Genomic DNA, 177,554 nt, shown 5'->3' with positions numbered 1-177,554 from the left:
CTTCAAGGTTGCTCATTATTGTAATTGTTTGAAAGTCAATACAATTTAATCATTATTAATGATTTGAGCAACTTTTTTTATAATGCACAACGGGTTTAATAATTTATTTTCAAAGGAGTGGAAAACGCAGTGCGAAACTAACTTTAGGGGATTTGTCCAATCTTTTATTATCAATTAAAAATGAAAACACTTTATTCAATATTATATGTAACTTTAAATACAACTCTTAATGAAAGAGTTAGTATTGGTGTTCTCATGTCTAATGGTTTTGAGCATTATTTTAAATATTCACATGAAAAACTAACGGCTTTTAAAAGTATATTAGACAGTGAAAGATATAATTTGGTAAAAAGTTATCTTAAATCACTTGAAAGAGAAGTTGGTTTTAGTTTAGAAAATTCAAATCAACTTTTTACAAAAAGAGAGCTAAAAAGCGATTGGATTAATGAAGGATATATAACCTATCTTGCAAAATACTCTAATAATATAATTCAGTTTTCAACTCCTAAGTCTATTGATATAGATTTAAACAGTATTAATTTCAAAAGGGTTTTTGAAAAGTATATTTTCAAATACACTGAAGAAGCTGATGAAATAATTGAATTCAATGTGCATTCTAAAGTTAAAAAAGATTTATTTCCTAAAATCGAAAGTAGAGTAAATATAGAACTAACATTAACTTCTAATGATTTTGAAAATTTATTTGCTCCAATAGAAATTGATTTTATTGGTATAAATGGAATTCCTGTTGCTGGACAAACTATAGATTTTGAAAAAAAACATTATTATTTAGAAAATGATGTTACCAGATTTGTCTCATTAACAAAAGCAATTGAACTAGAAGGAAATAATAAAGGTAAGTATTATGTTTTAGGTAGAGAGCCACAAAAAAACACTGATAAGAATCATCTGTTATGGGAACATATTAGAGATTCTGATTTCCTTGAATTTATAGATATTGATGAATTTGGGATTGTGGAAGAATATATTGAAAAACACAACGTAAGACCTTACTTCGTATAAAATAATAAAGAGAACTATCGTAACAGGTAGTTTTTTTTCAAAATTTCGCACAACGAGCAGAGAGCTTTGTGCAGGTTTTTGCTTTGTATAAAAATCCAAGTTTTACAAAATCCTTTCTTTTTTCCCGTACAACGTTTCCTAGCTTCAAGAAGTGGCGAACTCGTAAGTGCTTAATTTTTCACTAAGATAAAAAAACTAGCGAAAGAAAAATGTGAATTTCCCACATTTTTCGCCATTTCTTGAAAGTACTGTTAGACGTAGTATATTATTTTTTTATAAATCTTATTTTTTCAATTGATGGCGGAGGCGGAGGCGGAAGTATTCCATTTTTGCTTTTAAATTGTAAGTTTTTATCTGTTCTTGTTAATTTTAAGTTTTGTTTTATCTTAATTATCCAATCAGAAAGAGATTTGAGTTCTTTCGGAATTTTACGGCTATGAACAAAAACCTTTTTTTCAAACTTTCCTTGTCTTATAATAATCTGAAAAGCACTTCCGTCAAGATAATTTTCATAATATTCAGAATCAATTTTTCTAAAATCAATTTTTTTAATTAGTTCGGTTAATTCTTTTCTTTGACTATCGTTGATAATTGCGAAATAATTTGTTTCCGCTTTCGGATACTCGATATTTCCATTATTCCAATGTTCTCTTAAAAATACGGAATCTTTGTCGGTAAATTTTAATGAAAATACTGTTGAAAATGTTCCTCCATACGAATATTCTAAATAATCAAAATCGCTTTCTCTTTTAGAGCAAGAAACTAAAAATGTTAAGTATAAATTATTATGAATTTTAATTTCATTTGGTTGAATTTCAGCTTTCTGGTAATATTGCTTCTAACTTGTATATATGATCAATATATTTTCCCAAATGTACTAAAAAAAAGCTCCAATATAAATTGGAGCTTTTTTCAACCTTAAACAAAAATTAATATCAGTAACGGTATTATTAATCCCGCTAATGCTAGTTTCCAACCTCGTTTTTTAAACGTGAATTTTCCAGCAGGAATCATTATTACGCCCGTTAGTGCAATAGTAATTAATGATAATCCAAAAATATCGCTGTAATAAATCCACCAATTGGAAGTGTTTTTGTGCAATTTCATGGTTTGACTAATGATAGGGGTTTTCACAAATGTTACTACTTCACCCTTACCCGTTTTCAAATCAATTTCTACATCATTTTTCTCAAATGATATTTTCAATTCGTTCTCTTTTACTTTATGACGACGAATTTTATCATCTATACCCAATTGTTTGCCTAATTCTTCAGCATATTTTTCGGTAATATCGGCGTCTTTTGGAATGTTTACTGAAATTGCTTTGGTTTGAACGGTATATTTTTCTGGATGCCAATGTTCTCTATGGTTCATTAATATTCCTGAAAAGGCAAACGAAATAATTAACCCTACATAAAAGTATCCTAAATCTCGGTGAAGGTTTCGTACTTGTACTATTTTCATATGTTTAAAATTTATATTTAATAATAGCCATAACTTGTCTTGGTGCTATTGGATTTACACTATAGTTTTCATGCACTGTATAATTTAATGTATTGGTGGCATTTGAAACTTTGGCCAAAATAGAATATTTTTTCCAATCGTAACCTACCGAAAAATCAAGAGTTGCATAATCGCTAAGTGGTACTACCCTATCTCTTACCGATACAAGCCCTGTATTGGAAATTTGATAATCGTTGTTCCAACCTCCAAATCTTTTACCCATATAGTAGACCAAAGTACCTATATTAACACCTTTTAATAACCTGTTCTGAAATTTGTAAAATAAACTAAAGTTTGCCGTACAATAAGGCGTTCGTGTAAGCCTATCACCTTCTATAAAACTTCCGTGGGTTATGCTGGTTTTGGTAAATCGCATATCGTTGTAGCTATAGCCTGCCATCATGGTAAGTCCTTTGGCTGGATAGGCTGTAAGGTCTACCTCTAGCCCTTTGCTTGTTGTTTCTCCGCTTAATATTTTTATAGAAGTATCGGTATTTATACTCCCATCGGCTTTGTATTGTGCTGTTTGTGCTAAATTGCTGTTTACAATATGGTACAGTGTAACCGAAGCATTGACTTTTTCTTTAAAAAACTCTTTTTTAATACCCGCTTCATATTGCGTAAGTATAGAGGGTTTTATAACCTGCAAGTCTATGGTAGTACCCGTATTGGGTGTAAATGAATTAGAATAACTTGCAAAAATTGACAAATGAATAGTAGGCTGATACACCAAACCTATTTTGGGCGAAAATGCCTTGTCTATTCGTATAGGTTCTTGCTTTTTGAGGGTTGGATTGGCAGTCAAATCGTAATCGAAAATATCGGCTTGTTGCCACGACCAACGTAAACCTAGTAACAATTTAAAATGGTTTTGAAACGAAATTAAATTTTGTGCATAAATACCAAATCTATTGGTAGTTGTTTCTACAAGTCTGGTATTTTTGGCTTCTGGAATCATACCAGAACCTTGATTAAAGTTTGAAAAATCAAAAACATTTCCACTGCCGTATGTTGTAGGCATAAATGTATAAGTATACGATTGCGTAAAAGAATTTTCCCAATCTATCCCAGCAAGCACTTGATGTTTGATATTATACGTGTAAAATTTACCCAAAATACCAAACTGATTGGCATAGATACGCTCGGTATTTTTGGCTTTGCCAAGAGGTCTATTCCAAAAACCGTTGTTGTCGGGTTGTATGCGTTCTGTGCCTATCCATTGTCTTCTATAATCTTGAAAAGAACTGTTAAAATTCAGCTTCCAATTTTCATTCAAACTATGTTTGAGCAATCCTGTTACTGTAGTTTGCTTGGTTGTTCCGTTAGACCATTTAGCTCCCATGTATATATTTCTTGGTAGTTGTAAAATATCTTTACCTACCATTGCTGTTCCAAAATCGGGAGTCCAATCGTCTGTTAAATAATCGGCTTGTAGTATAAATTCTGTTTTTTTATCAATTTTAAATAGCAAAGAAGGGTTTATATACAAACGCTCTCTTTGTACTATATCTCTAAAACTTTTTGAATTTTCGTAGTTGGCTACAAGTCTATAGGCTATATTTTTAGTAAAACCGTTGTATATATCCAAACTTGGTTTGTAAAAATTATAGCTACCTGCTTGCAGAGAAATTTCGCCACCCAATTGAAATTGAGGCACTTTTGTAACTAAATTTACCACCCCGCCAGGCACAACATTACCAAACAATAAAGCCGAATTTCCTTTTAAAAACTCTACCCTTTCTAGAGAAGCTACTTCGGGCATCGAACCACTATTTACTCTAAATCCATTTTTAAAAATATTGTTACTGCTTAAATCGTAACCTCGAGACCAAAACGATTCTTGTGCGCCTCCACGAGCAGAACCTACATAAGCTCCATTTATGTTTTTAACAACATCGCTAAGCCTAATGGCTTGTTGTTGCTGTATAATAGATTTGTCTACGGTTTGAATGCCTTGTGGTAAGTCTAGTAGCTTTATATCGCTACGCGTTGCATAAACTGGGGTTTTAAACGGATTTTGCTGAACTACAACTGTATTTAATACAATGGTTTTTTTGTTTTTTAATGAATCGAGTTGTGTATAGTGGGTTTGTGAATAGCTTGTATGTACAGCCAAAAAAGCAATACAGAGAATGTATTTTTTCATTTATTTAGAATAATTAAAAATAATAATGCAAATATAAAACCTCTTTTAGTATTATCAAATTTATTTAGACTAATTTTAAATAAAGAAAATGCAAAGCAGAACTATGCAACAGTAAAAGCCTAATTATCTATGATTTACTGGTTAAAATTTAATAAAACTAAAGACTAATATAGACTACAAAAACAAGAATACAATCGTCTTATTGTATAGTATTGTATAACTATCAATATAGAGAATCCCTTTGTAATTGGGTACTCTACCTTTTTTACTTGCCTATTTTAAGTACGTATTGGTTGCTGTACTTTTAGCGTTGTTTTAGCACATAAAAGCACTCTACGCTGCTCTATCATTAAAGAGCGTACTTTACACCAACAGCTTTTTCTATTTGTCATTTTTTCTTTACTATTTGTATAGTATGGTATATTGAGTATATGCCTATTTGATTTTAAAAAAATTTAGGTCAAAATTACATTTTGTAAACCTACATTAATTGAAAGCTTTTTTTCAAAATAATTGTATTGCTATTAACATCAACACAATTTTGGATAAAGTACTGCGTAGTTTTACTCGGTAGCTTCTGTAATTAAGGTACTATTTTAAAAAAGCGTAGTGTGCTACTACCCTACGCTAAAACAAATAGTTTTCAGTTGTCAATACAATCGAGAAGAAAAAATAGTGCTTTATTTTCGTTTCCAAACAACTTAACAATTCGATTTCTTTGGCTTTATTTAATCATTACTTCCTAAAAAATAAATGGGTTGAAGTGGCAAAAGTAATTTTTCGGCATCGGTTAATCTACTATAATTACTTTTCCATAACTCTATCAGATCGGTTCGGTCAATGAGTTTGATATGAATATCGCTCAATCGTGCAAAAGTTCTTGCATCTTTGGTAAATGTACTACCCGTTATAAAAATACCAATATCTTCGCCTTTGTGCAATACACTTTTAAGTATTTTTATTTCATCTGTATTGTTTTTGTTTGTTTCAATACGTTTTTTAACTTGTATTTTTAATCGGGGTTTTTCAAACCCCAAAGGGTCTTTATAGGCAACTATATCAATACCTCCATCTTTACCTCGTGGAGCAATAAAATCGATATGATAACCCATTACGCGTATTAATGCTGCACATAAATCTTGAAAGATATATTCGTCTATAGTATCGAGATACTTTCCAATTCCTTCATTGGCTTGTGCTGTTAATTCATCAATGGTAGCTTGTTGAATTTGTGTATCTGTTACATCAATATCTTCTGTTTCTTCGGTGTGGGTATCTTTAATTTTACCATTGCTAGTTCGCCATTCTCTATAGGCAATACCTGCTTTTTCTAGTAATTGTTCTTTACCGAGTTTGTAAGCACTTCTACCTTGATCTGTAATATACCATATCCCTTTATTTTTGGTTATCCAGCCTGCTTTTAAACAATCAATACTATAAAACAAAAAAATGGTTAGCCATTTTAGCTGGCCGTTACTTTCATAGCGCTCAAGTTCCCAATTTTCAAAAGTAACTTTTTGGGTTATTTTTTCAATAAGTTCTTTTCTAGGTAATTCGCCATTATTTTCTATCAATGCTTCAAACGCTGCATACAGCGTTTTCATGGCAGACATTTTGGTTGGTGCTATAGGTTTTGGCATAGGGTACGTAAATGTATGTAAATATATTTTTAAACTTTTCTTATAGGGTAAAAGGCTCCTTTTATTTGGTTGAGATGGTCTATTTTTATCAATAGTGTTATACTCTAGTTGTTTTTATTGTATACTCTTATTTTAGTTACAACTTTACAAATGGTTTGTTTGGTATTACTATATCTGTGGCAAGCCCAACTCTTTTAAAAACTCGTTATGCTTATCTGTTGCTTCTTTAATTTTTTCATTTATAGCAACCAATTTTAGATTTACTTCTTTCAAATCAATCTTTTCTTCTTCAACCGAAGTGTTTACGTAGCGCGAAATATTCAAGTTATAGCCTTGCTGTTCAATTTCTTGTAGTGCAACTCTTCTCGAATACCTTGGTATTTCATTTCGGTATTTGTATGTATCAATTATTTTTTCAAAATGGGCATCGCTTAAAGTATTTTGTTTTTTTCCTTTTTCAAAATGTTCACTAGCATTTATAAACAAAATATCGTCTTACTTTTTGCATTTTTTTAATACCAAAATACACACTGGTATTCCTGTTGAATAAAATAAGTTGGATGGTAAACCAATAACAGTGTCTATATGATTATCTTTTATTAATTTGGTTCTAATTTTTTCTTCTGCACCGCCACGAAATAAAACGCCGTGTGGCAAAATAATTGCCATTGTACCTTCTGTACCCAAAAAATGAAAACCGTGTAATAAAAAAGCAAAATCTGCTGCCGATTTTGGTGCTAAACCATAACTTTTAAAACGGAAATCTTCGCCCATGGCCTCGTTGGGTTCCCAACGCAAACTAAATGGTGGATTGGCTACAATGGCATCAAATTCAATTTTTTTGGCCGGATTCATTTCGTTTAGTTCATTCCATTGGTTAAGTAAGGTGTCGCCGTGAAATATTTCGAACTCGGTATCTTTCATGCCGTGTAGTAGCATGTTCATACGAGCTAAATTGTAGGTGGTAATATTTTTTTCTTGTCCATAAATTTTACCTACGCTTCCGCCGTTTTCTTTGATGCGTTTTCTAACATTTAGTAACAACGAACCCGAACCACTTGCAAAATCTAGTACACGTTCTAGTTTTTTCTTTGGCCCTGTTGTTGGGTCTTGGCTGTCTAGGGTTACAACTTCCGATAAGATAGACGATATTTGTTGCGGGGTATAAAATTCGCCAGCTTTTTTACCCGAACCTGCTGCAAATTGCCCAATTAAATATTCGTAGGCATCGCCAAGTGTATCGGATGAAGTGGAGAAATCTTTAATACCTTCTGCAATTTTTTGAATAACTACACAAAGTTTATCGTTTCTGTCTTTATGGGTTTTGCCAAGTTTTTCTGAATTCAAATTAATTTCTGAAAACAAACCTTGAAACGCATTTTCAAAAGATTGATTTTCTATGTAATCAAAACCTTTGTCTAAGGTTTCCAATAAATCTTGATTTTGTGTGCGTGCCATTTCGGCAATACTGCTCCATAAATATTTTGGTTCTATTACATAATGCACTTTTCTACGCATTTGTTTTTCAAACTCGGGCACATCGTGTTCGTTGGCAGCATACCAAACACTCAACGCATTGCGGTTGTCGTTTTCTTCTAGATTTGGGTAATCTCTACCCAATTCTTTTTTGGCAGATTCTTCGTAATTGGAAGACAAGTACCTAAGAAATAAAAACGATAGCATATAGTCTCTAAAATCATCGGCATTCATTGCACCACGCAAGTTGTCTGCTATATTCCAAAGGGTTTTACCCAATTGTTGTTGTTCTTTTTGTGTCATTGTTTAATATTTAAACTGATACTTAGTATTTATTTTTTCTAATAAATCGATAAATAAATCTTCTTCTGTCGGAGACATTATATCAATTTGTAACTGATAGGCATTCTTATGTGAATAAGAATTAATTGTATTGGCAACATTGTCAAGTTCATTATTAGAGATACCAATTTGTGATAAAGTATAATTGAATCCTCTCTTTCCTAAAAATGATGAGATATTCTCTAATAATTGTCTTAGTAATACAAAATGATAAGCAAAAAGTCCTGTAGTTTTTGCTTCCTCTAATGTTTTCAATAGATGTAAGTGAAATAGAAAAACATCTTTATTAGGATTCAATAATAATAGCTCATCGTCTTTTTTATTCAATGTAAATAAACTCGTCAGGTTTGCATAACCACTATTTGTATTTACTTCTTTCAACCTTGTTGCTAATATCGAGAATAGTCCGATGTGATGAGTAGTGATTATGAATCGTTTTTTTAAATAATGTTTTTTTATTAATTCAAAAATTGAATTACAGGTAATGAATACATTGTGTTCATCCATACTTGAAACTGGATCATCAATATAAAAATGAGCATCTTGTGCTCCAGACCAAGCATCTAAATCAAAGAGGGCTAAAAAGAAGCACCAAACAAAAATCCGTTCTTCTCCTCGGGATATTTTTATAGGAGCTTTTTCTTCTTCCGAAATGTAAAAAGTTATACTATCAATACCTTTTTCAGGATCATTGTTTAAATTAAAGTCAAACCTGTAATTATGGTTATAGAATTTTAATTTTTCCGCAACATCATCCTCATTTAATAATGAATGAAATTGATTTAAATTACTTGGAATTAGATCTAATTTTATATTCTCATTTTGATTTTCTTCATCATTGTCCCAAACAAATAAATCTTCACTAAAAGCATTATAGTACACACCTGAATGTTTTCCTTTATTGTTTGCTTTTGTATGATTCTTATATTCTACTGAAAGACGTGTTTTACCGGTACCATTAAATGCATAAATTAAAATAATATTCTCTTTTAACTCATTTAGTTGCTTTGCTATTTCAGGAATATTTTTTGCCATTTTTATATTTTTACTTTAGGAAACAACCCTTGCAGTAACCCTTTTTTATGCAACTTCAACTGCTCTATTCTATCAGCTTGTGCTGCGATTAATGTATCTAACGACGAAAGTGTATCGGCTATTTTTTGTTGCTCTTTTTTGTTTTTTGGGAAATGAACTATCATTCCTTTCAAATCAGCATTATATAATCTTTGAATTATACCGCCATCAGAAGTTTGCCAATTTAATAATGAATAAGCATAAAAAAGGAATTTATTAGTCGTTTTACTTTCATCATTATCAATCCACACTATATTAGAATCTTGAAAAAAAGCTGGCTCTCCATCATACACGACTAATCTTCCGATTGTACCAGAAGCAGATATTAAAATATCTCCTTTTTTTGGAAAAGAATATTTCATTTTATACTCTTCATATCTTTCCTTTGAAATGAATGAGTCTGCTATTTTTCCAAAAGTTCCGATTTTATAAAATGGAATACCATTTTTCTCATCGTTAGTTGTTTCTTCTTTGAATATTCTTTTGCACATTGAAGGATTTCCAATATTTCCTAATTTATCTTCTACCCACTCCCCATCATTTTCAAACTCCTTAAACCTCAACTTTGGTGTTTTTTCGCCGTTTTGCGGAAAAAGATTTTGCATCAAGCCTTTTTTGTGGGTTTTTAAGATTTCTAGTTTATCGGTATGAGCCGTAAGTAATTCATCTAACGAAGAAAGACAAGAAGCTATTTTTTGTTGTTCGGTAGGGTTAGGAAATAATATGGAAAAATCTGTAACAGATGCTTTTGATAAGTTTAATTGTGATGAACCTTGTCCTTTATTTTTAAAATACTTTTGATTGTTATTTATGTAGGTCTTAATGTAAAAAGGAACAAAATCATCAGTATTTTTTATCCTTAATCCTGCCATTCTTTGATTAAGGACAAAATTATTATTAGGTATTATGTCAGTTAATCCAAGAAAATTACCGTGAGCAACATCACTTAATACCATAACAATATCGTTTTTTTTCAACGAATTATCAGTATATGATAATCTCTTCATATCCTTTTTAAGATTCCCTTCAATGTCAATGCTATTAAGGGAAATTAAATAAAAGTTTCCTTCTTCATTTACTCCACCTTCGTGACTAGCCCCATTAAAGTAATCACATATTATTCCTAAGTCTTCTTCTTCCCATTCCCCATCCTTCAAAAACTCAGGAAAACGCAGTTCGGGAGTTAGTTTATTTTCATTCTTATTCATTTGTCTGAATCAGGATTTACAAGATTATGGGATTGCTTGATTTGCTGGTTGTATTTTGGATTGTATATCTTTTTGAATTGCAAACTTGTGCTTCCAAAGTTGATGAGTAATCCAATAGGTTTGTTATAAGCCACAACGTAGTTTTTGGCTTGTGCCAAATGTACATCTTCTAAGTTTATAAGTGCTTTCAATTCAACTATTACGCAATCTTCTATAATAAAATCGGCTCTTCGAGTGCCTACATCAATTCCTTCATAATAAATAGTTTGTGGCTCTTCTCTTTGAAATGATATGCCAGCATTACCCAATTCTATAGCCAAACATCGTTGGTAAATAACTTCTTGAAAACCATTACCGAGCGTGTTGTGCACTTTCATTGCACAGCCGTTTACTTTATATGTCAATTGGTCTAAATTCATTAAACTATATTTTGTCTGAATCAAGATTTACAGGATTTTGTGATTTCTTGATTTGATCATCTAAATATTTAATCTATGCTATTTGTCTGTTTATTTTATAATCTTGTTTATCCTAAAATTTTGCAAATTCTGATTAAGACAATTTATTCGTAAGCAGTTAATCCACTAATTTCTCTACCTTGTGCTTGTTTTTTTAGTATGGGTATCAAGTCGGTCATCAAGGCTTGTTCTTTTACACTGCGTTCTTTCCAGTTGAGTTCTAAGGGCTCCAACAAATCGGTTAGTTGTTCGCCATCAAATATTAAACGGTTTATTATAGTGGCAACAAATGTTTTTAAAACTGCGGTTTCCAACCCGTGTGTATTGGCTACAGCGGTTAGTTCTGCCTCGTTTTTTTGGGTTTTAAAAACTTGGTAGCCTTCTCGCAGTTTGTCGGCATCTTGCCCACTGTTCCAATCTAAGCTGTTTATGTATTGGCTCAAATCTTCTTGCTCTTCCATCATATTGGACGTGGCACTCAACAAACGTATAATTTCGTCTTTACTCATTTTTTGTTTAGACGGTTTCATTTGCAGGTTGTCTGCCACCAAATTAATAATGTAATCGTAATCTATCACCGCCGAGGCAAACAATACAAATTCAAAATCCAATTGTTGTATATCGGCAGGTGCATCGTTACCTTCTTTGTCTTGTCTGGCTTTAAACTGTTTGGCGGTTTCTATGTACGAACTTCGAAACGACAGCAATTTATCGGTTGGCAAAATGGTTTCAATGACTTCTTTTTGGGTTTCGTCTAGATCGGTATATTGGTCTAATTCTGTTTTTAGCTTTTGTACTTCTTTAAATTTCTTAATAAAAGCAATTTTAGCACTATCGCCTTTTAGGTTATACACTTCTTGGGGTTCATTGACCAAATTGTTATCGTGCATAAAAACACCCAAGGCTTCTACTGCATTTTTGTACTGCTCAATAACCACCGGAGCAGGCTCAACCATCCAAATCTTGAAGGCTTTATCGGTACTTTTTTCTCCAGAAAACAACGTAATAGCTTGGTTTACTTGCTCTTGTTGCGAACGAAAATCTAAAATATTCCCATACGGTTTCGTATCGTTCAATACACGGTTGGTACGAGAAAACGCTTGTATTAATCCGTGGTATTTTAAGTTTTTATCTACATACAAGGTATTTAAAAACTTAGAGTCAAAACCGGTAAGCAACATATCTACTACAATGGTAATGTCTATTTTATTGTGGTGTGGATAATCGCGGTTGCTGTATTTTTGCTGTTTAATACGTGCTTGTACGTTTTGGTAATAGCCATCAAACTCGTTAATAGTGTGGTTGGTTTTATATTGCTTGTTGTAATCATCAATAATTTCAAGTAATGCGTTTTTCTTTTCTTCTGGATTTACTTTGTTGTCTTCTCTTTCTTGCAGTAAATCTTCTTGCAATTGCTTGATGTCTTCGGCGTTTTTGGTATCGCCTTCTTTTGCCAAAACTTGAGCAGGTGGCGAAAAAACACAGGCAATATTTAACGGAATATAAGACGGGTCTAGTTGTTTCTTTTTTTGTTGTGTTGCCTTAAACAATCGGTAGTATTCAATAGCGTTGTTGATAGAAGCTGTTGCTAAAATGGCATTAAATTTACGCTGATTGGTAGCTGCATTGTGTTTCTCTATAATGGCATCAACCACCGCTTGTTGTGCAATAGGTTCTCCTGGTTTTGGGTTTACGTCTCCTTTGCCTTTAAAATAATCGATATGAAAACGCAATACATTTTTGTCTTCAATAGCATGGGTAATGGTGTAAGCAGGAAATTGTTTTTCAAAAATAGATTCGGTGGTTTTGTACGATGCTTCTTGTCCTTCGCGGGTAGTGTAAGTAGAATTTTCCTCAAAAATAGGTGTACCGGTAAAACCAAACAATTGTGCCTTAGGAAAAAAGTCTTTAATAGCCTTATGGTTTTCACCAAATTGCGAACGATGGCATTCGTCAAAAATAAACACAATTCTGCTATCGCTTAACGGCTTTAGGCGTTCTTTATAATTGTTTTTTGAGTCTAATGCTAATCCTAATTTTTGAATGGTAGTTACAATTACCTTATCTGAATAATCTGAAGACAACAAGCGTCTTACCAAACTTTCGGTATTGGTGTTTTCTTCTACACTCCCTTCTTGAAATTTATTAAACTCTTCGCGCGTTTGTCGGTCTAGATCTTTTCTATCTACCACAAATAAACATTTTTCAATATCTGGGTTTTCTTTTAATAGCGTAGAGGCTTTAAAAGAAGTTAAGGTTTTTCCGCTACCTGTAGTGTGCCAAATATAACCATTACCACGATTTTGATTAATACAATCTACTATGTTTTTAACGGCATATATTTGGTAAGGACGCATTACTAATAGCTTTTGCTCACTCTCTACGAGTACCATGTATTTACTAATTAATTCCCCTAAAGTGCATTTGGTTAAAAACTTATCGGCAAATGAATCTAAGTGTGTAATTTTTTTATTACTCTCGTCTGCAAATTGGTAAACTGGCAAAAACTGCTCGTCGGCATTAAATTGAAAATGTTGGTTTTTATTATTGGCAAAGTAATACGTATTGTATTGATTACTTACAATAAACAGTTGCATAAAACACATTAACGAATTGGTATACCCATTGCCAGCATCATTTTTGTAATCTACAATTTGTTGCATGGCTTGTCTTGGCGATATGCCAACTGCCTTTAATTCTACTTGAACCATAGGCAACCCATTAATTAAAATAACCACATCGTAACGATGGTTACTGTTTTCGGTATTGATGCGTAATTGATTGACAACTTCAAAATCGTTTTTGCACCAATCTTTAATGTTTACCAAGGTATAATGTAAAGGCGTTCCATCTTCACGTTGAAAATAGTTTTTCTCACGCAAGGTTTTAGAAGCTACAAAAACATCGGGTGTAATAATTTCATCGCGCAATCGAGCAAATTCCGAATTGCTTAAACGAACACGATTGAGTGCTTCAAACTTTTCACGAAAGTTTTGTTCAAGAGAAAATCTATCTTTAATGTCTGGTCGATTGGTAAATTTTAAATCAATAAGTTTATTGATTAAGCTCTGCTCTATTTGGTTCTCCTTGGTCATGCAATAGGTATAATGAAGTGAATGTATTCAAATATCATTAATTTTCAAAAGTAAGTAATTATTTTAGAGTAAAACAAGATTTTTAAACAATAAAAGAATGTATACAGTACAAAGCATCGTAATATTTTGTAGGCATTTTACCCTTTTTTTACTAGACATACAAAACTAAAAGTAGTTTTTGGAGTAATATTGTGGTTTTCCGTAATTTGTTTTTACACTTTCCATTTATTCTAACGGAAACAAAAAGAGTAATACTCTAGAAAAAAACGGAAAGTGTAAATTAAGAATTTTCTTGTTTAAACACTAGTATTGTTAATAACATACTGCTTGTAAGGCTTTTATTTTCGACTGTTTTTGTAAGTTTTCAACATCTGTTGCAATAATACCATAACAATATAGTATATTTACCCCGTATTTCGAAAACGAATAGCGGGAACTATTCGAGGCTTTCGAACATTAAAATTTGCTCAAAAAGACGGGTTACTAGCTGCTTTTTTTGAGCTTTTTTTATGCCCTACAACCTATTTTTTTGTCTTTTTTACACCCTTTTACTACTCTAAATTCTATAGAAACACCTTACATAGAGGCTTAAAACATAGCTTTTTTTGATGATTTTGCCTCAATTTTACAATAATCTGTGGCGTATTGAACTAAAAGTAAGTACGTTTTTACGTTTTTTTTCTGTTTCAAGAGGGTTCTTTTAGTTCGACCTGATCGTTCTTTTGTCTCATCAGGACGAACGTTTTGCCTCGTCAGGACGAAACTTTTGCTTCGTCGGGACGAATTGACGAAAATTTTCGGAGTAAACAAAACAAAAAACCTCGAGTGCGGGAACACTCGAGGCTTTCAAACATGTAAAAATGCTCTACATGATGCGGGTTACTAGCTCGCTTTTCGGTACGTTAGTGTACTTAATAAAGTGCGTAATTTTTTTCCTGGACGGAATAAAATACGATTCTTTTTGATAACACTAGAGGTTACTTCTTCTGCCGTTTCTTTGCCCTCAGAGCTAAGCCCGACTTGAAAGTTGCCCAAACGTCCTAATTTTACAATACGCCCTTCGTTTAATTCGCTAATAATATTGTGTTCTAAAGACATCAATACCGCATAGCAATCGGCTTCGGTTACCGTACATTGATAAGAAATTAACTCCGCGAGTTTTTCCAAATCGGTTTCTCCATCTGCAATAGCTGCAGCATAAAATTTTTCGGGTGCAAGAATATCTTGCGGGTTCTTTCTAAGAAGAACTTTAAATTTTATACTCATAATTTTTGAGTTTTAAATAATAAAAATATTTTTTTGCCTCTGAGCAAATCTTCGGATATTTACTTGATCGACAGATACAAAGGTTATTAAATTTCAGTAAAAAAGAAAGCCAAACTTATTCACAAAACCCATGAGTTTTTAACAATATGTTATCTTTAAACTACTTTTAGTTTGTTTTGTAATGATTTGGTTTTGAGGATTTTAAAAAACATCATATCCCCTCTAAAATCACCAAAACCCTTGTTTTATAAGGTGTTTTGAACGGTTGTTTAAATTTTTTTTCGTAAAATTTTCGTAAACTCAATAAAAAGTAATTTAACAAGCTTTACAAAAACCTATTCGAGTTTTTTGTACAGTAAAACTGTAAGTACTACGAATTGTATTGTATTTGGCAAGATTGCATGTGCAGTAAACAAAAAATGGTTCGATTGAAAACTAAACCACTATGGACTAGAAGTCCATAGGTTTGGTTGGCAGACTAAAAGTCTGCAAGACTGAAAAGCAAAAACTGCCACTGATTAAAATAATTTCCGCTGATTAAATCTTTTAAATCATCTTAATCAGTGGCAAAACTTTTTAGAAGCTAAAGCGAGATGCACTCAAAGTGCATAGTTTTAAACTATATTTGAGACCAATAAAAAAACCGATTAGTTTCCTAATCGGTTTTGAAGTTTGCGGAGAAAGAGGGATTTGTCTGCTACAAAAGCCACCAATAAAATCAATACTTCGCAAAGCATTTAATTTAAGTGACACCTCGACTGACACCTCTTTTATAAGGCTACTATTATTCTAAATTCAAAGTAGTCAAATATAAGGATAATTATTTGAATAGTAAAGCATCAAGACTAAAAATTGAACTAGTTATTTAAGTGCTTGTCGCTACTTTTCTTGATTAAAATTTGTTTTAGCATTTCTTCTAATTTAACCAAAAATCAAGTGAGTTACTTGTTCATATTTTATGCCACTATATGTACAGAACTCTTCAATCGTTAGAAACTCATTTTCGAGCTTATTGAGGTCTTTTTTTATCTTTTGCATCAATCTAGTACATTGACGATAACTCTTGCCTGTTATTCGTTGTATGTCCTTTGGATAGATGCACACCCTCTGATTATTCAATTTCATACTTTATCTATACCTTTGATATAGCTATGCTATACTTCTGACGTGCAGAAAATCTTTTGCAATTTAGTTATAATTTTTCATACTTATTTAATGCTTTTTTATGTTCATTTAAGACACTTGTGTCGATTTTGGACATATGGTACACTTGTTACTTTTTCTTTAGTGAAATGCTTTGTAAACTTTGCTTTAATCATTCAAAATGTGGTTGCAACTGATTGAAAGAATGAAGGAGATTTTAGATGAATGTTTAACAAAATTTTGAAGTTATGGCTAGACAGAAAGGCATAATTAAATTGAAAGGTACTATCGGAGATATTACTTTTTACAAAACCCAGGACGGGCACTTGGCAAGAGAAAAAGGTGGAATTGATGCGAGCAGAATTGCGAGTGACCCTGCGTTTCAGAGAACTCGTGAGAATGGTTCCGAGTTTGGTAGAGCTGGAAAGGCAGGAAAAATGCTTAGAACGGCTTTACGACCATTGCTTTTAAATTCTGCGGATAGTAGAATGGTTAGTCGTTTGACACAAGCGATGGTTAAAGTTATCCAAGCAGATACAGTTAGTGAACGTGGTTTGCGAAACGTAATTGATGGAGAAGCTGAACTGTTATTTGGTTTTGAATTCAATATTCGTGGTAAGCTTGGAACCACTCTGTTTGCTCCGTTCGTGGCAACTATTGACCGTGTGGCTGGAGAAATTACTGTGGATTTAGCATCATTTATTCCAGTGAATATGATTGCTGCTCCAAGTGGAACTACTCACTACAAAATCATTTCTGGTGGAGCTGAAATTGATTTTGAAGCTGAAACGTATGTGGTTGCTACTTCTGAAACGGCAATCTTGCCTTGGGACGGAACTGCTACTGCTCCAATTAACCAAGTTAATGCGGTTACTGCTAACTCAACTAAGCCTTTATTTTTGGCTCTAGGTGTTGAGTTCTATCAGGAGATAAATGGACAAATGTACCCATTGAAAAATGGTGCTTTTAACCCATTGTCTATTGCAAAAGTTGACAGCGGTGTGTAATGGTTATTTGGTTAACTAGAACTTATTTCCCTGAAGGAACGAATGGCAAACTCGAATGCGAAGGCAAATTGATTTGTAACACCATTGAATTGCCGTGGAAGATGAACGAAACGAAGGTTTCCTGTGTTCCGGAAGGGAAATATTTTATTAGAAAGCGATACAGTGCAAAATACAAATGGCATTTAGAATTGGTGGATGTACCGAATAGAAAATTTATTCTATTTCATCCTGCTAACAATGCTCAAAAGGAATTGCAGGGTTGTATTGCTCCAGTTACAAAACTTTCTGGACCTGGTTTAGGCTTGATGTCGAGAAAGGCTTTTATCAAGTTGAAAAACTTGGTTTACCGTGCTTTAGATAGCACAGAAGCAGTTTTATTAATTATTAAATCATAAGAATTATGAAAAATTTATTAGGAGTTTCAACTCCAACAAAAAGTATTTTTAAGAGCATTAGTATGTTTATGCTTGTTTTATTTGCAACAATTGGATTTGTAAGTTGTGATGATCAATCCAATTCAGGTGTTTTGCCAAAAAGTGAAGTCAATTTAAAAACTGATTTTCACAAGGAAGCTAACCCAAGTGAGAGTTTGTCGAGATGTACTTGCGGACTATGTTCTGACGGAGAAATTGGAGGATGCAAAGGCATTAAAGGTGAATGTACTTCTTTTGCTCGCGATAGTATTGGTGGTGGAAAAAGCTCAAGTGGTACACTTCAAAGAACTTCTTCAGAAGCTAGTGAAATTGGCGGAAGAAACACTACCTCAACAGGGAATTACAGTTCAAGAGAGATTGGTGGTTCAAAAGACAATGTCATTATCAAAAGAGAGACCAATCGAGATAGTTTGGAAGTCGGTGGAAAAAGTACAACTATTGGTCAGTAATTTTTGTTGAATTTAAAAACTAAGATTATGAACTTAATTAAGAGAGCAAAAGCTCCCATACCAAAGTTTTTCAAAGTGCTTCGAACTATTGGTTTGGCATTAGCTGCCGTTGGTGGAACTATTTTGGCCGCGCCTGTAGCGTTACCTGTAGCAGTAGTTTCTATTGGTGGTTATGTTGCAGTTGCTGGCGGAGTTATTTCTGCCGTAAGCCAACTTACTACAACTGATGACAGCCAATAATCCCACATTGATGGGAACTGCTGGAGGTACGTTTTTAAGTATTGTACCCAATCTTTCTTCTGATGATATTGCAAAAACAGTTGTTTTGGCTACTGTTGGAGCTGTTGTCAGTTATACGATTTCGCTACTGCTTAAAAGCCTAAATAAGAAGCACAAAAAATAAGTTTAGCCCTAGTTGTGGTGACCTTTGGGTTAAACAAATTGAAAGCCCAAACCTAACGGAATGGGCTTTTATATTTAATAATAACCGTTATGATACAAAACAAAATAGATTATATCAAAAGAGGTGCTTTTGACGAATTATACACACCAAAAGAAGCTATAGAGTGCATTCTTCCTTATATTCCTAATACTGTCAAAATAATATGGGAATGCACCGCAATTGAGAATAGTGAAATTGTTAATGTTTTAGAAGCGAATGGTTTTAAAGTTATAAAATCCCATCTGAAAGATGATTTAGATTTTTTTGAATATGAACCTCATCAGTATGATTTGATTATAACCAATCCGCCTTATTCATTGAAAGATCAATTCTTGAAAAGAGCATTTGAATTGGACAAACCTTTTATGATGTTGCTCCCTATAACAACTCTGGAAGGCAAAAAGCGAAGCGAAATGTTCCAGCAGCACAAAGTCCAGGTTTTGATACCAAGTAAACGATTTAATTTCATCAAAGAAAAAAAAGGAAGTTGGTTTCAAACATCTTGGTTTACTTGGAAATTAAATTTAAAAAGCGATTTAATTTTTATGAATGTATAAAAAATAAAGTGCCTAGCAAAAAACTAGGCATTTTCAATATTAAACTTCTCCAAATTGATTGAGTATCACCTCAACCACTACAACTTCTGAATTATACCAATACAAATCGTTGTATTTTGCATAATCTAATGCTTTTGCTCTACTATCAAAAGCTCCAAAGAAAACTCTTGATGCTTTTGACTTCCAACTATCGGTTTGAAATAAAAGAAATATACTCATAGAATTGATTTTAAGGATTATAAATAAATTATTTGTTACAATAGCGATGCACAATAACTCTACGCATATCGTTGATTAAATTGATGTTTTCGTGAAATTGTTTTTCTTTTAGTTCAAGAAGTTTTAAAGCTTCAACATGCTTCAAATGTGCTTCGTGTTCATCCATCAAGAGTTTTGATTTTGGGAAAAACTCTTTTTTAAAATCAGGAAGACGCAAAAAAGAAATCACAGAACCAACTAAATGCTGGTGCCAAAATTTAGATTTCCACAAGCTATAAGCAATCCAAAAAATATTTTCGCAATCAGTTTCATTATCAAATATGATTACGAAACTGTTTGTGAATGGCTCATTTTGAGGCTTTCCGCTGTTCATCCCTTTGTTTAAAACAAAAAAGTGCGGTTTGCTGTAAATGATATTCTTCTTGTGGGTTTTAATGATAAAATTCATCATGGCTTCGGATTTAAAAATTAGGTTTTCTTCTAATTTCCTGTTGAGTTTCTAATGAATGCAGATGTGCCTCGCTATGCTCCGCCCATAAAAATTTTTTTCGCCAAATGTTATTTTTTAATTGGAAGCGAAGAATATTCATTTCAAAAGAAAAAAAGAAAAAAAGAAAGCCATTCGTCCAAGTGGAAGGTTTCAAAAAAGCAAGTTTTTCAGAAAAAATACTACCCGATACGTGATTGAAATCGGCAGCGTCTAATCAGAAGTAAAATGTCTTTTGAAACCGTTTGGGTGGAGATTTTTTCTGAAACCCAAAGGGCTTGAACTTGCTTTTTTGAATACCTGAAACTTATCTTTGCTCTCTTTTTTTTTATTTTTTATTTTGAATATTCAAATCAAATGTTTTTGTTTAATCGGATTTTATCTGAAGTAATGAGAGTTGATTTGAAAGATGGTCGTCTTCGGAAAGGGTATCAAATTCTTTGGATGGATGAATAAACGAAATCAAAAAATAAAAAGCTATTCATCCAGCCAAAGAATTTGATACTCTTTCTTGGATTTGATTTTTGAGGATGCTTAATCGTCCTATGAAATGGAAGTTTTCAATTTAATAGGATGTTGTACAGAAAATGGGAAGCATCTTCAAAAAACAATGCATTATACTACCGAGTGGGATGTGGCAGTAGCGTGAGTAAGGGTATCATTTTTTATTTGCTTATTGGGATGTTTCTGATTGCTCTAGTGGAAAAGCTGATGCCTAAAATTCAGTTGGCAGTCGCAGTGTTCAGTATACAGCAGATTATCTTAAAAAACGGCAAGGCATTAGCTTTTCGCTGGAGCAATTACTTATTATTTTCTGGCAAATAAAAAATGATACTCTTACTGGATATTTTGGTTTTGTGGGTAATAAAATGGCTTTTTACCATCGGAAAATTAACTAAAATAAAGCCATTTTATTACTTGCAAAAGCAATGCAAATACTTCCTATTTAAACACAAAGCTGATAAAAACAGTTACCGTGAACGTTCATAAAAGCGATGGTAACCGATAATATTCCTATGAAATGAAGAACGTTGTTGCAGCCAGTGGCGAAGGACGGTTTTTTTCTATGCAGGCTGGTGCGAGGAAGCATGGAAAAAAGTTGTCCTGGAGCCACTGGCATGAGCGTTGGGTGTGGCGGCTTTTTTACATAATGTTATTATAGTGCATCCGAGATTTTGATTAGTAGCAGGATAGTTCTTTATGCACTATAATGCCACATTATGTAAAGAAGCTTTGGAGAAAAAATTACTGGCGCAAGTTGCGAAGCGTACGTGTTTTTGATAAAAACTGTGCCAGTAATTTTTTTGGAGCGTTGGCAAAGGAGTGGCAACAGAAATATAAAACTTCCCTTTTACCACTAAACAAAAAAGAACATTCTGTTATTTAGAAATGAAATTAGCGAAATGAAACAAACAAAAATGGATGCTAGGAATACTTGGACTAGGAGCGATTTTTGTGCAGATGAATGAGATAATGAATTAAAATTTGAGGTTGTTTTTCTACCCACCTTTTCTACCCACCTATTGTAATTAGTAATTAATTTTCCAATTTCCACCTTTATCACTTCCTTCTCTAGTAAGTAGTCCTAAATCTTTAAGAACATCTATGTTATTATCTATAGCAGAAGCACTTATACTTACTACTTGTTCTAATTCTTTCTTAGTTACTTTTGGATTATTATGTACTTCTCTAAGAATTTTAACTCTATTATCTGTTAGTTTTTCTACCCACTTTTCTACCCACTTTTCAAAATCAAAAGGTCTTCTAAGTGTAACTGTAAACATTCCATCAATATTAAATTCAGGTGGTGTTAATCCTTCTTCTTTCATTACATCTCGCATTCTTGCAATACCTGAACCTATTTGTTCTACTAATCTCATTCTTTCAAATAAACTAAAGATTAAAGGATTTCTACTTGCACTTCTTTTACCAAATTCATTTCTTGGAACTGCACTAACTAAACCACCAGGATTTGATATTTCTACACGATCATCAAAAACTTCAATAGTTGTTCGTGCTCCTTTATCATAATAATCACGATGCGCTAGTGAATTAATAATAGCTTCTTTGAACGCAATTATTGGAATTTCCCAATATTCATTTCTTGGATTGGCTCCTTCGCCTTCAATATCATACCTTACGTTTAGTTTTGATTTTAGCCAAATCATACTTTTTTGATATTGCTGGTATAATGTTCCTGTCATCACTTTGTCATCTACAATATATCTTTTGTCGATGCCATCAAAGACCAAACAACGAATAACTGCTTTTTCAAAGAAAACTTCCGGTTCTTTTCCGAAAAACAAAATAGTACCGTTTTTTAAATAGCCATCATTTGAAATTAATTTTAAGTTGGAAAATAATTGTTCGTCAGATGTTGCATTGACTAATTCAGCTTCAAAACGGAACGTTTTAATACTTTCTTTTGAAATGTCATTTTCTATATTTGCTTCTATACAGGAAACATCGTCAAAGAAAATTCTATCGGTTTGCTGAAAGAAGTTCCTCATTTCTTCAACGGTAGTTAGTTTTTGAGAATTTGGACCTTGACGAACATAAATTGCACCCGATAAAACATAAGGTTTGTTTTGACCAGAAGGCACTTCTATAACTGCAACATTTTTACCATCAACCTCAACAATATAAAAATCACATTGTAATGGTGGCGAAATTTCTCCTATGGAGTTTTGTATTGCTGAACGTTTGGAATTATCGATAGCAACACCTTGAATTGCATTTTTATCATCTACACCAATTAATAAAACCCCTCCAGAAGCATTTGCAAAAGCGCATACTTCTTCTGTAATTCCTTTTAGATTAGTTGGCACTCTTTCTTTGAATTCGGTATTAAATCCTTCTCCAGAGCTTACTATTGATTTTATTTGTGTTGGATTTAGCATCTTAATTCAACTCTTTTTTATAGATTTCTTTTCCATTTTCAAAAATAATCAATCCGTAGTTTTTACTTATTACTGCTGTGAATAATACATTCGGTATACATGAGCCATATAATGCTGTTCTATATCTGCTGCCAAAAATATTAGTGACGATTAAATTTTTAATTATGGGTGTTGAAAAATATTGAGAAATGTGTGTTAGTTTAAATTCTTTTGATAATAAATGAAAACCATCCTGAAATTTACTATTTGATGAAGAAATTTCTATCAATGTTTTTAAAATATCATCATAGCTACTTATTGGTAAATCATAAGTTGTTTTTTCTGTATTCATCGATGCGATTGGTAACTCGTTAATATCTGAATATATTACCAAACCAATACCTTCAAAGTTTTTACTTTTAAGTTTATTTATATCATTACAAAGGTTTATTATTTTTTTTATCATGACGATTTAAACTAATCTGCCTAACAACTTTTTTTGAGAAAACTGTATCTTGATTGTCCCATTGTTATTTCTTTGGTTGTAATATTCTCCCTCTAATGTCAAAATATCTTTATAATATTTTAATTTGGCCGTGCCAACATGATTGTTAAGATTGAATAATGGTGCTGTTTCATTAGAAAATATATAAAAGATACTAAAGGTGTTATTTTCTTCGGGTATGATTTGCTCAATAACACTAAATGAACTTGAGGTATTTAAATTTGTATTTATATCAGCAAAATAAGTGAATATATGAAGTTTTGAAGCTGTTTGCTTAATCTCCATAACACATACTTTTTTAACTGGAACACCTGAACTCTGATAACTAGATACTACTTCTCCGGTATATCTGCCGTTTAAATTTGGAATATTAATAAGCCAACTAAAGATTTTAAATCTCCATCCTATTAAATCAATAAAAATTATAGTTGATGTTATTAGTGCTATTGTAGAAAAAACACCAAAATAGCTGTATGCTTCATTTAGTATTTTATGTTTAATAATTATACTTTCAATATATTTTGAAACATAATTATAAAATACAGATAGTACTAGTATAAATATTATTAATTTATTTGTGTTGTAGTATTTAAAATTCAAAATCAAATTGTTTAAAATTCTTCAAATTTAATATTTTTTTCAGTCTTAATTCCTGTTTTCTCAACATATGAAATATAAAGCCCTTTTCTACCTATTATCAGCATGAAGATTATTTCAGAATTGAGAATATTGCCTCTAATTTGTTCTAATATGGATTTTTTATCAAGACTAGAAGGAGTAGGATAATCTTCGGGATGTGTATGCCATTCGCCCAAATATATTTTCTTTCCCTTACTATCTTTAAAAATTTCATTAATTATTTTTTGAGCATTTCTTTTAGATCTAGTAAAATTAAATCTACTCGATTTGTCGAGCTCACTAGGTAAAGAAACATCGGTAATTGAATAATTTTTATCTTCTAAATAATGTCCAATTAATATGCCACCAGCTTCTGGTTTATGATTTTCATTTTGAATAAAAGACTTCATTTTTTCTAATACTTCATCGGATATTTTGATTGACAAATCTCCTAACTCAAATTCTTTCATAAATTATTTCTTATTAGTTGGAATGAGCTGTTATTTGATCCAAAATCTGTAATTACTAATCCTTTACTACTTAATAGTTCTTTATCTCCAATCCAAGAGTAAACCCTTGAAACATTGTCATTATTAGTAATATGTTCTTTTAAATATGGAAAAATAGATGAAAGGAATTGAATTAAATATGAAGCCGAATATGGAAAAAACCCTGTTTGACAACTTCCTTCAATCAAATATGTTTTGTCTTGTTGATTTTCTGAATTCGACAAAACACTATAATCATAATTTTCTTTTTTAATAAACGTTAAAGCTTTTTCAGCATCATTAGGCATTATAAATAACATTTGACCACTCGCTAAAAAAGGTTCAACCCAAAAAATGAATGTTGGTTTTATTAATTTTCCTTCAATTACTTGATTGAGTATAAACTCTTCAATCATTGTTTTTCCAATTGCTACAATATGAAAATCACAATCATTTATGAAATCAACTTCTGTTTGGATAATTGTAGTTACCGATTTTATTTTTGTTTCTACTTCAATTAAAGGATTAGTGTTCTTTAAGTCATTTTTTACGGCATCAACTTTATTGTTTTTTAAAAGTGAAAATCCGGATAAATGTCTCTTGATGTTCTCAGAAGATAAAGCTTCCTTGTCAATTAAATTAAATCTGTTGATTGGTAAGTTTTTTAGAAAAAACACAAGATTTGAACCTACACTACCTAAACCGCTAATTGCAACACTTTTTTGCTTTTCGGTATAACCAGTTGTTCTTAATTGTAATCTATTTATGCTGATATTATCAAATGTTAATCTTGTGGCAGATTTTTTTTCATTAATACGATTTGATAAATGATCTATTTTTGAAGAAATATTTCTACTGCCTCCTTTTTTTCTTGATAATATTTCTGCATTCTGATATGTCCAACCATAATATTCATCAGAAGAATTATTGCTGTTTATAAAAATTACTAAAACACAATCAAAATCATTATTTCTGCATAATTCTTTGAATTTATTGTAGTTGTTATTGTTTTTCTTTAAAATAGCTAATGTGTCTGCAAAAGTTAATTCAAAAGGTGGTTCAATGAATTCATTTTCAATAAGCAAAATGCCAACTTCTTTGAAATTACAATTGTGTTCTTTTGCATACTCTTTAATTTTCTTAAAATCGGCATCATTATTACCTATGAAATACTCATAATTTGACAAGTAACTATTTGTGAATTTTATGCCTTTTATTTCTTCGCCACTATTCTCATTTATAGAGTGAAAACCTAAATTTGATATAATATCACTTTTAGAATAATTTAATTCCCAGTATGCCTTAAATTCTCTTTTAAATTCGTTTTTCTTATAGTGAACATCTTCGGCATCGCGAATTATTTTTTTTGCTTTAGAAACCATTAATTCAATAAAACCAACAAAATCATTTTTAGGCAAAATTAAATTGAGCCCTTCATCAAAAATACAAATGCTTAAATCTTCATTAATGTGAGGAATATATTTTAAATCATGGTAACTTTCCTTATTGATAAAAATTTTAGGTGTTACAAAAGGAAAATCGTTTGGAAAACTCAAATAGAAAACAACATCAATATTTTTATTATTAAATGTCAATTCTGTTTGAATTTCCCAAACAATACTGTCTTTATAAAATTTATAGTCGAGCGTTTTTAATTCTTCACTTTCTAAATTTTTACAGTTTTCTATTTTTCCAAATTCTTTTAAAAGTAATTCGTAATCAATCATTAAGCAGACTTGTTATCGTATCGTAATTGGTCCGGTGAAGAAAATGCTTTTGCCACATCTTCATCTTTTTCCTCGATGTTTGAACACGGAAATCTATCTCCTAGATGCTTTTGCCACTTGGCACAAGCATCTTTTTTGCTTTTTGCTTCTATGGCTTGATTACCAGAAGTAATTAAACTGTCTAAAGCGTCAAGAAAGTTTTTCTTTTTAGTTTCAGATGAATATTTAACCAACAAATTTTCAGTAGTATCAACAGTCGGTCTGAAACATTCATATCTTGCCCAAAAGTTTTTTGAAGAATCAATTGCCAATTGAATAGATTTTAAAGTTTCTAAAAAAGCTTCATCGTCTCTATCTTTTGAAACATAATTGTTAACTGCCAAAATTGTAAATATCATGCCACTAGGTAAATTCAAGTGGTGTTTATTATCAGTCCAAGCTTTTAAATAGCGTACTATTCTTTTTAATTGTTCTTTACCTTTTGCTTTTTCTTCAAACCATAATCTAAAAGCATAAGGATCACTTGGAATCCATCCTTTGTCTTTGTGGGCTAATTCGGGCACATCAGAACTATCGAAGAAATATTCGTTATCATTATCTGTGGTTTTATAGTAAATTGGTAAGTCAATATGATATTGAGCAGCATATTGAACTCTAACGCAGGTATTTTTATCAATACTATTTTGATTAGTTCTATTTTCAACAGCTTTCAAAATCCAACCATGCGCTTGTGATGGTGTAGGTCTATCTTCTTCTTTACCAAAAATATAAACGCCATCATCAACATCATATTCGCCGCTTAATGGAAGAATAGAAGTATTCATTGAGAACGAACCTTGACCTTTAAATTTTACTGTGTGCTTGTCTCTATTGTCATCGAAATATTTACGAATATCCTCTCGAACAGCATTTCTTGATGTTCTTAATTCTTTTTTTCTTTTTTCAGAAAGTTTAATGTTGCCATTAAAACTAACAAATGTTTCATTTAAATCAGCCATTTTATTGTTTTTTAGTTGTGTTATATAATTTTTTATTTTTAAAGAAATCTACGACTTCAGGTTTTTTCTTAAATACATCTGCCATATCTTTTCCCTTTCCTTTGATTAAGTCTAATGCCTTTTTTGTTGCAACATCAAGTTGAATTAAACTTTCTTGGTCGCTCGATATTTCAGAAGTTGGAATTCGAACATAATCAATAGATATATCTGAAAGGTTTTGTATTTTTTCCATAAAATAATGCGAAAAATAACTTTGCCCGGTTAGTGATGTTTCAAATAACTCGTCCCTCCAATCTAAAAATGATCTATTCCTTTTTAAACCTGTCTTTTTTCCTCCTGTTAATGAAAGACTACTTACCGATAATATTTTCAATTTATCAAATTCTTTATTTTTGCCAACGAAATAATCTAGTGCTTCTAATAAACCAACGAGTGTTGGATTATTGCCCCAAACTCCACCATCAATAAACTGTTTGTTATCGTAATATTTTATTTCAGCCATTGGAAAATATGTTGGTGCTGCTGAAGTCGCTAATGCAACATCAACCATTGAAGCACCATTATCTCTATCGAGGTTTCCTTCTTTATGGTCAAATTTGAAAACAAAAGGTCTGGCTTCAGTTATTGTATAACTCGGAATGCACAATAAATTATTACTATCTCCAATTTTACTATCCTTGAAGATGTTTTCTAATGCTCTTCTTAAAGGTTTATCTGAGAATTTACCTCCATAGAGAACCTGTTTTAATGTACCTCTACTAATTTTAGTTTTTCCGAACTTTACTTTATTGAAACTTGGAAATATTTTTGGACCTTCTTCTTCATAAAATTTGCAAATTTCCGAAGCTGGAATTTTCAATGATAGAGCAAGTGCAATCAATCCTCCCGTAGAGGTTCCACAAATCATATCAAAATAATCCGAGATTGAACAATTGAATTTTTCTTCAAATTGTTCTAATATTTTTGCAGAATATAAACCTTTGATTCCTCCGCCATCTATTGATAAAATCTTAAATTCCTTTTCCATATATTACAAATAATATGTTAAAAAGTCAAAAATCATTCCTAGAATGTTAATGTTTACTAGTTATTCTTAAATATTTGATTTTTAGACAAATTGTCAGTTTTGTTGTCAGTTTCACTATGCCAAATTAACCTTTTGAAAGTTAAAATTACATTTTGGCAGAATTTAAATATATTACATTTTTGGTGTAATAATATTTGACATTTTATATAACTCGATTAAGTCATCATTGCAATTAGTTAACTGCCCTATCTCAATAAATGCAATATCATTAGCAAAAGCTTTTTCTCCGATTAAATGCTCGATATGCACGTAAACTGCTTCTCGAAGTCTTGGATTGTCTTTATGCACTATATAGTTTTTGAGTAACACTTTTATACCTAAATCGGTTGGTTTATTTGGGTTTTCTAATGGGATGAAATACATTTCGCTTATTCGTAAAGTGATACCGTAATATTCCAAAGGTTTATCAGTTCCATTTTGGTAGTTGGTGAGGTTGGTTTCGGGTTGAAGAAATGCAATAATTTTCCAACGTTCTACAACTGGAGCATAATGTATCAGTAATTCTACTTCTTTGAAAAGATAAGGATTACCATTTGCTGTGATGATTAGTTCTGCGCCTTTTTTTTTGTTTTTTATGATTAGGTCAAGATCTTTATTATATTGGTGGAGTAGATAAATTAACTTATCGAAATGTATTTTTAGTTCGTCTTTAGGTATTTCGTTCAACAATAGAAAAACGAAGTTACTTTCTTTGAAGTGGTTCCAGAAGTTGGTTATTTGGTTCATCGTTTGTCTTTTATAGTTTTTTCGTAAGCAATTAAATTGAACATTTACTCACGCTTTGTCTATTGCTTTTTTGGTGTACGTGATTATGCAATTTATTTTCGTTTGTCAATTGAACTTCTATCATAGGCTATTAAATTGCATAATTCTCTCATTCGACTGCGGACACGATTTCCGTATTGAGTTTCGATTTCACTTGCCGAAAGATTTGTAGTAATATGCGTTTGAATTTTTTTAGTTGTGAAAATATCATAGCGACTTAATAGAATTTCTGCCATTACATTGCATTCGTTTCCGTAGTATTTTAGGTTATTTTCTGTTCCTAAATCGTCAAAGCATATTGTTTTGGGTTCTGATTCATATAGTTTCCCTTTGCTGTATTTATGGATGATTTGGTAGCCATCTTGGATAAATTCAAAGCTGATGTCTCTACACGGTTTTACAAAATATTTATGTTCTGTTGGTGTTAAGTATTTCATCAAATTCATTAGTGATGTTTTGCCACAACCAACTGGACCAGAAAGTAAAATTCCTTTGTTTAGGTTGATGTTGTATTGAAAACAAGTTGCTTCGTCTTTTAGAAAATAAGCGATTAATTTGTAAATTATTGGATAATCTGTTTCAAGGATTTTGAAGTGATTTCCGTAGAGTTCGATGCCCTTGTTTTCAAGCCAAAGGATAACTTCTTGGTAGTTATAGTGTGTTTTTATTTCTGTTTCCATAGTTTAGGATTTAACCGCAAGGATTTTACTTCGTCAATTCGACCTTTGGTCTCGGGTCGAAAGGCTCGCAAAGTGAGATTGATTCTTTCCTTGCAATGACCGAGAAGCTGAAACAAGTTCAGCTTAAAGTGGCTCTGAATAGTCTTTATCTGTTCCTGTGTTGAGGTGTTTTGCTCTGTTGGATTGTGGCTCATTTGAAATGAATTTAGGTGCGTTTAATATCCAATTTTGTGCTGCGGCTTGCCAATCGACCATTGGTGTTTTGCCTCCGACTAACCAACCGTTACTAGAGAAGTAATTGAAAAACTTAATAGCTTCGAGATCTGGAAAGTTTTGTTCAAGAAAATAAGCTTTGACATTTTCGATTGTTGGCTTTGCATTTTTAAAATCAGCTACCTCGACTGCGCTCGGTATGACAAAATCATCAATTTCATCTTTTTCTTTTTTGGCGGAACTTTTTTCTTTTTCTTCGAGAGCATCGTTTTTTAAAAACTCATCTTCAATTTCAAAATTTTTTTCTTGCTCGTCCAAGTTTACAATCTTTAAATCGTTTGAAATGTTTGGTATGTTTGTATTGTTTATATAAGGTACTAGAGCTTGTTCACTACCTGTTTCATTAGTTGTACCACTACCAGTATAAAGCTTGTTCACTACTTGTTCATTAACTAGTTCAAAAACAGGTTCATTATTTGGTGTAGTTGTTTTTTCGCTTTTGGGAATTGGCTTTAAATCATCTGAAAAATTGAACAAGTAAACGTGGCTTCCTTTAAACGGATTGTAAGATGGTTCGTAATTGATGTATCCCAATGAATGTAAATTCTTTAAGCATTTGTGATAGGTTGCTTTTGAACTAATTTTGCTTATTCGCATTACTTCATCACGAGAAATGCTGATTGGATTTTTGAACCGATTGCAATTCCAAAATTGAAATAACGACATATATAAACTTACGTGTGTTGGGTTGAGCATTTTGTCAATAGCTACTTTCTCGAAAAAACCTGTTAGATGTTTTATATAATTCATCTTTTGCTTTATTTACGATTGAATAGATTAGGAGTTGCTTCAACCTTATTGATTTCTAGAACTTTCTCTAAATCAGAACTGGCGTAGTAAAGGATACCTCCAACTTTTGTGTAAGTGATTGTTCCGTTTACTCGTAGGTTTTGTAAAGTTCCTGGAGAAATGTTTAACAGCTTTCGGACTTCAGAAGATTTGAGCCATTGTTTTTGCTGTTGCGGTTTTGAATTAAAAATTGCGTTTAAATCCGAAAGAAGGAGTGTTCGGAATTCGTTTAAGTCTTCGCGAGTAATAACTTCGATTGCCATAACTGATGTTTTAGATTGTTATGGTACAAAATTGTGGGTTTTGATTGGTTTTAAATCACAAGTCAATCACAAGTTGTGATAGATTTTTATTAAAAGTATTGTATTTGCTGGGATTAAGGTAGGTCGTCTGTATTTTCCATTCTCTTCACTAATTTTTCTTTAAGTGAGTTTAGAAATTTTGTTTGGTCAGATTTTCTAACTCTGATTTCAAGAAAAGCCCTGTGATACTGCCCTAAATCAATATCAAACACTACTTCTAAATATTCTGCAATATCTTTTAAGTCTGATGCTCCATTGTTGAACACACCTTCGGTATGCAAGGCATATAAAAGCTCTATTAATGCGACTTTAGAGCCAGTCCAAGTTTGCTTCACCTTCGGTTGAACTTGTGATTTTTCCTTTGGGTCTTTATTTTCCATAATCAATAATTTATCTTCTAGATAAACTTGAATTAAATCGTGCGCCAAAATCTTTGCTACTTTAAAATCATGCGAGGTAGAAAATGTATGATCTGCTTCAAAATAAAAACTGTCTAAAGCCAATTTTACATCAAACTTTCCACGCACAAAATATTTGTGATCCAAGTAGCTACTTCCTGTTCTGTAGTATCTGTAGAAGTCTAAATTGCTATCAAAATATCTTTTAAGTTTATCTAGTTCGTTATTAAGGTATTTTTTGATAATTCGTTCTCCACCATGTGGTTTCTTTGTTTCAATTTTAAAAACGGCATTGTAAAAAATTAATTTAGAAGTAAATTTTGGCTTGACATTTTTAAAGAAATCTACTTCATAATCTTGTGATTTGTTCTTTTCTTTTTCGAATAATAATTTTAATTTTTGCATTGATTTTAGAATTATATCAATAGCATTTTCGCATCGCTTTATAGGATCGTCGATTTCTAAATCGGTGAAATTTAGTTGCTCGTTTAAATCAGTTAGTAATTGATTAATTTTTACGTTCAATTTATTACTTGCTTTAATGTTTTATCTATGTGATTTTTAGTAATTTAAACCAGCACCTATACCCAATCCCATATCACTGTCATAGTGTGCTCTGACATTTACATTTTTTCCAATTATGTATCGTGTATCAACCATATACTCTTTATCTGTATTTACCATGAATCCCATCCGGACCCTTTTGGAAACAGGTATTTCTTTGCGTTCCAATTGTAATCTAAATTTTCCATCTGAAAATACTTCAGCTTGTGCCATTATAAGCATAGGTAAAGTGTAATTAATACCTGCACTAAAAACAGTTCGTTTATCTTTTGTATTGGTTTGACCAAAAAGGTTTTGTTCCTGTTGGTCGATACCCATTTTTCTGTATCTAGCGTCAAAACCTATAAACGGCATTATCCATTGCATTTTGCCAATATATCTACCAATGTGGGTTTCGGTTTCATAACCGTGCATATCATTATATCCCAATCTCCATTCAGTACCAATGCTCCATCGTGTAGATTGATACATTGCCTCACCATCATTTCCGTTGGTTGCAAAATCATTTTCAGCCATAATGTGAAAAGCTCTATCATCGGCAAATAATTTTCTTTGTGCTAATTTGGGATTTGGAATAAGTGGATTTGGAGCTTGGTTTTCGTAGGTAAAAACTCTTCCCATACCTGCCATCATGTGGTATAAAATATGACAATGAAAAAACCAATCGCCTTCAACATTTGCATTGAATTCAATAATATTTGTTTCCATTGGCATTAGATCCATTACATTTTTTAAAGGCGCAAACTCTTCTTGACCATTAATAATTCTGAAATCATGACCATGCAAGTGCATTGGATGACGCATCATGGAACCGTTGTAAAGCGTAATTCTAATATTTTCTCCTTTTTTTATAAGTATTTTATCGGTTTCAGAAACTACTTTATTGTCTAAACTCCAAACGTATCGGTTCATATTTCCTGTAAGCTCAAAACGAAGTTCTTTTACTGGTGCATCTTTGGGTAATGTCGTTTTATCAGTTGCTTTTAGCATTGCATAGTTGAGTGTTGTAATACTAGATAGCTTATTGGCATTGTATTGATTTTGATTATGGTTGGAATGGTCATTTTTCATTTCCATACTACTCTCATTTTCTTTGTTTTTTGCATTTGTAGCACCAGTTATTTCTGGATACATTACTACATTCATATCCATTTGGTTTAAGGACATACTCATTCCCATATCGTCCAAGTCGCCGTTCATTTTCATCATGCCATTCATCATTTTCATACCTTCAAAATATTTTAATTTAGGTAAAGGAGCAATTAATTGTTTGATGCCATTGCCAATGTATAATGAAGTTGATTTAGTTCTATCTTCTGGAGTTGCTAAAAATTCGTAGGAAGTATTATCGGCAGGAATTGTAACAATAACATCATAGGTTTCTGATACTGCAATCAATAATCGATCAACTTCAACTGGTTCAACATCGTTACCATCACTAGCTACAACCGTAATTTTTCCACCAGCATAAGTCAACCAAAAATAAGATGAAGCACCGCCATTTGCTATTCGCAATCGAACTTTATCACCACCTTTAAATTGCGATAATTGGTTTTCATTTTTACCATTAATTAGAAACTTGTCATAATATACATCGCTTACATCCATTGCGTTCATTCGTTTCCATTCGTTGGCAATTTTTGTTTTGAAATGACCTTGCCTAATAGCTTCCGCATAACTTTGTGTTGTGCCTTTTTTGATGGCAAACCAATCGGTTGCGTTGTGTAACATTCGATGAATGTTTTCGGGTTTTAAATCGGTCCATTCACTTAAAATTACTGGAACAGTTGGTAAATCATCTATTCCTTTTCGAAATGTTTTATCATTTTGTTTTTTGTTCATGATGAACATTCCATACATACCGATTTGTTCTTGTAAACCCGAATGACTGTGATACCAATGTGTTCCGTTTTGTATGATTGGGAAAGTGTATTTATGAATTGTTCCGGGTTTGATAGGCATTTGCGTTAAATTTGGTACACCATCTTCTTTATTAGGTAAAAATAGTCCGTGCCAATGTAACGATGTGCTTTCTTTTAATTCGTTGTGTACATAAATTTCGGCAATATCACCTTCGGTAAACGTTAGTGTTGGCATTGGAATTTGACCATTAACTGCTATGGCTCTTTTTTCTTTACCAGAATAATTGACAATAGTATCGCGAACGTATAAATCGTATCGTACTATTTTTTGAGCAGTTATACTTAATGTAGTAAATGCTATAAGAATTGATAATTTAATTTTCATAAGTAATATTTTATATTTTAACAACAACCAGTTCCAACTTGAATTGGCGGGCATTTTACACTTCCGTAACTACAGTATACACAACAATCCCCTTCTAATGGACGTAATCTTTTTTTACAATTTTCACATTCATAAAAAAACTCGCAGGCATTTGTAGGCATTATTTCCTCTTTTTTATGACCGCAATTTGGACATGTAATTTTTGATTTTAGTTCTACTAATTTACCATTGTAGATGGTACATGTGTCGCAACCATTATGAAGTTTATTTCTGTAATAATTAACTATTGAAGCAATAAGAAGCCCAAACATACCAGCATATAAAAAATATACTTGATAATCATTATTGCAAAAATAATAGCTGTAAAAAATGACCAATGTACTTGGAATTGCTATTAATAAAGGATATAGACTTTTATGCCTATGATAGGAAATAAAAAAACCAATAACAGAAACTAGAACCATACCTTGAAAAATCCACATCGTCCATCCGCCAAAAAGTTCAAAACTACCTAAACCTAAAGCAGATGCTGCAAATGCAAAAAGTGGAAAGCAACAAGGTGAAAATATTGCTGTGAAGAACATACCAATTGTTCCGAATTTATCTATATTATTTGCTATTTTCATTCTTTTTATTATTTTTTATTAGAGTTTTAAACTTCTTAATCTTAATGCATTTACAATTACGGATACAGAGCTGAAAGACATTGCTAAAGCTGCAATCATAGGAGATAGTAAAATACCGAAAACAGGATATAAAACTCCAGCTGCGATTGGTACTCCCAATACATTATAGAAAAAGGCAAAAAATAGATTTTGCTTAATATTTCTCATAACAGCATGGCTTAAATTCTTAGCTTTTACAATGCCTTGTAAATCTCCTTTGACTAAAGTTATTTTGGCACTTTCTATAGCGACATCTGTTCCAGTTCCCATTGCAATTCCAATATTAGCTTGGGCTAATGCCGGTGCGTCGTTTATACCATCGCCTGCCATGGCCACAATTTTGCCTTCGGCTTGTATTTTTTTAATTTCTTTGAGTTTGTCTTCGGGTAAACATCCTGCTTTATAAGTTGTTAATCCCAATTCATCAGCAACTGCTTTGGCTGTATTAAAATTGTCACCAGTCATCATGATTACCTCGACACCCTGTTGCATTAATTCTTTTATTGCGTCTCTGCTAGAAGTTTTAATAGCATCTGTAATTGATACAAAACCAACAGCAACTCCATCAATGGCTATGTATGAAACCGTTTTACCTAATTTTTGTTCGGTAATTATTTTGTTATCTAAATCGTCAGAAACTGTTGCCTTGACTTGCTCCATTAGTTTTTTATTGCCTAATGCCACTTTTTTATTAGTCACTGTTCCTATAACACCCTTTCCGGCAACGGCTTCAAAATCTTTTACTTCGATTAAAGAAATGGATTTTGTTTTGGCATAAATTACCACAGCTTGTGCCAATGGATGTTCACTATATTGGTTTAAGGAAGCAATGCTTTGCAATAAGTCACTATCGTTGTTATTGGATGCATAAATTTTTTCGACAGATGGTTTTCCTTCGGTGATGGTTCCTGTTTTATCGGTAATTAAAACATTAACCTTATTCATGTTCTCTAAAGCCTCAGCATTCTTTATTAAAACGCCTGATTGTGCTCCTTTGCCAACACCAACCATTACTGACATGGGAGTTGCCAGACCCAGAGCACAAGGACAGGCTATGATTAATACAGCAATTGCATTTATAAAACCATAGACTAAGGCCGGTTCGGGACCAAATTTTGTCCAAACAAAAAATGTTATTACTGATATGATAACCACAATTGGCACAAAGTATTTGGATATACTATCTGCTAACTTTTGAATTGGTGCTCTGGAACGTGAAGCATCATTAACCATTTGCACGATTTGAGAAAGCAGGGTTTCTGAACCCACTTTTTCGGCAACCATTACAAAAGATTTGTTTCCGTTTATTGTTCCGGAAATTACGTTATCGCCTTTCTTCTTATCAACAGGTATTGGTTCGCCGGTAATCATGGCTTCATCGATACTACTTTCACCATCGGTTATTTTTCCGTCAACCGGAATTTTATCTCCGGGTTTTACCCTCAATAAATCGCCTTTTTTGATATCGTGGATAGAAATTACTTTATCGCCGCCATCAACTACTAAAGTAGCTTCGGTTGGTGCGAGTTTTAATAATTCTTTAATTGCGCCGCTCGTTTGACTGTGTGCCCTTGCTTCGAGTAATTGTCCTAACAAAACTAAAGTCAGAATAACTGTTGTAGCTTCGAAGTATAATAATACAGTTCCGTGTTCTGTTTTAAATTCACTTGGAAAAATATCCGGAAAAAACATTCCGACTAAACTAAATAAAAATGCCACTCCCGTTCCAATTCCGATGAGTGTGAACATATTGAGATTCCAAGTAATAATTGATTTCCAGGCGCGGACAAAAAATACCCAACAGGCATAAAAAACAACAGGAAGAGATAAAATAAGCTGTACCCAGTTCCATTTGTCCGCATCCATTAGTTGCAATAAAGGATTATTGTGTGCCATTTCAATCATGGCAATGGCGAAAACAGGAACTGTAAATACTACCGCTATTTTCATTTTCTTAACCAAGTCTTTATAAGTCCTTTGATCTTCGCTTTCGCTTGGATTCATGGGTATTAAATCCATTCCGCAAATAGGACATGAACCTGGCCCTTCTTGAATTACTTCAGGATGCATAGGACAAGTGTATAATGATTTGCTGTCAGTTAGTTCAGGTGCTTTAACTAAATCCATTCCACATACAGGACAGTCGCCTGCTTTGTCGTATACTTTTTCGCCTTCACAATGCATTGGACAATAATACTTTCTTTGTGTATTGGTTGTTATAATAGTCTCTTTTTTATGATCGTGGGAATGCGTGGAGCAACATGATTTTTCGGAGGTCTCTCCGGTTGGTGCATGCTCGTTGATTTTACCATTAGTCATTTCTATGGTGTATTTTCCAACGGCTGTCAACGCTTCCTGCAACTGTGTTGTTGGTATGTGTTTATCCATAGTAATTGTGGCCACTGGTGGGTTTAATGAAACTTTTGCTTCAATACCATCAATAGTATTCAATGCTTTCTCGACTTTAGAGCGACAACCATCGCAAGTCATTCCGGTAATGCTGTAAGTATGTATCATCTTTTATATTATTTTAATACAAATTTCTATCATAACTGTTTTATGCATTTGCACAATTTTGGGTTTGATTTGCAAGATTTATAAATCATCTATTTGCTTTCTTTTAATAGTTTTTATATTCTTAAAGTGCGTTGGCGAAAAGCCAGTTACTTTTTTGAATTGGTTGCTTAAATGTGAAACGCTACTGTAGTTTAAAGAGTAAGCTATTTGACTCAGGGACAATTCATCGTAAATAATCAACTCTTTTACTTTCTCAATTTTTTGATTGATGAAATATTTTTCAATTGTTGTGTTTTCAACCTCAGAAAAGAGGTTGCTCAAGGTATTATAGTCTTGGTGTAGCTCTTGGAATAGAAATTCTGAAAGGTTAGTTTTCAGATCATTATTTTTATTTTGGACCAAATCAATAATCAATGTTTTAATCTTATCGATAGTTTTACTTTTCTTGTCATCTATTAAATCGAAACCAACTACGCGAAGGTTTTTTAGCAGTTCTTTTTTTTGATTTTCCAGTATGTCATTTTTTAATTCAACTTCACCTAACTCAACTGAAATGGGAATGATTCCCATACCTTCAAATACAGCTTTTACTACCATCTTACAACGACTGCATACCATATTTTTTACATATAATTTCATGATTAATTTTTAAGGCGTTTCATTTTTCTTTCTTTACCTAATAACTTTATGCCGTGATATCCTAAAATTATTGCTTCGTCTTTACTTTTCATTTTTATTTCACAATCAACGCTGTGATTCATATCTGGTAATTGTAGTTTTCCATTATCCCATACTTTTTTATCTGTATTGAATTTTAAATCCCAAATATTATTTTTTTGTTTCTCTAGTATTTTACCATCCACAGAATATATAGTAGCTACGTATTTGTTATTTTCTCTAAAAACTTTGATTAAAAATTTTTGATCAACTGTTTGCCAATAACCAATCAAATCATCACCATTGTTTTGAGTAAATCCTTTTAAGGTCGTAAGGAGAAACACTATTACAATTATTAACTTTTTCATTATCTTTTTATTTTTATTAAACTGATTTTGCGATTTTATCCATAATAGAATGGTCTGTGCCAAATTTGCAAATCGCATCACAGTTGGCTCTTAATTCTGAAAACAGAATGTATTTAATATTCATTTTCGAATTTTTTATAGCCGGTCGGTTGAGCTGTTGAATAACATCTTTTTCACGACTATCAGGAATGATGATATAGAACACCTCATCACCATCAGATATGCTAAAATAAAGGTCGGAAAGGCGTAAAATACCAGAGTAAATACTCGTGCTTTTCTCTACTTCAAATGCCCCAATAATATTATTTGTTCCTTTCTCAAACCATAATACATCTATTAGTTTGATGGTGTTTTGCGTGTCTTTATCACAAGGTAATTCGGGGAATTTATTTATAGCGATAAAAGAAAAATTTTGTCCATTGAAAGCTTTGCTTTTATCATTACTGGCAGGAGTAACATCGAAACCTAATGATGCTCCAATTTTCAATAAATGGTATTGCATTTCACTATGCAGATTATCTTCCTTTTTTTCTTCTATAATTTCTTTTTGTCGTTTTACTATGTTTTTCTCGAATTTATGACGTTCCTCTTCGCTCAAATAATCATCATTTCCTATCATCATTTTTTGCGTGCCAATTTCAAAACACAATCCTGCGATTGCACCTAAATCATTAGATAGTTCCGATTTGAATTTGTTATTGGTTTCCATTAATGTCTCTCTAATTTTTAAGTATTCACTCCAGCTGCCGAGTTTCTTTTTATCCTTGAACAAAAAATTAAAACCGTTTACAATTGCCGTGTTGAAAGGAGGAAACCATGTTGGATGCAAGAAATACAAAATACTGGCAACGGCAGGACCTAACCCCTTGATGTGTAATTCGTCCAGTTTAACAATCTCTTTAAGCACTTGTTCTTCGTTTTTTGCATTAACGCAATTTTCCAAGAATTGACCAAAAGCAATTTTATTGGCTTGATTTTCATAAATGTCAGGAATTCGGAGTTTTGGTTTCCAATAAAAAGGATGTGAAACACCAACAAATACTTGTTTTTGCTCGGCAATGCAGTTCAGCACAAATTCTAAGCTGCTATTTTTAAAATCGTTTGGAAATGATTTGTTTTTTATGTCTTCAACAACCTGAATAATTCCGCGACGGATAGTCCTGAATGCTTTTAACCGCTGGTCGTTGTCAACAAACCAAGTGTTATAAACGCTTTCTGTATCGTTTTTATATTGCTGTATTATTTGTGTTACACTACTCATGTTATTATTATTTATTTTTAATACTTTAATTTTCAAAATCGTAGAACATCTACAATTATTGAAACTAAATACATTACTAAAGCTGAAATCATTTCATATAATAAATTCCTACAAAAGCATTTGAAATTCTTAAAAATTGAAGTATTCAGTTTAAAGTGAGTTTAAAAGAACGCGATTAATTTTCATTATTTTATGAAAATTGTCGTAGCTCGACAATTCATCATCACTATGAAATTCCATATCAATCAAATCGTGAAATTTATGGTTATCAAAAAAAGCAGCTTTGACATTATCAATAGTGAGCTTTTCTATTCTACTTTCAGCATCTTTACTAAAATAAAATTTTGTTACAGCAACATTACCCTTACCACTAGCAATTGAAACTACTTTATAAATTAATATCTTTTCATAGGGGTTCATTATAGGGTATTTCGAACCCCTGTAAATCCTTATAATTTTCCCATCGCAATATTTAATTGCGTATATTTTGTCTTTTGGATAAGTATAAGTAGAATCTTTATGTTTAATTGTAATCTTCTTGGGGTGAAAAATCATATCGGATTTTATCTTATGCTTTTGTGTTTTACAATAAATAGAAAAACTTAATTTGTGTGCTAAAAAATCCTTAGCAGTAAAATAAACTCCGCTGCTATCTGTTTGTGAGAAACCCGATAATGTGATTAACACCATAAGGCATATCGAAATAATAGTTTTTACTTTCATAACTTTTTTTTTAGAATTATCATAAATTTTGCTTTTAATTTATTTTAAAACGACCAGAATCTATTTTGAAAATTTTCAATCATTAATAATTAAAAAATTAGTTTTTTAAAATAAATCCCGTCTGCATTTCTTGTTGTTACATTTTCATTCCTTCCATCGGGTCGCTGCCTTTACGGAATTTATATTCGCTATTGATGGCATAGGCACCCGTTATCACTACTTTTTGACCATTGTCAATTTTTGTTTTTATTTCTATGAGTCCATTGGTTTCGATTCCTGTTTCTACCATTAGATTTTCATAAACTCCTGGATTTTTTTCTACCCAGATGTAGGATGCGTTTTCTTCCCTAATTACCGCATCGGTGGGAATATATAATCCTTTCCTTCCGTAAATAATCAATTTTGCAATTGCCTGCATCCCTGGTTTTAATATTAGATTTTGATTTGGAACTTCAAATCGAATCAACAATAAACGGGTTTCCGGGTTTATTTCGGGATTGATAAATGAGACTTTTGCCCTTGTTGATTTATTAGGAAAATCGGCAAATGTTATCGTGGCAATTTGACCCATTTGTAGACTTTTGAAGTAGTTGATATTAACCTGTGTTTCAAGCCAGAGTTTACTTAAATCAGTCACTTTAATTATTGGAGAACCTTCCATGACATAGCTTCCTTCAACCGCACTTATTTCAGAAATTGTTCCACTTATAGTACTGTAAAATGTAGTATAAGGCGAAACATCTTTGTTACTTTTTATATTCTCAATTTGAGTATTGGACAAACCATAAAAGAGAAGCTTTTGTTTGGCCGCATTGATAATGTTTTTTGCGTTTTTCCCAAAATCGCCGGGCATTTCCAGTTGCTTAAAAGCCGTATAATAGTCTTGTTTTGCTATTGCAATATCTTCACTATACAATTGAAATACTGGTTGATTCTTGGATAGGTAATCACCAGTTGATTTGAAATACAATTTTTCAATTCTGCCCATTGCTTTTGATGAAATGGTTTTTGACTCTTCTTGATTGAAAGTTAAAACACCAGTGTACTTTTGTTCTACATTATTTTGGGTTTGTTCGATAACCTGAGTTGTGATATTACCTAGTTGAATTTGTTGCTTGCTCAAACTTATTTGATTAACCTCATTATCATCCTGTTTTATGGGTGTTAACTCCATGTGGCAAATAGGACACTTCCCGGGTTTGTCTTCTTTTACTTGAGGATCCATAGAACAGGTATAAAAAGTTGTTTCTTTCTTATCATGTTGTGAGTGGTCTTCTTCTTTTTTACCATGCTGAGAATGGTCTTCTTTTTTAGGTGAATTACAAGCTGTAAGTACCATGATAAGCAATAAAAAGATGCGTATTAGATTTAATTTTTTCATACTTACTCTGTTTTAATAAAGCTTTCGCTATCGATTAAATATTGGGCATTTTTTGCAATAGTGTCTTTGACTGAAATACCATCAATGATTTGAATGTATCCGTTCATTTCAAATCCTGTTTTTACCGGTATTGCTTTAAAACCATTTTGAGATTTGATAAAAGCGATTTTTTTATTACCGGTACTTACTAATGCGTCTTTTTGAACCCAAACACTGTTTATTGACCGTGTTTTTATAACACCTTGCAATCTCAATCCTATTGGCAATTTGAGTGTGTTATTGTTTAAATAAACTCTTATTCTATTGGTTTTGTCGGCGGCATTAAATTGTATTTCAATAAAATTGATTTTGGCCTCTATTGAGTTCTCCTCATTGAGTTCAGAAGTTATTTTAATGGCTTGATTAACCTTAATAAGACTACTGCTTTCTTGTGCAATATTGAATATTCCCCAAACTTTATCGGTATTTACTAATTTAAAAACAACCTCTCCTTTTTTGACATAGCTTCCTTCTTTTAAGTCAAGCTTTTCAGTACTGCTGTTTATACTTTGCATCCCTGAATTTGATGATGCATCCATTGTTTCTGTTCCCATGACAATTCCATTTGAAGGACTGAAAATGGCTAATTTAGGATTGGCCTTTTTGGAATTAGCTAAAGCGTTTATTTGATTTTGAGTCATACCATAAAGCAATAGTTTTTGTTTTGATGCCTCAATAATTGGACGGTTATCACTATCATTTGAAAGTAAATAAATGAAGTTTTCTTGCTCTGTTAAAAGTTCTGGACTGTATAAATCAAATAGTTTTTGTCCTTTGCTAATGCGCTGGTATTTAAAATTCACGTATATTTTTTCTATTCGTCCACTTATTTTTGCTGCAATATTTATGGCTGAATTTGGGTCATAAGCGATAATACCCGGAAGATTGATTTCACCGCTTATGGTTGAATCTACTGCGGTAGTGGTTTGAAACTTGCCCACTACAAAGTTATCCGTTGGCTTGATGACATTATCAATATTATGGTCTTCATTAGAATGATTGTCGGTAACTTTTTTTACTAAAGTCATTCCGCAGATAGGACAGTTTCCCGGTTTGTCTCTAATAATTTGCGGATGCATTGAACAGGTATAGACAACGTTTTGATGAGAGCTTGCGTCATGTACTTCTGGTTTTATGACATAGAAATAAATAGCAGAACCGATTATTGCTATTGCACCTAGAATCAAACCATATTTTATATACTTATTCATAGTTACTTAATTTCGAGTTGTTTTTCGATTTCTACCTGAGTGTTGAGTATGGATTGCAATTTGTCGAATGCATCCATTTGGGCCATGTTCAAAGCTTCCCAAGCATCTAGGACAACAAATAAATCGCCGGTGTTGTTTTGCCAAGCTAATACCGCTGTGTCATAATTTTTGCGCAATGAAGGGATAATGCTTTTTTCGGAGATAGTGTATTGTTTTTTGAGGTTTGAAAGTTCTGTATTCATGCCCGAAATCATCCCAACCGTTTCATTTAAAATCATTTGTTTTTGCCAATTGAGACTTTCGTTTTTAATTTGAAAACTACTGATGTTGGCTTTGTTCATTTTAGTTGACCAAGGCATAGGAATAGTTATCATACCCATCAGTGAAAATTGTTGTGGTTGCTGTCCAAAAGCAAACATGTGGTCGTATTTGACTCCAAACTCTGGTAGAAATTTTGATTTTTCTGCGTCAATCCTAAGTTGGTTTATTTCCATAGTTCTTTTGATGGCATTGATATCGCTTCGGTTTTTTGAAATTAAAGTGGTATCTGATAGTTGTGAATTGAATTCTTTTAGTTCGAATGCTTCTTCAATTTCAAACATTGTATTTTTATCTCTTGACATTAGCGTGTTGAGCATTATTCTTTTTTGTGAAATATCATTTTGAAGCATTATAATCATACTTTCCAACTCATTGTATTGCGATTTTGCTTTATAATATGTTGGGAGTTTATCCATATTGTATTGATACCTTATTTCCATGCTTTTTATCATGTAGTTTAAGAGTAGTAAATTATCATTGGCTACTTTGACTTTTTTATTTAGTACAAGCCATTGATAATAATTTGTCTTGGCTATGGCATAAAGCTGATTTAGAGTGTAATTTTTGTTTTCTTTTTCAACAGACGACATGGCGCTCATGTACTTGTATTCTGCATTTTGCTTTTTGGCATTGGGAATCATTTGTGAGACTCCAATCATATAACTGCCCATGCCAGGACTCATATCATCTGCTTTCCACATTTTGGTATTGTAGGGCGTCATAAAAAAACCGGTTTCTACTTGAGGTGCCATCCAGCTTTTAGCCCCTTTTGCAGCAGCATCCATACTTTGGATATCGGCATCATACATTTTTAGCTGCGGATTATCGGTTTTGATTGTGCTCAAGATATTATCCAGTGAAACAATCTGTGCATTAGCAATTGTAAAGCTTAAAATCAAAAAGCTTATAACGATATAATATTTATTCTTTAACATCTATAAGTTCTATTTTGCCTTTAGTTTTTAATTCGTGAAGTTTCACCATTTCAAAAACAATAGGAGTTACTAATAATACATAAATTGTAGAAGTAATTGTCCCACCAATAAGCGGAACTGTGATAGGTAGCATCACATCGGCACCAGTCCCCGTTGCCCAAAGTATTGGGATAAGACCAAACAAAGAAACCGAAACCGTCATTAATTTTGGTCTCAATCTTTTGGCTGAACCATCGACGATATATTGTTTCAAGATGTCTTCAGTAATGGTTTGTGAACTGTTCCCATATTTTTCGACCATTTTGTTCATCGATTCATTCAAGTAAATAGTCATCAACATTGCTGTTTCAATGGCCATTCCGAAGAGGGCAATAAAACCAACTGCAACTGCAACAGATAAATTAATTCCATAAAAGTAGACCATAAAAACACCACCAATTAAAGCAAAAGGTACTGTTATCATAGTAATTAGAGATTCTTTCATGGAGTGGTAAGTAAAATATAAAATAAGGAAGATAATTATCACCACAATTGGTAGTATGATGCTTAGCGTTTTATTGGCTCTCAACTGATTTTCCCACTGGCCACTCCACTCGATGTAATACCCTTTTGGCATTTTAGACATCATTGAATTTAATTTTTTCTGAGCTTCTTTCACAGTACTACCTAAATCTCGATCACGTACATTAAACAGAACGCTGCCCCTAAGCATGGCGTTTTCACTATTTATCATAGGCGGCCCATCGCTTATTTTTACCTCTGCAACGGTTTCTAAAGGAATTGGTCCATATTGCATCGTTTGGACTTGCAATTTTTTCAGTGCATCAATACTGTTTCTATATTCTTGTGCATATCTTGCATTTACAGAGAAGCGTTGTCGTCCTTCAATTGTAGTTGTCAGTTTCATTCCTCCGATAGCTGCTTCAACAACTGCATTAATATCGTCAATTGAAAGGCCGTATCGTCCCAACATTTCCCTTTTGGCTTCAATATCGATGTATCTTCCGCCGGTAATTGGCTCTGCATATAAATCTTTTACACCCGAAGTACCTTCGAGTGCTTTTTTGATTTTTTGAGATAGTGCATTAATAGTATCTAAACTTTCTCCGTAAACCTTAATCCCAACATCGGTTCGGATACCGGTAGAAAGCATGTTTATTCTGTTAATGATAGGTTGTGTAAAGCCGTTGGTTACTCCAGGAATTTGAAGTTTATTGTTTATTTCGGTTATAATATCATTCTTTGTTTTTCCTTCTCTCCATTCACTTTGAGGTTTTAATAAAATGATGGTTTCAATCATGCTGATAGGGCTGTTATCTGTAGCTGTATTTGCTCTACCGGCTTTTCCTAACACATGGTCTACTTCGGGAATTGATTTTATTAGTTTGTCTTGAACCTGCAATATTCTTTTTACTTCCGAGTTTGAAACATCGGGCAAAGTAACCGGCATGAAAAGTACAGAGCCTTCATCCAACGGTGGCATAAACTCGGAACCTAAGCGAGTAAACATCACTAAACCAATTAGTAAAGCGACTATATTAATTCCTAAAACCGTTTTCCTCCATTTCAAACAAAAAACTAAAATTGGAGTATATATACTTTCCAGTTTTCTGTTGATTGGGTTTTTATTCTCAGGACGAAGTTTACCTTTTAATAAAAAGCTTATAAGCACCGGTGTGAGTGTAATGGCTAAAAAAGCATCAACGATTAGAATGAATGATTTTGTCCAAGCCAAGGGACTAAATAATTTTCCTTCCATACCTGTGAGTAAAAAAACTGGTAGAAAAGACGCAATTACGATCAGTGTTGAGTAAAAAACACCCGGTCCTACTAACTTTGATGATTTTTCAATTAGTTGAAGTTTTTCATCAGAGGATAAAGGGTCGTGTTCCTTTTTAAATAAATTTTTAATTTTTTCTAGCATAATGTCAACTTACTTATTATGAATCATTTCTTCTTGTTTCTCGGAGATTGTCCTATAGGCGTTTTCGACCATTACAATACCATCATCAACCACAACTCCAATTGCAAGTGCAATACCAGTTAATGACATAATATTAGATGAAATACCAAATGCTTCAAGTAATATAAAGCCAATTGCTACGGATATGGGAAGTTGAATTAAGATGATTAGTGCACTTCTCCAATGGAATAAAAAAATCAAAATGACAAGTGAAACAGCTATCATTTCTTCTATAAGTGTTCCTTTTACAGATTCAATTGCTTTTTCAATTAACTCACTTCTGTCATAGGAAGTTTTAAATTTAACTCCTTCTGGCAATCCTTTTTCAACCTCTTTCATCTTTGCTTTAACCGCTTTGATAACTTTATCCGCATTTTCGCCATAACGCATAACAACAATACCACCGACCACTTCTCCTGTTCCGTTTTGGTCAAAAATTCCAAGGCGTAAGTCTCCGCCCATTTGCACTGTACCTATATCTTTTACTTTGACTGGAATAGAATTGTAATTTTTAATCGAAATATCCTCTACATCTTTAATGTTCTTTATGTAACCTAAACCTCTAATGATATAAGACATATTACTCATTTCAAACTTTCGGCCGCCAACGTCATTGTTATTCGCTTTAACGGCGTTCATTACTTCCATCATGCTGACGTTATAATATTGCATTTTTAGAGGGTCTAAAACCAATTGGTATTGTTTTTCAAAACCACCAAATGATGCCACCTCTGCTACGCCGGGAACAGTTTGCAAAGCAAATTTTACATACCAATCCTGTAACGCACGTTGTTCACCTAGATTCATTCCGTTAGCTTCTAAATGATACCAAAAAATATGACCAACACCTGTTCCATCTGGACCTAGGGATGGAACTACATTTTGGGGCAATAAGCGTTGTGCATAGTTTAGTCTTTCTAAAACTCGTGTTCTTGCCCAATAAACATCAACATCATCTTCGAAAATTATATAGACAAAACTCATCCCAAACATAGATGCTCCACGAATGTTTTTTACTTTAGGGATTCCTTGTAAGTTGGAAACCAAAGGGTATGTTACTTGAGCTTCTATAACCTGTGGACTTCGACCCATCCACTCTGTAAATACAATCACTTGATTTTCGGATAAATCAGGAATTGCATCGATAGGGTTTTGTCTTACGCTGTAGATTCCCCACACAAATAATCCTGCAGAAACAAGTAGCACAATTGCTCTGTTTTTTAGTGAGAATGTTATTAGTTTTTCTACCATATTTCCTTATTTTTCAGATAAACTGTTTTGTTTTATTGAATTAATCCAGGTTATTAATTCCTGTTTTTGGACTTCATTAATTATTGCATCGCGATGTAATAGGGTATATGAAGTTAATGGCATTTCATCCGATTTAATTTGTTTACCGATGGCTTCTAGTTTACTTTGCTGCTTTCGATTTGAATAACTGCCAAACTCATTAAAGTTTAATTCTTTTTTTCCATCAGTTATATGTTTTTCTACAAACATTCGAACAGGCTGAAGGTAATCATACCACAAATAGTCAGTGTTATTGCTGTGACAATCGTAACAAGATGTCTTTATAAGTTTTGAAATATTACTTGGTGCATTGGTTGTAATAATAAAATCATTTGTATAATCCTGGTCTGGATTTTGATTCAAGACAGGTTGATAAAATTGTATTGCAACCACTACCAAAAAAAGTACAATACCTACTTTCTTTAATCTATTTTTCATTTTATAACGTCTTTTTCAAACTGCCACATGTTAGCATTTTAGAGCCGTAGAAAGGATTTTTTATTTCTTTGGTTTCGCTTATCCAAATAGCACCTTTACCATCATTTGCCATAGGACAATAGTCTTGGTATAGTTGCATTTTTGAACCAAACATTTTAATTAAATCGTTAATGTCTTTGCTTAACAAAATAAAATGTTCTCTTTGGTGGTCTAGTTTACCGGCATTTTCAGCTATATGCTCAGCTTGTTCTTTAGCATCTTCAGCAATGTCTATGTAAGCTTTTTTCTGATTAGCATCTAGTGTTTTTGTATCAAGTCTGTTAAATGAAGCTAATAGTATCTTCCCTTTTTCGGCAGCACCTTCAGAATCATCTTTTACTAGTTTGTTTTTTAGGTTTAAATAACAAATAACAATATCATTAACATAATCTAAAGGGGGCACCGAAGTATCAGCTCCGAGAACTCCGACTTTTGCCTTTGTATTATTTAGACTTGGTTCTTCGCTATTTTTATCAAGTTTGGAATGAGCGACAGGTTCTGTTAATTCCATTCCACATTTTGAACATTTTTCACCTTTTTTACCAGTAATTTCTGGATGCATCGAACACGCAAAGAGTTGGTGATCATGATTATTACTACTTTTGTTTTCATAAGATGTACTTTCAATTTTCTCTGACTTTGTACTTTTGTTGCAAGCTATTAGTGTTGCTACGATCGTAATTAAAATTATTGCTTTTTTCATTTTTTAAAATTTTAAAGTTGTTTTATTATTTGTAACTATGTTCTGTGCTTTGCTCGTGATAATATTTAGTGTTATCTGTTGTGAAATGTTTAAGTTTTCTTTCTTTAGAAAATATAGTAGAGATTGATTTCCCTTTGATTTTAAAAGTTACTTTAATATCAGTGTAAGTATGTGCACTTATGTCATTTATTATAAAGGCATTTCGCTCTATACTTGTCAATTCTACTTTTTTTGATTTACTATCGGTAAATATTATTATAGCTGTGCCAGTTATTTCAGTATTGCTCATTGGTGCTTTTTTGTCATCAAGTATGAAAAAATATACTTTGCCATCTTTTATTATAGATTCAACATAATAGTTTTTAACTTTTTTGATGACACCATTATGTGGATCAATAGAATTGTTTTTGTTTTGCGCTAATAAATTCATTATTGACATTATTGCAATTAATATTGTAATAAGTACTTGGTTGTTTCTTTTCTCATTTTTATTCATTTTTCAATTTTTAAGAGTTAATTTTAATTTAATGAAATTGATTGAAGCTTAATTTTTATAAGCTTTGTAATAGGAATAAGTTCCTATTGATGTATTTATAAAATCAATTTCCTTTACTTCACTAAATCCTGCGTCAGTAAGGTAATTTGGCATAAAACCGTTCACATTATCACTGGTGGTTTTGAAGCCATCTAATAGTTGTACCAAGTAAAATGTTACGCGCATCCATTTTGTTTTTGCTTTGCCCCAATCACCAATAATTAATAGTCCATTTGGTTTTAAAATTCTGTTAATCTCTAGTAAACATTTGAGTTTTGTTACTTTATCTAACTGATGAAAAACGAGTGAACTATATACTTTATCAAATGAATTATCTTCAAATGGTAACCTTTCGCCATCGTACAGAAAAAGTTCAGCATAAATAGACGCTTTACTCAACTTATATTCTGCAATTGATTTTATTTTTGGGTCAATATCTAGACCTTGAACATTGGTATTTGGAAACCGTTGTTTTAGTAAGATGATATTTTGAGCAGTTCCAAAACCAAATTCCAATATCTTTTCGTTTCCAATTGGATTAACAATATCTATTAATTTGTTTCTGAATTTTTTTTCGGGCATGGTTAGTTTGATTGCTAAATCGTAGTAATCACTTAAAAAATCATAACCCAATGCCGGAATAAACTTCTTTGTTGTCATAAGGTTTCTATTTTTTTAAATTAAAAAAGGTGTAATACAAATTGAAGTAAAACCCATTTGGAGCCGAACGTACCATTGAACTCATCAACTCTTGTCGGTAAGCAAAATCAAGTCGAGCTTGGCTATTGAAAATGAATTGAATTGCTGGCACTACATCTAAATAGGATTTCCCATTTTCATTAATAGTTTGTCCAACAAATTCAATCATAAAATTGATGTTGGTTTGTTTGAAACTGGAGTATTTTTTCGGATACATTAATTTTCCAAATGACAGTGTATAATTGGTTGCATTGTCGCCAATGTTATTAGGAAAGGGATAATTTGGTTTATTGTCTAATGCTTTTTCAAAACTAACCGATGAGCTAATAGCTACTTTTTTGATCAACTTGGTTGCAATTATTCCTGTTTCAAAACCAGTATTGTGTCCTACAATTTCAATTTGCTCTTGATGGATGTCGCCACGATTGAAACTGTACCTACCATAAGCTGCCATACGAAAATGACTATTCAAATCATCGTCTGAATAAAACCTGTACTTTGCCATAAAACCGCCGCCTTCAGCATACAACGCATTCGTTCTTGTACTGATAAATGCAGAACCTCTAACCATCAAATTTTTATTGATACCATACGTTACCTCTGGCATTAAATGATAATTGTAACCTGGTTCAAATTTTTCTTTGAACGCCGATTGCATCACATTCACTGCCAAAGAATTTGCTGGAACATTACTAGCTGGATCGGTTACTACAAATAATTCTTGACTGAAAACAGTTTGGCAACTGATGACTACAAACAATAAAATTACTTTTCTCATTAGTTTATCATTTTAATGTGAAAATCTTCTTCGTTGTTTGAAGCGTAGGTTTCGACATTCTTATATGATTTGGATAATTTTTTGAATTCCTTTTCGGTTACATATCCTTTGTCCACCACTTGAAACTGCACTTCGTAAGCATTGCTTTTTTTGTCATTAACCAAAATATATGAGGATTTAGCTATGGTTTCTGGCTTTGCTGTAACTACCAATGAACCAATAAAAAAACCTGCTTTTTCGACTTTCTCTTTAAATACTTTTGGACTTAAATCATTACCTTCTTTGAGCGTTACAGTAAACGTATTGGTGTTCAAATCAGTTTCTATACTAACTACTTCCGACATAGTTTTTAGTTGTTTATTAATGGCATTGGAGCACATAGAACAGGTTAAACCCGTTGCTCTAATTTCGGCTTTTATGATTTGTGCATTACTTTTTATTGAAAACATCAAAACCATTGATGCAATCATTAGATATATTTTTTTCATTTTATGATTTTAGTATTTTCGTTATTTCTTCCTCTGAAGGATTTTTAGCTATGAGAATACCTTCGGGATTAAATAAGTATTTAGATGGTAATTCTTCAACACCAAATTGTATTGCTGTATTAGCATCAAAACCATTTGGATCTATTAATTGCGTAAACTTGATTTTATCTTTTTCTATCGCTTTTATCCATTTATTTGCATCGGTATCGATTGATATTCCGATAATTTCCATTTTATCAGGACTAACCTTATTATACAGTTTCATTAATTTTTTATTACCCAATCGGCAAGGTGCACACCAAGAAGCCCAAAAATCGACAAGCACATATTTTCCTTTAAAAGATGATATGTTTACATCGCTGTTAGTACTATTTTTTAGTGTAATTGATGGTATCGTATCACCCTCTTTAAACTGTCCATTCATCGAAAGCGCGACTAATATTAATAGAGATGTAAAGTGTTTTACTTGATTTTTGATTAACATACTAGTACAATTGTTTTGTATAAAACTAAGTCCTATGCCAACATAAGACTTAGTTTATTAAAGTGTTACATTTTTAAGACAATCCCATTTGGTTTTTTTCCAACATTGATTGTTTTTATTACAGAATGATTAGAAGTATTTACAACAGAAACTGTATTAGCAGTTTGATTGGTTACATATGCTGTGTTACCATCTGTAGTGAATGCAATTGCATGTGCACCAGCACCAGTATTAAATGAGTTTCCGTGCATCCACATATTCATTCCTGCATCCCAAGTCCAATAGTGTACTTTTCCAGCCATTGGATCTGAAACCCATAATTCATTTTTAGGACCGTTATATGATGCTATTCCCGGCATGAAACCCAATGTAATTGTTTCATCTACTGAGTTTGTTGCTACATCAATCACAGAAATAGTTTGTCCGTCTTCATTGTCTACATACATTTTGGCATTGCTTCCTGTCCAAGCACCAACCGGATTATCACCAACAGTAATAGTTGTGATTATTGCTTTTGTTTCTGTGTTTATTACAGTTATACTATCATCGTCGCCATTTGCTACATACGCTTTTGTTCCATCAGAAGAGAATGTTAGTTCAGCTGGCATCATCCCCACATTGATTGTATTAATTAGAGCATTTGTTGAAGCGTTGTAAACCAAAACTTTTCCGTTCATATCCATTTGAGGTACCCAAATTTCATTTCCATTGGGAGAATAAATAGTATTATGGTTCATTAAAGGGAGGGTAATGTTTTTTACAATTGAACCATTCAAAGCGTCTACAATTAACAATTTTCCATTCATTCCAGATGTATTTAAACCCGAATGACCAGCACTTAAATCCATACCAGGTACTCCGATGGCTAAATGGTTTTGATGTGACGAAATATGATGTGGCCACATTATCATATCAGAACCTGTTCCCATTAACGCGATTGTTCCAGTCACTTCATTAGTACTTAATTTGACTACTGAAACGGTTGCATCCTCGCCATTTACTATGTATGCAGCTGGATAATCAATATTTAATGGCATATCCATATTGTCATCATTTTTAGTACAAGAGGTGAATAGTATTGCTCCAACGAATGAAGCTATTATTGATACATTTTTCATTTATAGTTTTTTTAAATTATTTAATAGTTTCTACCGTTTTACCACAACTTAACATCATAGAGCCGTAATACGGATTTTTTATAGTGTTTTCTTTGCTCAACCAATTGGCGCCTTTACCATCATTGTACATAGGACAGAATTGATAGTACACTGAAGTTTCATATTTAGACACTTTTATCAATGTGTAAATGTCTTTTGACAATGTGGTAAAGTGGTCACGTTGGTGTTTGATGTCTTTTGTATCTGCAATATGTTCTGCATCTACTCTGATCTGGTTCATTATTTTCATCCACACCATATGCACTTCCATTTCGAGTTTATCCATTTTCACATTGTTAATAGCTATTACTAGTTCTTTTGCTGCTGCTGCTGTGCTATCACCGTTAGAGGCAATCAAGGCATCCTTTACCAAAAAATAAGAATCAAAAACTGATTTTAACTGATTTGCTATTGCTGCTGGATGATTTGCCATTTCTATATCGCTTTTTGCAGAAATACTTTCACCTGAAACAGCATCTATTTTAACAGGAACTTTTACCACTCTATCATATTGACAACAACCAGGAAGGTTATTATAGACTTCTTCAGGCGCAAGAAATTTATCACTATCATAACCTACTAATGCAATTCTTTTTAGTATTTCATCTTGATTTGTTATACTTGCATCATAAGTTAAAGTTGCCATTTGTGTTTCCTGGTTCCAATCTACTTTGGCAACTTTTTTAATACTTCCTGCTTTTTCTATTTTGGTTTTGCACATTCCACAGTTACCATAGACTTTAACTGTTTCGGTTTTAGCATTTTTTATTTGTGCATTAATTGTTATTGATAGCAATATCATAGTTGCTACCATTATTTTTATAAATGAATTTTTCATTTTTAAATAATGTTTAAGTAATCAAAGTAGGTTACCTTGATTGATTTGATAAAATAAAATTGAATGAATAACAGTAGAGAAAGAAACTGTGATTGCAACACGATAATAGTGTAGCAAAATGTTTTCTAAAACTGTTTTGGTTTGGATAGCAAAAAGCTATGAATTTGACACACTTATGGCTGTCAAAGTTTGGATTTAGCTTATTTTAGGAATTAGCCAAATTGAGTAAAACCCGTCAGAGATTGATGGAGTTGAGTATGGAAATTTAACTTTCTCGATTGAAGAATAGCTAAACATATTATTTTTTGAATCAATTTCAGATATAAAGCTTACTGAAGAAGAAGGGCATGTTGAAGAGCAACCACATTTTGAATGACCGCAATTGCCATCGCAGCCTTTATTACCTTTATTTTTTGAATTTTCATCACCACAGCAGCTCTTTTTTTCTGCTTTATGGGAAGACATTTCTTTTTTGCAAGAACTTTTTTCTGAACCTTTACCACAAGCAATAGCATTATTAGGCATGAGAAGCATGCCTAATAAAACTACAAGTATGATGTGGTATTTTTTCATTTGTTTATTAAAACAGTACAAAAGTAACTAAAAAATATTGCTATATGTTAAAATTGGTGTTAAAATCTCATTCTTTGTATTCTAACTGCATTTAGTATAGCCAATAACGCTACTCCAACGTCAGCAAAAACGGCTTCCCACATTGTAGCTAATCCTCCTGCGCCAAGAACTAAAACAATTGCTTTTACAATAAAAGCCAAAATTATATTTTGCCAAACAATTTTCTTGGTTTGTTTGCCAATGTTTATAGCCATTGGGATTTTTGAAGGCATATCATCTTGAATAACTAGATCGGCAGTTTCTATGGTGGCATCGCTTCCTAAACCGCCCATTGCGATACCTACGTTGCTTAATGCTACTACTGGCGCATCGTTTACACCATCGCCGACAAATGCTACCGTTTCATTTTTAGCAATGATTTCTTTGACTTTGTTTACTTTATCTTCGGGAAGTAAATCGCCAAAAGCGTTTGTAATTCCGAGTGATTTTGCTACAAACTGCACTACGGTATTTTTATCGCCACTTAACATTGTGGTTTTTATACCCAATGCTTTTAGTTTGTCAATAGTGATTTGTGCATCTTCTTTTATACTATCAGCAATAGTTAGATAACCTACGAATTTTTTATCATAAGCCACAGCAATTAAGGTATAAACAATGCTCGTTGGATCAATATCATAGGTAATCGAAAATTTATCCATTAATTTGAAATTACCCACTAACAATTCTTTGCCGTTGATGTTGGCTTTTAATCCATGTCCTGAAATTTCTTCTACGTCTTTTAAAATGATTGTGCTGTCAATTTTTCCAACATATTGATGAATAGCTGTAGCTACTGGATGTGTACTTTGGCTTTCTAAAGCATTGACCAATTGCAGTATTTCGGTTTTACTAAAATCGGAATTAAAAACGACTTCTTGTACTTTGAAAACACCTTCGGTCATTGTGCCTGTTTTGTCCATTACAACGTTTTGAATGGAAGCCATTACATCAAGGAAATTACTTCCTTTGAATAAAATTCCGTTCTTGGAAGCAGCTCCAATTCCGCCGAAATATCCTAACGGAATACTAATCACTAAAGCACAAGGACATGAGATAACTAAAAAGACTAAAGCACGATACAACCAATCTCTAAATTGATAATCAGCTACAAAAAGCATTGGAACCACACAAATTAAGATGGCTAAAAGCACCACAATTGGCGTGTAAATCTTGGCAAATTTGCGTATGAATAATTCGGTTGGTGCTTTTTTTGCTGTGGCATCTTGCACCATTTCGAGTATTTTAGACAGTTTGCTATCGGAATAAGCTGTTGTCACTTTGACTTGACAAACCGAATTTAAGTTTATCATTCCTGCTAAAACGGCTTCTCCTTTTGCTTTGGTATCGGGTTTGCTTTCACCTGTTAGCGCTGCTGTATTGAATGAAGCTGTATCAGAAAGTAATTCGCCATCTAAACCTAATTTTTCTCCTGCTTTGAGTTGGATAATATCGTCAATTTTAGCTGTTGCTGCTTTGATTGTTTTGGCTACATTGTTTTCGAGAATTGTAACTTCGTCTGGTCGTTGATCAAGTAAGGATTTTATGTTTGCTTTGGCACGTTGAACCGCCAAGGTTTGGAATATTTCGCCAATGGCATAAAATAGCATTACAGCAACTCCTTCTGGAAACTCGGCTATGGCAAATGCTCCAATAGTTGCAATAGACATTAATAGAAACTCTGAAAATATTTCGCCTTTGCGAATACTTTCAAACGCTTCTTTCAGCACTGGAAAACCAACCGGAATGTAAGCAACAATATACCATACAATTCGCACCCAACCTGTAAACCAAGATTGGGTAAAGTAATTATCGAAACCAATTGCAACTAATAATAAAACAAAACTTATAATAGCTGGCATGAACATTTGAAACGTAGTTTGGTTGCTACTAGAATGGTCGTGTCTGTCATCATCTGAATGTTTAGGTTCCTTGTGAGTAGTGCAACAACCACTATCTTTATCTGTTTTCATATTTATTTTTTCTTCTAGCGTGCAACAAAGCTGTTTGCCGTTTGCATCGTATTTGTGTTGGTGTTTCATAGATTATCGCTTTTTGAAACCACAAAACTGAAAATTTTGAGTTGTATCAAATGGCGTTGTATGGTTTTCGGTAAAACACTTTATTGCGTCAAAACGTTCGTTAAACGTTTGCTTCATTGTGTTTTCAGAATACTGTTTTATTTCTAATCCGCTACATTTTAGTGGTCCATTTTCTGAAAAAGTACCTAATAAAAAATTTCCATTATCAGCTATTGCATTATTTACTATTGCAGTATATTTATTGATGCTATCTTGTTGTGTTAAGAAATGAAAAACGGCTCTATCATGCCAAAAATCAAAAGCTACTTCGGGTTTGAATACAGTTATATCAGAAACAATCCAATGTACTGAATTGGCTTTATCGCCTAAACGCTTTTTGGCTCTTTCTAAAGCAAATTCGGAAATATCCAATACCCAAATATTCTCATATCCTTTTTCTAATAATGCATCTACTAAATTGCTATCGCCACCACCAATATCAATAATATTGGCGGTTTTAGATAGGTTTAAATTTTCTAAATAATCCATTGCAGTTTTAGGATATTCTTGTCTCCAACTGACTTCGTTGGGTTGTTTTGTAGCAAAAACATTTTCCCAATGTGCTTTTTTATTTTCCATAATTATTATGCTTTACAACATCCGTCCAATGAAGCAATTCCCTCAGAAGTTGCTTTTACTTCATCAGCATCATAACCTAGTTTAGAAATAGCCACTTTTATAGCTTGTAAATCGGTTTTCTTCGGGTTATAGTAGATTGTAAAAGTCATTTTTTTATCATCAAGTTCATACATTTTTACACCTTTAATTTTTAGCATTTCTGTATTGAATTTTAACCCACAGGTTTCACATTGTTTGCAATGGTCACAATGTAAGGTTGTCTTGATTACCGCTTTCTGATTGCTCTTTTGAGCCATTGCAGCATTTGAAACAAATAGCATAACTGCTAAACAAAAAATCGATTTTAAAATTGTAGTTTTCATAGTGTAAGTATTTATATAGTTAAATCATTAATGTTCGTGTTCTCCACCGCCTTTTGAAGTTGCTAACAGATAAAAAGCTCCTTTAATTACAATTTTTGCATCAGTTGGAACTTCATCAACCAATTTGACTTCGGTATATCCTAAATCGGTTGTTCCCGGTACTACTTCAATTGCTTTGAAGTGAATCTCATTGTGTTCTTTTTCTTTTTGGCCTTCAACTTTAGTTTTTGTTGCTTCTTGTTGATGTTCTTCTTGTATATAAATGTAATATTTGTCTCCGTTTCTAACAATAGCATCTTTTGGTAATGCTTGAACTGTTTGGTTTGTGATGTTAATATTAGCTGCTACGTACATTCCAGAAATTAAATTTTTTGCATCACTTGGATTTATTTTGGCGTGAACTGCAACGGTTTTACTTTCGTTTGAAAATGATTTGTTGATGCCAAATATTTTCCCTTTTATAGACTTATTGGATTGATTAGTTAGTACAAAATCAACTTCTTGATTAACAGAAATTTTTCCTAAATCCTTTTCAAAAACATTCAAATCTAAATGCATTTGGCTATTGTCCACAACTTCAAAAAGTGTAATTCCTGTTTCTGCAAATGCGCCTTTAGTAATGCTAATTTTACCTACATAACCACTTATCGGCGAAATAATTGGAATTAATGAAGTGCTACCTTTTAAACTAACATTCAACGCTTGGAGTTTATTTTTTGCTGCTTGTGCTCTTGCTCGTTCAACCGCTAACTTTGACTTAACTTCTTGAAATGTTTTACGAGGATTAACATTTTCATCACTCAATGTTTTTTGACGGTTGTACTCTAACTGTAAATATTCGATGTTTGCAATAGCCGAATTGTAATCTTCTTGCATTTCTGTTACTTCGAGGTTTTGAATGGTTGCCAATGTTTTACCTTTATCCACATAAGTACCTTCTAATACATAAATATCTTTTACAACACCACCAATTAATGTTGAAACATTTGCCATATTTTGCGGTGGAACTACTGTATAACCGTTGGCTTTGATTACCGTATTCAGGTTTTTCATTTCGATAGTTCCTGTTTCGATACCAATAGATTTAAATTGTACTTCGGTCAATGCTACTTCAGTTTCTGATTTTTCCTCTTCAGGTGCTTCTTCGGTTTTCTTTTCGCCACAAGACGTTAGAAGAAAGAAACAAGAAGAAAGAAGCAAGAAATAGTGTTTGAACTTACTATTTGATATTGTATTTATTTTTATATTTTTCATCGTGAGAATTATTTATTGTTAGAAAATGATGGAAATTGCAATTGTATAGCACTTTGATTGTAAGTGTTAACGGCTTCGGCATTTTGTTTTTTAATGTCAATGGCTTGATTTAAAAAACTGATGTATGTCCAATAACTCATGTCGCCATTGGCGTAGCTCTTTTGTGCCGTTGTAATAATTTGGTCTGCATATTGCAATCCTTCGTTTTGGTAATACATTACTGCTTTTTTCTGTTTTTCGAATTCGTTTTGTAGTTCCTCTTTTTGTAGTTTTAAAGTCAGTTTATTTTTATCCAATTCTAATTGTGATTGCGAAATACTAATTGACGACGCTTTTGCTTTTGCGGTATTTGCTCCTCCAAATAAAGGTATTTGCAATCCTGCTGTAAACCCTTGAAAATAAGATTTGGTATCGATAGTTTGCCCGAAATAGCCCAATCCTAATTTTGGTGTACGCATCGCTTTGAATGTATTTGCTTCTTTTTGATAGACTGCAATTTGTTGAGTGTAATAGCCGTTTACTAATTCTTCTACTTTTGAACTATTATTATCTGCCAAATACGCATACTGTAAAGGTGTTGAAGCATCAGGCACAATATTTTCATCGGTTTGAATAAAGTATTGCAATTGTTTTTGATATACTACCAAATCGTATTCTAATTGTGCTTTTTGGGTTTCGACTTCTTTTACTTTGGCTTTGGCACTTATGACTTCGATGTTACCACTTTCACCAGTTTGAAAACGAAGCTCTGCATTTTTAAGGAATTTGGAATAAATGTCGAACAATTCATTATTTAGTTTTTGAATGGAAACACCATATAGATATTGATAATAGGCAAGTGTTACTGCTTTTTCAATTTCATATTCGGTTAATGCTTTTCGCTTTTCTGCCAATTTTGCCAATTCCTCTTGCAGTTGTCTATTGGCTTTTGTGATTTTACCAATAGGAAAATATTGCTGAATGGAAACATTGTGATCATAATCAACACTGTTGAATTGTCCTCCTTGGTATTGCACTTGTAAAGGATCTACTTGAAACGCTGTTTTTTTGAGAACGGTTTGCTTTTCAATTTCCTTATCTGCGATTTTCAAATCGAAGTTGTTTGCTTTTGCCTTTTCAATGGCTCTTTCTAACGTTATGATTTGACTGTTTTGAGCAAACGAAAAAGTGCTGATTAATAAAACGATTATTGTTACACTTGAATTTGACATACTTTTTCTTCTTTTAATTCCTTTCTCAAATAATAAATAAAGGATGGGTAAAACGATTAAGGTTAATAATGTAGCCGAAAATAAGCCTCCAATTACTACGGTTGCCAATGGTTTCTGAACTTCGGCTCCGCCACTAGTTGACAATGCCATTGGCAAAAATCCTAATGAAGCTACTGCGGCAGTCATTAATACTGGTCTCAATCTTGTTTTTGTTCCGATTAAGACACGTTGCATTGGGTCGGTTATTCCTTCCGTTTTAAGTTGGTTAAAATAAGATATTAGCACAATTCCGTTTAAAACAGCAATACCGAACAAAGCAATAAAGCCGATTCCTGCGGAAATACTGAAAGGCATTCCACGCAACCAAAGCGCAAATACGCCACCAATTGCTGATAATGGAATGGCTGTAAAAATTAGTAGTGATTGTTTTATACTGTTGAATGTAAAAAATAGTAAAACCAAAATAAGCCCTAAAGCAATTGGTAAAGCTACCGAAAGGCGTTTGTTAGCTTCGACCAGATTTTCAAATTGACCACCATAAGTAACATAATATCCTGCTGGAAGTTTGAAATTGGTTTCTAACGTTTGTTGGATTTCTTCGACTACACTTTTTATATCACGACCACGAACATTTAACCCAACAGTAATTCTTCGTTTACCATTTTCACGAGAAACTTGAACCGGACCTTGTTCGTAAGCAACTGTGGCTACCTGAGACAATGGCACTTGCTGTCCGTTTGGCAACGGAATAAAAAGATTAGAAACATCTGAAATGTCACTTCTTTGGTCTTTGTCCATTCTCACAACTACATCAAAGCGTTTGCTTTCCTCATAGATTTTGCCAGCACTTTCGCCAGCAAAGGAAGAACGAATTGTTTTGTTTATGTCAGTAATATTTAACCCATACAATGCAATTTTATTATAATCGTATTTAACCGTTATTTGGGGTAGTCCTGCTAGTTTTTCAGCTTTTAAATCACCCACACCATCGATTTTATTTACTTTTGAAATTAATTCTTTTGCTTTTGAATCTAATATTTCTAAATCGTCGCCAAATATTTTAATTGCTATATCGCTTCTGCTTCCGGATACTAACTCATTGAATCGCATTTGAATGGGTTGTGATATTTCAATATTTGCGCCAGGAATTGCTTCCATTTCGGACTTCATTAAATTGGCTAAATCTTCCCAATTATCGGCGGAAGTCCATTCGGATTTGTCTTTTAAAACTATAATCATATCGCCACTTTCAATAGGCATTGGGTCGGTCGGTATTTCGCCACTCCCAATTTTGGTTACAATAGTTTTTATTTCAGGAAATTTGTCTTTTAAGATTTGCTCATATTTAGTTGTAGTATTTATCATTTGTGAAAGAGAACTGCCTGGCATTATAGTTACATTAATTGCTAAATCTCCTTCTTCAATAGTAGGAATAAATTCGCCACCCATATTTTGAAAAGTAACAACTGCTAAAACAAATAATCCCAATGAAATGGCTAATACAGATTTTTTTAAACGTAATGCTTTATCTAAAAACGGAGCATATATTTTTTCGAACCACGCCATCATTTTGTCGCTAAAATTGGGTTTGTGTTCGGTGTTTTTTGATAAAAACATGGCACTCATCATGGGTACATAAGTCAATGACAAAACGAATGCTCCGATGACTGCAAAGCCAACTGTCATTGCCATGGGTTTAAACATTTTTCCTTCTGTTCCTACCAATGCTAAAATTGGAAGATACACAATTAGAATAATGATTTCACCAAAAGCAGCACTATTACGGATTTTGGAAGCCGATTTGTACACTTCGCTATCCATTTCTGATTGTGTTAAATTCTTTTGTCTTTTGAGTTTTTGCAAGTGGTGCATTGTGGCTTCGACAATTATTACAGCACCATCGACAATAATACCGAAATCGATTGCTCCTAAACTCATTAGGTTTCCACTTACTCCAAAGGTATTCATTAATATTACTGCAAATAGCATTGATAGTGGAATTACCGATGCCACGATTAATCCTGCTCGCAGGTTACCAAGAAATAATATTAATACAAAAATTACGATTAATGCTCCTTCGAGTAAATTTTTAGTAATTGTACCAATTGCATTATCAACTAATTTACCTCTATCAATGAATGCTTCGGCGATAACTCCTTCGGGAAGTGTTTTGTTTATTTGAAGCATTTTTTCTTTTACTCTTTCGGTAACTGCTTTAGAATTTTCTCCTTTTAGCATTAGTGCCATACCGCAAACAATTTCGCCTTTGCCATCTTTGGTTGATGCACCATAACGTAATGCAACACCTTCACGAACAGAAGCTACATCACGAACTAAAACTGGCGCACCATTTCTATTTTTGACAACAACATTTTCTAAATCTTTAATACCAGTTGCCATACCCACTCCACGAATAAAGTAAGCATATTGATCTTTTTCTATGTAAGCACCACCTGTATTTTGATTGTTTTTTTCTAAAGCATCAAAAATTTCTGTAATTGTAACTCCCAAGCTATTAAGTGTATTTGGATTTACAGCGATTTCGAATTGTTTTAATTTTCCTCCCCAAGTGCTTACTTCGGCAACGCCTTCAACACCTTGTAATTGAGGAATGATAATCCAATCTTGAATTGTACGAAGTTTTACTGCATCGTATTTATCCTCATACCCTTTTTTGGCATACACATCATATTGGTAAATTTCGCCAAGTCCTGTAGAAATTGGACCAAGTTCTGGCGAACCTGCATATTTAGGAATATTTTCTTCGGCAACTTTTAGTCGTTGCGAAATTTGTTCTCTAGCCCAATAAATATCTACATCGTCTTTGAAAACAACGGTAACTACCGAAAGTCCGAAACGAGAAATACTTCGTAGCTCAATTACTTTTGGGATTGTTTTGACTGATTGTTCTAAAGGATAAGTGATTAATTGTTCTACTTCCTGACTGGCTAATGTAGGAGCGGTAGTAATTATTTGTACTTGATTGTTGGTTACATCTGGTAATGCATCCAATGGTAATTGTTTTAAGGAATAGCTACCAAAAGCTATTAGAACTAAAGTAAATAAAATTATTATAAACTTGTTCTTTATACTGAATTGTATGATTTTGTTTAACATTGATATAGTATAATGAATTAGAAAGTAGCAAAATTTCTTTTGCAATTATTTGTGAAAAAATCACAAGTTTCTAACCCGAAATTAATCGGGCTTCATTATGCTATTTGAGGTGGTTGCCAAATACTCCCGTAGAAATTGGAAGTAAATTTAGAAGTATAAGATGGTAGTTGAGTTTTGATTTCTTTTGAAACAACAGTAAAATTACATGACATTACGTTAAAGTAGCTTACTATTTGTGAGCCACAACAATTACAACTGCAGAAAGGAGAACACAAATCTTTATCGTTACCATGTGAATGGCCTTCACTATCATGTGTCGTTTTAGCTAATTCATGAGCATCTGTATGAGCAGCACTACTTACTTCCAAGTCAGCACAAGGCAAACACGAAAGTGCCACTAAATAGATTGACAATATGATATTTAAAAATTTCACAATGACAAAAGTAATATTTTTTTAAATAAATAGACTATATTCTTCATAATAGTTTAAATAGCGTTGGTATTTGATTCAACATCATTTAAAGTAAATTTATTCCTCAAAATCATCATATCTTCACTCACTTTTCTATCCAAAACCTTTGCATAATGCTGCGTAGTTCTTAAATTTTTATGTCCAAGCATTTTACTAACGCTTTCTATTGGAACACCATTTGTAAGCGTTACGGTTGTTGCGAAAGTGTGTCGTGCAATGTGAAAGGTTAGTTCTTTTTCGATTTCACAGACTCCTGCAATTTCTTTTAGATAGGCATTCATTTTTTGATTGGTAAGAATAGGCAGTAGTTTATCTTGATTACTGCTTTGTGGATGATTGGCATATTTATCAATAATCATTTGCGTTACTGGAAGTATTGGAATTTTAGAAGCCGTTTCAGTTTTTTGCCTGTGTGTAAATATCCACTTTTCGCCATCAATACCGATGCTTATATGCGACTTTGTTAGATTTTTTACATCTATGTAAGCCAATCCAGTAAAGCAGCTAAAAAGGAAGATATCGCGAACTAATGATAATCTTTCGGTTTTGAAATCTTTATTGATTATGTTTTGAATTTCTTCTTCAGATAAATAAACTCTTTCTACTTCTTTAACTTTCGATTTGTAATTCGCAAATGGATTTTTATCAAGCCAGTCATTGGCTAAACAAAGCTTGATTATTTTATTGAAGTTCTTGATGTATTTTACTGCGGTATTGTTGGCACAATTTCTAACGCTTCGCAACCAAAATTCATAATCGGTTATAAAGGCATGATCTATTTTATTAATCTCGATATCGGAAACTTTATATTTCCATAGTAAAAATTCTTTAGTATGACTCAATGAAGTTTTGTAACGTTCTAATGTTCCTGGTGAATATTCTTTGCCAACCAACTCTTTAATTTTGTTATTGTGGTCCTCGAAAATTGGAACAAGCATACGTTTGGTTTCAGTAGTTCCAAACAATTCATTCTTCAAATTTTCAGAAGTAACTTTGATGTCTTTTTTGAATAATCTTTTTTCAGCTTCCAAAACTTGATTTTTTAAATAATCCAGATGGCTGTTTATTGTTCTAGCTTCTTCATTAGTACCCTTAACTTTAGTGCCCTCCGATGACCATTTCTCTGGATTTACATATTTGTTGGCACTAAATTCAAATCGTTTGGCTTGGATTGTTACTCTTGCATAAATTGGGCAAATGCCCTCGCTGTTAGCTTTTGATCTCTTGATGTAAAAGAGAATTGATACAGTAGTGTTCATAAGTGGTAACCTTTTAGTTATTATTAAATTTAAAATTTCTAATAATTACAAACAAGATGTACATATTTTGAATATGTTGCTGAACACCTTGCTGTACTGGTGGTTTTCTTTGAGAGGTGTCACTTAAATTTTTATAATTTAGTGACACCTCGAAAGACACCAAAACTTTGAGATTAGATGAATAATTTGATAATCCTAGAAACGAAAAAACCCACTAAATCGTTGAATTTAGTGGGTTTTGTAACCATTTGTATTTCTACTGGCGGAGAAAGAGGGATTTGTTTTCCATTTCTAACCAATTGATATATAGATTTTTAATTTCTATTTGTAAACTAGGGTCTCTATTATGCACCTGCTTTTTGCATTGCAAAACTTCGATTAACTTATAGTACAAATATAATTATATTCTAGGAATTAACGAAACAATTATATAGAAAACATTATCAAAAAATGAACTGGTTAATAGTCTGGTTAGTAAATTTCTAAAGTTTAATTTTTAGTAATCTTATGTTTCCATTTCTAACCAATTATCAAAGGTTCTACCTGCTCATATTTTAAACTGGTGTAAACACAAAACTCTTCGATTGATACAAACTCGTTTTCAAGCTTGTTAAGCTCGGTTCTTATCTTTTGCAACAATCTAATGCTTTGCCGATAACTCTTACCAGTAATACGTTGTATGTCCTTTGGGTAGATGCATAATCTCTTATTTTCTTTTTTCATACACTATCTATGCCTTTGACTAGGCTTTGACTTACTTTAAAACCCTATTATCCAAATTTTTGTATTGTGCAAAATTAGAAAAAAAATCCTTTGTCTAATAATCTGTAATTTAAGACTATTTTGAAGGCTCATATATTGCCATTCGCGGTCATTTCTGCCATTTCTGTCGTAAAGTGTCATATTGGATAGGCACTACTTTTTTATTCTGTTTAATTGGATAAAATTTGTTTTGAAATCATTCAAGATTTAGTTGCAACGAGTATTCGGAATGAAGGAGTAGTTAGAGAGTTTTAAACTTAAATTTTAGAAATTATGGCAAGACAGAAAGGCATAATTAAATTGAAAGGTACTATCGGAGATATTACTTTTTACAAAACGCAAGATGGACATTTGGCGCGTGAAAAAGGTGGCATTGATGCCAGCAGAATTAAAAGCGATCCTGCGTTTCAAAGAACACGTGAGAATGGTTCGGAGTTTGGGAGAGCCGGAAAGGCTGGAAAAGTATTGAGAACGGCTTTGAGAGCATTGCTCTTGAATTCTGCCGATGGCAGAATGGTAAGTCGATTGACACAACAAATGGTAAAGGTAATCCAAGCGGATATGGTTAGCATTAGAGGTTTACGAAATGTAATCGATGGCGAAGTAGATTTGCTTGTTGGATTTGAATTCAACATTCGCGGGAAACTGGGCACCAGTTTATTTGCTCCATTTGTTGGGACTATTGACAGAGTAACTGGCGAAATCAGCATTGATTTAGCTTCATTTATTCCATCGAATATGATTGCAGCACCTAGTGGAACTACTCACTTTAAAATTATTTCAGCAGGTGCTGAAATTGATTTTGAAGCAGAAACTTTTATTGAAGCTCATTCAGAAACTGCAATTTTACCTTGGGATGCGACTGCAACCGCAGCTATAAACCAAGTAAATGCAGTTACACCAGCGAGCACAAAACCATTGTTTTTGGCTTTGGGTGTTGAGTTTTATCAAGAGGTAAATGGCGCAATGTACCCATTAAAAAATGGTGCATTTAACCCATTAGCGGTTGTGAAAGTTGATGGTGGAGTTTAATGGAAATCCATTTAACTAGAACTTATTTCCCTGAAGGAACGAATGGCAAACTTGAATGCGAGGGCAAATTGATTTGTAATACAATTGAATTGCCTTGGAAGAAAAACGAAACGAAGGTTTCCTGCATTCCAGAAGGGAAATATTTTATAAGAAAGCGATATAGTCAAAAATTTCATTGGCATTTAGAGGTTGAAAATGTTCAAAATAGAAGTTTAATTCTATTTCATCCAGCCAATAATGCTTTGAAAGAATTGAATGGTTGTATTGCTCCAGTAACCAAACTTTCTGGACCAGGGTTAGGTCTAATGTCTCGAAAAGCTTTTGCAAAATTAAAAGACTTGGTTTATAAAGCTTTGGAAAGTAAAGAAAGTGTAGAATTGATTGTTCAATCTTAATTTTAGATTATGAAAAAAATAATAAATAGAGCGAAAGCTCCCACTCCGAAATTTTTTAAAGTGCTTCGAAATATTGGTTTGGCATTAGCTGCTGTCGGTGGAACTATTTTGGCAGCTCCAATAGCTTTGCCAGTTGTGGTAACTTCTATTGGAGGTTATTTGGCGGTTGCTGGCGGTGTAGTGTCGGCAGTCAGCCAATTGACAACCTCAACAGAAAACGCCGATGCAACACAGTAATTCAACTGTAATTGGTACCGCTGGCGGTACTTTTTTGAGTGTATTGCCGAATTTGCATTCGGAAGATGTTTTAAAAACTGTTATATTAGCGGCTCTTGGAGCAATTGTCAGTTTTATTATATCAATGACACTCAAATACCTCATCAAGAAGTACAAAAAATAGTCTAATTCTAGTTGTGGTGACCTTTGGATTAGACCGTATTAAAGCCCAAACCGTAAGGAATGGGCTTTTTTTGTGGCTAAAAACTAAACTTCTTCAAATAAATTAAGCGTTACTTCTAAAACGACTACTTCGGAATTGTGGTTGTATAATTCTTGCCATTTTGCACTGTCTATGGCTTTGGCTCTTGTGTCGAAAACTCCGAAACATACTCTTGATGCTTTGGACTTCCAATTGTCGGTTTGGTACAAAATAAATAGTTTCATAAGTGATAATTTGAAATTAGAATTTGATTTTATCTTTTAGAATAGCGATATAGAATTACTCTTCTCAAATCGTTGATAAGGTTGATGTTTTCGTGAAATTGTTTTTCCTTTTTCTCTAAAAGTTTGAGAGCTGCAATATTTTTTTGATGTTCTTCGTGTTCCTGCATCATTAAACTAGCCTTTGGATTGAATTCTTTTGAGAAATCAGGAAGGCGTAAAAACGGAATAACTGAACCAACCAAAAAAGGATGCCAAAATTTGGTTTTCCATAAGTTGTAAGCCACAAAATAAATGCTTTCGCAATCTGCTTCGTTTTGAAAAATGACTACAAAACTGTTAGTAAATGGCTCTTTTTGAGGTTTTCCGCTGTTCATTCCTTTATTGAGTATGAATAAATGAGGTTTGGCGTATAACGTGTCTTTTAGGTGCGTTTTGATGATAAAATTTGGCATACTTTCGGTTTTTTAAGATGATGTGCCTCGTTACCACAAGCCACACATAAAATTTTTAAAAGAAAAAAAAAGAAAAAAAAGAAAGTCGTCATTTAAGTGGAGGTTTCAAGAAAAACAAGTTTTTTAGAAAAAATACTACCCGATATATCATCGGAAATTTGGGCGTGAAATCAAAAAAATGTTGTTGCGAAACGGAATGGGTGGAGATTTTTTCTAAAACCCGCAGGGCTTGAACTTTTTTTTCTTGAAACTGGAGCTTACCTTTACTTTCTTTTTATCTATTTTTTTATTTTCCTTTCCACCGAGGAGTTCTTATGTAATGGGATCTAAAAAAGTTGATTCGAAAGATGAAAGTTCTTCAGAAAGGGTATGAAATTTTAAAGCAGAAAAAAGAAATGTAAAATCCATTCTGATTATTTTTCTGCTTTAAAATTTTATACTCTTTCTTGGACTTGATTTTGTGGGTATTGAAAATCACTTTTCCAATATTTTTAATTTTAGGGAAACGTTCCAAGTGATTTTCAATACTTACAAAAACAATGAAAAAATAATTCCTAGTGCGATGAGGCAGAAGCGCAGGCAAGTGTGTGGTTTTTTATTTGCTTACTGGGGTGTTTATGATTGTTTTTATGATGGCTTGATGCCACAAACGTTCTTGGAATGATTAAATTTTCGGTTACCAAAGAATGTGCTATGAAATTGCTATGGCATCTTGGCCATCGTGAAAACAATTACTTCGATAGTTCTAGCAAATAAAAAATTACACTCTTGCTGGCTTTTTGGTTTTATGGGTAGAAAAATGGCTTTATCCATAGGCAAATCAACTACAAGGTAAAGCCATTTTTCTACTCATAAAAGCAATGCAAACACTACCGATGTATGCGGTTTGTTGCTAAAACCATTGATACGTTCTTATGAAAATAAAATATTCTCTTAAATAATAAAGTTGAATCGAAGCGATGATTGGGGTTTGTGAAGGACGGTTTTTTGAGCGGCTGGGTGATGCGATGGGAGCTGCTCAAAAAGTTGTCCTGGAGCAAACCACTTGTGCGTTGGGTGGAGCGGCTGTTTTACATAAATGATATTATAGCTTCATTGCAAAAACCAAAAAAACAATATAAATGCTTTGTAATGAACTATAATACTCAATTATGTAACACAGCTTGGGGAAAGTTTTTGTTGCCCTACTACTAAATTTCCTTTTAAACCGTAATCGTTCTAGGGCGTACAAAAACTTTTGGAGCGTTGGCAAAGGAGTGGCAATTGGAATGAAAAACTTCCTTTTTACCAACGAACGAAAAAGAATGTTCTCGTTATTGAAAACGTAATTAGCGAAATGAAGCAAACAAAGAATTGATGCTAGGAATACTTGGACTAGAAGCGATTTTTGTGCAGATGAATGAGATAATGGGTTGTAAAAAAAATCCCAAATATTTGCTATAATTGGGACGAATTAATTCTAAATTACATTACCAATCGTTGCAAGATAAACCTCAAATTTTAGGGTTTATCTTGAGTCAAAAAGTAATAAGTTTTTTTAGAGCGTTGACAAAGGAGGAATAATTGAAATGTAAAACGTGATTTTATTTCAATTTTTTATGTTTCCAATCGCAATTTTTAGTAAAGATGCTTGGTTTAAAATATATCCTATTTATGATATCTAAAAGTTTATTAGATTTTAAAAGACCTCCACAATGCTTTGGTTCTGTTGCTATTGTAAAACCACACAATCTCTCAAATATCCATTCTGTTAAAGGGTTATCAATTGAAAGTAGATTTTGCATTTCTTCTTTTTCCATATAAGTGAATTTTTTACCTTTTCCATTGTAAGGATTATTCAAGGTAAAAAAGTCTAAATCGATATCAAAATATACTTTGGTTTCATCAGAAGCTAACAAACAAGATTCTAACTCTTTATGTGTTTTAAACTTCTTTATTTTATGTTTGTTTCCATTTATATCAATAAGTTCTTCATCTTCCCAATTACTTTCAAAAGTACCTTGTCGGCAGTGAACATAAATATCTCCAATAATATTCAAATATGCAGCAGATAAAATATGACCATCATTATTTCCTGCTAATTTAGCCCAACTAAATAAAGCCACTTCCCCATCATTAGATTGATCAAGTTCCGATAACCACTTTTTTTCTGTTTCACACGGATAACACAAATCCTGATGCCAATCTAAACTTACTAAACAAGGTGGTTTACAATTTTCGTTTTCTCTAGTCCATTTTAGCCAATAAAAAAAAGCATATCTATGTTCCTGAAAAATTGCTAACTCTGTAACTCCTCTTTTTAAAAATGGATGTGATAAAATTTGTTTTGCAGAACCTGGAGGAATAATATAGTGTGGATTTCTAAATTCCATTGTTAAATTTATTGATTTGAAAATGTGATTTTAGCGATAACTGACGTTAATGTAACATTTAACCAAAACTGCCAATTTTCAAAATTTAAAACAATTAAAATTAATGATATAATCGATATTGTATTTAATGAAGTAATTGCCCTTTGATTGTTCTTCCTTTTAATATCATTCTGTTTTGAAGAAGTTTTAAAAACTCTCATTCTGGAGTTTAATAAGTTATTTGTTTCTTTATCAATAATTGCCCAACCAATTGAGTTTGTACCTAAATCAAGTCCTAAAATTCTACTCATTTTATTTATTTTAAAATTATTTTATTGTTTTATGAAATTAGCGAAATGAAACAAAAAATTGGCTTTAGGAATACTTGGACTAAAGACGTTCTTTTGTAGATGTATGAAATAATGAGTTAGTTAAAGGGATTTTTTTGTGTATTTTTTGTCATTCATACTTATGGAAATACTATATGAAGTTGGTCAGAAATACGTTTTTTAATAGAAAATTTGTTTTTTGGTTTTACATAGCGTATATTTGCAAAGTCATTTCCCTAGGGAAAAGGACCTGGTTCGCCACAACACCGTAGTTGTGGCATTTTTATTTTACCCTCTTTGTATATTTGTCTTCATAATATTTTTGGTTTCTTGCATCATCAATATGAAAACAAGAAATTATCATATAGTCTGGAGTGATTTTTTCCATTACAACTAGAAAATTACCTTCTTTGAACCAAAAATAGTCCCTGATTCTCCCATCTGCTTCTAAAAATTGGAAACAAGTAACATCTTCAGTATCTTTATTTTCTAGTATTGGTTTTATCCAATGAATTTTGTTGGCTCTTTTTTTGTCAAAACATCTTTTGCCTTTATCTCCTCTTGTAATGATTTTTACAAAAGTGTGTGGATAGGCTTCGAAGCCATCTTCTTTTGAATTTGCTATGTCAATTTTTACTCTGCAACCATCAAAATAGAAAACGTTATCAATAAAATCGGCTTTGAATAATTGAAATAATTCTTCTAAATGTGCAGCTGATGGGTCAATTCCCAAATTAGGTATGTGATCATCCAAGTCTAATAAATCCATTATAGCTTTATTTTAGGTTGGTGATCAAAAATATTGAACTTTGTTTCCCAAGGTTCTGTTCCTTCTTCGAGATTAAAACCCGATTTAGTTTCTAAATATTGAATAAAATCCATTCTGTTTGGAGTTGGATTTACAATATTATTCATTACTACTCTTGTTTTATAAGTAATGGCACCAATAAAAAAATCGGCTAATTGAAAGAAATTGTTATCGTGAGAATGTAAATGCTGGAATTGTTTGAATGGACTTTTGCCTTTATATTCATTATCAAAAACTTCATTAATTTTTTTTAGTTTCTCTCTACCACGAGTATTTTGAATATCAATAAAAACTCTGTATTCATCGCCATTACTATTATTTGGATGCAACAAATAATAAGTCATTTTATAATAGAAATTGTCGTGCGAACCTTGATTGAAATCTTTATGATTTAGGCGCTCTTTGTATTTGACTAAAACACAACGAAATTGTAATGATGACCGAAAGAAATAATCTACCAATTCTTTGTATAATGCTGTTCTTGCATTTGAAAATTTATTCCATTTCAACTCTGACTTTTGATTGTGCTTTGCTAGAATTTGATTGAATTCTTTTTGTAATTTAGCATAATCCGTCATAGGTACTTTGATGTAACCGATGCACATAACCGGAATATTATCATTTTCTAAATGACAACTTTCGTCTATATAAAAATCATATTTATTATTCATAGATAGTGGAAATTAACTTTAAATTAGGTACTTAAAACTTAATTTGTCTGTTATTGTTAATTTATTTCGGTATTGTTTAGCATTTTGTAATAAATTATCGGATTATAATTTTAATGAATATTTTAATAAATCTATACGATGAAAGCATTGATAATGAGATAAAAAACAAAAGTAATGGATTTATATATTCTAAACAACTAGGACATAAGTCTTTATTTAATTGAAAATATAAACAGAGAATAATAGAATTGATATTGGTAATTATTGCGTTTTTTAGATAATTTAGAAATAGAAAATATTTATCAGATTTTTTAATAAAACCAATAACTTCATTATCCAAGCTTTGTATTATTGTAGCAACTGTCAAAAGAAATCCAATTAAAATACTAAATACCGATAATGAAGTATTGAAAAAATCAGTATAATTCAATTTTAAATCTAGTCTAATATGGTAGGCACAAAACCCTAAAATTAGACTAATTAAAAAAGGATAATATTTCTCTAAAAATAAACTCATTTAATTTTATATTGCTTCAATAAAACTGGTTGATGTTTCAAGTAAAGTCCTTCAATCTGTTTATACTTTTCGGCTGTAAAAAACTTTCCTAATACTCTTTTTCTTTCGACGCTTATTTCTTCTACTAATCTATTTGATACTAAATCAAAAATTTTAGAGTGGTTTTGTGAATCGTCAATATCTACACCTGTAACTTTTAATGTTTTCAGAAACTCTTCATTTTTATTAAATTTTAATAGATCTTGAACAAATAATCGAATAGAACTTATGTCTAAACTTCTTTTTTTATTTCTTCCTGTAGAAAAAACAATTGTTCCAGTTACTGCATTTATATCATCAAAGGCATCAATTGTTTTACCTAATGAAGTATTATTTACACTTGGTAAATTTGTTGTATTAGTCGGACGGGCAACAGAATATTCTAATCTTGAATATGAAGTTGAATTTAAAAATTTTTGATATTCATTAGGAATAATTATCATTGAAAAAGTAAATTTGGGTGCATCTTTATAGTTTTCTTTTATCAAGGCTTCAAGATTTCCTATATTCACACCTGGAATTTTAGATTCAAATGCAATTATGTTTGTTTTCGAATCAAAAATAAAACAACTATCGTGTCCTAGACCTTCTCCTTTTTTTAAATCAATCTTTTCTGTATTTTTTCCATCATATTTTGGTGGAACATTATTTGTTTGGTTAAAAATTAAAGTTCCTAAACAATATCTATCAGAATGTATTCTCTGAATAGTTGATATTGAAATATCCCCATCTAATTTTTTGATTTCTAAATAAGTTGATTTCTTAAATAAAAAGATTTCAGATATTGAATTTATTGCATCTTCTTTCATTTTTCCTTCAACTTCAGGTACAATTTGATAAAAATATATTTTGGTTTTCTTTTCTTTAGAACTCATATTTCGCTTTTAATTTAAGACCAGCAAAATAAATAATAATTCTGATTAATATTGTTTGTTGAGTTTTGACTTATTAACCTACTTATCAAACTCTTTTATCCATCGAATTATCATCAAAAGCAATCAAATTCAACATTTCCCTCAACCTAGAACGCACCCGATTGCCATAAGCAGTTTCTATTTCGGTGGCGGAAAGGTTGCTTGTTATGTGCGTTATGACTTGCTTTGAAATGTAAATATCATATCTGGAAAGTATGATTTCTGCCATTACGTTACATTCGTTTCCGTAGTATTTTAGGTTGGTTTCTACTCCTAAATCATCGAAGCAATAGTTTCTGTATTCGCTATGAGAATTAGTCCCGTGGCTGTATTTTTGAATGGTTTGATAGCCTTCTTTGATAAATTCAAAACTGATGTCTCTACAAGTTTTCATTATGAATTTGTAGTTTGGTTGTGCAACGTGTCGCATCAAAGTCATCAATGTTGTTTTGCCGCAACCAACTGGTCCGGAGAGTAGAATTCCTTTGGATAGATCTAAATTAAAATTAGCAGCCATAACCTCATCTTTTAGAAAATAGCAAATCAGTTTTTGAATATTGACTACATCCGCTTCTCTGAAATGGAACTTTTCGCCAAATTGTAGTTTGCCTTTTTGTTCTAACCAAGCCATCATTTCGGGATAATTGTATTGTGAATTCATAGCTTTTCATTTTACAAAGGCTCTGCATAATTTTTGTCAATAGTTGCGTTGAGGTTGTAGGCTCTTGGTTGTGGATTTGCTTTTTGAGTTGATGGATTTGGCAAATTGATTTTAAATTTTGGCGTATTCAACATCCAGTTTCGTGCAGCTGCTTGCCAATCTTTCATTTTTGTTTTGCCTCCAATGAGCCAACCGATGCTGGAGTAATAATTAAAAAATCGCTCTGCTTCAAATTCTGTGAAATTCTGAAACTTGAAAAATTCTTTGACTGATTCCAATGGTGGCGATTTTACTTTTTCTTTTTTGGCGGAATTTTTTTCTTTTTGTTCCGCAGTTTCGTTTTTTAAAAATAAATCCTCATTAAAATTTTGAAAATTGGTGTCTCTATCTATGTTTTTATCGTTTTTTAATGTTTGTTTATTATTATATATATAAGGCGGTTCATTAACCTGTTCAGCAACATTACTATTGACAGATTCATTTTTTGGTTTGCTTGGTTTAAAAAATAGTCTGGTTGGGTCATTATTTGAACTGGTTGTATCTGAACTATTTTGACTAAAATTATTTCCTTCCGAAAAATTCATCATAAAAACTTGTGTTCCAGAATAGGGATTATAAGATGGAAAATAATCTAAAAAATTCAACCGTTGGAGTTCTTTTATGCACTTGTGATAGGTTGCTTTTGATGCAATTTTGCTTCCTTTCATCATTTCGTCTCTGGAAATTATGATTGGATTTTTGAACCGATTGACATTCCAACATTGGAAAAGAGCTAAATACAAACTTATATGTGTTGGGTTAAGTGAATTTTCAAGCGCAATGCGATTGAAAAAACCTGTGAGGTGTTTGATATAATTCATCGTACCAACCATTTAGGATTGAATAAATTGGGAGTTGCTTCGACTTTGTTAGTTTCTAATACTTTCTGTAAATCAGCATAAGCATAGAAAATGATACCGCCAACTTTGGTGTAGGACAGTACTCCATTGATGCGAAGATTTTGTAAAGTCCCCGGAGAAATGTTTAGCAACTTTCTGACTTCGGAAGATTTAAGCCATTGTTTTTGCTGTTGCGGTTTTGAATTAAACATTGCGTTTAAATCAGAAAGAAGAAGTGTACGGAATTCGTTCAAATCTTCGCGAGTAATAACTTCGATTGCCATAACGTGAGTTTTTATATTGTTATGGCACAAAATTGTGGGTTTTGAATAGATAAAAATCACAACGGGGTTCGTGTTGTGAACGATTTTTGATTAAATCACATCATCTGAATTATCCATTCGCTTAATCAAAGCTTCGTTTAAAGCGGTTATGAATTTTGTTCTTTCGGCTTTACGTACTCTGATTTCTAGGAAAGTACGGCGATATTGTCCTAAATCAATTTCGAAAATATGCTCAAAATATTCGGCAATATCTTTTAGATCTGCCACACCATTATTGAAAACTCCTTCGGAATGTAGCGCATATAAAAGTTCAGTTAATGCAACTTTTGACCCAGTCCAAGCCATTTTTACGTTCGGTTTGCGTTGTGATTTTTCGTTATTATCTTTATTTTCAATCATAATTAATTGGTTTTCTAAATACAATTGGATTAAATCATTCGCTAAAATCTTGGCTACTTTGTAATCGTGAGAGGTCGAAAAAGTCTTATCAGTTTCAAAATAATAACTATTTACAGAAAGTTTGATATCAAATTTTCCTCTCAAAAAATACTTGTAATCGAGATAAATATTCCCAGTTCTGTAATATTTATAAAACTCTAATTCGTTGTCAAAAAAAGCTTTTAACTTGATTAATTCATTGTTGTAATACTTTTTTAAAACACGAGTTCCACCATTGGGCTTCTTCATTTCGATATTAAAAATCGTATTGTAATAAATTATTTTTGAAGTGAATTGAGGTTTTATTTCTTTGAAAAATTGAATCTCTTCCTCATCTGATTTAAAATTGGATTTCTGGATTAAAATCTTCAATTTTTCTTTAGATTTTATGCTAACTTCAATTGCTTTTTCACTTTTTAATATAGGGTTGTCTATCTCTAAATCAATGAAATTAAGTTGTTCGTTGAGGTCTATTAGAAGTTTGCTGATTTTTTGAATCACTAAAAATTGATTAGAGTTTTAAAACGTAATTTTTGCAGAGCTAATTGCCAGATTAGAACTAGCCCTAGCAACTAATTTTCCATTATTTTGATTTGTAACTACAGCATTGAAATGAATAATTGTTTTTCCTAATTTGATTAATTCTGTTTAATTTTATCTAAAAAATAACTTCACATCTTCAATCTATTTTATAAATCCATTTGGTATAAGTTTTTTGGAACAAAAAGTGAAAATTTTAAAAGATGGCTATTTTTATGTATGTCCGTTTTAAGGTTCTATGATTAGCGTTAATTTATATTTTATTTTGTTTGTAGAGGAATTTAATTTGGAACACAATCCCGATCCTTTTCCTGTAATACAACCACTTTTTGAACAAATTTTGCCTTCAATAGTGGCATAATTTTCATAGCAAGAATCGGGTTGTCTTTTTATAATTTTTGATTTGATTGGAATTAAGAAGGTGTTTTCAATCCAATAACAATTGTCAATAGTGAATTCTTGAATGCTGTGATCTTCTTTATTAAGTTCAGGCAATGCCATCAATATGCCTTTCGGAATTGGGTTTCGGAGCGAAAATGTTAGCGTGGAATCTTTGATTGTTTCTGGTTGTTCTTTGAGTGTAATTTTCTTTTCTCGCACACTTAGTTTCCATATTTTTTTCTGCAGAAATTTAGCTCTTTTAGTTGCGGTAAACGATTGCAAGTAGGCTACATTCAAACAATTTTCTGGAACACAATCAAATGTTTCTGGTAAATGAAATCGCTTCGTGGCTTCACTATTGGCAGTTGTAATATCAATTTGGTACCGATTTGGATGCAATGCCATTTCGGTTAACATATCGCCATCCAACAGCCAATAATAGGTTTTTCCTTGTACTTCAAAAGGAAGTTTTGTATGGTCAATTGTAGCGCTTTTATCAAATAAATAAAAAGGTTCTGAAGCAATTTTTATTGATTTCCCTCCAATTTTTACTGATTTGGGAAGTATAGGTTCACCCTTGTATTTTATCGTTAGATATATTCCTGAAAAATTTTCTAATTCATCGGGTAATTGAAAACCATACAAAAAAGTGTTTTTCCAATTTTGCTTTTTTTGAGAAAAAACTCCCAATGTTAGCATTAGGAAGAAAATCAATAATTTAGTGCGCATAATTTTTTAATTTATCGAGTAACAGAAATCTATACAAAAAAGCGTTACTTCAATTTTGTTTTTTTATGATAGAATTGAGTGATGTAAAAATCCAAATAGGTTAATTTTAATTGAATATTGCGCTAATTAAAATATCCATTTCTTTATCATTACCCGATTTTCTAACCAAAGTTGTGCTGTACTTTTGACCCGGTCTTTGATTTAAAATATCACTTAACTTAATATCATAAAACTGTCCAGAAAATTTTCCGTGCTGAAAATTGTTTCCTTCGTCTTGATTGGGATTATCTTGTTTTACCAAAAAAGCATCGGAACCACCAATTTTTCGGTTTTGCAATCTGGTCCAAATTCTCAAAAAGCCATTGGCTCTGTCGTTTGCATTGATATTCTCAAAAGTTACGGAAGTTATTGGGTTTTGTACATCTCCTTGGTTTTGATAGGTAGCATTATCTCTATTTACGTTCCATACGGTTTTGATGTCCTCTCCTCGGCGGTTGTGTTCTGCACTTCCGTCTAAGATTTCAAAATCAATCCAACCAAAATTATTTCCACCTTTCATAGTTAAGGATTGTAAATTTATGGTCAAATTTTTAGTGCCATTTGCAGGATTGGTGGTACAAACGTGTGATGGTAGTTCATTAGCATTGCAATTGGTAGCCGCTATATCGCCATTCAAAAAGCGTAAGGAATAGCTAATGGGAGCACCCAATTCTAAAGGATATTTCTTGTTTTGGTCGCAAATTTCGTTTATCATTTGTTGAATAGCTGGTCCCACTTGGTCATAAGAATTCATTACTCTTACTGGTTGGCTTGAACCATACAAGAAAATTTTAAACGTGGTTTCGTTTAATTCCTTTTTTTCTTCGGCAGAAAAATTGGCACTAGCTCCCCAACCGCTACCCGAAAAACCGGCTTTTAATTTTTCTTGATCTAATGATGATTCAAAAAATACCAACAATTTTGCCCCGTAGGTAATACCATCAATCACAACCAAATCCTGATTATTATTCAAATTGGAATCTGTAAAATAATTTTTACCACTGGCTATTTGCGCCGTGAACACTGGATAAAGATAAGTAACCAAACATTTATTTTTGGTAGAAGATTCGTTGTAGCCAAAGGTAGCGGCAGCACTATAGGCACAGCCACTGTATGAAACGCCGGCAGCAATTTCTAATTCGGTTTTGGAGTTTACAATTTTACTTTCGTAGTATTGCCCAGCACCAGTAGGTCTTTTGACAAATGGTGTGTTTAATAAATCGGTCATAGCATCTGCTAATGTGGTTTCGTCTGGAGAATCTACTTTTATTGATTTAATACCTGGAATGTTTAACGATATTGGGTTTCGGGCATCGGTAAGGTTGTTATAATTTCCTTTTTTAAACTCGTCTAAATTGTAAATAGCACCCAATCGCAAATATTTTAGATCATCGGGATTCAGTATGTCTTGATTCAAATTAGTAACGTCTAATTTGCGGTATTCGGTTTTACAAATTTTATCGCCGTCAATTTTTTCTTTTGATCTAACTACTGGATTTTTGAAACTATTTCCACCATTGGTATTTGCAGGTTTTCGGACAATAGTTTTGGTAACATCGTTTAACATCAATGCTGCTTTCAATCTGCCCGTTTTCAAGATATAATTGGAAGTTTTAAAGTTTTTGTTTGCCAAACTAGTACCGATGCGAGGATTTTGATTTGGTAAAGGAGAATTGTTGTTGCTTTTTACAACATCTATTCTTCCGTCATTCCAATAGATTGCTCCTTTATCAAAGGTATTCATTCGTTTCCAACCTGATTTGTCGCTGTCTTTTTCATCAGATGTTGGGAAACCTAGTTCGCCTGTTTCATAGCCCATTTCGCCCCATTTTTTCATTATATCTCCATAAATGGCATATACTTGTTTTGTGTTTGGGTTGTAATAAATCCAGCCGTTTTCAAATCTTAAAAAATAACCTCCAGCAGCGGCAGTTGGTCTCATATGTGCCGATTCGGAATGTACATTACCTAAGTTTAATTGCTTGGCTTTGTCTAGCATTTGCTGCTCAATGTTGTTTGAATTATTTCCTGCGCCTAATCTTTGGCTTCTTATTTGGGCATTTATAGAAATGCTTGTTGATAAGACAAATAAGAATAATACGATTGTTTTTTTCATTGTTTTTGAATTTAATTGTGAATTGTTTTTATCTACATTGATTGAATTCGTTGACTATATTCATCCAAACTTGTTTTCTTTTAGTTTCCCCTTGGTTGACAAAAGCATAAAAGAAGTCTTTGTCTTTACTTTTTATTTTAGAGGATAATTCTGGACAGTTTTGAAGATAATTACTTACTTTTTCATCAAATTTTGGAATAAATTTATCGCTTTGGGCATTATAGATTTCCAATTTGTTTTGTGGTAATTGAACAAATAATTGCATTTCTTTGGTCACTTTACCGTCGGTACTTTTTACTAAAAATTCATTTTCATACAATTGCAAATCGCTATTATTTGGGGTGAGTTGTTTTACAAATCGCAGGGCATTCCCGCCCCACATATCATTGCCTTGTAGTAGTTTGACATAAAATTTACTTCCATTAAAATATAAATAGTCAATTTCATTTAGAGGATAATTATGGTAATTATTACTAGTCCCTTCGGCAAAATTCACATAGCTGATGTTGCTGTATTGATCAAAACTTTTAATTTGAACTTTCCCGTTTAATTCAACTCCTGTCGTTAATAATAATGTTGCAGGTTGTCCTCCCATATCATTTACACCTGCATAATAAGGTGTACCACAAGAATGAAATAAGAAAATCAAAATCAAGGCTAATACTATTTTTTTATAAATCATAGCTTATTATTTTTTTTCATACGCTCCTGTATTTGGACTGTAGAGTATAGTCCCACCTTCAAATTTTTGAATAGAGATATTATCTCGTGAAGGGATTTCGTCTGAAATTGGGAATCCTAAATAACCTGCTTCCCAATTTTTAGAAGCATAATAATCAAAGAAAGGTCCTTTTTTGATTACAAAAGCAGTAATATGGTTATCGACTACAAGATTTGGATTTTCATAAATAAAACCGTTTTGAAATTCTGCAAAATGGTATCTAAACTTTTTTGGATAATTTTTATTAGCCGTAACCAAATCACCTAAATACGAATCAATGCCACCTGTTGCTCTCCATTTGGTGTAAAGCCCATTTTTTTCTCGCATTGTGTTAAAAATCACTTTATATGGACTTGCTTTGGTAGAAATTGCAGCACCAAACTCGAAATATTGCACCGAATTGTTGTTTTTGATGATTTCATCACTTACTGGATAACCTAATTTTCCTGTTTCCCAACCTTCTTTTTTCCATACTTCGGCAATCAATTTTGGAACAGCATAAGTTCCTAAATTTGGGTGGTAGTAGATGGCACCTCCTTCAAAAAAATTAAAACGACCATATCCATCGGGTGTGGTTGTTTCGTCGGTTGTTGGAAATCCTAAAAAGGAGTTTTCCCAACCCAAAGCTGCCCATTTGTCTTTAATAGCACCGTGTACTTCGTGGGCTCCAGTTGCGGGACTCCAATAAATACTTCCTCCTTCAAAATGTTGTCCAGCTCCGTTTTTTTGAGGTGTTCTAAACTCATCTGATGTTGGTGCTCCCAAAAAATATTTTTGATTGACACTTTCTCCTCTTCCGTTTTTTCCTTTAATAATATCTCCATTGAGTAGTGATGTATATTTTTTGAAAATATCCCCCCAAACCGCAAATGCTTCAGAGGTGTTTGATTTGCAATAGATTGCCGAAGTCATATCAGAAAAATCAACATAATAAACAAACTTGCCTTGGTCGGAAGCAGAAAGTGGTTGATAGTTTAGCTCGTAACTAGATGTTACGGGTTTTAGATTTAATTTTTTGGCTTTTTCAATAATTTTTATTTTAACATCATCTAGGTTAGATTTTGCTTTGCCTTGTGCCATCAAACCAGTTGATATTAGGCTTATTAACAGTAATAAAGAGGTTGCTTTTTTCATTTCTTTTGCTTTAAATTATAAAAATTCTATTTGTGCTGTTTTGTTCGAAACCAGCAATTTTATACTGGATGATATATTGATGCTTTTTTGGGGTAAATTTTCGGTTAGGTCAATTTCAATGTGTTTTAAAACTGTTTGGGCTAATTTTTTCTTCAGTTTATAATAAATTCTGAAATCATTGCATTGTATGAATTTTTTATTAATTCTGAAATCAGAAGTAGATGCTACTTGCTTTAGATAATTCAATCCGGGTTCATTTACTTCCAACTCAATTGATTTGATGGATTTGAATTTCCGAGGATATTTATGATTGCCGTAAACAATTTTGTTGAAATCGGTTGGAGAAATACTTTTCTTAATTTCATCATCTGTAAAACCAAGCATTTTAAGTTCTTCTGCACTGTATTCAAGAATAGAAAATTCCAAATTGGTTTTATTTTCTTTTAATTTCAGTGCATCATACCACAAGTGTTTTTCAGTATCAGATTCTATATATACTTTTTCAATTTCTACTTTTGAATTTATATCTTTTATGCTATCCAAAACGCCTATTTTTCTCGATTTGAATTCGATTCCAATATCATTCAAATGGTCTCCAAATTTATTGTTTCTTGAAGGTAGTAAAAATTCAATAGTGGCAAATTCGCCTATAAAATATTTTCCAGTATACTCGTCGGTTGATGTTTTAGTGGTGTTTTCTTTAGATACAAACAAAGTATCTTTCACAAATGAATTAGAAAATAAAGCGGTATAATCTTCTTCTTTAATACAAATAAAAATAGTGTTGCAATCTATGTTAGATTTTGCTTTGCCTTGACCCATCATACCGGTTGATGTTAGGTAAACTACTAGTAAAAAAGAAGTTATATTTTTCATTCTATCGTTGATTATAAATTTGAATACTACTTATTTTGTCATTATAGTTAATGTGGTAAGGGTCACCTTCTATGGTTTTTAATTGGCTGTAATCTTCGTTGCTCCATCTTTGCATATTTGTTCCTTCTTGCCAATAGCCATCTAAAGTAGCATTGTATCCTGAAAAATTATCGTTCTCAAAAATTTGAACTTCATATCCTTCGGGAATCAGTATGCTACTAATTCTATCATTCCAATCGCTCCCCATTTGTTGTAAGGTATAAGTACCTGTTTTTAGCACTAATCGTTTTCCTTTAAAATTTTCGTGTTCAAAAAGCCAAATTTCATCTCCTTTTGGGTTAAATAGTGCCACACTATTTATAATATTGTCTGACACCTTTACCGTTGGAATTGATTTATCTTTTAAAAGTTGGTTTGAAACAGTTCTACTTTTTTGTGCATAAGTGTAATTTACCAAAAGAACAAATACTATAAAAGTTAGCTTTTTCATTTCTTTAATTATTAAAACTACCTGTTATTTTTCCAGATGATTTTCCGGATGGTTTTGTTTTATTTTTATTAATCTCATACAGTTCTCCTTCAAAAGTTCCTGTGATTTTTTTACCAGAAACTTTTAAAGTTAAAGAACCCCTAATTTGATAGGCTTTATCCTTTATCTGCAAAACGCCTGCTTTCTTATTATCATTTATAGAATAAGTTCCCGTTTTTTTGGTAGGAGCGATTAAACTTATGGTAACATCGGGTGTTGTATCTAATGTTAGATGCGACGAAATAAGCAAGCCTTTTTTAGGGTCTTCTATGATAGATGCTACTTCGTTTGACGTTTTTCCATTCATTGTGAAGGTAATTTTGCCAGGCGCTTTTTGTAGTTCTTTCAGCATTTTGTCCACTTTTGGATCTCCTGTTTGTGCATTTGCATAAACGGCAAATACCAATGCTATTAAAATTATTATTTTTTTCATTTTTTTTGATATTAGTTATGTTATTAATTTGTGTTTTTTGATACCCAAAGTTCTACTGGAAAATTAGTAGGAACTGCTGAACAGATACTATTACTACCAGCATAACCTCGAACTGAAAAACCTCGAACGCCAACTCCTCCAGCTTGAAAAACAAACTCTTCCCAGCGACTTTCACTGATTGAAAAGGAACACATTGTTTTGTCATTTACATACCAATTACCTGCTTGCAAATTTTCTAAATACTGTTTGTTTAAAAATGCAGATACCAAAGCTGTTTTGGGAGCCAATCCGTTATAACTTATTGTAGCTTGTATGGTGTAATAATTGGTATTGGTACTATTTACTAAACTGTAATTTGTAGCCACCAATGAAATGGCATTGCTGGTAACGTTTTTAACCCAACAAGGAGATAGATATCTTGTGTTCGTAATTAGATTTTCAGTGCAACCCGTTTTGGGAACGATACTTTGCGAGCTAACTTCCAGCAAATGATTGTCTCTGTTTAGAATTTCTTCGACTTGTTGAATACTAAATAGATTTTTAGGAAAATGAATATTTACCAAAAGCGTATCCTTTGTTAAAAGACTAGCAGTGTTGTTTTTGCCAATATAGGTTTCTTTTAAATTCACTTTGGGTTTTTCAATGCTTCTTGTTATTCTATTTTGTGCAGTAACCCCTTGAAAACTCACAGCACAAAGAATTAGAAAAATTATTTTTTTCATTGTAATTAAAATTTGATAGATTACTCCGTTTGTTGAAATACGAAACTAAAATCGCCCCAATATCTATCTAACATAGCACTATTTGGATAAGCTTGATCTGCAGTTAGTTTATAAGTAAGTCTATCAATTTTGATGTTGTTGCAACTAATTGGAAATACAGCTTGAACATTATTATTTGCATTACGAGAATAAAGGCTTCTGTGTTGTATTGAAAAGCAATATTTTTTATTTTTTTCAAGTTTAACAACTGGATTTACATCTAAAACAGTTTCTACACCAGCCGTTTGTGCTTGTATATAAAATGTTTTTAAAGGCACTTGTGTAATGGCATCCCAAAGGGTTAAGCGAGTTGGTACATTTGAAATAACTTGTGGCATACGAATTTTGAGTGCTTTCATATTTCCATTGACTAATGGTGTAAACTCTATGCCCGATTCTCTATCTGCTCCTGTAAATTCTGTAGTATTTTCGTTGTATTTAGACTGAGTGAGAAAAGAAGAAAGAAAATTTTCTTCCTGATACGTTACAGGTGTTGCCTCATCATCTTTGCTACAAGAGAAAAGGGAGAAAATAATTACGAATAATGTGATTGTTTTTTTCATTGTTATTATTTTAAGTTAATTTATTACTATTACTCTGTTTGTTGAAATTTGAAATTTATATCCCCCATAAATTCATAACCACCGCCATTTGTTTCTGGTAGTACATCTAATGAATAAGCATATCCCGTTTTATTAAACCCTGTAATAGTAATATTCCCTGAAGTTACTGGATAAGAAACTTCATTTTGATCCGCTCTTGTATGTTCGTAAAGGTAATTTGCGCCAATCGAAATGACATACTCTTGATTTTTTGTAAGTTCTAAATCAGGTATGGTTGTGCTAATTTCAGTACCAGCTGTAGCTACATTTATAGTTGTTGAATAAATGGCAGTTCCAGTAGCCTTATCCCAAATTTTTACTACAACATTATTATCCGCTGAAGGAAGTTTTACAAGAATAGCTTTTATTTTGCCTTTAACCTTCGGTATAAAACTATATCCAAATGCTTCTGCACCTGTATTTACGAGTGTTGTAGCATTTTGACTAAACCCCGTTGATGTGAGAAAACCAGATAGTGGGTTTTCTTCTTGATACGTTACTGTTGCTGGCGTATCATCGCTTTTACTACAAGATAAAAGCGAGAAAATAATTGCGAATAATGTGATTGTTTTTTTCATTTTTTTTATTATTTAAATTATTGTTTACCTATATAAAAATTCCAAAAAACAATTGTAGCGGAATTTTCACCAAGAGCACCTTCAAGCCTACCAGCTTAACTTGTTTTATTATTGTGTTTTTATATTTTTCGCTTTAGCATCTACAGGAGGAAATGGTTGCGGATTAAGTGCTTTAGTGCTACCTGCATTATTCTTAGTTGATTTTAATTTTTGAATACTTTTCTGTTTTTCTGTATTTGTTATTTCATTAGGTCTTGCTTGCTCTTCTACTGGATGTTCTTCATCTTCGTAGCCACCCACTTGTTCTGCCTTAGAAGAGTTGGTTTTCAACTGTTTTACATTTTTATCTACAAGTAAAGGTTTTGTACTAGTTACATTTTTTTCCCCTGATTGTGCGTAGGTAGTTGCAAATCCTGCAATTAATAGTGTACTAATTATGAATACTTTTTTCATTTTATTTTGTTTTTGTTTTATTGTTTTATAATTTTTAAACTGCTTATTTTGTCATCCCAAAAGTGGTCGAGTTCTTTATAATCGCCTACCCACAGATGTTCTTCACTTTTTTTGCTCCATATGTTGAGTGTTTTGGTGCCATAAAGCGCCATTGATGTTCCCAAAAAATGATCTTCCAGATATACTTCCATCACATAGCCATTGGGTACTTTTATACTGCTAATGCAATTGTTCCAACTTTCCCCAAGCCGGGTTTGTGTATAGTTTCCTATCGATAGTATTTTTACTTCTCCTTTAAAGTTGGCTTCCTTATACAAAAATATTTTATCGCTATTAGGGTTAAAGACTAGTAAGTTCTTGTTAGAAACGCAACCTCCTGGCAGAATGGTTTTGTTTTGCGCTTGTAGCTGTAGGGCAAAAAGAACACTTATTAGTACTATTATTTTTTTCATATTTAAGAAGAAACTATTATTTTTTTAAATCGAACGTAAAGATGTGGCAGAATTTTAATTTTTTAATGTCCCAATAATTGAAGTGTGGCTATTGCTATTTGAAATGAGAAATAAGCAATAAACTACCTCGGGTTAGAGTATAGAGGTATTAGCGAAATAACAGCCACATATTGCTTCACCTATTCGCTGGCACTCGGGTCACAGATTTTCAAAAATCTTTTTAATCTGTGGCAAAAAAAAATCGAAGCAATGCTTCGAGGAATTAATTAGTTAAGTATTTATTAATTGTTATAGAAACTAGTAGCTAGTCTTGTTTTTTAAACATATAACTTTTCCCAACCACAACTGACAGTATTCCTATAGCAATCATTAGTACTAATCCTGGTATTTCTTTCCAACTGATAATTACTGCTTTTTTGGGCTCGTTTTTTGGATAAGCTACCTCGATTTTTTCATCTATTTGATAATTGAATAAAACAAAAATTTGAGGCGATTGACTATAGCTTTTAATAGTTTGATTGTCATTGGTAATAAACTCAAAAAAAGGACTTTTGCCAGATAAGGATCTATTATTTTTTACCATTCGAGCGCCATTTCTGCTTACTTTGTAGCCAATTACTTTGGCTTGTGTTATTGTTCCTGTAAACGGATAGGTTACTATTTTGAATAAACCAAAACCCCAAAAACCTGTTATGGCAAGTCCTACCAGTAGCATTACAATTCCTATTATTTTGGGATTATTGGTTTTCATATATTCAGCAATTAATATTTTATCAGTTTTTCAACACCTATTTTTGTGCTAATGAAATAGACTCCGTTAGTAAATGAAGAAATATCCATACTATTTTCTCCTTTAAGAAGGTTGCCTGACTGCATTATTCTGCCATTAATATCAAGCAGTTGAAAGTTGATAATTTCGGGAGACACCACAGTAATGCTATTTGAAGTAGGATTAGGGTAGAGAACTAGATGCAGTTTTGGTTGTTCAAAAGCGTTGGTTGCCAACACGGCAGTATTTGCACCGCAACCATTAAGAGCCTTTAATCCCCAGTTTGCATTGTTTACAATATTGTTGCCAAAAGTGGTTAGATTGCTTGCATTACTAGTGGTACTGATTACTCGATAGGTGCTGCTATTAAAACTGGCGCTATACTGAGTACAATCAAAATTGAATGTCCAAGCTAACCAACCAATATTTCTACTGCAAGCTTCGGTTAGAATTTGAGGATAAAGCGTATATAAACCCAAATCGCCACAACTGGCATCATCTTGATTGTTTGCAATTTCTCCTAAAACGAAACACACATTGGTATTTTGAGCTTCGTTTAGTTTTGATTGCACTTGAGCAAGAGTAGAAGCATAACCACCCCAATAAGCGTGAGATGAAAAAATAAGATTATGTTGTGGGTCGCTGGTATTCATACTTTCGGCTATGGATAATAGTTCGGTTGATGATTGTCCGCAATCGGGTGCATCAATCATTATTGGAACAGTAACTCCTGCATTTCGCAAAGTGTTGATGGCGGCATTATAATTGGTTTTAAAATTATTTAAAGCGGTGGTTTGGTTTCCTGTCCATCGCACATAGTCGAATTCGTTTGCTAGATTTATTATTATTCTAGCTTTATTATTTTCAATTAAATTTAGAACTGCTGGACTTGTCCAAAAATTCATAACTGCGGTGTTAAAATGATTCCAGTCTGTATGGCAAGTAATATAAGTGTCATCGTGAATGCTTAAAATAGGAATCATATTTTTAGAAATGCAATAAGCCACCATATTATTTAGATGACCATTAGCTACATACCCATTTACGGTTCCTGGTGTTCCTCCGCTTGCAGGCTGATCTCTCCAACTTTGACCGTTGGTGTACCACGGAATTCTAATAGCGTTAGCTCCCGTAAGTGCTACTTGATCGATATAGGCTTGGTATTGTGCTGGATTGCTTAACGAGATACTCCCTTCGTTAATAATTGGATAATTAACACCTCGCAACACAACCGTTTGACCTGCAGGAGTTGTTAAGTTATGACCTACAACCTTCATTGTGGTTTGGGCCGATGCTACTAATTGGAATACTAAAAGAAATAAAAATTGTTTTTTCATTGGGGTGAACGTTTTTTTTGGTTTTAAAAGTTTCAAGTTGAAACCAAATTTTAATAGTAGCAAATTTAATTTTAAATGTATTAATTTATCAATAAAAAAAGTAAACTGCAGGTTTGGGTTATTGAACGGAGAACTAAAAAAGACACAACTCTCATTGTGCCTTTTCATAAAAAACCTAACTTTATTAACCTACTTAAGCTTATCTTCCAAAGCTTTTAATCTCGCTTTTAATTCTTCGTTTTCTTTACTTAATTCCTTAACAGCTTGCACTAACGGCACTACAAATTCGGCATAACGAAGTTTGTATAATCCTTCTCCGTTTTTTGGAGCTTCTACACCGTTAAAATCATAACCTACACTTTTGGCTGCTGCCTCTACATCTTGTGCTAAGAAACCTGTTTGAGTAATTTTCTCAATATCATATTTTTCAGGATAATCTGCCGATTCGTCTTTTTTGCCATTCATTGCCAGTTCGTATTGTTTTTTAATGTCTAAATGATACGTAACTGGTGTTAATTGTTTAATAAATGCCAATCCAGGTACATTTTCTTTAACATCCGTTTTTATGCGTTTGTCGGAATACGTTCCCCAATTTACTTGCCCACCAATGGAAGTAACTGAGTGATTTCCAATGTTTATTTGGTTTGAAGTGGTTGTATTCCAGCCTGTATCGCTACCTAGACAGGTAACATTATTAACATTGTTTGGTAAAAATTTCCCTGATGCACTACCAATAGCAGTGTTTTGAAATCCTGTTGTATTTGAAAATAAAGATTGATCCCCAATTGCAACATTATTATATCCAATTGTATTATATGTTAACGATCCATTACCATTAGCGACATTATAATTTCCTGTTGTATTAGAAGATAAGGAGTGATAGCCATTAGCAACATTACTATATCCTGTTGTATTAGAATATAAGGAGCGATAGCCATTGGCAACATTATTAAAACCTGTTGTATTAGAATATAAGGATTGATAGCCATTAGCAACATTATCATAACCTGTTGTATTTGAGTATAAGGATTGATTGCCATTAGCTACATTTTCATATCCTGATGTATTATACGTTAATGATTCTTTACCATTGGCAACATTATCATGTCCAGTTGTATTATCATATAATGAGAAACTTCCATTGGCAACATTATTAGTACCTGTTGTATTTGAAGTTAGTGAAAAACTACCATTTGCAACATTATCAAATCCTTCTGTATTAGAATCTAATGAATTATACCCATTGGCTACATTTCTTTTTCCAGTTGTATTTGAATATAAGGATTGATAGCCATTAGCAACATTATAAAATCCTGTTGTATTAGAATTTAAAGAATGATAGCCAAAAGCTGTATTTCCATTTTTAACTGTATTAATTACATTATCAGTAGTTTCAATTATCCCAGCTTTTTCATTGTTTACTTTAAATTGTAATGCATTATCATCAGTTGTTCCAATAAACTGCGTTGCAGGGTCAATATTGCTGTTTCCTGTAATTTTCCAAGAATTATTGCTTGTGGTAGATGCTGCAGTATTTGCAAATAAGGCATAAGGCACGCTTAATAATTGCTCGTTTGAAACTATAGTATAGTTAGTTCCGCCTGTTGGGTCAATTTCGCATTTTATTTTTTTGCTATACGCATTAGAATTCATAGCTGTTGCAAAATCGCCCGAAACTAATGTTCCTTCACCAACTTTAAGCGAGAAAAGTCCATTAGCATTAGTTGTTACTGTATGAGTTTCTACAAATTCAGCATTTTCGGTGGACATCACTACCGATATAAGTGAAATTTTAACTCCAACCGGTTGGTTCGTAATTAATTGATTGCTAGAATTTCTCACTATGGCTTGGAAACTAAATTTATTAGGTGCTTGAGCATTTGCATTTAGAAAATAGATGAAAGAGCAAAGAAGAAAGAGTTTTGTAATTGTTTTCATTTTGATAAAAGTTTATGGGTTTTTAAGTATAGAAGTAAACACTAAATTGATTTTTAAATACGACTAATAACTATTCACTAGTTACTAAACACTAATTCTTAATAATTTTAAAAGTCTTTAAGGTTTTGTTATTGTCAAATACTTGAAGGAAATAGTTAGCATTTTGTAGGTTTTCCATAGTGATATTAGTTTCTTGTTGTGTAATTTTCTGATTAGCAATGCTTCGTCCTTGAATGTCATACAAGTTATAGTGCAAGTTATCTATCGAATAGTTTTCAATTATTAAATTGATATTCGACGAAGTAGGGTTGGGATATACTATTGCTTGTAGTATAATGTTTGGAAAATCGTCTGTGCCAAGTGTGAAAATTTCAAAAGGTTGTTGTACCCCTTGCGAAACCGAACCGTTTGACCCAGTGGCACTCACATAATCAATCTGACCGATGGAGTAACTTATTTTTCCATTGCTTCCTGTGGCATCTCCTCCAGCAGCATTTAACGATTGTTGTGCATTTGCTTTTAGAAAAAAGAGAAAAGAAAATAGAAAAAAGAGTTGTTTTGTTTTCATATTATGAGTCATTTTTAGTTTATAACTATTTTACGGTTAACTATTTGCCCGTTTTCTAATTCGATTTTCAAGAAATAAACCCCTTTGTTTTCTATCGAAAATTGGTTGTTTGAAAGGGTTTTTACCATAATTTCTTTTCCTAAAATATCGAAAGCTACAATGTTTTTGATGTTTTCGGTAGTATCAATATTAAAAGCGCCGTTGGAAGGATTTGGGTATAATGAAAAAGAAACTGTTGCTAATTGATTATCGTTTAGACCTAAAATTTGTGTGCTTGTTGGAAGATAAATCCCTCCGTTTCCAGGATTAGTCGAAGTGATGTTTAGTCTATAATTAGTATATGTGTCGTTTGTAAGCGCAATATTGGCAATATCAAACCACATTCCAGCTCCGTTGTTTTCGTCATTCACATAAATTCTATCGATGGTTTTGTCTATCTGCATACCTCCAAGTTGTCCTGTACCTGCAACCACTGGGTTAGCTGTCGGCAAGTTATAAATGCCAAACCCATTGATACTATTGGTCATATTAGGATCGGCATTGATACTTGTATTTGGAGTAAGTGCCAAAATACTGTTTTGTTGCGGTACCGAAAGATACACTAACGTTGGTGCTTCATTAGCTGCAGAATCGTTATTGTTAGCAACCCATAATCGTCCGGTACTATCAAAAGCGATACCTTCGGGTTGAGAAAAAGCAGTAGTTATGGTTTTAGCTTGCAAAGGTGCAAACAAATTATCGTTACCTCCTCCATTGGTTGCCCAATCTGCCGAATTGGTATAAAAAGAGCGAAATGGTGCAGAAGCGGTGTCCAAATCGGCAGTTTTAATCACTATAATTCTGTTGTTCCAATAATCTGAAGCCCATAAATTGCCATTGGCATCAAAAGCAATATTAGCAAAATAGGAAGTTACACCTCCGTTACCCAAATCAATTCGAGTGGCATAATTTGAGGCTATTGTGTATTTAAAAATAGTCGTATTTCCCCAAGAGCCTTCCGAAACATATAGGTTTCCTGTTGCATCGAATGTTAAACCGACATAATCACTACTCAAATTGGCTACTTGCGACACATTAGCAATGGCACTTGCAGGATTGATACCATAATTTGGAAATTTATAAATGCGTTGGTTGGCATTTGTTAAACTGACAAACAAATCGTTACCAAACATTGCCACGCAGTTTGGGCTTGCATTTGTAGCTAATCCATTACCTAATGTACTAAAATTTATAGTGTACGTAGGGCTTTCTGCAATAGTTGTTGCCGATGTTGGCATATACGTTTTTACCGTATTATTTCCTGCATTAGTACCAAACTTAGGGACTATTAAAGCCCTGTTTACCAGCTGTGCATTTCCTGCTAAAAAAATGAAGAAAGCACAAAGAAGAAGGATTTTTTGAGTAATTTTTGTTTTCATAATTATTTTGATAATTTTTAAAATATGTCAAAAATAATTAGATAACTACCAATTAGTAAGCTATGAATAAGTCAAAGGTTGTTTTGGATTATTGAAATGCGAAAGAACGTGGTTTGTTCTATTTATGAATCATAATTTTGGTTATGTGTTTATTAAAATAAAAATATAAACTATGTGTCATAATAAGTGACGATAAAATACAACTATACTTTCTTAAACAAACTCAAAAATTCTTGTTTTTTATTACGGCTCAATGCTACATTTTTTCCGTCTTGCATAATAATTTCTCCACCTTCGCCACGAATGTATTGTTTAATGAATTTTAAGTTTACAATATGCGATTTATGAGCTCTAAAAAATAAGGAGTTGTCTTGCAAGACTTCTTCAAAATTAGCCATCGTTTTGCTTGCCAAATGTTTGGTTTTGTCATTCATAACAATGTAAGTATAGCAACTGCTGGCTTCAAGATACATAATCTCGTCAATTTTTACAAAGTGTAATCCTTCCTGTGTAGAAAGTGCAATAGTGTCTTGCATTTTGCCATTCACAAATTGGTGTAAATGATTGAGTTGGTCTTTAGAAATATGCATTTCTTCGGCTTTGAATTTTTCTAAAACGTGTTCAATGTCGTTATAATCTATGGGTTTTAATAAATAGTCTAAAGCATTTAATTTCAATGCCTTTATAGCATATTGATCGTAGGCAGTTGTAAAAACAACTTTGAAGGGGATCGTATCAAACTGATTGAGAACATCAAAACCGTTTAAGATGGGCATTTCAATATCTAAAAATACCAAATCGGGTTTGTGTTGTTCTACAAGTTCTTTGGCTTTTGTACTGTCTTGAGTTGTGGCTAAGACAGCAACATTTTTAAAATCGGAAAGCAAATGTTGTAGTGTGATGATACAATGATTTTCATCATCAATAATTAATACGTTAATCATATTTATAAATAAATTTGTAATTCTACTTCAGTTCCTGTGGCATTGTCTTGATCATCAACCAAATCAATAATCTTGAAATTATTTTTCGGATTTAACAAAATCAATCGATTAATTGTGATGTTTATTCCATACGATTTATGGGTTACTTGTTCTTTCTTTAGTAAAGCCGATGCTTTTCTACCGATGCCATCATCAATAATTTTTATGTTTAAAATACTGTTTTTCTCGTTTTGCACAACAATTTTTAGGAGTCCTTTTTCTTTTTTGTTATGCAGACCGTGCCAAATAGCATTTTCTGCAAAAGGCTGAATTATAAGAGGTGGTATTTTGATACTTTCAACTTCTAAATTTTTGTCATAAACTATTTCATAATCAAATTTGTATTCCAATCTCACTGCTTCCAACTCCAGATACATTTTTAAGGTTTCTAATTCTTTTTCTAATGTAATCGTTTCGTGGCGTGAATTTTCTAAAATATTTCGCATTAATTTTGAAAATGTAGTAAGATAAGAACTGGCTTCACGACTTTTTTGTTGAATAATAAAACTATTAATAGAATTTAAAGAATTAAATAAAAAATGGGGATTCATTTGTGAACGAAGCGTTTGCATTTCAACATCTTTTATTTTTCTCTTTAAATGACCTTTTATTTTTTCTTGTTTTACTAAATAGCGATTTGCAAAAAAACCAATAGATGCCAACAGCAGAAATAGAAGAATAAAAAACCAAAGCGAATTATAAAAAGGAGGTGTAATTTTCAACGTAATATTTAATGATTTTTTCTGCCAATTGCCAAGATTATCACCCGCCTGAATGAGTATGTCATAATTGCCAGGTGAAAGTTTTATCAAAGAAAGTTTGGGAATCGTCCCTAAATAATTCCATTTTTGCTCTCCTTTAAACTGATAGCGGTATATAATTTTTTCTTTTTCTGAAAAAGATAAGGAGGAAAATAAAATAGTTAATTCAGTAAATTTATAATCTAAATGGTACTCGTTTTTTTTGGAAAATAAATAAGTGCCATCTTTTATAATAGCAGTTAATTCTAATTTGTTGATTAATTTAGTTTTAGTAATATTATTCAAATCGATTATTTGAAGACCTTTATCGGTTCCAATCATTAATTTGTTGTTTTTGGAGGCAAAGTAGCCATAAGTAATATCATTAGTTACTAAACCGTCGATAGATGAAACGTTTACTACTTTATTGGTTTTAAAATTGTATTGATTTAACCCTTCGGCACAAGCAAACCAAATATTTCCTTTGGAGTCTTGAGAAATTCCTTCAATATGATCGTTTGCAACTTTGTACAAATCGGTATTTAAAGAATGTAAAATTTCGCCTTCAGGTGATACAATATTCCAACCGCCATAACCCGAAAAAATAATATTGTTGTTATTAATAAAAGCAATTCGATTGTAATAATCCGTTACAAATTTTGGGTTATTTTTAAATTGAATCAAACTATTAATCTGAACAAACAAATGTGTTTTATTATCAAAATACGATATACCATAATCTTTTGGCATCCAGCTTGCTAGCCAAATTCTACCATTGGGTGCAACCGCAATATCGTTAAATGTATTGTCAGACCAAAAGGATGAGGTATTCAATATATATTCTTTTTTTTCTTTAAATGAAACGGCATCATATACTCTAATCGCTCCTTTTGAAGGAATAATCCAAAGCAAATTGTTTTCATCAATCACTGCTTTTTTAAATGGAATTTTGGTGGATATTAGAAGTTTCAAAACGCCATTGGTCAAACTATATAACCCGTCATTGGCGGTTGCATACAATTGATTGTTTTTTAAAAACAGATGCTCAAATTCCGTCTTTATATTGGGAGATTGATACGCGTTCCAATGATTATTTTTGGAATATGAATAGATTTTATTATTTTTTGAAACACACCAAATTGTTGCTTCATTATCTTGAACTATTGAAACAATAGTTTTGGAATTGGGTATGTTTAAACTAACAATATCATCATTAATTTTAGATAACTTTACTAATCCTCTAGTGGTTGAAATCCAAAATAAATGAAGCACATCATCATAAAAAATATGATTAATTTCACCGGAAGTAGATTGGATAATCTCTTTAGTGTGTTTTGAAATATCATATTGATACAAGGTGTTTTTATCATAAAAAAATATAGAATTGGTATTGTCAACCAGTTTAAATTGCGATGTCAAATTTCGGCTTATCACTTCAGTTGAAAGTGTTTTCGAAATAGAATCATAAATCAATAATTTTCCGTCTAAAGTTGTAAAATAGATATAATTGCCAGTAACCGTTGCCGAAATTATTTTTGAGTTTGCCAATTCGGTATTGGGGTGTAATTGTATTGAATTACTTTTTTCGTCCCAAACAAAAAGACCGTCGTCAGTGGCAATAAAAAACTCTTTGCTTCTTGTTTCTAAAAAAGTTACATTAAGAGACGGATTACTATTTTTAGCAATAACAAACGAATATTTTTTTGAGTTAGAAAAATACTTCACACTATTCTGATCACTACACCAAACTCGATTTTTTCTATCAACATAAACATTGTCATAATGATCATTGTTAGGAATACTGTCATTATAGTTAACCTTTGCAACAATTTGAGGTTCTTGAAAAATGGAGTTTAAGTAACATAGTCCTTTTCCAGAAGAATAAAAATACAATTTGTTTTTACTTGTAAACAGATGGTTGGTCATATTTGAAAGCTGCGTATTTTTCACAAATCGATAACCATCGTATAGGCATAAACCCCGTTGTGTTGCAATATATAATTTCCCTTCTTTTTTAGTTGAAAAAAAAACGATGTCCGAAGGCAATCCATCAGAGAATTTTAAATTTTCAATTTTATAAGTACTTTGTCCAACTAAAACTTGAAATTTTAGTAAGAATAAAAAAATAAGAATAAAAAGTATTTTTCTGTACATAAAAAAGTAAAGTGTAAATTTAAGAATAACAACTTAGTTTTGTTTTAAAATCAATTGAAGTGAGGGTTTTAATTAGTGTGAGTAGCTGAATTCAATTTAAATAATTTTTTAATTTATATTTGCATTTATTTTTTTATTTGTAAATATATTGAATTTATCTCTCAAAATTTTCATATCCTCACTCACTTTCTTATCTAAAACTTTAGCGTAATGTTGAGTGGTTCTCAAATTTTTATGACCTAACATTTTGCTCACACTTTCAATAGGAACGCCATTTGTAAGTGTTACTGTCGTTGCAAAAGTGTGTCGAGCAATGTGAAAGGTTAATTCTTTTTCAATTTCACAAACTCCGGCTATTTCTTTTAGATAGGCATTCATTTTTTGATTTGACAAAATAGGTAGTAGTTTATCTTCATTGATACATTGTGGATGATTTTCGTATTTATCAATAATCATTTGTGTTACAGGAAGGATTGGAATTTTAGAAGCGGTTTCAGTTTTCTGTCTATGAGTAAATATCCACTTCTCACCATCAATGCCAATGCTTATATGTGACTTTGTTAAGTTTTTGACATCAATGTATGCCAAACCAGTAAAGCAGCTAAAAAGGAAGATATCACGTACCAAAGACAATCTTTCTGTTTTGAAATCTTTATTGATGATGTTTTGGATTTCTTCTTCAGATAAATAAACTCTCTCGACTTCTTTGACTTTGGATTTATAGTTTGCAAATGGATTTTTGTCTAGCCAGTCATTGGCCAGACAAAGCTTGATTATTTTATTGAAGTTCTTGATGTATTTTACTGCTGTATTGTTAGCGCAATTTCTAACACTTCGTAACCAAAATTCGTAATCTGTCACGAAAGCGTGATCTATTTTGTTTATCTCTATATCGGAAACTTTATATTTCCATTGCAAGAACTCAATAGTATGGCTCAACGAAGTTTTATAACGCTCTAAAGTTCCTGGTGCATATTCTTTGCCAACCAATTCTTTTATTTTGTTATTGTGGTCTTGGAAGATTGGGATTAGCATCCGTTGGCGTTGTTCGGTTCCCAATAATTTTTCTTTGAAGTTTTCAATCGTTAAGTTCTCGTTTCGGTGCATTAATTCCATTTGTGCATTAAAAACTTTCGTTTTCATCAAATCAAGGTAACTATTTATTGAACGAGCTTCTTCGGTTGTGCCTTTCATTTTGGATAGTTCGGACGACCATTTGGAAGTTTCGACAAACTTCTTGGTGCTGAACTCTAATCGTTTTCCGTCAACGGTTAAGCGCACATAAATTGGGAGTTGTCCTGCTGCATTGGCTTTTGTGCTTTTAGCATAAAAATGCAAAGTGATTTTTGTTTTCATAGTGGTAACCTTTTAATTCGTATTCAATTTAGTTTCAAAATCTACATTAAACAAGATGTTCAAATAGTAAACTTGTTGATGAACAAGTGATTGAACAGGTTGTTTGAAATTTTTAAAGGATTTAGCGAGACCCTATTTTTTGAAAATTCTAGGGTCTCGATTTTATCTCTTTAGTAATAAGATTAAATGAATATTTTGAATAGTGCATAAAAGAAAAAACCCCGTAAATCATAAGATTTACGAGGTTTTGATTCCCTTTGTTTTTCAACTGGCGGAGAAAGAGGGATTCGAACCCCCGGACCTGTTACAGTCAACAGTTTTCAAGACTGCCGCAATCGACCACTCTGCCATTTCTCCAATAAAGCGCACTAGTTTGTTAATGCGAGTGCAAATATAGAAGCTTTTTTTGTTTTTCCAAAAGGTTTGGGGGTAAAAATTTAATTATTTTTCAACCTCTTGATACTCTTCTATTTATTAGCTTTAATAAGTAACGTATTCTACTATTTCTAAACCATACCCTATCATTCCTACTCGTTTTATATGGTCTGAATTTGAAATAAGACGCAATTTGGATATATTCAAATCATGTAATATTTGAGCTCCTATACCAAAATCTTTTACATCCATTTTAATTTGTGGAGCTTGCACTACGCCATTTTTTTGCAACGCTTTTAATTCGCTTAATCTATCCAATAAGTTTAAGGTTTGAATTTCTTGGTTTATAAATAGCATAGCCCCTTTTTCTTGTGCATGTATCAAGGCAAACATATCGTCTAGTTTTTTATCGGCACTATGGGTTAGTGTACCCAAAATATCGTTGTTTATTTGGGTTGAATTAATTCGTGTAAGTATTGGTTCTCCTTGATTCCATGTGCCTTTGGTAAGGGCGAGATGGACTTGTTTGTTGGTTGTTTGCAGGTAGGCACGTAATCTATAGGTTCCAAAGCGTGTTTGTATTTCAAAATCTTCTTTTTTTACAATCAAACTATCGTGTTTCATTCTATAGGCAACCAATTCTTCTATAGAAACTAGCTTTAAATCGAACTTTTGAGCCACTTCTATAAGCTGAGGAAGACGCGCCATTGTTCCATCTTCATTCATGATCTCTACAATAACTCCGGCGGGTTTTAAGCCTGCCAATCGAGCAAAATCTATTGCTGCTTCTGTATGACCTGTTCGTCTTAAAACGCCTCCTTGTTTGGCTATAAGCGGAAAAATATGTCCTGGGCGTCCTAAATCGTGAGGTTTGGTATTTTCGTCAATAAGTGCTTGTATCGTCTTGGCTCTATCATGTGCCGATATGCCTGTAGTTACTCCATTACCTCGCAAATCTACCGAAACGGTAAAGGCCGTTTCCATAATATCGGTATTGTTTGTAACCATTGGATTTAACATCAACTCTTTGCATCTCGATTCGGTAAGAGGCACACATATAAGTCCGCGACCGTGTGTAGCCATAAAATTAATCATTTCGGGCGTAACCATTTCGGCAGCAGCCAAAAAATCGCCTTCATTTTCTCGATCGTCGTCATCTACCACAATAATTACTTTTCCTTTGCGGATATCTTCTATGGCTTCTTCAATGGTGTTGAGTTGTATGCTATTTGCATTCATGGGTTAAGTTTAATAGTCTGTAAAAGCTTTTTTTAGATGCTTATTATACGTAAAATACCCAATGATATAAAGTGGAAACATAAAATAGAGTAATGTGTAAACCTTATCTATAATTTGCTTATTGGATATTTTTTCGATTTCTTTTAGATTGGATTTTGAAATGGCCAAAAACACATAATACAACACCAACGATACAACAAATCCAAGTATCGTGATCACATTAATTTTATTAACCAAAGCATTACTTAATACAAAAGTAAGAATACTAAAAAACAACGTGATGCGTGCATGCAATTTATAATCGGCCAATAACGAACGTACTATAGTATAGCTCGAATCGTGCAAATTGTTGGTTTCGGCTAATTGTTCTTGGGTAATGCCTCTTTCGTTTAAAATAAGTAAAGCTTTTGTTCTATAATCAAAACTATAATTATTTTTTTTAGCGTATTTAACTACATTAATAAGTGTTTGAGTTGATAATTTTTCTAATTCGTACCACGCATCATCTTTGGTAAAAGCATAGTTTTCGATATCTACAAGCACAGCATTTTCATCTGGACTTTCTTGGTATGTATTGAGTCTAAGCAAGTTTTTAAACGAAGTACCTATTTGGTCTAAGGTTATTAAACCTCCAATATCGTTTATGGCTGTTTTGGTTAAATAAACCGCAAGAGGTATCAAGACTAGTGTTGAAAGCCAAACCCCAAAAAATGCAGGTATACCGCCTTCTTGAGCTACTTTTTTACCAAAGGTATTTACAAAGTGAAAAATAATAAATATCGCCATGGCAAAAACAATGGGTAATCCCATTCCTCCTTTTCTTATGATGGCTCCTAGTGGAGCTCCAATAAAAAACATGAGAATACATGAAAAAGCAATCATGAATTTTTCCCAAAATGATATCCAATGTAAGTTGATATTTTTTTGTTTGTTTTCTAATTCTAACTTTGAGGTTTCAATAGAAAAACCTGTATTTTCTATCGATGATTTGGCAATAGTAAGTATTTGAAGCTTTTCTGAGTCATCAAAATCTTTCAACATATTGTTATAGTCAAAATTTTCTGGCTTTGTGTTGTATCTAAATATACTGTTTACACCCGTGCGCTGGTACAAATTTTCTGATGATGAAATAATATCTTTCTTTAAATTGGTTTTGAGAGAATCTATGGTATACCGAAGTTGTCCAATAGTAAGCATGGTACTTGTACTTGTAATCTCTGCTTGGTTTTGGTCTGTTTGGTTAAGTTTTGTCAAGTCCATATAAATAACGTCTTTGGCAAAACTCGATTTTACAAACGGTTGTTTTTCTCGTTCTTCATATTTTTGAGGCAAAATATCTTCGTAATAATAGCCGTCTTTTAAAACAAGTTTTAACACATTTGAATCTTCGCTACTTATCAATTCTCCCGACTTGGCTTTGATAACTGTTTTATTTCCTTCGCCATTTGGCAATTTTACATGAATGGTTACCCCGCTTAATAAATTACCACTAGGCCCAGATTTTTTCTCAACCTTTATTGTGTACAAACCTATTTCGCTAAGTTGTCCTTCGCCAATAGCCATAGCAGGTTTTACTTGTGCCAAATGGCGTCTAAAATTGACAAATTTATATTCTGCAAACGGAATTACATTGTTGGCAAAAAAGAAAGAGATTACGGCTAGAACGCCAATAAAATAAACTAACGGACGAATGGCTCTTTGCAAAGAAATTCCAGAGGATTTCATGGCGGCAAACTCATAGTTTTCAGAGAGGCTTCCGTAGGTCATTATAGACGAAAGCAATACCGAAAGTGGCAACACCATAGGAACCAAACTTGGCATTTTGAATGTGAGGAATTTCATGATCAGACCAAAGTCTAAATCTTTTCCTGCCAATTCAGAGATATAAAGCCATACCACTTGGAGTATGAATATAAAAAACAAGATTACAAATACCGTAGTAAATGTAATCAAGAATGATTTTAATAAATACTTATCTAATATTTTCACAAAGACTAATCTAATTTATTAATGTAGTAGTTTGGATATTTACTGGCTACAAATGTAAATTGATTTTTTGGCAATGGCTGATTTGTTTTAAAAGAATTAACGGTTAAAGTAGTTTTTGTACCGTTTTTACCTACTTCAATTACGTTGTAAATGGTTTTAGTTTGTGTGTCTATTCCTAAAAGTACTTCTTTGCGAGTGTCTTTTTTGGCCGTTGGTGTAAGTTTTACATACTGAATTTTTCTGCCTTTTATGTTTTGAGAAATATCCCACTTATACGTATAACCACTATTAAAAAAAGTAAGCATTTTTGAAGGTGTTATCGCTTTTTCATCTTTATCATTTACCGATGAAATAGTAATTTCTTCATCTTCTGGCACAATAGTATATGTTTTTTTGCCATCGTAAATTTTGGTAACACCCAAAAAGTTCAACACATATTTATTTCCTTGAATAGTTACACTACCCTTGCTTTCTTGATTGATATTTTCTTTAGCATTGTTCAAAGTATACTTAAAATCAATAACAATATTCTTGTGCTTTTTGATTTTTGCAGTTACTTCATCCAATAAATCTTTTGCTTTTTTATCTTGTGCTTGCGTAGAAAAAACAGCAAACAGTAGAAATACTAAAGAGAAAACTTTACTATTTGTAAATTTAAAAAACGTTGTAGCTATTGAATTGTTGTTAAATTTCATTTCAAAATTATGATTGTTCGTTATTAAAAAAATGTTCTAAGGCTACCAAATCAGGTATATTTACCGAACGAGCTTTACTCCCTTCAAATGGGCCAACAATACCTGCTGCTTCTAGTTGATCGATAAGTCTACCTGCTCTATTATAACCTAGCTTTAACTTTCGTTGCAATAATGATGCCGAACCTTGTTGAGCTGTTACGATAATCTCTGCAGCTTCTCTAAACATGCTGTCTCGTTCAGAAATATCTATATCCAAATTTACAGAACTACCTTCTTCGCCAACATATTCGGGCAATAAATAAGCGGTTGCATAAGCTTTTTGTGCACCAATAAATTCGGTTATTTTTTCTACCTCGGGAGTATCTACAAAAGCACATTGTACCCTTACCAAATCGTTGCCGTTGGTGTATAGAAGATCTCCTCTACCTATAAGCTGGTCTGCCCCTTGTGTATCTAAAATAGTTCTTGAATCGATTTTTGAAGTAACTCTAAATGCAATTCTAGCAGGGAAATTTGCTTTAATAATCCCTGTAATTACGTTTACCGATGGGCGTTGTGTCGCTATAATTAAATGTATACCAATAGCACGCGCCAATTGTGCCAAACGAGCAATAGGTGTTTCGACTTCTTTGCCTGCGGTCATAATCAAATCGGCAAACTCATCTACTACCAATACAATATAAGGTAAAAACCGATGTCCGTTTTCTGGATTTAGTTTTCTTTGCTTAAACTTGGCGTTATATTCTTTAATATTTCGCACCATAGCATCTTTAAGCAACGAATAGCGGTTGTCCATTTCAATACACAATGAATTTAATGTATTGATTACCTTTGTATTATCTGTAATAATCGCATCTTCGGTATCGGGCAATTTTGCCAAATAATGGCGTTCTATTTTATTAAAAAGAGTTAGCTCTACCTTTTTTGGATCTACAAGCACAAATTTTACTTCTGCAGGGTGTTTTTTGTACAACAACGAGGTTAATACGGCATTTAATCCAACCGATTTACCTTGCCCTGTTGCACCTGCCATAAGCATGTGAGGCATTTTGGCTAAATCTACTACAAACGTTTCGTTGGAGATGGTTTTACCCAAAGCGATAGGCAACTCCATTTCGGCTTCTTGAAACTTGGCCGATGAAATGACTGATTTCATAGGAACCATAGTAGGGTTTTTATTGGGCACTTCAATACCAATAGTGCCTTTACCTGGAATTGGAGCAATAATACGAATACCTAAAGCCGAAAGCGACAAAGCTATATCATCTTCTAAACTTTTAATTTTTGAAATTCTAATTCCTGCTTCTGGAACAATTTCATACAAAGTAACCGAAGGTCCTACTGTAGCTTTAATTTGGGCAATATCTATTTTGTAATTTCGTAAGGTTTCAACAATATTGTTTTTATTTTCTTCTAATTCTGCTTGGTTTATCGTTATACCCGAAGTTCCATAATCTTTTAGTAAATCAATGGTAGGGAATTTATAGTTAGATAGTTCCAAAGTAGGATCAAATTCTCCAAAATTTTCTACAAGTTTGGCTGCCAAGTTTTCTTCTACAATATCTTCGTCTTGGGCTTTTTCAATCACAAAGTTTTCATCGTCTGTTACAATAACTTCTGTTTTTTCTACAAGAGGTTCTTGTGTTTGAGGTATTGTTTTTTTAATAGTAGGCTCTAATTCTATTTCAGAATAACTCGATATTGTAGGTTTTAAAGCTTCTTTATTTATTTCAAATTGCGAAGTGGGTTTTTCATCAAAAGCAGGTACCGTTTTAAGCACTATATCTTCTAGAGAAAAATCTTCTTCGTTTTCTTTTACTTCAAATTCTTCTAAATTGTAATTGGGTATGTTTTCTTTTTGCTCTGGCGAAAAAACTTCTTTGTTTTCGGTTTTAAAACGCTCTTTACCCGATTCTATAGTAGATTTAATAGTGTCGGGAGAAATTTTAATTTTGAATAATAAATAAATAAATACAGCCAAAATAAGCACCAAAATAACACCGACATTTCCAACAAAATCTTGTAAAAAAGCATTAATTTCAAATCCTATAGTTCCGCCTAGTTCGGGTAGATTGGTTGCAAAAAAACCGCAAGTTACCGATATAAAAATCATGAGGTACAAATCCCAAAACCAAACGTTTTTTAGTTTTTTTAATGGCATTTGAAAAGTAAGGTAGGCTCCAGTAAGCAAAAACAATTTCACCAACATAAATGATCCTATACCAAACCCTTTGTAGATAAAAAAATCGGATAAGAAAGCACCTATTTTACCAAACCAATTTTCTGCAGTATTGGTTCTGTCTGATAAGTTGTTTAGTAAACTTTGATCTTGCTGACCATACACAAAAAAAGAAACAAAAGAAACCGCCAATGCAATAGCAAACAATATAAGCAATAACCCAAATAGAACTTTGTATTGACTTTTTTGCAAATTCAACTTAACATCTTGCTCATCTGGGTTTTTACTGTTTTGTTTTTTTACTGTTTTGGCCATGTAAAATTATATTTTTGGAATGTATATTAAACAAGCAATAGCTATAGCTGTTAGTGCAGCAAAAAATACGGCTCCTGCCGCAATATCTTTAATGAAACCAATTTTTTTATGGTAATCTGGATGTATAAAATCGGCTATTTTTTCTGCTGCGGTATTAAGACCTTCAACACCCAATACCAATCCTGTAGCAAGGGTTTGTACCATCCACTCTTCGCGAGAAATTTTAAAATAAAATCCAGCTAATATCGCTAAAAAAGCTACCGATAATTGCACCATTACACTATGCTCTGTAGTGGCTAGTTTTAAGGCGCCTTTTATGGCAAACCCTATGCTCTTAAATCGACCTGTTAAAAACCTCTTATCTCTTTGAAATTCACTCATAGCTTATAAACTTGCCAAGGCTTGGTCGTAATTTGGTTCATTTGCAATTTCTGCCACTTGCTCGGTATATTTTACAACTCCATTTTCGTCTAAAACAATAACAACACGAGAATGCAAGCCCTGAAGCGGACCATCTATAATTTCTAAACCATAATTTTTACCAAATGCTCCTTCTTTAAAATCAGATAAATTGATTACGTTTTCTAGACCTTCAGAACCGCAAAATCTTTTTTGAGCAAAAGGCAAATCTCTAGATATACAAAGCACTTTGGTATTTTGTAAAGCATTGGCTTGTGCATTAAAAGTACGAACAGATGTTGCACAAGTACCCGTATCAATACTTGGAAAGATATTTAATACCAATTTGTATCCTTTATAATTTTCTAAAGAAACTGTGCTTAAATCGTTGGCTACCAACTCAAAATTTGGAGCTATACTTCCTACTTCGGGCAATGTACCATTTGTATGTATTTCGTTACCGCCAAGTGTTATTTTCGACATATTTTTGCAGTTTTAATAAGTGTACAAAAGTAATAATTTATTTCGGAATGTAGAATTATTGATGATTGTAAAAAAACAAATCTCTTTCAAATAAATTTGAAAGAGATTTGCTCTATATGGTGTGTACTATTAAGGTAATTCTACATCAAAAGTACCTTCTGATATTGTTTTGGTGGCAAGCGTAGTCATGTTTTGATCTACTAAACTAAAAGTCCCTTTTAGCCTACCATTTGCTTTAGAAATAATGGTTATAGAACCCGAAACTCCATTGTAAAGAACTCCGCCAAACAAACAAGTAGAATTGACTTCTGTACCAAAAGGACCTGTAATTTGGTAAGTACCTACACCTAATGATTGGGCAATCCATAAACCAACATTATCACCATTTGTTTTTTTACCCACAATACTGTAAGCATCAGGGAAACCTGAAGCAATAACCTCGGTAACATCAATACTATCTTCTACAAACTCTGTACCGTCTACTTTAGCAAAAAAACTATCGGTATTCGTATTTATAGTAGTGTATGGAATATTGGTAAAAACACCGTTTGTAAAATTAATTGGAGGAACATTGGTTACACTATAATCATCCCAATATCCTGTAAAATTAAAAACCCCAGAGATAGTATGGTTTGCAGCATCTATAGTAGTAACCATAACACTACCTACTACAGCCGTTGGATTTGCAGGATTGAAAGCAATGTACTCATTAACTCCTGTTGGTGGTATGTAGGCAATTAAATTGGATGTTGAAGGATAAGTACCTACAGAAGTGCCATTAAGCAAAAAAGCAAATGCTTCTCCAGAAGGTTTAACACCTCCAATTTCAATTTTTCCATTAAAAATATTGGCAGAATATTGTGTGGCAGACCACGTTTGACCTCCAAAATCGGCCTTAAATACAGCCCCTGTTGGGTTGGTAGGGTTTGTTGGATTTACTGATGTATTATCGTTTAATAACAAACCATTGTCTACTGGTTCTACATCACAAGAAATTAAAAGTAATAAACTGAAAATGACAGTTATACTTTGTACTATTTTTTTCATTTTAAAATCAATTTATGGTAATATTTTTCAAATATAATAAATAATCTTATTGATTCACGCTATTTTTAGGAACTCTCATTAATAATAACATTCCTATTAAAAAAAACAGCCCTAAAAAAACTATGGCATTACGCATAGAACCTGTAACCATGTCTATCGTGCCGTAAATGGTCATGCCAATTACAATACCTACTTTTTCAGTTACATCATAAAAACTAAAAAAAGAAGCTGTGTCTTCTGTTTCGGGCAAAAGTTTAGAATAGGTAGAACGAGCTAGACTTTGAATACCTCCCATAACCAAACCAACAAAGCCTGCAATAGAATAAAACTCTACTGGTTCTGTAACAAAATAAGCAAATACACAAAGCAAAAACCAAAAAGCATTTAAGCCTATAAGGGTTTTAATATTACCAAATTTTGCCGAAAGTCTAGAGGTAATAATTGCTCCTACAACAGCCACCAACTGTATAAACAATATACTAATAATCAGTCCTTTAGTTTTTTGACTCGGCGTTTTCCATGCAATCTCTGTAGCGCCAAAATAAGTAGCCACAAGCATTACCGTTTGTACTGCCATAATAAATACAAAGTAACTGTAGAGATACTTTTTTAAACTTAAATTTAAGGTAAGTTGTTTCCAAACTTCTTTTATTTCGTGAAAGCCATCAAATATTACTTTCTTAGTAATAGGTTTTAATTCTTTTCGCCCTTTGGGTAAAAAATAATAGGTAATATGGCTAAAACCTATCCACCATATTCCTACCATTACAAAAGATATTTTCATAGCTTGTTCTGCACTTGGAACCCCAAAAGTTTTTGGAAACATGACCATAGCTAGATTAATAATAAGCAAGATAGTACTGCCAATATATCCCATAGAAAAGCCTCGTGCACTCACTTTATCTTGTTGTTCTGGAAAAGCTATATCTGGTAAATACGAATTGTAAAACACTAAACTAGACCAAAAACCTATTAGTCCAAAAAAGTAAAAAACATAACCTGTTGTTAAATTTTGTATATCAAACCAATACAAACCTATACAAGATAAGCCCCCCATGTAACAAAAAAAACGAAGAAATGCTTTTTTATTACCTAAATAATCTGCTATACCCGATAGTATTGGCGATAAAAATGCAACCCACATAAATGCAAAAGCCGTTACAAAACTAATCATGGCTGTTGCTTTTACTTTTTGCCCAAAAAATAAAGCATAATCTCTACCATTGTTTTTGAATATTAATTCATAATATATCGGGAAAACAGCAGATGCTATAACGAGACTGTAAACTGAATTTGCCCAGTCGTAAAAAGCCCAAGCATTTAATAATTTAGGATGTCCTTTTGGAAGATTTGGCATAAAAATACTTTTTATAATAAAAAAACCGCTCTGAGTTTTTCAGAACGGTTTCAAATATAGTGTTTTTTTATTACTTAAAGTTTACTCCAAATTTTGCTGCTTCTGCTTTTGCACTTGGTATTAATTCTTTTATTTGTGCAATACGTGTAGCATCTGAAGGGTGTGTACTCATAAACTCTGGCGGAGCTTGACCTGCTGAATTGGCAGACATTCTTTCCCAAAAAATTACAGCTTGATCTGGATTATAACCTGCAATTGCCATAAGTGTAAGTCCTATTTTGTCGGCTTCACTTTCATGACTTCTACTAAAAGGTAACATTCCTCCATATTGAGTTGCTGCACCGTAAGCTGTCATGGCTAATTGTTGCGTTTCTGCACTTTTACCACCAGTTGCAACTGCAACTCCTGCTCCACCCAATTGTTGTAATAATCCAGCACTCATGCGTTGTTGTCCATGATTTGCTAAAGCATGTGCTACCTCATGACCTAATACTGTTGCTAAACCTGCATCGTCTTTGGTTACGGGTAATATGCCACTGTATACAACAATTTTACCTCCTGGCATACACCAAGCATTTACAGCTTTGTCTTCTACCAATTTATACTCCCATTGGTAATCTTTTAAATAATCTTGATACCCGTTTGCGTTAAGCCATCTCTCGGCAGCTACTTTAATTTTAGTACCCACTGTTTCAACTTTTTTGGCATCTGTAGTACCTGTAACAACTTTGTTTTCGGTTAAGAACTGATTATATTGCTGAAATGCCGAAGGAAGTATTTCACTATTAGGCACTAAGGCTAGCGTTTTTGCTCCTGTAAAAGGGTTTTTTGCACATGACAAAACCAAGGCAAAAATTGCAATGACTGCTATTAAAATTGATTTTTTCATACTCTTACTTTTTAGATGAAATATAATTATTTAATTATTCTCCAAAAATATGCAATTCTGAGAAGTCTTTGTTTATTTGTAGTGAATTTTCTACAAAATTAACACTTTCAAAACTTACTTTCTCATTATCAATTTCTATACCTGTTATTTTAAAATTCAACCCTTTTAAACAGATTTTTATCGTTTGGTACTGATTCTCGTAAGTACCTTCTTTATGTTGGTTGATAAAAACTTCTTTTTCTTTACCTGTTAAAGTGAATGTTTTATAGCTATACCTGCCTTTGTTATAATCGTAACCATCTTGAGCATCTTCATAGACATACGATTTTTCTTTACCTAATTTATAGTATACTTCTAATGCTAATTCTGGATGCTCTATTTGACCTACATATTGTTGTATAGGATATTTAGGAATAATGGCTCCTTCTTTAATAAACAATGGAATTTGATCAAAATCTGTAGCTACCCAAAGTTCTTTTTTACCCGAAACCAATTCATTTGTCCAATAGTTATACCAATTGCCTTCGGGAAGATACATTCTTCTACCTTGTGCATTGGGTTCTAAAATAGGACATACTAAAATTTGGTTTCCAAAGATAAACTCATCTGTTCTATAATGAGTTTGAATATCTGTTTGATCGTAATATACCAAAGGTTTAAGCATAGGAACACCATCATTTACATATTGCCAAAACATGGTGTAGAGATAAGGTAATAATTGGTAACGAAGTTCTACAAATTTTCTTGTAATATTAATTACTTCTTCACCAAAACTCCAAGGTTCTTGCTCACCATGATGCCCAGAAGAATGGGTACGGCAAAAAGGGTGAAAAACCCCAAGTTGTATCCAACGAGCGTAGAGTTCTGCCGAAGGTTGCTCTGCAAAGCCTCCAATATCTGAACCTGTAAATCCCATTCCGGATATAGACATACGTTGCATTTGAATATTGGCAATCCATAAATGCTCCCATGTTGCTATGTTATCGCCTGTCCAAGAAGAGGTATAGCGTTGTGCTCCTGAATATGCCGAGCGGGTAATTACAAATGGACGTTTTGGGTATGCAAATCGTTTTACACCCTCGTAAGTAGCACGTGCCATTTGCGTACCGTAGATGTTGTGTGCTTTACGGTGGCTACAATTATTTCCATCATAATTATGACGCACATCTAATGGGAATGTTTTGGTTGGAACTTCCATTACAGCAGGTTCATTCATATCATTCCAAACACCTTTTACACCTATTTCTGCCACCAATTCTTTAAAAAGTCCTGCCCACCACTCTCGTACTTCTGGATTGGTAAAATCTGGAAAATTACATTCGCCAGGCCACACTTTACCTTTCATATATGGGCCATCAGCGCGTTTACAAAAATAGTCTTTCTCTAGAGCTTCTTTGTACACCCAATATTCTTTGTCTATTTTTATCCCTGGATCGATAATCACAACGGTTTTAAATCCGTCTTTTGCTAAATCGGATACCATTTGTTTTGGGTTTGGAAAATAGTCTTTGTTCCAAGTAAAACAGCGAAAACCATCCATGTAATCGATATCCAAATAAATAGCATCGCAGGGTATTTGTAATTCTCTAAATTTTCCTGTAATTTCTTTTACTTTACTTTCTGGATAATAACTCCATTTGCATTGTTGGTAGCCAAGTGTCCATAATGGTGGTAGTTCTGGTTTACCAGTAAGATGTGTATAAGTAGTTACCACATCACTCATTTTTGGGCCATAAATAAAATAGTAGTTCATTTCGCCTCCATCTGCCCAAAAACTTGTTACACCTTTGCGCTCGTGGCTAAAATCGAAAAAAGAACGGAATGTATTATCAAAAAATATTCCATAGGCTTTTTGATTATGTAACCCTACATAAAAAGGAACTACTTTGTACAAAGGTTCTTGATCTTTTTGAAAAGCATATTGATCGGTAGCCCAATTTTCGACTCTTTTTCCTTTTAAATTAAAATGAGTGGCTTTGTCTCCAAGTCCGTAAAAAGATTCCCCTTCGTGAGAAACTTTACTCATTTTTACAATGTTTCCGCCATACTCGTAACATTCTTCCCAATGAAATCCAAGCTCATCTTCGAGTATTGTAGTTCCGTCTAGTTCATAAATACCAACTCTACAATCGTGTTTTTGTATTACAACATATACTTTGGAAGTGGTAATACGGTAGTGGTCTTCTTTATCTTGAATTTCCAATACATTGTAACCATGAGATTGGGTTTTGTCTATAGCATACGAAAAATCGTTACTAAAATAACCTTTTGCAGTGAATCTAAAGCGAATTAGGCTATCTCTAAGCACTGTAACTCTCAGAATAACATTATTATCTGTAAAAAAATCTACGGCATCTACTTCATGCTTGTACGATATAATTTTTGAAGGAAATAAATCGCCTTTATTTTCGAGTATTGTATTAATAATCATAATTACATTTTTGCAAAAAAGCCAAATTTACAAAGATGAAATCTATAATCAATTATGAACCGTAAAGATTTTTTAACTACAACGTTTGCGACTCATAAAAACCTTTTTACAGACTATTCTACCTTAAATACACTCACTGCCAAAGGTGGAAGTTTAATTCCTGCAGAGTATGTTTTGCCATGCCATGCAATAGGCTGTACAGGAATAGAAAAATTGTTTTGCACACCGCTTCCGTTATATTCCAACTTATCTGAATTGAATATTTCTTTCAATGATTTTGAAGCAGGAAGACCTATACGGTAATTTTCGTGTACAACTTGTGTCATATTACACACAATTACAAGATTATCTTTTGCATCGTTTCCTTTACGAATATAGGCAATTACAGAGTTTTCATTATCTGAATAATTAATCCATTCGAAACCATCTGCCGAAAACTGTTTTTCATACAAAGCAGGGTAGTTTTTATAAAGGCTGTTCAAATCTGAAATACATTGTTTAATGCCTTTATGATAACTATAATCGAGCAAATGCCAATCTAAACTTTGTTGAAAATCCCATTCGGAGCTTTGCCCAAATTCGCCTCCCATAAACAACAATTTAGCACCTGGGTGGGTAAACATATACCCATATAGTAGTCTTAAATTTGCAAACCGTTGCCATTCGTCTCCAGGCATACGCCCTAAAATAGAATGTTTACCGTATACTACTTCATCGTGTGAAAGTGGCAACATAAAATTCTCAGTAAAAGCATACGTTAAAGAAAATGTAAGGTCGTTTTGATGGTATTTTCTATACACCGTTTCTTTTCCAAAATATTGGAGTGTATCGTGCATCCAGCCCATCATCCATTTCATTCCAAAACCTAATCCGCCAAGATAAGTAGGGCGCGATACCATAGGGAAACTAGTACTTTCTTCGGCTATTGTTTGCACATCTGGAAATTGAGCATATACGGCTTCGTTGAAATCTTTTAAGAAACTAATGGTTTCTAGATTTTCTCTACCTCCATACATATTGGGCTCCCACTCGCCGTCTTTTCTTGAATAATCCAAATAAAGCATCGATGCTACAGCATCAACTCGAAGGCCGTCTATGTGATAATTTTTTAACCAAAAAATAGCATTGCTTATTAAAAACGAACGGACTTCATTTCTTCCATAATTAAATATTAGGCTTTTCCAATCGGGGTGATACCCTTTTCTAATATCGGGGTGTTCGTATAGATGTGAACCATCAAAAAAGCCAAGTCCATGAGCATCGCTTGGAAAATGAGAAGGTACCCAATCTAAAATAACTCCTATTCCGGCCTCATGCAACTTATCTACCAAAACCATAAAATCTTGTGGTTTACCAAAACGAGACGTTGGTGCAAAATAACCTACCAATTGATATCCCCAAGAGGGATCGTAAGGATATTCCATAACGGGCATAAACTCTACATGAGTAAAGCCTGTTTCTTTTACATAATTTACAAGTTGATCGGCTAGTTCTAAATAGGTTAAAAACTTTCCTTCTGCATTGCGTTTCCAAGAACCTAAGTGCACTTCGTATACCGAGTAAGGTTGATTTAAAGCATTATGCTTTTTGCGTTTTTCTATCCATGTGGTATCGTTCCATGAGTGTTGCAAATCCCAAACTACCGAAGCTGTATTTGGTGGCGTTTCGCAATAAAACGCAAACGGATCGGCTTTTTCTGTAGCTGTATTATTGTGTGAGACTATTTTAAATTTGTATTTTGTTCCTTTATCAACATGAGGTATAAAACCTTCCCAAATACCCGAACTATCCCAACGAACATAAAGAGGGTGTTGCCCTTCTACCCAATAGTTAAAATCGCCTACTACCGACACACTTTTGGCAGATGGAGCCCAAACCGCAAAGTAACAGCCTTTGATACCGTTTACTTCTATAAGATGTGCTCCTAATTTTTCGTAGAGTTGAAAATGTTTTCCTGCTTTGAATAAATCGATATCAAAATCGGTAAATAAAGTATGTGGTTGTATTGGGTTCATTTTTATTTTTTTTATTTTTTGCAATTGATATTGATATTGCAATTGATATTATTATTATTTTATTTGGAGCGAATGGTTTGGGCATTTTAGGTTTCCCTATTCCTGCTTTACGTTCTACTTCGTGCCACTGCAATCAGGGCTAGATTGGTTTTGTCTTTTGTAAAATCTCTACATTATTTAATTTTTTCGTAATCAACCTCTTCTCCATTTTCAGTTCCTCTCAAAAAATTGATATTACCGTTGTTTAGTGTTAATACATTATATTTATTTTTATCAAAATAAGTAATCTCTCCATTTGGCTTAATTACATTTTTAGTAAAAGACAATTGATTCTTTTTTTCATTTAAAAAAAAGTTTTCAATACGAAAGTATGGACCTGTCTTAATACCTTCTTCATTCAAAGAATACCATTCTCCATTTATAATATAAATAGGTTGAGGTGTTTTAATATTATTATTTTTATCATCTTTAAATTTAGAAAAAGAAAAAATCCATTGACCATCTAGTAATTTAACATTATTTATGTTATCAATATTTTTTTCTAATTCAATATTTTTATAAAAAAGTTCATCTTCATTAATTTTAGATATCCAATTTTTTCTGCAAACAACAATTATTGCATCAAAAGCTAAAATCATAGTTTTTATTATTGGAAAAGCTATGGTTGAACCAAGTGCATACCAAAAAACCTCACAATGGTAATTATTAACAATCAATTGTTTTCTTATAAATTCAAAAATAGATCTACACCCTTCAGCTTGAATTTGAGACCTGTCGTACCAGATAAGAGCAACAGAAATTCGCCAATGAAAAATTAGCCAATACACTATAAAATAAGTAATGAACCTACTTGAAAATCTAATTTTTATTTCATCTAGTACTTTTGACAAATCTTCTATTTTCATATTTTGAATCTATTTCTAACTTAGCATTCTCTCAACTGTATTTCGTCTGCGTTAAATATAAACTGCTCGGGACGACAGATTGTGCTTTTAATTATTCTTGTATTTATTAATTAACCCAAGTTGTCACTCCTTGCTTAACCTTAAATTAATACCCCATAATGGTTTGAATGCCTCGCAATGGAATAACTGCCCAACGCGGACGTGAGTTTAGCTCGTAACCTAATTCGTAGACTGCTTTTTCTAATATACAGTATTTAAGTAAAAAATTTATTTCATGACTATATCCTATATTCAAATTTTCTTCTTGTACTTTTTCTATGTAGGTTTCCAAAAATGTACCTACTAAATATTTAAATAGTAATTCTCCCGCCGCAAAAAGCTCTTCATTTTGATAGGGATAATTGGAGCCATTGTTAAAAATAGTAGCATATATTGCATAATGAAACGAGCGAAACATTCCAGCTACATCTTTTAGAGGTGGTTGCTTTACTTTTCTGTCTCGAATGGTACTTTCTGGTTCTCCTTCAAAATCTAAAATGTAAAAATCATCGCCATTTACCAAAACTTGTCCTAAATGAAAATCGCCATGAATACGAATACGCTCTGATTTCATTTTTGTCCAATCAAAATCTACAAAATGCTTTCGTATCAGTTTTTTGTTTTCCAAAAATTGATGAGCTAGCTCCAATGCCATACCATCTAGTTTGTGTAAACTATTTTCTATTATGTTTAATCGGTTTTGAAATTGATACAATAACCTGTTTTTTAACCATACTGTATAATCGCCGTTGTATGTTGTTGGGGTAAAAGCAGTTTCGTGAATATCGCTACCCAAAGCTATGTGCATTTCTGCTGTGCGCAAGGCTAATGTTTTTACTTTAAGAAATAGACTTAGCCCAACCCAATCTATAATTTCTGGTGGTATTTCGTTTATTTTAAGGCGTTTAAATAAGTCTACTTGAGGCAGTTTATCTATTTTAATTTTTTTTCTAGAAAGGTTATCAAAAACACCATCTATTTGTTCTAACATAAACTTCCAAGCATCGCCTTGATTGGGCACTAACTCTTGCATTAAACCCAAAGTTATATTTCCTTCTGGTAGAGCAAGATTGATACTTCCTGTATAGGCAGGTGTATTTTGGTAATGCATTCTTTCGGTTAAAAACCTACTTATTTCGTAGTCTGGATTGGTACTTACATAAATTCTACGGAATATTTTAAGTACAAAAGCATCATTGTAAATAATAGATGTATTGCTTTGTTCTACTCCCATAAATTTAGACGACTTATACTCTTTGTCTGCCAAATGAGAGCCTTTATGAAAAATGAGTTTGAGTCCTTTGGTATCTACAGATTGGGCTATATTATCGAATAGCAATTTTCTAAAGTCTTCTTGATGAAGCGCATCTACCAAAAAACCACTTATTTTTCCAAATTGAGCAGGAGCAATAATAGTATTGGTATCGAGCTCATCATTGGTCATGAAAGCGATAGGCATAAAATAGTGCTGAAAAAAAGCTTCTTTAAAATTTACCTCGAGTAATACACCGTAGTACGTATTTTTTGTAGAAGTTATTTTAAAATGATCGACAACCTCAATATACTTTAATGTACTTGCTTTTCCTCCATACCACCTTTTGTTGATGATGTAGTTCTCTAAAATATCAGATGAGAAAATTTTTATAAAATCAGCATCCAAAAAAGCATCTTTCCATTCGTTTTTAAATTGAAATGGTGTGGCAAAAGTATCTTGATTATTATTTTTCATTTTATAACTGTATTACCTCAACAAACATGAGTTATTATTGAATATGCTACTTAAACTAGAGCATCATTTTTCTATTTTAAATAAATGAAACGGCAAAGCGGGGTGCAATTCTACAAAGTTCCACTCGTTACTCCAGTGGTAACTATTTCCTGTGATTAAATCGGTTACTGTAATGGTTTGCCCATGTGCTATGCCTAACGATTGTAACGGCAGTTTTACCCATGCTTGTTTGGAGTAATAAGCATCTAGACTAGCTATCATAAGGGTTTCATTCTCTTTTGTATCGTCAAATTTATAGTATGCTATAATTTGGTCGTTATCGGTATCGCATAATTCTATATTATTGGTTTGCTGCAAAGAACTTTGTTGTTTTCTTATTTCGTTAATTTTGGCAATTAGCATCGTAATTTTGTTTTCTTTCTGCCAATCCCAATGTCTTATTTGATATTTTTCGCTATCTGCATATTCTTCTTTTCCTGGTAGCGCATCAGAAATCATATATTCAAAAACAGGCCCATAAATCCCTACCGATGAACTTAAGGTAGCGGCTAAGAAATATTTTTGCAGGTGTGTACTCTCATTAGCTCCCTGCAATGGAAACGGATTAATATCGGGTGTATTTGGCCAAAAATTCGGTCTGAAAAACTCTTTTTGATTTGTTTTGGTAAGCTCGGTTAGGTATTCTTGTAATTCGGCTTTTGTATTTCGCCAAGTATAATAAGTATACGATTGGGTGAAACCTTGTTTGGCTAGCTCGTGCATAATTTTTGGTCGCGTAAAAGCTTCTGCCAAGAATAAAACATCAGGGTGTTTTTTCTTTACCTCAGCGATAAGCCAACCCCAAAAGTAGAAAGGTTTTGTATGCGGATTATCTACCCTAAAAACACGTATACCACACTCTTCTACCCAAAATAATGCACAAGATAAAAGTTCTTTCCAAAGATTTTTCCAATCATCGCTTTCAAAATAAATAGGTAAAATATCTTGATATTTTTTGGGAGGATTTTCGGCATATTGTACTGTACCGTCTGGTCGCCATTTAAACCATTGAGGGTGTTTTTTTACCCAAGGATGATCGGGAGCTGCTTGCAAAGCAAAATCCATAGCTACTTCTATACCCAATTCTTTGGCTGTATTGACTAAAGATTTAAAATCGTCTAGCGTACCTAAATTAGGATGCAAATCTTTATGTCCTCCATATTGAGAACCTATACCCCAAGGAGAGCCCACATCGTTGGTTTGGGCTTCGGTGGCGTTATTTTTACCTTTTCTATTTACTTCACCAATAGGATGAACAGGAGGAAAATACAAAGTATCAAAACCCATTTTGGCAACTTTTGGCAATATTTTTTCGCAGTCTTTAAAAGTTCCATGCTGTCCTTCTACACGAGAAGCCGAACGCGGAAAAAACTCATACCAAGTACTAAATAATGCTTTTTGCCTATCTACATAAACTTGCAATGGTTGGGATTGATTGGCTAAAAATTTTGCAGGGTATTTTTTAAAAATCGCTTGCAGTTTTTCTGAAACAGCTTCGATTATAGCTTTATCATAATTTTTGTGATCAGAAAATAATGAAATAATATCGTTTAAATATTTTTTTTCTGAAGCATTTACTTTTTCCAACAAGGGTTTTATATACTCTACACCTTCCAAAAGTTCGGAAGTTACATGTTGATTATCTTTGATTTTTTTACCGATGCCGTATTGCCAATTTAAAGCATAATCAATCCATGCTTCTACAAAATAAGTATAATAACCTTGCTTTTCTACACCAAAAGTAGCTTCAAAAACATCATTGGGTAAAGCTTGCATTCTTATTTCTGTCCAACGCTTTTCTTTTTCATGTTTGTACTGCACTACAGCCTCCATAACATCATGCCCATCGGAAATAATATCGGCAGATACGCATACTTTTTGCCCTACAACTCTTTTAATGAAAAATGAACCATTATCAATTTGAGGTTCTACATTTTCTATAATTACTCTTTTCTGATTTAACATTTTACTCGTTATTATTTTAACGATACAAGTTACAAAAAATAATAATAAGTTATAATTTAGCCTCAAATTTTATTCTATCATACTTTTACTCACACTAACACTTTATTTATTGTGAAAATTCCAAAAGGCATACTATACACTGCAAAACTATTAGAATACACTTCGCCAAAACTAGCAACTCTATTTGCCGCAAAACTCTTTGCTACTCCAATAAGGCATAAAGTTCCTAAACGAGAGTTCCATATGCTCGAAAATAGTATTCAAAAACAAATAAACATGAGTAGTATAAACAAAAACATTACCGTTTATGAATATGGCAACGGAAGTCGTAATGCTTTACTTGTTCATGGTTGGTCTGGCAGAGGTACTCAGCTTGTAAAAATTGCCGATTTATTGGTTGCACACGGATTTAGAGTAATTAGTTTTGATGCTCCTGCACATGGAAATTCGTCTGGAAAAACTACAATCATGACAGAATTTATTGCTTGTATCCATCATTTAAATAAACTGTATAGTGGGTTTAATGTTATTGTAGGACATTCGTTGGGTAGTATGGCTACTTTAAATGCTATAAAACAAGGTATCACTGTAAACAAAGTGGTAATTATTGGAAGTGGTGATATTATAAAAGATATTACAGATGAATTTGTAAGGAAATTAAGAATGAAACCAAGTATTTCTGAAAAATTAACCAAACATTTTGAATCAAAATTTCAAATAAAAATGAATGATTATTCAGCTTCTGTAGCTGCCGAACAAATAGAATTACCAGTACTTATCATTCATGATACAGACGATGTAGATGTGCCTGTAAAAGCTGCATACAACATTGCTTCGAAACTCAAAAACCACGAACTGTATATTACCACAGGTTTAGGACACAGAAAAATTTTGGGAGATACTCACGTATTGAACAAAATTCGTGATTTTATTAAATAAAAAAAGGAAAGTGAAAGCTTTCCTTTTTTTGAGCCGATGGAGGGACTCGAACCCACGACCTGCTGATTACAAATCAGCTGCTCTAGCCAGCTGAGCTACACCGGCAACTCATTTATTGTGGTGCAAATATAATAGCAGATTTTAAACCTGCAAAATATTTTTATACTTTTTTTGAGTTTTTTTTATACTACAATGCGTTGATTTTTTCAACCAATTGATTTGCAGTTTCTTCTAAATCTTTGTTGATTTGTTTAAAATGATTTTTTTTGTTTTCAACATTTTTAGCATTTACTTTTGCCATCAATGTATCAAAAGATTGAAGTGCTTCATCGATAAGTGCATTGGTAGTTTCTGTAGGTTTTCCTGCAGTAGTCATTTCATGAATATAGATTGCTTGAAGTATATCTCCCAATACATAATTAATATCTTTCTTAAGATTTCTTACATTAGCCATTTTGAATATTTTTTAAAATTTAGCACAAAAGTACACAATATCTTTCAAATCAACATTAAACTATAGTTATTTCTAACAATTTAGCATTTCCTTGCAGAGCAAATTCAACAAGTGATGCTGGTAATAATACTGTATCCCCCAATGCAAAACTGTATTCTAAATTATCTACAGTAATACTTCCAGAACCTTCAACACACATATATACCACAAAATTATCGGTATTTTTTTGGACAATTAATTTACTATCTATTTCTACTAATTTTGTGGTAAAATAATCGCAGTTTACTAAAGTTGCAGGTTCGTTACAAACAGCTTGATAGCTTACTTTTGCTTCTGTCTTATTATAATTTATTGCATCTAAAGCTTGTTCTGTATGCAACTCTCTCATTTTTCCGTGTGCATCTACCCTATCAAAATCGTAAATACGATAGGTGATGTCTGATGTTTGCTGAATTTCGGCAATAAGACAACCTGCACCTATAGCATGTACTGTACCTGTCTCTAAAAAAAACACATCGCCTGCTTGAGCGGGAACGACATCGAGCAAATCTAGTAAAGACTTTTCTTTTAGATGCTTTACATAGATATCTTGAGAACTATTTTCTTTAAATCCTACTATAATTTTTGCCTCAGGCTCTGCTTGAACCACATACCACATTTCTGTTTTCCCAAAAGAATTATGTCTCTTTTGTGCCAAATCATCATTGGGGTGAACTTGTATAGACAAATCTTCGCGAGCATCTAAAAACTTAAACAACAACGGAAACTGGTTGCCATATTTTTTATAAACCTTTGTGCCCAATACTTCGTTTGGAAACTGATTGATAAGTTCTTGAAATGAAAGATTTGCGTAAGCCCCATTAGAAATAATACTAACATTATTTGGAACTGTACTTAACTCCCACGATTCGCCAATACTATTATTAGGGATTGCTTTATTTAATATAGTATTCAGTTTTACACCTCCCCATATTCGTTCATGTAATTGAGGGTAAAATTGTAATGGATATAAATTCATTTAATAAAATTTAGTTTTATTCACCACAAAAGGTAACAAAATTTCTTGGGGTTTCGTAAAGTGTAATTTCGAGTTTACAATTAATATCTATATAAGGTCTTAATTTATTCCAAATTACAACTGCAATATTTTCTGCAGTGGGAATTAAGTTTTGAAAATCGGGCACATCTAAATTCAAATTCTTATGATCTAATACATCTTCGATATGAATTTTTATTAAATCGGAAAGAACTTTAGTATCAACAACGTAACCAGTTTCTTGGCTTATCTCACCAGTTACAGAAACAATAAGTTCGTAATTATGCCCATGAAAATTTGGATTGTTACACTTACCAAAAACTGCTTCATTTTTAGCATTATCCCAATCTTTTCGATAAAGTCTATGAGCTGCATTAAAGTGTGCTTTTCTAGAAACAGTCGCTTTCATTTTAAATTATTTTCAATATTAGCTATCTATTATATAAAATCTTTTTCTAAAAAATGGTAAAATTCATCAAATATAATCTTAAACCACACGGTATAAATGTCGGGTTGAGCTTTCATATCTTGTTTAATATCTTCTATAGACATCCATTTCCAGCTTTCCACTTCGTCAGTATTTATTTCGGGTTCATCATTATAGTAACCTATCATTACATGGTCTAGCTCATGTTCGGTAAGTCCGTTATCAAAAGGTGCTTTGTAAATAAAATGAAACAATTCTTTCAAATCGGTTTCAAATCCCATTTCTTCTTGAAGCCTTCTTTTTCCTGCTTCAATATTGGTTTCTCCTGCTCGCTGATGGCTACAACATGTATTTGTCCATAATAAAGGCGAATGATATTTATGGTGTGCTCTTTGCTGTAGCATAACCTCTCCTTTGGCATTAAGCACAAAAACAGAAAAGGCTCTGTGTAACAAGGCTTTTTCGTGAGCCTCTATTTTATTCATTAAACCAATAGGTTCGTCTTGTGGAGTAACCAATATTACTTGCTCTTCTTTCATTTTTCAAAAATACGAAAAAAGCCACTCAAAAAAAGTAAAAGCATACTCAACAACCGTTAAACTTATTTTAAAATGATAATTATTACGCCATTTACTCTGTAAATTTGAAATAAAAACACATGAAATCACATTATATAACTTGGTTAAAATATTTATTTATTACTTGTTTAAGTACTGTGTATTCTTGTGGTCAAAAAAATGATATGAAAAATACAAGTCCAAATAATCCTTACTATTCTCATACAGATACTACAAAATTGCAGGTATCCAATGAAGAATGGAAAAAAATATTACCTCTAAACTTATATTTGGTAGCTCGAGAAGCCGATACCGAAAGAGCTTTTACAGGTACTATGTGGAAAAATGATAGTAAAGGCACATATTATTGTGCTGTTTGCGGTAATAAACTATTTCGATCTACACAAAAATTTACAAGTATGTGTGGTTGGCCTAGTTTTTTTGAGCAAGAAAATAAAAACAGTATTTGGTTTAGAAATGATTTTTCACACGGAATGGAACGCGTAGAAGCGCTTTGTAGTAGATGCGATAGCCATTTAGGGCATTTATTTGACGATGGACCTGCTCCTACAGGAAAAAGGTATTGCATGAATGCAGTTTCACTCGATTTTGTACCTGACACTACAACAAACAACAATGAAAAAGAAACTATAGTACTAGGAGGTGGTTGTTTTTGGTGTGTAGAAGCCGTTTATCAAAATCTCGATGGAGTTGAAAAAGTGGTATCGGGATATTCTGGCGGAAATGTTGCAAACCCAAGCTATGAAGAAGTTTGTACTGGTACAACAGGTGCTGCAGAAGTAGTTGAAATTACCTACGATAAAAAAAAAACAAACCTCGATGAAATTTTTAAGGTTTTCTTTACGGTTCACGATCCTACAACATTAAATAGACAAGGAGCCGATGTTGGAACGCAATATAGATCGGTAATTTTTTACAAAAATGACAACGAAAAATCAATTGCTCAGAGTATTATAGATGAGTTGAATCATTCGGGGGCATTTTCATCAAAAATTGTTACAAAATTAGAACCTTTTACAGCGTTTTTTCCAGCCGAAAATTACCATCAAAATTATTACAACAACAATGCAAACAAACCTTATTGTGAAATGGTAATTCGACCGAAACTAGAAAAGTTTGAAAAAGTATTTAAAGATAGATTGAAAAAATAAGAAAAATTAGTTTGATTTATTTCTAATAGATTCTGCTATTTTTAAAGCACATTTTTCGCCGTCTATAGCTGCCGAAATAATACCTCCTGCATAGCCTGCGCCTTCTCCGCATGGGTAAAGCCCTTTTATTTGAATGTGTTCTAATGTTTGTGAATCTCTAGGAATTCTCACTGGTGAGGAAGTTCTACTTTCTGGGGCATGTAAAATAGCTTCGTTTGTAAAATAACCTTTCATACTTTTACCAAAATCTTGAAACCCTTGTCGCATAATTTTGGTAATAAAATCTGGAAAAACATTGCCAAGTTCTACAGATGTTGTACCTGGTACGTATGATGTTTTGGGTATCGTGGCAGATTGTTTTTTGTTGGAAAAATCTACCATACGTTGTGCAGGAACTTTTTGAGTTTCTCCTGCCAAATGCCATGCTTTTTGCTCTATTGCTTTTTGAAACTCCATACCTGCCAAAGCTCCAAACTTTTGAAAAGGAGCAAAATCTTCTAATTTTAACTCAACTACAATGCCCGAATTGGCTGTACTTTGATCCCGCTTTGAAGGCGACCATCCATTGGTTACCACTTCACCCGGACTGGTTGCACAAGGTGCAATTACACCACCCGGACACATACAAAACGAATACATACCTCTACCTTGTACCTGCTTTACAATGGAGTAAGGTGCTGGAGGTAAAAACGAACCTCTATAATCGCAAGAGTACTGAATTTTATCGATTAATTCTTGAGCATGCTCGGCACGAACACCTAATGCAAAAGGTTTGGCTTCTATGGCTATTTTTTTTCTATCTAACAATTCGAATATATCTCTAGCCGAATGTCCCGTAGCCAAAATTAATTTATTAGCATGAATTACATCGCCATTTTGCAATACAACGCCATGCATTTCATCATTCTTAATAACAAAATCTACAACTTTGGTTTCAAACAAAACCAAGCCACCACATTCACGTATTTTTTCTCGAACATCTTGAATAATTTGTGGCAATTTATTGGTTCCTATATGTGGGTGTGCCTCTACAAGTATTTCGGGCGATGCACCAAAAGCCACGAGCAAATTCAAAATTCGATCTACATCGCCTCTTTTTTTAGAACGTGTATATAGCTTTCCATCAGAATAAGTACCTGCGCCACCTTCTCCAAAACAATAATTAGAGTCTTCATGTACAATTCCGTCTCTATTTATCGCTTTTAAATCTCTACGTCTGCCTCGTACATCTTTGCCTCTTTCTAACACAATGGGTTTTAAACCGAGCTCTATCAGTTGTAAAGCAGCAAATAAGCCTGCTGGGCCAGCCCCAACTACAATAACTTCTTGTTTGTTTGAAACATCTTCATACTGAGGCAAATCTACTATTTTTGGCGAATAGCTTTCGTGTGTAAAATATACGATTGCCTTGATATTTATTTTAATTACTTTTTGCCTCGCATCTATAGAACGTTTTAGAACCTCAACTTTTTTTATATCATTTTCTGACACCGAAAGCATTTTGGCTACATGATTTTGAAGTAGAACTTCATGAGCGGCTATTTCTGGTAAAACTTGGGTTTGTATTTCGCGAGGCATATTGTTTGGATAATCTTATTTTTTGCAAAAATACAGAAACTAATTGTTTTTTTCTTCAAAGGCTCTTAATGCAAATGATGCCAACCAATGTTCGCCTTCATAATTTCCATCTACTATAGACGGTAATGAAAACTGAAAATGATAATCTGCTAAAGGTTTTAAATGCGAAAATTCTTTGGGATATTGTTTTATAAGATGATAAAAATTCCAAGCTCTACTAAAGTTTAACCCATCGAGATGTACTAAATGGCCATCTGTTCTATCTGAAACTTTGGCTACTTCCCATTTAAAATTTTTGTTAGCCAAATTAGGCGCAAATTTTTTGAGCCATTGTAAAAATTCTTTTTTAGGTAAAATACGTTGCATTAAACCCATTTCTTCCAAACATGGAGATAGAAAATCTGTACCACTTGGTTCCCACACAAATGGGCAGTTGATATCTACCCCAAACATTCGTATAGCATGTTCTTTAATTGCGTTTTGTAGCATAGTGTTGTTTGAAAACACGGCATAATCCCATGCGTTTGATAAGCCAAAAGCTGTATTGGTATGAGTTCCTACACGCACCGGATAAAGCAATTTAGGCAAAAACTCTATATATCTATTTATAATTAAATTGGAAAGGGGTTTTAAATTTTCGGCTAGTGGTTTTGCAAAATCTTTAGGACTTTTTTCTAATTCTAATTGTAGTTTTAAGAGCCAGTTCCAACCATACGTTCTTTCAAAAGATTTTTCGTGGTTTTTAGAAAAATAAAGTATTTCTTGTGCTATATTTTCTTTAGACAAATTGGTTTGCAATTTTTTAATGATATCCTCTTTATTGTCTAAGCTCTCAAAATTATTTAGCAAATACACCAAACTCCAATGCCCGTGTACAGATGAATGCCAATCAAAACAGCCATAAAATGCAGGATGTAATTTTTTTGGCGCTTGTATTTCGGTACTATCCAAAAGCATTTGGTTGAGCTTGTTGGGATATTCTTGTTGCAGACATTTTATAGGTAATGATGCCAAATGATTGGCTTGTTGCAAAGTAAGTTGCTGTGCTAAACTTTTGTAGCCAAGTAAAGCTAATAATAAAAACGTAACTTTTATTCTCATTGCATTTTATTAATTTTATGTGATGCTAAAAATAAGAAAAGGTTTGGAAATAAATCCAAACCTTTTGCATCAAATAATGTGTATTTTATTCAAAAATGCCTATTATGTTGCTACCGATAATTATTTTATTTTGAATTACTCGTGGCTATTACGAATTTTAGTTTGTTTTTAACTCCTATTTGTAAAACATCTACCAAGTCTTGAACTTGTAGATTATAGGGAATACGCACTACAACCGTTTGCTCTTTATTAGTACCTATTTTGGACAGTAGAGAGGTTTCTAGTTGTTCAAAATTTACTGCTTCTTTGTCTATAAAGTATTTTTTGTCTTCGGTAATAGACAAACTAATTAATTGCTTGTTTGTTTTTTCGTTGTTTTGCGATTTTGGCAATGCCATTTTTATAACATTAGGATTGGCTAATGTAGATATAATAAGAAAAAACAACAGCAAGAAAAACATAATGTCGCTTAAAGACGAAGTAGCGACCTCTGCATGAAATCGTTTATTTCGTTTTACCATTTGGACGCTGAATTATGTTTACAAAATCTAATACTTGTTTTTGGATACTTAATACAAAAGCATCTATTTTTCCGTTGAATAAATGGTAGGCCGAATAAGCTATAATACCAACTACTAAACCTGCACCAGAACTAATCATTTTTTCATACAATCCTTCAGATATGTTACCTATACTGATATCTTCGGTTTGTGAAATGCTGTAAAATATTTTAATTACACCCGAAATAGTACCAATAAATCCTAGTGTAGGGGCAATACCCGCTATGAGTCCTAAATGACCTAATTTTTTTTCCATTTCTCCTACCTCAATATTCGCTGCACGCTCCATATTGGTTTCTATTTCAGAAATTGGTCTGCCTATGGTTAAAATTCCTTCGCGTAAAACATAGCCCGAAGCCGTGTTGGCTCTATCGGCAACACTTACTGCCATTTCCAAATTGCCAGCATTAAGATAATCGCGTATATCACGTACTAAATTTGAGTCTATTTTGCTTCTTTTGGCTATATAAAAATAGCGCTCTGCTATAACATAAAAAGTATAAAACAATAGCAAAGCAATAGGAATAATAAAAAATCCTCCTTTAAAAACAAATTCTAAAACCGAAACCTCCTTTGCGTTTACAGCTCCTTCAATTACTGCTCCAGTAGCTTTGGCAACTGTATCGTTTTGTATTTGTAATAAAAAATGCATCATAAATTGTACTTTTGCTTTTAAATTAAATAGAGTTTAAAGATAATTTCTAATACTCTTATAAACTACAAAATTGTAAAAATATTTTGTAATACTATCTTTTTATCGATTATTTTATGAATTACGAACAAACTTTATCGTGGCTTTTTTCACAACTACCTATGTATCAAACACAAGGAGCTAGCGCTTATAAAAAAGATTTAACCAACACCTTATTCTTGTCAAAATATCTACACCATCCAGAAAAAGATTTGGTATGTATACATGTAGCGGGTACTAATGGTAAAGGTTCTACCTCTCACCTACTCGCTTCTGTTTTTCAGGAAGCAGGCTACAAAGTAGGTTTGTACACTTCTCCACACTTAAAAGATTTTAGAGAGCGCATCAAAATAAATGGTAAAGAAATAGAGAAAGAATACATTACAGCCTTTGTTGAAAAGCACAAAACATTTTTTGAAAGCAATCATCTAAGCTTTTTTGAAATGACTGTTGGCCTTGCATTTGAGTATTTTAAAAATAAAAAAACCGATATTGCTATTATAGAAGTGGGTATGGGAGGTAGACTTGATTCTACCAATATTATAACCCCAGAGCTGGCTGTAATTACAAATATAGGGCTAGATCATACACAGTTTTTAGGAAATACTTTAGAGCAAATTGCCCTGGAAAAAGCCGGAATAATAAAACCTAATGTTCCTGTAGTGGTTGGCGAATATACTCAAGAAACTAAAAAAGTATTTGAAAAAATAGCTCTTAAAAATAATGCGCCTATATATTTTGCTTCTGATGTGCAATTTGAAGTTGATTATAGTTGTCCGTTGTTGGGCGACTACCAAATAAAAAATAAAAAAACGGTAAGGCAAGCATTGCAAATTATTCAAGACAAAAATAGATTTAATATATCTGAAAAACATATAGAGCAAGGCTTTCTTAATGTAATAAAAAATACAGGTTTACAAGGCAGATGGCAACAACTAGGTAATCAACCTAGCATAGTATGTGATACAGCACACAATGCTCATGGGCTAGAAATAGTAATGAACCAAGTAAAAAAACAAAAATACAACCATTTGCATTTGGTATTAGGATTTGTAAACGACAAAAATCTAGAAGATATTATTAGTTTTTTTCCTGAAAATGCACACTATTACTTTTGTAAACCAAATATTCCTCGTGGACTTGATGAAAAAATTTTAGCTCAAAAATTTGCGCAACACAATCGCTTTGGCAACGTATACAATTCTGTATCTGATGCTTACATCGCCTCTAAAAAGAATGCTAAACCAGACGACTTTATTTATATAGGTGGAAGCACATTTGTAGTTGCAGAAATTCTTTAAAAATATTTGCAGATATAAAAATAAGCTCTATATTTGCACCCACAATTGAGAAACGAAGTATCAATTGTTACAGATAAAAGGGCGATTAGCTCAGCTGGTTCAGAGCACCTCGTTTACACCGAGGGGGTCGGGGGTTCGAACCCCTCATCGCCCACAAACTTTTATCAATTTTAGTGATTATATTAGTCCAATTATTGGGCGATTAGCTCAGCTGGTTCAGAGCACCTCGTTTACACCGAGGGGGTCGGGGGTTCGAACCCCTCATCGCCCACAATTAAAAAACTCCTTAAATTTCTTAAGGAGTTTTTTTTTATGCTTATTTTTTACCCAGATATGGTTTAATAACCTTGAGTAGGTATCTCAATTTGATAGAGTTTTTTTGTAGGATTTGGTAGTTTTTTATCTCGTAACCAAGGGTTATGCAATTTTAGCACTTTATAATTTATGCCTTGCGACTTAGCAAATACAGATAAATTTGTAATGGTAGAATCTACTTCTATTTTTTTAGTTGGAATATAATCGTACATTTCGTCTTTACTTAAATCAAACCCGTACGAACGAGGGTTTTTCATGATTTCTTTTAAGGCCAGAATTCTAAATACATAACGAGAAGTTTCGTCTGTAAGTAATAAATCATAATACGAATTTACTTGTTGTTCTTCTATTTTAACATTTATTCCATTCATGCCTCCATTGTATGAGGCAGCGGCTAATGTCCAATTACCAAATTTATTTTTGGCAGAAATTAAGTACTTACAAGCCGCTTCTGTTGCTTTTTCAAGATGATAGCGTTCGTCTACAAATTCATTTACTTCCATACCGTTTTCTTTGGCTGTTGCTTGCATAAACTGCCATATTCCTTTTGCTCCTGCAGGCGATGAGGCATTGGTTAATGAACTTTCTATTACTGCAAGGTATTTAAAATCGTCTGGTACGCCATATTTTGCTAGTATAGGTTCGATAACAGGGAATACCCTATTCGCTCGTTTCATAATGAGTATTGTTGAAGAATGTAAATAAGAATTTACGAGTAATTCTCGGTCTAATCGTTCTTTTACATCGGCTATATGCAAAGGTGTTTGCTCACCTGCAAAATCTACCTGATTTGGAAAATATTGAGGTGTTCCTTTTTTTTCAAGTCGGTCTTTTTCATTATTCTTTACAGCAAAAATAAAAAGGCTACTTGTAAATAGCATTGCAAAAAGTACGAGAATTTGTTTTCTTTTCATGCAGTATTGTTTTTTTTACAAATCTACAAAAACTAAACCAAAGTCAAAATGAGTGTTTAGGCTAACAATATAGCAGGCAAATGAGTATTCAACCATTTGTACTTTGTAAGTATCATGGCATGAGTTCCTTGCTCTACAACGATACAATCTTTGATATATTGTATTGGAAAAACCTCATCTGCATCGCCATGTATATGAACTACTTTGGAATTTATTGTAGACCGTTCCCAGCAAATCATTTGCTCTATAGCCCAATCGAGATATTCTTTATTTCTCATGTGTAAAAACTTTTCATACAATTGAAGTTTTTTCTTTAATCTATTTCCAAAAGCGTACTTTATTAGTTTTTCTACATCTTGTAATAAACTTGTAGGTAGTATTTTGTAAGCTTTTGTAGATTTGGCTATCTTCATTTTTTTGGGCAACTCTTTTGCGCACTTTACACTAGATATTATTATGATTTTTCTTACAGTTAGATGCTCTGCCATTTCTTGTACTAAAACACCTCCAAAAGACACCCCAACAAGTATAGCATTTTGATGTGTAACATTTTTTGCCATACGCATAGCGTAACTTTTCAAGCTTTCTTGGGGCAAAGGCTGTATCCATTCTAATAAAAATACTTCAAACTGATCTACGGGCAATTTAATTTTTTCAAATATTGATGAGCTTGCAGCCATTCCAGGCATAAAATAAACAGGAATTCTAGTCATATTATAACTACAAATTGAAAAGTATAAAAATAAAATTCAGAAATTTGTATAAAATTAGGCATTTACAGAAATGATAATGTTAAGTACTTACTAATTTTGACATTATGGAAATTAAAGACAACACTTTTTCTAGACAATTTGAGACTCATTTTGAGGGAAAATTACTAACTATTGAATATTCTTTGCAAGAAAGAAAATTATTTTTAACAAAAATTGTTGAACCTGAAAATTACACAGACGAAACGGTTGTTAATGAGTTTCTCAAAGAAATTTTAGCATTGGCAATAGAGCGTAAACAAAAAGTAGTCCCTACTTCTCCAAAAATTGTTCAATTTTTTAGAAAAAATCCTAGTTATAAAGAACTTCTTCCTCCTGGCATTAGAATTTAACTATTAAGTGCTTAACTCTAATTTTGCATTGTATTGTTCAATATTTTTTAATGCCTCTTGCGATTTGTAATCAAATTGAACTTCATGTAAGTCTTGTTCTTTTCTTACAGCAACTTGTTTTACACAATTGTAAAAGCGTCTTACTTCTTCTAGATTGGATAATAGTAAGCCCGGTACTTGAGCATTATTTCCCAATGTATCTTTGGCTACCATAGTAAAATAGGAAGAATTGCAATGTTTTTTAATACCTGTGCGTATGTTCTCTGCTTCTACCCTAATACCAACAATCATAGAGGTTCTACCTACATAATTTACAGAGGCTTTTAGTGTAACCAACTCTCCAACTTCTATAGGATTTAAAAAATTTACAGTGTCTACCGAGGCGGTAACGCAATAATGACCCGAAAATTTCGAGGCGCTTGCAAAGGCAATTTGGTCTAGTAGTGATAATAAGTACCCTCCGTGTATTTTTCCTGAAAAATTGGTGTGCGACGGCAACATCAACTGCGAGAGAACTACCCTTGAAGCTTGAACTTTTTTATATTCTCTTTCCATTTACTTTCCTCCAAAAATTGGCGATTGTTCTTTTTCTACTTTGGTAACAAAATAAGTGGTATCGCCCCACCAAGGAAATGTTTTATAACGCTCTACATACGTTACTTTTACATATTGACCTTGGTATTTATTAAGCTCATCAATTATTTCTTGATCGCTGTCTAATACTGAAAAGGCAAATATTTTATTACCCGACAATCCTTGGCTTAGTTCGCCTTCCCATGTTTTAAAAATATAACCCTTATTGCTAAATTTTATCAATTCTCCAGAGCGAGCTCCTTCAGAATAAGTTGCATAATAAACTATTGTAAAGAATAGTGACGTAAATAGTACTACTACAAGTACAAAATAAATAATTACTTTTCGTAACATAATGTATTAATTTAATTCGTTAGTATCGTTTTCAATGGCATTTGCTCGTTGCAAAATAGCTTCTGGCAACGCTTTTTTGGCTTTTGCTCCCATCTTTTTTATGCGTTCTACACTAGAAATTAAGTTGCCTTTGCCTTCTACTAATTTGTTCATAGCACCTTGATATTCTGTTTTTGCTTCGTCCATTTTTTTACCAATTTTTATTAAATCGGAAACAAAACCTTCAAACTTATCGTACAAAGCTCCCGCTTGACGAGCAATTTCTAGTGCATTTTCTTGTTGTTTTTGATTCGTCCACATACTATCTATTGTACGAAGCGTTGCCAATAATGTAGATGGAGTAACAATAACTATATTTTTTTCAAAGGCTTTGTTGTACAAACTAGCATCTTCTTGCAAAGCTACCGCAAAAGCCGATTCTATAGGTATAAATAGTAAAACAAAGTCTGGGCTTTCCATTTGATACAAATCATGGTAATTTTTTGTACCCAATTGTTCTACATGACGGTTAATAGAAGCTATATGTTCTTTTAAATGTTGCTTTTTTAAAACCTCATCGTCTTCATTAACAAAACGTTCATAGGCAGTAAGAGTAACTTTGGCATCAACAATCATTTTTTTGCCATCTGGAAGGTTGATTATTACGTCTGGAAAAACACGATTCCCTTCGGGTGTAACAAAACTTTGTTGTACAAAATATTCTCTATCTTTTTCTAATCCAGATTTTTCCAAAACACGCTCCAATACCAATTCACCCCAATTTCCTTGCATTTTACTATCGCCTTTTAATGCTTTTGTAAGGTTAATGGTCTCTTTACTCATTTGCTCATTCATTTCTTTAAGCCCCAAAATTTGTTGCCTCAAAGCAGCATGGTAATCAATACTTTCTTTGTGAGTATCTTCTACTTTTTTTTCAAAATGAGTAATTTTTTCTTGTAACGGTGAAAGTATATTTTTTAAATGCTCTTTGTTTTGTTCTGTAAATTTATTGGTTTTTTCTTCTAAAATTTTGTTGGCAAGATTTTCAAATTCTTTTGTAAATTTTTCTTGAAGTTGTTCTACCTCTTGCTTTTGTTCTTTATTGCGTTCCCAAAGGTTTTCAAAATCTGTTTCTTTTTTTGAGAGTTGAATAATCAAAACTTCTTTTTCTTTTCTAAGTGCTTCCCGCTCTTGAACAACCAATTGTATTTGATTTTTAGATTGCTCTATTTGCGAAATAAGCCCATTAATTTTTTCTTCTAATGAGGCTTTTTCCGATTTGGAATTGGCTGAAAATAATAATTTACCCACAAAAATCCCAATGGATAAGGCAATTATAAATGTAATTAAAGTTAAAATAGTTTCGTTCATTAGGATTTTAATCTCTTGTTGTAAAAAGTGTTTAAATATACATATTTCAACTGAAAATAAACGTGAAAATGTTTGGCATTATTTTTGAAAACCACTTTTTAAAAAAGAACTAGTATATTTACAACCTTTAAATTGTTATTATTATGATTAGAAAAATTACTCTTTTAGCTTTTTTGGCTATTTCTGCGTTTTCGTTTGCACAATTTAGGCAGGGGTCTGTTGGGCACTTAACCATTTTTTCGGAAGATGGTGATAAATTCTTTTTAATTTTAAATGGAGAAGCTCAAAACGATATTCCTCAAACAAACCTTAGAATAGAAGATTTAAACCAACCCTATTACAATGCAAAAATTCAATTTGAAGATAAATCATTATTAGATATTTCTAAAAATAATTTAATGATTACTGATCCTGATGGCGTTTTTCAAGATGTAACCTACAAAATAAAGCGAGACAAAAACAATAAAGGAAAAATGAAAATGAATTTCTTTTCTATGATTCCAGTTCGTCAAAATTATCAAGCACCTTCCAATGTCTATGTAGTTCGTTATGGGCAACCACGCGAAGTAATAATGCAAAATCCAAATCCTCGAGTAGGAACTGTAACCCAGACTACGACCACAACTACCACACAAAGTACAGGTAATAACATGGGAGTGGGCATTAATGTAGGTGGAATTAATATGGGAGTTTCTATAAATGATAATATGGGAGGTGGCGTAGTTACTCAAACTACTACAACTACCACAAGTTCAAACACAAATAATAATCATGGTCATGTTGATTCATACAATACCATTGAAGAAGTAAGAGGTTGTGGAGGCAGACGTTGTATGCTACCAAACGATTTTAATGTAGCATTAGCTACACTAAAAAAGCAAAGTTTTGAAGATAGCCGATTAAAAACTGCTAAACAAATAGTGAGTGCAAATTGTTTAAGTGTAGACCAAATTATGCAAATTGCAAAAACCTTTAATTTTGAAGATAATACGCTAGAATTTGCAAAATTTGCTTACGACTATTGTACAGAACAAAGAAGTTATTTTAAACTTAATGGAATATTCAAATTTAGCAATAATGCAGATGAATTGTCTGAATATGTACAAAGTAGAAATTAATTTAAACCCAAATACATACGTGAAAAGGCTATCTATACGGTAGTCTTTTTTTATTTTTGCAAAAAATAGTCATGCAACATCATCATTATATTTTATATAAACCCAATGGTTATTTAAGCCAATTTGTATATCAAAAAAAACGTGCCAAAAAATTATTAGGCGAATTGTATCATTTTGCCGAAGATACAATGGCGATTGGAAGACTAGACGAAGATTCTGAAGGTTTGCTATTACTTACTACAAATGGTATGATAAGCGAGGAAATTCGCAGTAAAAAAGTAGAGAAAGAATATTTTGCTCAAGTTGATGGTATAATAACCCCCGATGCTCTAAAACAGTTGGAAGAAGGGGTTGTTATTGGTGTGAAAGGCACTAAATATAAAACATTACCCTGTGTTGCTAAATCGCTTATAGACCTACCAATTACTATTGGAGATGGTAAAAAAATAAGAGATGATAGGCATGGGCCTACCTCGTGGTTGCGTATTATCGTTACAGAAGGAAAATATAGACAAGTGCGCAAAATGACTGCTGCTGTTGGGTTTCCTACCCTAAGGCTTATTCGATATAGAATAGGCTCTATTACATTGGATCAACTACAATGTGGCGATGTAGTAGAAGTGCAAAAACTGGAATACTAATTTTATTGAAAACTAAATTTTCCTTTACGCTTATTAAAAGAAATTAATTCTTTGGGAAAAACAGTATCAAATATGTTATTCTCTATTAAATTTTTGGGTGTATCTAGATAAATATGTTGTGGCGTCATAACAATCATATCATCGCACATTTGTATTGCCAAGTCTACATCGTGAGTAGATAATACAATACACTTTTGAGTATTGTGTGCTAATGTTTTTAAAAGTTTTACAATAGATACTTTGTGGTATAAATCTAAATGGGTTGTAGGCTCATCAAGAACTACAATCGATGTGTCTTGAGCTAAAGCTCTAGCTATCATTACTTTTTGCAATTGTCCATCGCTTATTTCATTATGTTTTTTATCAACAATATCTTGTATTTGTGTTTGTTGTATTGCCCAATTTACTTTTTCAATATCTTTTGGCGATAGTTTGCCCAACCAATTGGTGTAAGGTTGGCGTCCTAGCGCAATAATTTCATAAACTGTAAGTTGGCTTTGTGGTAGTTTATCGGTAAACACAGATGCTATTTGTTGCGATAATACACGACTTGACATATTATTTAATGACAAATTATTTACAAAAATATCGCCTGCCAAAGGATTTTGCATTTTTGTAATGGTTCTCAAAAAAGTAGACTTCCCTACTCCATTTACACCAACTAAACCAATCAATTTTTCCGTTCTTAATTGTAAATTAATATTTTGGGTAATAATTTCCTTTTTGGTTTTGTTTTGGTAACCAATGGTTAAATTTTTACATTCTAATATGATATCATTTTCTACCATGTTCTATTTTTATGAATGAGTAGATAAATTACAATAGGCGCTCCAAATAAAGAGGTTATCGCATTAATAGGAATCATAAAAGACTGTCCTGGTAATTGAGAAATAGTATCGCAAATTAACATAGAGAGACTACCCAACAAAAGTGTGGCAAAAAACAAAACTTTATGATTGCTTGTATGAAACATAAGTTTCGCAATGTGAGGCACTGCCAATCCAACAAATGCAATAGGGCCCACTAGTGCCGTAATACTTCCTGCTAAAATACTGCTAGAAAAAATTATAATCCATCGGGTTTTGGATATATTAACCCCCATACTTTTAGCGTAGTTTTCTCCAAGCAATAAAGCATCAAGAGGTTTATTTACTAAAAATGCTAAAAAAGTACCCGAACACACCCATAGCGCTAATTGTAAAACTTGTTCCCAACTCATATTAGCCAAATTACCCATAGACCAAAAGGTAAATCTTTGTAATTGTTCGGCTGTACTAAAATAGGTAAGAACACTCACAAATGCACTTGTAAAACTGCTAAACATGAGCCCAACAATAAGTATACTCATCGTGTCTTTTAATTTTCTAGAAACCAATACAATTAATAAAAGTACAAATAAACTACCCATAAATGAGGCTGTTGCAATACCTATTTGCGAAGAAATATAGTGCAAACTAAATATTTCGCTACCCAACAAAAGTATAGCTACACCTAAACTCGAACCAGAGCTTAAACCTAAAACATAAGGCCCTGCCATTGGATTTCTAAAAAAGGTTTGCATGAGTAAACCACAAATAGAAAGTCCAGAGCCTACAAGCAAAGCCGTTATAGCTTTGGGTAAACGAAAATCGAGTAAAATATAGTGCCATGTTTCTTGAGGAAGCTTTTTACCCAAAATAAAATGTACGACTTCCAAAAACGGAATAGCAACCTGTCCTAAAGATAAATTGAGCAGAAATGCTAAACTTACTAACAGAAGTAATATAGAAAACTTGGTTTGATGATGTTTGAGAAACATTTTTCAAAATTACTTTAATTTCTCAAAAAAATAAGGCTTATAGCCATTTAATAATTCGGGGTGTAAAATTTTGACTAAATCTTTTAGCACAATATCAGGTCTATTTGGAGCCAATTCATAGTATAAATTACCACCTGTTTTTCCTTTTTTAAGTCCAAAAGAAAATACTTTTTGTTTTTTAAAAGCGTCAAATTGTTTGTAATGAACATTAGCCTTATCCATTTCTTCTAACGAGGTAAATTGCCCAGAAGTAAACCAAAAGTCAGCCTTTTTTGCTTTTAAAAAAACTTCTTCAAAAGAAAGAGATAAACTACCCGAACCTTTGGTATCTTTCCATAAATAATTGGCATGGGCATCTTGCATTATAGCACTACCCCAGCTTGTACCTTTGGGCATATACCAAACGCCTTCAAACATATCTCCTGCCAATATGGTTGGGTATTCAGTGGTATTTTGAGCCAATTTTTTGGTTTTCAAATATTCTTTTTCAATTGTTTTAAAAATAGCATCGGCTTGTTTAGATTTGTTATACAAACATCCAAAAAGTTTTATCCATTCTGCTTTTCCTAGCGGAGATTGCTCGTTCCAATCGCCATTCATAACCACTTTTAAACCGCTTTTTTGTAAATTTTCTAAAGAAGGATTTTCTTTAGAAACACCATATCCAATAATTACATCGGGCTGTAAACTTAATGCTAATTCTATATTTAGATTTTGATTTGTTCCTAAATCTTGTACAAAGCCTTTTTCAATGCGGTCTCTTACTTTTTCTGAAGAAATATAGTTAAGCGTAGGAAATCCTATTAATGTTTCTGTTTTATTCAACATATCCAAAGACGGAATATGAGTTGTAGATGTAACAACTATTTTTTGTACGGGAATTTCAATTATTTCATAACTTTTTAAACTATCTGGAGTTTGTACATTTTTTTGTTTTAATAAATACTTATACGTTTTTGAAGCACCTTCCCAAGGTTTATTTACTTCTACTAAACTAAAATTTTTATAATGATAGATTGCCAATCCTGTAGCATATTTACAGCTATTGGGTACAGATTGTTGCGTATGTAATTCGTTTTTTGGCTTACAAGAAATAAAGAATACCAAAAAAAATAAGGCATAAAAAACTCTCATTGTGAATTTTTTTGGCAAACCTACATTTTTTTTTACAATTTAAAATCAATACGTATAGATTTATAAAATCTTTTAGTAACATCAGATACACAACAATTTTAATGCAAGATTTAATTTAGCCTAAAAAAATGCAAGAAACATCTCCGACATTTATATATACCGTTGCCGCTGTAATTGTACTTCACTTTATAGTAGGCTTTGTATGGCTTATTTACAAAATGAGCAGCAAAAAAGATAAAAAATAATCAAAAGTTTGCAAAAAAGTATATTTTTGCACTCGTATTATGGTTGCTTTACTTCTTGTTTAAGTAAAAGCATTAATAGGGAATTGGGTGAAAAACCCAGGCTGTACCCGCAACTGTAAGCTAAAAAAGGTTGTTGTTATCTACAAAGTCATTGTTTCTTTATAGAAATGAGAAGACAAACAACAATACGCAAGCCAGGAGACCTGCCAAATACACTGAGTAACAAACTTTCGGGACTAAAAGTTTGAGTATGGGTAAATTCTATGCTTTTTCCCGTTATTACTAATTTTAGTATTAACACAAATGAACAAAAAATCTATTGCTTTGGCTATTTTTAGCTTGGCATCGTTGTGCATTCAAGCGCAACAAAAAGACACCCTGCAAGGTAAAACGCTACAAGAAGTTGTTATTTCTGACTCTAAATTTTATCTTCCAAAAGAAAAATCAGGTAAAATTATTAGTGTAATTACAGCATCAGATCTAGAAAAAAAATCGAGTGAAAGTTTAGCCCAAGTATTAAACTCTGTGGTAGGTATAGAGCTTAATGGAGCAAATAGTGTAGTTGGTAAAAATTTGGGCTATTATGTACGAGGAGGTAAAAACAACCAAGTTGTAGTTGTTATAGACGGAGTTGCTGTAAGTGATGCTTCGGGAATAAACACCGAGTACGACTTGCGATTTTTGCCCGTACAACAAATAGAACGAATAGAGGTAATGAAAGGTGCTTCGAGTACTTTGTATGGTTCTGGGGCTGCAACAGCAGTTATTAATATTACATTGAAGAAAAATGCTAAAAATAATATTTCAGGATTGGCATTTTCACACATTGGCAGTAACAATACAGTAGATAATGCTAAAATAAACGGGCAAGATTTCAATCAAGGAGTTTCTTTACAAGGAAATTATAAAAAGTTAGGCTTTTTAGGTTCTTTTTCAAGTACAGAAACCAATGGAATGTCTCAACTAAAAAATCTAGAAAACCAAACTTATGAAACAGATAGATTTTCTAGACAAAGCTATTTAGGTAAATTGTCTTATACATTTAGCACTAAATTTTCAACCGATTTTTTAACTCATTTTGATACATTTTACAACGCTTATGATAATCCTTTTGATAATACAAGCCTAGCTGATACTGATAAAAACAGTTCTACAAACCAACAACTTAGGTTTGGTATTGCACCTAAATATAAATATACTAAAGGTGAATGGGTTACTCAAGCTTCTGTATACAAAATAAGCAGAAAATACAATGAATTTAATAATTGGTCTTTAGAAAACGAACAATCGCATTATACGGCCCGAAGTGTTGTATTTGATTCGTACAACAAGTATAATGTTTCTAATGCCATAACAGTACTTAACGGAATAAACTTTCAATACCACGATATGGCTGTTACAAGTCCATACGCCACTATTGTAAATCAGGAAACTAAATTTAGTAATCTAGACAATTATATCAATATAATATATACCAGTTTGTTTGGGTTCAACCTCAATGCTGGAGCTCGTTTAAATTATCATAATGTTTATCATAGCCAATGGGTTTACAATGTAAATCCTTCTTATAAACTCACAAACAATGTAAAAATAGTATCATCTTATAGTACAGCTTTTGTCGCGCCTAGTTTGTATCAACTTTATTCTGAATATGGAAATAAAAATCTTACTCCCGAAAAAAACAGCACTGTAGAAGCAGGAGTTGAAACTTCTTTTTTTAATAGTAAATTAACTGCCTCTGCCGTAGGTTTTTGGAGAGAGCAAAATAATTCTATTGGTTTTGATGCGACCTATCATTATACAAATATTGAAGGAATTAACCATGTAAAAGGTTTGGAAACTGATTTTAGAATAAAAGCTTTTAAAAACATCAATATTTCTGCTAATTATACTTTTACACAACCAGACGAAGCTTTAACTCGTTTAATCCCAAAACATAAAATAAATGCTAGTATTGATATTGCAATGAGTAATCGATGGTTGATGAATGCCTCATATCAATATACAGATAAAAGATTGGATACATATTACGATGGAACCCTTTGGACTTTAGTAAATACCCAATTACAAGCTTATCAACTATTTAATTTTTCTACAAAATATGAACTCATAAAAAACAGAATGCACATTTTTGCGAGTATTCATAATATATTAAATAAAGAATATGTAGAAAATATTGGCTATAATACCTTAGGTAGAAACTTTAAAATAGGTACAAACATTTCATTTTAATTATTCACTTTCTAAATACATTTCATCTTGAAATGCTTCCACCTCTTTTTTGCCCCGAAAATAAGATGATGAATTATTAGATTTAAAAGAATAACTAAATTTACCATTGCTGGCAATATAATTTAATGCTGTTGCTAGTAATGGTTCGTTTGTATCACCTAACACTCCCATATTTTCTCTGTTTTCAACAAAAGTACTAGTAGGCTGTAATCCAGAGGTATAATCGCCAAAATTTGATGCGTTTACAATTTTTAACACAATGGGTTGCATTGCGTAGTTATGATTGGGATTTATTTGGTTTTTTGTAAAGTTTGGAGAGTCGTAGAGTGTAACAGAACCAACATTTTTGCCAGTTGTAACATCACCTATTTGCACAACATTTATATAAGGTTTAAGCCCATTAATAAGTAATTCACTAGCCGAAGCTGTTCCTTTTGCTGTAAGTATATAAACTTTGGACAAATTTAAACTCTGTATAGCGCCACCATTGCTTAATGTAGTTGTAAAGAGATTATTTAACGTTGAAGGATTGTTTTGTAATAAATAATTTTGGAGTTTAGGGTTCCATTGTTGTTTAGCAAAAACCTGTCCGCTAAATTGCCCTGTTATCATACTAGCCAATCGAGTTGCTGTAGCAACAGAACCACCCGAATTGTATCGCAAATCTACAATTAAATGTGTAATACCTTGCCCTTTAAAATATCCAAAAACATTATTAAGAGCGCTTTCATAATCTGATAAAAAAGCATTATAAACCAAGTAACCTATTTTTTTAGTACCTAAGTTAATTACATCATAATGATATATTGGATCTTCTTGAATTTGTATTTTGGTAACTGTTTTTACAACACCGTTTGCAATAATATTTCCAGCAGATAGTTGTGCAAAATGAATATTTAGCGTTTCATTACCCAGCAATGATTTGTAATTAGAAACAGTAAGCGATTCATTATTTATAGCATAAAAAACATCTCCTCTTGTAATACCTAGTTGCGATGCTGGAGAATTTGGCAATACATAGTTTACGCTTCCATAAATATCTGTTGTGCTTCCTTGTACATAAAATAAAGAATAGTCTATGCCTGTTGTTTTTGTATTTCCAGATAATATGCCTTCGAGGGTTCTATAATCATCAAACAATACACTAAAACGGTCTGTAGGAGCAGGCATTTTTAAGGTATTGAATAAATCGAAAGGTGTATAATTGGACAAAAAAGAATTCTTTTCAAACTCATTTGCAAACCTATTATCTGCCAAATCTGCCACATCGGGTTGCCATAAATAGTAAGCGTTTAAACCTCGCCAAATAAATCTATTTACTTGCAAATTGGTATCGTAACCATTATCATCTTGATCTGTACAAGCAATATTTAGTAAGCTAAAAAGTACAATAAATATGTTGAATATCTTTTTTTTCATACGGATTTATTAGAAATAGTAAAAAATAACACAATCAAACACTCTCTCAAAAATACAATTTTATATGTGATAATCATACTTTTAAATAAAATAAGACTTCATAGTTGTTGTCAATTTATACTTACAAAACCAAAACATTCAATTATATTTACGAAATTTGCACGCATACTAATTCACACACAATGAACAAAAAAAAGTTATTCTTTGCTACAACTTTGATTGCTGTATTTGCGGTTTGTGTATACTACACAACCTCATCAAAAACAGTCGCCCTCAAAGATTGTGGTACTTGTAAAACTACCGATGAGGCTTTTGCAGAAACTCAAAAGGCTTTAAATCTTATTTCTACTCATCTTAATTCTGGCATAAAATCTGCTACATATTTAAAAGAATATGAGAATACGAAAAACAAAATTTTTAAAAAATAATAAAACATTAGAAACATGAAAAAATTATTAATACTACTCGCTCTTGCTTTATTTCAGGTTGGATTTGCTCAATCTGTTTTTGACAAATTTGAAAATCAAGAAGGTATAACTACTGTAACGGTAAACAAAAAAATGTTTTCTTTATTGAGTAAAATGGACGTGAAAGACAAAGAAACTCAACAGTATGTAAATCTGATAAAAAAATTAGATAACTTAAAAGTATTTTCTACTGCAAATGATAAAAAATATGCCGAAATAAAAACTGTAGCTGAAAAATATTTAAAAACACAAGGTCTTGAAGAGCTTATGCGCGTGGTAGAAAAAGGTAAAAACGTGAAAATTTTTGTGAAATCGGGAGCTACAGAATCGCAACTAAAAGAACTACTACTATTTATAGAAGGAAGCGGAAAAGATGAATCTGTAATTATGTCATTAACAGGCAATTTTAGCTTAGAAGAGCTATCTGCTTTAACCGATAAAATGAATTTACCAGGTGGTGAAGTATTGAAAAAAGCAGGTCAAAAATAAAACGACACCTATTTTTTAGCAAAAAAGGCTATCTCTTTTTTGGAGATAGCCTTTTTATTTATTTCTCAAAATATTAGAATCTATAGCCTAATTGTAAAGAAATTACTCTATTTTTTAATTTATAATCTTCTCCACTTTGCTCTTTATAAACATTAGATAGACCTAAATTATAACGTAAACCTGCTGAAAGATTATCAGTAAAATTATAACCTGCTCCAATATTTAAACCAAAATCTGTAGAGTTATAGAATTTTTTAACATCCTCGTTTGTTGAAGTAGACTCAGTTGTGCCTAAAATTGTTGTACTACTATCTGTTTTAGCTTTTGCACTCATTAAGAAACCTACTTGAGGTCCAAATTCTAATGAAAATTTTTCTGTTGCATAATATTTCATCATCAATGGAACATTAATATAAGAAAAATTTAATTTAGTCTCACTAGAATAAGAATATCCTGTACTTGACACAGACTCTTTTGATTTTGCTCCTTGAGTAGAAAATAATAATTCTGGTTGAAATGCAAACTTATCATCAAGTTTAATTTCAGCAAATGCTCCAAACTGAACACCTAATTTACTGTCTGGGGAATCCACTCCATCAGAATCTTTACCAGATTGAGCAAGGTTTGTTAAACCAACTCCTGCTTTAACTCCAAATTTTGTTTCTTGCGCTGAAGCAAGACCAAATGTTAGCACAGCTGCCAACGATAATACTAATTTTTTCATGCGTATAAAATGTTTAAATTACTTTGTCAAAAAAACAATAATTAAAGATTTGATGTAAAAAACGACTTTGTAAGTTATTAACATACTTATTAACAAATTCATTTTTTATTAGATTAAAAAAATAGTAAGTAAATTTTATACCACTATATTTTATATAATTCGTAAAATTATTCTTTTTAATAACTTTATCATAACATACAAATTACTAACTCAAATACAATACATTTGTAAAACAGTAAACTAAAAATCATACATACATACCACTTTTTTATAAAATCACTATGAAAATTATCATTATTAATGGTCCAAACTTAAATTTATTGGGCACTAGAGAACCTCATATTTATGGAGACAACACCTTTGAAAATTATTTTGAAGTACTGAAAAGTAAGTTTCCTACCATTACTTTAGACTATTTTCAAAGTAATATAGAAGGCGAAATTATTACTAAACTACAAAATGTAGGTTTTAGTTATGATGGTATTATTTTAAATGCGGCAGCATACACTCACACCTCTATAGGTATTGCCGATGCAGTAAAAGCCATCACTACGCCTGTGGTGGAAGTGCATATTTCGAATACATTTTCAAGAGAAAATTTTAGGCATCAATCGTTTATTTCTCCTTATACAAAAGGTGTAGTAATAGGCTTTGGGCTGCAAAGTTATCAACTCGCTATTCAATCTTTTTTATAACCATACAACCATTTGGCAAAACTTATCGTCTATGGTTAAAACATTTATTTATGAAGAAAAAAATTACACTGCTTTTTATGCTCGTATGTTCGATTCTCAATGCACAACTCAAAGGGCTAGTTACCAACGATAAAGGCGTTCCCTTGCCCAACGTGAATATTTACATCAAAAATTCGTACAAAAGCACTACTACCAACGATAAAGGAATGTATGAATTTAAAAACCTGCCCGAAGCAAAAGCAGTGGTCGTTTTTCAATACATGGGATATAAAACCTACAAAGAAGAAGTTACCATAGATAATACCCTAAAAACGCTCAATGTTACTTTAAACTACGACTCATTTGAACTGAAGGAAGTAGTAATAAAAAAAGGTGAAAATCTAGCCAACGAAATAATTAAAAATGCGATAGCAGAACGCAAAGCCAACAGTAAAAAATTTAACCGATTTACAGCCGATTTTTACTCTCGTGGTATTTTTAAAGTAAAAGAACTACCCAAAAAATTTATGGGACAAGATATCGATATGTTTGATGAAATTATAGATTCTACTCGTAGTGGCATTTTATATTTATCTGAAACGGTATCGAAAATCACTTGTGAAAAACCCAACAAACTAAAAGAAGTAATTGTTGCTTCTAAAGTAAGTGGTAATGATAAAGGATATAGTTTTAATAAAGCAGGCGATGCCGATTTTGATTTCTATGAAAATTATATTCCGCTATCTACCAATGCCGTTTCGCCAATTGCAGACAATGCTTTTAACTATTACAAATACAAACTTGAAGGAAGTACGGTAGAAGAAAACGGACAAAGCATCAATAAAATAAAAGTAACACCCAAAAGAAACTCCGAACCTGCTTTTACAGGCTACATTTATATAGCCGATGACAGTTATGCTATTTATGCCGTAGACCTCGAAATTACAGGAAAACAAATAGCTAGCGACGGACTTAATACATTAAAAATAAAACAGAATTTTAGTTACAATCCTTCGAGTAAAATATGGACAAAAAACTTGCAAATCCTCGATTTTGATGCAGGCATTTTAGTATTCAAATTTAATGGAAGCTTTACCCATAGTTATAGCAATTATACCTTTCCTGAAAGTTTTGACAAAAAAACGTTTACATCAGAAATTGTAAAATTTGAAACCAATGCCAATAAAAAAGAAGATAATTTTTGGCAAAATATACGTCCTGTTCCTCTTACAGAAGAAGAAAGTAACGATTATATCAAAAAAAATACGCTTCAAGAAAAACGTAAATCTGAAAAATATTTAGACTCTATTGATGCGAAACACAACAAATTTAAACTTGGCGATATACTAAGTGGTTATACCTACAGTAAATCGTTTAAAAAATGGAGTATTAGTTACAACACACCAATCACTTCTATTAGTTACAATACCGTACAAGGCTGGAAAGTTCAACCTGGTATAAACTATTACAAATACAATGACGAAAACAAAACCTATACCAGCATATATACCAAAGTAGACTATGGTTTTGCCGAACACAAATGGAGAATATTTGGCGGATATACCCAAAAGTTAAGCAACTTTAATCATAGTTACATTTCTATTTTTGCAGGAAGTAAAGCCGAACAAATAAACCCGAACAATCCTATATCATCGTTGGTAAATATGGTAAGTACAATGTTTTTTACCAACAATTTTATGAAACTCTACGAAAAAAATAGTCTTCAACTTAAATACGGTAGAGAAATAACCAATGGTATCTATGTAAACGCATTTGCCGAGTATGCCGAGAAAAAACCTTTGCTAAATACTACCGATCATAAATTTACCAAAACAGAAGATGTGTACTCTTCCAACAACCCCTTAGCGCCAGAAGACTTTACAAGCGTAGCTTTTCAGAAATTTAATTTTCTAAAAACAGGTATTGAAGCCTCTATAACCTTTAAACAACAGTATGTATCTAGACCCGATGGCAAATACAATCAAGGGAACGATAAATATCCAAAATTATTTTTAGGAATAGACAAAGGTTGGGCATCTACCAACAACAATAACGACTATACACTTGCCAAAGCACGCATAATGTACGATATAGACTTGGGTAATAAAGGCGAATTGAAAATAAACAGTCGTGTTGGTAAATTTTTTAATGCCGACGCCATTGCTTTTACAGAATTTGCTCATTTTAATGGTAACCAAACCCATGTAGCTGGTGGGTTGGCATATACCAACCAATTTAACCTACTACCCTACTACAGTATGAGTACCAACAAAAGCTATTTTGAAACACATATAGAATTACATAATGAAGGTTTTATTATGAATAAAATACCGTTATTGAATAAACTTCAAAGCAAACTAGTTCTCGGGGCTCACAATCTATCTATTCCAAACAGTGCGCCCTACCAAGAGTTTTCTATAGGGCTCGATAATTTGGGCTTTGGTAAAATTAAGCTTTTTAGAATAGACTATTTTAGAGCGTACCAAAGCGGGTATCAAGGCGATGGAATTCTCATAGGTTTTAAAATGCTCAATGCCTTTGAATAAACACAAAGCAAAACTATGAAAAAACCCCTTGCAATTGAATTGCAAGGGGTTTTTAGTAATAATACATATAATTAAACCCTTACAATATTGGCTCCAAGCGCACGCAAACGTTCGTCTATGCGTTCGTAACCTCTGTCTATTTGTTCTATATTTTGTATAGTGCTGGTTCCTTTGGCAGAAAGTGCTGCTATAAGTAAAGATATTCCTGCTCTAATATCGGGCGATGACATCACTGTTGCTTTTAATTGCGACTGAAAGTTATGACCCATTACTACAGCTCTATGCGGATCGCATAACATAATTTTAGCACCCATATCTATAAGTTTGTCTACAAAAAACAAACGACTTTCAAACATTTTTTGGTGTATTAATACATCACCATTGGCTTGTGTGGCTACTACCAAAATAATACTCAATAAATCGGGTGTAAAACCAGGCCAAGGAGCATCGGCAATAGTAAGTATAGAACCATCAATATCGGTTTTTACCGTATACCCATGTTCATGCGCAGGGATATAGATGTCATCTTCTCTTTTTTCTAATGTAATACCAAGTTTTCTAAACACATTTGGAATAACTCCTAAGTTTTCCCACGAAACATTTTTAATGGTTATTTCGCTACGCGTCATAGCCGCAAGACCTATCCACGAACCTATTTCAATCATGTCGGGCAAAATAGTGTGCTCGCAACCTCCAAGGCTTTCAACACCTTCTATCGTAAGTAAATTTGAACCTACACCTGTAATTTTAGCACCCATAGCATTAAGCATTTTGCAAAGTTGTTGCAAATAAGGTTCACAAGCAGCGTTGTATATGGTTGTTACGCCTTCTGCAAGTACGGCTGCCATAACAATATTGGCTGTACCTGTTACCGATGCCTCATCGAGAAGCATATAAGCCCCTTTAAGACGTCCTGTGTTTTCAACGCCATAAAAATGATCTTCTCTTTGGTATCTAAATTTTGCGCCTAGATTAATAAACCCTTCAAAATGAGTATCGAGTCTGCGGCGACCTATTTTATCTCCTCCAGGTTTTGGTATATAGCCTTTGCCAAAACGCGCTAGTAAAGGCCCCACAATCATGATAGAACCTCGTAGTGAACCTCCTTCTTTTTTAAAAGCTTCTGTCTCTAGGTAAGAAACATTTACTTCATCGGCTTGAAAAGTAATTGAACCCGGACCATTCTTTTGAATTTTAACACCCAAATTACCCAATAATGTTATCAATTTGTTCACATCAAGAATATCGGGAATATTGTTTATAGTAACTTTTTGGGGGGTGAGCAACACAGCACAAAGTATTTGCAATGCTTCATTTTTGGCACCTTGAGGTTGCACTTCTCCTTTTAGTTTTATACCGCCTTCTATTTTAAATGTACTCATTTATAAAAATTTATATTTGGGATTTGTTTTGGTTGTTGTTTTTTTGGAAATTTTTTTTACCGTTTTGATTTGTGTTTTTTCTAAAAAAGTTACCCTTCGTATTTTTGGCAGATGCCTGATTACTTTTATTGGAAATTTTTTTATTAATACGCATTAAATCGTTGGTGGTAGAGAGCTCTTCGGAAGTTTGTATCAAATTAATTTTACCTTCTGATAATTCGTATAAGTGATCAAAAATTACTTTATCTTCTACAGAGTCTTTATTCCAACTTAAAAACGATTTTTTCATATGATTGGCTATTACACGCACCAAAGCCTCTTTCAACTCTCCGTCTTCCCAGCTATTGGCTACTTCAATCATCGTTTTGATGTTGTTACCGTAAAATCGGTATTTTGGATTTTTTTGAGGATATTCTAGCTTGCTCGATTTTAAATAAACCATTTCTCGAGTAGGTATTGGATAAGGCGAATCTACATCGAGTTTAAAATTGGACATAATAAATATTTGATCCCAAAGCTTGTGTTGAAAATCGGGTACATCACGCAAATGCGGGTTTAAAGTACCCATAACCTGAATGATATATTTTGCTGCTTTGTTACGTTCTTCTCTATCGGCAATAGCAACGGTTTGATCTATCAATTTCTGTAAATGTCTACCATATTCAGGTATCATTAAATGAGTTCTTTGGGCATTGTATTCCAAAAAATGCATCGCCTGATGATTATCTGGGTTTATCGTCTTATTTTTCATGACTTATAGCGATATTATACCTTCTATACCCGAAACTTCAATATATTTTGACACTACCGATTCTGGAGATTCCATAGTAACATTTATAGAAACAGAAGTATATTTGGCGTTTTTAGATTGTTGTGTTTGTATTACAGCTCCCATGTTATCAAAAGCATTTTCCACCTCTTCTATTTTTTTAGCATCTGTAGGAACAATAAATTTATATAAATAATTGGAAGGCCATTCTGAAGTATTTTTCAGTTCTTCTTTAAGTCGAATATAAAATTCTTCGGTTTTTTTATCCATTGCAATCAAAATTAAACGCAAATATACATTTTTAGTACTTAGTATTTTATTTTTTTAGCTTTTTAGCACAACTGTGTAGCGCAAAATATAAAATTTTATAAGTGTAGATAATGTTTAAATAAATTTTTCTATTCTAATTTGTTTCGGTAAATTTGCGCCTTATTTCAAAATTTTGAATAAAGAAATTATTGTAATTACCGGCGGACCTGGTACTGGAAAAACTACCATAATCGATAAACTTATCGAACAAGGACACACGTGTTTTCCTGAAATTTCTCGCGAAATTACTCTAGAAGCTAAAAAACAAGGTATTGAACAATTGTTTTTAGAAAAACCTTTACTTTTTAGTGAATTATTATTAGAAGGAAGAAAAAAACAATTTCAACATGCACTTTCTCAAAATGGAACCAAAGTTTTTATTGACAGAGGCATTCCCGATATATTAGCCTATATGCACTACATTGGCGATAGTTACCCTTCTTTTTTTGATGAAGCCTGCAAAACACACACATACCACAAAGTATTTGTATTACCACCATGGCAAGAAATTTATATAAGTGATGAAGCGCGGTATGAAAATTACGAGCAAGCCAAACTAATATACCAACATCTACAAGAAACGTACAGTAAGTATAATTACAACCTTATAGAAGTACCAAAAGGTACGGTTGATGAAAGGGTAAATTATATTTTATCCCATTTATCTTAAATCTCTTTACATTTTATATCTTAGCAAGCAACAATAATACTGCATGCCCAATCCATTAGATATATTAAAAAAATACTGGAATCATACTTCTTTTAGACCATTACAAGAAGAAATTATTGAATCTGTATTGCAGAACAACGATACTTTTGCTTTGCTACCTACAGGCGGAGGAAAATCGATATGTTTTCAAGTGCCAGCCTTAGTAAAAGAAGGTATTTGCATTGTAGTTTCGCCTTTGATTGCTTTAATGAAAGACCAAATTAAAAATTTAAACGCCAAAGGTATAAAAGCCATAGCGCTTACAGGTGGTATTCCCGAAAACGAAATTATAGAACTGCTAGATAATTGCCAATACGGAAACTACAAATTTTTATACCTATCGCCAGAACGACTACAAAACGATTGGATTATAGAGCGCATTAAGCAGCTCAAAATAAACTTAATAGCTATAGACGAGGCCCATTGTATCTCACAATGGGGACACGACTTTAGACCTGCTTATACCAAACTAGCCACACTCAAAAAAATGATGCCCAAAGTACCTTTTATAGCACTTACTGCATCGGCAACCCCACAAGTACAGCAAGACATTGTAACGCAACTTGAACTTAATACACCCAAAATATATAAAAAATCTTTTCAAAGAGACAATTTAGCTTATCTTGTATATAGTGTAGAAGATAAGTATTATTTTCTACAAAAAATACTACACAAACACCCGAACCCAAGCATTGTATATGTAACCAATAGAAAAGCGTGTGTAGAGTTTTGTAATATGCTAAACAAATCGGGCATATCGGCAACCTATTACCATGGCGGACTCAACTCGAAAGAAAAAGAACAAAACATGACAAATTGGTTGCAAGAAAAAAATACTGTTATGGTTGCCACCAACGCTTTTGGAATGGGTATAGACAAACCCAATGTTAAAACTGTTATTCATTTGCATTTGCCTTCAAACCTTGAAAGTTACTACCAAGAAGCTGGTCGTGCTGGCAGAAATGAAGAAAAAGCCTATGCTGTTTTACTCTACAACAAGTCTGACATTATTCAATCTAAAACGCAATTTATTGATGTATTGCCCAACAAAGAATATTTAAAAACAGTATTTATAAAGCTTTGCAATTTTTTTCAAATAGCGTATGGAGAAGGTATAGATGAAAGTTTTAGTTTCAATTTACAGCAGTTTTGCATCAAATACAATTTGCCAATATTAAAAACGTATAATGCAATTCAATTTCTAGACAGACAGGGTGTTTTAAACTTTAATCAAAAATACGCTCAAAAAGTTCTTGTTCAATTTACAGTTCCTTCAAAAGAAATAATTCGGTATACGAGCATTTACCCAAATGAAGAAGAAATCGTATTGGGAATTGTGCGTAATTATTCGGGGATTTATGAAAATAAAATAGCTCTAAACACACTCTTGATAGCAAAAAAAGCGAATTCTACCGAAGAACAAGTTGTAAAAGTTCTAAAAAACATGCAGCAAAGAGCCTTAATAGAACTTGATTTATTTGATAATGATGCTATAATTACATTTCTTGAAATTCGAGAAGATGATAGCACAGTAAATCGATTGGCTAAAATATTAAAATCGCAAAATGAGTTAAAAATACAACAGTTTGAATCTGTACTATCTTACATTACCAACAACACGGCGTGTAAAAACAAACTTTTAATGGCTTACTTTGGAGAAACCGTACAAGAAGATTGTAAAATATGCTCTTATTGCTTACAGAAAAATCAAAAGCAACCCAACTTTACTGTTATTGAAACAAAAATTTTAGAATTGCTATTTCAAAAAGATTTAAGCTCTAGAGAAATGCAAGAAATACTCAAAATTTCCAAAGACAACCTTATCTTTGCCTTGCAAAATTTACTAGAACAAGAAAAAATAGTATTGCAAACATCCAACACCTATACAGTAAATAAATAAATGGAAAAACTACGAATTGTTTTTATGGGAACTCCCGAGTTTGCGGTGGGAATTCTAGATGCTATACGCAAAGCAGGTTATGAAATAGTTGGGGTTATTACAGCTCCAGATAAACCTGCGGGACGTGGCCAAAAACTAAAATATTCTGCCGTAAAAGAATATGCTTTACAAAATAATCTTACAATATTACAACCAACTAATTTAAAAGACTCCGCTTTTTTAGAACAATTAAAAGCATTAAACGCCAATATTCAAGTAGTAGTTGCCTTTAGAATGCTTCCAGAAGTTGTGTGGAATATGCCAAAATTTGGCACATTTAACCTGCATGCTTCATTGCTGCCTCAATACCGTGGTGCTGCTCCTATAAATTGGGCTATAATAAATGGTGAACAAAAAACAGGAGTTACTACTTTTTTTATAGACAATAAAATAGATACTGGGGCTATTATACTCTCAAAATCTATAGTTATTGAGCCAAATGAAAATGCCGGAGACTTGCACGATAAACTGATGTTGTTGGGCTGTAAAGCAACTGTTGAAACACTTCAAAAAATAGAAGATAATACTATTACAACGTCTATTCAACCCGAAAACACCGATTTAAAAACTGCCTACAAACTCAATAAAGACAATTGTAAAATCGATTTTTCAAAATCAGGCTCTGAAATAAATAATCTTATTAGGGGTTTATCACCTTATCCTGCTGCTTGGTGTTTTATAAAAGATACCGAAGAATGGAATGTAAAAATATATGAAAGTAATTTTGAAGAAGTCTCACATCATTTTCAAACAGGAAAACTCATTACCTCAAAAAAAACATTAAGTATTGCTGTTCAAAATGGACTATTGCATATTAAATCGTTACAATTACCAGGTAAAAAACGAATGCAAACTGCTGAACTGTTAAACGGAATACAATTTTCTGAAAACGCCTTAGCTTATTAGCGCAAGCCTTATAAATAAAGAAAACAACCGATTTATCAACAAAAAACAAAAGTTATTAACAAAAAGTAGCTTTTTATAGATAAATGCTTGTGTGGTATTATATTTCAAGTAAATTTGTTTTGATTAACAAATAATTGTTTAACCAACTATTAATATTTATATTATGAACAAATCAGAATTAATTGATGCAATAGCTGCCGATGCAGGAATTACAAAAGCTGCTGCGAAATTAGCTTTAGAATCATTTTTAGGAAACGTAGGATCTACTTTAAAAAAAGGTGGTAAAGTTTCTTTAGTAGGTTTCGGATCATGGTCAGTTTCTAAAAGAGCTGCTAGAGAAGGAAGAAACCCTCAAACTGGTAAAACTATCAAAATTGCTGCTAAAAATGTAGTAAAATTTAAAGCTGGTGCAGACTTAGAAGGCTCTGTAAACTAAAAATATTTTACCTTAGTATGAAAAAATCATCTTGAAAATTCAAGGTGATTTTTTTTATTAAAAAAAATTACTACATTAGGTCTCAAAACTTCGCCTATGCTAAATAACAAACTTGAAAAAGGAATGCTTTTGATAGCCGAACCTTCTATTATAGGAGACTTATCGTTTAACAGAGCTGTTATTTTACTCACCGATTATACCAGTCATAGCGGAGCTGTAGGTTTTATATTGAATAAACCCTTAGAATATACTTTACAAGAGTTAATACCTGATGTAAATTGCGATTTTACCATTTATAATGGCGGACCTGTAGAACAAGACAATTTGTATTTCATTCATACCATACCCGAACTCATTCCAGAAAGCATTGAAATAGCAGATGGTTTGTATTGGGGCGGCAATTTTGAACAAATTAAATGGCTTATCAATCAAAATAAGATAGAAAAACACCAAATAAGATTTTTTCTGGGTTATAGCGGTTGGGCTTCTTCACAACTAGAAGAAGAACTCACCGAAAAAACATGGTTTGTGTGTGAAAACCAATACAAATCACGTATCTTTCAAAAACCTGCTTCAGATTTTTGGCAAGAAAAAATGAAAGATATGGGTGGCGAATACATGATTTGGGTAAACGCTCCCGAAAATCCTATACTAAATTGATTGATTTATTTTTGCTAAAAAATCTTGAGCAAAAGCAGTAGTATATATTTTCTTTTTATACTTGGTTACTGGTTGTATCCCACACATAACATTGGTAAGAAAAAGTTCATCTGCATTTTGCAATTCAAAAGGAGAAATTGTTCTTTCTTCTAGCTTATAATGAATATCATTACTAATAAAATTAAGCACTTGTTTGCGCATAATTCCGTTAATACACCCTTCTGATAAAGGCGGTGTAACCAATGTGTGATTTATAAGTAAAAACAAATTGCCGTTTAAAAATTCTACTACATTTTTATTTTGATTTAATAAAATACAGTTTTGCAAATCATTTTCTTCGGCAAATATACTTCCTGTTACATTAAGCACTCTATTGGTTGTTTTTAGATTTGATAATAATTGAGAAGTTACATAAAAATCTTTATAAATATCAACTTCATAATTAGATTCCGAAATAACATATTTTGGACTATTTAAGAGCTCTACTTCTATAATATAACTAACGGTTCGGTCGTGAGGCAAATATTTCCCTCCATCGTTTCTAAATACTGTACAACGCATTCGAGCGTTGGTATAGTGTAAAGCACGAGCAAGGTTTAATAATTGTGTTTCAAAATACTCTAAAGTAAAATTTGCCGGAATTTTCATACGCAGTACACGCATAGAGGCCATAAGCCTAAAATAATGATCTTCTAGAAAAAGAACTTTTCCGTTGCTAATTTTAAACGTTTCAAAAACAGCATCACCATACAAAAAAGCTCTATTGTTTAGGCAAGAATTATGATTATCTGATAATTCGCCATTAATATTATACATCATGAATTGTATTTATACTGAACCGATAATGTGTTTAAGGTCTGAAACTTGATTTTCCCACAATTGTTTAGCTTCTTCTACTTCATCTTCAAAAGCAAAATCGACTACCATTAAAGAAACATCTTTGGTAATTTCATCTTCCAAAATACGCATTTCAAAATAATACTCGGTATCCTTTTTATTGTCATCTACCCATTTAAAACGTACTTTTTCGCCAGATTTTTTTGAAGCGAGTCTCGCATTTTCTTCAGTATCATCCCAAGAAAAAGTAAAGAATTCTCCTCTAGAATTTACATTATCGGCAAACCACTCCTGTAAACCAGATGGAGTTGAAATATAGTTGTATAATAATTGAGGTGAAGAGTTGATTGGAAATTCTATTTCGTAACGTATTTTTGGATTCATAAATTAAAGATAATTTTGGCGAAATATAATTGATATTTTTATAATGGCAAACAAAAAACGTAGAAACCATGAAAAAAATATTTTTTGCAATAAATTTGGAGTAACCAATAATAATTATATCTTTGCACCCGCAAAACCAAATGGCGAGGTAGCTCAGTTGGTTAGAGCGCAGGATTCATAACCCTGAGGTCGGGAGTTCAAATCTCCCTCTCGCTACAAAAATGAAAGTAATGAAATCAACGGTTTAGGTACTCTAAACCGTTTTTTTTATGTCTAAAATATTTTTACATTTACAAAAAGTACACGATTTAGAACACTATTCCCCAATTAATCAATCGAAAAACTTGTTGAAACAAAAAGACTTTACTGCTCCAAAAATCTTTACAGGCGGTGTAAATATTCTGTTATGGAATCAACTTAGTGAGTCAGAAAAAGCAAAAGCTTTGTCAAAAAGTTGGTACATATATTATAGTTTCAGAGATGCAGAAACTGGCAAACTAAAAAGAATGCCAAACATCAAAGGCAATGTAAATAAGCTAAAAACTAAAAAAGAAAGAGTTGAATACTTGAATGCAATGAGTGTTGCACTAGAATTTTTACTTGAAAAAGGTTTCAATCCTAACACAAACAATAATATTGAAGAGCTACTTAATAAAAAGCAGTCCGAAACTTCAAAAGGAAACAATACTAGCATTGCAATTCCCAAAGAAAACATTGCAATTCCCAGCAAAACCATTGCAATACCTGCTGAAACCATTGCAATATCAAATAAAACCATTGCAATACCTCAAGAAAATATTGCAATTCCAGAAACTCTAACAATTAAAGAAGCTTTTGAATTTGCATTAAACTTAAAGAAAAACACAATTAGAGATACTTCATATAAAAACTTTGAATTAAGAGTTAGAAAATTCAGAAAGTCTTTAGATGAAAATAAACCGATAACTTTCATAACCAAAAAGGTTATTAATGATTATCTGAATGACGTATTAGTCAATTCAAGTGCAAGAAACAGAAACAATACAAGAGCAGATTTAAGTTCGTTGTTTCAAGTTTTAGAAGACAATGAAATAATTGCAGATAATGTGGTCAAAAAAATAAATGTATTAAAGTCAAATCCTGAAAGAAATAAGACTTACACCTCTGAAATGCAGAAAGACATTTACTCTTTTCTTGAAGAAAATGATAAGTTGCTTTTACTGTTCATAAAATTTGTGTCATATAACTTTTTAAGACCCATTGAAGTTTGTGAATTGAGAATTAAGGACATTGATTTGATAGGCAAAAGACTTTATTTAAGAACCAAAAACAAAGCAGTAAAAATCAAAATTATACCTGAAATTTTACTGAATGATTTACCCGATTTGTCAAATTTTAACCCCGAAAGTTTTCTCTTCACTCCTACTGGTTTTGGTCAAGATTGGGTTACAGAACCAAACAATAAAAGAGACTATTTTTCAAAACGTTTCAAAGAAGTTGTAAAAACACACTTCAACCTTAACAAAGATTATGGAATGTACAGTTTTAGGCATACTTTCATAACTAAACTGTATCGAGAAATGCGAAAAACAAGCTCTCAATTTGAAACTAAAAGTAAATTAATGCTAGTTACAGGGCATTCTACAATGACCGCTCTTGAAAAATATCTACGAGATATTGATGCAGAATTACCAGAGGATTATTCAAACTTGCTTCGATAAGCAATTTGATAATTTCTTACAAAATCTTAGCTTTTTTCTATTATATTTACAGTTCAATATTAAATAAGTGCCTTTAATGGAATTTAAGTTAGAAAACCTTAATTATCAAGACATCGCAATACAATCAGTAGTCAAAATTTTTGATGGTACTGATAAAAATAATTTTGATAATTCTTGTATTGAGGGCATTCGTTCAAATACTACAAAACTTACCTCTCTTGATATAGAAAATAACATTAAAAGTGTCATACAAGAAAACGGTATTTCAGAGGAAATTGCAAAGCTTTCAAATGACAGGGATATTTGTGTTGAAATGGAAACAGGAACTGGTAAAACTCTTGTTTACATCAAAACTATTTTTGAACTTTTCAAGGAATACGGTTTTACAAAGTTTATAATTTTAGTTCCTTCCGTTGCAATTCGTCAAAATATTATTGGAACGTTCAAAGCATTTGAAAAACAACTGGAAAGCATTTACGGTTTTAAACCTGATGCTTTTGAATATGACAGCAAAAAACTTCAAAAAGTTAGTCAGTTCATCGAGGAACAATATCCTCAAGTAATGATAATGACTTTGGCTTCATTCAATTCAGAGGATAAAATTTTGAATCAAGCACAAAGAGAGGATTTATTCAATAACATTCCTTTTATTGAAGCCATTGGAAAAACCAATCCTATAATTATAATGGATGAACCTCAAGAGGGAATGGATACAGATAATTCCATAACTCAAATTGCAAAACTTAATCCATTGTATAAAATTCGTTATTCGGCTACTCACAAAGTTGTTAAGAATTTGATTTATAGACTAACCCCTTATGATAGTTACAAAGAGGGTTTAGTTAAGAAAATTGAAGTTTTGACAGTAACCGAAAAAAATGATGAAGCAACATTAAAAATAGAATTGGCAGACATACAATTTGGAAAGGGAGACCCTAAAGTAAAACTGAAAGCTTGGCATTTAAGCAAAACATCAAACAAAATTGAATTTAAAGTAAGTGGTTGGCTTTCCAACGGAGATAATTTGGGAGAAAAAATGAATAATCCCAGCTATTTGAATTATACCATTTCCAACATCAACAAAAGTTTAAAAACTGGAAAATGGACTGTTACCTTTTCTAATGGTGCAGAAATTTTAGAAAAACAAATTTCAGGTACTTTAGAGAACATTTGGGCTTTGCAAATAGAGTGGTTAATTCATAGACATTTTGCAAAATCACAAAAATTAGCTCCAAAAGAAATTAAATGCCTATCCTTAATATTCATTGATAGGGTTGCAAACTACATTGGAGAGACACCAATAATCAAAAATCTTTTTATTGAAAAATATAAAGCGGTTTATCCCGAATATCACAATGGAAACACTCCAACTGATGAACATATACAAAGCGTTCAAGGTTATTATTTTGCACAAAAATCAAGTGGCGAATTTGCAGACAATGAGGGCGGAGTAAAAGAACAAGCCAAAATTTATGAATTGATATTAAGAGGTAAAGAAGAACTTCTTACTTTATCAAATCCTGTTCAATTTGTGTTTTCTCACTCGGCTTTGGGAGTTGGTTGGGATAATCCAAATGTATTTAATATTGCAACGCTGAATAATTCCTATTCAGAAACTAAAAAACGTCAGGAAATTGGTAGAGGATTGCGTATTTGTGTCAATCAAAAAGGGCAACGGGTATATGATGCGATTGATGTTGAAGATAGTGAGCGTATAAACCAACTTACGGTTATTCCAAATGAAACCTATGAGACATTTGTAACACAATATCAAGAAGAAATTAAATCGGTTTATGGCACTACGAATGCAGGTGCAGGAATGACACACAACCATAAAGGAACTCAAACCGATGAAGTAAAATTCAAACGAAATACAAATGAGACTATTGACAAAGCTTTCAAAAAATATTGGACTGCTTTAGCTAAAAAAACAGAATACACAGTCAATTTTGATGAAGAGCGTTTGATTAATACCGCTGTTGAAGAGATAAATAAAATTACAATCCCTGATTTTGTCATTGAAGCATCTAGCTTTTTAATTGATTCTATCAATGAAGAGGGCAAACAAGACACATTTCAAGGTTCAGAAAATGTAAAACAAAAAACAAATTTCACTCCACTAGATTTAATTGAAGAGTTAAGTGAAAATACAGGATTGAGTTATGCTTCAATGTTCAAAATATTTGAACAATTGACCAATCTTAAAGAAGTGGTTAAAAATCCACCTAGATTTATTCACGAAGCTTCCGCAATCATTCGCAATGCTGAATTAGATGAAATGATTAGAGGATTAAACTATGAATTAACAGGAGATAGTTTCCCATTTGAATTTAATGACTTTGTAAAAAACATATCAGACAAAGGGTATGTTGCAACCCCTAACAAAGGAGTATTCGACAAAATGCTAATTGATAGTGATGTAGAAAAAAAGTTTTCATTGGATGCTGATAAAGATGTGGAAGTAGTTTGTTTTCTGAAACTTCCAAGTTGGTATAAAATAAAAACACCGATTGGAGATTATGAGCCTGATTTTGGTTTAGTAATGAAGCGTAAAAACCTTAAAGACGGCAATGAAAATGAGTTTTATTTTGTGATTGAAACCAAAGGAACGAATGACATCAATGACAAAAAAGCTTTAAAAGAAAGCGAGATTTACAAAATAAGATGTGCTATTAAGCATTTTGAAAAATTGGGATTAGAGGTACAATACAAAGCTCCAGTAAAAGAGTATAGTTACTTCAAAACAGAAGCAGATAAAACAATAAATTCTATTATATAAAAACACCATTTTCCCGACATCAGGAAAATGATAAAAATATATTTTAACTAAAACTTTTGTAATTATGAAAAGTGAAGAAATTATGGCGTTGTTCCAACAATTTGAAGCAGTTGCATCTGAATTGGAGGGTATCGAATGTTGGAGTGCAAGAGAATTGCAAAAGCTTTTAGGATATAGTAAATGGGAAAACTTTGAAAACGTTATCCAAAAAGCAAAAGATGCTTGCAATAATGCAGGCGAAGATATAAACAACCATTTTCCCGACATCAAGAAAATGGTTTCTATTGGTTCTGAAACCGAAAGAGCTATTGATGATATTGCTTTAACTCGTTATGCGTGTTATTTAATCGCTCAAAATGGAGATAGTAGAAAAGAAGAAATTGCTTTTGCTCAAAACTATTTTGCGGTTCAAACTCGCAGAGCTGAAATCATTGAGCAACGTTTACTTGAATTTGAGCGTGTTAAAGCAAGGGAAAAACTAACTCAAACCGAAAAACAACTTTCAGGAATTTTATTTGAACGTGGTGTTGATAGTAAAGGTTTTGGATTAATTCGTTCCAAAGGAGACCAAGCATTATTCAAATTGTCAACCATTCAATTGAAAAAGAAAATGGGAGTTCCTGACAATAGACCTGTTGCAGACTTTCTTCCTACTATTAGCATAAAAGCGAAAGACCTAGCGGCTGAAATGACTGGATTAAATGTGCAAAGCAAGGACTTGAAAGGGATAACGAAAATAGAAAACGAACACGTCGAAAATAACAAGGCGGTTAGAAAAATGCTGACACAAAGAGGAATTGTTCCAGAGAATTTGCCACCTGCCGAAGATGTTAAAAAGATTCAACGCAAGTTAGATGGCGATGACAAAAAGATATTGAAAGATTCAAAGAAACCAAAAAAATAAATGGAAAGCATAAACGACTTCATGCCAAATAGCAACGATTGGAACAACGAACGTTTGCAAACCCTAAAACAATTATACCCTGATTGGTTTACTAATGAGGGCAATTTGAATATTGATGAAATTAAAAAAGCAGTCAATCCAAGTTTGATTAATGAAACTGAACGTTATGAATTTCGTTGGTTTGGCAAAAGCCAAGCCAAGCGGGATGCATTTATACCTAGTAATGCAACGTTAGTTTTTGACGAAAACCGAAGCGTTAATCCTGATAATACTGAAAATCTAATTATTGAGGGCGAAAACCTTGAAGTTTTAAAATTGTTAAGTAACAGTTATCGTGGGCAAATCAAGTGTATTTATATTGACCCTCCATACAACACAGGAAATGATTTTGTGTATAGCGACAAATATACTCAAGACAAAAAGGGATATTGGGAAAATGCTGAATACATTGAAAATGGTGTGAAAATTGACACCAACACCGAGACAGACGGGCGTTATCATTCAAACTGGCTAAATATGATGTATTCTCGTTTGTTGATTGCAAGACAATTATTGCGAGAAGATGGATTAATTTTTATTTCAATTGATGACAATGAAGTACATCATTTAAGAAAATTATGTGATGAAGTTTTTGGTGAAGAAAACTTTTTAAGTGAAATTATTGTTAGAGCAAATAGTCGGGGTCAAACATATAATCAGATAGCCAAAACACATGAGTATATCTTGATTTATTGTAAAAGTGATGAAGGAGATTTGTATGAAATTGAAAAATCTGATTCATCAAATGATTTAAATCTTGAGGACAACATAGGAAAATTCAATATCAGAGAGTTGAGAAATCGAAATCCTAAATTTGGAAAGCACAATCGTCCTAACTTATTTTATCCTCTATTTGTAAATCCAAACATAGTTGACAAAGATGGATTCTGTCCTGTAAAAGCAGATAATTCAGATCCAAATTATTCAATAAAAATAGAGCCATATAATTCACAAGGGATTGAAAGTTGTTGGAGATGGGGTACAAAAAAAGTTATTGAAAATTCACTCGAAAACACGCTTAATTCCAATTTGATTGCAAAAAGAAAGCAAGATGGCACTTTTGGTATTTTTGAAAAATACAGAAAGACCACTTATAAAGTAAAATCTATATGGGACGATAACTCTTTCTTAACCGAAACAGGTACAATTGATATGAAAAAATTAGGTTTTGACAAAGGAGAGTTTGATTTTCCAAAACCTGTGGCATTGGTAAAGCAATGTATTGAACTATGTACAAATGAAAATGATATTATACTTGATTTTTTTGGTGGTTCAGGCACAACTGGTCACGCTACTTTTGAGTTAAATGAAACAGACAATCAGAAAAGGAAATTTATTTTAACTCAACTTCCTGAAGCAACTGCCGAAAAAAGCGAAGCATATAAATCAGGATATAAAAAAATAAGTGATATAACTATTGAGCGCAATAAAAGAGTTGTTCAAAATATCATCAAAGAAAAAGAAACCAAACAACCTGATTTATTTACAGGCGATAAAAAAGAAGATGCCTTGCAAGGGTTAGGATTTAAAGTTTTCAAATTGCAAAAGTCAAATTTCCCTAGAGTAGATTTTGCACCCGACCCTGAAAAGACAGAGGAAGAAAATATTGAATTACTCAAAACCTACATTGCAAATAAAGAATTGCAATTAGTCAATGCGTTCAACAAACCAGAACTTTTAACCGAGATATTACTGAAAAACGGTTATAATCTTAACTACAAACTAGGTTTGCAAAACCAGTTTGCAAGCAATGAGGTACAACTTGCAAGTGATGGCGAAAAAGAAACTTTGATTTGTCTTGATGTAATAATCAATCCTGAAACAGTTGACTATTTCAAAACCAATACAGATAAAAAATTCATTTGTTTGGAAAGAGCATTAGACACCACCAAAAAATACAACTTGAAACATTATTTAGGAGATAAATTTAATGCGTTTTAAGTGTGGAAAAAGAAATTACAATTTATTTCGATGAACCGAAAAAATTTGAAGCTTCAAACATTAGACCTTTGAATGGTCTAGCTGGATTGTATTTTATTTTTAGTAAGTCAATTGATATTCAATACCCTTTTGCAAAATCCAAATTACTATATATCGGAATGAGCGAAAAAAAAACAAACAGCATCGGGAGTAGGTTACTTAGTCATTTTGAAGGCAAATCAAAGAATGTTGGATTAATAAATTATAGAAAAATTGAACCATTATATTTTACATACATAAATTTTGAAATATTGCAAAATGTATGGAAATTCAGAATTGAAGATTTGGAAAGCCACTTCATATCAAATTTTGTTGAAAATTATGGTGTTTACCCTATTTGCAATAACAAAACTGGACTTACAGTTTTAGACAAAAAGCAGTCAGGTAATTTAAAAATAGATTGGAAATATTTTAAATAAAAAAGTATGGAAGAGAATGTAAAATCAGGGGAAGAGATTGTTAATGATTTTTTTAGTTCAATTGAAGAGATTAAGGGTGTTGATGTAAATATTGCAAAGATGTTGGCAACACTTTATAAAGATGGAAAATTGACTGATGTAAATGTGAAAAACGAACTTCAAAAATTAAGAGAGCAAGATGGCAACAAAGATTAATGAAATTAATTTAAAGGGGATTCGAGGCGCAAAAGACACATTAAAGCTTCCTTTAAATGGCAAGTCAGTTCTGTTATATGGAGACAATGGAACAGGAAAAAGTAGCATTTCAGACTCTTTAGAATGGTTTTTCACAGATAAAGTCGAGCATTTAAGCAGTCTTGAGATTGACTTAAAAGAGGCTTTGAGAAATGCCAAGATTGATGCTTCGGAAACATCCGAAGTAAAATTATCTTTTACAAATAACAAAGTTGATGCTACAAAAAGTATCTATTATAAAAAAGCGAAACTAGTTTCAGAATTTAACAATACATCAGAAGATTTTACCAAATTCTTTACAGATACAAAAAATGAGAACCTTATTTTGAGGTTCAAAAACTTAACCAATTTTGTTGATAATACAAAAACTGAAAAACTAAAATATCTTTCTGAAATTATAGGGTTCTCGGAAGTATCCAAAAAGAAAGAAGTGTTACAAAAGTGTTACAACGCAGTAAAATCAGAAATAACAAAGCAAAACTTTGAGGGTCAAAAAAGTAATTTGCAGAGAGTTTTGATTGACAAAATTGGAGCATCAATAAGTCAGGAGCAAAACTTTATTGATAAACTTAATGAAAAAATAAAGCCATTAAATGTTGGTTTTGAAATAAAAACTTTAGAAGATATTGATAAAGTATTAACTCATCTTACTAGTCCTGAAAACAATAAACTTAATTTAGAATTGGCTTTTTTAGAGAGCATTCAAAATAGTTTTACCCTCTTAAAGTCTGAAATTGGATTTATTAATTCCGAATATGGCAAGTATTATTTAGAGTTTGAAAAAATTGCATTAGATGTGCAGAGTATCATGCAAACATTTTTTAAAGAGTTACTCAATACTGGTAAAAATGTCATTACTAAATATCATAAGGAAGATAGTTGTCCGTTATGCTTGCAACCTAAAAACATTGAAGAGTTACAATCTGAAATAAGTAAAAGATTAGAAGAAATTGAGGAGTCTTCAAAGAAGTTAAATGATTTTAACAAATCTAAAACTTTAGTTTCTGAAATTGCATTGGAAAGAGCCAAAAGAATAGATACTCTATTACTGAATCCTGATATAAACAACAAAGAAAATGAAGTATTAAAAATTGATATTCAGAAAATAAAAGACAAAATAGGTGCTTTCCAAATTGCCAGTACAATCAAAGTAACTTCTGGAGAAAAAATATCTGAACCTGAAAAAATTAACCTAGTCGAAAGCGATTTTGATTTTCAAGCAAAAATTTCGGAAAGGATAATCAAACTAAAAGAAGCATTAAAAAACAATTCAACTATTCTCTATAATGAAATTTCATCTTCAAAAGAAGCATTTTTGAATATTCGTTTAATTGAAAAGCAAAAAAGCATCCTTGAAAATCAGCAAAATTCATTGAAAATTATATATGATGAATTTATAAAAAAGCAAAAGGAAGGACTTGAAAATTTTATAACTACATTTTCGGGAAAAATAAATGAGTTTTATCAATTTATGAATCCCAATGAACCTTTTCAAGAGATAAAAATTGTTACAATTGGAGAAGACGATGAATTAAATGGTTTAACCATTGAATACAAGTATGAAGGAAACTGGGTATCTCCACCTCAAAAATATTTTAGTGAATCACACCTCAATTGTTTTGGGTTGTCATTCTTTTTAGCATCAGTAATTGCATTTAACAAAGAAAGCCAGTTTGTAGTTCTCGATGATGTTATTTCAAGTTTTGATTCAACTCACAGAAAAAAGTTTGCTGATTTGATTATCGAAAAATTTAATGACTATCAATTTATTGTATTAACACACGAAAGAGAATGGTTTGACAATATGATTAAACCTTTGGCAAAAAAGAAAGGTTGGTATATTAATGAAATAAAATGGTCAGAGAGCAAAGGGACTCATTTTAATGAAACTCCAAATGAATTAAAAGATTTTATAGAGCATAATTTATCTAATGGAATATCTAATGGAATGGGTAATCCTATTAGAAGATATATGGAACAGAAACTAAAGGATATTGCATCAAATACAGATACTAAAGTGATTTTTAGATTCAATGAAATTAATGAACATAGAATGTGTTATGAATTAATTACTAGCTTAAAATCTACAATAAAAATTACTAATAAGGATTTATTAGTTACTTATCCAGTAATTGATAGAATAGAAAATTCTGCTCAAATAGGTAATACATTATCACATGATAATCCACTTGATTCAAAAATCGGAGATTTAAAAGCTATTTGGTCAGATATTTTAGAGTTTGAAAAAATATTCTATTGTCAAGAAGCAAATTGTAAAAAGCCTAAAGTTTCATTAAAAAATTATGACCCAGTTCTAAAAACAATTAGATGTGGTTGTGGAAAAACAAGTTACAATTGGAAAGTGTAAATTTTCTAATAGGAAACCCAATTTTATAGTTGAAAATGTCTGAACTGAACTCAAAATATAACGAATTGAGCAATGAAATTTATAGAAATTTTATATTCTATATACCTATGTCAATTCTTGATATGGAAGAGTTTAAAAAACTTCCTGATGAAACCAAATCAGTAATTGACAGAATTACATATATAGATGAAGACTTAAATTTCATTTATGAAAATAGTCTTGGGTTTTCGACACTCTTATTAAAGTCCGGTAAATTAAAAAACAATTGTTTCAAACTAATCGAATATAAAGAAACATTGAGTGCAAGTAGCTTTAATTATCTATCTGAAAACTATCTTAAACAACTGGAAACTTATGCTTTTTTCTCAAATCAGTTATCCCTTTATTTTGAGAAAAACTCTCCAGAGAAAGATGCTAACACACTAGCTTTATTTAATTGCCAAAGTATTAACTTCAACTCACATATTTCAGAAGTTGAAAAAATAACTGGTCTTAAATCTCAAACTTTCAACCAGCAAAACTTCATTCAGGAAGTAAAGGAAACACCTGTTTTTAAAAAGTTTTCATTCAATATAAAACCCAAAGAGAAAAGCTTTATCGATTTTATTTCCCACGAAAAAAACAAAGAAATTGAAAAAATTATTTTAGAAAAATTTCAAAATGAAAAGGGAAAGAAATTGAGATATTTAATAGAATATCTAAATGAACTGGGAATAATTTCTATGGTTCACGGAGACAGAACCAAAATTTATAGTGCTATGAAAAATAGTTTTAATTGGGAGATTGGAACCCACCAATCCATATTTGGCAATTGGTTTTCAATCCCTAATAAGGAATATACAAAATTCAAAGAAACTTTAAATTCATATTTCCCTTTTCTATCATAGTTTAAAAAACTTTAATTAAAGTTTAAAAAACTTCAATTAAAATCTTATAAATGTAATATACTGTTTTACATCATTTTAACAAAATAGATTTGCAAAAAATCTAAATGTTATGAATGATAATCTCGATAATTTCAAAGACGAAATAAAGAAAGAATTAGCTTCTGATTCCAACTCCATTTTTGAAATAAAATCAGCAAACCAATTTATTGAAATTGCCAAAAACAGACCAATCCCCAAAATGCTATTTGGCGAATTTTGGTTCGAGGGAGAAATATGTATTTTGTTTGCCGACACTAATCTAGGTAAGTCAATTTTAGCGGTTCAGATTGCCAACAGTATCAGTACTGGAATTTCAACTTGTGGCTTAAAATTAGAATGCCCACCTACTCCAATTATCTACTTTGACTTTGAACTTTCAGACAAACAGTTTGAAAACAGATATTCTGAAAACTTCACAAATCATTTTTCATTTAGTCCAAACTTTTTGAGAGCCGAAATTAATCCCGATTATTTTGAAGATAAACGATTTAAAACCTTTGAAGAGTTTCTATTCTATTCGCTTGAAAAATCTATCATTGATTTTGGTGTTAAAGTTTTGATTGTTGACAATATCACTTATCTAAAGAGTGATAATGAAAAAGCAAAAGATGCTTTGCCTTTGATGAAGTTTTTAAAAGACTTGAAAAACAAATATGGACTATCAATTTTAGTTCTAGCGCACACACCAAAAATTGACACTTGCAAACCGATAACTAAAAACCATTTATCAGGAAGCAAAATGTTAATGAACTTTTGCGATAGCAGTTTTGCAATTGGAGAAAGTCATCAAGAAATAGGGTTAAGATATATCAAGCAAATCAAACAACGTAATTGCGAACAGATTTACGATTCTGAAAACATTATCGTTTGTAGAATTGAAAAAGTAAATAGCTTTTTACAGTTTAGTTTCAAAGGTTATGATTCAGAAAATGAGCATTTAAAAACATTAAGTGTTGGGGATGCAAACGAACGTAATTCAAAAATACTGGAGCTGTTTGAAAATGGTCTTTCAAAATCTGAAATTGGAAGGCAACTAGGTATTTCAGAAGGCACAGTAAGAATCATTTTAAAGAAAAATAATCTTTAAAAATGACTGCCAATACAGTATATGAAGTTTTTCTAGCACTTTCCCCAGAGGAAAGGGAGAAATTTATTGTATTGGTTAAAGGGCAAGAAGAAAAACCCAAATACGACTTTAGAAAGAAGAAAAGCAAGAAAGTCAAATTTACAAAGGAAGATGCTATTGAATATTTGCTTGCAACCGTTTTCAAACCCAAATATTAACCTCGTAATTCTCGTAATGTTCGTAAATACTTCGACTACTACGAGGATTACGATTATTACGAATAGTTATGAATGAGTATAAATATTCATTAGATAAATCGAGTAAAAAGTTTGTTTGCCCTAACTGTGGCAAAAGAAGATTTGTTAGGTATCTAAATCAAATTACAAACGAGTATCTCGAAGAAACTTACGGAAGATGCGATAGAGAAACAAGTTGTGGCTATCATAATAACCCAAAACAAAATGAGTGCATTGCAATAGTCAATATTGAGGGAATAAATTTAATTCCTGATTTTATTGACCCTCTACTGGTAAAGCAATCTTTAAAAAAATATTGCAATAACAATTTTGCAAAGTTCCTATATAAGCATTTTGCAAAAGATGAAGTTGAAAATTGCATCGCAAAATATAATATTGGAACTTCAAAGCATTGGGAGGGTGCAACCGTGTTTTGGCAGATTAATCAAAATCAAAAAGTCCATGCCGGCAAAATAATCCTGTTTGATGAAAACACAGGAAAAAGAGTTAAAAATCCTTTCCCACATATTAATTGGGTTCACAAGAAAATTAATAAGGATAAATTTAATCTCAAACAATGTCTGTTTGGGTTGCACCTCAATAAAAATGGGGTTGCAACCTCGTTGCAAAAACCCATTGCAATACCATTGCAATATTATTGCAATACAATTGCAATTGTGGAATCTGAAAAGACTGCAATAATAATGAGCCTATTTATTCCCGAATATTTATGGATGGCAACAGGAAGCAAACAAAATTTAAAATTGCAATTGTTAGAACCAATCAAAAACGAAAATATTGTGGTTTATCCTGATAAAGGAGAATTTAACGACTGGAATATAAAAGTAACCGAATTGCAAAGACAAGGTTTTAAAATCAAATGTAGTTCCGTAGTTGAAAATTCAGATTTTGAAATAGGAACAGATTTAGCGGATATTTATTTTGCAATGAAAAAGAATACACCCAAAAATAACATTGCAATCGTATTATCTGATACTGAAAAGAAAATCCAAAGACTGTCAAAAATAAATCCCTCTATAATTTCACTCATTGAAACTTTTGACCTAATTGATGAAAAAGGAAATGGAATTAGAAAAATATAATAACATCAAGCGTCCAAAATATCATCTCTTTTATCTATTGTTGGGTCGTACCAATCAGCTTTATCATTAGCCCAATTAATCCATTGCTGTTTTTCTGTAGTTAAGTTATTTTCTTTAATTGCTTTTTGTCTTTCAGCTTCAATATATTGTCTTATGATTTGCTCCTTATTATACCGTTCTGATTGAGCAACTAATTCATTGAATTTAGCAATTTCGTTTTCTTTACGCTTTTTTATAGTTTCTTCAATCTGTTTTTGCTCCTCAAATTTTAAATTATTAATTCTGATTTCTTCCTGAAAATCTTTTTCTTTTTGAGCATCGATTTCTAATTTGGCAACAATTTTAGCAAGTTGGTCTTCGAGTTTTACTTTACTATCACGCCATTCCTTAATTCGCCAATACTTACCCGTTTTAAGAATAAACTCTCCAGTTGGTACGTAATCATAATCTCTATATTTTTCAGTAGAAGCGACTCTTTTATTTGCTTCCCTCAAATCAATTTCTATCTCTATATCATCAACAACGGCTATTGTTTCAAAATTCCTTCTAATAATATCATGCCCTCGATGTCTAATTAATTTAACCAAAGTATCCATAAATCGGAGTGCTCTATCTTCATTTTTTTGCTCAACTCGTATAGGTAATATAAATAAAGAATGGTCGTAGTAGAATCTGTCTTTATGCCGCTTGTCCCAATATTCTTTTGTCCTTACAGTCAAAATATCAGGGTTTACCAACCTTTTTGGAACCATTAAAGGAGCTTTCTTATCATTAAGAATTTGCTTCGTTAAAATAGTTAATTCAGATTGGTCTGTATTTATATCGCTTCCCTCTTCCCTAATGGTTAAAATGATTTTATCTTCACCTGAATAGTTATTATTCATTTGCTCTTTTTCAACAGTTTTATTGAATTTCAATTTCATCCAATATCCGCTATCAGGCATAGGTATATCAAACTGTTTGCAGATTTTTTTTATTCCATCATTGGAAAGGGCATATTGCTGTGTCAACTTTGAAAGTGATGTTGACCAAACTAAATCGTATAATTCTTTTCTAGTTAATTCAGTAGTTTTCATAATCAATAGACTATTTAAAATGGAATTAAATATACGAGTCAGTTTTGAATAATTACCGTCAAAAGTTAGTGAATGGAAACTCCAATAATTTTGACGGTAATATCAAGTAAGACTGAAAGATTTTAAACTAATCTATATCTATTTCAAAAAGGAAATAGACTATTCGACATTTTGAATACTTGTAAAATCTATTTCTAATAAATTCTAATTCGTCAAAATAATTAGCCCCAAACCATTCCTTAAAACTAATTTCTTTTTGCTTTCCTTTATAGATTTCAGGGTAAAATATCTTTAAATCATTTGTTGATACTTTCGTCAGGTCAATTACTTTGTTATAATCAAAGTTAAGAATATCAACTAAATCAAAATATGATACACTGTGACACATGGTCACTTCTTCAAAATGGAAATAATAAGAATTTTGGATAGTTTCAGAACAGTCTAAAGGCAATCCCTTGTACTTTGGAAATAATGTTTGACAACCCCGATTTTCAATTGCAATGCATAAATAGTTTAGATTAAATTCATCAAAAAAAGATTCTAAGTTATTATGCCAGATGTTGATGGGTTCGGGGTCATTAGTTTTGGTTACATATTCCCATTGATTTGTTTCTTCATCAAAAATCTCTAAATAGCAAATCGTATAATCCATCTACTCTAACTTCGCTTATGCCAAGAAACACCCTTATTAGTTGAATAAAACAAGCCTTTTGTGGTTGTCAATAGAATTTCTTTCCCATTGTCTGCTAGGTCTTGTAAATTACCCATAGATGAAGAAGCATTTGCTCTATGATGCCAACTTCGCCCATCATTTGTAGAATACTCAATGCAGTTTTTAGAAGTATTAATACGGATTACTTCTCGTTGATGTACAATCATTTGTCCCATGTTTTTGTTTTTAAAATTATTAGAAACAAAGTAAACTCGTGATTAAGACAAACAATGACGTTTAAAAACCAATTTTTGAAGTTTTTTGATTGATTTTGCTATTCCATTTTTCATTTTTGCAAAAAAATAAAATCTTTTCAAAATCTATTCTTTTACCCAATACTACTTCTTCCATCAAACACTTTCTTGCAATATTTTCCATCTCACCACCTGAAAATTTAAACTCTGAAGCTAAAAACAATGCCTCCTTTTTAGTTAGTATTGATAACTTTTGTTTCCAAATCATAGCTGCATTTTGGATTGTGGGATTGTCAAACTTAATCTTGAAAAGGAATCGTCTTTCAAAAGCAGGGTCAAGATTATCAACTAGATTAGATGTTGCAAATAGAATACCCTCAAAGTTTTCCATTTCTTCAAGCAATATGTTTTGAATTGCATTTTCGGTATCTGATGTTGAAGTACTACCAGCACTTTTTCGCTTACCAATTATCGCATCAGCTTCATTGAAAAGTAAAATTGGACAAACTTTTTCTTGCTTTTGAAATTTATAATAATCAGTAAATATTTTCTTTACCAACTTTTGGCTTTCTCCAAACCACATTGATTTTGTTTCCGCAATATCAACTTTATAGACAGGACGATTATATCTTTTAGCCAGTTGAAAAACGGTTTCTGTTTTAACAGTTCCGGGTAAACCATATAAAAGTGTAGTTAATCCTTTGGGCATATTTTTTTCAGCCAATTTAGCCTGTAACTGCATAAATGATGATTGAGGCATACTCTTTATAATTGGCTCTAAGTTCATCTTCTCGTCATTGTTGTAGAGTAGTTTTATTTTAGGAATTTTAGCAGGATAAATTAGTTTTTCATTTTGACTAGTAATATATCCTATTTTTATTCCTTCCATTTCGTTGAGCATCATTATTGCCTTTTCAGTTAATTGGATTTTATGACGGTTTGAAAAATTCGTATTGTCTTTTTCAACTAAATTCAATCTGTTAAGATTAGTTTTTCCTTCAATAAAGTCTGTAATAAAGTTGTAACTGCTTCTCTTGCTATTTGTAAAGTCATCAACTGTAGATTGCAGTGAGGATGAAAAGTTATTTTCGCCTTGAGCAATAGCATCTATAATGACATCAAAAAAAACAAATGACTCAATTGGTTCTAAATTTTTAGCGGCAAAAGCAACAAGTTTATAATTATGATATTTCTCAAACAAGGCTTTGAACTCATAAAAGAACTGGTTGTATTCAATTTCATTTACATCCCTCATATCACTCAATTTGTCCATTTCGTCAAGAAAATCCTGAAAAGAGCTTTCCTTAATGCTTATTTGTATAAGTTCATTAGGAATTGCCTTATCTGCTAAAATATATTGAACAATGTGCTTCTTGACACTATATTCATCTACTTTAGAACGATGAGCATTTTTTTTCTCAATAATATTCCTGTCAACTAAATTTTGAATATCCTGATAGTAAGACAAAAATGCCAAACTTTCCATATCGTAATAACTTATCAAATCCTTTAATCCTATATCTTCCAAAATTGATAGACTGATAATCGATGCTAAAATTATACTCTCATTAGTAGATAACTCGAAATAAATGTTTAGTTGCTTTATTTCATTTTCAACCACATGAAACTTCTCCCTTTCTAATTTAGAACCTTTAGCACAATTATGAATTTTTTCAATAGCTTTAAGAATAGTTTGTTGTTCTGTTTTCATCACTCAATTATTTAGTATGAAGCAAAACTAAAACGACACACCGTCAAGGTATGTCGTTGTGAAAAATTAGCATTTAATTTTTAATCAAATCTTACTGATTAAGAGTAACTTTACTTTTGTACAAAACATTAATTTGAGAAATTAAGTCCTCAACTAAATTCTCACATTTTAATACAAAGCAATCTTTTATTTCATCATAAAAAATTATTTCACTTTTGAAATCTTCATTGAGATTGTAAATCTGCCAAGTAGAATCTATCTGTTCCAATTGTAAACCATTTTTAAGATGTAGTCTACTGAAATTAGAATACTGAGCACAGGATTCAGCTTCATTGATAGTATTCCTTATTTCTATCGGACTATGATACCTAAACCAAAAAGCAAATGGATTGTGATGATACGAATTTAAACTTTGATTATAAAATATTTCAATTCTGCCGTTATAATCTTTTGTGTAGATTGGATGGTCTAATATTGATTTGTATTTAGGTTGCATACAATACCATAACCAATCGCCATTATACTGACTAATATTGTTACTTACCATCTTTTCAACAAAATCATTCCAGTTGGTAATTTCTTCTTTAGAAAAAACTTTAAACAGCTCTCTAAAGTTATCTTTTATTTCTCCGTCCGGTGAAGCTAAAATTCTGTGCCATTTCTGTTTTTGTCCAAAAAACCTAAACTCTCCAAGGTTAGAATAGCCCACTTTAACTGAATAATTACCAAAACATAATATCAAACGAATAATATCTTGATACTCTAAATGATTAAACATTCCATAAAAATTAGTCACAATATTTTTAATTTCATTAGAATTATACACTTCAAAATCAAAATTAAAAATCAATCCTCTCAAAGCTCCATGGTCTTCAAATTTAAACAGTAGTTCCTTTTTAAAAGAATCGCTTTTAAATATCTCATACTTGATTATTTCGTAATCAATATATCGCTGTCTATTTGAAAATTCTTTTGAAATTAGATTAGCATAAGGATTTACTATTTCAAGATTTTGAATAGTGTCAATAATATCATGATAATAATCTGTTCTTAATTCTGTGTTTAATTCAGTCTTATTTTTTTGATTTATATTATTAATAAAATTTCTAATAATTCTCAAGAAATCTCTTAAATCATCACTAACCTCTGTTTTCTCATTCCTGAAAATAAAATTTAGCCACCCAAAAAACAATAAATTTTCAAAGTGAGAAAATGACTCTCCTTTGAATATTTTCATGATGAAGTTTAATTCACTTTGATTAATTGCTACTCTATTGTACCTATGCTTTTCTGAAAATATTTCATCAAAATACAAATCCCATTTACTATATTCATTAGGGGCAATTAATTCAAAGAATTTAATTAGTAATCTGATATTCTCCTCTGAACTATAAATCCTTTCTAAATTTACATTAGTAAATTCAAAATTATTTCCAATATCATCTTTGAAATACAAGTACTCTGTGATTTTCTTAATAAACTCTAAAAGTAAAAAATCACACTTTTTAGTTAAATTTTCTACATTTTCATTAACTTCAAGTTCTGGCAAACTTTTTAAAGCATAACCCCAAAAAGCATCAAGCCAAACACCATCAATCTTTTTTATAAAATCTTCTGATGTTGCTTTATTTTTTGAAATTATATTTTCAAATGAAGCCTTGAAATTTTCAAAATCTGATAAAGATTTTCCACGAGCATTCATTTTAATATATAAATTATCTCCTAAACCATATTCATCAATTTTTAAAAAATTGAAGCATAAAGGTTTATTTTCAACTAATGTTGTAAAGTATATATCCGAAAATAGTGGAATTGTATCTTGTAGAGTCTGTAAAAAACCTTTAACTGTTGGGTCATCATTCCACTTTAAATTATACCACGGCTGATTCTTAATACTTTCAGATAATTTTTTAAAGTCGTTGTTACATTCTTTCTTTAACTTGATTTGATTATCAACTATGTTTATAGATTTTAAAAACTCTTTAGCTGATTGTCTAGTCTTATAATTAAACAATTGTAACCCATATCGTTTGAAATCTATATCATCTTTAAATGCTAAAAACCAATGAATAATATACAAAGTGGTTAATCTTTGCTGTCCGTCTAATGGTATAAATGATTCGTTTTCAATAAATCCATAGACGAAATCCAGATTAAGAAGTTTTAGTTTGCCATCTTGATTACATTTTAAAACTTCATAAATATCTTTTAAAAATTGTTGTCTAATGAATTTTGTTTTATCATTTAATCTACCTTGGGCATAATCCCTTTGTATCATTGGAATTTCGATACCATTAGTTATCATAATAGGCTCAAATGCTCCATTGTCTTTGTTAAAAACCTTTACATTGTTGGTTAGAATATCTAACAGGGTATAATTAATATTCATTAAGGTTTATTTTAAAGTTCTTAACATAATTTATTTGCTCTTGTATTTTTGAAACATAATCATCTCTATCTTCCAAAGTCCAATAATCTAAATGTTTCGGATAATCGGAATAATATTTTAAGAATGAATTTCGCGTTGCTATTGGAACAAAAACACCATCTAATTCAAAATCAATTATTGCTTTTCTTTTGACACTAAAAGCACTATTACCCAAAGAAGAATTTCTCCTAGTATCTAACAAAGCCATATTCGATAAATGATGCTCCTCACCTAATTTATCGAATGCTATCTTTGATTTTTCTCCACAGCTTTTGGTATTGTTTTCATTATAGGTTAATATATTCAAGATGCTAGCGGACAATTCTTCAAATTGAATTTTGAAATCTTTAATATTTTTTGTTTCCTTTATTTTTAAAATAATACCTTCTATCTCACGAATTAAACCATCATGCTCATTTGCAATGTTTAAATGTTTAATTATGGTTAGGTGGTCTTCTAACCATTGTAGATATTCATGTTGTTTAATTTCAGGTGCATTTTGAGGATGAATATGCTCCAAACTCCACTTAATTTCTCTTAATTTTAATTGTTTAAATGGAAATCTGGTGTTTTTAGAACGATATGCTTCCATAACATTAAAGAATACTAATATCCTTTCCACATTTCTGTAATTTGATTTATAGTCTAACGTTTCTAAATTAAATCCACAAAATCTATCTTTCACCGATTCAAAAAGTTCAGCTAAAAAATCTTTTTTTGTAGATTCTTGATACTTTTTAATCAATGATAAAACATCCTCACCGTCCCAAATTAGCAATCCTATTAAATGATAATAAGAGTGATTTGTATACCAATCTTGAATTATTGTAAAATATAATTCAACATCACCCCAATTTGAAGACACAAAATCAAATAATTTAGTTTGCAAAGATTTTACATACAAAGGATAGTAATATCGGAATACGTCAGATTCTTCCTTAACAGTATATTCTTTATTTTGAACAATCAGTTTGAATATGTAATCTATTCTAGTCTCTAAATTATTTTGTGAGGGGATGATAAAATTCCAAAAGTCATCATCTTGTAAAGCATATTCTATCTGATTCCATTTATTAGAAATGTCCAACTGGCTAGTATAAGTATCATGGTTTTTGTTACCAAAGTTGGCTTTGCTTAGAAAAAGAGCTTTGATTAATTCCGCATTTGTTAAAGCAATTTTTCCGCTATTTAGACGAGTAAAAATCTTTATGAGTTCTTCTCTGTTATGTTCTTCAACATCATACCAAATTACCTCTACTTTTTCCAATAAGGTTTGAAACATATTCAACTCAATATTAGAATCAACTCTCAAGTTTTTTTTATCCTCGAACCATTTATTTATTAAAAAATAAGCATTTGAAATATGTGCAAAATCAGGATTTGAATAATCTAATGTTCCTTCATCTAAGTTTTTAAAAAACTCTATACAATTAGTTCTTACTTGAAAATCCAACTGAAATTTTTCATCAGTATATCTTTTCAAACGGGTTAGTAAAATGTAAATAGTTGTTAAGCGTTGTTGACCATCAATAATTTCAAATCTGTTAGGTTCTATTTCACTAACAACTATTGGTTGTAAACAATAGGATTCTTGTTTAGTTGTGTAAACTTCATAAATATCTTCTAACAGTTCTAAAACTTGTTTATTTTCCCAACGATAACCTCGTTGATAAGATGGAATAAAATATACCTGGTCGGAAAAATTAATTTCTTTTATTTTTTTAGTTTCAATCATTTATATTTTCAATTTTATATCTTTTTTAAATACCTTAAAAATAACTCTGCACAAGCTTTTGCATCACTCAAAGCATCGTGGTGGTTCAATGGGATTTTATGTTCCATACATAAATCAGCAAGATTGGATTTATAGATTTTATAAGTACAGAACTTGTTGTATTCAGGTGTTGAAAATCCATAATATTCAAGTGTATTACTTAATACCGGAAAATCGAAACCAAAACCATTATGCGCTATTACATTTTCATTGGTAATATAAGGCTCAATTTGATTCCATACGACATCAAAAGTCGGGGATTTAAAAGTATCTTGAGAACTAATTCCGTGAATATCTGTAAATCTACTCCAATAATAATTATTTGGCGGTTGAACTAAAATATTCAACTCTTTGGTAATAATACCTTTTTCAACCCTAATTAAGCCTACTTGACAAATACTCCATCTGTAGCCTTGCGCTGTTTCAAAATCTATAGCTGTGAATGATTCCATAATTATTTGTACAAACTTAACATTTCCTGAATTTTATGCTTTACTTTTTGTTTCAACTCCAATGGTTCTTCTACTTTGACATTTTCCCCGTATTTCATAATCTCCATTATGAAATCATTTGTGGGGTGCATAAAGTATTCAAATTGGCAATAATCTTGGTTTTCAAAAACTATTTTTTGTGATGAATGTAGTGGTAATGATTTGATGTAACGAGCTTGAAATGCATTAAAATTCAGAATGATTTTGGTTGCAGTTTCATAAGTTTCTATACCAAAAGCGTTTTGATAATAGGCTGTAACATCATGAATTATTGGTTTAAATTTTTGCGTAGAAATTTCCAAACTAATGATTCTATCTAATGCAAAATTTCTAAAATCTTTCTTGACAGTATCAAAACAAATAAGATACCAACGGTTTTGGGATTCCTTGATAGCTATTGGTTGTAACGTTCTGACCTCTGCTGATTCCTTCCAATAACTTTGGTGCTTAATAACAATCTCAAGATTACTCTCAATTGCATAAAGTAAACCGTGCATGTGTTCAGTCCCTTTACCTGCTCTTCTCTCTAATATCAATTTATTGGAAACATGATTAGAAAAGTTTAAAGCACTAAGCGTTTCAAAAGCTTCAATTATACGTTCAAAAGGTTTTTCCTCAACTTCTTCAGCTATCTCGTAATGTTCCTCCTTTTTATTGTACCTGATTTCGATACCATAAATCGTATTTATTTCTTTTAAATCACGTTGAAAAGTCCTTTGAGAAATGTCAAAGTTATCTCCTGTAATTTCCTGTTGGGTCAAAAGATATTTGCAGATTTCTTCAAAATTGCAAGGCTTACTTTTTAATTTTTTAATGATTAATAAGTGTCTCTGAATGTATTCTCTCTTTGCCATATTGCACTAGTTTACACCAAAAGTAGTTAAGTAGAATGACAAAAGATGTCGTTTTGAAATCTAAATGAGATAAAAAGAATTTTAATAATTACTTTTATTGAAACTTTCAGCCTAATTGATGAAAAAGGAAATGTAATCAGAATCATTTAAAAAAATGATTATATTGCAGAATAATTTGAGTACACGAAACGGTACACGATTTTCATCACATCGACAATATAAAGGGTTTAAATTGAATAAAATTTGAAATTCATAACCCTGAGGTCACGGGTTCAACTCCCGTCTTCGCTACAAACTTAAAAAGCAGGATTAAAGCACTTTAGTCCTGCTTTTTTATGTAAAGATTTATAAAACATTTGAAAATCAAACACAATTTTAAATACACTTTGAAAGAAAGATAAAATATATTGAACTCAAAATATATCATACAAATAATAACTTAACCTTATTGGGGTTAATCTTAAATAAGATTAATAAAATAAAAAGTTAAGGCGAAAATTAAAAACACATAAGTACCTATTAATTAAATCATAAATAATATATAAGGAAACAAAACAAATAACCCCGAAAGATCAGAAGCCTTTCGGGGTTTTATTATTATAAAGATATTCTTTTAATACACAATTTTAACTACAACATTTTTATTGTTTTGTAGTGTAATATTGAGTAAGAGTACAGTATTGTTTTTTGGAACATCAGT

The 177,554-nt window shown here is 32.2% G+C and carries 163 protein-coding genes, 5 tRNA genes, 3 pseudogenes and 1 riboswitch; of the genes and pseudogenes, 40 read left to right on the top strand and 131 right to left on the bottom strand.

Going from position 1 to position 177,554, the window contains the following annotated elements; translation table 11 throughout:
• The first annotated feature begins 180 nt into the window (after nt 1–180).
• A complete protein-coding gene (locus Q361_RS05490; protein ID WP_103725715.1) occupies nt 181–1,023 on the top strand; it encodes a hypothetical protein in 843 nt (280 codons plus the stop codon).
• A gap of 265 nt (nt 1,024–1,288) precedes the next feature.
• On the opposite strand, the gene Q361_RS14020 is transcribed toward Q361_RS05490, so the two are convergent.
• From Q361_RS14020 to Q361_RS05445, 10 genes and pseudogenes are all read right to left on the bottom strand, one after another.
• On the bottom strand, nt 1,289–1,651 hold the full coding sequence (locus Q361_RS14020) for a DUF6438 domain-containing protein (protein ID WP_449403979.1): 363 nt from the start codon (nt 1,649–1,651) through the stop codon (nt 1,289–1,291).
• A gap of 290 nt (nt 1,652–1,941) precedes the next feature.
• Entirely contained in the window at nt 1,942–2,487 is a 546-nt protein-coding gene (locus Q361_RS05485; RefSeq protein WP_103725714.1) for a PepSY-associated TM helix domain-containing protein, read from the bottom strand.
• A gap of 4 nt (nt 2,488–2,491) precedes the next feature.
• Complete coding sequence (locus Q361_RS05480) at nt 2,492–4,672, bottom strand: TonB-dependent siderophore receptor (RefSeq protein WP_103725713.1); 2,181 nt, start codon at nt 4,670–4,672, stop codon at nt 2,492–2,494.
• Between the two features lie 728 nt (nt 4,673–5,400).
• Nucleotides 5,401–6,312 carry a restriction endonuclease gene (locus Q361_RS05475; RefSeq protein ID WP_103725712.1) on the bottom strand — a complete coding sequence of 304 codons (912 nt, stop codon included), beginning with the start codon at nt 6,310–6,312 and terminating at the stop codon, nt 5,401–5,403.
• 168 nt (nt 6,313–6,480) lie between these two features.
• A pseudogene (locus Q361_RS05470) lies at nt 6,481–8,091 on the bottom strand (type I restriction-modification system subunit M).
• 3 nt (nt 8,092–8,094) lie between these two features.
• Nucleotides 8,095–9,165, bottom strand: a complete 1,071-nt coding sequence (locus Q361_RS05465; protein WP_103725711.1) for an AAA family ATPase — start codon at nt 9,163–9,165, stop codon at nt 8,095–8,097.
• A 2-nt stretch (nt 9,166–9,167) separates the two neighbouring features.
• Entirely contained in the window at nt 9,168–10,412 is a 1,245-nt protein-coding gene (locus Q361_RS05460) for a restriction endonuclease subunit S (RefSeq protein WP_103725710.1), read from the bottom strand.
• A complete protein-coding gene (locus tag Q361_RS05455) occupies nt 10,409–10,831 on the bottom strand; it encodes a GxxExxY protein (RefSeq protein ID WP_103725709.1) in 423 nt (140 codons plus the stop codon). The genes Q361_RS05460 and Q361_RS05455 overlap by 4 nt, the downstream gene beginning before the upstream one ends.
• Before the next feature lie 143 nt (nt 10,832–10,974).
• Nucleotides 10,975–13,965, bottom strand: coding sequence for a type I restriction endonuclease subunit R (locus Q361_RS05450; RefSeq protein ID WP_103725708.1), 2,991 nt, complete (start codon nt 13,963–13,965; stop codon nt 10,975–10,977).
• Between the two features lie 882 nt (nt 13,966–14,847).
• Nucleotides 14,848–15,231: an HU family DNA-binding protein gene (locus Q361_RS05445; RefSeq protein ID WP_103725707.1), complete on the bottom strand. Its 384-nt coding sequence runs from the start codon at nt 15,229–15,231 to the stop codon at nt 14,848–14,850.
• Nucleotides 15,232–16,622: 1,391 nt separating this feature from the next.
• Between Q361_RS05445 and Q361_RS05435 the strand changes: the two genes are divergently transcribed.
• The 6 genes from Q361_RS05435 to Q361_RS05415 all read left to right on the top strand — a co-directional run bounded on the left by Q361_RS05435 (nt 16,623) and on the right by Q361_RS05415 (nt 19,263).
• Nucleotides 16,623–17,381: a hypothetical protein gene (locus Q361_RS05435; RefSeq protein WP_103725705.1), complete on the top strand. Its 759-nt coding sequence runs from the start codon at nt 16,623–16,625 to the stop codon at nt 17,379–17,381.
• Nucleotides 17,381–17,776 (top strand): DUF5675 family protein, encoded by a 396-nt coding sequence (locus Q361_RS05430; RefSeq protein WP_103725704.1) that lies wholly within the window; start codon nt 17,381–17,383, stop codon nt 17,774–17,776. Before Q361_RS05435 ends, Q361_RS05430 begins: the two co-directional genes overlap by 1 nt.
• Nucleotides 17,777–17,781: 5 nt before the next feature.
• Complete coding sequence (locus tag Q361_RS05425) at nt 17,782–18,264, top strand: hypothetical protein (RefSeq protein WP_103725703.1); 483 nt, start codon at nt 17,782–17,784, stop codon at nt 18,262–18,264.
• Nucleotides 18,265–18,291: 27 nt separating this feature from the next.
• The gene (locus Q361_RS05420) at nt 18,292–18,504 is read left to right on the top strand and encodes a hypothetical protein (RefSeq protein ID WP_103725702.1); all 213 of its coding nucleotides are present in this window, start codon (nt 18,292–18,294) and stop codon (nt 18,502–18,504) included.
• Nucleotides 18,491–18,667: a hypothetical protein gene (locus Q361_RS13720; RefSeq protein WP_169929272.1), complete on the top strand. Its 177-nt coding sequence runs from the start codon at nt 18,491–18,493 to the stop codon at nt 18,665–18,667. The genes Q361_RS05420 and Q361_RS13720 overlap by 14 nt, the downstream gene beginning before the upstream one ends.
• A gap of 89 nt (nt 18,668–18,756) precedes the next feature.
• Nucleotides 18,757–19,263 carry a tRNA (adenine-N(6)-)-methyltransferase gene (locus tag Q361_RS05415; protein WP_103725701.1) on the top strand — a complete coding sequence of 169 codons (507 nt, stop codon included), beginning with the start codon at nt 18,757–18,759 and terminating at the stop codon, nt 19,261–19,263.
• A gap of 39 nt (nt 19,264–19,302) precedes the next feature.
• Here the strand turns inward: Q361_RS05415 and Q361_RS05410 are convergent, their stop codons facing one another.
• The 43 genes and pseudogenes from Q361_RS05410 to Q361_RS05190 all read right to left on the bottom strand — a co-directional run bounded on the left by Q361_RS05410 (nt 19,303) and on the right by Q361_RS05190 (nt 64,727).
• The gene (locus Q361_RS05410; protein WP_103725700.1) at nt 19,303–19,482 is read right to left on the bottom strand and encodes a hypothetical protein; all 180 of its coding nucleotides are present in this window, start codon (nt 19,480–19,482) and stop codon (nt 19,303–19,305) included.
• A gap of 28 nt (nt 19,483–19,510) precedes the next feature.
• Entirely contained in the window at nt 19,511–19,933 is a 423-nt protein-coding gene (locus Q361_RS05405; protein ID WP_103725699.1) for a DUF6943 family protein, read from the bottom strand.
• A gap of 1,565 nt (nt 19,934–21,498) precedes the next feature.
• Nucleotides 21,499–22,869, bottom strand: a complete 1,371-nt coding sequence (locus tag Q361_RS05390; protein WP_103725696.1) for an RNA-binding domain-containing protein — start codon at nt 22,867–22,869, stop codon at nt 21,499–21,501.
• Nucleotide 22,870: 1 nt separating this feature from the next.
• On the bottom strand, nt 22,871–23,314 hold the full coding sequence (locus Q361_RS05385) for a hypothetical protein (RefSeq protein WP_103725695.1): 444 nt from the start codon (nt 23,312–23,314) through the stop codon (nt 22,871–22,873).
• 6 nt (nt 23,315–23,320) lie between these two features.
• Complete coding sequence (locus tag Q361_RS05380; protein ID WP_103725694.1) at nt 23,321–23,953, bottom strand: Cap15 family cyclic dinucleotide receptor domain-containing protein; 633 nt, start codon at nt 23,951–23,953, stop codon at nt 23,321–23,323.
• Between the two features lie 11 nt (nt 23,954–23,964).
• On the bottom strand, nt 23,965–24,441 hold the full coding sequence (locus tag Q361_RS05375; protein WP_103725693.1) for a Mov34/MPN/PAD-1 family protein: 477 nt from the start codon (nt 24,439–24,441) through the stop codon (nt 23,965–23,967).
• Nucleotides 24,438–26,186 (bottom strand): E2/UBC family protein, encoded by a 1,749-nt coding sequence (locus tag Q361_RS05370; RefSeq protein ID WP_103725692.1) that lies wholly within the window; start codon nt 26,184–26,186, stop codon nt 24,438–24,440. Before Q361_RS05370 ends, Q361_RS05375 begins: the two co-directional genes overlap by 4 nt.
• Nucleotides 26,186–27,184: a CBASS cGAMP synthase gene (locus tag Q361_RS05365; RefSeq protein ID WP_103725691.1), complete on the bottom strand. Its 999-nt coding sequence runs from the start codon at nt 27,182–27,184 to the stop codon at nt 26,186–26,188. The genes Q361_RS05370 and Q361_RS05365 overlap by 1 nt, the downstream gene beginning before the upstream one ends.
• Nucleotide 27,185: 1 nt before the next feature.
• Complete coding sequence (locus Q361_RS05360) at nt 27,186–28,211, bottom strand: CBASS cGAMP-activated phospholipase (RefSeq protein ID WP_103725690.1); 1,026 nt, start codon at nt 28,209–28,211, stop codon at nt 27,186–27,188.
• A 171-nt stretch (nt 28,212–28,382) separates the two neighbouring features.
• Entirely contained in the window at nt 28,383–28,997 is a 615-nt protein-coding gene (locus tag Q361_RS05355) for a hypothetical protein (RefSeq protein ID WP_169929270.1), read from the bottom strand.
• 92 nt (nt 28,998–29,089) lie between these two features.
• Nucleotides 29,090–29,716, bottom strand: a complete 627-nt coding sequence (locus Q361_RS05350; RefSeq protein WP_103725689.1) for a P-loop NTPase family protein — start codon at nt 29,714–29,716, stop codon at nt 29,090–29,092.
• A gap of 123 nt (nt 29,717–29,839) precedes the next feature.
• Nucleotides 29,840–30,739 (bottom strand): transcriptional regulator, encoded by a 900-nt coding sequence (locus Q361_RS05345; RefSeq protein ID WP_103725688.1) that lies wholly within the window; start codon nt 30,737–30,739, stop codon nt 29,840–29,842.
• A gap of 8 nt (nt 30,740–30,747) precedes the next feature.
• Nucleotides 30,748–31,041 (bottom strand): helix-turn-helix domain-containing protein, encoded by a 294-nt coding sequence (locus tag Q361_RS05340; protein WP_103725687.1) that lies wholly within the window; start codon nt 31,039–31,041, stop codon nt 30,748–30,750.
• Nucleotides 31,042–31,154: 113 nt separating this feature from the next.
• A complete protein-coding gene (locus Q361_RS05335; RefSeq protein WP_103725686.1) occupies nt 31,155–32,003 on the bottom strand; it encodes an RteC domain-containing protein in 849 nt (282 codons plus the stop codon).
• A 36-nt stretch (nt 32,004–32,039) separates the two neighbouring features.
• Nucleotides 32,040–34,289: a multicopper oxidase domain-containing protein gene (locus Q361_RS05330; protein WP_103725685.1), complete on the bottom strand. Its 2,250-nt coding sequence runs from the start codon at nt 34,287–34,289 to the stop codon at nt 32,040–32,042.
• Between the two features lie 17 nt (nt 34,290–34,306).
• Nucleotides 34,307–34,525: a GDCCVxC domain-containing (seleno)protein gene (locus tag Q361_RS13915; protein WP_026726769.1), complete on the bottom strand. Its 219-nt coding sequence runs from the start codon at nt 34,523–34,525 to the stop codon at nt 34,307–34,309.
• A gap of 51 nt (nt 34,526–34,576) precedes the next feature.
• Nucleotides 34,577–34,915 (bottom strand): annotated as a pseudogene (locus Q361_RS13910) (MerC domain-containing protein); the annotation flags it as partial.
• A gap of 18 nt (nt 34,916–34,933) precedes the next feature.
• Nucleotides 34,934–37,471 (bottom strand): heavy metal translocating P-type ATPase, encoded by a 2,538-nt coding sequence (locus tag Q361_RS05320; protein ID WP_103725683.1) that lies wholly within the window; start codon nt 37,469–37,471, stop codon nt 34,934–34,936.
• Nucleotides 37,472–37,549: 78 nt separating this feature from the next.
• On the bottom strand, nt 37,550–38,110 hold the full coding sequence (locus Q361_RS05315; protein WP_103725682.1) for a helix-turn-helix domain-containing protein: 561 nt from the start codon (nt 38,108–38,110) through the stop codon (nt 37,550–37,552).
• Nucleotides 38,111–38,112: 2 nt separating this feature from the next.
• A complete protein-coding gene (locus Q361_RS05310) occupies nt 38,113–38,496 on the bottom strand; it encodes a DUF2147 domain-containing protein (protein WP_169929269.1) in 384 nt (127 codons plus the stop codon).
• Between the two features lie 16 nt (nt 38,497–38,512).
• Nucleotides 38,513–39,757 carry a hypothetical protein gene (locus tag Q361_RS05305; RefSeq protein ID WP_103725680.1) on the bottom strand — a complete coding sequence of 415 codons (1,245 nt, stop codon included), beginning with the start codon at nt 39,755–39,757 and terminating at the stop codon, nt 38,513–38,515.
• Between the two features lie 150 nt (nt 39,758–39,907).
• Complete coding sequence (locus Q361_RS05300) at nt 39,908–40,480, bottom strand: hypothetical protein (RefSeq protein WP_103725679.1); 573 nt, start codon at nt 40,478–40,480, stop codon at nt 39,908–39,910.
• A gap of 136 nt (nt 40,481–40,616) precedes the next feature.
• On the bottom strand, nt 40,617–41,861 hold the full coding sequence (locus Q361_RS05295; protein ID WP_103725678.1) for an efflux RND transporter periplasmic adaptor subunit: 1,245 nt from the start codon (nt 41,859–41,861) through the stop codon (nt 40,617–40,619).
• 2 nt (nt 41,862–41,863) lie between these two features.
• On the bottom strand, nt 41,864–43,111 hold the full coding sequence (locus Q361_RS05290; protein WP_103725677.1) for an efflux RND transporter periplasmic adaptor subunit: 1,248 nt from the start codon (nt 43,109–43,111) through the stop codon (nt 41,864–41,866).
• A 2-nt stretch (nt 43,112–43,113) separates the two neighbouring features.
• Nucleotides 43,114–44,277 (bottom strand): TolC family protein, encoded by a 1,164-nt coding sequence (locus Q361_RS05285; RefSeq protein WP_245874610.1) that lies wholly within the window; start codon nt 44,275–44,277, stop codon nt 43,114–43,116.
• A 76-nt stretch (nt 44,278–44,353) separates the two neighbouring features.
• A pseudogene (locus Q361_RS13905) lies at nt 44,354–47,581 on the bottom strand (efflux RND transporter permease subunit).
• A gap of 6 nt (nt 47,582–47,587) precedes the next feature.
• On the bottom strand, nt 47,588–48,058 hold the full coding sequence (locus Q361_RS05270) for a heme-binding domain-containing protein (protein ID WP_103725673.1): 471 nt from the start codon (nt 48,056–48,058) through the stop codon (nt 47,588–47,590).
• Nucleotide 48,059: 1 nt separating this feature from the next.
• The gene (locus Q361_RS05265) at nt 48,060–48,800 is read right to left on the bottom strand and encodes a DUF3347 domain-containing protein (RefSeq protein ID WP_103725672.1); all 741 of its coding nucleotides are present in this window, start codon (nt 48,798–48,800) and stop codon (nt 48,060–48,062) included.
• Between the two features lie 25 nt (nt 48,801–48,825).
• Nucleotides 48,826–49,296, bottom strand: a complete 471-nt coding sequence (locus tag Q361_RS05260; RefSeq protein ID WP_103725671.1) for a hypothetical protein — start codon at nt 49,294–49,296, stop codon at nt 48,826–48,828.
• 48 nt (nt 49,297–49,344) lie between these two features.
• Nucleotides 49,345–49,995: a class I SAM-dependent methyltransferase gene (locus Q361_RS05255; RefSeq protein ID WP_103725670.1), complete on the bottom strand. Its 651-nt coding sequence runs from the start codon at nt 49,993–49,995 to the stop codon at nt 49,345–49,347.
• Between the two features lie 7 nt (nt 49,996–50,002).
• Nucleotides 50,003–50,812 (bottom strand): hypothetical protein, encoded by an 810-nt coding sequence (locus Q361_RS05250; protein WP_103725669.1) that lies wholly within the window; start codon nt 50,810–50,812, stop codon nt 50,003–50,005.
• Nucleotides 50,812–51,300, bottom strand: coding sequence for a heavy-metal-associated domain-containing protein (locus Q361_RS05245; RefSeq protein WP_103725668.1), 489 nt, complete (start codon nt 51,298–51,300; stop codon nt 50,812–50,814). The genes Q361_RS05250 and Q361_RS05245 overlap by 1 nt, the downstream gene beginning before the upstream one ends.
• Nucleotide 51,301: 1 nt before the next feature.
• Entirely contained in the window at nt 51,302–51,784 is a 483-nt protein-coding gene (locus Q361_RS05240; RefSeq protein ID WP_103725667.1) for a TlpA family protein disulfide reductase, read from the bottom strand.
• Nucleotides 51,785–51,849: 65 nt separating this feature from the next.
• Nucleotides 51,850–52,902: a YncE family protein gene (locus Q361_RS05235; protein ID WP_103725666.1), complete on the bottom strand. Its 1,053-nt coding sequence runs from the start codon at nt 52,900–52,902 to the stop codon at nt 51,850–51,852.
• A gap of 16 nt (nt 52,903–52,918) precedes the next feature.
• Nucleotides 52,919–53,779, bottom strand: a complete 861-nt coding sequence (locus Q361_RS05230) for a DUF3347 domain-containing protein (protein WP_103725665.1) — start codon at nt 53,777–53,779, stop codon at nt 52,919–52,921.
• 195 nt (nt 53,780–53,974) lie between these two features.
• Nucleotides 53,975–54,352 (bottom strand): hypothetical protein, encoded by a 378-nt coding sequence (locus tag Q361_RS05225; protein ID WP_103725664.1) that lies wholly within the window; start codon nt 54,350–54,352, stop codon nt 53,975–53,977.
• Nucleotides 54,353–54,411: 59 nt separating this feature from the next.
• Complete coding sequence (locus Q361_RS05220) at nt 54,412–56,433, bottom strand: heavy metal translocating P-type ATPase (RefSeq protein ID WP_103725663.1); 2,022 nt, start codon at nt 56,431–56,433, stop codon at nt 54,412–54,414.
• Nucleotides 56,434–56,436: 3 nt separating this feature from the next.
• Complete coding sequence (locus Q361_RS05215; protein ID WP_103725662.1) at nt 56,437–57,051, bottom strand: class I SAM-dependent methyltransferase; 615 nt, start codon at nt 57,049–57,051, stop codon at nt 56,437–56,439.
• A 5-nt stretch (nt 57,052–57,056) separates the two neighbouring features.
• Nucleotides 57,057–57,413 carry a heavy-metal-associated domain-containing protein gene (locus Q361_RS05210; RefSeq protein ID WP_146046980.1) on the bottom strand — a complete coding sequence of 119 codons (357 nt, stop codon included), beginning with the start codon at nt 57,411–57,413 and terminating at the stop codon, nt 57,057–57,059.
• A 27-nt stretch (nt 57,414–57,440) separates the two neighbouring features.
• On the bottom strand, nt 57,441–58,667 hold the full coding sequence (locus tag Q361_RS05205; RefSeq protein WP_103725660.1) for an efflux RND transporter periplasmic adaptor subunit: 1,227 nt from the start codon (nt 58,665–58,667) through the stop codon (nt 57,441–57,443).
• Nucleotides 58,668–58,675: 8 nt separating this feature from the next.
• Entirely contained in the window at nt 58,676–62,995 is a 4,320-nt protein-coding gene (locus tag Q361_RS05200; protein WP_103725659.1) for a CusA/CzcA family heavy metal efflux RND transporter, read from the bottom strand.
• 95 nt (nt 62,996–63,090) lie between these two features.
• Nucleotides 63,091–63,429: a DUF6660 family protein gene (locus Q361_RS05195; protein ID WP_103725658.1), complete on the bottom strand. Its 339-nt coding sequence runs from the start codon at nt 63,427–63,429 to the stop codon at nt 63,091–63,093.
• A gap of 53 nt (nt 63,430–63,482) precedes the next feature.
• Nucleotides 63,483–64,727, bottom strand: a complete 1,245-nt coding sequence (locus Q361_RS05190; protein ID WP_103725657.1) for a site-specific integrase — start codon at nt 64,725–64,727, stop codon at nt 63,483–63,485.
• 1,035 nt (nt 64,728–65,762) lie between these two features.
• On the opposite strand from Q361_RS05190, the gene Q361_RS05180 reads away from it, so the two are divergent.
• From Q361_RS05180 to Q361_RS05170, 3 genes are read left to right on the top strand one after another with little or no spacing between them, the layout of a single operon-like run.
• The gene (locus tag Q361_RS05180; RefSeq protein WP_103725655.1) at nt 65,763–66,521 is read left to right on the top strand and encodes a hypothetical protein; all 759 of its coding nucleotides are present in this window, start codon (nt 65,763–65,765) and stop codon (nt 66,519–66,521) included.
• The gene (locus Q361_RS05175; protein WP_103725654.1) at nt 66,521–66,916 is read left to right on the top strand and encodes a DUF5675 family protein; all 396 of its coding nucleotides are present in this window, start codon (nt 66,521–66,523) and stop codon (nt 66,914–66,916) included. The genes Q361_RS05180 and Q361_RS05175 overlap by 1 nt, the downstream gene beginning before the upstream one ends.
• A gap of 60 nt (nt 66,917–66,976) precedes the next feature.
• Nucleotides 66,977–67,153, top strand: a complete 177-nt coding sequence (locus tag Q361_RS05170; protein WP_317047132.1) for a hypothetical protein — start codon at nt 66,977–66,979, stop codon at nt 67,151–67,153.
• A gap of 246 nt (nt 67,154–67,399) precedes the next feature.
• Here Q361_RS05170 and Q361_RS05160 read toward each other — a convergent pair whose 3' ends face one another.
• The 46 genes from Q361_RS05160 to Q361_RS04935 form a co-directional block, all read right to left on the bottom strand.
• The gene (locus tag Q361_RS05160; RefSeq protein ID WP_103725652.1) at nt 67,400–67,579 is read right to left on the bottom strand and encodes a hypothetical protein; all 180 of its coding nucleotides are present in this window, start codon (nt 67,577–67,579) and stop codon (nt 67,400–67,402) included.
• A 29-nt stretch (nt 67,580–67,608) separates the two neighbouring features.
• On the bottom strand, nt 67,609–68,031 hold the full coding sequence (locus Q361_RS05155; RefSeq protein WP_103725651.1) for a DUF6943 family protein: 423 nt from the start codon (nt 68,029–68,031) through the stop codon (nt 67,609–67,611).
• A gap of 1,583 nt (nt 68,032–69,614) precedes the next feature.
• A complete protein-coding gene (locus tag Q361_RS05150) occupies nt 69,615–70,403 on the bottom strand; it encodes a UPF0489 family protein (RefSeq protein ID WP_103725650.1) in 789 nt (262 codons plus the stop codon).
• A gap of 8 nt (nt 70,404–70,411) precedes the next feature.
• The gene (locus Q361_RS05145) at nt 70,412–70,693 is read right to left on the bottom strand and encodes a hypothetical protein (protein WP_103725649.1); all 282 of its coding nucleotides are present in this window, start codon (nt 70,691–70,693) and stop codon (nt 70,412–70,414) included.
• Between the two features lie 301 nt (nt 70,694–70,994).
• Complete coding sequence (locus Q361_RS05140; protein WP_103725648.1) at nt 70,995–71,480, bottom strand: hypothetical protein; 486 nt, start codon at nt 71,478–71,480, stop codon at nt 70,995–70,997.
• Nucleotides 71,480–72,190 carry a DUF3800 domain-containing protein gene (locus Q361_RS05135; RefSeq protein WP_103725647.1) on the bottom strand — a complete coding sequence of 237 codons (711 nt, stop codon included), beginning with the start codon at nt 72,188–72,190 and terminating at the stop codon, nt 71,480–71,482. The genes Q361_RS05140 and Q361_RS05135 overlap by 1 nt, the downstream gene beginning before the upstream one ends.
• Before the next feature lie 513 nt (nt 72,191–72,703).
• Nucleotides 72,704–73,621, bottom strand: coding sequence for a DUF6731 family protein (locus Q361_RS05130; RefSeq protein ID WP_103725646.1), 918 nt, complete (start codon nt 73,619–73,621; stop codon nt 72,704–72,706).
• A gap of 85 nt (nt 73,622–73,706) precedes the next feature.
• A complete protein-coding gene (locus Q361_RS05125; RefSeq protein WP_103725645.1) occupies nt 73,707–74,321 on the bottom strand; it encodes a P-loop NTPase family protein in 615 nt (204 codons plus the stop codon).
• Nucleotides 74,322–74,332: 11 nt separating this feature from the next.
• Nucleotides 74,333–75,181 (bottom strand): transcriptional regulator, encoded by an 849-nt coding sequence (locus Q361_RS05120; protein ID WP_103725644.1) that lies wholly within the window; start codon nt 75,179–75,181, stop codon nt 74,333–74,335.
• Nucleotides 75,178–75,483 carry a helix-turn-helix domain-containing protein gene (locus Q361_RS05115; protein ID WP_103725643.1) on the bottom strand — a complete coding sequence of 102 codons (306 nt, stop codon included), beginning with the start codon at nt 75,481–75,483 and terminating at the stop codon, nt 75,178–75,180. The genes Q361_RS05120 and Q361_RS05115 overlap by 4 nt, the downstream gene beginning before the upstream one ends.
• Nucleotides 75,484–75,573: 90 nt before the next feature.
• Entirely contained in the window at nt 75,574–76,422 is an 849-nt protein-coding gene (locus Q361_RS05110) for an RteC domain-containing protein (protein ID WP_103725642.1), read from the bottom strand.
• A 267-nt stretch (nt 76,423–76,689) separates the two neighbouring features.
• Complete coding sequence (locus tag Q361_RS05105) at nt 76,690–77,571, bottom strand: hypothetical protein (RefSeq protein ID WP_146046979.1); 882 nt, start codon at nt 77,569–77,571, stop codon at nt 76,690–76,692.
• Between the two features lie 106 nt (nt 77,572–77,677).
• Complete coding sequence (locus tag Q361_RS05100; protein ID WP_103725640.1) at nt 77,678–79,726, bottom strand: thiol-activated cytolysin family protein; 2,049 nt, start codon at nt 79,724–79,726, stop codon at nt 77,678–77,680.
• A 28-nt stretch (nt 79,727–79,754) separates the two neighbouring features.
• A complete protein-coding gene (locus tag Q361_RS05095) occupies nt 79,755–80,408 on the bottom strand; it encodes a hypothetical protein (protein ID WP_103725639.1) in 654 nt (217 codons plus the stop codon).
• A 6-nt stretch (nt 80,409–80,414) separates the two neighbouring features.
• Complete coding sequence (locus tag Q361_RS05090; protein ID WP_103725638.1) at nt 80,415–81,581, bottom strand: LGFP repeat-containing protein; 1,167 nt, start codon at nt 81,579–81,581, stop codon at nt 80,415–80,417.
• A 15-nt stretch (nt 81,582–81,596) separates the two neighbouring features.
• Nucleotides 81,597–82,457, bottom strand: a complete 861-nt coding sequence (locus Q361_RS05085) for a DUF5829 family protein (protein ID WP_103725637.1) — start codon at nt 82,455–82,457, stop codon at nt 81,597–81,599.
• A 1-nt stretch (nt 82,458) separates the two neighbouring features.
• Complete coding sequence (locus tag Q361_RS05080; protein WP_103725636.1) at nt 82,459–82,947, bottom strand: beta/gamma crystallin-related protein; 489 nt, start codon at nt 82,945–82,947, stop codon at nt 82,459–82,461.
• A gap of 4 nt (nt 82,948–82,951) precedes the next feature.
• Nucleotides 82,952–83,419, bottom strand: a complete 468-nt coding sequence (locus Q361_RS05075; RefSeq protein ID WP_103725635.1) for a hypothetical protein — start codon at nt 83,417–83,419, stop codon at nt 82,952–82,954.
• A 23-nt stretch (nt 83,420–83,442) separates the two neighbouring features.
• On the bottom strand, nt 83,443–84,141 hold the full coding sequence (locus tag Q361_RS05070) for a hypothetical protein (protein ID WP_103725634.1): 699 nt from the start codon (nt 84,139–84,141) through the stop codon (nt 83,443–83,445).
• A gap of 20 nt (nt 84,142–84,161) precedes the next feature.
• The gene (locus Q361_RS05065) at nt 84,162–84,743 is read right to left on the bottom strand and encodes a DUF4082 domain-containing protein (protein WP_103725633.1); all 582 of its coding nucleotides are present in this window, start codon (nt 84,741–84,743) and stop codon (nt 84,162–84,164) included.
• Between the two features lie 29 nt (nt 84,744–84,772).
• Complete coding sequence (locus Q361_RS05060; protein WP_103725632.1) at nt 84,773–85,360, bottom strand: DUF4082 domain-containing protein; 588 nt, start codon at nt 85,358–85,360, stop codon at nt 84,773–84,775.
• Between the two features lie 108 nt (nt 85,361–85,468).
• On the bottom strand, nt 85,469–85,813 hold the full coding sequence (locus Q361_RS05055) for a hypothetical protein (protein ID WP_103725631.1): 345 nt from the start codon (nt 85,811–85,813) through the stop codon (nt 85,469–85,471).
• Between the two features lie 17 nt (nt 85,814–85,830).
• A complete protein-coding gene (locus tag Q361_RS05050) occupies nt 85,831–86,265 on the bottom strand; it encodes a hypothetical protein (protein ID WP_103725630.1) in 435 nt (144 codons plus the stop codon).
• A gap of 304 nt (nt 86,266–86,569) precedes the next feature.
• Entirely contained in the window at nt 86,570–87,016 is a 447-nt protein-coding gene (locus Q361_RS05045) for a hypothetical protein (RefSeq protein ID WP_103725629.1), read from the bottom strand.
• A gap of 11 nt (nt 87,017–87,027) precedes the next feature.
• The gene (locus Q361_RS05040; RefSeq protein ID WP_169929268.1) at nt 87,028–88,371 is read right to left on the bottom strand and encodes a cellulase family glycosylhydrolase; all 1,344 of its coding nucleotides are present in this window, start codon (nt 88,369–88,371) and stop codon (nt 87,028–87,030) included.
• Nucleotides 88,372–88,560: 189 nt separating this feature from the next.
• Entirely contained in the window at nt 88,561–90,309 is a 1,749-nt protein-coding gene (locus tag Q361_RS05035; protein WP_103725627.1) for a tail fiber domain-containing protein, read from the bottom strand.
• Nucleotides 90,310–90,400: 91 nt separating this feature from the next.
• A complete protein-coding gene (locus Q361_RS05030; protein WP_169929267.1) occupies nt 90,401–90,877 on the bottom strand; it encodes a T9SS type A sorting domain-containing protein in 477 nt (158 codons plus the stop codon).
• Nucleotides 90,878–90,891: 14 nt separating this feature from the next.
• Nucleotides 90,892–92,295 (bottom strand): T9SS type A sorting domain-containing protein, encoded by a 1,404-nt coding sequence (locus Q361_RS05025; RefSeq protein ID WP_103725625.1) that lies wholly within the window; start codon nt 92,293–92,295, stop codon nt 90,892–90,894.
• A gap of 203 nt (nt 92,296–92,498) precedes the next feature.
• A complete protein-coding gene (locus tag Q361_RS05020; RefSeq protein ID WP_103725624.1) occupies nt 92,499–93,239 on the bottom strand; it encodes a LytR/AlgR family response regulator transcription factor in 741 nt (246 codons plus the stop codon).
• Between the two features lie 2 nt (nt 93,240–93,241).
• Nucleotides 93,242–95,944 (bottom strand): sensor histidine kinase, encoded by a 2,703-nt coding sequence (locus tag Q361_RS05015; protein ID WP_169929266.1) that lies wholly within the window; start codon nt 95,942–95,944, stop codon nt 93,242–93,244.
• A gap of 336 nt (nt 95,945–96,280) precedes the next feature.
• Entirely contained in the window at nt 96,281–97,528 is a 1,248-nt protein-coding gene (locus Q361_RS05010; protein ID WP_103725622.1) for a site-specific integrase, read from the bottom strand.
• Between the two features lie 269 nt (nt 97,529–97,797).
• A tRNA-Ser gene (locus Q361_RS05005) sits at nt 97,798–97,885 on the bottom strand.
• Between the two features lie 123 nt (nt 97,886–98,008).
• Complete coding sequence (gene ribB / locus Q361_RS05000) at nt 98,009–99,142, bottom strand: 3,4-dihydroxy-2-butanone-4-phosphate synthase (protein WP_103725621.1); 1,134 nt, start codon at nt 99,140–99,142, stop codon at nt 98,009–98,011.
• 9 nt (nt 99,143–99,151) lie between these two features.
• Nucleotides 99,152–101,131, bottom strand: coding sequence for an LptF/LptG family permease (locus tag Q361_RS04995; protein ID WP_103725620.1), 1,980 nt, complete (start codon nt 101,129–101,131; stop codon nt 99,152–99,154).
• Nucleotides 101,132–101,136: 5 nt separating this feature from the next.
• Nucleotides 101,137–101,826, bottom strand: a complete 690-nt coding sequence (locus Q361_RS04990) for a LolA family protein (protein ID WP_103725619.1) — start codon at nt 101,824–101,826, stop codon at nt 101,137–101,139.
• Nucleotides 101,827–101,833: 7 nt separating this feature from the next.
• Nucleotides 101,834–104,320: a DNA translocase FtsK gene (locus tag Q361_RS04985; RefSeq protein ID WP_103725618.1), complete on the bottom strand. Its 2,487-nt coding sequence runs from the start codon at nt 104,318–104,320 to the stop codon at nt 101,834–101,836.
• 6 nt (nt 104,321–104,326) lie between these two features.
• Nucleotides 104,327–104,701, bottom strand: coding sequence for a diacylglycerol kinase family protein (locus Q361_RS04980; RefSeq protein ID WP_103725617.1), 375 nt, complete (start codon nt 104,699–104,701; stop codon nt 104,327–104,329).
• Between the two features lie 3 nt (nt 104,702–104,704).
• The gene (tpx, locus tag Q361_RS04975; RefSeq protein WP_103725616.1) at nt 104,705–105,202 is read right to left on the bottom strand and encodes a thiol peroxidase; all 498 of its coding nucleotides are present in this window, start codon (nt 105,200–105,202) and stop codon (nt 104,705–104,707) included.
• Nucleotides 105,203–105,331: 129 nt separating this feature from the next.
• Complete coding sequence (locus Q361_RS04970; RefSeq protein ID WP_103725615.1) at nt 105,332–106,249, bottom strand: DUF6252 family protein; 918 nt, start codon at nt 106,247–106,249, stop codon at nt 105,332–105,334.
• Between the two features lie 46 nt (nt 106,250–106,295).
• Complete coding sequence (locus Q361_RS04965) at nt 106,296–107,606, bottom strand: MFS transporter (RefSeq protein ID WP_103725614.1); 1,311 nt, start codon at nt 107,604–107,606, stop codon at nt 106,296–106,298.
• Between the two features lie 70 nt (nt 107,607–107,676).
• Entirely contained in the window at nt 107,677–108,495 is an 819-nt protein-coding gene (locus tag Q361_RS04960; RefSeq protein ID WP_103725613.1) for a M48 family metallopeptidase, read from the bottom strand.
• Between the two features lie 34 nt (nt 108,496–108,529).
• A complete protein-coding gene (locus Q361_RS04955) occupies nt 108,530–110,926 on the bottom strand; it encodes a glycoside hydrolase family 31 protein (RefSeq protein ID WP_103725612.1) in 2,397 nt (798 codons plus the stop codon).
• Nucleotides 110,927–111,039: 113 nt separating this feature from the next.
• Nucleotides 111,040–112,941, bottom strand: a complete 1,902-nt coding sequence (gene glgB / locus Q361_RS04950; RefSeq protein WP_103725611.1) for a 1,4-alpha-glucan branching protein GlgB — start codon at nt 112,939–112,941, stop codon at nt 111,040–111,042.
• Between the two features lie 173 nt (nt 112,942–113,114).
• Nucleotides 113,115–113,846 (bottom strand): hypothetical protein, encoded by a 732-nt coding sequence (locus tag Q361_RS04945; protein WP_103725610.1) that lies wholly within the window; start codon nt 113,844–113,846, stop codon nt 113,115–113,117.
• 145 nt (nt 113,847–113,991) lie between these two features.
• Entirely contained in the window at nt 113,992–115,614 is a 1,623-nt protein-coding gene (locus tag Q361_RS04940; RefSeq protein WP_103725609.1) for a trehalose synthase, read from the bottom strand.
• Nucleotides 115,615–115,677: 63 nt separating this feature from the next.
• Nucleotides 115,678–117,618: an alpha-1,4-glucan--maltose-1-phosphate maltosyltransferase gene (locus tag Q361_RS04935; RefSeq protein ID WP_103725608.1), complete on the bottom strand. Its 1,941-nt coding sequence runs from the start codon at nt 117,616–117,618 to the stop codon at nt 115,678–115,680.
• Nucleotides 117,619–117,729: 111 nt separating this feature from the next.
• On the opposite strand from Q361_RS04935, the gene Q361_RS04930 reads away from it, so the two are divergent.
• On the top strand, nt 117,730–118,557 hold the full coding sequence (locus Q361_RS04930) for an alpha/beta fold hydrolase (protein WP_245874609.1): 828 nt from the start codon (nt 117,730–117,732) through the stop codon (nt 118,555–118,557).
• 31 nt (nt 118,558–118,588) lie between these two features.
• Here Q361_RS04930 and Q361_RS04925 read toward each other — a convergent pair.
• The 5 genes from Q361_RS04925 to idi form a co-directional block, all read right to left on the bottom strand.
• A tRNA-Thr gene (locus tag Q361_RS04925) sits at nt 118,589–118,662 on the bottom strand.
• 82 nt (nt 118,663–118,744) lie between these two features.
• A complete protein-coding gene (locus tag Q361_RS04920; RefSeq protein ID WP_103725606.1) occupies nt 118,745–119,011 on the bottom strand; it encodes a hypothetical protein in 267 nt (88 codons plus the stop codon).
• Nucleotides 119,012–119,066: 55 nt separating this feature from the next.
• Nucleotides 119,067–120,029: a type I phosphomannose isomerase catalytic subunit gene (locus tag Q361_RS04915; protein WP_103725605.1), complete on the bottom strand. Its 963-nt coding sequence runs from the start codon at nt 120,027–120,029 to the stop codon at nt 119,067–119,069.
• A 16-nt stretch (nt 120,030–120,045) separates the two neighbouring features.
• Nucleotides 120,046–120,456, bottom strand: a complete 411-nt coding sequence (locus Q361_RS04910; protein ID WP_103725604.1) for a 6-pyruvoyl trahydropterin synthase family protein — start codon at nt 120,454–120,456, stop codon at nt 120,046–120,048.
• Between the two features lie 29 nt (nt 120,457–120,485).
• The gene (gene idi, locus Q361_RS04905) at nt 120,486–121,013 is read right to left on the bottom strand and encodes an isopentenyl-diphosphate Delta-isomerase (protein WP_103725603.1); all 528 of its coding nucleotides are present in this window, start codon (nt 121,011–121,013) and stop codon (nt 120,486–120,488) included.
• 203 nt (nt 121,014–121,216) lie between these two features.
• Here idi and Q361_RS04900 point away from each other — a divergent pair, with 203 nt between their 5' ends.
• The gene (locus Q361_RS04900; protein ID WP_245874611.1) at nt 121,217–122,203 is read left to right on the top strand and encodes a bifunctional methionine sulfoxide reductase B/A protein; all 987 of its coding nucleotides are present in this window, start codon (nt 121,217–121,219) and stop codon (nt 122,201–122,203) included.
• A gap of 6 nt (nt 122,204–122,209) precedes the next feature.
• Here the strand turns inward: Q361_RS04900 and Q361_RS04895 are convergent, their stop codons facing one another.
• The 4 genes from Q361_RS04895 to Q361_RS04880 all read right to left on the bottom strand — a co-directional run bounded on the left by Q361_RS04895 (nt 122,210) and on the right by Q361_RS04880 (nt 126,094).
• Nucleotides 122,210–123,781 (bottom strand): NAD(P)/FAD-dependent oxidoreductase, encoded by a 1,572-nt coding sequence (locus tag Q361_RS04895; RefSeq protein WP_103725601.1) that lies wholly within the window; start codon nt 123,779–123,781, stop codon nt 122,210–122,212.
• 39 nt (nt 123,782–123,820) lie between these two features.
• Nucleotides 123,821–124,882, bottom strand: a complete 1,062-nt coding sequence (locus Q361_RS04890; protein WP_103725600.1) for a DUF2891 domain-containing protein — start codon at nt 124,880–124,882, stop codon at nt 123,821–123,823.
• 125 nt (nt 124,883–125,007) lie between these two features.
• The gene (locus tag Q361_RS04885; protein WP_103725599.1) at nt 125,008–125,403 is read right to left on the bottom strand and encodes an ExbD/TolR family protein; all 396 of its coding nucleotides are present in this window, start codon (nt 125,401–125,403) and stop codon (nt 125,008–125,010) included.
• A complete protein-coding gene (locus Q361_RS04880) occupies nt 125,387–126,094 on the bottom strand; it encodes a MotA/TolQ/ExbB proton channel family protein (RefSeq protein ID WP_103725718.1) in 708 nt (235 codons plus the stop codon). Before Q361_RS04880 ends, Q361_RS04885 begins: the two co-directional genes overlap by 17 nt.
• Before the next feature lie 116 nt (nt 126,095–126,210).
• On the opposite strand from Q361_RS04880, the gene Q361_RS04875 reads away from it, so the two are divergent.
• The 3 genes from Q361_RS04875 to Q361_RS04865 all read left to right on the top strand — a co-directional run bounded on the left by Q361_RS04875 (nt 126,211) and on the right by Q361_RS04865 (nt 127,705).
• Nucleotides 126,211–127,434 carry a bifunctional folylpolyglutamate synthase/dihydrofolate synthase gene (locus tag Q361_RS04875; protein ID WP_103725598.1) on the top strand — a complete coding sequence of 408 codons (1,224 nt, stop codon included), beginning with the start codon at nt 126,211–126,213 and terminating at the stop codon, nt 127,432–127,434.
• Nucleotides 127,435–127,513: 79 nt separating this feature from the next.
• Nucleotides 127,514–127,588: transfer RNA gene (locus tag Q361_RS04870), tRNA-Val, on the top strand.
• Between the two features lie 42 nt (nt 127,589–127,630).
• Nucleotides 127,631–127,705: transfer RNA gene (locus tag Q361_RS04865), tRNA-Val, on the top strand.
• A 67-nt stretch (nt 127,706–127,772) separates the two neighbouring features.
• Here Q361_RS04865 and Q361_RS04860 read toward each other — a convergent pair.
• Together Q361_RS04860 and Q361_RS04855 are read right to left on the bottom strand one after the other, a co-directional pair.
• Complete coding sequence (locus tag Q361_RS04860; protein WP_103725597.1) at nt 127,773–128,663, bottom strand: lytic transglycosylase domain-containing protein; 891 nt, start codon at nt 128,661–128,663, stop codon at nt 127,773–127,775.
• 56 nt (nt 128,664–128,719) lie between these two features.
• The gene (locus tag Q361_RS04855) at nt 128,720–129,376 is read right to left on the bottom strand and encodes an alpha/beta hydrolase family protein (protein ID WP_103725596.1); all 657 of its coding nucleotides are present in this window, start codon (nt 129,374–129,376) and stop codon (nt 128,720–128,722) included.
• Nucleotides 129,377–129,480: 104 nt separating this feature from the next.
• Between Q361_RS04855 and Q361_RS04850 the strand changes: the two genes are divergently transcribed.
• A complete protein-coding gene (locus Q361_RS04850; RefSeq protein ID WP_103725595.1) occupies nt 129,481–129,765 on the top strand; it encodes a GNAT family N-acetyltransferase in 285 nt (94 codons plus the stop codon).
• Nucleotides 129,766–129,768: 3 nt separating this feature from the next.
• On the opposite strand, the gene Q361_RS04845 is transcribed toward Q361_RS04850, so the two are convergent.
• The 3 genes from Q361_RS04845 to rmuC are packed head-to-tail and all read right to left on the bottom strand — an operon-like array spanning nt 129,769 to nt 132,042.
• Complete coding sequence (locus Q361_RS04845; RefSeq protein ID WP_103725594.1) at nt 129,769–130,320, bottom strand: acyl-CoA thioesterase; 552 nt, start codon at nt 130,318–130,320, stop codon at nt 129,769–129,771.
• The gene (locus tag Q361_RS04840) at nt 130,321–130,692 is read right to left on the bottom strand and encodes a 6-phosphogluconate dehydrogenase (RefSeq protein ID WP_103725593.1); all 372 of its coding nucleotides are present in this window, start codon (nt 130,690–130,692) and stop codon (nt 130,321–130,323) included.
• Between the two features lie 6 nt (nt 130,693–130,698).
• Nucleotides 130,699–132,042 carry a DNA recombination protein RmuC gene (gene rmuC, locus Q361_RS04835; protein ID WP_103725592.1) on the bottom strand — a complete coding sequence of 448 codons (1,344 nt, stop codon included), beginning with the start codon at nt 132,040–132,042 and terminating at the stop codon, nt 130,699–130,701.
• A gap of 143 nt (nt 132,043–132,185) precedes the next feature.
• On the opposite strand from rmuC, the gene Q361_RS04830 reads away from it, so the two are divergent.
• Nucleotides 132,186–133,160 carry a DUF4476 domain-containing protein gene (locus Q361_RS04830; protein ID WP_103725591.1) on the top strand — a complete coding sequence of 325 codons (975 nt, stop codon included), beginning with the start codon at nt 132,186–132,188 and terminating at the stop codon, nt 133,158–133,160.
• A 71-nt stretch (nt 133,161–133,231) separates the two neighbouring features.
• Complete coding sequence (locus Q361_RS04825; RefSeq protein ID WP_103725590.1) at nt 133,232–133,801, top strand: pseudouridine synthase; 570 nt, start codon at nt 133,232–133,234, stop codon at nt 133,799–133,801.
• Between the two features lie 2 nt (nt 133,802–133,803).
• On the opposite strand, the gene Q361_RS04820 is transcribed toward Q361_RS04825, so the two are convergent.
• From Q361_RS04820 to Q361_RS04810, 3 genes are read right to left on the bottom strand one after another with little or no spacing between them, the layout of a single operon-like run.
• The gene (locus Q361_RS04820; protein WP_103725589.1) at nt 133,804–134,589 is read right to left on the bottom strand and encodes an ABC transporter ATP-binding protein; all 786 of its coding nucleotides are present in this window, start codon (nt 134,587–134,589) and stop codon (nt 133,804–133,806) included.
• Entirely contained in the window at nt 134,583–135,599 is a 1,017-nt protein-coding gene (locus Q361_RS04815; protein ID WP_103725588.1) for a FecCD family ABC transporter permease, read from the bottom strand. Before Q361_RS04815 ends, Q361_RS04820 begins: the two co-directional genes overlap by 7 nt.
• Nucleotides 135,600–135,608: 9 nt before the next feature.
• Nucleotides 135,609–136,733: an ABC transporter substrate-binding protein gene (locus Q361_RS04810; protein WP_103725587.1), complete on the bottom strand. Its 1,125-nt coding sequence runs from the start codon at nt 136,731–136,733 to the stop codon at nt 135,609–135,611.
• A gap of 268 nt (nt 136,734–137,001) precedes the next feature.
• Nucleotides 137,002–137,203, top strand: a riboswitch (cobalamin riboswitch).
• A 78-nt stretch (nt 137,204–137,281) separates the two neighbouring features.
• Between Q361_RS04810 and Q361_RS04805 the strand changes: the two genes are divergently transcribed.
• Complete coding sequence (locus Q361_RS04805) at nt 137,282–139,210, top strand: TonB-dependent receptor plug domain-containing protein (RefSeq protein ID WP_103725586.1); 1,929 nt, start codon at nt 137,282–137,284, stop codon at nt 139,208–139,210.
• On the opposite strand, the gene Q361_RS04800 is transcribed toward Q361_RS04805, so the two are convergent.
• A complete protein-coding gene (locus tag Q361_RS04800) occupies nt 139,211–140,629 on the bottom strand; it encodes a S41 family peptidase (RefSeq protein ID WP_103725585.1) in 1,419 nt (472 codons plus the stop codon).
• 182 nt (nt 140,630–140,811) lie between these two features.
• On the opposite strand from Q361_RS04800, the gene Q361_RS04795 reads away from it, so the two are divergent.
• Complete coding sequence (locus Q361_RS04795) at nt 140,812–141,057, top strand: hypothetical protein (protein ID WP_103725584.1); 246 nt, start codon at nt 140,812–140,814, stop codon at nt 141,055–141,057.
• A 15-nt stretch (nt 141,058–141,072) separates the two neighbouring features.
• Nucleotides 141,073–141,585, top strand: coding sequence for a DUF4252 domain-containing protein (locus Q361_RS04790; protein WP_103725583.1), 513 nt, complete (start codon nt 141,073–141,075; stop codon nt 141,583–141,585).
• Nucleotides 141,586–141,658: 73 nt separating this feature from the next.
• Here Q361_RS04790 and Q361_RS04785 read toward each other — a convergent pair whose 3' ends face one another.
• Nucleotides 141,659–142,309 (bottom strand): porin family protein, encoded by a 651-nt coding sequence (locus Q361_RS04785; RefSeq protein ID WP_103725582.1) that lies wholly within the window; start codon nt 142,307–142,309, stop codon nt 141,659–141,661.
• A gap of 281 nt (nt 142,310–142,590) precedes the next feature.
• Here Q361_RS04785 and Q361_RS04780 point away from each other — a divergent pair, with 281 nt between their 5' ends.
• Nucleotides 142,591–143,004 (top strand): type II 3-dehydroquinate dehydratase, encoded by a 414-nt coding sequence (locus Q361_RS04780; RefSeq protein WP_103725581.1) that lies wholly within the window; start codon nt 142,591–142,593, stop codon nt 143,002–143,004.
• 50 nt (nt 143,005–143,054) lie between these two features.
• A complete protein-coding gene (locus tag Q361_RS04775) occupies nt 143,055–145,529 on the top strand; it encodes a DUF5686 and carboxypeptidase regulatory-like domain-containing protein (protein ID WP_103725580.1) in 2,475 nt (824 codons plus the stop codon).
• A 71-nt stretch (nt 145,530–145,600) separates the two neighbouring features.
• Here Q361_RS04775 and murA read toward each other — a convergent pair whose 3' ends face one another.
• Genes murA through Q361_RS04760 form a run of 3 tightly spaced genes read right to left on the bottom strand, consistent with a single transcriptional unit; the run spans nt 145,601 to nt 147,950 of the window.
• Nucleotides 145,601–146,911, bottom strand: coding sequence for a UDP-N-acetylglucosamine 1-carboxyvinyltransferase (gene murA, locus Q361_RS04770; protein WP_103725579.1), 1,311 nt, complete (start codon nt 146,909–146,911; stop codon nt 145,601–145,603).
• Between the two features lie 10 nt (nt 146,912–146,921).
• Nucleotides 146,922–147,662: a DUF4290 domain-containing protein gene (locus Q361_RS04765; RefSeq protein WP_103725578.1), complete on the bottom strand. Its 741-nt coding sequence runs from the start codon at nt 147,660–147,662 to the stop codon at nt 146,922–146,924.
• A gap of 3 nt (nt 147,663–147,665) precedes the next feature.
• Complete coding sequence (locus tag Q361_RS04760) at nt 147,666–147,950, bottom strand: DUF493 family protein (RefSeq protein WP_103725577.1); 285 nt, start codon at nt 147,948–147,950, stop codon at nt 147,666–147,668.
• A gap of 172 nt (nt 147,951–148,122) precedes the next feature.
• Between Q361_RS04760 and Q361_RS04755 the strand changes: the two genes are divergently transcribed.
• The 5 genes from Q361_RS04755 (at nt 148,123) to Q361_RS04735 (ending at nt 152,639) form a co-directional block, all read left to right on the top strand.
• Nucleotides 148,123–148,659, top strand: a complete 537-nt coding sequence (locus Q361_RS04755; protein ID WP_103725576.1) for an AAA family ATPase — start codon at nt 148,123–148,125, stop codon at nt 148,657–148,659.
• Between the two features lie 43 nt (nt 148,660–148,702).
• On the top strand, nt 148,703–150,598 hold the full coding sequence (locus tag Q361_RS04750; RefSeq protein ID WP_103725575.1) for a RecQ family ATP-dependent DNA helicase: 1,896 nt from the start codon (nt 148,703–148,705) through the stop codon (nt 150,596–150,598).
• Nucleotides 150,599–151,543 (top strand): methionyl-tRNA formyltransferase, encoded by a 945-nt coding sequence (gene fmt / locus Q361_RS04745; protein WP_103725574.1) that lies wholly within the window; start codon nt 150,599–150,601, stop codon nt 151,541–151,543.
• 163 nt (nt 151,544–151,706) lie between these two features.
• Nucleotides 151,707–151,979 (top strand): HU family DNA-binding protein, encoded by a 273-nt coding sequence (locus Q361_RS04740; RefSeq protein WP_103725573.1) that lies wholly within the window; start codon nt 151,707–151,709, stop codon nt 151,977–151,979.
• Nucleotides 151,980–152,075: 96 nt separating this feature from the next.
• Entirely contained in the window at nt 152,076–152,639 is a 564-nt protein-coding gene (locus tag Q361_RS04735) for a YqgE/AlgH family protein (protein WP_103725572.1), read from the top strand.
• On the opposite strand, the gene Q361_RS04730 is transcribed toward Q361_RS04735, so the two are convergent.
• Nucleotides 152,631–153,455, bottom strand: a complete 825-nt coding sequence (locus Q361_RS04730; protein ID WP_103725717.1) for an aminotransferase class IV — start codon at nt 153,453–153,455, stop codon at nt 152,631–152,633. The genes Q361_RS04735 and Q361_RS04730 overlap by 9 nt on opposite strands.
• Before the next feature lie 12 nt (nt 153,456–153,467).
• A complete protein-coding gene (locus Q361_RS04725; protein ID WP_103725571.1) occupies nt 153,468–153,860 on the bottom strand; it encodes an START-like domain-containing protein in 393 nt (130 codons plus the stop codon).
• Between the two features lie 142 nt (nt 153,861–154,002).
• Here Q361_RS04725 and Q361_RS04720 point away from each other — a divergent pair.
• The 12 genes from Q361_RS04720 (at nt 154,003) to Q361_RS04665 (ending at nt 167,614) form a co-directional block, all read left to right on the top strand.
• A tRNA-Met gene (locus tag Q361_RS04720) sits at nt 154,003–154,076 on the top strand.
• A 53-nt stretch (nt 154,077–154,129) separates the two neighbouring features.
• Complete coding sequence (locus Q361_RS04715; protein ID WP_103725570.1) at nt 154,130–155,560, top strand: tyrosine-type recombinase/integrase; 1,431 nt, start codon at nt 154,130–154,132, stop codon at nt 155,558–155,560.
• Nucleotides 155,561–155,636: 76 nt separating this feature from the next.
• Complete coding sequence (locus Q361_RS04710) at nt 155,637–158,339, top strand: restriction endonuclease (protein ID WP_103725569.1); 2,703 nt, start codon at nt 155,637–155,639, stop codon at nt 158,337–158,339.
• 64 nt (nt 158,340–158,403) lie between these two features.
• On the top strand, nt 158,404–159,243 hold the full coding sequence (dinD, locus tag Q361_RS04705; protein WP_073363292.1) for a DNA damage-inducible protein D: 840 nt from the start codon (nt 158,404–158,406) through the stop codon (nt 159,241–159,243).
• Nucleotides 159,244–161,223 carry a site-specific DNA-methyltransferase gene (locus tag Q361_RS04700; RefSeq protein ID WP_103725568.1) on the top strand — a complete coding sequence of 660 codons (1,980 nt, stop codon included), beginning with the start codon at nt 159,244–159,246 and terminating at the stop codon, nt 161,221–161,223. It begins immediately after the preceding gene.
• 2 nt (nt 161,224–161,225) lie between these two features.
• The gene (locus Q361_RS04695) at nt 161,226–161,681 is read left to right on the top strand and encodes a hypothetical protein (protein WP_169929265.1); all 456 of its coding nucleotides are present in this window, start codon (nt 161,226–161,228) and stop codon (nt 161,679–161,681) included.
• A 6-nt stretch (nt 161,682–161,687) separates the two neighbouring features.
• Entirely contained in the window at nt 161,688–161,876 is a 189-nt protein-coding gene (locus Q361_RS04690; RefSeq protein WP_073363297.1) for a hypothetical protein, read from the top strand.
• Nucleotides 161,860–164,283, top strand: a complete 2,424-nt coding sequence (locus Q361_RS04685) for a coiled-coil domain-containing protein (protein ID WP_103725567.1) — start codon at nt 161,860–161,862, stop codon at nt 164,281–164,283. The genes Q361_RS04690 and Q361_RS04685 overlap by 17 nt, the downstream gene beginning before the upstream one ends.
• A 107-nt stretch (nt 164,284–164,390) precedes the next feature.
• Nucleotides 164,391–165,170: a hypothetical protein gene (locus Q361_RS04680; protein ID WP_103725566.1), complete on the top strand. Its 780-nt coding sequence runs from the start codon at nt 164,391–164,393 to the stop codon at nt 165,168–165,170.
• A 109-nt stretch (nt 165,171–165,279) separates the two neighbouring features.
• A complete protein-coding gene (locus tag Q361_RS04675; RefSeq protein ID WP_103725565.1) occupies nt 165,280–166,296 on the top strand; it encodes an AAA family ATPase in 1,017 nt (338 codons plus the stop codon).
• A 2-nt stretch (nt 166,297–166,298) separates the two neighbouring features.
• Nucleotides 166,299–166,493, top strand: coding sequence for a hypothetical protein (locus tag Q361_RS04670; RefSeq protein ID WP_103725564.1), 195 nt, complete (start codon nt 166,299–166,301; stop codon nt 166,491–166,493).
• 68 nt (nt 166,494–166,561) lie between these two features.
• The gene (locus Q361_RS04665) at nt 166,562–167,614 is read left to right on the top strand and encodes a DUF6371 domain-containing protein (RefSeq protein WP_211290364.1); all 1,053 of its coding nucleotides are present in this window, start codon (nt 166,562–166,564) and stop codon (nt 167,612–167,614) included.
• A 5-nt stretch (nt 167,615–167,619) separates the two neighbouring features.
• On the opposite strand, the gene Q361_RS04660 is transcribed toward Q361_RS04665, so the two are convergent.
• From Q361_RS04660 to Q361_RS04625, 8 genes are all read right to left on the bottom strand, one after another.
• Nucleotides 167,620–168,690, bottom strand: coding sequence for a hypothetical protein (locus Q361_RS04660; protein WP_103725563.1), 1,071 nt, complete (start codon nt 168,688–168,690; stop codon nt 167,620–167,622).
• A gap of 127 nt (nt 168,691–168,817) precedes the next feature.
• Complete coding sequence (locus Q361_RS04655; RefSeq protein WP_103725562.1) at nt 168,818–169,342, bottom strand: hypothetical protein; 525 nt, start codon at nt 169,340–169,342, stop codon at nt 168,818–168,820.
• A 5-nt stretch (nt 169,343–169,347) separates the two neighbouring features.
• Nucleotides 169,348–169,569 carry a beta propeller repeat protein gene (locus tag Q361_RS04650; protein WP_211290363.1) on the bottom strand — a complete coding sequence of 74 codons (222 nt, stop codon included), beginning with the start codon at nt 169,567–169,569 and terminating at the stop codon, nt 169,348–169,350.
• A gap of 70 nt (nt 169,570–169,639) precedes the next feature.
• Nucleotides 169,640–171,307, bottom strand: a complete 1,668-nt coding sequence (locus Q361_RS04645; RefSeq protein ID WP_103725560.1) for an ATP-binding protein — start codon at nt 171,305–171,307, stop codon at nt 169,640–169,642.
• A gap of 91 nt (nt 171,308–171,398) precedes the next feature.
• Nucleotides 171,399–173,696: a DUF262 domain-containing protein gene (locus Q361_RS04640; RefSeq protein WP_103725559.1), complete on the bottom strand. Its 2,298-nt coding sequence runs from the start codon at nt 173,694–173,696 to the stop codon at nt 171,399–171,401.
• Entirely contained in the window at nt 173,686–175,470 is a 1,785-nt protein-coding gene (locus tag Q361_RS04635; protein ID WP_103725558.1) for a DUF262 domain-containing protein, read from the bottom strand. Before Q361_RS04635 ends, Q361_RS04640 begins: the two co-directional genes overlap by 11 nt.
• A 14-nt stretch (nt 175,471–175,484) precedes the next feature.
• Nucleotides 175,485–175,961, bottom strand: a complete 477-nt coding sequence (locus Q361_RS04630; RefSeq protein WP_103725557.1) for an exonuclease domain-containing protein — start codon at nt 175,959–175,961, stop codon at nt 175,485–175,487.
• Between the two features lie 2 nt (nt 175,962–175,963).
• Complete coding sequence (locus Q361_RS04625; protein ID WP_103725556.1) at nt 175,964–176,854, bottom strand: helix-turn-helix transcriptional regulator; 891 nt, start codon at nt 176,852–176,854, stop codon at nt 175,964–175,966.
• Nucleotides 176,855–177,554: the final 700 nt, after the last annotated feature.

The organism is Flavobacterium croceum DSM 17960 (assembly GCF_002917885.1).
Classification (GTDB): domain Bacteria; phylum Bacteroidota; class Bacteroidia; order Flavobacteriales; family Flavobacteriaceae; genus Flavobacterium; species Flavobacterium croceum.
This window is presented reverse-complemented; position numbering and strand designations above follow the sequence as displayed.

Coding starts and splice junctions, on each gene's coding strand:
- Q361_RS05290 (WP_103725677.1), bottom strand. CDS start 43,111: ATGAATAAGTATATAAAATATGGTTTGATTCTAGGTGCAATAGCAATA.
- Q361_RS05010 (WP_103725622.1), bottom strand. CDS start 97,528: ATGAAAACAAAAATCACTTTGCATTTTTATGCTAAAAGCACAAAAGCC.
- Q361_RS05020 (WP_103725624.1), bottom strand. CDS start 93,239: ATGATTAACGTATTAATTATTGATGATGAAAATCATTGTATCATCACA.
- Q361_RS05065 (WP_103725633.1), bottom strand. CDS start 84,743: ATGAAAAAAACAATCACATTATTCGTAATTATTTTCTCCCTTTTCTCT.
- Q361_RS05455 (WP_103725709.1), bottom strand. CDS start 10,831: ATGAATTTAGACCAATTGACATATAAAGTAAACGGCTGTGCAATGAAA.
- Q361_RS05405 (WP_103725699.1), bottom strand. CDS start 19,933: ATGATGAATTTTATCATTAAAACCCACAAGAAGAATATCATTTACAGC.
- Q361_RS04825 (WP_103725590.1), top strand. CDS start 133,232: ATGCAACATCATCATTATATTTTATATAAACCCAATGGTTATTTAAGC.
- Q361_RS05155 (WP_103725651.1), bottom strand. CDS start 68,031: ATGCCAAATTTTATCATCAAAACGCACCTAAAAGACACGTTATACGCC.
- Q361_RS04955 (WP_103725612.1), bottom strand. CDS start 110,926: ATGATTATTAATACAATACTCGAAAATAAAGGCGATTTATTTCCTTCA.
- Q361_RS04780 (WP_103725581.1), top strand. CDS start 142,591: ATGAAAATTATCATTATTAATGGTCCAAACTTAAATTTATTGGGCACT.
- Q361_RS05355 (WP_169929270.1), bottom strand. CDS start 28,997: ATGAACCAAATAACCAACTTCTGGAACCACTTCAAAGAAAGTAACTTC.
- Q361_RS04970 (WP_103725615.1), bottom strand. CDS start 106,249: ATGAAAAAAATAGTACAAAGTATAACTGTCATTTTCAGTTTATTACTT.
- Q361_RS05265 (WP_103725672.1), bottom strand. CDS start 48,800: ATGAAAAAAGCAATAATTTTAATTACGATCGTAGCAACACTAATAGCT.
- Q361_RS05445 (WP_103725707.1), bottom strand. CDS start 15,231: ATGAGTATAAAATTTAAAGTTCTTCTTAGAAAGAACCCGCAAGATATT.
- Q361_RS04820 (WP_103725589.1), bottom strand. CDS start 134,589: ATGGTAGAAAATGATATCATATTAGAATGTAAAAATTTAACCATTGGT.
- Q361_RS05050 (WP_103725630.1), bottom strand. CDS start 86,265: ATGAAAAAAATAATAGTACTAATAAGTGTTCTTTTTGCCCTACAGCTA.
- Q361_RS04750 (WP_103725575.1), top strand. CDS start 148,703: ATGCCCAATCCATTAGATATATTAAAAAAATACTGGAATCATACTTCT.
- Q361_RS05120 (WP_103725644.1), bottom strand. CDS start 75,181: ATGAATTATATCAAACACCTCACAGGTTTTTTCAATCGCATTGCGCTT.
- Q361_RS04715 (WP_103725570.1), top strand. CDS start 154,130: ATGTCTAAAATATTTTTACATTTACAAAAAGTACACGATTTAGAACAC.
- Q361_RS04630 (WP_103725557.1), bottom strand. CDS start 175,961: ATGGAATCATTCACAGCTATAGATTTTGAAACAGCGCAAGGCTACAGA.
- Q361_RS05295 (WP_103725678.1), bottom strand. CDS start 41,861: ATGAAAAAATTAAATCTAATACGCATCTTTTTATTGCTTATCATGGTA.
- Q361_RS05475 (WP_103725712.1), bottom strand. CDS start 6,312: ATGCCAAAACCTATAGCACCAACCAAAATGTCTGCCATGAAAACGCTG.
- Q361_RS05255 (WP_103725670.1), bottom strand. CDS start 49,995: ATGACAACAAAGAAGTTTATTCCGGCATTGGGTTATGATTTTTTAAGT.
- Q361_RS04790 (WP_103725583.1), top strand. CDS start 141,073: ATGAAAAAATTATTAATACTACTCGCTCTTGCTTTATTTCAGGTTGGA.
- Q361_RS05270 (WP_103725673.1), bottom strand. CDS start 48,058: ATGAAAAATAGATTAAAGAAAGTAGGTATTGTACTTTTTTTGGTAGTG.
- ribB (WP_103725621.1), bottom strand. CDS start 99,142: ATGAATGCAAATAGCATACAACTCAACACCATTGAAGAAGCCATAGAA.
- Q361_RS05365 (WP_103725691.1), bottom strand. CDS start 27,184: ATGGCTGATTTAAATGAAACATTTGTTAGTTTTAATGGCAACATTAAA.
- tpx (WP_103725616.1), bottom strand. CDS start 105,202: ATGTCGAAAATAACACTTGGCGGTAACGAAATACATACAAATGGTACA.
- Q361_RS04890 (WP_103725600.1), bottom strand. CDS start 124,882: ATGAGAATAAAAGTTACGTTTTTATTATTAGCTTTACTTGGCTACAAA.
- Q361_RS04635 (WP_103725558.1), bottom strand. CDS start 175,470: ATGATTGAAACTAAAAAAATAAAAGAAATTAATTTTTCCGACCAGGTA.
- Q361_RS05390 (WP_103725696.1), bottom strand. CDS start 22,869: ATGCTAAATCCAACACAAATAAAATCAATAGTAAGCTCTGGAGAAGGA.
- Q361_RS04710 (WP_103725569.1), top strand. CDS start 155,637: ATGGAATTTAAGTTAGAAAACCTTAATTATCAAGACATCGCAATACAA.
- Q361_RS04740 (WP_103725573.1), top strand. CDS start 151,707: ATGAACAAATCAGAATTAATTGATGCAATAGCTGCCGATGCAGGAATT.
- Q361_RS04990 (WP_103725619.1), bottom strand. CDS start 101,826: ATGAAATTTAACAACAATTCAATAGCTACAACGTTTTTTAAATTTACA.
- Q361_RS04760 (WP_103725577.1), bottom strand. CDS start 147,950: ATGGATAAAAAAACCGAAGAATTTTATATTCGACTTAAAGAAGAACTG.
- Q361_RS04810 (WP_103725587.1), bottom strand. CDS start 136,733: ATGAGAGTTTTTTATGCCTTATTTTTTTTGGTATTCTTTATTTCTTGT.
- Q361_RS04850 (WP_103725595.1), top strand. CDS start 129,481: ATGGAAATTAAAGACAACACTTTTTCTAGACAATTTGAGACTCATTTT.
- Q361_RS05370 (WP_103725692.1), bottom strand. CDS start 26,186: ATGATTGATTACGAATTACTTTTAAAAGAATTTGGAAAAATAGAAAAC.
- Q361_RS05140 (WP_103725648.1), bottom strand. CDS start 71,480: ATGGATTTATTAGACTTGGATGATCACATACCTAATTTGGGAATTGAC.
- Q361_RS05465 (WP_103725711.1), bottom strand. CDS start 9,165: ATGGCAAAAAATATTCCTGAAATAGCAAAGCAACTAAATGAGTTAAAA.
- Q361_RS04875 (WP_103725598.1), top strand. CDS start 126,211: ATGAATTACGAACAAACTTTATCGTGGCTTTTTTCACAACTACCTATG.
- Q361_RS05205 (WP_103725660.1), bottom strand. CDS start 58,667: ATGAAAAATATAAAAATAAATACAATATCAAATAGTAAGTTCAAACAC.
- Q361_RS05210 (WP_146046980.1), bottom strand. CDS start 57,413: ATGAAAACTACAATTTTAAAATCGATTTTTTGTTTAGCAGTTATGCTA.
- Q361_RS05025 (WP_103725625.1), bottom strand. CDS start 92,295: ATGAAAACAAAAATTACTCAAAAAATCCTTCTTCTTTGTGCTTTCTTC.
- Q361_RS05430 (WP_103725704.1), top strand. CDS start 17,381: ATGGTTATTTGGTTAACTAGAACTTATTTCCCTGAAGGAACGAATGGC.
- Q361_RS05360 (WP_103725690.1), bottom strand. CDS start 28,211: ATGGAAAAGGAATTTAAGATTTTATCAATAGATGGCGGAGGAATCAAA.
- Q361_RS05225 (WP_103725664.1), bottom strand. CDS start 54,352: ATGAAAAAATACCACATCATACTTGTAGTTTTATTAGGCATGCTTCTC.
- Q361_RS05235 (WP_103725666.1), bottom strand. CDS start 52,902: ATGAAAAATGTATCAATAATAGCTTCATTCGTTGGAGCAATACTATTC.
- Q361_RS05055 (WP_103725631.1), bottom strand. CDS start 85,813: ATGAAAAAAGTATTCATAATTAGTACACTATTAATTGCAGGATTTGCA.
- Q361_RS05125 (WP_103725645.1), bottom strand. CDS start 74,321: ATGAATTCACAATACAATTATCCCGAAATGATGGCTTGGTTAGAACAA.
- Q361_RS04765 (WP_103725578.1), bottom strand. CDS start 147,662: ATGAAAAATAAGACGATAAACCCAGATAATCATCAGGCGATGCATTTT.
- Q361_RS04665 (WP_211290364.1), top strand. CDS start 166,562: ATGAATGAGTATAAATATTCATTAGATAAATCGAGTAAAAAGTTTGTT.
- Q361_RS04640 (WP_103725559.1), bottom strand. CDS start 173,696: ATGAATATTAATTATACCCTGTTAGATATTCTAACCAACAATGTAAAG.
- Q361_RS05330 (WP_103725685.1), bottom strand. CDS start 34,289: ATGAAAATTAAATTATCAATTCTTATAGCATTTACTACATTAAGTATA.
- glgB (WP_103725611.1), bottom strand. CDS start 112,941: ATGAACCCAATACAACCACATACTTTATTTACCGATTTTGATATCGAT.
- Q361_RS04985 (WP_103725618.1), bottom strand. CDS start 104,320: ATGGCCAAAACAGTAAAAAAACAAAACAGTAAAAACCCAGATGAGCAA.
- Q361_RS04885 (WP_103725599.1), bottom strand. CDS start 125,403: ATGGTAAAACGAAATAAACGATTTCATGCAGAGGTCGCTACTTCGTCT.
- Q361_RS05090 (WP_103725638.1), bottom strand. CDS start 81,581: ATGAAAAAAGCAACCTCTTTATTACTGTTAATAAGCCTAATATCAACT.
- Q361_RS05130 (WP_103725646.1), bottom strand. CDS start 73,621: ATGAGTTCTAAAGAAAAGAAAACCAAAATATATTTTTATCAAATTGTA.
- Q361_RS05160 (WP_103725652.1), bottom strand. CDS start 67,579: ATGAAACTATTTATTTTGTACCAAACCGACAATTGGAAGTCCAAAGCA.
- Q361_RS04805 (WP_103725586.1), top strand. CDS start 137,282: ATGAACAAAAAATCTATTGCTTTGGCTATTTTTAGCTTGGCATCGTTG.
- Q361_RS04690 (WP_073363297.1), top strand. CDS start 161,688: ATGGAAGAGAATGTAAAATCAGGGGAAGAGATTGTTAATGATTTTTTT.
- Q361_RS05460 (WP_103725710.1), bottom strand. CDS start 10,412: ATGAATAAGAATGAAAATAAACTAACTCCCGAACTGCGTTTTCCTGAG.
- Q361_RS04680 (WP_103725566.1), top strand. CDS start 164,391: ATGTCAATTCTTGATATGGAAGAGTTTAAAAAACTTCCTGATGAAACC.
- Q361_RS05260 (WP_103725671.1), bottom strand. CDS start 49,296: ATGAATAAAAATGAGAAAAGAAACAACCAAGTACTTATTACAATATTA.
- Q361_RS05420 (WP_103725702.1), top strand. CDS start 18,292: ATGAACTTAATTAAGAGAGCAAAAGCTCCCATACCAAAGTTTTTCAAA.
- Q361_RS05250 (WP_103725669.1), bottom strand. CDS start 50,812: ATGAGAAAAGTAATTTTATTGTTTGTAGTCATCAGTTGCCAAACTGTT.
- Q361_RS04815 (WP_103725588.1), bottom strand. CDS start 135,599: ATGTTTCTCAAACATCATCAAACCAAGTTTTCTATATTACTTCTGTTA.
- Q361_RS05435 (WP_103725705.1), top strand. CDS start 16,623: ATGGCTAGACAGAAAGGCATAATTAAATTGAAAGGTACTATCGGAGAT.
- Q361_RS05190 (WP_103725657.1), bottom strand. CDS start 64,727: ATGAACACTACTGTATCAATTCTCTTTTACATCAAGAGATCAAAAGCT.
- Q361_RS04900 (WP_245874611.1), top strand. CDS start 121,217: ATGAAAAATACAAGTCCAAATAATCCTTACTATTCTCATACAGATACT.
- Q361_RS05350 (WP_103725689.1), bottom strand. CDS start 29,716: ATGGAAACAGAAATAAAAACACACTATAACTACCAAGAAGTTATCCTT.
- Q361_RS05425 (WP_103725703.1), top strand. CDS start 17,782: ATGAAAAATTTATTAGGAGTTTCAACTCCAACAAAAAGTATTTTTAAG.
- Q361_RS05075 (WP_103725635.1), bottom strand. CDS start 83,419: ATGAAAAAAATAATAATTTTAATAGCATTGGTATTTGCCGTTTATGCA.
- Q361_RS05060 (WP_103725632.1), bottom strand. CDS start 85,360: ATGAAAAAAACAATCACATTATTCGCAATTATTTTCTCGCTTTTATCT.
- murA (WP_103725579.1), bottom strand. CDS start 146,911: ATGAGTACATTTAAAATAGAAGGCGGTATAAAACTAAAAGGAGAAGTG.
- Q361_RS05300 (WP_103725679.1), bottom strand. CDS start 40,480: ATGAAAGTAAAAACTATTATTTCGATATGCCTTATGGTGTTAATCACA.
- Q361_RS04940 (WP_103725609.1), bottom strand. CDS start 115,614: ATGAAAAATAATAATCAAGATACTTTTGCCACACCATTTCAATTTAAA.
- Q361_RS04700 (WP_103725568.1), top strand. CDS start 159,244: ATGGAAAGCATAAACGACTTCATGCCAAATAGCAACGATTGGAACAAC.
- Q361_RS05215 (WP_103725662.1), bottom strand. CDS start 57,051: ATGGAAAATAAAAAAGCACATTGGGAAAATGTTTTTGCTACAAAACAA.
- Q361_RS05490 (WP_103725715.1), top strand. CDS start 181: ATGAAAACACTTTATTCAATATTATATGTAACTTTAAATACAACTCTT.
- Q361_RS05070 (WP_103725634.1), bottom strand. CDS start 84,141: ATGAAAAAAATAATTTTTCTAATTCTTTGTGCTGTGAGTTTTCAAGGG.
- Q361_RS05180 (WP_103725655.1), top strand. CDS start 65,763: ATGGCAAGACAGAAAGGCATAATTAAATTGAAAGGTACTATCGGAGAT.
- Q361_RS05305 (WP_103725680.1), bottom strand. CDS start 39,757: ATGAGTAGTGTAACACAAATAATACAGCAATATAAAAACGATACAGAA.
- Q361_RS05245 (WP_103725668.1), bottom strand. CDS start 51,300: ATGAAAAAAATATATCTAATGATTGCATCAATGGTTTTGATGTTTTCA.
- Q361_RS04800 (WP_103725585.1), bottom strand. CDS start 140,629: ATGAAAAAAAAGATATTCAACATATTTATTGTACTTTTTAGCTTACTA.
- Q361_RS04980 (WP_103725617.1), bottom strand. CDS start 104,701: ATGAGTGAATTTCAAAGAGATAAGAGGTTTTTAACAGGTCGATTTAAG.
- Q361_RS04845 (WP_103725594.1), bottom strand. CDS start 130,320: ATGGAAAGAGAATATAAAAAAGTTCAAGCTTCAAGGGTAGTTCTCTCG.
- Q361_RS04670 (WP_103725564.1), top strand. CDS start 166,299: ATGACTGCCAATACAGTATATGAAGTTTTTCTAGCACTTTCCCCAGAG.
- Q361_RS04830 (WP_103725591.1), top strand. CDS start 132,186: ATGATTAGAAAAATTACTCTTTTAGCTTTTTTGGCTATTTCTGCGTTT.
- Q361_RS04795 (WP_103725584.1), top strand. CDS start 140,812: ATGAACAAAAAAAAGTTATTCTTTGCTACAACTTTGATTGCTGTATTT.
- Q361_RS05040 (WP_169929268.1), bottom strand. CDS start 88,371: ATGAAAAAACAATTTTTATTTCTTTTAGTATTCCAATTAGTAGCATCG.
- fmt (WP_103725574.1), top strand. CDS start 150,599: ATGGAAAAACTACGAATTGTTTTTATGGGAACTCCCGAGTTTGCGGTG.
- Q361_RS05340 (WP_103725687.1), bottom strand. CDS start 31,041: ATGGCAATCGAAGTTATTACTCGCGAAGACTTAAACGAATTCCGAACA.
- Q361_RS05150 (WP_103725650.1), bottom strand. CDS start 70,403: ATGGAATTTAGAAATCCACACTATATTATTCCTCCAGGTTCTGCAAAA.
- Q361_RS05375 (WP_103725693.1), bottom strand. CDS start 24,441: ATGAAAGAATTTGAGTTAGGAGATTTGTCAATCAAAATATCCGATGAA.
- dinD (WP_073363292.1), top strand. CDS start 158,404: ATGAAAAGTGAAGAAATTATGGCGTTGTTCCAACAATTTGAAGCAGTT.
- Q361_RS04910 (WP_103725604.1), bottom strand. CDS start 120,456: ATGAAAGCGACTGTTTCTAGAAAAGCACACTTTAATGCAGCTCATAGA.
- Q361_RS05175 (WP_103725654.1), top strand. CDS start 66,521: ATGGAAATCCATTTAACTAGAACTTATTTCCCTGAAGGAACGAATGGC.
- Q361_RS05095 (WP_103725639.1), bottom strand. CDS start 80,408: ATGATTTATAAAAAAATAGTATTAGCCTTGATTTTGATTTTCTTATTT.
- Q361_RS05230 (WP_103725665.1), bottom strand. CDS start 53,779: ATGAAAAATTCATTTATAAAAATAATGGTAGCAACTATGATATTGCTA.
- Q361_RS05045 (WP_103725629.1), bottom strand. CDS start 87,016: ATGAAAACCAATAATCCCAAAATAATAGGAATTGTAATGCTACTGGTA.
- Q361_RS04860 (WP_103725597.1), bottom strand. CDS start 128,663: ATGAAAAGAAAACAAATTCTCGTACTTTTTGCAATGCTATTTACAAGT.
- Q361_RS05105 (WP_146046979.1), bottom strand. CDS start 77,571: ATGCGCACTAAATTATTGATTTTCTTCCTAATGCTAACATTGGGAGTT.
- Q361_RS05200 (WP_103725659.1), bottom strand. CDS start 62,995: ATGTTAAACAAAATCATACAATTCAGTATAAAGAACAAGTTTATAATA.
- Q361_RS04935 (WP_103725608.1), bottom strand. CDS start 117,618: ATGTTAAATCAGAAAAGAGTAATTATAGAAAATGTAGAACCTCAAATT.
- Q361_RS05315 (WP_103725682.1), bottom strand. CDS start 38,110: ATGAAATTATATGTAAAAAATATGGTATGCAGTCGTTGTAAGATGGTA.
- Q361_RS05080 (WP_103725636.1), bottom strand. CDS start 82,947: ATGAAAAAGCTAACTTTTATAGTATTTGTTCTTTTGGTAAATTACACT.
- Q361_RS04675 (WP_103725565.1), top strand. CDS start 165,280: ATGAATGATAATCTCGATAATTTCAAAGACGAAATAAAGAAAGAATTA.
- Q361_RS05310 (WP_169929269.1), bottom strand. CDS start 38,496: ATGAAAAAGTTAATAATTGTAATAGTGTTTCTCCTTACGACCTTAAAA.
- Q361_RS05085 (WP_103725637.1), bottom strand. CDS start 82,457: ATGAAAAATATAACTTCTTTTTTACTAGTAGTTTACCTAACATCAACC.
- Q361_RS04945 (WP_103725610.1), bottom strand. CDS start 113,846: ATGAAAATAGAAGATTTGTCAAAAGTACTAGATGAAATAAAAATTAGA.
- Q361_RS04895 (WP_103725601.1), bottom strand. CDS start 123,781: ATGCCTCGCGAAATACAAACCCAAGTTTTACCAGAAATAGCCGCTCAT.
- Q361_RS04660 (WP_103725563.1), bottom strand. CDS start 168,690: ATGAAAACTACTGAATTAACTAGAAAAGAATTATACGATTTAGTTTGG.
- Q361_RS04880 (WP_103725718.1), bottom strand. CDS start 126,094: ATGCATTTTTTATTACAAATACAAAACGATACAGTTGCCAAAGCTACT.
- Q361_RS04855 (WP_103725596.1), bottom strand. CDS start 129,376: ATGACTAGAATTCCTGTTTATTTTATGCCTGGAATGGCTGCAAGCTCA.
- Q361_RS04840 (WP_103725593.1), bottom strand. CDS start 130,692: ATGTTACGAAAAGTAATTATTTATTTTGTACTTGTAGTAGTACTATTT.
- Q361_RS05480 (WP_103725713.1), bottom strand. CDS start 4,672: ATGAAAAAATACATTCTCTGTATTGCTTTTTTGGCTGTACATACAAGC.
- Q361_RS05220 (WP_103725663.1), bottom strand. CDS start 56,433: ATGAAACACCAACACAAATACGATGCAAACGGCAAACAGCTTTGTTGC.
- Q361_RS05015 (WP_169929266.1), bottom strand. CDS start 95,944: ATGACCAACCATCTGTTTACAAGTAAAAACAAATTGTATTTTTATTCT.
- Q361_RS05035 (WP_103725627.1), bottom strand. CDS start 90,309: ATGAAAACAATTACAAAACTCTTTCTTCTTTGCTCTTTCATCTATTTT.
- Q361_RS05485 (WP_103725714.1), bottom strand. CDS start 2,487: ATGAAAATAGTACAAGTACGAAACCTTCACCGAGATTTAGGATACTTT.
- Q361_RS05345 (WP_103725688.1), bottom strand. CDS start 30,739: ATGAATTATATAAAACATCTAACAGGTTTTTTCGAGAAAGTAGCTATT.
- Q361_RS05415 (WP_103725701.1), top strand. CDS start 18,757: ATGATACAAAACAAAATAGATTATATCAAAAGAGGTGCTTTTGACGAA.
- Q361_RS04960 (WP_103725613.1), bottom strand. CDS start 108,495: ATGAAAAAATCAATTTTAATAGCAGTCATTGCAATTTTTGCCTTGGTT.
- idi (WP_103725603.1), bottom strand. CDS start 121,013: ATGAAAGAAGAGCAAGTAATATTGGTTACTCCACAAGACGAACCTATT.
- Q361_RS05100 (WP_103725640.1), bottom strand. CDS start 79,726: ATGAAAAAAACAATCGTATTATTCTTATTTGTCTTATCAACAAGCATT.
- Q361_RS05410 (WP_103725700.1), bottom strand. CDS start 19,482: ATGAGTATATTTCTTTTATTTCAAACCGATAGTTGGAAGTCAAAAGCA.
- Q361_RS13720 (WP_169929272.1), top strand. CDS start 18,491: ATGACAGCCAATAATCCCACATTGATGGGAACTGCTGGAGGTACGTTT.
- Q361_RS05320 (WP_103725683.1), bottom strand. CDS start 37,471: ATGATACATACTTACAGCATTACCGGAATGACTTGCGATGGTTGTCGC.
- Q361_RS04915 (WP_103725605.1), bottom strand. CDS start 120,029: ATGAATTTATATCCATTACAATTTTACCCTCAATTACATGAACGAATA.
- Q361_RS05240 (WP_103725667.1), bottom strand. CDS start 51,784: ATGTTAATCAAAAATCAAGTAAAACACTTTACATCTCTATTAATATTA.
- Q361_RS04650 (WP_211290363.1), bottom strand. CDS start 169,569: ATGATTGTACATCAACGAGAAGTAATCCGTATTAATACTTCTAAAAAC.
- Q361_RS05030 (WP_169929267.1), bottom strand. CDS start 90,877: ATGAAAACAAAACAACTCTTTTTTCTATTTTCTTTTCTCTTTTTTCTA.
- Q361_RS05115 (WP_103725643.1), bottom strand. CDS start 75,483: ATGGCAATCGAAGTTATTACTCGCGAAGATTTGAACGAATTCCGTACA.
- Q361_RS05145 (WP_103725649.1), bottom strand. CDS start 70,693: ATGAGTAGAATTTTAGGACTTGATTTAGGTACAAACTCAATTGGTTGG.
- Q361_RS04655 (WP_103725562.1), bottom strand. CDS start 169,342: ATGGATTATACGATTTGCTATTTAGAGATTTTTGATGAAGAAACAAAT.
- Q361_RS05450 (WP_103725708.1), bottom strand. CDS start 13,965: ATGACCAAGGAGAACCAAATAGAGCAGAGCTTAATCAATAAACTTATT.
- rmuC (WP_103725592.1), bottom strand. CDS start 132,042: ATGAACGAAACTATTTTAACTTTAATTACATTTATAATTGCCTTATCC.
- Q361_RS04625 (WP_103725556.1), bottom strand. CDS start 176,854: ATGGCAAAGAGAGAATACATTCAGAGACACTTATTAATCATTAAAAAA.
- Q361_RS04725 (WP_103725571.1), bottom strand. CDS start 153,860: ATGAATCCAAAAATACGTTACGAAATAGAATTTCCAATCAACTCTTCA.
- Q361_RS04920 (WP_103725606.1), bottom strand. CDS start 119,011: ATGGCTAATGTAAGAAATCTTAAGAAAGATATTAATTATGTATTGGGA.
- Q361_RS04965 (WP_103725614.1), bottom strand. CDS start 107,606: ATGCCAAATCTTCCAAAAGGACATCCTAAATTATTAAATGCTTGGGCT.
- Q361_RS04645 (WP_103725560.1), bottom strand. CDS start 171,307: ATGAAAACAGAACAACAAACTATTCTTAAAGCTATTGAAAAAATTCAT.
- Q361_RS04730 (WP_103725717.1), bottom strand. CDS start 153,455: ATGTATAATATTAATGGCGAATTATCAGATAATCATAATTCTTGCCTA.
- Q361_RS05135 (WP_103725647.1), bottom strand. CDS start 72,190: ATGAATAATAAATATGATTTTTATATAGACGAAAGTTGTCATTTAGAA.
- Q361_RS04735 (WP_103725572.1), top strand. CDS start 152,076: ATGCTAAATAACAAACTTGAAAAAGGAATGCTTTTGATAGCCGAACCT.
- Q361_RS04785 (WP_103725582.1), bottom strand. CDS start 142,309: ATGAAAAAATTAGTATTATCGTTGGCAGCTGTGCTAACATTTGGTCTT.
- Q361_RS04685 (WP_103725567.1), top strand. CDS start 161,860: ATGGCAACAAAGATTAATGAAATTAATTTAAAGGGGATTCGAGGCGCA.
- Q361_RS04775 (WP_103725580.1), top strand. CDS start 143,055: ATGAAGAAAAAAATTACACTGCTTTTTATGCTCGTATGTTCGATTCTC.
- Q361_RS05385 (WP_103725695.1), bottom strand. CDS start 23,314: ATGATAAAAAAAATAATAAACCTTTGTAATGATATAAATAAACTTAAA.